This is a genomic window from Sphingopyxis sp. 550B, from assembly GCF_057401805.1.
In genome coordinates, this window is sequence record NZ_CM171610.1 from 4,006,531 (window position 1) to 4,233,283 (window position 226,753).

The window sequence follows — 226,753 nt, forward strand, 5'->3', positions numbered from 1 at the left end:
CCTCGACCCGGTCGAGGTCCTTGAGCAGATAGGCGGCGAACAGCGGCGTGTCGTTGACATAGGTCGACACCGGCGAGATGCCCGAGACGGCATAATCGCCGAGCGCGGCGCTATCGACGTTGACGCCGCGGATCGTCACCGTGTTGATGACGCCCGCGTTGCGCCGGCCGCGATCGACGACCGCGACGCCGGGGATCGAACGGAGGAGTTCGGCTTGGTCGCGCGTCTGGTTCGCGTCGATCCTCTCGCCGCCGACCGCCGAGATATTGTACGGAATGTCGATCGTCCGCGCCTCGCGGCGCGTCGCGGTGACGACGATGTCGGTGTCGTCGCTCGCGGCTCCTGCCTCCTGAGCGAAGGCTGGCGCCGGCAGCACCGCCAGCAATCCCGTGCAGGCGAGCGATGTCGTCGCCAATAGTCGCATATGGTTGGTCATGACTTTACCCCCTTGTGTGTCATTATGGACGCGCCGGCGCCATCCTTGCCGGTCGAAGACATGGGCTGGACGAGCGGACCGAGTGCCTGGAGAGCCGGCGATCGAAATGCTGCGGGCCGTCGCGAAGGCTCGAGCGGCGGCCGATGCCAGCCTCGCGACCCCATGCCCCGCCTCGTGGATCATCTCGCCGCCCGGCCCCGCGACGCACGAGCGCCCATAGCCGAGGTCGCCCGCGACGTTGACCGACACGACATAGGCCTGGTTGGTCGCCGCGGCGGCGCGGACGATCGACAGTTCGACGTCGCGGTCGATCGTGTTGGTCATCACCGGGTTGAGGATCACCTCCGCCCCGCGCCAGATCAGCGAGCGCACGACCTCGGGAAACCAGATGTCGTAGCAGATGGCGAGCCCGAAGCGCCCGACGCCCGGAACGTCGAATACGGTCGGCTCGCCGCCGCCCGTCACCCCTTCTTCATAGGGATAGAAGGGATAGATTTTGCGGTGCCGCGCCGCGATGCTGCCGTCGGGGGCGAAGACGCTGGTCGTGTTGTAGATCGCATCGCCGTCGCGTTCGAACAGCGATCCGTTGACCAGCCACAGCCCATGCTCGCGCGCCATCGCGGCGAAGGCGTCCTCGGCCGGGCCGGGCAGCGGCTGCGCGTGCGCGGTGGCCGGGCCGAAGCAGGACAGTTCGCCCAGCACCACCATGTCGACCCAGCCGAAACGGCGGCGGACGAGGCGGATTTCCTCGGCAATGCGGTCCAGATTGTCGCCGCGCGGCAGGGCCAGTTGCAGTCCGGCGATCGCGAAATGAGTCATGATCCTCCCCGGCGCGCCGATCGGGGCGCGTCCGGTTATCATGGTGCCTCCCGGGCCCGCCTTACGATAGGTCCAGTTTGGAAATCAGGATGGTGCCAGATTGCCGATGCGTCCGATCACCGCCCAGTCGACAACGCGGTGGCCGGGGTCCAGCCACTGGATGACGTCGCCCTCGACCGCGACGTGGAAGGCGGCCGCCTCGCCATAGGACCAGCTCTGCCATTGGCGATGCCAGCGGTCGCCCTCGATCCACCAGCGCCCCGTGTCGACGTCTTCGTCGGCATGGCCGGCGCACCCGGTCATCGTGCCGTCGGGCAGCAGCAATATGGTGCAGGGATCGCCATAGATGGTCCGGCAATCGAGCCGCGCGCCGCTCATTTTGCGGCGCAGCGCCCGGCCGGTCAGGATCGGCAGCGGATCGGCCTTCTTCTCCAGCACGTCGTTGAGTGCCGCGGTCAGCGCCGCGACGCCGGGCCGGATGCGGTCGGCCGGCAGGCTGGTGACGCCGAGCCGGAACAGCGCCGGCGGCGGACTGCCGGCATAATAGGGATCGACCCGCTCGAACAGCACCCCGCGGCGTTCGGCCGCCGCGGCCAGCTCGGCGACGTCGAGGCCGTCGGGACCGCGCACCCACATCGTCGTCCCGCCACGCACCGGCTGGATCGCGATCGAGCGCGGCAGATAGTGGTTGAGCGCATCGCGCAGCGCCATCTGGCGCACCCGGAACTCGCGCCCGATGCGCCGCATCATCGAATCATAATGACCGAGCGACAGGAACTGCGCGGCGGCGCGCTGATTGTTCGGCGGCGGCTGTTTGACCGACAGCCGACGCAATTCGCGCAGATGCGCCACGACCTCGCGATCGGCGACCATGAAGCCGAGCCGCAGGCCGGGATCGAGCACCTTGGCAAGCCCGGCGATATAGACGACGCGGCTGCCGCCGTCCATGCTGCGCATCGCGGGAAAATCCTGGTCGAGATAATTGGTCTCGCATTCGAAATCATCCTCGACGACGATCAGGTCGTGCGCCTCCGCGGCGGCGAGCAACTCGCGGCGCCGGTCGAGCGACAGCGTAGCGCCGGTCGGCAACTGATGGCTGGGCGTCACCACCGCCAGGTCGCAGCTTGCAAGCCGCGCGTCGGTGACGATGCCGTCGGCGTCGACCGGCTGGAGCACCACCTCGCCGCGCCGCGCCTCGATCAGCGCGCGCAGCTCGAACGGGCCGGGGTCCTCGACCGCGACGCGGCTTCCCTCGGCGCAGAAGAGTTCGAGCGCCAGCAGGCGCGCATGCTGCGTTCCCAGCGTGAGCAATATCTCGTCGGGCCGGGCATAGATGCCGCGTCGCGGCAGAATCTTGGTGCGGATTTCCTCGACCAGCGCGGCATCGTCGTCGGCGATTCCCGACCAGGAAGCGATCTGCCGCCGCTTCAGCGACAGGCTGGCCGCCTCGCGCCATTCGTCGGCGGGGAACAGGCTGTCGTCGAAACAGCCGTCGAGGAAGGGGTAGCGATATTGCTGCCAGTTGGCGGGGCGCGGCCTGGGCAGCGCCGGCAGGCGCGGCAGACGCTCGGACCAGGGCAATCCGTTCGGGGTCGCGCGCTCGGCGATGCCCGCGATCTCGCCGAAGCCGCTGCGCCCGGCGGTCAGGTCGCCCGAAACGAACAGGCCGCTCCGCTCGCGCGCCACGACATGCCCGTCGGCGACCAGCTGCTGATAGGCGATCGTCACCGTGTTGCGCGCGACGCCGAGCAGCCGGGCCATGGTACGCGAGGACGGCAGGCGATGCCCCGCCGGCCACGCCTGCGACCGCATCAGTTCGATCACGCCCTTGCGGATCTGATCCTGCAGCGTGACGTCGCCGTCGCGGTCGAGGATGAAGGATGGGCGCATAGCCGATGGTGTCCCAATCGCGGGGCGCAGATCAAGTTCAAACCACGGCCGCCGCCGCGATGCGGCAGACGGCCGGATGACAATCCAGATATAGGGTCAGGACCCACTAATTTCGCGTTCGAGGCGTCGAAATGGCGAAGATATCAGGTTCGGGCGGATGCAGCGGGTAGCATCGCTACCCGCAAGGCCGCGCGGGCCCGAGATCGAAGCCATTTCGGCGTCGCTTCGCGATTTGACCGATTTTGCCCATGGCTTCGTCGAAAAGTCTTGAAATATATTCATATTCCTACGCCTTTCCTCCTCGCCCTGTGCAAAATCGCTTCAAACCTCGATCGCGAAATTAGTGGGTCCTGACCCTAGATTCGCCGATCGGCCGATGCAGCTTATTCTTTTCTGCCGCGTTTTCCGCACCATGGAAACCAGTATCATTGCGGCGCCCCCCGAAACCGATCTTTCCCGCCGATTCCGGACTTTCGTCGGCGCCCCCGATTTCCCCTGCGTCGGCGCGAAATCCGCGCTGGCGAACGACATGCTGCGGATCGTCGAGGCGCACGACCTGACCAGCGGCTGGAACGACCTGCAGATTCACCGCGAGCTGCTCGAATGGGCGCGCGCCTACAAGGACGACCCGGCGGGTTTCCGCAGCCTCGCGGTGATCTTCCACGGCCCCGGCGATCTCGACGAGCCGGCGTTCGAGACGGCGCTGTGGGAGCGCATCCAGTCGCTCGCCGACAAGGACGCCTGGAAAGGCCTGCCTTACGACCCGCGCGTCCATGCCGACCCCGACCATCCCCATTTTTCGCTGAGCTTCGGCGGCGAGGCCTTTTTCGTCATCGGCCTCCATCCGCGCGCTTCGCGCCCCGCGCGCCGCTTCCGCCGGCCGGTGCTCGTCTTCAACCTCCACGACCAGTTCGAACGGCTGCGCGCCGAAGGGCGCTACGAACGGATGCGCGAGCGCATCCTCGCGCGCGACGAGCAGCTTGCGGGCAGCATCAACCCGATGCTCGCCCGCCACGGCGAGGCGAGCGAAGCGGCGCAGTACAGCGGCCGCGCCGTCGAGGAAGACTGGGCCTGCCCGTTCCACGACCCGAGGGCCGGCGCATGATAACCGAAATCCCGCCGCGCAGCGGCACCGCCTTCCGGCTCGCCCGCGGCGACAGCCTTCGGGTCATCGACCCGGAGGGCGGGCAGGTCAGCGACATGCTCGCCTTCATGGCCGACGATCCGCGCGAGGCGCTGTCGAACGGCCGGACGTTCGATTATGAGGAGACGATCCGGCTGACCACCGGCCATCGCCTGTGGTCGAACCGGTCGCGGCCGATGCTGGAGATCGTCGAGGACAGCGTCGGCACGCATGATTTCCTGCTGACGCCGTGCAGCGAGGCGACCTTCCGCCATTTCTATCCGGACAAGCCGGTACATCGCGGCTGTTTCGGCAATCTCGCCGAGGCGCTCGCGCCCTTTGCCGTCGCGGCCGACGCGATTCCGACCGCCTTCAATATCTTCATGAACGTGCCGGTCGCCCCCGACGGCAGGATCCGGGTCGAGCCCCCGACGACCCGGCCGGGCGACTTCATCCGCCTGCGGGCGCTCGCGGACCTGATCGTCGGGCTCACCGCCTGCTCGGCCTACGACAGTTGCGGCGGTAGCTTCAAACCGATCCACTATGCGATCGAGCCCCGCAGCGGCGATGGCTGAATAGGACGCGGATCATGGTCTGCCCTCGAATGAAAGACGGCGCAAAAAGGAGAAGTCCGGCCATGGATGCTGAAACGAGTTCAGCATGACGAAGGATGTGCAGCACGCCGAATCCCGAATCCCCACAGGCCGTAATCCGCATCCGTCTTCCTGAGATAGTCTGGCAGTACCCTTTTTCCGGAAAGGAACCGCTCCCCGGCGAACGCCGGGGTCCACACTGGGTAGCGCTACGCCATCTGGACCCCGGCATTCGCCGGGGAACATGCATTTCCCTGCCATCCACCCCTGCTCGTCCACGCCACAAGGGGCTGGCCATTCGCCCGGCAAGGCGGCACAAGCCTTCGCCATGACCCAGCCGCGCACCGCCGACGCCATCGAACCGTTCCACGCCATCGAGCTGAGCCAACTCGCGCAGAAGATGCGCGCCGCCGGCGCCCCCGTAATCCATATGGAATTCGGCCAGCCGTCGGAGGGCGCGCCGGCGGGCGCGGTCGCCGCCGCGCAGCAGGTGCTGAGCAGCGGCGACATGCTCGGCTATTGGGAAAGCGCGGCGCTGCGCGAACGCATTTCGCGCCATTATCGCGCCGCCTATGGCGTCGATGTCGCGCCGCGGCGCATCGTCCTGACCTGCGGCGCGTCGCCCGCGCTCGTCCTCGCGCTGCTCACCGGCTTTCGCGCGGGGAGCCGGGTGATGACCGCGCGGCCCGGCTATGTCGCCTATCGCAATTCGCTGCGCGCGCTGGAGATGACGCCGATCGAGATCGCCTGCGGCGCCAACGACCGCTTCCAGATCGCGGCGCGCCACATCCGCGAGGCGGCGCCCGCGCCGGACGGGCTGATCGTCGCCAGCCCCGCCAATCCGACGGGCACGATCATCCCGCCGCACGAACTGGCGGAGATCGCGGCGGCGTGCCGCGAGCGCGGCGTCCGCATCATCTCCGACGAAATCTATCATCGCCTGAGCTACGGGATCGAGACCCAGTCGATCCTGAACCATGACGACGACGCCTTCGTCATCAACAGCTTCTCCAAATATTATGGCATGCCGGGGTGGCGGCTCGGCTGGGTGATCTGTCCCGAGGCACTGGTCGACGCCGCGCGGGCGCGCGCCGGCAACCTCTTCCTGTCGCCCCCTGCGCTCAGCCAGCACGCCGCGCTCGCGGCGTTCGACTGCGAGCCCGAACTCGACGCGCGCGTCGACGTCTATCGCCGCAATCGCGAGCGGCTGCTCGCCACCCTCGCCGGTCTCGGCATCACCGATATCGCGCCGTCGGACGGCGCCTTCTATGTCTATGCGTCGATCGCGCACCTGACCGACGACAGCATGGCCTTCTGCAAGCGGCTGCTCGCCGACACCGCGCTCGCCACCGCGCCGGGGATCGATTTCGACCCCGTGAACGGCCATCGCTTCATCCGCTTCAGCTACGCGCTGAGCGCCGAACTGGTCGAAGAGGCGTGCCGCCGGTTGACCGACTGGTTCCGCAGCGGCGCCGGAGGGGACGTGCGCGGCCCGGCCTGAAGCGCGTTAGCCATGGTGATGCAGTTGGACCGCGTCACTGCGACCCCGGACATGATCCGGGGGAAGTAATCCAGGGCGGTTTACGCCTGCTCTGGGTTGCCGCGCGGCTTCGCCGCTCGCAAGGACGGCATGGATTAGTGCATCGTGCCTTAAATATGCACCGTTTGCCCTGAGCTTGTCGAAGGGCCGTTCTTTCTGTCAGGCGCCGCAAGAAGAAGGACGGTGCTTCGACAAGCTCAGCACGAACGGCAGAAAGGGTGGTGCAGATTTCACGCGCGTCGCTCTAACCAAAGCCAGCAGAGATCGGCAGATGCGCAAGCGTCGCCTCAGGCCAGCGACGGCAGGTCGAGGCCCTTTTCGCGCGCGCAGTCGATCGCGATTTCGTATCCCGCATCGGCATGGCGCATCACGCCGGTCGCGGGATCGTTCCACAGCACGCGTTCGAGCCGCTTCGCCGCCGCCTCGCTGCCGTCGGCGACGATCACCATGCCCGCGTGCTGCGAATAGCCCATGCCGACGCCGCCGCCATGGTGCAGCGACACCCAGGTCGCCCCGCTCGCGGTGTTGAGCAGCGCGTTGAGCAGCGGCCAGTCGGACACCGCGTCGGTGCCGTCATTCATCGCCTCGGTCTCGCGGTTGGGACTCGCCACCGACCCCGAATCGAGGTGATCGCGGCCGATCACCACCGGCGCCTTGAGCTCGCCCCTCGCGACCATCTCGTTGAACGCGAGGCCGAGCCGGTGGCGGTCGCCGAGTCCGACCCAGCAGATGCGCGCCGGCAGACCCTGAAACTGGATCCGCTCGCGCGCCATGTCGAGCCAGGTGTGAAGATGCGCGTCGTCCGGCAGCAGTTCCTTCACCCTGGCGTCGGTGCGATAGATGTCCTCGGGATCGCCCGACAGCGCCGCCCAGCGGAACGGGCCGACGCCGCGGCAGAAGAGCGGGCGGATATAGGCGGGGACGAAGCCCGGGAAATCGAAGGCATTGTCGACGCCCTCGTCCTTCGCCATCTGCCGGATATTGTTGCCATAGTCGGTGGTCGGCACCCCCGCGGCGTGGAAATCGAGCATCGCGCGGACGTGCGTCGCCATCGACGCCTTGGCCGCCCGCGCCACCGCCTGCGGGTCGCTATCGCGCTTACTGGCCCACTCGGCGACGCTCCAGCCGGCGGGGCAATAGCCGTTCACCGGATCGTGCGCCGAGGTCTGGTCGGTGAGCAGGTCGGGGCGCACGCCGCGCGCGAACAGGTCGGGCAGGATTTCGGCGGCATTGCCGAGCAGGCCGACCGAAACCGGCTTCCGGTCCGCGCAGCTTGCTTCGATGATCGCCAGCGCCTCTTCGATCGTGTCGGCGCGGTGGTCGAGATAGCCGGTGCGCAGCCGCATCTCGATCCGGCTCGGCTGGCATTCGATCGCGAGGCACGAGGCGCCCGCCATCACCGCGGCGAGCGGCTGCGCGCCGCCCATGCCGCCGAGCCCGGCGGTGAGCAGCCAGCGGCCCGACAGGTCGCCGCCATAATGCTGGCGCCCCATCTCGACGAACGTCTCGTAGGTGCCCTGCACGATGCCCTGGCTGCCGATGTAGATCCACGACCCGGCGGTCATCTGTCCGTACATGGCGAGCCCGCGCCGGTCGAGTTCGTTGAAATGCTCCCACGTCGCCCAGTGCGGGACGAGGTTGCTGTTCGCGATCAGCACGCGCGGCGCGTCGGCGTGGGTGCGGAAGATGCCGACCGGCTTGCCCGACTGGACGAGCAAGGTCTGGTCGTCCTCGAGCCGGCGCAGTGCCGCGACGATGCGGTCATAGCTTTCCCAGTCGCGCGCCGCGCGGCCGATGCCGCCATAGACGACCAGCTCCTCGGGCCGCTCGGCGACGTCGGGGTGCAGATTGTTCATCAGCATCCGCAGCGGCGCTTCGGTCAGCCAGCTTTTCGCGGACAGGCCGGTACCGGTGGCGGGGCGGATGATGCGGCTGTTGTCGAGGCGGTTCATGGGCATCCTTTCGCGAAATCGAGCACGGCGGCGATCGCCTGCCGCAGCGTCGGCAGGATCGCGGGATCGGCGTCGAGCGGGCTGGGCCAATTGCTCTCGTCGGGCGAAGCGGGCTCGGTCATGTAGCCGCGGCAGGCGAGCTCCATCTGGATCGCGTGCACGCCCGCTTCGGGGCGGCCGTAATGCCGCGTCGTCCAGCCGCCCTTGAAGCGGCCGTCGCGGACATGGCCGAAGCCGCTCGCCGCGCACACCGCCTCGACCGCGTCGGCGAGGGCGCGCGCGCAGCTTCGCCCGCTGTTGGTGCCGATGTTGAACTGCGGCAGCTCGCCGTCGAACAGCCGCGGCACATGGCTGCGGATCGAATGGCAGTCATAGACGACGACCGCCGGATGGACGGCGCGCAGCCGCGCGATCTCCGCCTCGATCGCCGCGTGATAGGGCGCGAACCATGTCGCCGTGCGCCGCTCGATCTCGTCCGCGCCGGGCGGATCGCCACGATAGAGCGGCTCGCCGTCGAAACTCGTCGTCGGGCACAGCTCGGTCGTCGCCTGCCCCGGATAGAGCGAGGCGCCGCTCGGGTCGCGGTTCATGTCGATGACGCTGCGCGAGATATCGGTCGCGATCGTCGTCGCGCCGAGTTCCGCGCCGAAACCGTAGAGCGCCTCGATCCACCAGTCGGCGTCCTTGCGCGCGAGCCACGGCGACACGAACCGCGCCGCCAGCGCTTCGGGGATCGCCGTGCCGCCGTGCGGAAAGCACAGGATCAGTGGCGCCTCCCCGCGCGCGATGCGAAGCCAGTCGCCGCTCATCGCATCACGCCCGGCAGGGCGACACCCGCCGCCTCCGCCAGCGCATCGCCCCTGACCAGCGCCGTCGCGGCCGCCATGTCGCTGGCGAAATAGCGATCCTCGCCGAGCCCCGGCACGTCGCGGCGCAGCCGCGCGCGCACCCGTTCGAGCGCCTCCGACGCGCGCAGCCCGACATGAAAGTCGCAGCCCTGCGCCGCAGCGAGCAGTTCGATACCGATAACGTTCTGCGCGTTCGCCGCCATCGCGAGCAGCCGCCGCGCGCCGTGCGCCGCCATCGACACATGATCCTCCTGGTTCGCCGAGGTCGGGATCGAATCGACGCTCGCCGGATAGGCGCGCTGCTTGTTCTCCGAAACGAGCGCCGCCGCCGTGACCTGCGGGATCATGAAGCCCGAGTTGAGCCCCGGATGCGCGGTCAGGAAGGCGGGAAGCCCCGACAGCGCCGGATCGACGAGCATCGCGACGCGGCGTTCGGCGATCGAGCCGATCTCGCAGATCGCGAGCGCGATCATGTCGGCGGCGAAGGCGACGGGCTCGGCGTGGAAATTGCCGCCCGACAGCGCCTCGTCGGTGTCGGGGAAGATCAGCGGATTGTCGGAGACGCCGTTCGCCTCGTCCTCCAGCGTCGCCGCCGCCTGCCGCAGCACGTCGAGCGCGGCGCCCATCACCTGCGGCTGGCAACGCAGGCAATAGGGGTCCTGCACGCGCGGATCGTCGTCGCGGTGCGAGGCGCGGATCCCCGAATCGGTCATCAGCGCGCGCAGCGCCGCCGCGACCTCAACCTGCCCGCGATGGCGGCGCAGGGCGTGGATGCGCGGGTCGAAAGGCGCGTCGGTGCCCTTCGCCGCTTCGGTCGACAGCGCGCCGGTGAGTAGCGCTGCGCGGAACAGCCGGTCGGCCTCGAACAGCCCGGCGAGCGCATAGGCGCACGAGAATTGCGTCCCGTTGAGCAGCGCCAACCCTTCCTTCGGTCCCGGTGTCAGGATCGGCAGGTCGGCGGCGCGCAGCGCGTCGGCGGCGGGCATCCGCCGGCCTTGCCAGTCGATCTCGCCCACCCCCATCATCGCCGCCGCCATGTGCGCCAGCGGCGCGAGGTCACCGCTCGCGCCGACCGACCCCTGGCACGGCACCACGGGCAGGCAGTCGCGCGCGAGCATCGCATCGAGCATCTGCACCGTCTCGCGCCGCACGCCCGAGGCGCCCTGCGCAAGGCTGGCGAGCTTGAGCGCCAGCATCAGCCGCACGACGGCTGCGGGCGCGGGGTCGCCCACCCCGGCCGAATGGCTGAGAATGATGTTGCGCTGAAGCGCGTTCAGTTCGTCATCGGCGATGCGCACGCTCGCCAGCTTTCCGAAGCCGGTGTTGATGCCATAGACCGGCCGCTGGCGCGCGAGGATGCGCGCGACCGCCGCCGCCCCCGCGTCGACGCGCGCCATGCACGACGGGTCGAGCGGCGGCGCGTCGCCGCGATAGATGGCGTGCCATTGCGAAAGCGTCACCGCGCCCGGCGTCAGCATCGTCGTCATCGCCCGTTCCCCTGAAACATATGCCCCTGAAAGACGCGGGCGTGCAGCGGGCTCATCCCCATGTGATAGGGAACCTCGGCCAGCGTCTCGACCGACCAGATCGCGAGGTCGCAATCCTTGCCGACTTCCAGCGTCCCCACCCGCCCGCTCAGCCCCAGCGCGCGCGCCGCGTGGCGCGTGACGCCGAGCCAGCATTGCTCGACCGTCAGTCCGAACAAAGTCGCCGCCATGTTCATCGCCAGGCGTAGCGAGGTGAGTGGCGACGTGCCCGGATTGCAGTCGGTCGCGACCGCCAGCGGCACTCCCGCGGCCACGAGCGCCGCGACCGGCGGCTTCGTTTCGTCGCGCAGGAAATAATAGGCGCCGGGCAGCAGCACCGCGACGCTGCCCGCCGCCGCCATCGCGGCGATCCCGTCGGCGCCCAGATGTTCGAGATGGTCGGCCGACAGCGCCCCGTATCGCGCCGCGAGCGCCGCGCCATGCTGGTCCGAAAGCTGTTCCGCGTGAATCTTGACCGGCAGCCCGGCCGCCTTCGCCGCGACCAGCACGCGCTCGGTCTGCGCGGGGGTGAAACCGACCGTGTCGCAATAGACGTCGACCGCGTCGGCAAGCCCCGCCACCGCCGGGATCATCGCGTCGCAGACGAGCGCGACATAGTCGTCGGCGCGCCCCTTATACTCCGGCGGAACGCTGTGCGCGCCGAGGAAGGTCGCCGCGACGCGCACCGGCCGCGCCGCCGCCAGCGCCTTCGCCGCACGCAGCATCCGCAGTTCGTCGTCGAGCGACAGGCCATAGCCCGACTTGACCTCGACCGTCGTCACCCCGTCGGCGAGCATCGCGTCGAGCCGCGGCAGCGACGCCGCGACCAGATCGGCCTCGCTCGCCGCACGCACCGCCTGCACGGTCGAGACGATGCCGCCGCCCGCCGCCGCAATCTCCTCGTAACGCGCGCCCGCCAGCCGCATCCGCCATTCGGCGGCGCGCGTCCCGGCGTGGACAAGGTGGGTGTGGCAATCGATCAGGCCGGGGGTGATCCAGCGCCCCTCGCAGTCCATCGTCTCGCACGCGCCTGTCGGCGCGTCCGCCTGCGGCCCGACGAAGCCTATCCGCCCGCCCTCGGCCGCGACGGCGCCGCGCTCGATGATGCCGAGACCATCGTCACCCATCGTCGCGACCCGCGCATTGATCCACAGTCGATCGGCCATTGCCCTCCGCCTGATCCGTTATTATGTCTAGTCATAACAAGGGAGGATCGGAATGCAACAGCTTTGGTTCCGGCAGGCGCTGCTGCCCGACGGATGGCGGAACGCCGTCCTGATCACCCACGACGCGGGCCGGATCACCCGGGTCGAGCCCGATCGCGCGGCGGGGTCGGCCGAGGTCCACGCCGTCGCCCTGCCCAGCCTGTGCAACGTCCACAGCCACGCCTTCCAGCGCGGCATGGCGGGCCTGTCCGAGCGCGGCGCCGGGCGCGACGACGATTTCTGGAGCTGGCGCGAGGTCATGTACCGCTTCCTCGCGCGGATGACTCCCGACGACGTCGCCGCCGTCGCTGCGCAGGCCTATGCCGAGATGCTGGAGTCGGGCTTCACCCGCGTCGGCGAATTCCATTACCTTCACCACGATCCAGACGGGCGGCCCTATGCCGATGCCGCCGCGATGGCGGGCGCGATCGTCGCGGCGTGCGACGCGACCGGCATCGGCCTGACGCTGCTGCCCGTCTTCTACGCGCACGGCAATTTCGGCGGCGCCGAGCCCAGTCCGGGGCAAAAGCGTTTCCTGTCGTCGCGCGACGGCTTCGCGCGGCTGGTCGAGGCGAGCCGCGCCCTGCTTCCCGCCGACGCGACGCTGGGGGTCGCGCCGCACTCGCTGCGCGCGGTGACGCCCGCCGAACTGGCCGAGGTGACCGCGCTCGCCACCGACGGTCCGATTCATATCCACGCCGCCGAACAGCAGCGCGAGGTCGACGACTGCCTCGCATGGAGCGGCAGGCGCCCCGTCGAATGGCTGCTCGACGAAGCGGGGATCGACGCGCGCTGGTGCCTGATCCACGCCACCCATCTGACCGACGCCGAATGCGACGCGCTCGCGGCGCGCGGCGCCGTCGCGGGCCTGTGTCCGGTGACAGAGGCCAACCTCGGTGACGGCATCTTTCCCGCGACGCGCTATTTGCGGGCGGGCGGGCGTTTCGGGGTCGGCACCGATTCGAACATCGCGATCGACCTCGCCTCCGAATTGCGCGCGCTCGAATATTCGCAGCGGCTGCGCGACCGGCGGCGCGTGCTGCTCGCCGGAAACGGCCAGGATTCGGTCGGACGCACGCTGTTCGACGCGGCGCTCGCGGGCGGCGCGCAGGCGCTCGGCGTCACGGGGGGCTTGTCGGCCGGCGCGCCCGCGGACATGGTCAGCCTCGACATGACGCACCCGACGCTCGCCGGCGCCGATCCGGCCACCCTGCTCGACCGCTGGATCTTCGCGGGCCGCACCGGCCCGATCGACCGCGTGTGGCGCGGGGGCCGGCTGTGCGTCGAAGGCGGCCGCCACGTCGCCGCCCCGGCGATCGCGGCGCGCTATACCGCGACGCTGGAACGCCTGCTCGCATGACCGCGACGCTCGACCAGCGGATTCGCGGCGACATCAGCGCGCGGATTCATTCGGGCGAATGGCCGCCGGGGACCCGCATTCCCTATGAGACCGAGCTTGCCGCGCATTACGGCTGCGCGCGCGCGACGGTGAGCAAGGCGATGGAGACGCTGGCGCGCGCCGGCCTGATCGAACGGCGGCGCAAGGCGGGAAGCTTCGTCGCGCGCCCGCACAGCCAGTCGGCCGTGCTCGAAGTCCCCGACCTCGCCAGCGTCGCCGCCGCCAAGGGCGAGACCTATCGCTGGCAGCGGAACCGACGCGCGACGCTCGCCGCGGGCGAAGCGCCGGACATCGCCGGGATCGCCGGCGCGGCGCTGGCGGTCGAGGGGGTGCATTTCGCCGACGACCTGCCGTTCGCGATCGAGGAGCGCTGGATCTCGCTCGCCGCCGTGCCCGGATGCGCGGACGAGGATTTCGCCGACACGGCACCCGGCACCTGGCTACTCGGCCATGTCCCCTGGACCCACGCGCGCCACCGCATCCGCGCGGTCGCCGCGTCGGCGACCGAGGCGCGGCGGCTGGCGATCCGGCCGGGAACCGCCTGCCTGAGCCTCGAACGCTGGACGTGGCGGGCGCGCAACTATGTCACCTATGTCCGCCAGCTCTTTCCCGGCGACCGCCACGACCTGATCGCCGATTTCGACCCGAGCTGATCAGTTCAGCAGATAATGCTGCCAGAACAGCAGCGAGGTCCAGAAGGTGTAATCGACATTCTCCTTCTTACCCCACTGGTGCCCCTCGTTGGTCGCCACAAGGCTCCAGGCCGTACCGCCGTTGCCGCGCACCGCGGCGACGATCTGGTCCGCCTCCGACGCCGGCACGCGCGGATCGTTGGCGCCGGTGACGACGAACAGCGGCTTGCGGATGTCGGAAACGCGCGTCAGCGGAGAGATTTCCATCAGCTTCTTGCGCTGCGCCGGATCGCGCTCGTCGCCATATTCGACACGGCGCAGGTCGCGCCGATATTCCTGCGTGTTCTCGAGGAAGGTCACGAAGTTCGAGATCGCGACGACACACAGGTTCGCGCGCAGCTTGTCGGCGAAATGGGTCGCGGCGGCGTAGCACATATAGCCGCCGTAGCTGCGTCCGGTCAGGCCGAAGCGCGCCGCGTCGAGCCCCTTGTCCTTCGCCAGCGCGTCGAGGAAGACGCCCATGTCGCGAACGCTGTCCTCGCGCTTGAACGGCCCGTTGTCGAGCCCGACGAAGCGCTTGCCATAGCCGGTCGAACCGCGGACGTTGGGATAGAAATAGGCGACGCCCAGTTCGTTGATCAGATAATTGGTGCTGCCCAGGAATTCAGGACGCCACTGGCTTTCGGGCCCGCCGTGGACGTGCATGATCAGCGGTCGCTTGCCCGGGAATTTCGCGGGGTCGGGACGATAGAGGAAGCCCGACATCTCCAGCCCGTCGAAGCTCTTCACCCTGACCAGTTCGGGTTCGATGTTGCGCGCCGCGTCGAGCCCGCCGGTCTCGCTTTTGGTCCAGCGCGTCACCGCGAGCGTTTCGGGATCGACGCTATAGGCGTCGGCGGCGCTGCGCGCCGAGGTGAAGCCGATGCCGATCGCACCCCACGGCGCGACCTCGACATGGCCGATCACGCCCGCGGGCAGGCCGTCGACCGTGCGCGCCCGGCCGCTCGCGACGTCGAGCACGCGCAGGCGACTCGCCCCCGCCTCGTTGATCGCATAGGCGACGAAGCGCCCGTCGTCCGACAGGTCGAACGCCTCGACGTCCCACGATTCCGCCGGCCCGCGCGGCGTAAAGACGCCGGTCGCGGGGTCTAGCGTGCCGAGACGCTGAAAGTCGCTGCCCTCGTCGCTCGTCACCCAGATGGTTCCGTCGGGCGCGAAAGCCGCCTCGCCATAGGCCACCGTCTTGCCATGGTCGCCGATCGGCGTCATCGCGCCGCTGCTCAGGTCGAGGCGGAACAGGTCGGTCTTTTCGACCGAGGCATATCTGGCGACGAGCGCCCAGCTCTTGTCGGGCGCGAAGCCGGCGACCGCCCAGCCGTTGCTGTCGACCTGCGCGACGAGACGCGCCGACGCGGGGTCGCGCGGGTTCATGACATAGATGTCGCTGTCGCGGCCGTTCCGCCGCGTCGAGGTGAAGGCGATGAGGCTGCCGTCCTTGCTCCAGGCATTGAGCGCATTGCGGCTCTTGCCATCGGTCAGCAGCGTCAGGCGCCCATCCTTCATCGTGTAGATCTGATAGAATTCGTTGCCGCCGATGTCCTTCTGGACCAGCATCAGGTCGCCGGTCGCGGGCGCCCACACGCCCCGGCCGACAGGTTCCGCCTCGAACGTCAATTGCTCGCGCGCGCCCATCGGCGCCGCGACGCGGTGAAGCTGGGTCGTGTTGCCGAAGCGCGTCGCGATCAGCATCGTCTTGTCGCCGGGGTTCCAGCCGACGAAGGACGCGCCGCGATATTCCATATAGGGCCGCGTCGCCGCCGCGAGCGCCGCGGGGACGTCGGGCATGCCGTCGGCGACCAGCGCCGCGGGCTTCGGCTGCACGTCGGCGGGCGCCTCCTGCCCGGCAGCCGGAACGGACGCCAGCGGCAGGGCCAGCGCGGCCAGAAAAGACAGATGACGCATGATGATTTCCCCATATTGCGCGATGGATGGCGGTCGCCCGATGAAGGCATCGCGCCCTAAATCTGGCCCATCTCGCCGTTCGTGTCGAGCGGAAGAGAGGGCCGCGTTTCGGGCCCGATGCCCGACGCGCGCTTTCGCCGGTGCCGGGTTTCGACCAACGGCCTCTGCGGCTCGATGGTCGCCATGGAGCAACGGCGCGCCGCGAAATCGTTCGGAATCTGCGATGAAATGACGAAAAAATTAACGAATCGCTGGCATCGTGGCTTGACTTGGGGATTAACGGCTGAAAACCTAGGGTTTCTGGGAATCGCCAGCCGGGGAGGCTGAAAACATGGCATCAGCATTCGGACCGCGCCTGTGGAAGCGCTTGCCGCCGAGCGTGCCCGCGGCACGCAGCCTCGGCCGCCGGATGACCCTGCACGCGGCCGCCGCGCTGCTCGTTTTCGCCGCGCTGCAGATCTGGCTGGTGTCGAGCGCGATCGCCGCCGGCGCGCCGTCCGCCTTCATCATCGTCGCGCTCGTCATGCTGGTCGCGCTCGCCCTTCCCGCCGCGCGGCTGACCGAGCGGCGCTGGTATCATCTGAGCCGCCAGGCCCTCGCGAGCTGGGGACTGCACGCGCGCTTCCGCCGCGACGTCCGCCGTCTGTGGGCCGCCGCGCTCGCCCTGCCCTTCCTGTGGGTCAGCGGCGCGATGGCGGCAACGCAGGGTTTCGCCGCCATCACCCTCTAGGACGGCGCCGCCGACTTTGATTTTGACGACCGGTCCCGCGCCGTATAGGGCGCGGCCATGCTGAGTGTTTCCGAAGCCCTCGACCGCGCGCAGATGCTCTGCGACGCCGCGACCAAGGCGGGCGCCGACGCCGCCGACGCCCTTTATTACTGCAACGCCGCGACCGGGGTGTCGATGCGGCTCGGCCAGCTCGAGGATGTCGAGCGGTCCGAGGGGCAGGATATCGCGCTGCGCGTCTTCGTCGGGCGGCGCAGCGCGAGCGTTTCGACCGCCGACATGGACGCGGGCGAACTGGCGAAGCTGGTCGAGCGCTGCGTCGCGATGGCGCGCGAAGCGCCCGAGGACCCCTATGCGGGCCTCGCGCCGGAAGAACTGCTCTACAAGGGCCCGGTGCCCGACCTCGACCTCGACGACGGCAGCGAGGCCGACCCGCAGGCGCTGCGCGCCGCGGCGCTGGCGGTCGAGGAAGCCGCGCGCGCCGTCGCGGGCGTGACCAACAGCGAGGGCGGCACCGCGAGCCACAGCCGCACCCGCTTCGCCCTCGCCACCAGCCACGGCTTCGCCGGCGGCTACGGATCGAGCGGGCACAGCCTGTCGGCGAGCGTGATCGCCGGCGAAGGCGCCGCGATGCAGCGCGATTACGGCTGGCACAGCGCGCACCATCTGTCGGACCTCGAAAGCGCGGCGGAGATCGGCGCGCGCGCCGGCACCCGCGCCGTCGCGCGGCTGAATCCGGGCAAGGCGCCGGTCGGCAAGGTCCCGGTGGTGCTCGATCCGCGCGTCGGCGGCAGCATCCTCGGCCATCTGCTCGGCGCGATGGCCGGTCCCGCCGTCGCGCGCGGCACCAGCTTCCTGCTCGGCAAGGAGGACCGGGCGCTGTTCGACAGCGGCATCGTCGTCCGCGACGAACCGCACCGGCCACGCGGCCTGCGCAGCCGCGCCTTCGACGGCGAAGGCCTGCCGACCGGCGCGCGCGACATCGTGGCGGACGGGCGGATCACCGGCTGGCTGCTCGACACCGCGTCGGCGCGCCAGCTCGGCCTGGCGCCGACCGGCCACGCCAGTCGCGGCGGCGGCGCGGCGGGCGTGACCGCCAGCAACCTGCACCTCGCCCCCGGCGCCCTGTCCCCCGAAGCGCTGATCGCCGATATCGGCGAAGGCGTCTATGTGACCGAGCTGATCGGCCAGGGCGTCAACGCCGTGACCGGCGACTACAGTCGCGGCGCGTCGGGCTTCGCGATCCGCGACGGGGCGATCGCGGGGCCGATCGCCGAATTCACCATCGCCGGGAACCTGATCGACATGTTCGCGGCGCTGGTTCCCGCCAGCGACCTCGTCTTCCGTCATGCGACCAATGTGCCGACGCTCCGCATCGACGGCATGACGGTGGCCAGCAGCTAAGGCCTCGCTATCCGATGCCCGCCCGCAACCTCGAAGCCGTGATCGCCGCCACGCGCGAGGTCGGCGACATGGCGATGGCGCGCTGGCGCCGCGAGGGAAAGGCGATCGACGTCTGGCACAAGTCGCACGACAATCCGGTCAGCGACGTCGATCTCGCGGTCGATGCGCGGCTCAATGCAGTGCTCGGCGCGATGGTTCCCGAGGCCGGCTGGCTGTCGGAAGAGACCGCCGACAATGCCGACCGGCTGTCGCGGCGCGCGCTGTGGTGCGTCGATCCGATCGACGGCACGCGCGATTTCATCCGCGGCCGCCCCGGCTGGGCGGTATCGGTCGCGCTCGTCATCGACGGCGCCCCGCAGGTCGGGGTTCTCTATGCCCCGGCACTCGACGAACTGTGGGTCGCGCGCAAGGGCCAGGGCGCGACGCTGAACGGCGAAACGCTGCGCGCCAGCCGCCGCGTCGCCTTCGACGGCGCGCGCGTCCCCGCCGACAGCCTGCCGAAGGTCGACCGCGATCTGGTGATGGTGACCAAGCCGAACAGCATCGCGCTGCGCATGGCGCTGGTCGCCGACGACCGCGCCGACCTGGTCGCGACGCTGCGCTGGGGGTTCGAATGGGACGTCGCCGCGGCGGCGCTGATCGCGGCGGAGGCGGGCGCGACCGTGACCGACGCCTTCGGCCAGCCGCTCGCCTTCAACACGCCGAGCGCGCAGGCCTTCGGCGTCATCGCCTGCGCCCCGGGCATCCACGCGGCGGTCGTCGACCGGCTCCACGACCGGGCGGTGGCGGCGACGTCCTAGACGTCAGCGAAACGCGGATCGGCGAGCCGCCGGACCGGCGCTTTGCTTGACAATCGGGGCGACTCGCCCTAGTTGCGGCCTATTCCAACATACCGACCGGACGGCGAAACGCGGGACGCGGCTTCGTGGTCCGCTTTTTGCGTTGGAAATCAGACGCTTTGAGATAGGGCTCGTTTGCCAGCGTGCCCTGTGGAGCAGGAGAAAGATTACATGGCACGTATCGCGGGCGTCAACCTGCCCACCAACAAGCGCGTGATCATCGCGCTCACCTATATCCACGGCATCGGCCGCAAGACCGCCGTCGGCATCGCCGACAAGCTGGGGATCGACCACAGCCGCCGCATCCAGGACCTCAGCGACGCCGAGGTGCTGCAGATCCGCGAAGCGATCGACGCCGACCTGACGGTCGAGGGCGACCTGCGCCGCGAGACGGCGATGAACATCAAGCGATTGATGGACCTCGCCTGCTACCGTGGTCTGCGTCACCGCAAGGGCCTGCCGGTCCGCGGCCAGCGCACGCACACCAATGCGCGCACCCGCAAGGGCAAGGCGAAGCCGATCGCCGGCAAGAAGAAGTAAGGTCGCGGCGCGTCCACCGGGCGCGCTTCCCTGCTTCGCGGCCGCGACCGGGACCACCCGTCCCTCGCCGGCCAGCTTCAGGATCTAGGACAGGATTTCATCATGGCTCGTGAACCGCAGCGCCTTCGTCGGCGCGAACGCAAGAATATCTCTTCGGGGGTCGCCCACGTCAACGCGACCTTCAACAACACGATGATCACCATCACCGACGCGCAGGGCAACGCCATTGCCTGGTCGAGCGCCGGCATGATGGGTTTCAAGGGCAGCCGCAAGTCGACCCCCTATGCCGCGCAGGTCTGCGCCGAGGATGCCGGCAAGAAGGCCGCCGAGCACGGCGTGCGCACGCTGGAAGTCGAAGTGAAGGGCCCCGGCGCCGGTCGCGAATCGGCGCTGCGCGCGTTGCAGGCGGTCGGTTTCCACATCACGTCGATCCGCGACGTGACGCCGATCCCGCACAACGGCGTGCGCCCGGCCAAGCGCCGCCGCGTCTGACGCTTCCGGATCGGCGGCACCCCCGCCGCCGCGCCGTCACACCATTCACGCGAGGGCAGGCCGCGACCCCGGCCCGTCCCGCAAAAGCAAAGGGAAGTCCATGACTGTCAATATCCGGAACTGGCAGGAATTGAAGAAGCCCAGCAACCTGGAAATCAAGGCCGGCAGCGACGGCAAGAGCAAGGCGACCTTCGTCGCCGAGCCGCTCGAGCGCGGCTTCGGCCTGACGCTGGGCAACGCGCTGCGCCGCGTGCTGCTGTCGTCGCTCCAGGGCGCGGCGATCACGTCGATCAAGATCGAGAACGTCCTGCACGAATTCTCGAGCCTTGCCGGCGTGCGCGAGGACGTCACCGACATCGTCCTCAACGTGAAGCAGATCGCGCTCAGGATGGAAGGCGAAGGCCCGAAGCGGCTGCAGCTTTCGGCGACCGGCCCCGCCGTCGTCAAGGCGGGCGACATCATGGTGTCTGGCGACATCAAGGTGATGAACCCCGACCATGTCGTCTGCCATCTCGACGATGGTGCGACGCTGAACATGGAACTCGTCGCCGACACCGGCAAAGGCTACGTCCCCGCGACCGCCAACCGTCCGGCCGACGCGCCGATCGGCCTGATCCCGGTCGATTCGCTCTACTCGCCGGTGCGCCAGGTCGCCTACAAGGTCGAGAACGCCCGCATCGGGCAGGAACTCGACTATGACAAGCTCAACCTGACCGTCGAGACCGACGGCACGGTGACGCCCGAGGATGCGGTCGCCTATGCGGCGCGCATCCTGCAGGACCAGCTCCAGGTCTTCGTCCACTTCGAAGAGGCGATGAACGACAGCGGCCTGATCGGCATGGCGGCGCCGTCGCAGGCGAGCGAGGAGTCGGACGTCAACCAGCTCAACCGCTTCCTGCTCAAGAAGGTCGACGAACTCGAACTGTCGGTCCGCAGCGCCAACTGCCTCAAGAACGACAACATCATCTACATCGGCGACCTGGTCCAGAAGACCGAGGCCGAGATGCTCCGCACGCCGAACTTCGGCCGCAAGTCGCTCAACGAGATCAAGGAAGTGCTCTCGTCGATGGGTCTGCGCCTCGGCATGGACATCCCCGGCTGGCCGCCGGAGAATATCGAGGAAATGGCCAAGAAGCTCGAACAGGAGCTGCTGGGCTGAGCAACGAACCTTCTCCCTTGAGGGGAGAAGGATACGTAGCCTTATCGCGAAGCGATTAGGCGAAGTTGGATGAGGGTGAGCGGCGCGAAGCGCCGCGCGGTTGCAAAGCAACCGCATACCCCTCACCCAGCTGCAACTAGGCGACAAGTCGCCAAGTTTTCGCAACCCTCTCCCCCAAGGGGAGAGGGAAGCAACCAATGGGGAATGGGTCGGCCCGTTAATCGACCTGGTCTGGGCTACCTCATACGGGCCCTTAACGAACGAAGGACAAGAACATGCGTCATAAATCGGGTGGCCGGAAGCTTCAGCGCACCAGCGCGCATCGCATCGCGATGTTCCGCAATATGTCGGCCTCGCTGATCAAGCACGAGCAGATCACGACGACCGTCGCCAAGGCGAAGGAACTGCGCCCCTATATCGAGAAGCTGGTCACGCTCGCGAAGCGCGGCGGGCTCGCCAATCGCCGCCTCGCGCAGAGCCGGCTGATGGACGACACGCAGCTCGTCAAGCTGTTCGACGTGCTCGCCGAACGCTACAAGGATCGCAACGGCGGCTACACCCGCATCATCAAGGCGGGCATCCGCGCTTCGGACGCGGCGCCGATCGCGATCATCGAATTCGTCGACCGCGACGTCGATGCCAAGGGCCAGGATTCGGGTCCGGTGATGACCGACGAGGAACTGGAAGACGCGTAAGCCGCGCCTTTCCGGTGACACAAGATCAAGGGCGGCGTCCACGGGACGGCCGCCCTTTTTCATGGGTTGGAATCGTCATTGCGAGGAGCGAAGCGACGCGGCAATCCAGAGTTGGCGCAAACCGCTCTGGATTGCTTCGCTCCGCTCGCAATGACGAAGGGGGTCAATCTAATGTCATCAGAGTCCAAGGTGATCAGGCTTCAGGTTCGCATCCCACCCGATTCCCCTTGCCCGCCATGGGCCGATGGTTTCATAGGGACGCAAGATTGTTTCCCGACACGATGAGGATCGCCTTGCCATGCACCGCAAAAGCCTGTCCGCGCCGCTGGCGCTGGTTGCCCTGCTCATGACGCCGGGAGCGGCCGGGGCGACCGACGCGGCGGCGCCTGCAAGCGGGCTCGCCTATCCGGCGACCGAGCGCGACGGCACCGCCGACACGCAGTTCGGCGTGACCGTCGCCGATCCCTATCGCTGGCTGGAAGAGGACGTCCGCGTCGCGCCGAAGGTCGCCGACTGGGTCGCGGCGCAGAACAAGGTCACCGACGCCTATCTCGACACGCTGCCCGGCCGCGACATTTTCGCGAAGCGGATGACCGAGCTCTACAATTACGAGCGCTTCGGCCTGCCGCGCAAGGCGGGTACCCGCTATTTCTATACGCGCAACGACGGGCTCCAGCCGCAGGCGGTGCTCCATGTCCGCGACGGACTGGCGGGCGAAGGCCGCGTCCTGATCGACCCCAACGGCTGGGCGAAGGACGGTGCGACCGCACTGGCCGAATGGGAACCGTCGGAGGACGGCCGGTATCTGCTCTATGCGGTGCAGGACGGCGGCACCGACTGGCGCATCGTGCGCGTCATGGACGTCGCGACCGGCGCCGACACCCCCGACGAGATCCGCTGGGTCAAATTCTCGTCGCTCGACTGGGCGAAGGACGGCAGCGGATTCTATTATTCACGCTTCCCCGAACCGCAGGCGGGCGAGGCGTTCCAGTCGCTCAACGAAAATCACGCCGTCTATTTCCACAAGCTCGGCACGCCGCAAAGCGCCGATGTGCTGATCCACGCGAGCCCCGATCAGCCGAAGCTGAACCACAGCACGCGCGTCACCGACGACGGCAAATATGTGCTCGTCGTCTCGTCGGAGGGGACCGACGAACGCTATGCGCTGACGCTCCACCCGGTGAAGGGCGGCAAGGCGATCGCGCTGGTCGACGATTTCGCGAACAATTGGGAATATGTGACCAACCAGGGCCCGCGGTTCACCTTCGTCACCAACAGGGACGCGCCGCGCCAGCGCATCGTCTCGCTCGACATCCGCAAGCCCGGCGTCCTGACCGAGATCGTCCCGCAGCAGGAGGCGACGCTGGTCGGCGCCTCGCGCGTCGGCGACCGCCTGATCCTCTCCTACCTCGGCGACGCGAAGTCCGAGGCGCGGATGGTCGCGCTCGACGGCAAGCCGGTCGCGACCATCAATCTGGCCGCCATCGGATCGGCGGCGGGCTTCGGCGGCAAGCCGGGCGACCCCGAGACCTTCTACGCCTTTTCCAGCTTCGCCCAGCCGACGACCATCTACCGGCTCGACACGGTGAGCGGAAAGACCGACGTCTTCGCGGCGCCGAAGCTTACCTTCGATCCGAAGCAGTTCGCGGTCGAGCAGCGCTTCTACAAATCGAAGGACGGCACCGAGGTGCCGATGTTCGTCATCCAGAAGAAGGGCATCGACCGGTCGCAGGGCTCGCCGACCCTGCTCTATGGCTATGGCGGCTTCAACGTGTCGCTGACCCCCGCCTTTTCGCCGACGCGGCTCGCCTGGGTCGACAAGGGCGGCGTGCTCGCGATCGCCAACCTGCGCGGCGGCGGCGAATATGGCAAGGCGTGGCACGACGCCGGCCGCCTCGCCAACAAGCAGAATGTGTTCGACGATTTCATCGCCGCGGGCGAATATCTGATCGCCGAGGGGATCGCCGGCCCGGGCAAGCTGGCGATCGAAGGCGGGTCGAACGGCGGCCTGCTCGTCGGCGCCGTCACCAACCAGCGCCCCGACCTGTTCGCCGCCGCGCTGCCCGCGGTCGGCGTGATGGACATGCTGCGCTTCGACCGCTTCACCGCCGGGCGCTATTGGGTCGACGACTATGGCTATCCGTCGCGGGAGAGCGATTTCCGGAATCTGCTCGGCTATTCGCCCTATCACAATATCCGGGGCGGCACCGCCTATCCGGCGATCCTCGTCACCACCGCCGACACCGACGACCGCGTCGTGCCGGGGCACAGCTTCAAATATACCGCCCAGTTGCAGCACGCCGATATCGGGCCGAAGCCGCACCTGATCCGCATCGAAACGCGCGCCGGCCACGGATCGGGCAAGCCGACCGACAAGATCATCGCAGAGGCCGCCGACAAATATGCCTTCGCCGCCAAATGGACCGGGCTGGCCGTCGAATAACGCTGCCTCACTCCGAAAGAACGCACATGTCGCACGCCTTCTCCTTTTCCGCGACCGATCCCGCGATGCTGTGGACCGAGGTGGCCGACGCCGCCGCGGCGCTGGTGGCGGGCGAAACCGACGGCATCGCCAACATGGCGAACGTCGCGGCGCTGGTCTGGCAGGCGATCCCCGACCTCAACTGGGCGGGCTTCTATCGCTTCGACGGTCGCGAGCTGGTGCTGGGGCCGTTCCAGGGCAAGGCGGCGTGCATCCGCATCCCGCTCGACAGGGGGGTGTGCGGTGCCGCCGCGCGGCTGCGCGCGACGCAGCGCGTCGCCGACGTGCAGGCCTTTGCCGGCCACATCGCCTGCGACGCGGCGAGCCGCAGCGAACTGGTCGTGCCGATCGTCGTCGCGGACCGGCTGGTCGGCGTCCTCGATCTCGACAGCCCCCATCCGGGCCGCTTCGCGCCCGAGGATCAGGCGGGTGCCGAGGCGCTGATCGCCCGCGTCGCGCCGGCGCTCGCGGGCTGACATTGGCCCAAAATGGGACGCGCGGATCAGGGTAAACGGATTCGCGAACAAGCCTCGATTTTGCTAACATCCTGTTAACCAATGGCGGATTGCCGCCGGGAAAGGGGATTTGGCATGCGCACCATCTTGTTGCTCGGGGTCGCCGCGGGGTCGCTGCTGCTTGCAGGGCGCGCCAACAGCACGGAGGCGCCCGCTCCGTCGCCATCGCTCGAATATGGCGTGCCCACCGCGACCGACACGCGCGTCTACACCGGCTATCCCGATCGCGTGCCGAGCGAGGTCGAGTATCGCGGCGGCGATTATCCGCCGCCGCCGCCCGGCACGGTCTTTCGCGGCAGCTATGACGCCGAGGGACGCTGGACCGGCACCTGGGACGGCACCTATGAAGCGCCCGACGGGCGGCGCTATCATGGCAGCTACGAAGGCTCGGTCGAAGGCCGGCCGGGCGCGGGCGTCGATTATCCGCCCCCGCCGCCCGGCTATGCGCCTTATTATGGCGGATACGACCATGCCTATGAGGAAGAGATGCAACGGCGCTGCGGCCAGGGGGGCACAGTGGGCGGTGCGGTTGTCGGCGGCGTCGTGGGTGGCATCGCGGGCAATCGCATCGCCGGCCGCGGCAATCGCACCGCGGGAACGCTGATCGGCGGCGGGCTCGGTGCGATCGCGGGCGCCGCGATCGGCGATGCCGCGGATCGCCAGCGGTGCGAGGCATGGCGGGCGAGCCGCGGGGGCTATTACCAGGGCGGCGCCTATCAGCACGGTTACGGCTATGGCTATGGATACGGCTATTACACGCCGGGCGTGGTGGTGACGACGATCATCAACGGCCCGCCGGTGGTGACCGAACGCGTCGAAACGAGCACGCGCACCTATTATGAAACGGTCCCGGTGAAGAAGCGCGTCGTCGCCAAGAAGCGCTGGAAACCGAAACCCAAGCCGCGCTGCGTCTGCTGAGAAAGAGCGTTCGCGCGCAATCGGGTCGCCGCGTATCGAGGGCAGTTCAGCGACGCGAAAGCATCGGCCGCCTAAGGCGGGCGGTGATCGCGGGCGCCATCCCCCTGCCCGCCAAGGAGCGTAGCCGATGCGTAAGCTGACCAGCCTTGCGACCGCCACCGCCATCGTCCTGACCTCGGTCGGCCTGTCCGCCACGCCCGCCGAGGCGCGCAGCCGCCATGGCGGCTGGGGCGGCGGAGGCTGGGGCTATCGCCACCACGACCGGATCGACGCCGGCGACGTGATCGGCGGCCTGTTCGTCATCGGCGCGATCGCCGCCATCGCCAGTGCCGCGAGCCGGGACGGCCGCGATCGGCGTAACCGCGACGATCGCTACGAACCGCCGTATCGTGACGATCCGCGCGACATGCCGCGCTATGAATCGCGCCGCGACGACGCGCCGCGCGCCTATGGCAGCGGCGAAGCCGAAGCGCGCGCCGCCGATGCCTGCAGCTGGGCGGTCGAGGGCGAGATGGGCGACGACGCCCGCGTCGACAGCATCACCGACACCCGGCCGGCCAACGGCGGCGACGGCTGGTATGTCACGGGCACCGCGTCGCGCCTGGGTGGCGAGGTGCGCAGTTTCGGCTGCAGCTACCGGAACGGCCGCGTCATCGACGTCAGCTTCGGCTGAGCCGATATCGGCGCCCTTTTGCGTCGGGCTTTCGGCGCATATCTCCTTCACACGAACAAAGGCCCGTTCCCCGGCGCGCCGCTTTTCGAACGGCACCGCAGCTCGCGGCGGGCGCCGGGCGCGGTCCAAGACTGAACCCCAGATAAGCGGAGAGTTCAGGGCCGCGTCACCGCAGCGGCTCTACAAGGGCTCCAACAGGCAGCGACCGCTGCCTCGTGTGAAGGAGACCGAATATGACCCGGACACCCCTCCCCCGGACCGTCCCGGCCTGGACCAAGGCCGTGATCGGGACAGTCGCCGCGGGCGCCATGCTGAGCGCCACGCCCGTGGTCGCGCGCGACCGCCACGATGACGGCATCGGCGCGGGCGAAATCATCGCCGGTGCGGTGGTGCTCGGCGGGCTGGCCGCGATCCTCGCGTCCGGCAACGACCGCTACGATCGATACGACAGCCGGTATCGCGGCCGCTACGACGACCCTCGTTATGGTTACGGCTATGACTATCGCCGCTATGGCGACAGCCGCAGTGCGGTGAACCAGTGCGTCAACGCCGTGCAGCGCCGCGCGAGCCGCTATGGCCGCGCCGACGTGACCGAGGTGACGCGGATCGATCGCAAGCGCGACGGCTACAAGATCAAGGGCCGGCTGGTGGTGCGCGACGGCTATGGCCGTTGGGGCCGCGGCGGATCCTATGACAAGGGCAAGTTCAGTTGCGACGTGCGCTATGGCCGCGTCCATGACCTCGACGTCTCGGGCCTGCGCCGCTGACGCTTCGTCGCGCTCGGCCCACCGGCGCTTTTCGGCGCGCGGTGGGCCGTTGTCGCCGTGCGGCGGCCCGGCCGCCGCCGCCCGCGTCGCTATATGAAAATTTACCTTCTTCCTTTAGAGCCTGAAACGGGACCATAATTACCGCCGGACGTGGGGGTCGGGCGGCAGTATCGGGTCGCACCATGCCGCATCCAGAGGCCCCCGCCTCGACGGCTCCAGCCGAAAAGCGCCGACCGCGCCAGTCGCGGCTGGTGAAGGCTGCGCTCGGGTGCCAGCGGCTCGGCCGGTTCGACGTCACGATCCGCAACGTGTCCGAACATGGTATCGGGGGGCAGGGTCCCTATCCGCTCGAAATCGGCGAGCGGATGACGATCTTCATGCCGGGGCACGATCCGATGCTCGGCACCGTGCGCTGGGTCGCGGACCGGAAATTCGGCATCCAGACCGACCAACCGATCGAAACCGTCCGGCTGCGCGCGGCGCATGGCGATCAGCTCGTCACCGCGGACGCCAAGGCCGATTTCCAGATCGTCCCCGCGCCGCGGCTGTCGACATGGCGGCCCGGCCTGGGGCTGACGACCAAGCTTCCCGGCCATTACGGGCGCGGCCGCTAAATACACGAGCACAAAAAAACCGGCGCGGATCGCTCCGCGCCGGGTCCCCCTTTGCCCTGTAGCGATGCGGCGTCAGGCGACGCGGCGCACCTCGTTGCCTTCCTCGTCGATGTCGCGCAGCACATAGCCGCGGCCCCAGACCGTCTCGATATAGTTTTCGCCGCCGCAGGCCAGCGCCAGCTTCTTGCGCAGCTTGCAGATGAAGACGTCGATGATCTTGAGTTCGGGCTCGTCCATGCCGCCGTAGAGATGGTTCAGGAACATCTCCTTGGTCAGCGTCGTGCCCTTGCGGAGCGAAAGCAGCTCCAGCATCTGATATTCCTTGCCGGTCAGATGGACGCGGACGCCGTCGACCTCGACCGTCTTGGTATCGAGATTGACCGCGAGCTTGCCGGTCTTGATGACGCTCTGGCTGTGCCCCTTCGAGCGGCGGACGACCGCATGGATGCGGGCGACCAACTCGTCGCGGTGGAAGGGCTTGGTGACATAATCGTCGGCGCCGAAGCCGAACGAGCGCACCTTCGAATCCATTTCCGAAATGCCCGACAGGATCAGCACCGGTGTCTGCACCTTCGCGGTGCGCAATTTCTTGAGCACGTCATAGCCGTGCATGTCGGGCAGGTTCAGGTCGAGCAGGATGATGTCGTAATCATAGAGCTTGCCCAGATCGAGGCCTTCCTCGCCCAGATCGGTCGTGTAGACGTTGAAGCCCTCGGTCGTCAGCATCGTATCGATCGCCTTGGCGGTCGTCGGCTCGTCCTCGATCAGCAGTACGCGCATTGGGCACCCCTTAACCTGTTTCCCACGATCATCCCGCGACCTGTCCGCCGGCTATCGTGACGCCCCCGGCCGACCCCTGTTTGCAGGACTGCCGGAACATTAACCATGAAAGCAATGAAGGGAAAAGGTTAATTTTGATTTAATCGCCGGATTCCCGCGAGTCGCGCCCCGCGCACGACAGCTTCAGCGCCTCGACGAGATAGTCCGACAACGCCCGCACGCGCGCGGGGCGGAGGCGCGAGGGCGGCGAAAGCAGGTGGAGATAGGCTTGCGGAAGCGACCAGTCGGTCAGGATCTTCACCAGCGCGCCCGACGCCAGCGCCTCCTCCACGATGAAGTCGGGCAGCACCGCGATGCCGCCACCCGCGACGAGCAGCGGGACCATGACATCGCCGTTGTTCGCGAACAGCGGCCCCGTCGGCAAGACCGTCGCTTCTTCGCGCGCCCGATGGAACCGAAGCGGCGCGGCGCGCTCGCGATGGCCGTAGCCGATCAGCCGATGCCCGCCGAGGTCGAGCGGATGCCGCGGCGTGCCGTGGCTCGCGAGATAGGCGGGGCTTGCCAGCACCGACGCCGCGACCGGCGCGATCGTGCGCACGAGCAGACTGGAATCGGCGAGCGGCGCGATCCGCAGCGCAAGATCGATGCCTTCGGCGATGAGGTCCTGGCGCGCGTCGCTCAGCGCCACCTCGATCTCGACCGCGGGATGGCGTTCGAGGAAAGCGGCGAGCGGCGGGCCGAGCACCTTGATGCCGAAGCTCATCGGTGCCGCGAGCCGGACCGGCCCCGCAAGGTCGAGCCGGTCGCCGCGCGCCGCCTCGGTCGCCGCCGTCGCCGCCGCGACCATCGCGCGCGCTTCGCCGAGCAGCCCCTCCCCCGCCGTCGACACCGTCACTGAGCGCGAGCTGCGGTGCAGCAGGGTGATGCCGAGCGACGCCTCGAGCCGGCTCACCGCCTTCGACACGCTCGCCTTCGACAGACCGAGCGCCCCCGCCGCGGCCGTGAAGCTGCCGCTGTCGGCCACAGCGGCGAAACAGGCCCAGCCTTCATAATCGGGAAGCGCCATCAATACCCCAAATTCGGAAACGATCGTTTTCCATCTACGCTATTCCAGAAACGATCGCCATCGCTATCTTGGCTGCAACACGAAAGGCCGCCGGGACATATGGCCCGTGGCGGCGATGAAAGGACGATGAAAGGACAAGGCCATGATCGATATCCGCAAGTTCGATACGCTGGGCCACGCCGACCACGGCTGGCTCGATGCCCGCCACCACTTCTCCTTCGCCAACTATCATGACGAGGACCGGATGGGCTGGGGCGCGCTGCGCGTCTGGAACGACGACGCCATCGCGGCGCAGTCGGGCTTTCCCCCGCACCCGCACCGCGACATGGAGATCATCACCTATGTCCGCACCGGCGCGATCAGCCACCGCGACAGCATGGGCAACAGCGGCCGCACCGCGGCGGGCGACGTCCAGGTGATGAGCGCAGGCACCGGGGTCACGCACAGCGAGTTCAACCTCGAGGACGAGGAAACGACGCTGTTCCAGATCTGGATCATCCCCGATCGTCCGGGCGGCGCGCCCGGCTGGGGTCAGCGCGAATTTCCCAAGGCCGACCGTTCGGGCCAGTTCGTGACCGTGGCGAGCGGGATCGAGGGCGACGGCGAAAGTTTCGGGGCCCTGCCGATCCGTGCCGACGCCCGCGTCGCGGCGGCGACGGTGAGCGCGGGCGACCGCGTCGCCTATGACCTCGGCGCCGGACGCCACGCCTATCTGGTCGCCGCCAAGGGCCGCATCCGCGTCAACGGCACGGACGCCGATCCGCGCGACGGCATCGCGATCCGCGACGTCGCCCGGATCGAGGTCGAGGCGATCGACGACGCCGAACTGGTGCTCGTCGACAGCCTCTAGCTCCCCCCCGCTCCCCTCCCGCCTTCGGGAGGGGAGCTTCGGGCCGCCGCCAATCCCCTCCCCCCGGCGGCGGCCCACTCTCTCTTTTTTCAAGGCCGACTGAAAGGACAAGGAAGATGGCGAAGGTTCTGGTGCTTTATTATTCGAGCTATGGGCATATCGAGACGATGGCCGACGCGGTGGCCGAAGGCGCGCGCGCCGCGGGCGCCGAGGTCGATATCCGCCGGGTCGCGGAAACCGCGCCCGAAGCGGTCGTCCAGGCCGCCGGCTTCAAGACCGACACCGCGCACCCGCTGCTCAGCGACCCCAAGGAACTGGCGAACTATGACGCGATCGTCGTCGGCACGCCGACGCGCTTCGGCCGCATGTCGAGCCAGATGGCGAGTTTCTGGGACACCGCCGGCGGCGTCTGGGCGCAGGGCCTGCTGACCGGCAAGGTCGGCGCCGCCTTCACCTCGTCGGCGACGCAGCATGGCGGACAGGAAACGACGCTGTTCAACATCATCACCAACCTGCTGCACTTCGGCCTGACGATCGTCGGGCTCGATTATGGCTATGCGGGCCAGATGGGTGTCGAAGAGGTCAAGGGCGGCGCGCCCTATGGCGCGACGACGATCGCCAACGGCGACGGGTCGCGCCAGCCGAGCGAAGCCGACCTCGGCGGCGCGCGCTATCTGGGCGAACGCGTGGCGCGCACCGCCGCGAAGCTGGTGGCCTGACCCGATGCGCCGTCTGCCGAGCCTGTTCCTTTCGCACGGCTCGCCGATGATGGCGCTTGAGCCCAGTCCGGCGCGGGATTTCCTCGCCGGACTGGGCATCCGTCTGCCGCGTCCCCGCGCGATCCTCGTCGTGTCGGCGCATCACGACGCCGCGCAGGAAGGCGGCCGCGCGACCGTCACCGCATCGCCCCGGCCGCCGACAATCCACGACTTCGGCGGCTTTCCCGATGCGCTTTTCGCGATGCGCTATCCCGCGCCGGGCGATCCCGCGCTGGCACGGCGCATCGCCGATCGCCTCACCGCTCACCGCCTCGCCGTCACGGTCGATGCGGAGCGCGGGCTCGATCATGGCGCCTGGGTGCCGCTTTCGCTGCTCTACCCCGACGCCGACATTCCCGTCGTCCAGCTTTCGATCGCCTCCCACGCGCCGCCCGAATGGCATTATGCGCTGGGGCAGGCGCTCGCTCCGCTGCGCGACGACGGGGTGCTGATCGTCGGATCGGGCAGCATCACCCACAATCTCCGCGCCTATTTTTCCGCACGCCCGCCGATCGGCGCCCCGGCGGCACCCTGGGTGACGGCGTTCACCAACTGGATCGCCGACCGCATGGCCGCCAACGCCGTCGACGGCCTGCTGCACGCGGTCGAACGCGCGCCGCACGGCCGCGACAATCACCCGACGCCCGATCACATCCTGCCGCTGTTCGTCGCGATGGGCGCGGGCGCGGAAGACGATGGCCTCCACGCCAGGCGGTTGCACGACAGCGTCACCTATGCGGTGCTCGCGATGGACGCCTATGCTTTCGGTGCGGAGCAATAGATTTCAGCGACCTTGGCGCACCCCGCCGCTTCGCCTATAGCGCGGCGATGCTGCTGTCCGACCATGTCCTGTTCCTCGATGGCGAGGCCCTCGTCATCGACAAGCCCGAAGGCCTGCCGGTCGATCCGCCGCGCGACGGCAGCCTCAGCCTCGAGAATCATCTCGACAGCCTGCGCTTCGGCTTTCGGCGCTGGCCGCTGCCCGTCCACCGGCTCGACCGCGACACCTCGGGCTGCCTGCTGCTCGCGCGCAATCCCAAGGCGCACGGCCGCTTCACCCGGGCTTTCGAGGCGCGCGCGGTCGAGAAACGCTATCTGGCGATCCTCGACGGCGTGCCCGCTGGCGACAGCGGAACGATCGACCTGCCGCTCGCCAAGACGTCGAGCGCGGAGACGGGCTGGCGGATGATCGGCGACCCGAAAGGCAAGCCGTCGGTGTCGCACTGGGAAAAGCTCGCCGTCGCGGACGGCCGTGCGCTGCTTCGCTTTCGCCCCGAAACGGGCCGCACCCACCAGCTTCGCGTTCATGCGCTCGAAGGGCTCGGCTTCGCGATCCTCGGCGATCCCGTCTATGGCCGCGGCCGGAAGAGCGATCGCACCCTGCTCCACGCCGAGCGGCTGGTCGTCGACCGTGACGTCAAGCCGCCCATCGTCGCCGAGGCGCCCTTCCCCGACCGCTTCGCCGCGCTGGGCTTCGCGGCGCCCGAAGGCGCGGCGCCGACCCGTGGCTGACATCCCCGAAAGCGCGATCTCCGAACGCTTTCTCGCCGGCTCCGGCCCCGGCGGACAGAATGTCAACAGGGTAGCCACCGCGTGCCAGTTGCGTGTCGACGTTTTCGCGCTCGGCCTGCCCCCCGATGCGTACCGCCGGCTCAGGACGCTCGCCGGGAGCCGGCTGACCGCCGACGGCGAACTGGTTATCCTCGCGCGCCGCTTCCGCACCCAGGAGGCGAACCGCGCCGACGCGCGCGAACGCCTCGGCGAGCTGATCGACGCCGCGCTGGTTCGTCCCGAACGGCGGATCAAGACGAAGCCCAGCAAGGCCGCCAGGGCGCGGCGCGTCGACAGCAAGAAGGCGCGCAGCGCGGTGAAGGCGGGCCGCGGCCGCGTGCGCGGCACCGACTAGGACTCCCCCGTGCACCTCTACCGCCTCGACGCCCCGGCGAGCCGCATGGCCGCGGCCTTCGGGGCGGAGGCCGACGACGATCCATGGGCCGGCGACTATGTCGCGCCCGGCCGCCCGGCCCCGGTGATCGTCGGCGACGGGCGCGGCGGGACGCGGTGGCGGCTGCGCCCGCGATTGTGGGGCGTTCCGCCGCCCGCGTCGGGCACGCGCCCCGTCACCAGCGTCCGCAACCTGTCGAGCCCGTTCTGGATCGGCACGCTACGGCATCCCGAGCTTCGCTGCCTCGTCCCCGCAACCAGCTTCGCGCTGTGGTCGGGCCCCGCCGGCGCGCGGCGCCAGCACTGGATATCGCTCCGCGCCCGGCCGCTCTTCGCCTTCGCCGGCATAGTGCGCGACGCGGCGGACTGGCCCTGCTTCGCGGTGCTCGCCACCGATCCCAACAGCTTCGTCGAGCGTCTCGGCGGGCAGGCGATGCCGGTCATCCTGAATCCGGAGGATCACGCCCGCTGGCTGACCGCCGACTGGCGCGATGCGGCCGGACTGGTCGCCGCCTGTCCGGGGCATTGGATGGAAATGGGACCAACGCCGCCTTAACCAGTCCGTTTCACCACACCCGTTGACCTTGCGATAACCATCGGATCGCTAGACCGGAGACGTTCGAATCATTCGAAAGGTCGATCCGCCGTGCCGAACCGCAACGCCTTTGCCGTTCCCACCGACACACGCCGCGCCGAGCGCGCCTCGATCGACGGGCGCGTGCGCTTTCGCGAAGCGGGGCAGAATCCGTTCGACGCCGAACTGTTCGACCTGTCATCGACCGGGTTCCGCATGTTCACCTTTTCGCGGCAGGCGGTCGGCAAGCGCATCTGGGTCAGCCTGCCGGGGCTCGAACCGCGCGAGGCGGTGGTGCGCCGCGCCGCCGGCGACAATTACGGCTGCGAGTTCGTCGAGCCGCTGCACCCGTCGGTCGCGAGCCACCTCCAGACCAAGCTCGGCCGGTAAGCGCCGACGTCGGGATCAGCCCTCAGGCTGCTCCGACTTCCTGAGGATATGCGCCCATTCATCGGGCGTGACGCGCCCGACCGACAGGCGCGACAGGCGGACGAGGTCCATGTCGGCGAGCTTCGGGTCGGCCTTGATCGCCGCAAGCGTCACCGGATGCGCCAGCGCGCGCACCGGCTCGACGCGCACCACGACCCAGGGCGAGCCCGCCTCCGCGGTCGGATCGGGGAAACTCTCCTCGGTGATCCGCATGATCCCGACGCACGCCTTGCCGATGTTGCTGTGATAGAAGAGCGCCTCGTCGCCGACCTTCATCGCCTTCATGTTCAGCTTGGCGCTGTGATTGCGCACGCCGTCCCAGATTCCCGTCCCGTCCTTGACGAGATCGTCCCAGCCATAGACGTCGGGTTCGGATTTCATCAGCCAATATTGCTTGCCCATGGCCGGGGCTTAGCCGAGCGGCGCGCACGGTGGAACCGCCTTTTTCCCTTTCCCGGCACCGGCGGAAAGCCTAGATCGCAAGGGGACGCGAACGCGCCGACCGGCATCGCGTCAACGCATCGAACAATGGATACAACAGCATGACCGCCGCCGTCCCCGTCATCTCCCTTTCGCTGCCCGCGGACCGCTTCGCGCAGGATTTCGGCGCTTCGTTCGAGCGGTTCGGTTTCGCGATGATCACCGACCACGGCATCGACCCCGCGCTGATCGACGCCGCCTGGACAAAGGCCAAGGCGTTCTTCGCGCTGCCCGAAGAGGCGAAGCGCGCCTATCATCTCGCCGGGCTGGGCGGCGCGCGCGGCTATACGCCGTTCGGGGTCGAAATCGCGAAGGGCGCGAAGGAGGTCGACCTCAAGGAATTCTGGCACGTCGGCCGCGACCTGCCCGAAGGCCATCCGCTCGCGGCGCAGCAGCCGAACAATGTCTGGCCGGACGAGGTCCCGAGCTTTCGCACCACCTTCGAAACGCTGTTCGCCGAATTCGATCGCGTCGGCGGCCGGCTGCTCTCCGGCATCGCGCGCTATCTGGGCCTCGCGCCCGATTTCTTCGACGCGACGGTGCAGGACGGCAACAGCGTGATGCGCCTGCTCCACTATCCGCCGGTCGAAGGGCCCGCGAAGGGCATCCGCGCCGAGGCGCATGAGGACATCAACACGATCACGCTGCTGCTCGGTGCCGAGGAGGCGGGGCTCGAAATCCTCGACAAGGACGGAAGCTGGCTGCCCGTCGCGCCGCCGCCGGGCGCGATGGCGGTCAATGTTGGCGACATGCTGCAGCGACTGACCAACAACCGCCTGCCCTCGACCACGCACCGCGTCCGCAACCCCGACGCCGGCCGCGCCGGCGTCGCGCGCTATTCGATGCCCTTCTTCCTGCATTTCCGTTCGGATTATCCAATTCGGACGCTGGAGAATTGCATCGATGCCGCGCACCCGAACCTCTATCCGACACCGATCACCGCCGACGCCTATCTGCAGGAGCGGCTGCGCGAGATCGGGTTGAAGAAATAGGGCGCAGTCAGCAGAGGTCCATGTCGGAGTGCGTCCTCTGAACTTCGTCATGCTGAACTTGTTTCAGCATCCATGGCCGGGACTCGAAATCGGCGCCGCGCCGAAGGAAAAGGCAGACCATGGACCCCCGGATCGGGTCCGGGGCAGGCTCTGAAACAAGTTGGCATCTATACCCTTCCGGCAAGTCAGGAGCCGTTCCCCGGCGAAAGCCGGGGTCCAGATGGCAAAGCGCTGCTTCGCATGGACCCCGGCTTTCGCCAGGGTACAGTCACCTGTCGAAAAGGGATAATTGCCAAAACAAGTTCAGGGTGACGAGAAAAGAAATATCGCGCTTCGGCTGATACCCGGCATTCTCCGAAATTCGCGCAGAGGCGCAAAGATCGCAGAGGCGCGCGCGCTTCATCTCTGCGATCTTCGCGCCTCTGCGCGAATCCAATGCAAGGCCGTCGGTCGAACTGGCCCTTCTCACCGCTCCGCCCAATAATCAAACACGTCCTGCTGCTGCTCCTTGATGAAGCGCGCCGCCGCGGCGCCCTCCCACGGACCGTCATAGCCCAGAAGCAGCGCGGTGCCGCCGACCCACCAGCCCTGCCCCGGCAGGCCGTCGCTTTCGCGCACCACCAGCACCGCGAGGTCGGGCTCGCCGTCGAGCGCGCACAGCCGGTCGACCTCGGCCAATGTCCGGCACACCGCACGCATCTTGGGCCGGGTAAAGCGGAAGCCGAGTTCGCCGAGCAGCTCCGAATAGCTGACGGGGCGTCCCTCGCGCGCTGCAGCGGTCAGGATCGCGCGGATGCGCGGCGCATCGCCCAGCGCGCTCGCATCCGCCGGGACGACCGCATCGCCCAATCCCTCGTCGCGCTTGCTCCCGGCGGCCATGCCGTGCCTACTCCCTTTCGCATCGCGGTTTCCCGCGCCCCCTGCCGCTGCGAAATGGGCGAAAGGGGAACGACGCGCAAGTCAAAGCAAAGCGGCTTGCGGTGGTCCGGCCTTTCTGCTCCCTTTCCGGCAACAGGGAGATACGCCATGAAATGTCCGACCGCACTGCTGACCTTGCCGTTGCTGTTCGCCGCGCCCGCGATGGCGGCAGACGCGCAACCGCGCCCCGACCAGCTCGCCTTTCGCGACATCTACAAGGAACTTGTCGAAACCGACACGACGCTGTCGGCGGGAAGCTGCACCCTCGCGGCCGAGCGTATGGCGGCGCGGCTGACGGCGGCCGGATTCGCCGACAGCCAGCTCACCCTCTTCGCGGACCCCGCGCATCCGAAGGAGGGCGGCCTCGTCGCCGTCTATCCGGGGACATCGAAGACGGCAAAACCGATCTTGCTGATCGCGCATATCGACGTGGTCGAGGCGAAGCGCGCCGACTGGGAGCGCGACCCGTTCCGGATGGTCGAAGAGGACGGCTATTTCTACGGCCGCGGCACCGCCGACGACAAGGCGCAGGCGGCGGTATGGGTCGACACGCTGATCCGGTTCCGGAAGGAAAATTACAAGCCGAAGCGCACGGTGAAAGTGGCGCTGACCTGCGGCGAGGAGACCAACGGCGCATTCAACGGCGCCGAATGGCTCGCCGCGAACCGGCGCGACCTGATCGACGCCGAATTCGCGCTCAACGAAGGCGGCGGCGGCGACAGCGACGGCAAGGGGAAGGTGATCGGCCAGTCGGTGCAGGTCGGCGAAAAGACCTTCGCCAATTTCCGCCTCGAAACCCGCAACCCCGGCGGCCACAGCTCGGCGCCGGTGCCCGACAATGCGATCTATCAGCTCGCCGCGGCGCTGACGAAGATCGGGCAATATGAATTTCCGCTCGAGATGACCGACACGACGCGCCGCTTCTTTGCGGAGGCCGGCGCGGCGCGCGGAGACGAGACGGGCCGGGCGATGGCCGCGCTGGCGAAGGACCCCACGGACAAGGCGGCGGAAGCGATCGTCAACGCAGATCGTTTCCTCCATTCGAACCTGCGCACGACCTGCGTCGCGACATTGCTCGACGGCGGCCACGCTCCCAACGCGCTGCCGCAACGCGCGGGGGCGAACGTCAACTGCCGCATCTTCCCCGGCCACCCGATCGAGGAGATCAAGGCCGAACTCGAACGCGTGATCGGAGACCCCGGCGTTACCGTGACGCAGTTGCCGCCCAAGCGCCCCGCGCCGCCCGCGCCGCCGCTCGATCCTAGGGTGATCGGCCCGATGCAGACGCTGGTCGACAAATATTGGCCGGGGCTGAAGGTCATTCCGGCGATGGCGAACGGCTATACCGACGCGACCTTCCTCGGCGCCGTCGGCATCCCGACCTATGGCATCCCCGGCATGTGGGGCGACCCCGACGGCAATGGCGCGCACGGGCTCAATGAGCGTATGGAGGTGCGGTCGGTCTACGTCGGACGCGACTATATGTTCGACCTCGTCAAGGCCTATGCCGACAAACCCTGACGACAGGGGCGCGACGGCGGCCTGACAATCGCATATTGCGAGTCATTCGCAAGTGTGACATGTTCCTCGCCGGAAGAGGACACAGGCATGGCCAGGATCGACAGCATCGCGGCGATCGAGGCGGCGGTGGGCAAGGCATCGTCCGCCATCGACCTCAAGGTCATCGACCATGTCGATGCCACTGCGCAGCGCTGGCTCGCGGCTTCGCCGCTGATGTTCGCCGGCCTCGGCGACGGCGGCGGCGTGACGCTCACGCTGGGCGGCGGGGCGGCTGGATTCGCGCGAAGCGACGGGGCGATGCTGGCGGTGCCGCTCGACCGGATCGACGACCCCGCGGCCATCAGGGCCGGCGCCGGTTTCGGCTCGCTGTTCCTGCTTCCCGGCATCGGCGAAACGCTGCGCATCAACGGCCGCGTCGTCGCGGTGGCGGACGGCGAGGCGCGGATCGCGGTCGAGGAATGCTATGTCCATTGCGCCAAGGCGCTGATCCGCTCGGCCTTCTGGCACCCCGATCCGCCCGGACAGGCGATCGACGACGCGGGCGCTTTCGCCGCCGCGAGCCGCTTCATGGCGCTGGCGACGGTCGATGCCGACGGACATGCGGACCTCAGCCCCAAGGGCGATCCGGCGGGGGCGCTCGCGCACCTCGATGGGGAAGCGCTGTGGTTCGCGGACCGGCCGGGAAACCGGCGGACCGACAGCTTTCGCAACATCATCGCGCAGCCGCGCATCGCCGCGGCGCTGCTGATCCCCGGTTCGCACCGGATCGTGCGGATCGCCGGCACCGCCACGCTGACCACCGACGAGGCCGCGCGCGAACGCTTCGCGGTGCAGGACAAGGTGCCGCGGCTCGCGGTGCGGATCGATGACCTGCGCGTCGCGCTGGGCGAAAGCGCCGCCCTCGCCCGCGCCCCGCTGTGGCCGGGCGCGCCGCCGCCCGCCGATATCCGTCCCGCGAAGATGTTCGTCGAGCATATCCGGCTCAACCGCGCCAGGGGGCTGGGCGCGCGGATCGCGAGCGCCGTCACCTCGATCCCCGGCCTGATGCAGAAGGGGCTCGACAAGGATTATCACGACAACCTCTATTGATCGTCCCGCGATAGCCCTTTGCCATGTGCCGTGCGGCTTGCTATCGGCCGCGGGTAATGGCGACAACCGACGACGACCTTCCTCCCTCGGCCCCCGGCGACAGCATTGATACCCCGTTCGACAGCGCGCTGTCCGAACGCTATCTCGTCTATGCGCTGTCGACGATCACCGCGCGCTCGCTGCCCGATCTGCGCGACGGGCTGAAGCCCGTCCACCGCCGCTTGCTGTGGGCGATGCGCGCGATGCGCCTCGACCCGTCGCAAGGTTACAAGAAATCGGCGCGCGTCGTCGGCGACGTCATCGGCAAGTTCCACCCGCACGGCGACACCGCGGTCTATGACGCGATGGTCCGCCTCGCGCAGGATTTCTCGCTGCGCTATCCGCTCGTCGACGGCCAGGGCAATTTCGGCAACATCGACGGCGATAACGCCGCCGCCTATCGCTATACCGAGGCGCGGCTGACGCGCGTCGCGATCGACCTGATGCAGGGGCTCGACGAAGGCACCGTCGATTTCCGCCCGACCTATAACGGCGAGGACGAAGAGCCGGAGGTCATGCCGGGTCTCTTTCCCAACCTGCTCGCCAACGGCGCGAGCGGGATCGCGGTCGGCATGGCGACGAACATCCCGCCGCACAACGCCGCCGAGGTGATCGACGCCGCGCTGCTGCTGATCGACAATCCGCGGGCCGAACTCGCCGAGTTGCTCGCCCATGTGAAGGGGCCCGACTTCCCGACCGGCGGCATCATCGTCGACAGCGCGGAAACCATCGCCCACGCCTACCAGACCGGCCGCGGCGGTTTCCGCGTCCGCGCGCGCTTCTCGACCGGCAAGGATGCCGATGGGCGCTGGGAGGAAAGCGGGATCGAGAAGCAGGCGGGCGGCACGTGGCAGCTCGTCATCAGCGAGATTCCCTATGGCGTCGCCAAGGGCAAGCTGATCGAGCAGATCGCGCAGCTGATCGCCGACAAGAAGCTGCCGATCCTCGAGGACGTGCGCGACGAGAGCGCTGAGGACATCCGCATCGTGCTGGTGCCCAAGAGCCGCAACGTCGACCCGGAGATACTGAAGGAAAGCCTGTTCCGGCTGACCGAGCTCGAAAGCCGCTTCGCGCTCAACCTCAACGTCCTCGACGCGACGCGGACGCCCAAGGTCATGGGGCTGCACCAGCTTCTGACCGAATGGCTGCAACACCAGATCGTCGTCCTCGTCCGCCGCGCCAAGCATCGCATCGGCAAGATCGACGACCGGCTCGAACTGGTCGGCGGCTATCTGATCGCCTTCCTCAACCTCGACCGGATCATCGAGATCATCCGCACAGAGGACGAGCCCAAGCCGGTGATGATGGCCGAATTCCAGCTGACCGACCGGCAGGCCGAGGCGATCCTCAACATGCGGCTGCGCAGCTTGCGCAAGCTGGAGGAAATGGAGCTCAAGCGCGAGCAGGCGGACCTGACCGCCGAACGCGAGGAACTGGTGAAGCTGGTCGAAAGCCCGGCGCGCCAGCGCACGCGGCTGAAACGCGACCTCGCGGCGCTGCGCGCCGTCTATGGTCCCGACACCGCGCTCGGCGCGCGCCGTACGACGCTGTCCGAAGCGGCGCCGGCGCGCGACATTCCGCTCGACGCGATGATCGAAAAGGAACCGGTGACCGTCATCCTCTCGAAGCGGGGATGGATCCGCGCCCAGCGCGGCCATGTCGCGGAAGGCCAGTGGGGCGACTTCAAGTTCAAGGAAGGCGACGAGCTCGCCTTCGCGGCGCACGCGCAGACAACCGACAAGCTGCTCGTCGCGGCGAGCGACGGACGCTTCTATACCATCGGCGCCGACAAGCTGCCCGGCGGACGTGGCTTCGGCGAGCCGTTGCGGCTGATCGTCGACATCGACCCCGACGCGCATATCGTCGCGCTGATCCCGGCGCAGGCCGACGGACGCCTGCTGCTCGCTTCGACGAGCGGCCATGGCTTCGTCGTCCAGATGGGCGACGTGATCGCCGAGACGCGCAAAGGGCGCAACGTCGTCAACCTCAAGCCCAAGGCGCAGCTTGCGGTCGTCCGCCCGATCGGCGCCGGCGACGACAGCATCGCTGTGGTCGGCGAGAACCGCAAGCTCGTCGTCTTTCCGATCGCCGAGGTGCCGGTGATGGGCCGCGGCCAGGGCGTGATGCTGCAACGCTATCGCGACGGCGGGCTGTCCGACGCGACGACCTTCGTCTTTGCCGAGGGGCTGAGCTGGACGATGGGCGGCGACAGCGGCCGCACCCGCACCGAAACCGACGTCGCGCCGTGGCGCGTCGCGCGCGGCGCGGCCGGCCGGATGCCCCCCACGGGCTTCCCACGTAACAATCGTTTCGCCTGATTGTAATTTCCTGTTGCCGTAAATAGCTTCTTTACTCCCCATCCGATAGGCTTCGGACAATGGGGAAAGGTCGCATCAAACCCTTTATCATGCCTATTGATCGAACCGGCGACGACCGGCCCTCTTTGTTTGTCGGCTGGATCGACGCGCTGCCGGTTCCGGCAGCGCTGATCCGTCCGCTCGACCGCGGCAATTTTCGCCTGCACGCCAGCAACGCGGCATTCGACCGACTCGACCTGTCGTCCACCGGCGCGAGCACGCCGGTCGAGTTGCGCCGTGCCGTCGAGCAGGCGGCCGAAGGATATGGCGCCCAGGAATTTTCCTGTCGGCTGGGCGAAGGCGTGGCGGCGCGCGACCTGCGCGGCTCGATCGGCCCGCTGACCGACGAGACCGGCGATACGTCGCTCTACCTGCTGACGCTGATCGACCGGACGCAGGAAATGATGACCGAGCGCAACCTGCGCCGCGAACTCGTTTCCGACAGCCTGACCGGCCTGCCCAACCGCGCCGGGTTCGAGGAACTGGTCGAGCAGCGCATGACCAGCGACGGCAGGGCGCATCATGTCATCCTGCTGCTCGACCTCGCGCGGTTCAGCCGGATCAACGAGCATATCGGGCCGCTGGCCGGCGACGAGCTGATCATCACCGTCGCGCGGCGGCTGAAATCGAGCCTGCGCAGCGGCGACATATTGGCGCGCAGCGGCGGCGACGAGTTCGCGATCTCCTCGCGCCTCACGGGCGGCCGGGCCGACGTGCGCGAAATGGCGCGGCGCATCCGCGGCTGCTTCGACCATCCGTTCCGCATCGGCGACCTGAAGGTCAGCGTCGATTGCGCGCTGGGCTGCGCGATCCAGGCGGCGACCGACACCGATGTCGCCGACCAGATCCGCCAGGCCCAGATCGCCCTGAAGCGCGCCAAGCAGACCGACCGCATCGAAATCTACGAACCCGAAGCGGCGATGCTGTCCGACAATCGCTTCGGGCTCGAGACCGAGTTGCGCAAGGCGATCGAGGAGGATCGGCTGCGCCTCGACTTCCAGCCGCTGGTCGAACTGGCGACAGGCAAGGTCGCGGGCTTCGAGGCGCTCGCACGCTGGAGCAACAGCGAGGGCGCGATCGTCCCGCCAGCAGAGTTCATTCCGATCGCCGAGGATTCGGGGTTGATCGTCCCGCTCGGCCAATGGGCGATCGGCAAGGCCTCCGCGGTGCTCGCCGAATGGGACGAGCGCAACGGCGGCAGGCCGGTCGATTGCTATTTTTCGGTCAACGTCTCGGCCATCCAGCTTGTCCGCGACGATGTCGCCGCGGTGGTGCGGGGCGCCCTCGCCCAGAACGGCATCGGCGGCGAGCGCCTGATGATCGAACTCACCGAAAGCGCGATCATCGGCGATCCCGACCTTGCGCTGTCGGTGCTGCGCGAGCTCAAGGCGCTGCATGCACGCGTCGCGATGGACGATTTCGGCACCGGCTATTCGAACCTCGCCTATCTCCAGCGACTGCCGCTCGACGTGCTCAAGATCGACCGCAGCTTCGTCGAGCATATGGTCGACGACCGCGACAAGGTGGCGATCGTCCGCACGATCCAGAGCCTTGCCGAGGCCCTGCACATGAAGACCACCGCCGAGGGGGTCGAAACCCCGGACCAGGCGCGGCTGCTGTCGGCACTGGGCTGCGATTTCGGCCAGGGCTTCCTGTTCGCGCGGCCGATGGAGGAAGATGCCGCCTTCGCCTATTGGCGCCGCTCGCTCGACCGTCCGATTTTCTGATCGACCAGCTCGGCGACGCGCGCCGGGCCGGGAAAATCCTCCGCGATCCAGTCGCCCTCGACCGCCTTCAGGATGCGCGCGACCTCCGGCCCGGCTGCGATGCCCCGCGCTACGATGTCGCCGCCCTTCACCGGCAGCACCGGGTTCGTCCAGCCGGCGAGGCTGCGCACCGCCGCCACCGCCTGCGCGCGGTCGCCCGCGAGCAGGTGCACGTCGCGCGCCGCCTCGACCCCGATGCGATAGGCGAGTTGCCGCACCGGCTGAAGCGGCCCGCCGCGATGCGCGGCAAGCGCGGCCAGATGCTTGCGCTGCCGCGTCGACAGCCGCAGCCGGCTCGCCACCTGTTCGGCCACCGCAGGATCGGTGGGCAGCAGGGCCGCAAACCGGCGCAGCGCATCGGGCGTGGCGCCCACGGCGCCTTCGTTCGCCAGCAGGCGGTCGAGCGCCGCCTCCACACCGGCATCGGCCTCGGGCAGCAGCACCGCGAAAATGCCGTCCGCCCCCATCTGCCGCACGATCGGCCGGGGGTCGGGCAGCGCCAATATCCGGGTCAGCTCGTCCGCGATCCGCTCGCGCGACAGGCTCTTCAGCGACTGGCGCGCCGCGACGACCGCGGCATGGCTTGCCGGATCGAGGTCGCCATGCCCGAAACGCGCCGCGAAACGATAGAAACGCAGGATGCGCAGATGATCCTCGGCAATCCGCATCGCAGCGTCACCGATGAAGCGCACCCGCCCGGCCGCAAGGTCGGCGAGCCCGCCGAACCAGTCTTCGACGCCTCCCGTCACCGGATCGGCATAGAGCGCGTTGATCGTGAAATCGCGTCGCGCCGCATCCTCGCGCCAATCGTCGGCGAAGGCGATCGTCGCGCGCCGCCCGTCGGTCTCCACGTCGCGGCGCAGCGTGGTGATTTCGTGCCGGTCGCCGCTCGCGATCGCCGTCACCGTGCCGTGCGCGATGCCGGTCGGGATCACCTTGATGTCGGCTGCCTCCAGCCGCCGCGTCACCTCCTGCGGCAACAGGGGGGTCGCGAGGTCGATGTCGGTGACGGGGTGGCCGAGCAACGTGTCGCGCACCGCGCCGCCGACGATTTTCACCGCGTCGGCGCCCAGCGCCGCGACGATGCGCGCCAACCCCTCGCGGCCGCGCCACTCCGCATCGGGAAGCACCGTCATCGGTGCCAGCCCGGCGGCAGGCGCCGCGCGAGGTTGACGATGATATCCGCGGTCACCCCCCAGATCCGCCGCCCCTGCCAGTGCATGTCGTAATAGCGGCGAAGCTGCCCCTGCCAATGCGCCTGCTGCCGTTCGTAATTGGCGGGGTCGAAGAGGACATCGAGCGGCACCTCGAACCACGCCTCGACCTCGTCGGGATTGGGGTCGAGCGGCAGGTCGGGCGGGATCACGCCGAGCACGGGCGTGATATGATAGCCGCTGCCCGACCGATAGGCATCGGTGGTTCCCGCCACCATCACGTCGCGACGATGCAGCCCGATCTCCTCCTCTGCCTCGCGCAGCGCGGCGTCGACGACGTCGCGGTCGCCGGGATCGACCTTGCCGCCCGGAAAGGCGACCTGCCCGGCATGGGCGCGCAGCCATTGCGGCCGCTGGGTCAGGATCACGCCGGGATCGGGCCGGTCGGTGAAGGCGACCAGCACCGCCGCATCGCGCAGCGGGTCGCCGCGCTGGAGCAGATAGCCCTCGTCCTCGCCGGTATCGGGCAGCAGATTGTCGAGCGCATCGCGCAGCTTGTCGGAGAGCATCAGGGAGCCCCGCCCCCGTCCCCGGCCCCGCCGTCCACCAGCGGAAAACGGACGCCGTCGGACCAGATCGCGGGGTCGCCTTGCGCCTCGGCCAGCGCCATCCCGACGATCTCGTAATAGAGGGCGCGGTCGATCCGCGCTTCGAGCCCGTTGCCGATCGTTCCGCGCACGTGCAGGCGGGGATCGGGATGATCGGGATCGCGGCCAAAGGTCAGCGGATGCTGCGGCCCCGCCATGACGAGGTCGTCGGTGTCGAGCCGAAAGACGAGCCTGCGCCCCTCCCCCGTGCCTTCGCTCTTCATCTCGACCGCGCGGAAGGGCGTATCCTCGACCGCGATGGCCAGCTTTTCGGCGGGGGTGACGAGGACGTGGCTTCCATCGGGTTCGCGTCGCAGGATGGTGGAGAAAAGCTTCACCATCGCCGGCCGCCCGATCCGGCCGCCCTCGTGATACCAGCTCCCGTCGGCGCGAATCTCCATCGCGCTGTCGCCGCTGCGTTCGGGATGCCACTGTTCGACCGGCGGCAGCTTGCGCGCCGCGAGCAGCTCCGCCGCCTCGGCAAGCGAGAGCTGCGAGAAGGCCTTGGGAAGCGAAGGCGCGGGGCTGACCATATCCCCGACATAGGAGGATGGGCGGTCGGTGCAACCCATGCCGTCGTCATTGCGAGCCCGGCATAGCCGGGCGCGGCAATCCAGAGCGCCATAAACCATGGCAGCTTTGGCACGCTCTGGATTGCGTCGTCGCTACGCTCCTCGCAATGATGAATGCGGTCGACTCAGCGCGGCCCGATCATCCCCGCCGCGATGGGCAGGCCATGGCCGTTGACCGCCCGCGCCAGCAAGCGCCGCCGCTCGAACGGACCCGGCAGGTCCCATTTACCCGTCGCCTCCGCCGTGAAAGCGAAGAAGCGGCCGTAATATTCGGGATCGCCGATCATCATCAGCGCGCTGTCGGCCTGGCTTTCGGCCGCCTCCAGCATGCGCGCCATCAACGCACGGCCGTGCCCCCCGCGCTGGATGTCGGGGCGCACCGCGACGGGTCCGACCATGATCAGCGGCGTCGCCGTACCGCCCGGCGCGCGGTGCGCGACCGGCCAGCACTGGATCGTGCCGACCAGCCCCTTGCCGTCGACCAGCGCGAAGCTGAGCGCGGGGACCGCGGCCATGCCCTCGCGGATGCGATAGGCGGTTCGTCCAAAGCGGTCCGCTCCGAAAGCGGCGTCGAGCAGATGCTCGACCGCCTGCGGTTCGATATCGGACAAAGGAAGAAACTCGACCAACGCGCACCCTTTCGCTAATGCGGCGGCGCTTTAGGGTCCGGGGTCGGCATTGCAAAGCCGAATATCGGTCCGACGAACAGGAATTTCTTGTGACCGATCAATTGTGGCTCGAAGTCGACGGGCTGACCGTCCAGGTTCTGACCGGCATCTATTCGGAGGAGACGCACCTGCCGCAGCCGCTGCGCATTTCGGTGCGCGCACGGCTGGGAATCGCCGATCATTACGAGCCGACGACACCGCTGAGCGCTTCCAAGAATTATATGCACCTGAAATTCGCGGCGACCGACGGCATTCCCAAGGACGTGCATTTCGTGCTGATCGAAAGCGTCGCCGACCATATCATCGACACGCTGTTCCTGCAGGACGAGCGCGTCGAGGAGGTCGAGGTCAAGATCGTCAAGCTGGCGATCGCCGAGGACGGCGAACAGATCGGCATCACCATGCGGCGGGCGCGACCGTGACGGACGCGCCGCTCGCCCTCGTCACCGGTGGGCTGCACCGGATCGGCGCGGCGATCGCGGCCCGGCTCGCACGCGAAGGCTATGCGCTCGCGATCCACAAGCGCAGCCCGGGACCGGCCGATCCGGCACTCGCCGCGGCGATCGCCGAGACCGGCGCCGAATGCCGGCGCTTCCAGGCCGATCTCGCCGATCCGGGCGCGACCGAATCGCTGGTGCCGACGGTGATCGAAGCCTTCGGCCGGGCGCCGTCGCTGCTCGTCAACAACGCCTCGCTGTTCGCCGAGGGCGAGTGGGAGACGCTGACCGGCGCCGCGCTCGCAGAGGCGATGCAGGTCAATCACCACGCGCCCGTGATGCTGGCGCGCGCCGTGGTGGCGGCTCACGCGGGCCGCGCGCGTCCCGCGATCGTCAATATCCTCGACCAGCGCATCGTCCATCCGGTGCCCGACCAGCTCGCCTACAGCCTGTCGAAGCAGGCGCTGTGGCAGGCGACGGCCACGCTGGCGGTCGCCTTCGGCGGCAAGGCGCGGGTCAATGCGGTCGCCCCCGGCCTGACCCTGCCGACCGAGGATTACAGCGATGCGCAGATGGAGCGCCTCGCAAGGCGGATGCCGCTGGGCGCGCTTCCGACGCCGGAAGAGATCGCCGACGCGGTGGCCTGGCTGGCGCGCGCCGGGTCGGTGACGGGGCAGACGATCTTCGTCGACGGCGGCGCGCACCTCGCGCCGTTCGGGCGCGATTTCGTCAGGCTGGAGCGCGATTGAGACGCCTGACGACCTTGGATTGACCCGCTTCCGTCAACAGATATGCACCGCCTTGGTGACGAGATAGCCGTCGAGCCCTTCGGGCCCGCTCTCGCTGCCGAATCCCGATTGCTTGACGCCGCCGAACGGCAGATCGTGCGCGGAGATCACGAAGCTGTTGATCCCGACCATGCCGCTTTCGATGCCGTCGGCGACGCGATTGATGCGCCGGCCGTTCTCGGTGAAGGCGAAGGCGGCGAGGCCGTAGGGCAGGCGGTTCGCCTGCTCGATCGCGTCCTCTTCGGTATCGAACGAGCGCATCAGCGCCATTGGGCCGAAGGGCTCGTTCACCATCGCCTCGGCCTCGATCGGGACATCGGCGAGCGCGGTCGGCTGGAAGAAATAGCCCTCTCCCATCGCCTCACCGCCGGCGATCACGCGCGCGCCTTTGGCGGTCGCGTCGGCGATCATCGCCTGAAGCGCCGGGGCGCGGCGCGCATTGGCGAGCGGCCCCATCTGCGTGTCGGGATCGAGCCCGTGGCCGACCCGCACCCGCTTCGTCCGCTCGGCAAAGCCGCGCACGAAGGCGTCGTAGATGCCCGCCTGCACATAGAAGCGCGTCGGCGAGACGCAGACCTGCCCCGCGTTGCGGAACTTCTGCGCCACCACCCGGTCGAGCGTCGCCTCCAGATCGCAATCGTCGAAGATCAGCACCGGCGCGTGGCCGCCGAGTTCCATCGTGATCCGCTGCACATGATCGGCGGCGAGCTTCATCAAATGCTTGCCGACCGCGGTCGACCCGGTGAAGCTGACCTTGCGGATCACCGGGCTGCCCAGCAGGTGACGGCTGATCATGTCGGGATTGCCGTAGACGAGTTGCGCGGCATCGCCGGGGATGCCCGCATCGGCGATGCAGCGCATCAGCGCGCCGGTGCAGCCCGGCGTTTCCTCGGGCGCCTTGGCGATCACGACGCAGCCCGCCGCGAGCGCCGGCGCGATCTTCTTCGCCATCAGGTTGACCGGGAAATTCCATGGGGAGAAAGCGGCGACGGGGCCGACCGGCTGTTTCAGCACCATCGCGCGTTCGCCCGCCGGGCGCTGGACGACGCGTCCCTCGATGCGCTTTCCCTGTTCGGCGAAATAGTCGAACAGCCCCGCCGCCGACAGCACCTCGCCGCGCGCCTGCGCGATCGGCTTGCCCTGTTCGAGCGTCAGCAGCGTCGCGATATGATCGACGCGTTCGCGAATCAGCCCCGCGACCTTGTGCATCAGCGCGCCGCGCTCGTCGGGGGTCTTCGCCCGCCACGCCGGCCAGCCGCGCGCCGCGGCGGCGAGCGCTTCGTCGAGGTCGGCGGCGGTCGCCACCGGCAGTTCGGCGATCGTGCCCGCGGTCGCCGGGTCGACGACCGGCCGCGCATCGCGCCCCTCGCCGCCCCGCCATTCGCCCGCGATGAAGAGCTGGAGGTCGGCGGTGTAGTCGGCGCTGGTCGCGGTCATGGAAGGCAGTCCTTTCTTGCGAAATCTTCCATTCCCGTTCGCCTTTGACCGAAATCGCGGTGCTCATGGCGCGGCACGGGGTCGAGAGGCCTCTCGACTTCGCTCGACGCGAACGGGATGGGGAAGATGGTTCAGTAGGCGCCGCCCATATAGGAACGGATCAGCGATAGTTGAAGCTGATACTAATCCGTTCGCTTTTCGCGGCATTCGCCACCACTTCGTGCCGCAGCCAGCTTTCCCACAGGAAAATGCGTCCCGGCGCCGGTTCGGCATAGATGAAGGGATGCAGATGTTCGGGCGCATCGTCGGTCCGCCCCGGCGCCGCCATCAGCATCGGCAGCCGCGGGTCCTCCAGCTTGAGCGCGCCCGACCCCGCCGGAACGGTGACGTAGAAGGTGCCCGAGACGACGCTGTGCGGATGGATATGCCCGCTGTGCGTGCCGCCGGGCTTGAGCACGTTGACCCACAGGCTGTCGAGGCGCAGCGGCTTCGCGAGGTCGAAGTGGCAGGCGCGGGCGAACGCCTTCACCTCGCGGTCGAGCAGGCGCTTGAGGTCGGCGAAGGCGGGGTCGCGCTGCGGCAGATCGTCGAGGCTCGCATAGCTGGTATAGCCGCGGTAGCCGTGCGCGCGGCTCCAGCCGCGCCCCGCGCCGTCCTCTTCGGCGAGCAACCGGCAGCTTTGCTCCAGCTCCTCGAGCAGGTCGGGCGTCCCGATGTCGGCTTCATAGAAATGTGTGGCGAAGAGCGTGCGGACAGGCATTATGGGCGCAAAGCACAGCAGGACCACGAGAGCAAGGGAGAGAGGGATGGCCGAGTTCGAACTGATCGCCGACGGATTGCGCTTTCCGGAAGCGCCGGTGGTGATGGACGACGGCAGCGTGATCGTCACCGAGATCGAGGCGCGGCGGATCACCCGTTGCTGGCCCGGCGGCCGCAAGGAGGTGATCGCGGTCCCCGGCGGCGGTCCGAACGGCCTGGCGATCGGCCCCGACGGCAAGCTCTATTGCTGCAACAACGGCGGCTTCAACTATGTCGAAATGGACGGCTATCTGACCCCGCACGGCATCGCCGACGACTATTCGGGCGGCCGGATCGAACGCATCGACATCGAAACCGGCGCGGTCGAGCTGCTGTACCGGACCGGCGATCACGGCGTCACGCTGCGCGGTCCCAACGACATCATGTTCGACGCGAGCCGGGAAAATGGGGGCGGCTTCTGGTTCACCGACCATGGCAAGGTCGATTATGCAAAGCGCTGCCACGACATCGTCGGCATCTTCTATGCCAAGGCCGACGGCAGCTTCATCGAAGAGGTGATCTTTCCGTCGAACAATCCCAACGGCGTCGGCCTCTCGCCCGACGGGACGAAGCTCTATGCCGCCGAAACCTATACCTGCCGCCTGACCCAGTTCAACATCGTCGCCCCCGGCAAGGTCGCCCCCGACGCGGGACCGGGCGGACCCGGCATCCCGCTCTATCGCCCCGCCGGCTATAAATTCTTCGACAGCCTGGCGATGGAGGCGAACGGCAACATCTGCGTCGCGACGATCGGCGAGTGCGGGATCAGCGTCGTGTCGCCCGAAGGCGAACTGGTCGAATTCGTCGCCACCGACGACATCTTCACCACCAACATCGCCTTTGGCGGCGCCGACATGCAGGACGCCTATCTGACCCTGTCGGGAACCGGGCGGCTGGTGAAGACGCGGTGGGCGCGGCCGGGGCTGAAGCTGCGCTATTGAACCGAAGGATGCCATCCATGCACCACGAGACGCATGCCGTCGGCCGCATCGGCTGGCTGCGTGCCGCGATTCTGGGCGCGAACGACGGCATCGTATCGACCGCCAGCCTGATCGCCGGGGTCGCGGCGGCGGGCACCACCCCGGCGACGATCCTGACCACCGGCGTCGCCGGGCTGGTGGCGGGCGCGATGTCGATGGCGGCGGGCGAATATGTCTCGGTCAGTTCGCAACGCGACGCGGAACGGGCCGATATCGCGATCGAGACGCGCGAACTCGCGGCCAATCCCGACCATGAGCAGGAGGAACTGACGCAAATCTATCAGCACCGCGGTCTCGACCGCGCGCTTGCCGAAGCGGTCGCGGAGCAGTTGACCGCGCACAACGCGCTCGACAGCCATTTGCGCGACGAACTGGGACTGACCGAAGCGGCACAGGCGCGGCCGATCGAGGCGGCCGCCGCATCGGCCGCCAGCTTCGCGATCGGCGCCGCGCTGCCACTGCTCGTCGTGCTGCTCGATTCGGGGTCGTCGCTGCCGTGGACCGTGTCGGGCGCGTCGCTGGCCTCCCTTGCGCTGCTCGGCGCGCTCGGGGCGCGGATCGGGCGAGCGCCGATGCGGCGGGCGGTGACGCGCGTGACCTTCTGGGGCGCCTGCGCAATGGCTCTGACCATCGCGATCGGATCGCTGTTCGGCGCGGGCTGATCTAGAGCGGCGAGCCATAAATCTGCACCGTTTGCCCTGAGCTTGTCGAAGGGCCGTCCTTTCTTTTGAGGCCGTAAGAAGAAGGACGGTGCTTCGACAAGCTCAGCACGAACGGACGAGAAGGCGTTTCAGATTTCATGCACGCCGCTCTAGGTCTGTGACCTAAGACCCTACCGCCGCTCTAGCCATTCGCGCAGCGCGACCGCGTTGTTGTGCGCTTCGTCCTTCGCCGCGAAGAGCAGGGTGACGGGGCCCTTCTTCGCCGCCGCGTCGATCTCCGCAAGCGCGGCCGCCACCTCGTCCCCGCCGGCATCGAGCGCGGCGAAATAGGCGTTGCGGAACGCATGCCATGCGGCATCCGATTGCGCGGCGGCGTGATGGAACTGGTCGCGCAGCGCGTCGCTCGGCGCCAGCGCCTTGAGCCACGCGGTCAGATCCGCCTTTTCCTTCGACACGCCGCGCGGCCAGAGCCGATCGACCAGGAAGCGCGCGCCGTCGCCGTCGTCGGGCGGCGCATAGATTCGCTTGACCGCGATTGTCTGTCCTGTCGGCATCTGCAAGAGTATCGGCCAAATCCGCGCGGCAGGCAAGCAGAGGAGACGAAGCGATGAGCGACGGCTGGGCGATCGACATCGATCGCAGCGACATCACACGGGCGAAGCTGGTCCCCGATCCCGCGGCACCGTTGTCCCCGGGGCAGGTCCGCGTCCGCATCGACAGCTATGCGATGACCGCGAACAACATCACCTATGCGGTGTTCGGCCATCCATCGGGCCTGTTCGGAAACGACCAGGGCTATTGGGATTTCTTCGCCGAACGCAACCGCCCCGGCCGCTTGCCGGTGTGGGGTTTCGCGACCGTGGTCGAGAGCACTGCCGACGGCATCGCGGCCGGCGACCGCTTCTATGGCTATTACCCGATGGCGAGCCATGCCGTGCTGGCCGCCGGCGCCGTCGGCCCCGGGGGGTTCACCGACGTGACGCCGCGCCGCACCACCCTGCCCCCGGTCTACAATCATTATCAGCGGATCGAGGCTTTGGGCGATCACCGCGCCGAGCACCATGATTATTGGCCGGTGTTCCGGCCGCTGTTCCTGACCGGATGGCTGATCGCCGACCAGTTCGAGGACGAAGGCGATTATGGCGCCGCGCAGATATTGATCGCCAGCGCGTCGAGCAAGACCGCGCTCGGCCTCGGCTTCTCGCTGGCGCAGCGGCAGGGACCGCGCCCCGAAACGGTCGGGCTCACCAGCAAGGCGAATGTCGCCGATCTGTCCGCACAGGGCATCTACGACCGCGTGATCGCCTATGACGACATATTGACGCTGAACCCCGCGACGCCGTCGGCGCTGGTCGACATGGCGGGCAATGGCGCGGTGACGCGCGCGGTCCACAGTCATTTCGGCGACCGGCTGAAGGCTTCGATCATCGTCGGCAAGTCGCATTGGGACGCCGACGCGGGGCAATCCGCGCTGCCCGGCCCCGAACGGCAGGGTTTCTTCGCGCCCGGCCGCGTGCAGAAGCGCGTCGCCGACTGGGGCGGCGCGGCCTTTGCCGAGCGGATGGCCGGGGCGTGGCTGGGGTTCATGGCCATCGCGCCGCGCCTCGCCCGCATCGATCGCCGCGCCGGCGGCGAGGCGGCGCTCGACGCCTATCGCGAGATGCTGTCGGGCAAGGCCGATCCGAAGGCGGGGATTCTCGTCACCCCCTGACGCGGTTCGGCGATTATCGCTTTCCAGCGGGCGTGTTCCCCGGCGAAAGCCGGGGTCCAGATGGCTTGGCGCTGCCCCGCGTGGACCCCGGCTTTCGCCGGGGAACACGCTCCGCTTGCCCGAAAGGGATTATGCCAAGCGGCTACCGCTGCCGTAACGGCAGGTTGCGGACGCGCCGGAAAGGCGGCCAAATTCGCTTGCGTTCGGCCGCCACCGCGCGGCATGGCGACGCCATGTCCCGATACACGCATGTCATCTTCGACTTCGGCGGCGTCATCACCGCCTCCCCCTTCGAAGCCTTCAACCGGCTGGAGGACGAACGCGGTCTGCCGCGCGATTTCGTGCGCCGCGTCAACGCCGCCGATCCCGACGGCAACGCCTGGGCGAAGTTCGAGCGCGCCGAGATCGAAGCCGCGACCTTCGACCGCCTTTTCGCAGAGGAGGCGAGCCGCTTCGGCCACGCGCTGGAGGGCGAAGCGGTGCTGGCCGTGCTCGCGGGTGCGGTGCGCCCCGCGATGGTCGCGGCGCTCGATACACTCAAGGCAAGCGGCATCGCCATCGGCTGCATCACCAACAATGTGCCGTCGGGTCGGGGCGCGGGCATGGCGCGCAGCGAGGAAATGGCGCGCGAGGTGGCCGCGATCATGGCGCGATTCGACCATGTGATCGAATCGAGCAAGGTCGGGGTACGCAAACCCGACCCCCGCATCTATCGGATGATGTGCGAGGCGCTGGACGTCACGCCGACCGCGTGCGTCTACCTCGACGACCTCGGGATCAACTGCAAGCCCGCCGCCGGGCTCGGCATGCACGCGATCAAGGTGACGAGCGGCGAACAGGCGCTCGCCGACCTGTCGGCCGCACTGGGGATGGAACTGGCGTAGCGGCGGCCGCCAACCCCCAATGAAAGCTGCCGTGTCCCCGCCTTCGCGGGAGCACGGGACCGTTCATTCGGAAGCGAGTCCCCCTTAGAGCGGCGAGCCGTTAATCTCCAACGCTCCATTCCGTTCGTGTCGAGCGAAGTCGAGACACCCATCGTCATGGCGCAAGACCGATGGGTGTCTCGACTTTGCTCGACACGAACGGACAGATGGTTCAGATTTAATGCACGTCCCCTTAATGCGCGAGCAGCAGCGGGAAGCGCCCCTTGGTGACCAGATATTGGGTCGTGCCGCCGAACAGCGTTTCGCGCAGCCGGCTCTTGCCGAAGGCGCCCATGACGATCAGCCCGGCGCCGAGCGCGACGGCCTGTTCCTCCAGCCGTTCCTCGACCGTCGCCGTGCCGCGGTCGACCAGCGTCAGTTCGGCGTGGATGTCGTGGCGCGACAGATAGCGCAGCGCGTCGGTGCCCGGGAAGGCGCCGTCATCCTGGCCGACGGCGACGAGCATCACCGGCCGGCCATCGCGCAACAGCGGCAGCGCGGCCCGCAACGCCGCGGCGGCCTGGGGGCTGCCGTTCCACGCCACCAGTACGGGCGCATCATGGTCGATCGCCTTCGCGCCCTGCGGCAGCGCGAGGACGGGGGCGGGCGTGCTCAGCGCCAGGTCGCCCGCCAGCATCGACGGCGCGCCGCGTCCGTCGCGCGCCTCGCCGGGCAGGCTGACGACCGCCAGGTCGGCCAGCGTGGCGGCCCCGGCGAGCGCGCCGACGATGTCGCCGTCGGCCATCTCGATGTCCCACGGCACGTCCTCCTTGCCGAGCCGGTCGGCAAGCCGGTCTTCGAGCGCCAGATCGTCGGCCTGCGCCCGAGCCAATGCCTCGGCCGCGAAATAGGTGCCGCCGAAGGGATCGAAGCTGACGAACTGCTGCAACGGCGTCGCAATCATCAGCGTGACATGCCCTTCGAACCGGCGCGCGAGGTCGAGTGCGACCTGCAAGCGCCCCTCGAACGCGGCATCATGATCGGCGTGAACCAGAATCGAACGCATCGCGGATCTCCTTCGACTGCCCTGATGATCGATCAATGCACGGCGGGCCGCCCGGGTTCATTGACCGGCGTCAATCTGTGCGACGCGAAGCCGGCTCGCCTCGTCGAAGAGGCGCAGCAGCACCGGTTCGGTATCGACGACGCGCATCGCGACATGGAATTCGATCGGCGCGAGCGCCGGCATCCCCGAAAGCTCGACCAGCGCGCCGCGCGCCATTTCCGCGCGGACCATCGGTTCGGGGAAGATGCCGACGCCGCCGTGCGCCTTGGCGATGTCGATCATCATCCGCGCATTGTTGCACAGGTTGAGCGATTTCTGCGCCACGCGCGACGCGGCGATCGCCTCGCGCATCCGACCGTGGATCGGCGAATGGCTGGCGAGCGACCAGATCGGCACCGACGAGTCGCCGCCGTCGCCAAAGGCCGACGCCACCCGCGGGCTGGCCAGCCAGACCAGCGCGACCGGGCCGATCGGGCTGGTCCGGAGCGCGGGGTGCGCGACCGGCCCGGCGGCGAAGGCCATGTCGGTGCGCCCGGTCAGCAATTGCTGGATCAGGTTGGCGGTCAGGTCGATCTCTATCTCCAGCCCGACGTGCGGCATGTCCGCCTTCATCGCCGCGACAAAGGCCGGCAGGCAGCTCGCCGCCGCGATTTCCCCCGCCCCGATCCGCACCACCCCGCTCGCCTCGGCAAAGCCGCCGCTGCCGAGCAGCGCCTGCTCCATGTCGCGCAGCAGCGGCTCGCAGTCGCGCACCAGCTTGCGCCCCGCCGGGGTCAGCGACATGCCGCGCCCGTCGCGGCGGAACAGCGACGACCCCAGCCGCTGCTCGAGCTCGCGCATGCGCGCCGACACCGCCGGCTGGGTGGTATTGAGGCGCTCCGCCGCCGCCGAAAAGGTGCCGAGCCGGTCGATCCACAGCAGCGTTTCGAGATGGTAGATGGCAATGCGATTGATCGACATTGTTTATGAATAACCGAAAAACACTATGATTAGAATTGATGATTGAGATACGCCAGAGTCGCGCCGACTTGCAAAGGAGCCCCATCACATGGTGAACAAGCGATACCCCGACGCCGCGGCTGCGCTCGACGGGCTTCTGTTCGACGGCATGCAGATTTGCGCGGGCGGTTTCGGGCTGTGCGGCATCCCCGAACGGCTGATCGACGCGATCCGCGATTCGGGGGTCAGGAACCTCACCATCGCGAGCAACAACGCCGGCATCGACGGCGAAGGGCTCGGCAAGCTGCTCCGCACGCGGCAGATCGGGAAGATGATCTCCTCCTATGTCGGCGAGAACAAGGAGTTCGAACGGCAATATCTGGCGGGCGAACTGGAGGTCGAATTCTGTCCGCAGGGCACGCTCGCCGAACGCTGCCGCGCCGGCGGCGCGGGCATTCCGGGCTTCTATACCAGGACCGGCGTCGGCACGCAGGTCGCCAAGGGCAAGGAGGTCAAGAGCTTCGACGGCCAGGATTATATCCTCGAACGCGGCATCTTCGCCGACCTCGCGATCATCAAGGGGTGGAAGGCCGACGAGAGCGGCAACCTGATCTTCCGCAAGACCGCGCGCAACTTCAACCAGCCGATGGCGACCGCCGCGAAGGTCTGCGTCGCCGAGGTCGAGGAGATCGTGCCGGTCGGCAGCCTCGACCCCGACGCCATCCATCTGCCCGGCATCTATGTGAAGCGGCTGATCTGCGGCGCGCCCTACGACAAGAAGATCGAGTTCCGCACCGTCCGCCCGCGTCCCGAAACCGCCGGGGCGGCGTGATGCGCGCCCTGTCCCTCGCGGCGGGCCTGCTGCTCGCGGGATGTGCGTCGACCACCGCAACCACCGCTCCGAAGGCGCTGAGCGACGAGGTCGTCGCCTCGCAGATCGGTGAAAAGCCGACTCCCGCCTCGCCGCCGACGGGCCAGCAATGGCTGTACGGATCGGCGGAAGGCGCGGTCGCGTCGGCGCAGGTCTATCGCGCGCTCGCCGCCTATGTCAGGAACGCCGTGCTTTCGGCGGTTCCCCGCCGCCAGCTCGTGCTAGCCGAAGGATCGACGCCCGCCGCCCCGCGCTTCGACGCCTGCGGCGACAAGCCGCCCGCCGCGGTGTTCGACGCCGACGAGACGCTGATCTGGAACATCGGCGCGATGCGCTACATGGCCGAGCAGCACAAGGATTTCGACCCCGCCATCTGGGACCAGTGGGAAAAGACCGGCGCCGGCAAGGCGATCGCGATGCCCGGCGTCGTCGACGCGCTGGCGGCGATGCGCGCCGCGGGCGTGACGATCATCGTCAACACCAACCGCACCGCGGCCAACGCGCAGGGCACCGAAAAGGCGCTGCGCGCCGCGGGCCTCGGAGAATTCCGGCACGGCGAGACGCTGTTCCTGATGGGCGACACCCCCGACGGCGCGAGCAAGGACGGGCGCCGGGCGCAGATCGCGGCGCGCTGGTGCGTGATCGCGATGGGCGGCGACCAGCTCGGCGATTTCGCACAGGCGTTCAATGCGCCGGGCCTTTCGGTCGCCGACCGCAAGACGCTGGCGACCAGCAGCCCGATCGCCGCCTTGTGGGGCCAGGGCTGGTTCCTGCTGTCCAACCCCGTCTACGGCCCGTCGATCCGCGGCGGCTTTGCCGACATCTTCCCCTCCGACAAGCAATGGGAGCCGAAATAATGGCCGAAGCAACCAAGGGCTGGACCCGCGACGACATGGCGGCGCGCGCCGCGCGGGAATTGCGCGACGGCTTCTACGTCAACCTCGGCATCGGCATCCCGACGCTGGTCGCCAACCATGTTCCCGAAGGCGTCGAGGTGACGCTGCAATCGGAAAACGGCATGCTCGGCATCGGCCCCTTCCCGTTCGAGGGCGACGAGGACCCCGACCTGATCAACGCGGGCAAGCAGACGATCAGCGAACTGCCGCAGACCGTCTATTTCGGGTCGGAGCAGAGCTTCGCGATGATCCGCGGCGGCCATATCGACCTTGCGGTGCTGGGCGGCATGGAGGTGTCGGAGACCGGCGACCTCGCCAACTGGATGGTGCCCGGCAAGATGATCAAGGGCATGGGCGGCGCGATGGATCTGGTCGCGGGGGTCAAGAAGATCATCGTCGTCATGGAGCATAATGCCAAGGACGGCAGCGCCAAGTTCATCCCGGCGTGCACGCTGCCGCTGACCGGCAAGAATGTCGTCGACATGATCGTCACCGACCTTGCCGTCTTCAGGCGCGACGACCATGACAGCCCGTTCCGGCTGGTCGAACTCGCGCCGGGGGTGACGGCGGAGGAAGTCGCGGCTAAGACCACCGCCGCATATGAGGTCGCCATCTAACCACAAGGCCGCGTCGCGCCTTTTCCTCGCCCTGATCGCGATCGCCGCGTTCGGCTTTGCCGGCTGGCTCGGCTTTCGCGTGTCCGGCGGCGACCACGGCCTTGCCAGTGTTGCGATCCCGATGCGGGGTCCGGAAAAGCTGCCCGACACGCCGGCGGAATGGCGCGGCCGGATCGACTATCGCACGTTCGACGAGCAACTTTCCGCGCTCTCGCAGCGGCCCGAAATGGCCGGGCTGGCGGTGGCGGTGGTCGAAGACGGCGAATTGCGCTTCGTCCGCGCCTATGGCGTCGCCGACAAGTCGACGGGCGCGCCGGTCACGCCGCATACGCTGTTCCGCTGGGCCTCGGTTTCCAAGACCGCGACCGGTGCCCTGGCGGCGGCGCTGGCGCGCGACGGCACAGTCGACCTCGATCGCCCGGTCGCCGACTGGCGCACGTCGCTGCGTCTACCGGACGCCGCCGAAGCGCGGATAACGCTCGCCGACCTGCTGTCCCAGCGCACCGGCCTCACCAAGAACGCCTATGACGAGAAGCTGGAGGAAGGGCAGGACCCCGCGCTGCTCCGCGCGAGCCTGGCCGGCGCTCCGCTGCAATGCGAACCGGGCACCTGCCACAGCTATCAGAACGTCGCCTTCGACGGCGCGAACGAGATATTGGCCAAGGCCGCGAACCGGGCTTTCCCCGACACGGTCGAGCATCGTCTCTTCCTGCCGCTCGGCATGGTCAGCGCGGGCTACGGAATGAAGCGGCTGACGGAGGCCAGGGACTGGGCCCGGCCGCACCGCGGCGCGCATGTCCTGCCGGTCAAGGAAGCCTATTGGCGCGTTCCCGCCGCGGCGGGCGTCGAAAGCGACATCGTCGACTTCGCCGCATGGATGCAGGCGATGATGGGAAGCCGTCCGGACGTGCTGCCGGAGGCGGTGTTGCAGATGGCCCATCGCCCGCGCGTCGGCACGGGGCGGCTCTATGGCGGCGCGCTGCGTCAGGCCACCGCCGACGCGGCCTATGGCCTCGGCTGGCGGAGCTTCACCTACGACGGCCACCGGCTCGAAGGCCATTCGGGAGCGGTCGCGGGCTATCGCGCGACGATGATCTTCGAACCGGCGACGCGGACCGGCGTCGTCGCCCTGTGGAACAGCGATTGGGGATTCCCGTTCCGCATCCCCTTCGCCGCGATCGACAGCTACCACAAGCGGGAGGGGACGCGCTGGCTCGACCTCAGTGAACTGCCCCCGGCACGGGGCGGCGCGGTCCGGGCTGCGATCGCCGAGCCGCCGAAAGGCTAGGGCGGATCGACATTCAGAGGATGGCGAGCCGGAGTCGAAGACGACCACAGGTCAAAATGGTGGTTTTTCGGGACCCGGAGCGCAGCGTGCTGATGGCACGTGAGCACCGGAAGCGCGAAAGGCCGCCATTTGCAGGCCGCCAGAGCTGAATGTCGATCTGTCCTAAGGTCTGTGGGGGTTCATCTTGCAACTGTCCTTTATCGTGTGTCCCCGCGAAGGCGGGGACCCATCTGCGGTGGTTTCGAGATGGAACCGGCCGAAGATGGACCCCCGCCTTCGCGGGGGAACACGGCTTTATACAATATCGCGGCGATAAACTCTGAACCCCCACACGCCTTAGCATAATGACATCGGCTGGGTTCGTCACCCGCGAGCGGCGAAGCCGCGCGGCAATCCAGAGTCTCGTAAACCGCCCTGGATTGCTTCCCCCGGATCAGGTCCGGGGTCGCAATGACGAAGCGGGTCAATCCAACGTCATGACGCTCCAAATTCTTGTTTTGCCGTGTTTTCCGACTCGTCAGGTGATTCCACCTGACCTGAAAACACTCCAGCACGCATCGCCGCTGCAAGATCGCCCGGTCTCGCCCCTCCCCCCAAGCAGGGGTGACGATAAGCGCGACCGGAAATTGCGTTTTCCGACCGCCGTTCGCTTGCAAACTTGCGCGAGCGGCTTAAGTGATCCGCATGACTCGGCCCCGCACGCTTTATGAGAAAATCTGGGATGCGCATGTCGTCGAACGGCGCCCCGACGGTACCTGCCTGATCTTCATCGACCGCCACCTCGTCCATGAAGTCACCAGTCCGCAGGCCTTCGCCGGGCTTCGGGCCGCGGGGCGCAAGGTGCGGCGGCCCGACCTGACGCTCGCGGTTCCCGACCACAATCTGCCGACGACCGCCCGCAGGGACGCGGCCGGTCACCGCCTGCCGATCGCCGACCCCGAGAGCGCGGCGCAGCTCGCCGCGCTGGAGAAGAACGCGCCCGAGTTCGGCATCCGCTACATCGACGCGGTCGCGCCCGAGCAGGGCATCGTCCATGTCGTCGGGCCCGAGCAAGGCTTCTCGCTGCCCGGCACGACGATCGTCTGCGGCGACAGCCATACCGCGTGCCACGGCGGCATCGGCGCGCTCGCCTTCGGCATCGGGACGAGCGAGGTCGAGCATGTGCTCGCGACCCAGACGCTGCTGCTCCAGCCGTCGAAGACGATGGAGGTGCGCGTCGAGGGCGAGGTCGGCCCCGGCGTCAGCGCCAAGGACATCATCCTCCACATCACCGGCACGATCGGCGCCGCGGGCGGCACCGGCCACGTCATCGAATATACCGGCAGCGCGATCCGCGCGCTGTCGATCGAGGGCCGGCTGACGATCAGCAACATGGCGATCGAGGGCGGCGCGCGCGCCGGGCTGATCGCGCCCGACGAGACGACCTTCGCCTATCTGAAGGGCCGCCCCTATGCACCGAAGGGCGCCGACTGGGATGCGGCGGTCGAATATTGGAAGAGCCTCGCGACCGATCCGGGCGCGGCCTACGACAAGGTCGTCGTGATCGATGCGGCGGACATCGCGCCGAGCGTCACCTGGGGCACCAGCCCCGAGGACGTCGTGCCGATCACCGGCATCGTTCCCGACCCGGCGAGCTTCGCCGATCCGTCGAAGCAGGCCGCCGCCGCCAAGAGCCTCGCCTATATGGGGCTCGAACCCGGCACCCGCATGCAGGACGTGCCCATCGAGAATATCTTCATCGGCAGTTGCACCAACAGCCGCATCGAGGACATGCGCGCCGCCGCCGCGGTCATCAAGGGCCGCACCAAGGCCGACAATGTCAAATGGGCGATCGTCGTCCCCGGATCGGGGCTGGTGAAAGCGCAGGCCGAGGCCGAGGGGCTCGACCGCATCTTCCTCGACGCGGGGCTCGAATGGCGCGAGCCGGGCTGTTCGGCCTGCCTCGCGATGAATCCCGACAAGGTACCCGCCGGCGAGCGCTGCGCATCGACCAGCAACCGCAATTTCGTCGGCCGTCAGGGCCCGGGCGCGCGCACGCATCTGGTCAGCCCGGCGATGGCGGCGGCGGCGGCGGTGACGGGCAGGCTCACCGACGTCAGGGAGTTGATGCGATGACAGGGCGGTCCCATTCGGGTTCACGCGAAGACGCGAAGACGCGAAGGGAGAAAGGCCGCACCCATGGCTGATGTGGAAGCCATCGCGGCACAGGCGATCGATTGCGGATTTCATATCCATTGCGATCTGGGACCCGGTCTGCTTGAAACGGTATACGAACAAGTGCTCGCCGCCAGCCTCGCTCGGGCGGGTTTGAAGGTCGAGCGGCAGAAACCCGTCAGTTTCACGTTTGACGGAATGCATTTTGCCGACGGTTTTCGTATCGATCTGTTGGTGGAAGACCAGTTGATCGTCGAGATCAAATCTGTCGAAGCCTTGTCCAAGGCACATGGGAAACAAATGTTGACCTATCTACGCTTGATGCAGCAGCCCGTCGGGCTGCTGATGAATTTCGGCGGCGCAACCTTCAAGGAAGGAATCCGCCGTATCGTCAACAATCATACGGCCTTCGCGTCTTCGCGTCTTCGCGTGAACCAAATCGGCGCTGCCGCTGGAGGTCATGCATGACTCCGCTGGACAAGGTCGAGGGCCGTGCGATTCCGCTGGGGCTCAAGAATGTCGATACCGACGTCATCATCCCGGCGCACTGGCTGAAGACCACCAGTCGCGAGGGCATGGGGCGCGGCGCGTTCGAGACGCTGCGCGCCGACCCCGACAATCTGTTCGACCGTCTCGAATACAAGGGCGCGCCGATCCTGATCGCGGGCGACAATTTCGGATGCGGGTCGAGCCGCGAGCATGCCGCCTGGGCGCTCGGCGACCTGGGCATCCGCGTCGTCATCGCGCCGTCCTATTCGGACATCTTCTCGGGCAATGCGGTCAAGAACGGCATCCTTCCAGTCGTGCTGCCCCAGCCGGCGATCGACCGGCTGATGGAGGTCGCCGCGACCGACCCGGTGCACGTCGACCTCGACACGCAGACGGTGACGACGCCCTTTCAGGACCGCTTTTCTTTCGACATCGACCCGTTTCGCAAGATGTGCCTGCTCCACGGCCTCGACGAAATCTCGTTGACCGAAAAGAGCGGCGCCGCGATCGATATCTATGAGCAAAGACTGGCCGAAGATCGTCCGTGGCTGCGCCCCGCGACGATCGACGCCCGATAAAGATAAAGCAGAGGAGATGATGAGGATGAAGGCTCTCTTGTCGACCGCCACCGGCGGTCCCGAAACGCTCGTGCTCGGCGATCTGCCGCGCCCCACCGCCGGCAAGGGCCAGATCGTCATCGACGTGAAGGCCTGTGCGGTCAATTTCCCCGACGTGCTGATCATCGAGGATAAATATCAGTTCCGTCCCGAACGCCCCTTCGCGCCCGGCGGCGAGGTGGCGGGGATCGTCGCCGAAGTCGGCGAGGGCGTGACCGAATTCAAGGTCGGCGACCACGTTCTGGCCGGTTGCGGCAACGGCGGCATGTCCGAAGCGGTCGCGGTCGGGGTTCACAATGTCTATCACCTGCCCGAAGGCCATGACTTCACCGAAGGCGCGGCGCTGCTGATGACCTATGGCACCAGCATCCACGCGCTGGTCGACCGCGGCCACATCAAGGAGGGCGACACGCTGCTCGTTCTCGGCGCCTCGGGCGGGGTCGGCATCGCGGCGGTCGAACTCGGCAAGGCCTTCGGCGCGCGGGTCGTCGCCGGCGTATCGAGCGAGGCGAAGGCCGAGATCGCGCGGCAGGCGGGCGCCGACGAGGTGGTCGTCTATGGCTATCAGCCGTTCGACAAGGATGCCTCGAAGGCGCTGGCGAACACGTTCAAGGAAGCCGTCGGCCCGAACGGCGCCAACGTCATCTACGACGCGGTCGGGGGCGATTATGCCGAACCCGCGCTGCGCTCGATCGCATGGGAGGGCCGCTATCTGGTCGTCGGCTTCCCCGCCGGCATTCCGCGCCTGCCGCTGAACCTGACGCTGCTCAAGAGCTGCGACGTCGCCGGCGTCTTCTGGGGCGCGTTCGTCGCCCGCGAGCCCGAACGCAACCGCGCCAATATCGCGCGGCTGTTCCAGCTTTGGGAGCAGGGCAAGATCAAGCCCCGCGTCACCGAAACCTTCGCGCTGGCCGACGGCGGCAAGGCGATCGCCAGGCTCGGCGACCGCAGCGCGGTCGGCAAGCTGGTCGTGACGATCTGAAATACCGCCCCGACCCCGCGCTGACCGCCGCCCTGCACGCGCTCGCCGCGCCCGCCGGGCGGCTGGAGGTGCGCGTCACCCCCGGCGCCAGCCGCGACGAGGTGAAGCTGGCGGACGGCATCGTGCAGCTTCGCGTCACCGCCCCGCCCGCCGACGGCGCCGCGAACGACGCGGTGCTGCGCCTGCTCGCCGCCGCGCTGGACCGGCCGCGCCGCGACCTGACCCTGGTGCGCGGCGCGGGCGCGCGGATCAAGCTAGTCGCCATTGCGGCGCGCTGAGCCGCCGGGCCGCCGCCGGTCGCCCCCGTCCGTTAACCCTTTGTCAGCGCCTCTCGCCTATCCTGCCGGAGCGTGACCATCGTGCGCAGGGCAGAAAAGCATGGCAACTCGCCGTCCGACGAGGGACTCATATGCCGCGAGCATCGCGAACATTTCGCGCACCCGCCGCGCGCAGCTCGTCGCCGAGTTCGAAGGCGACCTGGGCATCGACCACAAGGAACGCGCCCGCCTCGCCTATGAGGAGAAGCGGTGGCGGGTGATCAAGACGATCATCGTCTGGACCATCGCGCTGATGTTCTTCGCCATCGCCTGCCACAAGCTGTGGCTGATGGGCCAGCAGGTCGACCGCCCCTTCTCCGACCTCGACCCGATCCGGGGCCTGCTGGGCGGATAGGCCGGAGCGCCATTCTGGACGGGGTTACCAAAATTTGGTAACGTGACCGTCATGGCAGCGAAGAACACATCGGTCGCACTTGGCGAACCCTTCATCGAATTTGCCCGCCGCAAGGTCGAATCGGGCCAGTTTGCGACAACCAGCGAGGTCGTGCGCGAAGCGATGCGGCGCTATATCGCATATGATGACCGCGTCGAGGCGTTACGGCGCGAAATTCAGAAGGGCATCGACAGTGGCCCGCCCCGCCCGTTCGACTGGGACAGCTTCATGGAACGAAAGTTCGGCCCCGAAAGCGATGCGTAACATCACCGTCCGCCCCGCGGCGGAGGCCGATATCGACAATGCCGCCGACTACACCATCGAACAATGGGGCATCGAGCAGGCCCGCCACTATATCGGCGATATCCGCCGCGCCATCGAACGCCTCGCGATGGACGGACTACGCCACCCGAAAGAGGCGGACGTGCTTCCGGGCCTGAGACGGGCGCGGAGCGGACATCATTTCATATTCTACCTGATCGACGACGAGCAGGTCGATGTGATCCGCGTACTGCACGAACGGCGCGATGCAACGAGGCAACTGAAGGGTTGAGCGCAGGGAGTGGCGCGATTGCCTGCAATCCGCCAACCGCCCTCCCCGCGCCTCCTCAATACACCCGCGCCTTCGGCTCGATATAAGCGACGTCGTCGGACAGCGTATATTCGTGGACCGGGCGATAATCGAGCGTCACCTGGCCGCCCTTGCCGCCCCAGCCGTCGAACCAGCTGATCGTGTGCTTCATCCAGTTCGCGTCGTCGCGGTTCGGGAAATCCTCGTGCGCGTGGGCGCCGCGGCTTTCCTTGCGGTTGAACGCCGAATGCATCGTCACCGTCGCCTGCGCGATCAGATTGTCGAGCTCGAGCGTTTCGACGAGGTCGGTGTTCCAGATCAGGCTGCGGTCGCTGACATGGATGTCCTGCATCCGCGCATAGGTCTGCGCCAGCTTCGCCTTGCCTTCGGCCATCAGTTCGTCGGTGCGGAACACCGCCGCGTGCTGCGACATGGCGCGCTGCATCTCGACCCGGACCTGCGCCGTCGGCGAGCCGCCGCTGGCATTGCGGAAATGGTCGAGCCGGCCAAGCGCCAGATCGGCGCTGTCCTGCGGCAGCGGCGCCTGCGCCGCACCGGGCTTCAGCAGTTCCCTGAGGCGATGGCCGGTCGCGCGGCCGAAGACGACGAGGTCGATCAGGCTGTTCGAGCCGAGGCGGTTGGCGCCGTGGACCGACACGCACGCCGCTTCGCCGACCGCGAACAGGCCGGGGACGACCGCGTCGGGATCGCCGTCGCGCAGCGTCACCACCTCGCCATGATAGTTGGTCGGAATGCCGCCCATATTGTAATGGACGGTCGGCACCACGGGGAGCGGCTGGCGGGTCAGGTCGACGCCCGCGAAGATCTTGCCGCTTTCGGTGATGCCCGGCAGGCGTTCGTGCAGCACCTTCGGATCGATGTGATCGAGGTGCAGATAGATATGGTCGTTGTGCGGACCGACGCCGCGGCCCTCGCGGATTTCGAGCGCCATCGACCGCGACACGACGTCGCGCGACGCGAGGTCCTTCGCCGAGGGGGCATAGCGCTCCATGAAGCGCTCGCCCTCGCTATTGGTCAGATAGCCGCCCTCGCCGCGCGCGCCCTCGGTGATCAGCACGCCCGCGCCGTAGATGCCGGTCGGGTGGAACTGCACGAACTCCATGTCCTGGAGCGCGATACCGGCACGCAGCACCATGCCGCCGCCATCGCCGGTGCAGGTGTGCGCCGAAGTGGCGGTGAAATAACAGCGGCCATAGCCGCCGGTCGCGAGCACGACCGCCTGCGACCGGAAGCGGTGGATGCTGCCGTCCTCCAGGCACAGCGCGATCACGCCGCGGCACGCGCCGTCCTCCATGATCAGGTCGAGCGCGAAATATTCGACGAAGAAGTCCGCGTCATATTTCAGCGACTGCTGATAAAGCGCGTGGAGCATCGCGTGGCCGGTGCGGTCGGCCGCGGCGCAGGTGCGCTGCACCGGCGGGCCGGCGCCCATATTCTGCATGTGGCCGCCGAACGGGCGCTGATAGATGGTGCCGTCGGCGTTGCGGCTGAACGGCACGCCCGCATGTTCGAGTTCGTAGACCGCGGCCGGCGCCTCGCGCACCATATATTCGATCGCGTCCTGGTCGCCCAGCCAGTCCGACCCCTTGACGGTGTCGTACATGTGCCACTGCCAGTGGTCGGGCGTGTTGTTGCCGAGGCTGGCGGCGATGCCGCCCTGCGCCGCGACGGTGTGGCTGCGGGTCGGGAACACCTTGGTGATGCACGCGGTCCTGAGGCCGGCCTCCGCGCTGCCCATGGTGGCTCGCAGGCCCGATCCGCCGGCGCCGACGACGACGGTGTCGTAAGTGTGGTCGATGATCTTGTAGGCGTCGGTCATGCCCCAGCCCCCCCCATGGCGGCTCCGCCGGCAAAAACGATACGGGCGATGGCGAACAGGCCGTAGGCGGCGCCGCCGATCGCATAGAAATTCAGGACGACGAGCGCGAGCAGCCGCGTCGCCTCCCCATGCACATAGTCCTCGATCAGCACCTGAAGGCCGAGCCGCAGGTGCCAGAAGACGCTGACCACCATCAGCGCGAGCGCCAGCGCGACCGTGGGATTGGCGGCCCAGCGCAGCACCGCGCCATGCTCGCCGAGCGGCAGGCGCAGCAGCGAGACGAAGAGGAAGCCGACGAGCAGGACGTTGCCGAGCGCGGTCAGGCGCTGCTGCAGCCAGTGACCGGTGCCGTGATGCGCGGCGCCGAGCCCGCGCACGCGGCCGAGAGGCGTTCCGTTACCCATTGAGCGCCTCCTTGCAGAGATAGAGCCAGGTCGCGGCGGTCGCGAGCGGCGCGGCGACGATCACGATCGTCGACCAGAGCCGGTTCGTCCGAAGCTCGTAGCCCGCACCCGTGTCGAGCAGCAGGTGACGCAGGCCCGAGAAGAGGTGCTGGAAAAAGGCCCAGGTCAGGCCGATCAGCACGACCTTGCCGAGGATGTTGGTGATCTGGTGCACGGTGCCGCCATCGGGATCGTGCCAGACGCAGGCGATGAAGGCCGCATAGGCATCGGGTCCCGCCGCGAGCGCCCCGAGCCACCAGAGGAACATGCAGGCGCCGACGATCGCCAGCCCGTCGCCGCTGACGCGGTGGAGGATCGAGGTGGCCATGTGCGGCCCCCATTTATACACCTGAAGGTGCGGTGCGCGCGGTCGCGCGCCTGGTTGCTTGCCAGCCATATTGCAGCCCCGTCTTGTCAGACTCTATCCGGTCGGTGGGGGCCGGTTAAGCCTTCCTGCCGCGATATGCAATTGCTTAGAGCATGATGACATGAGTTGGGATCGTCATTGCGAGGAGCGAAGCGACGCGGCAATCCAGAGTTGGCGCAAACCGCCCTGGATTGCTTCGCTCCGCTCGCAATGACGAAGGGGGTCAATCCAAAGTCATCAGAGTCCAGGGTCAGGTCCCATCGACATTCCGAAGATGATGAGGCGAAAATGCTGGTTTTTCGCGACTCTGAGCGCGGCGCGCCGACGGCGCGCGCGCCCCGGAAGCGCGAAATGCCGCCATGCGCAGACCATGGACCCCCGGATCGCGTCCGGGGCAGGCTCTGAAACAAGTTCGCAATTATCCCCTTCCGACAGGTGAGCGTTCCCCGGCGAAAGCCGGGGTCCAGATGGCACAGCGCTGCCTCGCATGGACCCCGGCTTTCGCCGGGGAACGCCAGCGTCCCTGTCTCAAGGGTGCAAACGCCAAACAAGTTCAGGGTGACGAATGGGAGAAACCGCGCAGAACGCCAAATCCCGACAGACCATAGAGCGCGATGCGCTCAGATTGACCGCTGGCGTCATGGCGAGCGGAACGAAGCGATCGCCAGCTAGAGCATCGAGCCTTAAATCTGACCCATCGTCCCGTTCGTGTCGAACGGATATGGGGGCGTTGCGGGTTTATGGCACGCCGCTCTAAGGTCTGTGGGGATTCATCTTGCGACTGTCCTTTATCGTGTGTCCCCGCGAAGGCGGGGACCCATCTGCGGTGGTTTCGAGATGGAACCGGCCGAAGATGGACCCCCGCCTTCCGCCTATGGCGGAAATTTATCCTGAGCGCCCGCCCTGCGGGCAGTCGAAGGGCGGGGGAACACGGCTTTATACAATATCGCGGCGATAGACTCTGAATCCCCACACGCCTTAATCGGTCCGTGCAAGGTCGATAGCCGGCGATGGCTTCGCCGCCACGTTCCTCGCAATGCCGAGGAGCGCGCCGGGGCTTCCCGATGTCCTACTTGATCTTGTCGCGATTGGCGTAGAGCAAAGCCGCGAGCACCGCGGCCGAGCCGATGCCGAGGCCCGCCGCGGCTTTCCACGCGATGCCCTTGCGCTCGCTGCGGACGGTGGCGTCCCTCGCGGCGGCTTCGGCCGCTTCCGCGGCTTCCTTCTGCTGCTGGAGTTCGCGCGTCGCGCGCAGCACTTCGTTTTCCTCGTCTTCGGCCGGGGGAGGAGTGGGCTGGCCTTGGTTCGTCATCTCAACTTTCCTGATTAACTTAGCGCCTGTTCGACAGGCACATAGTCGGTTCCGGTCGCTTCCGCTACGGCTTCGAACGTCACCTTGCCATTCCAGACGTTCAGGCCCTGCGCAAGATGCGCATCGCGCCGCAACGCCTCCTTCCAGCCGAGCCCGGCGATGTGCAGCGCGTGCGGCAGGGTGACGTTGTTGAGCGCATAGGTGCTGGTGCGCGCGACCGCGCCGGGCATGTTGGCGACCGCATAATGGACGATGCCGTCGACGACATAGGTGGGGTCGGCGTGCGTCGTCGCACGACTGGTCTCGAAACAGCCGCCCTGATCGATCGCGACGTCGACGAGCACCGAACCGGGGCGCATCGTCCCCAGCATTGCGCGCGTCACCAGCTTCGGCGCCTCGGCACCGGGGATCAGCACCGCGCCGATGACGAGGTCGGCCTCCGCGACGCATTCGGCGAGGTTGGCGCGGTTCGAGAAGCGCGTCTTCGCCCGCGCCTCGAAGAAGGTGCCGACGCGTTCGAGCACCTCGGGATCGCGGTCGAGGATGGTCACGTCGGCGCCGAGCCCCGCCGCCATCTGGGCCGCGTTGAAGCCGACGACGCCGCCGCCGATGATGCAGACCTTGCCGGGCGCGACGCCGGGCACGCCGCCCAGCAGCACGCCGCGCCCGCCGTGCGCCTTTTCGAGCGCGGTGGCGCCGGCCTGGATCGCCATGCGCCCCGCGACCTGGCTCATCGGCTTGAGCAGCGGCAGGCCGCCGTGCGGGCTCGTCACCGTCTCATAGGCGATGCACACCGCGCCCGACGCCATCAGGTCGCGCGTCAGGTCGGGATCGGGGGCGAGGTGAAGATAGGTATAGAGGATCTGCCCGGGGCGCAGCATCGCGCGCTCGGCCGGCTGCGGCTCCTTCACCTTCACGATCATGTCGGCGGCCACGAAGATGTCGGCGGGGGTCGCGACGATCTCCGCCCCTGCTTCCTCATAGAAGCGGTCGTGCGCGCCGATCCCCTCGCCTGCCGCGGTCTCGACCAGCACGCGGTGGCCGTGCGCGACCAGTTCGCGCGCGCTCTCGGGCGTCAGGCCGACGCGATATTCGTGATTCTTGATTTCCCGCGGGGTGCCGATAATCATGGTCGTTCTCCGTCTGCGTCCGGGCCGGCGCGCGCCTCTTCGCCATCCGGTCTTCGCCACCGCCTATACAGCAAACGCGCGGCGCGCGACGAGGGATGACGCATGCATGTGCGCGGCTGGTTAACGGCGAATTTACCACTTTCCCCGCATATCCCTCAGCCATGTATCGCGGGGCGCGCGCGAACGGCGAATCCGCGCGCGCGAAGATCGTTCGAGGGAACAGGATCATGGTGAAGGAAAATCCGATTCATAAGCAGCAGATCGACCCCGTGGCGATGGCCGAGCGCTTTCCCTTCTACGATCTCGACGGCCGGCTCGCCGCCGACGCCGCCGAAGTCCACGCGATCGTCGCGGGGCACGAGGAGGCGATGGGGCGCGCCTATTGGGAGGCGTTCAACGCGCTGCCGTCGATCGACCGCCCGATCGAGGGCGAGTTGCTCGACGCCTATGTGCGGGGCAGCGCCAGGCATATGCGGGTCAAATATACCGACGCCGCCGGCCAGGAGTCGGCGACGATCGCCTGCCAGAACACGCATATGGCGCTGCGCGTCGGGGTTCCCCTCGCTTCGGTCCTGTCGTGCATCGCCGAAAGCCAGCGCGCGGCGATCGCGCATGTCGTCGCGGCCTGCGCCGACGATGCCGCGCGCACGGTGCGGCTGACGAGCGCTATCAACCGGCTCGCCATCCTCGAATTCGACATCATGCACGCCTATGCCGAAAAGCTGGATCACGCCGCGCGGTCGAGCGAGCGGCACGCGCTGGCGGGCGACTTCGACCGATCGATCGCATCGCTGGTGCAGGACACCGACGGCGTCCGCCGCGAACTGGCCAAGCAGGCCGCGTCCGCCGACCAGGCCGCGAAGGGCATGATCGCCAAGACCAGCGAGGTCGCCGCCGCGTCCGAGCAGTCGGCGATCGCGATGCGCGAGGCCGCGTCGACCGCCGCCGGGCTGATCCGCGCGATCGAGGATGCGCGCAGCGAGGTCGAGGCCTCCGCCGACGTCGCCGTCCGCGCCTCCGAACAGGCGGGCGAGGCCGTCGCCATGTCCGAAGCGCTGTCGCATCACGCCGAATCGATCGAATCGATCCTGGGCCTGATCCGCGAGATCGCCGGCCAGACCAACCTTCTCGCGCTCAACGCGACGATCGAGGCGGCACGCGCCGGCGAATCGGGTCGCGGCTTCGCGGTCGTGGCGCAGGAGGTGAAGAGCCTCGCCAACGAAACCGCGCGCGCGACCGACGACATCGCGGGCAAGATCACCGCGATCCAGCAGGCGACGCGCGGCGCCGTCGCCGCCAACCAGTCGATCCAGCAGACGATCATCGAGGTGCAACAATCGGCGCAAAACATCCGCAACGCAATGGACGCCCAAGCACAAACGGTCACCTCGATCACCGCGGCGGTCGACGAGACCGCGCTCGCCGCCGATTCGATGTCGTCGACCATCGCCAGCATCCGCAACGATTCGGGTATGGTCGCGGGCGAGATCAGCACGCTGAGCGAGGAATTCTCGAAGATGGGCGAGCGGCTCCAGTCACTCGAGCAGGCCGCGACCGAGTTCAGCCGCCGGGTCGCCTGATCCCGGTCCGGCGCTTGGCAAGCCCCACCGCCCTCCCCTAAAGGAGGGCGATGACGACGCATATCCTGATCACCGGCGCGAGCCGCGGCATCGGCGCCGCGATCGCTGGCGCGCTGACCGGCGACGCGACGCGGATCGCCGCGCTGTCGAGCGCCGACGGCGACCTGTCCGACCCCGCGGTCCCCGAACGCCTGTGGGCCGAAAACCTCGACCGGATGGGCGGCCGCATCGACGTGCTCGTCAACAATGCCGGCATGTTCGCGACCAACCCGATCGACGCGGCGGACGACGCCTGGATCGCGGGCTGGAACCGCACCCTGCAGATCAACCTGACCGCCGCCGCGGCGCTCTGCCGCCTCGCGGTGCTCCACTGGCAGGTCGGCGGGCGCAGCGGCCGGATCGTCAACATCGCGAGCCGCGCCGCGCACCGCGGCGACAGTCCCGACCATTGGGATTATGCGGCGTCGAAGGCGGGGATGGTCGCGCTGACCAAGACGATCGCCCGCGGCTACGCGGCGCAAGGCATCCTCGCCTTCGCCATCTGCCCCGGCTTCACCCGCACCGGCATGGCGGATGCCTGGCTGTCCGGCCGCAACGCGGCGGCGCTGCGCGCCGAAATCCCGCTCAGCCGCATCGCCGAGCCCGAGGAAATCGCCGAAATGGCGCGCTGGTGCGCGCTCGACGCGCCGCCGTCGATGACCGGCGCGGTGCTCGACGCCAATGGAGCAAGCCATGTTCGGTAGCCGCCGCATCGCGCGCCGCACGCGGCGAGACGTCGGGACGCCGGCTCCGCGGGGCCATGGCCGGCTTTCCATGGCGGCACTACTGCTGGCAGGCTGCACACCCCAGACCGGGACGCCGCCACCGACCCCGGCCGCACCCACCGGCGAGACGCTCGCCGCCGCATGCCAAGGTCGTGACGGCTGGAGCGACCCTGCGCCGCCCGCGAAAATCTTCGGCAACAGCTATTATGTCGGCACCTGCGGCATTTCGGCGGTGCTGATCGAGGCGCCCGACGGTCTCGTGCTGATCGACGCAGCGACCGAGGAGGCCGCGCCCGCGATTCTCGCCAATATCCGCGCGCTGGGATTCGACCCGAAGCAAATCCATACGCTGCTCGCCAGCCACGAGCATCTCGACCATGTCGGCGGGCTCAAGGCCTTGCAGGATGCGACCGGCGCAACGGTTCATGCGCGCCCCGAAGCGGTCGCCACGCTGACCAGCGGTGAGCCCGAGGCGCGCGATCCGCAGCACGGAGCGATCCCGCCGTTTCGCGGCGTGACGGTGACGGGCGACCTGCGCGACGGAGAGGCATTGCCGATCGCGGACCTGCACCTGACGCCGCACGCGACCCCGGGGCACACGCCGGGAAGCACGAGTTGGACATGGCGATCGTGCGAGGGCAGCGACTGCCGCATCATCGCCTATATCGACAGCCTCAGCGCGGTGTCGGCGGACGCCTACCGTTTCGCCGACCATCCCGATTATGTCGCGATGCAGCGTGCGACCTTCGCCAAAGTGCCGACATTGCCGTGCGACATATTGATCACCCCGCATCCGGGCGCGAGCGGCCTGTTCGCGCGTTTCGCGGGCGACGCGCCGCTCACCGACCCGGAAGGCTGCCGCCGCTATGCCAAGGATGCCGCGAAACGGCTCGACGCGCGGCTTGCGAAGGAAGCGGCCGCGAAATGAGCTGGCTCGTCTCCCTGCCCTGCACGCGTGCCGAGGCCGAGGCGCTGTCGGCCGAGCAACCCGAACTGGAGGCGCTGGCCGATGCCCCGGTGGTGGTGACGCGCGAGATCGACGAAGCGAGCGGCCGATGGCAGCTCGACGCCTATCTCGACGACAGGCCCGGCCCCGCGCTGCTGGCGCTGATACGCGCGCTCGCGCCGAGCGCGAAGGGGGTCGAACCGTCGATCGAGGAACTGCCCGAGGCGGACTGGGTTACGCTGTCGCAGCAGGGGCTGGAGCCGGTGCAGGCGGGCCGCTTCTTCGTCCATACCAGCAGCTATGCCGACCGGACGCCGGTGGGGAGCGTGCCCTTCCTGATCGACGCGGGCCAGGCATTCGGCACCGGTGGGCACGACACGACGGCGGGCTGCCTCGCGATGCTCGACCGCCTAGCGCGCCGGGGCGTCCGTCCGCGCGCCATCGCCGACATCGGCACCGGCACCGGGCTATTGGCCTTCGCCGCGCTGGCGCTGTGGCCGCGCGCCCGCGCGATCGCGTCGGACATCGACCCCGCGAGCATCGCGGTGACGCGCGAGAATGCCGCGATCAACCATGTGCCGCTGGGATGCGGCGCGCGCCGCCTCGCGCTCGCGGTCGCGCCGGGGACCGACCATCCGGCGATCCGCCGCCGCGTACCCTATGATCTGGTCGTCGCCAATATCCTCGCCGGTCCGCTGATCACGCTAGCCCCCGACATCGCCAGCGTTACCGCGCCGGGCGGCCACGCGATCCTGGCCGGGCTGATCGCGCGCCAGATGGAGCCGGTGCTCGCCGCCTATCGCGCGCACGGCTTCCGCCTCGCCGCGCGCGGCGGCAGCGCCGAATGGCCGTGCCTGCTGCTGATCAAACGCCAACGCCACGGCTGGCGGCGCAAACAACGCGCGCTGCACCGCGCCAGCCCGTCGGACGCGACGTTCGGGAGCTGGTGAATTTCTACCCGCTCCCTTTTAGGAGAGGGGATATTGCTCAGCCGCTTTTCGCCAGCGCATATTCCTGTGTGCCGCGCGTGATGACCGTATCGCCGGGCAGGATGTCGGCGATCGGGATCGGCGGCAGCGCGGCGTTGGCGGCATAGAGCGGCGCGAAATCGGTGTTCACCGTGACGTCGAGCAACTGGTCCAGACTGTCGACGACGAAATAATTCTGCTGGAAATCGTCGATCCGGTAATCGGTGCGCATCACCCGCGACAGGTCGAAGCCGATGCGGTTCGGGCTCTCCGAATCGAGCGCGAACAGGCTTTCGGCGTAGGAGGAGACGATGCCCGCGCCATAGATGCGCAGCGTGCCGCCCTCGCGGATCAGCCCGAACTCGACAGTGTACCAATAAAGGCGCGCAAGCTGCTTCAACGCATCATATTTCAGGCTGCGCAACCCGCCCCGGCCATAGGCGGCCATATAGTCGGCGAACACCGGATCGGCGAGCATCGGGACGTGACCGAAAACGTCGTGGAAGACGTCGGGCTCCTGCAGATAGTCGAGCTGCCGCGGGGTGCGGATAAAATTGCCCGCCGGAAAACGGCGATTGGCGAGATGGTCGAAGAAGACATCGTCGGGCACCAGCCCCGGCACCGCGACGACGCGCCACCCGGTCGCCTCCGTCAGTCGCGCGTTGAGGTCGCGATAGTCGGGAATGCCCGGCTTTTCGAGCCGAAGCACGTCGATGCCGCGCAGAAAAGCGTCGGACGCGCGGCCGGGCAGCATCGCCGACTGGCGCGCGAAGAGGCAGTCCCACATTGCATGCTCGTCGGCGGTGAAGGCGTCCCAGTCCTGCGGACACGTCCAGTCGGGCGCGGCGCCCGGCGGCGGGGTGGCGTGGACGTGGCTGGGCGGGTTTTCCATACCGGCGTTTCTAGCATGATCTGGTTTCATATGAAACTGTTCAGGCAGACTCTCGATCGAAAAGCGAGCGCTCCCGCGAAGGCGGGAGCCCAGAGCGGATAAAGCCAAGGCTGCTTTTCTGCCGCTCTGAGTCTCCGCCTGCGCGGGGACACGGCGATGTCGCAAAACGCCGGGTCAACCGTTCAGTGTCACCACTTCGGTCGCCAGTCGGTCGACCTCGGCGCGGTCATGGCTGACGTAGAGGATCGGCAGCCGCAGCTCGTCGCGAATGCGCTCGATCACCGCCATGATGTCGCCGCGCCGCGCCGCGTCGAGCGACGACAGCGGTTCATCCATCAGCAGTATCTCCGGTCCCGCCAGCAGCGCGCGGCCGATCGCGACGCGCTGCGCCTCACCGCCCGACAGGCTCTGCGGCCAGCGGCCGAGCAGGGGTTCGATGCCGAGGAAGGCCACCGCCTCGTCGAACCCCATCCAGCGCCGCGCCGGATCGGCGAGATGGTAGCCGTAGAGCAGGTTCGCCTTCACCCGCCGGTGCGGGAACAGCCGCCCGTCCTGAAAGACATAGCCGATACGCCGCGCTTCGGGCGGCAGGTCGACGTCCGCGCCGAACAGCGTCCGCCCGCCGACGCGGATATGACCGCGGTCGGGACGCAGCAGCCCGGCGACCATGTTCAATATGCTGGTCTTGCCCGCCCCCGACGGCCCGAACAGCGCGGTCAGCCCCGATTCGGCCGTGAAGCACGCCGCGATCGTGCGGGTCCCGAAACGCTTTTCGACGTCGATCTCAATCGCCACGGCGCAGCCTTTCGGCCGGGGTACGCCGAACCAGCCATTCGGAAACGAGCAGCGCGCCGAGCGACAGCGCAACAGACAGCAGCGCCAGCCGCGTCACCATCGCCTCTCCCCCCGGCACCTGCAGCGCCGAATAGATGGCGAGCGGCAGCGTCCGCGTCTCGCCCGGAATGTTCGATACGAAGGTGATCGTCGCGCCGAATTCACCGATCGAGCGCGCGAAGCCGAGCACCAGCGCCGCAAGCACGCCGGGCAGCGCGAGCGGCAGGCTGATCGTCCAGAAGGCATGCCAGCGCCCCGCGCCGAGCGTGCGCGCCGCCCCCTCGAGCCGCCGGTCGACCCCCTCGATCGACAACCGCATCGCGCGCACCATCAGCGGCAGCGCCATGATCGCCGCCGCGAGCGCCGCGCCGGTCCAGCGGAACATCAGCGTCGTGCCGAACCAGTCGTTCAGCCAGCGGCCGACCGGTCCCAGCGGACCGAAGGCGAGCAGCAGCAGCCAGCCGGTGACGACCGGTGGCAGAACGAGCGGCAAGTGGACGAGCGCATCGAGCAACAGCCGCCCCGGAAAGCGATGGCGCGCCAGCAGCCACGCGAGCGCGAAGGCGAGCGGCAGGCAGGCGAGCACCGCGACCCCGCCGACCTTGAGCGACAGGGCGACGATGCCCCATTCCTCCGGCGACAGCATCAGGGCGCCGAAAAGCCGTAGCGGGCGAAGATCGCGCGGCCCTCCCGCGACGCCAGGAAGTTCCGGAATCCCATCGCATCGGGATGACGCGACGCCTTGAGCAGCGCGACCGGATAGCGGATCGGCGGATGGCTCGACGCCGGAAAGACGCCGACGACGCGCACCCGCTTCGACGCGCGCGCGTCGGTCGCATAGACGATGCCTAGCGGCGCCGCGCCATGTTCGACGAGCGCCATCGCGGCGCGGACATTCTCCGCCGGCGCCAACCGGCCCGCGACGCCGCGCCAGACGCCGAGCGCGGTCAGCGCCGCCTTCGCATATTTGCCCGCCGGTACCGCGTCGGGATCGGCGAGCGCGAGCCGCCCGCCGCCCAGAGCGCGCGCGAGCGGAAAGCCCGGCGCGGGCGTCAGGCGCAGCCGCCCGCTCGCGGGGCCGACCAGCACCAGCCGGTTGCCGAGCAGCGTCGTGCGCGTGCCCGGTCGCAGCAGCCCCGCCTTCGCCACCGCGTCCATCCACGGCTCGTCGGCTGACAGGAAGAGGTCGGCGGGCGCGCCGGCGATGATCTGCCGCGCCAGCGCCGACGACCCCGCGAAGGACAGCAGCGGCCGCGCATGCCCCTTTGCCGCCCAGGCGTCGGCGGCGGCGGTCAGCGCCTCCTGAAGGCTGGCCGCGGCCATCACGACGGGGCCGCGCTCGGCCGCGGTGGCAGCGGGCGCCAGTCCGAGCAGCAGCAGGAAGAGGAGCAGGCGGCGCAGCAGGATCATCGCCCGCCTATAGCCCCCTCATCCGGCGGGCGGAAGCGGTGTCGCGATGCGCAGCCAGCCATAGCCGCGCTCGATCTGCCCGCGCGCCGTCAGATCGCGCAGCGCGGCGCCCAGCGTCACGCGCGACACGCCCAGCAGGTCGGCGAGCTGCTGCTGCGTCGCGCGCACCGTGCGGCCGTCGTCGGCGTCGGCCGCCATCGCCGCCAGCAGCCGTGCGAGCCGCTCCGCCGCGGGCAACCGCCGTTCGGCGTCGATGATGTCGAGCGACACGGCGAGCTGGCGGCCGAGGCTGCGCAGCAGCAACTCGGCCCAGCCGATATCGGCGCTCATCAGCGAGCGGAGCAGCGGTCGGTCAATCGCGATCAGCCGTGCCGGCCCGCTCGCGATCGCATCGGCCTGGCGCGGGATGCCGGTGAAGAAGGCAAGCTCGCCGAACATGTCGCCGGGGCCAAGCACGGCAAAGGCGGTGAAGCCGCCGTCCTCGGCATAGCGGCCGACGAGCACATGCCCCTCGACCACCACCCAGAAGGCGTCGCCGGGGTCGCCCTGATGCTGGACGAACTGTCCGTCGGCGAAGCGGCGCGCCGGTGCCGTCGCGAGCAGTCGCTCGCGCCCCAGGGCCGGCAGCCGGGTCCGCTCGGCGAAGGTCAATTGATAACTTCTTTGCATTCCCGGTGCTGCTTCTGCGGCGCTGCGCCCGGAAAGGCAAGCGGCGCGGCGGCGCGCCGATCACTCGGCGGGCGTCTCCGCCTTCCCCTTGCGGGTCCAGGGATAGAGGAACTGGCCGGCGTAGCTGCGCGGCACGTCCTCCGGTATGCCGTAACTCTCGGGCCAGCGGTCCTTCGGCAGGTGGAAGGTGCCGAACAATTTGTCGAGCCATGGGAAATGAATCGCGAAATTGACGTCGAATGCCTCGCGCTCCAGCCCGTGGTGCCAGTGATGGAAGCGCGGCGTCGCGATCCAGTGGCCGATCCGGTTGAAGCTGCCCCCGACATTTGCATGGAGCAGCGACGACCAGACATAGACGAAGCCGATATAGGCCTGCATCACCGACGGGCTGAACCCCAGCGTGAACAGCGGCAGCGAGGTGACCGAGCGCAGCAGGATTATCTCGACGAAATGCATCCGCGACCCCGCGAGCCAGTCCATCGATTTCGCGCTGTGGTGGATCGCGTGAAAACCCCACAGGAACGGGACCTTGTGAAACAGTCGGTGATACCAATATTGCGCGAGGTCCGACGCGACGAGGACGATCGCGAACTGCACGAGCCACGGCAAGGACGCGGCCCCGGCGCGGAAAGCATCCCAGCCGGTCGTGTGCGCGTTGACGAATTGCTGCGGCGCGAGCGCGAGGAAGCTGAGCACCTGCACGAACATCGTGCTGACCAGATAATAGAAGAGATCCTCGCGCCATTCGGTGCGGAACAGGCGCTGCGCCCGGCGATGCGGAAAGGCGCGTTCGAGCGGTGCGAACATGAAGCCGGTGACCAACAGGTTGACGATGAAGAAGTCGAGCCCGAAGAATATGCCCCAGTCGCGCGTCTCGGCGGGCTGGACGTTGGCGCCGCCGAGCAGCACCGCGGCAAGCCCGATCATCAGCGCGGTCAACCCGAGCACCTTGCGCGGACGCAGCAACAGACTGAGCAGCGCGAGCGCATAGCTGGCGAGCAGGGTCAGATGGACGAAACCGCGAAAACCGGTCCAGTCCTTGACCACCGCCAGTTCGGGGGTGGCGAACCAGTCCGGGAAACGCAGCGCGACCACCATGAACAGCCCGCTAATCGCGAACAGCAGGCCGAAGAAGCCCGACAGCCAGCCGCTGCCGAACCGCCGCACCTCGGTATGCGATTCAAGGTCGCACATCAGATTTTGCAGGTAATCACGCTTTGCCATGCCCGCCGCTCTCCACTCTCGTCACTCCGGACTCGATCCGGCATTCATTGCCGGTCCGGCTTCGTGGACCCCGGACCGAGTCCGGGATGACGAAGAAAAATTGCCGGCTCGCTAACCTGCCGCCTCGACGATCTGCGCCCATTCGACCTCGTCGATCACGCGGATGCCGAGCGCGGCCGCCTGCTTGAGCTTCGACCCGGCGCCCGGGCCGGCGACGACGAGATCGGTCTTGGCGCTCACGCTGCCCGCGGCCTTGGCGCCCAGCCTTTCGGCCTGTGCCTTCGCCTCGTCGCGGCTCATCGTCTCAAGCTTGCCGGTGAAGACGACGGTCTTGCCCGACACCTCGCTCTCGCGCATCTCGACGACATAGGGCGGCGGCGCGACTTCGGAGAAAAGATCGTCCCACAAGGCGCGATTGTGCGGTTCGTGGAAGAAATCGCCGAGTGCCTCCCCCACCGCGACGCCGATGCCGTCGGCGCGCACCTCGAGGATCGTCTTGATCGCCTCGACCTTGCGCGCGAGATATTTGCCGTCGGATTCGCCCTCGGCCTGCGGGTTGGCATCGAGATAGGCGTGGATTTCGGCGGCTTTGCCGGGCAGGCGCGCAAGGTCGCCCAGCCCCTTCATCAGGTCACGCGCCGTCACTGCGCCGACGTGGCGGATACCGAGCCCGAACAGCAGCCGCGCCGCATCGGGCGACCGCTTCGCCTCGATCGCGGCGAACAGATTGTCGACCGACTTGTCCTTCCACCCTTCGCGACCAAGCAACTCGTCGCGATGACCCTTCAGCCGGAAGATGTCGGCAGGGCCCTTGTCGAGCCAGCCAAGTTCGAGAAACTCGGCGATGCTCTTCTCGCCCAGCCCCTCGATATCGAGCGCGCCGCGGCTGACGAAATGTCGTAGCCGTTCGAATTTCTGGGCGTTGCAGATCAGGCCGCCGGTGCAGCGCACGTCGACCTCACCTTCCTCGGCGACCGCTTCGCTGCCGCACACTGGGCAATGGTCGGGGAAGATATAGGGATCGCGCGGTTCGGCGCGGGTCAGATTCTCGACCACCTGCGGGATTACGTCGCCCGCGCGCTGGATGACGACGCGATCACCGGGGCGCACGCCGAGCCGGCCGATCTCGTCACGGTTGTGGAGGGTCACGTTCGACACCACGACCCCGCCGACGGTGACGGGGGTGAGGCGCCCGACCGGGGTCAGCTTGCCGGTGCGGCCGACCTGGATATCGATCGATTCGAGCGTCGTCTGCGCGCGTTCGGCGGGGAATTTGTGCGCGATCGCCCAGCGCGGCGCCTTGGCGACAAAGCCCAGCCGCTCCTGCCAGTCGAGCCGGTCGACCTTGTAGACGACGCCGTCGATGTCATAGGGCATGTCGGCGCGCTCGGCCTCGATCGTGCGGTAATGGTCGAGCACCGCCTCGACGCTCTCGAAGCGCCCGAGCAGCGGCGAGACGGGCACGCCCCAGCTTTCGATGCGCTTCATCATCGCGAACTGCGTCGCCTCGGGCAGGCCGCTGACCTCTCCCCAGCCGTGGGCGAGGAAGCGTAGCGGGCGCGATGCGGTGATGCTCGCATCCTTCTGCCGCAGCGAGCCCGCCGCGGCGTTGCGCGGATTGGCGAACTGGCGCGCCTTCTCGAGGTCGTTGGCCTCGGCGAGCAACCGTTCGTTGAGCGCGGCGAAGTCGGCCTTCGCCATATAGACCTCGCCGCGAATCTCGAAGACGTCGGGAATATCCGTCGCCCCGGCTTTCGCTGGGGCGACGAGTGTCTGGGGAATATCGGCGATACAGCGCACGTTCGGGGTGACATCCTCACCCACCGTGCCGTCGCCGCGCGTCGCGGCCTGCACCAGCACGCCCTTTTCGTAGCGCAGCGAGCAGGAGAGGCCGTCGATCTTGTCCTCGGCGGTCAGCGCAAGCACCTCATCCTCGTCGAGCCGCAGGAAACGCCGCACGCGCCGCGCGAACTCCTCGACATCCTCGGCCGCGAAGGCGTTGTCGAGGCTCATCATCCGCACCGCGTGCGTGACCTTGGCGAGCGGCGACGCCTCGACCGCGGCACCGACCAGCCGGTTCGGGCTGTCGGCGCGGATCAGGTGCGGGAACGCCTCCTCGATCGAATTGTTGCGCCGGACAAGCGCGTCGTAATCGGCGTCCGAAATCTCCGGACTGTCCTCCGCATGGTAAAGCTTGTTGTGATGCGCGATCTGTTTCGCGAGCCGCATCAGTTCGTTGGCGGCCTCGGCTTCGGTCAGCGATTCGACATCTTTCATGCGCCGGCTTTTGCCACCGGCTTGAACTCGGCGCGAGACCCAAATCCGGCGATCAGCGGCCGCCCCTTCGCGATCGCCTCCTGCACCTCGGGCAATTGCAGCGATGCGGCGTGCGCCGCCTTGTCGGCCCACAATTCGACGATCCACAGCGCGTCGGGGTTCTCGCTATCCTCGCCGACGATATAGGCGAAATTGCCCGGCATCCGGCCGGTGCCTTCGGTCAGGACCGCCGCGAGCGCGGCGCGCTGCCCCGGTTGCGCGATCATCTGGCCGATCAGGCCATATTCGGGAAACTGTTCTTCCATGATTGCCTCCAGGGCCCGCAAGGATCGCACCGGCAGCACCGCCGCCGCAAAAGCCGCAAGCGCGGCGAGATGAGTGCGCCGGTCGATCATCGCGCGATCGCCAGCACATGCACCTGCCGCCGGATATGGAAGCCGAGCGATTCGTAGAGCGCGATCGCGCCCGCATTGTCGGCATAGCTGTGCAGGAAAGGCTGCTCGCCGCGCGCCATCATCGCGCGCATGACATAGCCGATCAGCGTGCGGGCAAATCCGCGGCCGCGGCCATCGAACCAGGTCGCGACTCCGCTGATCTCCGCCATGCCGGGCATCAACATGCGTTGGCCCGCCATCGCAAGCAGGCGGCCATCCTCGCGGATCCCGAAGAAGGGGCCGTAGCGGTGCGTCGCCGGCCCCCACGGCCCCGGCCGCGCATGATCGGCGAGCGCCGCCATATCCGCCGCGTCGGCGTCGGACAGCGGGATGATCGGCGGCTCGCCGCCACGCGCCGGCGGCGGAGCGCCTACCGCGACCATCTGCGCGAGCAACGCGCGCTTCACCTCGCGCGTGCCGGGCGGCACCGGCCACGGCTCATCCTCCACGATCCACAATTCGCCATCGTCAGGAACCAGCGCGGCAAGCGCTGCCTGCGCCCCGGCCTCCCGATCGGCGGCGGCGCCGAACGGCCCATAGCGGCGGTCGATTCGCACCGCCTGCGCATCGCCCTCGGCCAGATGCGCCTGCCGCCCGGTGAGCATGCTCCATACGGGGCGGTCGAGGGGATGGTGGTTGCCCCCTATCGGCCCTTCCTCCGAAGCGGAGGGGGTTGCATATGTCTCCGGTCTCACGCCACCTCCAGCAATCGCTGCGCCTGCGCGCGCGCTTCCGCCGTCACCTCGGCGCCCGACAGCATGCGGGCGATTTCCTCGCGGCGGCCGGCGGGGTCGAGCGGGCGGACGCCGGTGCGCGTCACCAATCCGTCGCTAGCGCTCTCACTCGACTTGGCGATGACGAAGTGCGTCGCGCCCTTCGCCGCGACCTGCGGGCTGTGCGTCACGACCAGCAACTGCTTGCCCGCGCCGGCAAGCCGTGCGAGCCGTTCGCCGATCGCGCTGGCGACTGCGCCGCCGACGCCGCGGTCGATCTCGTCGAAGATGATCGTGTCGGCGCCGCCTTCCTCGGCCAGCGCGACCTTGAGCGCGAGGATGAAGCGCGACAGTTCGCCGCCGCTCGCAATCTTCGCCAGCGGCGCGAAGGGCGCGCCGGGGTTGGTCGAAATGAGGAATTCGACGCGGTCCATCCCGTCCGCCCCCCAGCGATCGGCGGGGAGCCGCTCGACGAGGGTGCGAAAGCGTGCGGCGTCGAGCTTCAGCGGCGCAAGCTCGCCCGCCACCGCGGCATCGAGCCGCGCCGCCGCTTTCGTCCGCCGGTCCGACAGCGCGGTCGCGGCATGGGTGTAGGCGGCCGCGCTTTCGGCGACCGCGGCCTCCAGCTTCGCGAGTCCGGCATTGCCGCCCTCGATCGCGTCGAGCCGCGCCGCGAAGTCGCCGGCGAGCCCCGGCAGTTCGTCGGGCTGAACGCCGTGCTTGCGCGCCATTGCGCGCAGTTCGAACAGCCGCGTCTCTGCCGCCTCCAGCCGCTCGGGATCATATTCCATCGCGCGCGCGGCTTCGTGCAATTTCGCTTCAGCCTCGTCGGCGTCGATGATCGCGCGGTCGAGGCCAGCGAGCGCTTCGGCAAGCAGCGGATGGTCGCCCGCGAGCCGGTCGAGCCGCCGCGCCGCGCCGCGCAGCAGCGCCGGGCCGCCCGCGCTGCCCTCGAACGCTTCGAGGACCGCCGCAAGGTCGCCGGCGATCTTCTCGCCCTTCTGCATCGCCGCGCGCGCCTCGGCGAGTTCGACTTCCTCGCCCGGCTGCGGAGCGAGCTGTTGCAGTTCGGCGACGCAATGTTCGAGCCATTCACGGTCGCGCGTCGCCTCGCTTACCGCCGCCTGCACGGCCGCGAGCCGCGCCTCGGCGGCGCGCCACGCCGCATGCGCCTCGGCCACCGGCGCGGTATCGACGCGCGCATAGGCGTCGAGCAGCGCGCGATGCCCGGCGGGCGCGAGTAGGCCGCGATCGTCGTGCTGGCCGTGAATCTCGACCAGATGCCCCCCGACCTCGCGCAGCAGCGCCGCAGAGCAGGGCTGGTCGTTGAGGAAAGCGCGGCTGCCGCCATCGGCCCTCAGCGTGCGGCGGATCAGCAGCGGCTCGCCGGGTTCGAGCGCGATGTCATTGTCGGCAAGCAGGCTGGCGAGCAGCGTCCCCGGCGCGGGCGGTGCGAAGCTAGCGGTCACTTGCGCCCGGTCGCTGCCTTGTCGCACCAGCGCGCTGTCAGCGCGCATCCCGAGCGCGAGACCCAGCGCGTCGAGCAGGATCGACTTGCCTGCCCCCGTCTCTCCCGTGAGCACGCCGAGACCAGCCTCGAAATCGAGGTCGAGCCGCTCGATCAGCACGATGTTGGCGATGGACAGCGCGGTCAGCATGGCTCGCTCTTAACGCAGAACAAAATGCGAATCTATTCGGGAGTGCGGAGGTCGGGATATGCGATTCGCGCAGAGGCGCAGAGATGCGATACGAAAGATTCACGCGGAGCCGTGGAGAATCCGGACCGACAGGTCTTGTTCTTCCGGGCTTCGATGTATCGCCATGGTGCTTGGAGAAGCGCTCCACGCTTCTCTCCGTGTTCCCCACGGCTCCGCGTGAACCAGAAATCTCTGCGATCGCTGCGTCTCTGCGCGAATCCAACCAGCCCGCGTCAGGCGGCCGGGGCGTGCTTCCGCATCAGTTCGTAGGCACGGTCGTACCATTTGCTGCCCGGATAGTTCGCGCCCAGCACCGCCGCCGCCTTCTTCGCCTCTTCGGGAACGCCGAGCGCGAGATAGCATTCGGTCAACCGGAACAGCGCCTCGGGCACGTGACTGGTCGTCTGGTATTTCTCGGTCACCTCGCGGAAGCGGATCGACGCGGCGAGCCAGTTCGAACTGCGCTCGTAGAAGCGGCCGATCTCCATCTCCTTGCCCGCGAGATGGTCGCGCACCAGGTCGATCTTGAGCCGCGCGTCGGCAGCGTAGCGGCTGTCGGGATAGCGACGGATCACCTCGCCGAGCGCGTTCGACGCCTGGAGCGTGATCCTCTGGTCGCGGGTGACGTCGCTGATCTGCTCATAATAGCTGAGCGCGATCAGATAATAGGCATAGGCCGCGTCCTTGTTCCCCGGGTGGATCGCCAGGAAACGCTGCGCCGAATCGATCGCCGGCGTATATTCGCGGTCCATATAATAGGAAAAGGCGCTCATCAGCTGGGCACGGCGCGCCCAGGGCGAATAGGGGTGCTGGCGCTCGACTTCGTCGAACAGCGCCGCGGCGATCTTGTACTGGCCGCGGTCGAGGCGGTCCTGCGCCGCGCGGTAGAGGGTGCTGACGTCGCGCGCGACGTAGCGCGTATCCTTTTTCACCCCGGATCCGCCGGCACAGGCCGCGAGCAGCGGCGAGATCATGAGGGCGGCGGCGAGAAGGCGCACGGCGGCGCGAGCGGGAGGGCGCTGGGTCATGGCGGCGGTATAGCCACAGCGCGCATGAACGCAAAATAAATGATGGGTGCGGCGCTCAGTTCTCCTTGTCCTTCGCCGCGACCACGCAACCCTTCGGCGGCTCGGCCGGCGCCGGGACGCGGCGCGCCGAGACGATCGTCACCATCGGATCGAGAATCTGGCCCTGCATCACCCCATCGCCCGCGGTCGGGGAGATGGGCGCGGCGAAGATCGCCTCCGCGACATCGGCGCCCGCGACCAGTTCGCCGAACACCGCGAATCCGGCATTGTCGCCGCCGAGCGCCGGGTCGGCATCGAAGCCCTTGATATCGGAGAGCAGCAGGAAGAAATCGCTCGTCGCATCGCCGGGGTTAAGCCGCGCCATCGAAAGCGCGCCCTTGCAGTTGGTGAGCCCCGTCGCGGTGGTCGGCTCGTGCGCGATCGGGGGGAAATTCCTGCGCGCGTCGCCGCGATTACCGCCCTGAATCAGCCGGTTCGTCGGCCCCCAGTTGCGCGTCGCGCGATAGAATTGGAAACCATCCATCCGCTTCGTGTCGACATAGCGGAGAAAATTGGCCGCGGTGACCGGCGCGCGCCGGTCCTCGATGCGCACGACGATCGTGCCGAGGTCGGTGACCAGCGCGACATAGGGGCGCGTGTCCGCCTCGACCGCCGGAGCGACGGCGGCGGGAACCGGCGGCGGGGGCGGCGGCAGTTGCGTCGCCTGCGGCGGAACGGTCTGGGCAGCCGCGGCGAGCGACAGGAGCAGCGTTTCGAACATCGGGGCATTCCTCTGGCGGGACTGTGGTCGCGGGCGAGGCTAGACGCTGATCGCCGCCGCGCCAAGCCGTCGCTGCGTGCTTTTGCGCGCCGTCACGGACGAGCCCCCTCCCGCAAGCGGGAGGGGTCGGGGATGGGCCAGCGGCGTTGCGATCGCCCCGCTCCGCATTTGCATGGTCTAGATGTGGAGCCATGGTTCGAGGGCCTGCTTTCGGTGCTCCGAGGTCGGATAGGCTCTGGCATATGCCCATTCGCGCAAGCTGATCTGGATGAAGCGTTCGGCCTTGCCGTTGGTCTTGGGCGTGTAGGGTCTGGTGCGGATATGCTTGAGGCCGAGCGCCTTGCAGGCGTCGCGGAAGGCGAAGCTTTTGTAGCATGCTCCGTTGTCGGTCATGACGCGGGTCACGGTGACGCCGAGGCTGCGGTAGTATTCGACGGCAGCATGGAGGAAGGCGGCGGCGCTTTCCTTCTTTTCGTCGGGCAGGACCTGGCTGAAGGCGATGCGCGAGGCATCGTCGATGCAGACGTGGACGAACTCCCAGCCGATGCCATAGCGTTGGCCGTCCCGGGTGCCGCGCTGGTTGGCCTGCCTGGTGCGATCGCCGGTGATGCGGTGGCCGACGCGCTCGAAGCGGCCGAGCTTCTTGATATCGATGTGGATGAGGTCTCCGGGGTGTTCGCGCTCGTAGCGGCGCACCGGCTCGGGCGGATCGAGGTCACGCATCCGGCTGAGGCGCGCCTTGCGCAGCAAGCGGCTGACAGTCGCTGGCGAGAGGCCGAGCGTGATGGCGACCTGCTTGCCGGTCATGCGCTGGCGGCGCAGGGCGATGACCTGATCGACCACGTCCGCAGACGCGGCACCGGGCATGGCGTGGGGCCGCGAGCTGCGGTCGGCGAGGCCGGCCTCGCCTTCGGTCCGATAGCGAGCCAGCCACTTGGCAACGGTTCGCTGCGAGACACCCAGGGCGGTCGCGACCGCCTTGGGTGTCTCGCGCAGCACCATCACGCGCCGCACGATCTCGGCTCGACTGTAGGGCGTGGTTCGGGCATTCCTGTGGATGTTCATCCGGTCGTCCTTCCAGAGCTGACGTGTCGCAACATCAGTCTGGTCCGGTCACGCCGGATGAACAACCTCCTGAAAGCTCACAGCTAGAGCGTGATGACATCGAATGGACTCGTCATTGCGAGCGACGAAGCCGCGCGGCAATCCAGAGCGTGCGGTAACCGCCCTGGATTGCTTCGCTCCGCTCGCAATGACGAAAGGGGTCAATCCAAAGTCATCAGAGTCTAGCCAGCAAGCCGGCAAGCCTCGCTGCCCCTCCCCCAAATGGGAGGGAGACCGGCGTCCTGACGCCCCACGAAAAAGGGGCCGCTTTCGCGGCCCCTTCATCATTCGCTGTCCGAAGGATCAGTCCTTCAGGAAGTCGGGCACATGGCCCTGGTCTTCCGGACCGTCGTCCGAGCGCTCGCGGCGCGGGCCGCGGTCGCCCCGGCCTTCACCGTCGCGGCGCGGACCGCGATCGCGGCCGCCCCGACCCCGGTCGCCGTCACGGCCCCGGTCTCCTCTGGGACCGCGATCGCCGCGGTCGCCGCGCGGTTCGCGCGCCGGGCGGGTATCTTCGAGTTCCTCGCCGCTTTCCTGATCGACGACGCGCATCGACAGGCGCACCTTGCCGCGCGGGTCGATCTCCAGCACCTTGACCTTGACCTCCTGCCCTTCAGACAGGACGTCGGAGACCTTCTCGACGCGTTCGTTCCGGATCTCCGAGACGTGGACGAGACCGTCCTTGCCGCCCATGAAGTTCACGAAGGCACCGAAATCGACGAGGTTGACGACCTTGCCGTTATAGATCTTGCCGACTTCGGGCTCCTCGACGATGCCGAGGATCCAGGCCTTGGCGGCCTCGATCTGCGCGGTGTCGGACGAGGCGATCTTGATAATGCCCTCGTCGTCGATGTCGACCTTGGCGCCGGTGGTCGCGACGATTTCGCGGATCACCTTGCCGCCGGTGCCGATGACGTCGCGAATCTTCGACTTGTCGATCGTGATCGTCTCGATGCGCGGCGCATGCGCCGACAGCTCGCTGCGGGTTTCGCCGAGCGCCTTGTTCATCTCGCCCAGGATATGCGCACGGCCTTCCTTGGCCTGCGCCAGCGCCTTTTCAAAGATTTCCTGCGTGATGCCGGCGATCTTGATGTCCATCTGCATCGTGGTGATGCCTTCGGACGTGCCCGCCACCTTGAAATCCATGTCGCCGAGATGATCCTCGTCGCCGAGGATGTCGGAAAGGATCGCGAAATCCTTGCCTTCGAGGATCAGGCCCATCGCGATGCCGCTGACCGGGCGCTTGATCGGCACGCCAGCGTCCATCAGCGACAGCGAACCGCCGCACACCGTCGCCATCGACGACGAGCCGTTCGATTCGGTGATGTCGCTGGTCAGGCGGATCGTGTAGGGGAAATCCTCCTTCGAGGGCAGCACCGGGTGCAGCGCGCGCCATGCGAGCTTGCCGTGGCCGATCTCGCGACGGCCCGGCGCCCCGAAGCGGCCGACTTCGCCGACCGAATAGGGCGGGAAGTTATAGTGGAGCATGAAATTCTGATACGACAGGCCGTTGAGCCCGTCGATCATCTGCTCGGCTTCCTTGGTGCCCAGGGTGCAGGTCGCGATCGTCTGCGTCTCGCCGCGGGTGAACAGCGCCGAACCGTGCGCGCGCGGCAGGAAATGCGTTTCCGCCTCGATCGGGCGAATCTGCGTCGTCGTGCGGCCGTCGATGCGCTTGCCTTCCTTGAGGATGGCGGTGCGGACGATCTCCGCTTCCAGCTTCTTGGTCAGCTTGATGCCGGCCATCACCGCCTGCGGGTCCAGCCCCTCGGCGACGAACATCTCCTTCGCCTTCGCGCGCGCTTCGTTGAGCGCGTTCGAGCGGGCCGACTTGTCGGTCAACTTGTAGGCGGCGGCGATATCCTTGCCGACCAGCTTCTTGATCTTGTCCTTGAGCGCGGCATTGTCGTCCGACGACGCCATTTCCCACGGATCCTTGGCGGCCTGCTCGGCGAGCTTGATGATCGCCTTGACGACCTCGCGGCACGCATCGTGCGCGAACATCACGGCGCCCAGCATCACCTCTTCCGACAGCTCGTTGGCTTCGGATTCGACCATCATCACCGCGTCGTGCGTCGCGGCGACGACGAGGTCGAGGTCGCCCTCGGCAACCTGCTCGTCGGTCGGGTTGAGAATATATTCGCCGTTCAGATAGCCGACGCGCGCGGCGCCGATCGGCCCCATGAAGGGCACGCCCGAAATGGTGAGCGCGGCCGAGGCGGCGACCATCGCGAGGATGTCGGGCTCGTTGTGGCCGTCATAGCTCAGCACCTGAGCGATGGCGTTGATCTCGTTATAGAAACCTTCGGGGAACAGCGGGCGGATCGGACGGTCGATCAGGCGGCTGACCAGCGTTTCCTTTTCGGTCGCGCCGCGCTCGCGCTTGAAGAAGCCGCCGGGGATGCGCCCCGCCGACGAAAATTTTTCCTGATAGTGGACAGTCAGCGGGAAGAAATCCTGCCCGTCCTTCACTGACTTGGCGGCGGTGACGGCGCAGAGCACGACCGTCTCGCCAAGGCTCGCCACGACGGCGCCATCGGCCTGGCGGGCAACCTTGCCCGTTTCGAGCGTCAGCGTTTCACCGCCCCACTCGATCGATACTTTTTTCACGTCAAACATTCGGTTTCCTTCGCCCGCCGGGCCCTATGCCGGGCGGGGCCTCTGTTTCCGGGCAATCCGGCCCGGGGCGGTGTAGGGCGTCTATCTGCCCTATGGCGGCCCCGCCGGATGCGGGAGCGGCCCTTGCGGTTCGCGAATTCCACGCGAACCAAAATGAAAGCGGCCCCGAACCCGGAGCCGCCCTCGCATTCCTATTTGCGCAGACCCAGCTTCGCGATGAGGTCCTGATAGCGGCCCTCGTCCTTGCGACGCAGATAGTCGAGCAGGCTGCGGCGCTTGTTGACCATCATCAGCAGCCCGCGGCGGCTGTGATTGTCCTTGTGATGCGCCTTGAAATGCTCGGTCAGCGTGTTGATGCGGTGGGTCAGGATCGCGACCTGCACCTCGGGCGAACCCGTATCGCCCTTTTCGCGGGCATGTTCCTGAATCAGTTCGGCCTTGCGTTCGGCGGTAATCGACATGTGTTACGTCCTTCGAACATCCTCATTACAGATTGAAGCCCCGCACGACCTTCAGCCTTCCGGCCAAAGCCTCTATCAACGCGACGGGCCGCTTCTCGCTGTCCCGTCCCCAATAGAGCCCGTCGTGCGCGCTTTCCCCGGTCCAGACACGACCCTGGCGGATCGCCCCTGCCGCTTCCGGGGAGAGGTCCAGAGCCGGGATGTCGACCAGCCCTGCCTCGAGCGGCAGAATCACATCTGATTGCGCGGCGCCTTGACCGAAAGCGTTCAATTTGTCCAGCGAAATCGCCTGCGCCAGCGTGAACGGCCCCGCCCGGGTACGGCGCAGCATGGCGACATGCCCGACGGTGCCGGCCGCGCGGGCGATGTCGCGCGCGAGGCTGCGGATATAGGTGCCCTTCGACACATGCGCGCTGAGAGTGATGGAGTTCAACCCCTCCCCCATCTCGTCACCCCGGACTTGATCCGGGGGCCATTCCTCTCGCACCGAACGAACGGATGCCGGATCAAGTCCGGCATTACGCAGGTTGTAGATGATCACCGCGCGCGCCTTCATGTCGACCGCCGCGCCCTTGCGGGCCAGGTCATAGGCGCGCTGCCCTTCCACCTTGATCGCCGAAAAGGCCGGCGGCACCTGCTCGATCGGCCCGGTGAAGCGCGGCAGCACCGCTTCGATGTCCGCCAGCGCTGGCCGGACGTCGCTCGTCGCGACGACCTCGCCCTCGGCATCGAGGCCCGCGGTCTCGGTTCCGAACGCGATGGTGAAATCATAGACCTTGCTCGCGTCGAGCATCCGCCCGCACAGCTTGGTCGCCTCCCCGAGCGCGATCGGCAACACCCCGGACGCCAGCGGGTCGAGCGTCCCGCCATGCCCCACCTTGACCTTGCCGAGCCCGCGTTCGCGGCACACGCGCTTGACCGCGGCGACCGCCTGGGTCGAGCCGAGGCCGATGGACTTGTCGAGGATGATCCAGCCGTTCATTCGCGCGCCGCTAGGGCGCGACGACGCGCCTTGTCAATTTCGCTTCAATTTCGCTTCAATTTCGCGTCACTTTTGTGGATCGGCCGCCGCCTTCTTCGCAGGCGGCGGCGCCGAGGTGACGAAGGAGTTGAGGCGGCAGCGTTCGCCGCGCACGATGAGCGTCGCGAACTTGTCGAGCCGCGACACGCCGCGCGCGTCGATCCCGATCGCCTGCGCGAAATCGAGGTCGCGGCACGGGCCGACGAAGCGTCCGTAGAACCATTCGCCGCGGTGCCCCTCGATCCAGATGCCGTCCTCGCCATCCGCCTGCCAGTTGCGGATCGTCGCGTCGCCGGGAAAGGCGATGCTCGATTCGACGCCCAGCGCGCGCGGCGCCTGTGCCGGTTCGTCGGCCGCCGCTGCCGAAAGGGGAAGCAGCAGGGCGGCCAGGGAGAGAGCGATTGTCCGTTTCATGCCGCGAATGATGGCACGGCGCGCCTGAACGCGGGCTGACCCACGGACAGCAAATTCCCGACCCCGGGATTGCGAGCGGAGCGAAGCAATCTCCAGCCTCCAGTCTTGCGCAGGACCGATGGCCGGGGATTGCTTTGTCGCCTGCCGTTCCTCGCAAGGACGAAGCGCTAGCGGCGCCAGTCCGCTTCGAGCAGCGACCACAGCCCCGTGTCGCGGACATGGCCGGTCCAGGTGACGCGCTCGGCGCGCAGCACGCCTTCCTTGCGCGCGCCGAGCTTCGCGACCGCCGCCTGGCTGCGCGCATTGCGCTCGTCGATACGGAATTCGATGCGGCGGATGCCGACCGCGAAGGCGTGGTCGATCATCAGCCGCTTGACCCGGCCATTCAGGCCGGTACCGCGCGCGTCGGGATGGATATAGCTGTTGCCGATCTCGACTGTCTGCGCCGAGGGGACCGGGCGCAGCCACGCGGTCATGCCGACCAGCCGGCCGTCCGCGACGATCGCATAGGGCATCCGTCCCTCGCCGCCGATCAGCGCGTCGAAGCTCGCATCGAAATGCGCGGGATCATAGCTGACCGAATAGATCGGCCAGATATCCGCGTCGGCGGCGCAGACCGCGCGGAGCGCCTCGCGGTGTCCCTCGGTCAGCCTGACGAGCGCGAGGGCGCCGTCGGCAAGTTCGGCATGGAGGCGGTCAAGCATCGGCGGGCGCCTTTACCTCCGCGGCCTCGCGCCGTTTCTGCATGAAATGCCGCCGGCACATCGCGACATAGCGGTCGTTGCCGCCGATCTCCGTCTGCGCGCCCTCGACCACCGCGCGGCCGTCGGCGTCGACGCGCAGGTTCATCGTCGCCTTGCGCCCGCACTCGCACACCGCCTTCAGTTCGATCAGCGCGTCGGCCAGCCCGAGCAGCGCCGCCGAGCCGGGGAAGAGGTTGGCGGCGAAATCGGTGCGCAGGCCATAGCAGAGCACCGGGATGATCGCCTCGTCAGCCAGCCGCGCGAGGTCGAGCACCTGCGCGCGCGACAGGAACTGCGCCTCGTCCACAAGCACGCAGGCGAGCGGGCGCTGGCGATTCTCCGCCTGCACCGCCGCCCACAAATCGCTGTCGGGATCGAACTTGCGGGCGTCGGCGAGCAGGCCGATGCGGCTGGTGATCTGCCCGGCGCCATAGCGGTCGTCGAGCGCCGCAGTCCACAGCATCGTCTCCATGCCGCGCTCGCGATAGTTGAAATCCGCTTGCAGCAGCGTCGTCGACTTGCCGGCGTTCATGCTGGCATAATAGAAATAGAGCTTGGCCATCAGCGCCTGTTATCGCGTGCGCGGCGCGGCGCAACGGGAATCAGGCGACGCCGAGCAGCGCGCGGAACCGCGCCGGCTGCGGCACCAGGTCGGTGAGCGTATAGCCGTCGAGATGCGCCAGGAACGCCGCCAGCGCTCCGCCTAGCGCATTCTGCAAACCGCACCCCCCGCACACCGGGCATGTCGAGGTCGCGGGGTCCATGCATTCGACCAGCCCCTCCAGATTTTCGAACTGGCGGACGACCGTGCCGACCCCGACGTCGTCGGCCCCGCGCGCGAGCGTCAGCCCGCCGCCGCGCCCGCGCTGCGCGCTGACATAGCCGAGCGCCTGCAGCCGCTGCGCGACCTTTGCGAGATGGTTGCGCGAAATGCCGTACTGGCCCGCGATCTCCTCGACCGACATCTGGCGCCCGGTGGCGGCGAGCGCCATCAGGATGCGCAGGGCGTAGTCGCTGTGCAGGCTCAGTCGCATGAATTAGGTATATTGAATATTGCTTTTCCGCTCAAGGTCGCTAAACAGGTATTTCAAATACCCAATTAGATCGAACCTCAGGATTTCGAACGAGCCATGGCAACGAGAACGGTGCAGGCCCACCCGCATGCGATCGCGGCGCGCGAGGAACGGCGCGCCGAAGCGCTGGCGATGGGAATCGATGAACCCTTCATCGCCGATCTGGTCGATCGCTTCTATGCCTCGGTGCGCGAGGATGCGGTGCTGGGCCCGATCTTCGACGCGCAGATTTCCGACTGGCCCGCGCACCTCGGCCAGATGAACCGCTTCTGGCAGTCGGTCCTGCTCAGCGCCGGCAATTTCACCGGCAACCCGATGATGAAGCATCTCGCGATCCCGACGATCGCGCAGGAGCATTTCCAGCAGTGGCTCGCGCTCTTCTACCGGACGCTGCACGCGATCGCGCCGACCCCCGAAGCGGCCCGCCATATCGGCGGCAAGGCGCGGATGATCGCCGAGAGCCTGCTCACCGGCATCTGGGTCCATCGCGACCGAGAAGACCCGCTCGCCAAGAAAGTGGAACTGCCCCATGTCTCATCCGTCCTCTGACCTGCCTGCGGCATCGCAGCCGCCCTACATCGCCAACGACCCGCACGAGACGAGCGGGGTCCAGGCCGGCTTCCAGCTTCCGCGCTGGATATGGCATTCGATGTTCGCCTTCTACGCGATCTTCTTCATCGCCGTCGCCGCGGCGACGGGGCGCGACACCGCAACGGTGATGATGCTCGTCATCTCGCTGCTCTACATGCTGATGTTCTTCGGTACCGCTGGCCTCCTCCACAAGCAGAAGGGACGCGAGCACGACTCGCCGCTCGATCGCGCCGGCGGCCTACTCGAAACCTGGACGGGGCCGATGGACGCGCGCACCGTCGCCGCGCAGATCCTTGCGGTTCCGGCGGGCTTCGCTTTCCTCGGTATCGTCGTCTTCCTCGCCCGCGCCTCGGCCGGTTTCTGATCGTGGCGCCGATCGCGGAGCGCGGGCCGCCGCTTCCCTCCGGCGCCCGCGCGTATCGCACCATCGGGCCGTTCGGGGCCGATACCATTCCCACCGGTTTGCTCAGCCGCCATACGCTCAAGGAAGGGGCTTGGGGATTGCTGTCGGTCATCGCCGGATCGATCCGTTTCTATTGGGACGATGAAGCCGGGGGCCATCGCCTGCTGAAATCCGGCGACACCATGCTGATCCCCCCGCACGTTCCGCATCATCTGGAACGGCGCGGGTCGGTGACGATCGAAATCGCCTTTTGCGCTGCCGCGTCCGCGGCTTGACTCGCCGCCATCGCCTGTCATGCTGCGCACAAAAGATGCAGCATGTTGGGGAGAGAGCTGCCTATGCGTCTGATGCCGATCAGCGATGCGATGTTCCTGGTGGGGGAAAGTCGCGAGATGCCGATGCATATCGGCGGCATCAACCTCTATACATTGCCCGATGACGTCGACGAGACCGAATGGCTGAACGAGCAGCTCGCGCTGCTGCGACAGCCAGAAGGACTGAGGCGCCCGTTCAGCGAGGTCCTGAAGCTGACGCCGCTCGGCCAATATGGCCCGATCCGGCTCGAACCCGACCGCGACATCGACATGCACTATCACGTCCGCGCCGCGGCGCTGCCCAGGCCGGGGCGCTATCGCGAGATGTTCGAGCTCGCTTCACGCCTCCATTCGGGGCTGCTCGACCGCACCCGCCCCCTGTGGGAGATGACGCTGATCTCGGGCCTGCCGAACCGGCAGATCGCGACCTTCAAGAAAATCCACCACGCGCTGATGGACGGCGCGGCGAGCATCCATTTTTACAATTCGATGCTGACCCCCGACCAGAACGAGCGGCGCACCGCGTCGCCGCTGTCGGTCGAGGCCTATGAAGCCTACAAGCGCAAATTCCCGATGCCGAAGAAGCCGCCAAGGCCCAGCCTGACCGACATCACCGCGATCGGCGATTTCCTAAAGGAACAATGGGGCAACAGCGTCGGGGTGACCAGGGCGCTCAACCAATATGTCGCCGCGATGTTCGGCATCGGCGGCGACGGTCTCGCCACCCCCTTCGCCGGCGTCCCGCGCACCAGCTTCAACCGCAACATCACCGGCGCGCGGCGCTTCGTCGCGCAGAGCTGGTCGCTCGACCGGGTGCGCGCGCTGGGCAAGGCCTATGACGGGACGATCAACGACGCGGTGCTCGGCATGTGCGCGGGGGCGATGCGCAAATATCTCCAGTCGCTGAACGAGCTTCCCGACAAGCCGCTGAAAGCGATGGCGCCGGTGTCGATCCGCCCCAAGGACGACATCGATTCGGGCAATTCGGTCGCCTCGGTCACCGCCAATCTGGCGACGCACATCGACGATCCCGCGGCGCGGATGGCGGCGATTCAGGAATCGATGAATTCGGCGAAGGCCCAGCTTCGCGCGATGACCGCGGCGCAGATCCAGCTCTATACCGCGATCACCAGCTTTCCGATGATGCTGACCGCGCTGACGCGCACAGCCGACAAATTCCCCGCCTACTCCGCGACCATCTCCAACGTGCCGGGGCCGCGCGAGCAGATGTACTGGAACGGCGCGCGGCTCGACGGCATGTATCCCGCGAGCATCCCGGTCGACGGCATGGCGATGAACATCACCCAGGTGTCGAATTTCAGGAATATCGACTTCGGCATCACCGCCTGCCGCCGCAGCGTCCCGCACGCGCAGCGGATGATCGACTATCTGGAAGAGGCGCTGGTTGAACTGGAGGAAGCGGCAGGAATCCGGAAGGGGAAGAAATAGCCTTCGCCCCCAACCTTCGCGGGGACGGCGGTGGTTATTCGGCCTCGGACTCGCCCAGATCGCGCGCCACCTTCGGGTCGCGCAGCAGCTTGTCGATGTGGCTCGCCTCGTCGAAGCTTTCGTCGGGCAGGAATTTCAGCTTCGCGGCATATTTCATGCGGATGCGGTGCGCGACCTCGCGCTGGAGATAGGCGGTGTTGGTGCGCAGCGCCCGCAGCACCGCCTCTTCGTCGCGGCCGAGCAGCGGCTTCACGAACACCGTGGCATGGCGCAGGTCGGGCGACATGCGCACTTCGGTGATGCTCACCGGATGGCTCGCGAGCACATCGTCGTGCACGTCGCCGCGCTGAAGGATTTCGCTGAGCACATGCCGCACCTGCTCGCCGACGCGCAGCACGCGGACCGAAGGACCGGACGGGGCTTCGCTATGACGCATTTCGATCAAATTCCATGATGCGCGCACTCGACGTCGCGCGGGCCAGAAGCTCGCCCTTCTCGTCGAAGAGTTCGGCTTCCAGAAAAGCGACCGATCGGCCGCGACCGACGACGCGCCCCTTGCCGATGACCCGGCCGGGCATCACCGGCTTGAGGAAGCTGACATTGAGGTCGATCGACGCCGGAACCTCGGTGCCGCCGGTCATGCTGACCAGCGCCGGTCCCATCGTGTCGTCGAGCATCGCCGCGACGAAGCCGCCCTGCACCGTCCCGCGCGGGTTGAGCATCTGCGCGGTCGGGTGAAAGGCGATCTCGATCCGCCCTTCGCCCGGATAGTCCGCGATCAGTTCCCAACCGAGAAGCTGCGCGCAGGGCGGCGCCGGAAACCGGCTGAAAAAACTCTCAGCCATGGGTCGGTCCCCTTACAGCGTCCGTTCGCGTTCCTCGACCTCGAAGACTTCGAGGTGATCGCCCGGCTTGATGTCGTTGGTGTCGGCCAGCACCACGCCGCACTCCAAGCCGGCGCGCACTTCGGCGACGTCGTCCTTGAACCGGCGCAGCGAGGCGATCGTCGTCGCCGAGACGATGACGTCTTCGCGGGTGAGACGCGCGTGGAGCCCCTTGCGGATGCTGCCTTCGAGCACCAGCAGGCCCGCCGCTTTGTCGCGCTTGCCGGCCGGGAAGACTTCCTTGACCTCGGCGCGGCCGACGACGGTCTCGACGCGTTCGGGACCCAACTCGCCCGCCATCTCCTTCGCGACTTCCTCGGTCAGGTGATAGATGACGTCATAGTAGAGGAAGCGCACTTTCTCGCGGTTCGCGATCTCGCGCGCCTTGGCGTTCGGACGGACGTTGAAGCCGATGATCGGCGCGCCGGTCGAGGCGGCGAGCGTCACGTCGCTTTCAGTGATCGCGCCGGCACCCGAATGGAGCACCCGGACGCGGATCTCGTCGGTCGACAGCTTGTTGAGCGCGTTGACGATCGCCTCGACGCTGCCCTGCACGTCGGCCTTGATGACCACCGGATATTCGATGACCTTGGCCTTGTCGGCGAGCGCCGAGAACATGCCTTCGAGGCTGACCGGCGCCTGCGCGGTCCGCTTGCGGAGCGCCTGTTCCTGGCGATAGGCGGCGACCTCGCGGGCGCGTGCCTCATTCTCGACCACGGTCAGCGTGTCGCCCGCCATCGGGACGCCGCCGAGGCCGAGGACCTCGACCGGCATCGACGGGCCGGCCTGCTTGATCTGCTTGCCATGATCGTCGACCAGCGCGCGGACGCGGCCGCTTTCGGCGCCGCAGACGAACACGTCGCCGACCTTGAGCGTGCCGCGGCGAACGAGCACCGTCGCGACCGGGCCGCGGCCCTTGTCGAGCTTCGCCTCGACTACCGTGCCCTCTGCAGCGCGATCAGGGTTCGCCTTCAGCTCCATGATCTCGGCCTGCAGCGCGATCGCGTCGAGCAGTTTGTCGAGATTGATCTTCTTGAGCGCCGACACCTCGACGTTCTGGACGTCGCCGCCCATTTCCTCGACCACCAGCTCATGTTCGAGCAGGCGCTCGCGCACGCGCTGCGGGTTGGCGCCGTCCTTGTCGACCTTGTTGATCGCGACAATGATCGGCACGCCGGCCGCCTTCGCATGGTTGATCGCCTCGATCGACTGCGGCTTGAGCCCGTCGTCGGCAGCAACCACCAGGATGACGATGTCGGTGACGTTCGCCCCGCGCGCGCGCATCTCGGTAAAGGCCTCGTGGCCCGGCGTGTCCAAGAAGGTGACCATCGACCCGTCGGGAGTCTTCACCTGATAGGCGCCGATATGCTGGGTGATGCCGCCGGCCTCGCCCGCCTGCACGTTCGCGCCGCGCAGCGCGTCGAGCAGGCTCGTCTTGCCGTGATCGACGTGGCCCATGATCGTCACCACCGGCGCGCGCGCCTTCATCTGCTCGGGCGAATCGACATCCTCTTCGGTGCGGATGTCGACATCGGCCTCGCTGACGCGCTTGATCTCGTGCCCGAACTCGGTGACGAGCAGTTCGGCGGTGTCCTGGTCGATCGTCTGGTTGACCGTGACCATCATGCCCATCTTGAACAGCGCCTTGACGAGGTCGGCACCCTTTTCGGCCATGCGGTTGGCAAGTTCCTGCACCGTGATCGTATCGGGCACGACGACTTCGCGGACCTGCTTCTCGCGCGGCCCGGAGGACGGCCTCATGTGCGCGCGCTTTTCCTTTTCGCGGGCGCGCTTGAGCGCCGCGAGGCTGCGCGCGCGCGCGCCCTCGTCGTCGTTGAGCGCGCGGGTGACGGTCAGCTTGCCCGACTGGCGGCGGTGGTCGCCGCGGCGCTCGGTCTTGGGCTCGGGACGCTTCGGCTCCGGACGCTTGGTCTCGACCGGAGTAAAGCGGCGCGGCGCCGGAGCGCTCGCCGGCGCGGCACGGGTGGTTTCCTCCGCCTTTGCGGCAGGCGCGGGCGCGGCGGGCGCTTCCTCGGCCGGCGCGGGCGCCGGAGCGGCGGTCTCCACGACTTCGGCGGCCTTCGCCTTTTCCTCGCGCGCTTCGACGCGGGCCTTTTCCTCCTCGATCGCGCGGGCGCGCGCCGCTTCTTCGCGGTGACGCGCGTCCTCAAGCGCCGCGAGGCGCGCCTCTTCGGCCTCGCGCAGCAGCTGCGCCTGGCGCTCCTGGCGCGTCATCAGGCTGTCGACCTTCGACGCGGTGGGCTTGGGCGCCGGGGCGGGCGCGGCGGGCTTGGGCGCGGGAGCCGGAGCGGCCTTCGCCTCTTCGACCTCGGGCGCCGGAGCGGCTTCGCCCGGACGACCGATCACGCGGCGGCGCTTCACCTCGACCACCACCGTGTTGCGGCGGCCGTGGCTGAACTGCTGCTGCACCTGTCCGGCCTCGACCGTCCGCTTGAGCCCAAGCGGCTTGCGGGTCAGAGTCGGCTTGTCCTGTTCGTCACTCATCGAAACGTCATATTCCTTCAAAAGGCGTCCGAAACGGCAGAATCCGTCGACGCCGCCCCAGCCCCCGCATCGCGGGAATCCGCATCCGGGCCACGGTTCGCCGCGTCCCTAAACCATCCGGTGAAAAACTGCCAGCGGCTCAAATGCGCCAACACCCGGTCCGTGGCGCGGGCGTCCGTCAGCGCCAGATGCACCGCATTGTCGCGCCCCAATGCCATAGATAGGGCGTCCCGGTCCACCGGCAAGACCATACCCTGCCGGCCCGAGCCTTCGTCGTCGGTGCCGACGCGCCATGCCTGCGCCAGTTTGCGGCGCCCGTCCTCGCCGGCATCGCGGGCGTGGAGCAGCAGGCGCACCTGCCCGCGTCGCGCCACTTCCTCGATACGGTCGCTGCCGAGGATCAGCGTGCCCGCGCGCGCTTCGAGCCCCAACCGGTCGAGCGCCGCGCGGCGAAGCTGCGCCTCGATCCGCGCACCGAGATCGTCGGGGATCGTGAAATCCTTCGCATGCAGCGCCCGCGCGAGCCCGCCCCGGAGCTTGCCCTTCGCCTGCGCGGTTTCGAGGTCGGCGCGCGGCACGCCGATCCACGCGCCGCGTCCCGGTGCCTTGCCCAGCACGTCGGGCGCGATGACGCCGTCGGGCCCGAGCGCAAGGCGCACGAGCCCTTCAGCCGGCGCCACCGCGCCGGTCACCACACAGCGCCGCTCGGGCGCATGGTCGCCGCGCCTGCCCGCGCGGTCGGTTCGGCCTAGCTGATCATTGCGCGGGGTCCGCATCGGCGGCCTCCCCGGCTTGCGACGCGACTTCCGCCTCAGGCGCCGGCTCGTCGTCGAACCAGTGTGCGCGCGCCGCCATGATGATCTCGTTGCCCTGCTCTTCCGACAGGCCGTATTCGCCGAGAACGCCGCCGCGATCCTCTGCGCGCTCGGCGCGCTCGCGCGACGGGCCGCGCCGGTTGTCGCTGCGCTTCTTCGCGATCAGTTCGTCGGTCGCGAGGTCGGCGAGGTCGTCGAGCGTCTTGATCCCCGCCTTGCCGAGCGTGACGAGCATCGCCTCGGTCAGGTGCGGAATCTCGGCCAGCGCATCCTCGACGCCGAGTTCGCGGCGTTCGGCGCGCGCGGCCTCCTCGCGGCGTTCGAGCGCCTCGGTCGCGCGGCTCTGCAATTCCTCGGCCAGTTCCTCGTCGAAACCCTCGATGCCCGCCAGTTCCTCGAGCGGAACATAGGCGACCTCTTCGAGTTCTCCGAAGCCCTCGGCAACGAGGAGCTGCGCGAGCGTCTCGTCGACGTCGAGTTCTTCCTGGAACATCGTCGAGCGCTCGATGAACTCGCGCTGGCGCTTCTCGCTCGCGTCGGCCTCGGTCATGATGTCGATCTGCTTGGCGGTGAGCTGGCTCGCGAGACGGACGTTCTGGCCGCGCCGCCCGATGGCGAGCGAAAGCTGGTCGTCGGGAACGACGACCTCGATACGGCCGTCATCCTCGTCGATCACGACGCGCTGCACCGTCGCGGGCTGGAGCGCATTGACGACGAAGGTCGCGGTGTCCTCCGACCAGGGAATGATGTCGATCTTCTCGCCCTGCATCTCCTGCACCACCGCCTGGACGCGGCTGCCCTTCATGCCGACACAGGCGCCGACGGGGTCGATGCTGCCGTCGTAGCTGATGACGCCGATCTTGGCGCGGCTGCCCGGATCGCGCGCCGCCGCCTTGATCTCGATGATGCCGTCGTAGATTTCGGGGACTTCCTGCGCGAACAGCTTCTTCATGAAGTCGGGGTGCGCGCGGGACAGGAAGATCTGCGGCCCGCGGTTCTCGCGGCGCACCGACAGGATCAGCGCGCGGACGCGGTCGCCGACGCGCATCAATTCGCGCGGGATCTGCTGGTCGCGGCGGATCACGCCCTCGGCGCGGCCGAGGTTGACGACGATGTGGCCGAACTCGACCGACTTGACGACGCCGGTGATGATCTCGCCCGCACGGTCCTTGAACTCTTCATACTGGCGCTCGCGATCGGCTTCGCGCACCTTCTGGAAGATGACCTGCTTCGCCGACTGCGCATCGATGCGGCCGAGATCGACCGCGGGCAGTGGATCGACGATGAAATCGCCGATCTTCGCATCCTTCTGAAGCTTCTGCGCGGCGGCAAGGTCGACCTGCTTGAAATAGTCGTCGACCGTCTCGACCACCTCGACGACGCGCCACAGACGAAGATCGCCGGTCTGCGGGTCGAGCTTGGCACGAATGTCATTCTCGGCGCCGTAGCGGGCGCGCGCAGCACGCTGGATCGCTTCCTCGATCGCCTCGATGACGATCCCCTTGTCGATCATCTTCTCGCTGGCGACGCTGTTGGCGATCGCAAGCAGTTCGGCCTTGTTGGCGGAAATGGCAGTGGCCATCAGTCCTGTCCTTCTTCTTCCATTTCGTCGGCGCCCTCGGTAGAGAGCGGAACGGTTGCGGCAATCAATCTGTCGGTGAGCACCAGCTTCGCCGTGTCGATCGCGTCGAACGGCAGGCGATGCTCGACCTCTTCCTTGTCCACTATCGTCACGACATCGCCGTCAATGCCGACCAGCGTGCCGTTGAAGCGCTGGCGCCCGTCGCGCTTTTCCTTGAGCGCAATCTTCACCTCGTGCCCCGCCCAGTCGGCGAAGTCGGCGGGTCGCGTCAGCGGCCGGTCGATGCCGGGCGACGATACCTCGAGCCGATAGGCGCCGTCGATCGGGTCCTTCCCCGCTTCCTCCAGCGCGTCGAGCCGGTCGGAGATGCGGCGCGACAGGTCGGCGCAGTCGTCGATGGTGAGCTGGCGCGTGTCGGGCCGCTCGGCCATCACCTGCAGCGTCGGGTCGCTCTCGCCGCCGAAGAAGGCGACGCGCACGAGCGCGAGGCCCATCGCCTCGGCTTCGGGCGCGATGATCGCGTTGAGGGCGTCGAAATCGACCAATTGATGATCCCAAACCGGACGACCGGAAAACCCATGCGGGAAAAGCCGTCGCGGCCCGCGGCCCCGACGTCCCAACTGGCTAACCATGTCAAGAAGTGGGCTGCATATAGGCCGATGCGGGGGCGACGGCAAGGGGGAATGACAGGGGCGCCGTTCGATCTTCATCCTTGTCCCGCCCGCGGATATCGGGCAGGTCCCTGTCCCATGGCGCATGCCCGCACGAACAGAGATCGACTTCTCGCGCGCGTCCGGCGCACCGCCAGACAGGCAGCACCGCGCGCGACCGCGATCCGCGGCCACGCTCGATAGGGAGCGCGCCGCATGTCGCTCGACAGCGAAATCGACACGCTCACGCACAATCATGTCTATCTGGGCGCGCGGCACGACGAAAATGCCCGCCGCACCCTGTGGGTCGTACTGCTGACCGCGGCGATGATGGTGGCGGAGATCGCCGCGGGGCTCGCCTTCGATTCGATGGCGCTGCTCGCCGATGGCTTTCACATGGCGACCCATGCCGGCGCACTTGGCATCGCGGCGCTCGCCTACGCCTATGCGAAGCGCCATGCGACGAGCGGCCGCTACAGCTTCGGCACCGGCAAGGTCGGCGACCTCGCGGGTTTCGCCTCGGCGCTCGTGCTCGGGATCGTCGCGATCGGCATCGCGTGGGAATCGCTGACGCGGCTCGTTGACCCGCGCCCGGTGGCCTTCGTCGAGGCAACCGTGGTCGCCGCGATCGGCCTGGCGGTGAACATCATCAGCGCGCTGCTGCTCGGCCACGGCCATGACGAGCACGCGCATGACGATCATGCGCTTGACGGGGAGCATCCCCACGACCACGACAATAATCTGCGGTCGGCCTATCTGCACGTGCTCGCCGACGCCCTGACCTCGGTGCTCGCGATCGCGGCGCTGCTCGGTGGGCGCTATCTCGGCTGGGCGTGGCTCGACCCGGCGGTCGGGATCGCCGGGTCGATCGTCATCGCCATCTGGTCGTGGTCGCTGATGCGCGACACGGCCTCTGTGCTGCTCGACGCCACCAACCCGGCGCTGGAAGCGGAAATCCGCCGGCATGTCGAAGGTCCGGGCGATGCGCGCATCGTCGACCTGCACGTCTGGCGGCTCGGTCCCGCGGCGCACGGCGCGATCATCAGCGCGGAAGGGATCGATCGCGACACCGTCCACGCGCGCGTCCGTCCGGTGCACGAAATCGCGCATCTGACGATCGAGATACGGCCAACGCAGGGCTGAGCGATCCGCCGGGCGGACATTCGCACCTTGCCATCACCCACCGACGGCGCAACAAAGTCTTTTTTTCGAGGGGATTGTCCATGCGCCGTCGCACGCTTCTCGCCGCCGCCCCCGCGGTGGCCTTCCTGCCCACGGCAGGCACCGCCCAGCCCGCGAAGAAGGATGCGCCGCCGCTGCCGCCCGCGTGGGACGCGGGCGCGGACCGCTTCGTGCGCCCGGATGTCGGCGGCGGCGACCGGCCCGTCGGGGCGAGCTTCGCTTCACGCACCGCCGCATATGGTCTCAGCGGCGCGGCCGGCACCGCGCATCCGCTAGCGACGCAGGCGGGGATCGACATATTGAAGCGCGGCGGGTCGGCGGTCGATGCCGCGATCGCGATCAACGCCTGCCTCGGCCTGCTCGAACCGACCGCGAACGGCATCGGCGGCGATGCCTATGCGATGATCTGGGACCCCGGGCAGCGCAAACTCGTCGGGCTCGCGGGTTCGGGGAAGAGCCCGCGCGGGCTCGACCTCGCGACGGTGCGCGCGCAGGCGAAGCAGGGCACCCTGCCCGCCTATGGCGCGATCAGCGTTTCGGTGCCCGGCGCGGTCGACGCCTGGTGGACGATGCACCAGCGCTACGGAAAGCTGCCGTGGAAGGAACTGTTCGAGCCGGTGATCGCCCACGCCGAGGCGGGGGCGCCGGTGCCCGACATGATCGCCTGGTACATCCGCCGCAGCCTAGCCGGTTTCCGCCAGCCGGGACGCGGGATCGAGGAGATCGACAATGCGATGCGCACCTATGGCATGGCCGACGGCAAGGGGCCGGCGGCGGGTCAGGTATTCCGCAACCCCGACCTTGCACGCACCTTCCGCCTGATCGCCGAGGGCGGACGCGACGTCTTCTACGAGGGCGAGATCGCGCGCACGATCGATGCCTATTTCCGGCGCATCGGCGGCTGGCTGCGCCGCGAGGATCTGGCGGCGCACCGGTCCGAATGGATCGAACCGCACCGCACCAGCTATCGCGGCACCGACGTCTATGCGCTCGGCGCCAACACGCAGGGGATCGCGACGCTGCAGATGCTCAACATCCTCGAACATTTCGACCTGAAGGGCGCCGGATTCCAGTCGCCGCTGTCGATCCACCTCCAGGCCGAGGCGAAGCGCCTCGCCTATGAGGATCGCGCGCGATATTATGCCGACCCGCATTTCGCCGAGGTGCCGGTCGAATGGCTGGTGTCGAAGGATTATGCCGCCGAGCGCGCGAAGCTGATCCGCCCCGACCGCATCCTGTCGCCGGTCCATCCCGGCCAGGCGCCGAGCCACGGCGACACCACCTATTTCAGCTGCGCCGACAAGGACGGGATGATGGTGTCGATGATCCAGTCGAACTTCCGCGGCATGGGGTCGGGGCTGGTCGCCGACGGGCTGGGCTTCATGTTCCAGGACCGTGGCCAGCTCTTCACTCTGCAGGACGGGCATCCCAACATCTATGCCCCCGGCAAGCGGCCCTTCCAGACGATCATCCCCGGTTTCGCCGCGCACGGCGACACGCCGTGGATGAGCTTCGGCGTGATGGGCGGCGACATGCAGCCGCAGGGGCAGACGCAGATCGTCGTCAACCGCGTCGACTATGGGCTCGAAATCCAGGCGGCGGGCGATTCGCCGCGCTGGCACCACGAGGGGTCGTCGCAGTCGATGGGCGAGGATGCCGAGGGACTGGGACCGAACGGACTGCTGCGTCTCGAAAGCGGGGTGCCCGCGGCGACGCGCGCGCGGCTGGCGGAGATCGGCTGGACGATCGGCGAGCCCGACGGCGGGTTCGGCCGCTATCAATGCGTCGAGCATCGCATGGACGGCGACACCCGCGTCTATGCCGCCGCGAGCGAGATGCGCGCCGACGGCTGTGCGCTGGCCTATTGACGGCGGCGGCATTTTCGCTTGCCCCGATGCGCCCCGCCATGCTGTGGGGCGCGCGATGACCATCGACCCGCCCCTGCTCGACCTTGCCGATGTCCGCGTCATCGCCGACGAGACGTGCATCCTCGACCTGCCCGCGCTGACCATCGGCGCGGGCGAGAATGCCGCGATCCTCGGCGCCAACGGGTCGGGCAAGTCGACGCTGGTCAAGCTGATCGCGCGCCAGCTCTATCCGCGTTACGGCGCGCAGGTCCGCATCTTCGGGCAGGAAAGCTGGAACGTCTTCGACCTGCGGAAGCTGCTCGGTATCGTGTCGGGTGCGATGCAGCTCGATTTCGACGCCGATCCGCCGCTCGAAACGCTCGACTGCGTCGTCTCGGGCTTCTTCGCCTCGCGCGGGCTGTGGGCGCACCAGCACTATACGCAGGCGATGATCGACGCCGCGCGCGCCGCGCTCGAAGAGGTCGGGGCGAGCCATCTGATCGGGCGCAGCATGGCGAGCCTGTCGACGGGTGAGGCGCGGCGCGTGCTGATCGCCCGCGCGCTCGCGCATCGGCCGCGCGCGCTGCTGCTCGACGAGCCCTGCGCCGGGCTAGACCCCGCATCGCGCCACCATTTCCTCGCCATGCTGCGCGACGTCGCGCGCGGCGGCACCACGCTGCTGCTGATCACCCATCATATCGAGGAGATATTGCCCGAGATCGACCGCATCGTGATGCTGCGCGGCGGCCGGCTCCACCGCGACGGCGCCAAGGCCGAGTTGCTGACCGGCGAGGCGCTGACCGGCCTGTTCGGGCTGCCCATGACCGTGCGGGCGCGCGGCGAATGGTTCGACGCCGCCATCGAGGCGTGACCGTTGGGGCCGCGCGATAGCGCGATAACCCCCGAGGCGCGCCGATTTGACAATCGCGCCGTTTCGCCCCATCCGCCGCGCCTGTCCCGCTGCGGGACATGCGGATCGTGCCGCAACACTTTGTTCGCACCTCACGGCATAAGGCGGATCGAATTGTCCCGCACGAATCGGTCGGGCGGAAGCCGAATCGGATGATTGACGCGCGCATGAAGCCCGAATTGCACCTGACGGCTCGGTCGGCCTGGCTCGACCCCGCAGCGGCAAGGCCCGCCGGGCCGGGGCGCAATTTCTGGGCAGCGCTGGTCGCAGCGGTGATCGTTGCCAGCCTCGCGCTCGCGCTGTCGAGCGGCGCGGCGCGCGCACCCGGCTTCGGCCCGCACCGCATCACCGTGCCGCTTGATTTCAAGCCCTACGACCCGACGCGCTGGGCGGTGATGAATGCCGGCAGCTATGCCGACGCGCTGAAGATCGACCCGACGCTGCCCGATCCCGGCAGCATCGGCTATGCCGACGCCGCCGCGCAGCCGCCGGTCGATCCGGCGACGCTGCGCGACGAGGCGTTCGTCGGGCCGCCCGCGAAAAGCTATGCCTTCAAGGGGCTCACCGCGCTCGACCGCGAGCGCGCGCATTACTGCCTGACCGCCGCCGTCTATTATGAGGCGGCGTCCGAAAGCGACGACGGGATGCGCGGCGTCGCGCAGGTCGTGCTCAACCGCGCCCGGCACCCCAGCTTTCCCAACACGATCTGCGGCGTCGTCTTCCAGGGATCGCAGCGCCCCGGCGTATGCCAGTTCACCTTCGCCTGCGACGGCGCGATGGCGCGCGCGCCGGACAAGGCGATATGGCTGCGCGCGAGCCGCATCGCCTCGGCCGCGCTCGGCGGCTCGGTCTATCCGGGCGTCGGGCTGGCCACCCACTATCACACCACCGCCATCTGGCCGCGCTGGGGCAAGAGCCTGGTTATGACCAACATCGTCGGCGCGCATATCTTCCATCGCTGGCGCGGGCGCTGGGGGATGCCGGACGCCTTTCGCGCGCCCTATCTGGGCCATGAGCCGGTGCCCGGCCCCTATCTGCCCGTTGCCGGTCAGCTCGCCGCGTTGCGCGGCGGCGGGACGGCGGCGGGGCTGCCGCCGATCGACGGCGCGATCCTGCCTGCGCCGCTGCCTGGCGGCACCGCGGCCCCCATGCCGCAGGCGATGGCGCAGACCGGCACCGCCGCCGCGACGCCGACGCCAAGCGCACCGCCCCCGGCCTACACTGACCCGCGGCTCAACCAGTCGGGCCAGATCCGCGAGGAGTTCCGCAAGAGCGGAGAGTGGATTCGGTAGAGCGGCGGAGGTATCGTCCGGCCGACACGGCAGGGAGGCTGGACATGGGACATGTGAAAGGCATCGGCGGGCTGTTCTTCCGCGCCCGCGACCCCGAAGCGCTGAGCGCCTGGTATCGCGACCGGCTGGGCGTCGGCGGCGGCTGCACCGCCGACGACAGCGCTCCGGTCAACCAGTGGGTCTGGACCGTCACCGGCGGGCCGCTGGTGTTTTCGCCGTTCCAGGCCGACACGGGCTATTTCCCCGCCGACCGCCAGTTCATGATCAACCTGCGCGTCGACGATCTCGACGCCGTGCTCGCGCCGTTCCGCGCCGCGGGCGAGGCCATCGTCACCAAAGCCGAATGGGACGACTCGGCCGTCGGCCGCTTCGCCCGGGTGCACGACCCGGAGGGCAACCCGATCGAGTTATGGGAGCCGCCGGCGGGCTGAGTCCAGCAGCAGTCGCGCAGCCATGTGAGACTCTCCCCGCAAGCGCGGAGGATATTCGGAACCCTTAGCGCCCCTGGCTGCGCCAGCGCTTGACGATGCGCTCGACCATCTCGGCCTCGCCGCCGGTTTCGCGCCACAGCTTCGAGAAGAGCGGGTCGCCCGAGGCCGGTCGCTTGTCCTCTTCGAGCGTGTCGAGATGGATGCGGATCGGGATCGACACACCCTCGCCGCAGACGATGCATTCGCGGTTGCGCAGCGCCGGGATCGAATCGATGAAGCCGCGCGATCCTTCAGGCATCGCCGCCTTGACGAAATGCTGGTCGCGCTCGTTGTTGAGGCGCATCGAGATGATCGTACCGCACTGCGACAGCACGCCCTCGGCCAGATCCGACGGGCGCTGGGTGATCAGGCCCAGCGACACGCCGTATTTGCGGCCTTCCTTGGCGATCCGCTCGAGGATCTTGCGCACCGCCTGCCCCTGGCCGACGTCCTTGGCCGGAATATAGCGGTGCGCCTCTTCGCAGACGAGCAGGATCGGGCGCTGCGGCTCGCCGCGTGACCAGATCGCATAGTCGAACGTCAGGCGCGAGAGCACCGCGACGACGACGCCGGTGATATCCGAGGGCACCCCCGACACGTCGATGATCGAGATCGGCCGCCCGTCCGAAGGCAGCCGGAATATCTTGCCGATGAAATTCGCCATCGTGTCGGCGACGAGCATGCCCGAGAACATGAAATTATAGCGCGGATCGGCCCGCATTTCCTCGATCTTGCCCTTGATCCGCATGAAGGGTGCCGACGATGTCGCCTTGTCGAGCTTGCCCATCTCGTTGGTCAGGATGCTGAGCAGGTCGGACAGCAGATAGGGGATCGGCGAATCCACGGTGATCTTCGTCATGCCCTCTGCCAGGCGGTTCTTCATCCGCGCCTGAAGCAGGCATTTGGCGAGCACGTCGCAATCGCCCTGCCGGTCGCGGCCCTCGCTGGTGACGAAGACCTCGCAATGCTCCTCGAAGTTCATCAGCCAATAGGGCATGGCAAGGTTGTCGACGTCGAACAGCGCGCCGGTGCCCTTGAAAGCCGCCGAATATTCGCCGTGCGGATCGACCATCACGATGTGACCCTGCGGCGCGAGTTCACAGATGCGGTGGAGGATCAGCGCGGCGCTGGTCGACTTGCCGGTGCCGGTCGACCCGAGCAGCGCGAAATGCTTGCCGAGCATCGCGTCGACATAGAGCGAACCGCGGATGTCGCGCGTCGGATAGACGGTGCCGATCTCGACATGCGCGCGCTCGTCGGCGGCGTAGATCTGCTTCAGGTCGGCGTTGGTCGCGGCATAAACCTGGCTGCCGGGGATCGGATAGCGCGTCACGCCGCGGCGGAAATTATGGATGCGGCCGGTGATCTTCTCCTCGTCGCCCTCGCCGAGGAAGTCGATCGACGCGACGATCAGGCCCTGCCCGCTGTCATGAAGCTGCTGGTCGCGGATGCTGGCGAGCAGCCACACATTGCCGACGCGAACCTTGACCTGCGCGCCGACCTGCCCTGCCATCGCGAGGGCGGGGTCGGGGGAATTGGCGAGTTTTGCGAGAGTCGTGGCGTCGAGGAGGATGCGTGAGGCCGAACCCGCGATGTCGATGACCTCGCCGATCAGCAGGTCGTCGCGATGCGGCGCCGCGACGGGCGCGGGCGCGGCGGCGGAGGCCGCCACGGTGCCGCCGCCGGCCAGCCGGACGTGTTGCACCGCCGTCGAATCCGCGGCCGGAAAGCCGCTGCCCTGCATATCCATCAATCGCCCCGCCTGCTCTGGTCTGTCCCGCGGGCGATTATCGCATCGGTTCGTAAAGAAAGCGCTTATGCCGCGCGCACCGCCGTCAGCGGCGGCGGAAGAGCGCCGAGGCGCCGTAGCCGAGCACCAGCGACAACAGCACCGCGCTCAATCCATAGAGAAAACCGTGCCGCTGCGCCGCGAGCGCGACGAATCGCTCGAAGCCCGCCTTGCGGATCTGCACGTCGCGCGAGGCGACCGCGAGCACCCGCCCCTTGCTGATCAGATAGGTTTCAGCGCGATAGGTGCCGACCGGCACGCGCGCGGGCAGCGGGATGCGCGCGCGGTAGAGCACGCCCTCGGTGATCTCGACCGCGCGGGGGTTCTGATAGAAGAGTCCCTGGCGCGAATAGAGGTCGATCAGGCCGTTCTCGAAGCGTTCGAGCTTGCGCGATTCCGAAAAGCCGGTCGGCGACATCGACAGGTTGCTGAGCCCGAGTTCGAAGATCGCCGCGGTGCGCTCGTCGACCAGTTGCTCGATCGGGCGCGACGAGCCGATCGCATAGAAACCCGGCGAGGTGCGCAGGCGGATGCTGTTCGCATTGACCCACATGCCGGCGACGCGCCGCTTCTCGCGCAGCACGATCGGGCGCACCGGCCCTTTCAGCACGACGACGATGTCGGCGCGGTCGTCGGGCAGGCGCTGCCCCGGATAGAGGATCGCGCCGAACAGCAGCAGTTCCTCGCCGGTGAAGCTGTACTGAATCTCGATCGCGCGGCTCGATACGTCGGGGACAAGGCGCGGGTCGGCGGCGCGCGCCGTCCCCCCCAGCCCGGCCAACAACGCCAGCCAGAGCAGAAAGGCGGCAAGCCGCCTCATTGCACCGTGTAGATTTCGTCGGGACGGATGAACAGGCCGACCGCCATCTGCACCGCGACGAGCAGCACGATGACCGCGAGCGCGAGGCGCAGATATTCGGGCCGCGCCTTTTGCGCGAAGCGCGCGCCGACCTGCGCGCCGGTGACGCTGCCGAGCAGCAGCAGTCCGGCGAGCACGATGTCGACCGCGCCGGTGGTCATCGCATGGACCATCGTCGTGGCGATCGTCACGAACAGGATCTGGAACAGCGAGGTGCCGACGACGACCTGCGTCCCCATGCCGAGCAGATAGAGCATCGCGGGAACGAGGATGAAGCCGCCGCCGACCCCCAGCAGCATGGTGAGGATGCCGACCGCCATGCCGAGCAGCAGCGGCGCGAGCGGCGAGATATAGAGACCCGAGCGATAGAAGCGCCAGCGCATCGGCAGGTTGGCGACCATCGGATGGTGGCGCCGCTTGCGCGCGGGCGGCGGCAGACCCGCCTGCATCGAACGCAGCGTTCCCCACGCCTCGCGCCCCATCAGCGCGCCGACGGTGCCGAGCAGGCCGACATAGAGGATCGAGATCGCCGTATCGATCTGCCCGAGCGCCGCGAGCAGTTCGAACAATCCAGCGCCGATCAGCGAGCCGAGCAGCCCCCCGGCGACGAGCACCGACCCCATGCGCAGATCGACCGCATCGCGATCGAGATAGGCCATCACACCCGACACGCTGGCCCCCGTCACCTGCGTCGCCGCCGAGGCCACCGCCACCGTCGGCGGAATGCCGTAGAAGATCAGCAGCGGCGTGGTCAGGAAACCGCCGCCGACGCCGAACATCCCCGACAGCAGGCCGACGCCGCCGCCGAGCAGGACGATCACCAGCGCGTTGACCGACAGATTGGCGACGGGAAGATAAAGATCCATGGAACCCTGAACGATGGCCGAGCCCCGAACGGGGCCGATTCCGCCACCCTAGACCATTTTTCGAAGCCGGGGAATCGGCTGTGCGGCGAATGCGGAGAATTTCAGAAATCGGTCGCCAGCGTCAGCGCCAGTCCGCTTTCGGGGCGCGCTTCGCCCGCGATGCGCTGGCGCCAGTCGAGCGCCAACCGGCTGCCCTCGCCGACGCGAGGCAGGCGCAGCGTCAGCCGCGGCCCGACATCGACCCGCCCGGCGCCGGGTTGGACCGCGCCCGCCGCGAGCGCGCCGATCCGCAACCGGCCGGCGCCGTCCGCGCCAAAGCCGCGGTCGACCGCCACCGCACCGTCGGCAAAAGCGTCGCGCCGCCGTGCCCCGACGATCCCGGCCTGGCCATAGGCTTCGAGGCGGAAGCCTTTCGCCAGCGGCACGTCGCCGATCCCGCCGCTGACGAAAGCGGCGAGCGCGGTCCGGCCTTCGCGGCCGATGGCGACGCGCTGCTCGACGGCGAGATCGATCGGCCAGCCCGTCACCGGCGCATGAACGACACCGAACGCCAGCTCGCGCTGCCGCGTCCGTTCGAGCGCGACGATCGCGCGGCCATAGACGCGCGTCCGTCCCGTCGCGCCGAGGCCGTAGGCCAGCCGCGCGCCCGCCTGACTGCCGCCGAGCCCGCCGGCCGCCGCGATTCCGCCCGGCACCGCGCTCGACGCTTCGCGCAGATAGACCCAGCCGCCGAACGACAGGCCCGACAGGTCGCGCTGCATCCAGAAGGGCGCACCGCGCCCCGGATCGGCGTGCCGCGCCGCCGCCCCGGAGGGCCATGGCAGCGATCCGCGCAGCGCCGAGCGCGCCTCTCCGCCGACCGGCGCGGGCAGCGTCCGCGCGATCAGCGCGAGGCGAATTGCATGGCGGTTGGTCCCCCATCCCGCAAAACCCGGCTCGCCGCCGCCCCGGCCGCTGACGGCAGTCGGTTGGCCGACCATCGGGGCGGGCTCGGCGACCGATGCGAAACGCGGCTCGGCGACGGGCACGGCGGCGGCGCGCCGCGGCGGCGCAGGCATCGGCGTCACATCGCTTCGATGCGGAGTGGCGAGCGCGGTATCGCGCCATTGCGGCGCGACGAAGGGCGCCGGCGGCCGCCAGCGATCCGCGCCCGGATCGGACAGCAGCCAGGCCGGATTCCACAGCATCATCGTCCGCAGCGCGATCCAGCCCCCGACGCACAGCGCCAGGAAGCGCAGCGCCGAAGCATCGCGCCGCGAACGCGGCCCGGGCGAGAGCATCATCATGCGATCCGCACCGGGATCGCCAACGGATCGGCCAGCGGATCGGGTTGGGCGGGCGGCGGCGCTTCGCTATGCCGCGTCTTGTCCCAGACCACCTCGCGCGATCGCAGCATCCGGCCGTAAAGCAGGACCGCTCGGCGGGCGGCGAGCATGGCGACGATATTCGCGACAAAGGCGCGCGGGATCGACAGCATTGCCTCGTGCATCCCGTACCAGCGCGCGGCAAAATGCCCCCGCATCCCGAGCCGCCAGAGCAGCAGCGCGGCATCGACCGCCAGCAGCAGGCGAAAGCCGTCGCCGATCGGCGGCGGTGTCCAGCCGAGCAGCGCCTCGCCGGCCCATACAATCCCCGTCACGACCATGCCGGCATAGGCGGCAAGCAGGATCAGCGCCGCGAGCGGGGCCCGGCGATCGCGCCACAGCATCCAGCGCGCCAGCCACGCGCGCCGCCGGCCGCCGTTTCCGCCAGCCAGCGGCGGCCAGCCGAGATGATCCCAACCGGCGAGCGAAATGCCCGCGACCCAGCGCGCCTTCTGCCGCGCCGCCGCCTCCAATGTCACCGGGAACGCCCCGCGCGAGACCACCGGATCGCCCGGCGCGCGCCACGCCTCGACGAAGGCGGCGGACAGCCCGTAATGGCCGATGAGCATGCCGACCTCATAATCCTCGGTCAGGCTGTCGGCGCGAAACGGCGCGCCGCCGCGGTGGAGCGCGAGCAGCGAAAGCGCGTCGCGGGCGAAGGCGCAACCGACGCCCGCCGCGGGAAGCGGCAGTCCCAGATGCGAGCGGACGCCCAGTTCCTTGCCATGCGCCTCGGCGAACTCGTCGCCATAATGGCCGCTGACCCACGTCGCGTCCGCGCCTTTCGTCGGCACGACGGGAATCTGGATCATCGCATGATCGGGCAGCCAGTCGCGATAGAGCGCGATCTCGGCCGGGTGGACGCGATCCTCCGCATCGTGGAGGACGACGGCGGCGAAGCGCAGCCCCTCGCGCCGCTCATCCTCGCAAAGCGCATCCCACAGCCGGTTGAGATTGTCCCCCTTGGTCGTCGGACCGTCGGCGTCGCCGATGACCAGCCGCACCCGCGGGTCGCGCGCCGCGAACGGCGAGGCGGCGAACAGCGTGGCGGCATCGTTGGGATAGCAGCCGACATAGAGGCGGACCGCCTCGCCCTCCCAGGCGCGAAGCGCGTGGATCAACGTATGGGGCAGGACATCGGCCTCGTCCCACGCGGGCACGAAAACCGCGAAGACGCCGTGCAATCGCGGCCCGACGGGACGGCTCGCCGCGCGACGGGCGATGCTGCGCCGGACCCCGAACCACAGGCCGTCGAACAGCAGGTCGTCGAGACCCATGACGAGGATGCCGACTGCCGCGAAGAGCATCAGTTCGTGGCGGATGCCCTGCACCAGCCATTCGATCCATGCGGCCGCCTGATCCACCGCCGAACTCGCCCCCCTGCGCCGACGTCCATCTCCCGAAGGGTTCATGCCTAGTGCCGGTCACGCATTTGTAAAGTGTGAGGAATGCGGGGTGGTGACTCGGTTTGAAAGCAGGAGCGAGGTTTTGCTTTCTTCGTCACCCCGGATCAGGTCGGGATATACCCTTCAGGCAAGTAGGGAGTTGTTCCCCGGCGAAAGCCGGGGTCCATGCGGGGCAGCGTTGTGCCATCTGGACCCCGGCTTTCGCCGGGGAACAGTGACGTGTCGAGAAGGGATAATTGCCGATCAGGTCCGGGGTGACGAGATAGGAAATTGCTCCTTCCAAATCCGGACCGAGTCACTACCGAATGCGGTCAGCATAGCTCGCAGGCTTAAATCCACGACGCCTGCCCTCCCTTCCCGCAAGCGGGAGAAGAGCGGCGGCGTTGGCTTCGATTTGATCCGCGCACACCGAGCGGGCATAGGGATGGCCACCCTCCCGCCAACGCCGACCCGACAGGATATTCCCCGCATGCCGCCTCACTCGACGCCCCGTTCCGTCCTGCGCGCCTTTCTGGCGAGCGAGAGCGCAGGCGGGATGCTGCTGATCGTCGCGGCGGCGCTGGCGATGCTGGTCGCCAACTCGTCCTTCGGTCCGGCTTACCACCATGCGGTCCATGCCGTGACCGGGCCGGTGCTGGCCGACGCACTCGGCCCGATGACGGTGCATCTGTGGATCAACGACGGGCTGATGGCGGTCTTCTTTCTGCTCGTCGGGCTGGAGATCAAGCGCGAGTTCGTCGACGGGCGGCTCGCCAGCTGGGACCGGCGGCGCCTGCCGATGATCGCCGCGGCGGCGGGGATGGCGGTGCCGGCGCTGCTCTATTCACTGGTCGCGGCCGGCACCCCCGGGCTCGCGCGGGGCTGGGCGATCCCGGCGGCTACCGACATCGCCTTTGCGATCGGCGTGCTGGCGCTGCTCGGACGCCGCGCGCCGACTTCGCTCAAGCTGTTCCTCGTCACCGTCGCGATCGTCGACGACATGGGTGCGGTGGCGATCATCGCGCTCTTCTACACCGCGCAGATCGACCTCGCGGCGCTGGGCGCGGCGGCGGCGGTGCTCGCGGTCATGGCCGCGTGCAACCGCGCGGGCGTCCGGCGCCTTTCGGTCTATGTCCCGCTGTTCGGCCTGCTCTGGTACGCGATGCTGCTGTCGGGGGTGCATGCGACGATCGCCGGGGTGCTCGCCGCGACCGCCATCCCCTTCGAGCGCACCCCCGATGCGCCCGACAGCGCGACCTCGCCGCTCCACCGGCTCGAGCATGCGCTGCATCCGTGGGTCGCGTTCGCGATCGTTCCGCTGTTCGGCTTCGCCAATGCGGGGGTCGACATCGGCGGGCTGACCGCCGCGCAGATATTCTCGCCGCTGCCGCTCGGCATCGCGGCGGGGCTGTTCCTGGGCAAGCAGGTCGGCATCTTCGGCAGCGTCTGGCTGTCGGTGAAGCTCGGCATCGCGGGGCCGCTGCGCGGCGCGACCTGGTGGCAGGTCTATGGCGTCGCGCTGCTGTGCGGCATCGGCTTCACGATGAGCCTGTTCATCGGCGGCCTCGCCTTTCCCGGCGATCCGCTGCTGGTCGAGGAGGCGAAGATCGGAATCCTGATGGGATCGCTGGCCGCGGCACTCGCGGGCTTCGTCGTGCTGCGTATCGCGCCGCTGCACCCGCGGCACGACGCGATCGAGCGCGAAGCGCGCGCCGAGATCGACGCCGACGGCGATGTCCGCGACACGTCGGACGCGGCGACGAATTAGGCTGGCGACGGCGCGGCGCGCCATGCTATCGATCGGGGCGTGACGCTATCAGGCATCCCGGCTGGCGATCGCGGCTCCGCACGGCGGGGCGGCGAATCCCGCGCGCACGTAGCGCGCGCTTCCGCCGGCCGGAGGCGCCGCGCCGGCATGCCGCTCTGGCTCGGCCAGTCCGGATCGCCGCGCCACCCCCCTGCGGGCGTCACTCCGCGCGGCTGAGCGACCGGCGCGGACCCGCGCCCCGTCCATTCGTGCCATTTTCGCAAGGGGATGCCCCATGCTCGACAAGATCGAAGTCCACAACCGTATCGAGACGCCCGAGATGAAGGATTACGGCGTCTACCTGTCGGTCGACCGCCTGCTCCAGTGCCAGAAGCGGCTCGCCGACCTGTCCACGCCCGACGAATTGCAGTTCCAGATCGTCCATCAGGTCGAGGAGCTGTGGATGAAGCTGATGGCCTTCACGCTCGCCGAGATCGACGGGCACATGGCGGCGCGCGAGACGATGCGCGTCCTGACGCTGTTCGGCCGCGTCCACCGCATCATGCGGCTGATGACCGACCAGCTTGCGCTGCTCGAGACGATGAGTCCGTTCGACTATCAGGCGATCCGGCTGCTGCTCGGCAACGGATCGGGACAGGAAAGTCCCGGCTTCCAGTTGCTGCTGACGCTGCCGCAGCCGTTGTGGGCGCGCTACAAGGCGGTCTATCTCGACGCGGCCGGGCGCAGCGTCGCGGACGTCTATGACACCGGCTATCGGCACGACGACGCCTATATGGTCGCCGAGGCGATGGTCGAGTTCGACGAGCTGTTCCAGCTGTTCCGCGCGCACCATATCCAGCTGATCCACCGGTCGATCGGCATGGGGTCGAAATCGCTGAAGGGACGCCCCGTCGAGCTGCTCAACGCGGGCATGCGGCACCGCTTCTTTCCCGAGCTGTGGGACGTTCGCTGCGAGATGACCGACCGCTGGGGCGCCGAATATGGCGTGAAGCGGGCGAGCATCAGCGGCGCGTCGGCGGCGGGCCACGGCAGCGGGCTGTGACCGGCACGCCGCTTTCGGAAGCGGTCGCGGACCGCTTCCACCTGCCCCCCGGCGCCGTCTACCTCAAGAGCCACAGCGTCGGCTGCCAGCCGCGCGCCGCCGAGGGGCTGCTGCGCGACCGGATGCTGGCGCCGTGGCGCGACACCGGCGAGGCGTGGCCCGACTGGCTGGCCGCGATCGACGCCTGGCGCGCCGCGCTGGCGGGCCTGATCGGCGTCGAGGCCCGCGACCTATGCCCCGCGGCCAACGTCAGCGCCGGCCTGTCGCGCTATCTTTCGGCGCTGGACACCGCGACCGGGCGGCGGACGATCCTGCTCGCGCCGAGCGCCTTTCCGACCATCGGCTATGTCGCCGGCGGGCTGGCGGCGGCGGGGTGGACGGTGCGCTACCTGCCCGACGAGGCCGACGTGCGCGACGCCGCGAACTGGATCGCGGCGCTCGACGACGATGTCGCGCTGGCGGTCCCGATGCACGTCAGTTCGAACAGCGGCGCGCTGACCGACATTGCGGCGGTCGCGGCGGCGGCGCACGCCGCGGGCGCGCGCTGCATCGCCGATTGCGCGCAATCGGTCGGCGTCGTGCCCGTCACCCCCGCCGCATGGGGCGTCGACGCGGTGCTGGGCACCAGCGTCAAATGGCTGTGCGGCGGCCCCGGCGGCGGCTGGTTATGGGTCGCTCCGCACGACCGCACCGCACTCTGCCCCAGCGAGCGCGGCTGGTGGAGCCATGCCGATCCCTTTGAGATGGCGATCGGCGATTTCCGCTACGCCCCCGACGCGCGCCGCTGGTGGGGCGGCACCCCCGACGTCGCACCTTTTGTCCTGTCCACCGCCGGGATCGCGGAGATCGCGGCGATCGGCGTGGACCGGATTGCGGCGCACAACCGCGCGCTGCAGGCGATGCTGCGCGACGCGCTGGAGGCCGCGACGCCGCAATGGCGCTGGCCCGAGGGCGCGATCGGCGGGACGCTGTGCATCGACACCGGCGCCGACCGGCCGCGCGTCGCGGCGCTGCTGGACCGGCACGGCCTGCACGCCGATTTTCGCGGTACCGTGCTACGGCTGTCCTTCCACGCCTATAATGGCGCGGCGGACGTGGAGACAGCGGTGGCGGCGCTGGCCTGAGAAGCCTATTCGGCCGCCATCGCCAGTTCGACGCGCTGCGGGCCGCGGATGACGGTGCCGGGATAGGCGCCCTGCCCCTCGCCGCCGCGGAAGGTCACCACCCCCGACTTGATCGTCGCGTCATAGCCGTCCGCCTTTTGCAGCAGGCGCTTGCCGCCCGCGGGCAGGTCGAAGGCGAGCCAGGGCTTGCCGAGCCGAATCCGCTCCATGTCGACGACGTTGATGTCGGCGAGATAGCCGGGGGCGATCAGGCCGCGATCCTCCAGCCCGTAGAGCAGCGCGGTATCGCGGCACTGACGCTTGATCGCGCGTTCGAGCGGGATGTGCCCGCCGCGCTTGCGGTCGCGCACCCAATGCTGGAGCATGAAGGTCGGCGACGCAGCGTCGCAGATCGTGCCGCAATGCGCGCCGCCGTCGGACAGGCTGTTCACCGTGTCGTCGGCGTCCTGCAACGCTTCGAGGAAATCGAGATTGCCGTCGGCATAGTTGAGAATCGGCAGATAGGCGAAGCCGGCCCCGTCGTCGCGGCATAGCAGGTCGTAGGCATAGGCCGCGGGATCGACCCCCGCCGCAGCGGCGCGCGCCGCGATGCTGGCCTCCGGCCCCGGCTCATAGTCGAAATCCTCATCCATCTCGAACTGCATCGTCCAGCCGCCGGCGACGACCATCAGCAGCCCCATGATGTCCTTGGGCACCTCGCTGAAATCATTCTCCTCCGCCAGCAGCCGCGCCCGGAAGGCCGGGTCGAGCAGCTTCGCCTTCTGCTCGTCCCACGACAGCGCCTCGATCGCGCGCCACGACGGGCGGAAGCGGAAGGGATGCACGGTGCCGCGCCACGCCATGATGATGCCGTTGCCGCGCAGCGCGATCTGCGCGACGATATTCGCGCCCTTCGCATTTTCGGCGCGCATCGTTTCGATCTGCTCGTCGAGCGGCAGTTCCTTGGCGATCGACTGGAGCGCGGCGAAGGTCACGGGCAGGCCGGTTTCGCGGCTGAGCTTGCCCATCCAGTCGAACTCGTTCCATTCGCGGTTGAGGTCGCTCGCCATCTCGAACACGCCGTAGCCGACGCGCCCCATCGCGCGGCCGATCTCGATCAGTTCCTCCGCCGTCGCGGTGGTGCCGGGGACGACCTCTCCATCGACCGACTTGTGGATCACCGTGCGGCTGGTCGAAAAGCCGAGCGCGCCCGCGCGCACGCCTTCCTCGACGATATGCGACATCTCCGCGATGTCCTCGGCGGTCGGCACCGCGCCCGGCTTTTCCCGGTCGCCGAGCACATAGGCGCGCACCGCGCCGTGCGGGACGTGGCAGGCGACGTCGATCGTGCGCGGCAGCTTTTCGAGCGCGTCCATATATTCGGGGAAGGTCTCCCAATCCCACGACATCCCCTCGGCCAGCGCGGTGCCGGGAATATCCTCGACCCCCTCCATCAGGCCGATCAGCCAGTCGTGGCGATCGGGACGCGCGGGGGCGAAGCCGACGCCGCAATTGCCCATGACGACGGTGGTGACGCCGTGCCAGCTCGACGGGGCCATTTCCCGGTCCCACGTCGCCTGCCCGTCATAATGGGTGTGGACGTCGACGAAGCCGGGGGTGACGATCCGGCCGCGCGCGTCGATCTCTTCGCGACCCGCGCCGACGTCGGCGCCGACCGCGACGATGCGGTCGCCGTCGATCGCGACATCGGCGATAAAGGGCTGCGCGCCCGAACCATCGACGACCGTGCCGCCGCGAATCACCAGATCATGCATGTCCGCTCTCCCGATTTTTCGTTTCAGGACAAAACCTATCATGGATTGCCGATATGCCAAGCGCTTTGGCCGAGAACCTTAAGGCGACAAAAGATACGGATGGACGCATCCTTTTTGTCTCCTTTGTCGCTTTAAAGGAGCGGCCGCCATTGCGCGCGGAGCGAAGCGATGATGAAGCAGGCGATGAGCATGGCATAGATTCTGACACTGCGGGATAATGTAGGAAACCCCCCTTCCGCGCGAATATGCGCGCGAACACCATCGCGAGGCGCTATGATGCCGCGTCAAACCAAAGGGAGTCGATGCCATGATCCGCCCGCTAACCCTCGGCCTCCTGCTCGCCGTCGCCGTTCCGCCCGTCGCCGCGAAACAGGCGCCCTCCCCCGATTACAAGGCCGCCCTCGCCGATCCCGCGCGCCCCGCCGCCGACCGCGAGCGCGACGCCGCGCGCAAGCCCACCGAACTGCTCGCTTTCGCGGGCGTGAAACCGGGGCAGACGGTCGGCGACTTCGTGATGGGCGGCGGCTATCTGACCCGCATCCTCGCGGGCGCGGTCGGGCCGGAGGGCAAGGTCTATGCCTTCCAGCCCGCCGAGTTCATCGCCTTCAAGAAGCAATATGGCGACGATCAGGCCGCGATCGATGCCGCTTATGCCAATGTCGATGCGATCGCAGGGCCATTCGCGGCGCCCGCCTTTCCAGTACCGCTCGACACGATCGTCACCGTGCAGAATTTCCACGACCTTTACCTCAAGCCCTTCCCCGAAGGCATCGGCGACAAGGCGAGCGCGGCGCTGTTCGCGGCGCTGAAACCCGGCGGGACGCTCGTCGTCATCGACCACAGCGCGGCCGACGGCAGCGGCACGACGCTGTCCGACAGCCTGCATCGCATCGACAAGGCGGCGGTCGTCGCCGCGCTTACTAAGGCGGGGTTTCAACTCGAAGCGGAGAGCGATCTTTACAAGCGCCCCGACGATCCACGCACCGCGAACGTCTTCGATCCCTCTATTCGCGGCAAGACCGACCAGTTCATGCTAAGGTTCAAAAAGCCAGTATAGCCGAAGCGCGACTACGCGCGCCATTAGCATTTCAGATAGACCTAGGGGTTATCATGGCCTCGGATTGATTGTGGTCACGTGCGACCGGTGAAGGAACGCACCGGGTGGCGGTTAGCAATATTCGGGAGAATCAGGCGAATGGATGATTTCGCGAGAGGTGCTTCTTCGTCCCTGAACAAGTCGATATCCGATTTGCGACGATTTGTAGGGCGGCCAACCCTCAACCGAGGTTATAGTCTTCGAGACACGCTCGACGCGCTAATCTGGGAAGTCGGACGCAAGGGCTTCGAAGCCGGGTATCGCGCAGCTCACGACCAGTGTGCCCAAAGCATCGAGAACGATGGCGTGTTCCCAGTCGTTATGAAATATGATGGGAGGCCGCGGCTGGCTCCATCCGTTAGCGGCCCCCTTTCAGTTCGATCGACCGTGCAGAAGATAAAACTGTTCAAAATTCCAGCTTTCGATCGAGAAGTTTCGTTTTGGGATCGCCTCTTCCGACGCTGAAATCGAAGTTGAACAAAGCAACCGGCAACAAGGATTCGGTGCCGTGCTTCGCTGCGCTCCTTTGCGAAGTCTGGGAACGAAGGTTGGTATCAACCCCAGCGATCCGCATACCGTGAACGTCTTCACCCCCCCCCCATGATCCGCAGCAAGACCGGATCAGTTCGCGCTGCGCTTCCGCAAGCCCGGAGGAAACGCTAAGGTGGCGCCATGACCAGCGACGATGATGACTATGTCTATGACGAGGCGAGCGGCGAATGGCTGCCCGCGAACGAAGCGCGCGCGCGGGCCGAAGCCGCCGCCGCAGGCCCCGAGGTGCGCGACGCGGTCGGCAACCTGCTGAACGACGGCGATTCGGTGGTGCTGGTCAAGGACCTGACGGTGAAGGGCGCGGGCCAGACGCTGAAAGTCGGCACGGTCATCAAGTCGATCCGCCTGACCGGCGACGCGCAGGAGATCGACTGCCGGCACGAGGGGATCAAGGGACTGGTGCTGCGCGCCGAATTCGTGCGGAAGCGCTGACGCCCTTCACTTTTTCGTGTTCCCCCGCGAAGGCGGGGGTCCATCAGCATGGACCGGAGATGGGTCCCCGCCTTCGCGGGGACACACGGTCTTTATATGATCCTCAAATCTTCCCCAGCGTCTCCTTGCGCGGCCCCATGAAGCCGAACAGATAGGCCGCGACCTTGCGCATCTGGATTTCCTCCGCACCCTCGGTGATGCGGTAGCGGCGGTGGTGGCGATAGATGTGCTCGAAGGGCTTGTGCCGCGAATAGCCGATGCCGCCGTGCACCTGCATCGCGCGGTCGGCGGCCTGGCAGACGAGCCGGTTCGCCCAATAGTTGCACATGCTGACCTTGTCGGACAGCCGGCGCTCGATCTCCTTGTGCGGCATGTTGTCCATCTCCCACGCCGTCTTGCGGATCAGCAGGCGCAGCATCTCCGCCTGCGTCGCCAGTTCGACCAGCGGGAACTGGATCGCCTGATTCTTCGCCAGCGCCTCGCCGAACGGCTTGCGCTCGCGCGCGTAGCGCACGCTTTCCTCGATGCAGTAGACCGCCGCACCCAGCGACGAGGCCGCCTGGCGGATGCGGTTCTGGTGGACGAAGCTCTGCGCGATGGCGAGCCCGCCGCCCTCCGGGCCGAGCCGCGCGCTGTCGGGCACCCACACGTCGGTGAAACTGACGCGCGGATGGTCGGTCGGCATGTTGAAGGTCCACAGATATTCCTCGATGACGAGGCCCGGCGACGGGTTGGGGACGAGCAGGCAGGTGATGCCCTTCGCGCTGCCGTCCTCGCCGCTGGTACGGCAGAAGGTCGCGCAGTGGGTCGCGACGTGCATCCCCGTCGTCCACATCTTCTCGCCGTTGATCAGCCAGCCGTCGACGCCGTCGCGCGTCTCGCGCACCGCGCGCGTTTCCATATGCGTCGCGTCGCTGCCATGGTCGGGCTCGGTCAGGCCGAAGGCGGCACGGCGCTTGCCCTCGAAGCCGCCGAGGATGAATTCCTGCTTCTGTTCGTCGCTGGTCCCGAACTGTTCGAACATCGCGACGAAGGGGAAGTTGCCCACGATGCTATGCTCGTTCTGCAGATCGTTGTGGAGGCCGAGTCCCTTCGCCGCGAAATGCTCGCGGATCACCGCCATCCACAGGTTCGACCCGTCCTTGCCGCCATATTGGCTGGGCGCCGAGAAGCGCCAGTGCCCCGCCGCGTCGGCGCGCCGCGTCGCCTGCTTCAGCAGCGCCTCCCATTCATGCCGCGGCAGGCCCTGATTGTCCCAGTCGGTGCGGCTGTGCTCGCGCCGGTGGTCGAAGAAGCGGATATTGTCGTCCGCCTCCTCCAGCGGCTTGATCTCGGCTTCGATGAACGCGTCGAGTTCGTCCAGATAGGCCTGCAGGTCGGGTGCAATCGCGAAATCCATCATCCTCTCCCTTTCAATTCTGACCCGTCACCCGCTCCGTTCGTGCTGAGCTTGTCGAAGGGCTGTTCTTTCTATCGATCTTGAAGGAAAGAACGGTGCTTCGACAAGCTCAGCACGAACGGAGAGGAGTATGCGGATCCCCTAGCCGTCCCACTGCTCCCGCGCCTGCGCGAGCGCGGCATATTTCGGGCTGTCGACGGCGCATTTGTCGAGCACGGCGCGGCGCAGCCGGGCGAGCAGGCCGGGTTCGGCGAGCGTCGTCGCCCCGGACAGCAAGGCCTCCGCCAGCGCGCGATCCTCGGCGCGAACCCCGGCTTCGAGGTCGCGCATCACGATGCCGAGCGCGTTCATCGCGACCACCACCTGAAACTTGCCGTGCCCCTCGGCGCCGGGCTTGATCGCCTCGCCCAGCCAGTCGCGCACCGCCTGCACCATCTCGCGCGTCGTCGGCTCGCCGACCGGGGGCGCCGGCGGGGCGGACGACGGCGGCAGCGGACGCGACTGCTCGGCCGCGGGCGCCTCGTCGCCGAGCAGCAGCAGCAGGTCGAGTTCCTGTTCGGCGGTGCGGCGCCCGACGACGACGCGCTCGACCGTGGTGTCGGCGCCGCTGCGCCACGCCTGCCCCATCTGCAGGCAGCCGAGCGCCCACCAGAGCGTGCGGTAGACCAGCCAGAAGCGGAATCTCTCGCGGTCGACCTGGCGCCCGCCCGCCGCCTCATAGGCCGCGAAATAATCCTCGAGACTGCCGACCCCGAAAGCCGGCCGGTCGAGTCGGCCGAAGCGCCACACCGTCATGCAGCCGAACGCCAGATCCTCGTGCGGGTCGCCGAGATGGGCGAGTTCCCAATCGAGCACCGCGGCCAGCCCGTCCGCGTCGACCATCACATTGCCCATGCGATAATCGCCGTGGACCAGCAAAGGAGCGGCGGGCGCGGGCAGATGCGCCTCGCACCAGCGGACGGCGAGCGCGATCACCGGCCGGTCGCCGCCATAGGCGAGGAAGCGCGCCTTGAGCTCGGCAAGCGCCTCGGCGGTGTCCATCACCTTTATGCCGTCGGGGATCGCCGCGCGCGGCAGCGCGTGGATCAGCGCAAGTTCGCGCCCGAGATCGGCGACGAGCGACGGCGGCGGGTCGGCCAATATCTTCGCCGGGCTGACCTCCGCGACCACCCGGCGCATGACATAGCCGGTGCCCATGCCGTCGGCGTCCGCCAGCACCCCGACCACCTCGGGCGCCTTCACTCCGCCCGCGTGCGCCGCCCGGACCAGTGCCGCCTCGACCGCGTGGCTGTAGGGGCGCCCTTCCATATATTCGGCCGAGGGCGCGCGGCGCAGGACATAGGCGCGCCCCGCCCAGTCGAACGCCCAGCTTTCCATGTTGGCGCCGCCCGACAGGCGCGACAGGCCCGAAAGCTCGCCGGGGCCGGCGATGCGCGTCATGAAGGCGGAAAGCGGTTGCACGAGATCGGTCATTACTTAACCTTGCTAAGGATTATTGCGGTGGGCAAGCGCGAATCGCCCGCGGTCACCCGGCGCGTTCGCGCCCGCGCTTCATCACCGCCAGACGCCGCGCCTCGACCGCGTCGGCGCTGACCGTGCGGTTCGCCGCCGACGAGCGCGCATGTTCGAGCGCCAGCGCCTCGCCGTAGGGCAGCGCATAGCCGTCGTCGATCAGCGCCCTGTAGGCGCGCACCATCGCGGGGTCGGCGCTCGCGATGTCGCGTGCGAGCGCCTGCGCGGCGGGCAGCAGGTCCGCGGGCGCGACGACGCGGTTCACCAGACCCCAGTCGCGCGCCGCCTCCGCCCCCAGGAAATTACCGGTAAGCGACAATTCCTTGGCGCGGCCGAGGCCGATCAGGCGCGACAGCTTCTGCGACAGGCCCCAGCCCGGCATCACCCCGACCCGCGCGTGGGTGTCGGCGAAGCGCGCGTTGGTCGAGGCGATCAACATGTCGCAGGCGAGCGCCACCTCGAACCCGCCGGTGATCGCGACCCCGTTGATCGCGCCGATCACCGGCTGCGGGCACAGTTCGATCGCCTTCACGGGATTTTCGTCGGCGCCCTCCGCGTTGGCGGCGCCGAGGTTGCCGGTGTCGGCGCCCAGTTCCTTGAGGTCGAGCCCCGCGGTGAACGCCCGCTCGCCCGCACCGGTCAGCACGATCGCGCGAATCCCGTCATCGGCGGCAAGCCCGCGCATCGCGGCGGCGAACTCGGCCCGCAGCGCGCGCGACAGCGCATTCATCGCCTCGGGCCGGTTGAGGGTGACGGTGGCGACGGCATCGTCGCGGGTGACGAGGACGAGGGACATCATCTTCTCCCAAAAAGAAAGGGCGGCCGTTTGCGGGCCGCCCTTTTTCCGTTCATGCCATGCGATCTGAATTCAGATCTTGCCGGTGAGTTCGGGCACGGCGTTGAAAAGGTCGGCGACGAGGCCGAGGTCGGCGACCTGGAAGATCGGGGCGTCCTCGTCCTTGTTGATCGCGACGATGGTCTTCGAATCCTTCATGCCGGCGAGGTGCTGGATCGCGCCCGAGATGCCGATCGCGAAATAGACTTCGGGCGCGACGATCTTGCCGGTCTGGCCGACCTGATAGTCGTTGGGGACATAGCCCGCATCGACCGCGGCGCGGCTGGCGCCGAGCGCGGCGCCGAGCTTGTCGGCGAGCGGGACGATCACTTCCTGATATTTCTCGCTCGACCCCAGCGCGCGGCCGCCCGAGACGATGATCTTCGCCGAGGTGAGCTCGGGGCGATCCTGCTTGGCGATCTCGGCGCCGACGAAGCTCGACAGGCCGGCGTCGCCGCCCGCCGAGACGGCTTCCACCGTGCCCGAACCGCCGGTCGCGGCGGCCTTTTCGAAGGCGGTGCCGCGGACGGTGACGACCAGCTTCGCATCCGACGATTCGACGGTCGCGATGGCGTTGCCGGCGTAGATCGGACGGGTGAAGGTCTTCGGCCCTTCGACCGACAGCACTTCCGAAATCTGCATCACGTCGAGCAGCGCGGCGACGCGCGGCGCGATATTCTTGCCGGTGGTCGTCGCGGGGACGACGAACGCGTCGTGGTTCGCCATCAACTCGGCGACGAGCGGCGCGACATTTTCGGGCAGGTTGTGCGCGAAGGCGGCGTTGTCGGCGACATGCACCTTCTGCACGCCCGCGATTTCGGCCGCCGCCTTGGCAACGCCATCGACGCCTTCGCCCGCGACGAGCAGGTGGACTTCGCCGAGCTTCGAAGCGGCGGTCACGGCCGCGAGCGTGGCGTCCTTGACCGACGAACCGTCATGTTCGACCCAAACCAGAGTTTTCATCTCTTGCGTTCCTTCTGATCCGTGGGTGTTAGCTGTGGACGCCCATGGCCTTGAGCTTGGCGACCAGTTCGTCGACGTCGGCGACCTTGACGCCGGCCGAGCGGACGGGCGGTTCGGAGACCTTGACCGTCTTGACGCGCGGGGCCGTGTCGACGCCGTAATCGGCGGGCGACTTGGTATCGAGCGGCTTCGACTTCGCCTTCATGATGTTGGGCAGCGACGCATAGCGCGGCTCGTTCAGACGAAGGTCGGTGGTGACGATTGCCGGAAGCTTAAGCTTCACCGTCTCGAGACCGCCGTCGACCTCGCGCGTCACGCTGACATGATCGCCCTCGACGTTGACCGCGCTGGCAAAGGTGCCCTGCGCCCAGCCGGTGAGCGCGGCGAGCATCTGGCCGGTCTGGTTGTTGTCGCCGTCGATCGCCTGCTTGCCGAGGATCACGAGACCCGGCTGTTCGGCATCGGCGATCGCCTTGAAAATCTTGGCGAGCGCGAGCGGTTCGACCTCGTCGTCGGTCTGCACCAGGATCGCGCGGTCGGCGCCCATCGCGAGCGCGGTGCGCAGCGTTTCCTGCGCCTTCGCCGGGCCGACGCTGACGGCGATGATCTCGGTCGCGACGCCCTTTTCCTTGAGGCGGATCGCTTCCTCGACCCCGATCTCGTCGAACGGGTTCATCGACATCTTCACATTCGCAAGGTCAACGCCCGTGCCGTCGGCCTTCACCCGCGGCTTCACGTTGTAATCGAGCACCCGCTTCACGGGGACGAGGATCTTCATCGCTTTCCAGCTCCTCTCAAAAATTGTGCACCGCGCCATAATTGGCGTTTACGTAAACGTCAATCTTGCAGTCCCTAGCCCTCTCCCCTTCAGGGGAGAGGATAGTGCAGCTTGCTCCGAAGAGCTTGGAGAGGGGGACGCGGCCTGCCCCTCTCCAACTCCGGCCAGGCAGCAAGCTGCCAAGCCTTCATATCCTCTCCCCTGAAGGGGAGAGGGCAGAATCGTCTCACGCCGCCTTGGCGACCTCGGCGACGATCTTCTTCGCCGCGTCGCCCAGGTCGTTCGCGGGAACGATCGGCAGGCCGCTGGTCGCAAGGATTTCCTTGCCCTTCTCGACGTTCGTACCTTCGAGGCGGACGACGAGGGGAACGGAAAGATTCACTTCCTTCGCCGCAGCGACGATGCCATCGGCGATGATGTCGCACTTCATGATGCCGCCGAAGATGTTGACGAGGATGCCCTGCACCGCCGGGTCCTTGAGGATGATCTTGAACGCCGCGGTCACCTTTTCCTTGCTGGCGCCGCCGCCGACGTCGAGGAAGTTGGCCGGGAAAGCGCCGTTGAGCTTGATGATGTCCATCGTCGCCATCGCGAGCCCGGCGCCGTTGACCATGCAGCCGATGTTGCCGTCGAGCTTGATGTAGGCGAGGTCATATTCGCTCGCCTCGACCTCCGCCGGGTCCTCTTCGGTCAGGTCGCGCAGTTCGGCGAGGTCCTTGTGACGGAACATCGCGTTCGAATCGAAGCCGACCTTGGCATCGAGGACATAGAGCTTGTCGCCGTCCGCCGTCGGGCAGATGGCGAGCGGGTTGATCTCGATCTGCGAGGCGTCGGTGCCGAGGAAAGCGGCATAGAGGCCTTCGAGAATCTTCGCCGCCTGCTTGGCGAGGTCGCCGGTCAGGTTCAGCGCCTTGGCGACCGCGCGGCCATGGTGCGGCATCAGCCCGGTGGCGGGGTCGATGGTGATGGTGTGGATCTTTTCGGGGGTCGAATGGGCGACCTCCTCGATGTCCATGCCGCCCTCGGTCGAGGCAACGACCGCGATGCGGCTGGTCGCGCGGTCGACGAGCAGCGCGAGGTAGAATTCCTTGCCGATATCGACACCGTCGGTGATGTAGAGGCGGTTGACCTGCTTGCCCGCCTCGCCCGTCTGGACGGTGACGAGCGTGTTGCCGAGCATGTCCCTGGCATGCGCCTCGACCTCTTCGATCGTCTTGGCGAGGCGGACGCCGCCCTTCGCGTCGGGGCCGAGTTCCTTGAACTTGCCCTTGCCGCGGCCGCCGGCATGAATCTGTGCCTTCACGACATAGAGCGGCCCCGGAAGCTGCTTCGCCGCCGCGACGGCTTCTTCGACGCTCATCGCGGGGATGCCCGCGGGAACCGCGACACCAAATTTCGCGAGCAGTTCTTTTGCCTGATATTCGTGGATGTTCATGGGATCTGCCGGCCCTTTCGACTCTGGAAGAGGAGATGATCGCGGCCGCATAAGCACAAGTTGCGCGGCAAGGCTACCCCTGCCACGTCCAGAAATTCTTGGCGCACCGAAAGCGGGCCGAGTCGTCAGCGCAGCGCGCAGACCGCCGCCGAGCTGGTCGTCACCGCCAGTATCTCGGCATCCTTCAGCGCGCGCACCTTGTGCAGGAACTGGTCGAGCGACAGGTCGGTCACGCGCTTGTCGCGGAGGCTGCCGAGCGCGGACAGGCGGCGAAGCTGGACCAGCGACAGCCGGTCGACCATGCGGTCGGCCATGCACGTCGCCATCGCCTGCGACAGGCCTGCGTCGTGGAGCCCGGTGCGCAGCCGCGTCTCGGGCGTCGCGCAGCCCGCGAGCGCCAGCGACAGGGCGAGAAGGGGAAGGACGGAGCAGCTTTTCATGCGCGGCCCATAGTCGAAAATTCCCGCCGCCCAAACGCTATTCGCACGACAACCCCAGCGCGTGGTGCGCATGTCCGGCCCGTCCGTCACTCTTATCGAGCGAAGCTATCGTCCGTGGAATTCGGCGACGGCGCCCGACACCGCCTGCATCAGCGCCATGCGCGCGGGGATCGATGCGGTGGTGTTGCCCAACATCACGACGATCGCATAGCGCGTGCCGTCGGGGGCCGTCGCGATGCCGATGTCGTTGTAACCGGCGGTCATGCCGTTCAGGTCCTGCCCGGTCCCGGTCTTGTGCAGGAACTGCCAGCCGTCCGGCAATCCCGCCTTCAGCCGTTTCGGGCCGCTGCGGGTGCGGCTCATCACGCCGAGCAGATATTCGGTCGAGGCCGGCGACAACAAGGTCCCGCGTGCGAGCCGAGTCAGCGCGCTGGCGATCGCGGCGGGGCTGGCGCCGTCGATCGGGTCGGCCAGATAATTGTCCATCGCCGTCCGGCGCGTCGCGGCCGGCAGCGCCGAGCGCGCGGCCTGGAAATTGCGGCCGACCGAATAGCTCTGCTGCCAGCTCAGCCCGGCGGTCGCGCTCTGCAACAGCCGCTCGCCGGGGCCGAAGCGGATCGCGCCCAGCCCCTTGTCGGCGATGAAGGCGCGCACCGCCTTCGGCCCGCCGACGGTGCGCAGCAGGCTGTCGTTCGCGGTGTTGTCGCTGTGGGTGATCGCGGTTTCGATGAGATCGCGCACGCTCATCGTCACCGTCCCCTCGGCGCGGACGCGCGCGGCGAGGGGCTGATGGAACAGGGTCAGGTCCTCGGGCCCGATGCGGACCATCTGGTCGAGGCTGATCCGGCCGGCATCGACCGCGTCGAGCACCGTCAGCGCCACCCACAGCTTCGACACGCTCTGCTGCGGGAACAGGTCGCCGCCGCGCTGCGCCAGCGCCCATTCGCCGTCGATGCGCTGGATCGCGATCCCCGTCTTGCCGGGAAAGGCGCGCCACAGCGAGGCGATGCGATCGTCGAGGCCGGGCGGCGGGCGGCGGAAACCGGGATCGAGCGTGCCGCGCGGCGGCGGCGGCGCGGTCGACGGGCGGACCGGCGGACCGATCGGGACGGTGACGGCGCCCGCTTCGCCGTGCGCGGCCGGCTGCTGACGCGGCGGCGGCACCAGCGCGGTGCTGCTCACGCATCCGGCGAGCAGGACCGAGCCGATTGTCATGCCGAGCAGCGACCTGCCCGAAAACTGAACCTTCATTCAAACCCCGCGACTGCGACCCTCTATCATCCCGACCCGTTGGCCGGGACCGTTCGTCCCGCACGGGCGCCGGACTGGCCAGCGATTTGCGACGAACGATTCGTCTGCCGCGACAAGCGGCGGAACCCGTCCGATCCGGGGAGTGGGGATCATCCGCACAAGAGCGGCGAAGGCAATTCCGGTGCCGCGGGGATGCGGCGGCGCGGCGTCAGAGCGCGAACGCCAGCGCCGGTTGCTGGAACATCACGTAAAGCCCGCCGACCGTGAATCCGGCCATCAGCTTCAGGAACCAGTCGGAGCGGAGAATCGAAATCATGGGAGCCTCTTTGTCTTGTTCCGTCGTCGGTCTGTTCTTCGTTGTTTCACCGACGTTATGGTGCGCCCCCGGCCGGCCGTGCAGTGACGGGCGTCACCGTAGCGCGACAGGGTTAGCAAGGCGTGAACCGGACATTCGCCCGCGGTTCACGGCCGAGTGCGCCGGCGCGGCGCGGGTCAGCTCAGCGCGGCGCAGGCCTGCTGGATGCGGACGCACGCCTCCTTGAGCACCGCCTCCGACGTCGCGTAGGAAACGCGGAACGCCGGCGACAGGCCGAACGCGCCGCCATGCACCGCCGCGACGCGCGCGCTGTCGAGGAAATAGTCGATCAGCGCCTCGTCGCTGTCGATCACATGGCCCGAGGGCGTCTTCTTGCCGATGCAGCCGCTCGCGTCGGGATAGACATAGAAGGCGCCGTCGGGGACCGGGCAGTTCAGCCCCGGCGCGTCGTTGAGCATCGCGACCACCATGTCGCGGCGCTTGCGGAAAGCGGCGTTGCGGTCGTCGAGGAACTGCTGCGGCCCGCCGAGCGCTGCCGTTGCCGCCGCCTGCGCGATCGAACAGGGGTTCGACGTCGATTGCGACTGCAGCTTGCCGATCGCCTTGATCAGCCAGGCGGGACCGCCCGCGAAGCCGATGCGCCAGCCGGTCATTGCATAGGCCTTCGAACAGCCGTTGACGGTCAGGATGCGGTCGATCAGGTCGGGGCAGCGCTGCGCCAGCGTCGAGAAGGCGAAATCGGCGTACCAGACATGCTCGTACATGTCGTCGCACATCACCATCACCTGCGGGTGGCGGCGGATCACCTCGCCGATCGCGTCGAGTTCCTCCGGCGAATAGGCGGCGCCCGAAGGGTTCGACGGCGAGTTGAAGATGACCCAGCGCGTCTTCGGCGTGATCGCCTGGTCGAGCTGTGCGGGGGTGATCTTGTAATCCTGCGCCGCCGAGGCCGCGATGAACACCGGCGTGCCGCCCGCGAAGGCGACGATATCGGGATAGCTGACCCAGTAGGGCGCGGGGATCACCACCTCGTCGCCCGCATCGACCGTCGCGACGAGCGCGTTGAACAGCGTATGCTTGCCGCCGACGTTGACCGTGATCTGGTCAAGGCCGTAGTCGAGGCCGTTGTCGCGGCGGAACTTGCCGCGGATCGCCTCCTTGAGCGCTACGGTGCCGTCGACCAGCGTATATTTGGTCTGGCCCGCCCGGATCGCGGCGATCGCCGCCTCCTTGACGAAGTCGGGCGTGTCGAAATCGGGCTCGCCCGCCGACAGGCCGATCACGTCGACGCCCTCGGCTTTCAGCCGGGTCACGCGCGCGGTCATCGCGAGCGTGGCCGAAGGCTGGATGCGGCCCAGGGCGGCGGAAAGATGCGGCTTCAGCGTCATGAAAACACGTCCTCGAACAGCGCGGGAGACAGGGCGAAGGAAACAGGGCGAAGGAACAGGAAATTGCGCGGGGCCGCGCCTAAAGCCTTCGCCCGCAATGCGCAAGCCGGGAGCCGGATAATTTCCCTATGCGGGGCGAAGCCGCGGCTATCGACGATCCGCTGCCGCGGCCAGCCGCGCCGGGACCAGCCCACGCAGCGAATTGCCGAGGAAAAAGCCGCCTTCGAGGTCGGCGGCGCGCAGGTGCGATTCGACCGCCCGCCCCTTTTCGATCAGTTCGGCGCGCAGCACCCCGGGGAGCAGCCCGAGCGCCAGCGGCGGCGTCAGCAGCACGCCGTCGCGCTCGACGAAGACGTTGCTCCAGCTCCCCTCGGTGACGAAACCGGGTTCGTCGACGAACACCACCTCGGCCGCGCCGCTGTCGCGGCGCGCCTCGTCATAGGGCGCGCGAAGGCTGGTCTTGTGCGCGAGGCGGAAATCGTCCGCCGCCAGCGGCGCGGGCCGCAGCGCGACCGGCACCGGCAGTTCGGCGAGTCGAGGCAGCGACGTTACCTCGATCGCGAGCGCGCCCGACACCGCGAGGCGCATCCGCACCCGCGCCGCGTGGCGCAGGCGAAAGGTCGCCGATTGCAGGCTGTTGCGCGCGCCGTGCCGGTCGAAGCGGAACCCCAGCGCCTCGGCGCTCGCCTTCAGCCGCGCGAGGTGCCCCTCGAGCCGCTGGACGCCGTCGACCGGATCGAACTGCATGGTTTCCAGAAGATCGAAACTGTCCCCCGCTGCGGCCACAAATTCCCCCTTGGCCAGACATTCGCGCCACTCCTCCGGCGCGCGACTGTCGGCGACGATTCCCGATCCCAGCCCCAGCGTGACGCACATGGCACCCGCGCGCAACCCGTCCGCCGGCGGAAAGACCAGCGTGCGGATCGCGACGTTGAAGGCGGCATCGCCGCCAGGCTCGATGAAGCCGAGCGACCCGGTATAGACCCCGCGCGCGTCGCTTTCCAGCGCGTCGATGATCTCCATCGCCCGAACCTTCGGCGCGCCGGTGATCGACCCGCAGGGAAAGGCCGCGCGCAGCACGTCGGTCGCGCCGACACCGTCGGGCAACCGCGCGGCGACGTCGGAGACGAGCTGGTGGATCGTCGGAAAGCTTTCGACCCGGAACAGGTCGGGTACCGCGACCGAACCCGGCGCGGCGACGCGCGACAGGTCGTTGCGGATCAGATCGACGATCATCAGATTTTCGGCGCGCTGCTTCGGATCCTCCGCTAGGTCGCGGCGCGCGCGCGCGTCGGCGTCCGCATCGGGGCGGCGCGCGGCCGTGCCCTTCATCGGACGCGCCATCACCTGCCCGCCGCGCAGCGCGAAGAAGAGTTCGGGCGACAGCGACGCGATCGCCTGCTCGCCGGTCCAGACGAAACCGCCATAGCCGGCGCGCGCAGAGCGGCGCAGCCGGGCGTATGCGGCAAGCGGGTTTCCGTGCACCGGCACGTCGGCGCGAAAGGTCAGATTGGCCTGATAGATGTCGCCGGCACGGATGAAGTCGAGCACGCGCCGGGCCGCGGCCAGATAGGCTTCGCGCGACAGCCGCGGCACGGGCGGACCGACCCAGCTGGCGCCGGGATCGGGAAGCAGCGCCGGCACCGCGTCGGCGTCGATCCGCTCGACCCGCTCGAAAAGCCCGAACCAGCCGAGCGGCCGGTCGCCGGCGGTTTCGCCCACCGCGCCGCGCCACGCCGGCGCCAGTCCGCGCCCGGCCTCATAAGCGAGATAACCCGCCGCGAACAAACCGCGCGCCCGCGCGTCGTCGAGCGCGTCGAGCAGCGCCGGAACCGCCTCCGCCCGGTGCACGACGAGCAGGTCGACCGGATCGCGGAACAATCGCGCCGCCGCTGCACCCGCGACGCGCGCATCGTCGAGCAGCACGAAGGGCGCGCAGCCCGCAGACGGCACCGGAATGTCCGGCACGGAAATCGCCGCCATTGCCGTCAACCTGCCGTCGCGACCCGTCGGCGCGATCAGCGGTCGCGTTTCATACGGATCATGCGGCCGCCGTTGACGGTGGCGAAATAGCTGCCCATCGACGCGGCCTTGATCTTCACCTTCTGTCCCGGCTTGGGATCGCGGCCCAGGCTGGCGGTATCGATCTGCGTCCACACGGCATCGTCGTCCATCACCAGCGTATATTTGCCCGATCGGTCGACGCTGACCGATCGGATCGTCGTTTCGATTTCCTTGATCTGATCCTCGTCGCCGCCGAAGATGCCACCCAGCGCCGGAAGGTGAAAACCGAACAAGCCGCGCCGCGTCTCCTTCATCGTCGCCTTGTCGGCGAAGGTGATATCGCGGTTCGCGTCGGCGGCGGCGAGCCCGCCGACCTCGCGGTCGAAACAGGCCAGTCGCTCGGTCGGATCGGCTATCGCCCGGCAGCCGAACAGCGCATCGATCTGCGCGGGGCGCGGCGGCGGCGCCTTGTCCTTGGCGACGGCCGGCGTGGCCGCGGCGAGGCCGAGAGCGGCGATCAGCGCGGCGAGATGCGACGACGGGTGCGGCATGACGATCCTCTGACGATGGCGATGCTCCTGCCTAGCCGCCGCGCCGCCGCGCCGCAAGATTGCGATGGCGCGTCTTTGCTGCTTAAAGCAATGTCAGTAACCGGCGAGAGAGAGGATGACGCGGCCCGATGAATACCCCCTTTGACTGGTCGCAAGCCTATCGTCACCCGACCGACTGGAACCAGAGCTTTCCACCGCTTTCGCTGCCCGCGATGCTCGCCGAAAGCGTCGCGCGCAGGGGCGATGCGCCGATGCTCGATTTCATGGGGCGCCGGTTCAGCTATGCCGAGGTGGCGCGCGGCGTCGCCCGCGTCGCGCGCGGCCTGCAGCAGCGCGGGATCGGCAAGGGCAGCCGCGTCGGCCTGTTCCTGCCCAATGTCCCGCACTATGTCGCCGCCTATTACGGCGCGCTCGCGGCGGGCGCGACGGTGGTCAATTTCTCCCCGCTCTACACCGTCGCCGAACTGGAAGCGCAGGTCGAGGATTCGGCGACCGACACGCTGTTCACCGTCAGCGCCGCGGCGCTGCTGCCGACCGCGCTCGCGGTGCTCGACGGATCGAGCCTCAAGCGGCTGGTCGTCGGATCGGTGGCGGGCGGGCTGCCCGCCGCCAAGTCGGTGCTCTATCGGCTGTTCCGGCGGCGGGAGACCGCGCCGCTGCCCGACGACCCGCGCGTGATCCGCTTTTCCGCCCTCGTCGACAACGACGGGCGCGCCGACCCGGCGACGATCGACCCCGAACAGGATATCGCGCTGATCCAATATACCGGCGGCACCACCGGCACGCCCAAGGGCGCGATGCTGACGCACCAGAATCTGACCGCCAACGCGCGGCAGGTGAACAGCATCGACCCCGACCGCGACGCCGACGACCGCATCCTGGGCGTGCTGCCCTTCTTCCATGTCTTCGCCAACACCGCGGTGCTCAACCGCACCGTGCTCAACGGCGGGATGATCGCGATGCTGCCGCGCTTCGACGCCAAGCAGACGTTGCAGGCGATCACGCGGACGAAAGCGACCGCGCTGCCCGGCGTGCCGACGATGTACCAGGCGCTGCTCGACCACCCCGACCTGGCGAGGACCGATTTTTCATCGTTGCGCATCTGCATCTCCGGCGGCGCGCCGATGCCGGCCGAACTCCGGGACAAGTTCGTCGCCGCGACCGGCGCGTCGCTGGTCGAAGGCTATGGCCTCACCGAAAGCTCCGGCGTCGTCTCGACCAACCCCTATGAAGGCCCGGTCAAGGCCGGCACCATCGGCCAGCCGATCCCCGCGACGCACATTCGCCTGCTCGACAAGGAGGACCCGACGCGCGACGCCCCTGCGGACGAGCCGGGCGAACTCGCGGTCAAGGGGCCGCAGATCATGCGCGGCTACTGGAACCGGCCCGACGCCGACAAGGACAGCTTCACCTCCGACGGCTGGCTGCGCACCGGCGACGTCGCGACGATCGACGCCGACGGCTATATCCGCATCGTCGACCGGTTGAAGGACATGATCGCGGTCGGCGGCTTCAAGGTCTATCCCAGCGAGATCGAGCACAAGCTCTATCAGCATCCCGCGGTCAAGGAGGCGATCGTGCTCGGGGTGCCCGACGCCTATCGCGGCGAAGTGCCCAAGGCGTTCGTGACGCTGGAGGACGGATATGCGGCATCGGGCGACGCGCTCGCCGCCTGGCTCAATCCCCAGCTCGGCAAGCATGAGCGGGTAAGCGCGGTCGAGGTGCGCGAGAGCCTGCCCAAGACGATGATCGGCAAACTCGACAGGAAGGCGCTGCGCGCCGAGGCCATGGGGTGAAACGCGGCCGAGGTGCCGTGGCGCGGGGAGGATCAGCACCTGTTTTGCACCTCCGTCATGCTGGGCTTGTTTCGGCATGACGAACGATGAGGGACGGCGGCGTTCACGGACTGCGCGACGGGCGCCCTGCAATGTTATGTTGTAACCTCCTTCATGTTATGCCATATCCCCGCTGCACGCTTGACCAACGGAGAATCGGGTGACGGACGTCGCCAGCCATGCCTCCCTGCTGATGCGCCTCGGCGCCATCGTTCGGGCTGCGCGCGATTCGCGGCCGTTGACCTCGCTTTCGGGCGACCAGTTGGCGATGGGCCTGTCGGGGCTCTGCCTCGTCCACTGCCTGGCAAGCACCATCGTCTTCGCTTCGATCGCCTCGGTCAGCGGGGTACTCGAGAATCATCTGTTCCACGAAATCGGGCTGATCGTCGCGATCGGCTTCGCGCTGGTCACGCTCGTCGCCGGGGTGCTCAGCCACGGCTATATGATGCCGTTCGCGGTGGGCAGCTTCGGGCTCGGCATGATGGCGGGCGCGCTGTCGCGGCCGCACGACGGCAGCGAGATACTGGCGACGATGGCGGGCGTCGCGATCGTCGCGCTCGGCCACGACCTCAACCGCCGCGCGACCCACTGACGCCGCCCGCGGCTTGCGACCTCTCCCCTAAAGGCCTACATTGCAAAGGCGCGGCGGACCGAGGCCGCGCGCCGAGGACAAGCGATGGGCAAGCATGATCACGCGCATATCGAGGCGAGCGGCGTTCCGCTCGCGCAGGCGGCCCGCGACGCGCTCGAAAAGGCGGGCGAGGCGTGGACCGACATGCGCGCGCAGATCTTCGATGCGGTCGCCGAAATCGGCAAGCCCGCGAGCGCCTATGAAATCGCCGACATCGTCTCGCAGAAGCGTGGGCGCCGGGTGGCACCGAACAGCGTCTATCGCATCCTCGACCTGTTCGTCGCCAACAACCTCGTCCGCCGCGTCGAAAGCGCCAACGCCTTCGTCGCGAACAGCCATCCCGGCTGCCTGCACGACTGCATCTTCCTGATCTGCGACCAGTGCGGCGCCGCGGTGCACGTCGACAACGACCGGCTGTCGGACGAAGTCCGCGCCGCCGCGGAGGCGACGGGCTTCGCCGCCGAACGCCCGGTAATCGAGGTGCGCGGCAAGTGCGCCGAGTGCCAGTGACGGGACGCTGATCGGGCGCAGACCGCTTGCGCCGTCACCCCCGGATTGATCGGCGATTATCCCTTTTCGACAAGTAACCGCTCCCCGGCGAAAGCCGGGGTCCACGCGGAGTAGTGCTGTGCCATCTGGACCCCGGCTTTCGTCGGGGAACAACTCCTTACTTGCCTGCAGCAAATATATGCCGACTTGATCCGGGGTGACGGGGAATACCGCAAAGCCGATATACGCCCCCGCCCGGAGAGCTTCCCGACGCTCCGTGTCCCCGGCTTCGCGCGGACACGCATATTGCAATTCCCGCCGATCGCGCCTTAGGGAAACCCCGAATCCGAAACACGGACAAGAAGGCTGCACCGAATGAACACCGTCATCATCCGCGAGGACGACCTGATCGAGACGATCGCCGACGCGCTGCAATATATCAGTTATTTCCACCCGATGGACTATATTCGCGCGCTCGGCGCGGCTTATCAGCGCGAGGTGTCGCCCGCCGCGAAGGACGCGATGGCGCAGATTCTGTCGAACAGCCGGATGTGCGCCGAGGGGCATCGGCCGATCTGCCAGGACACCGGCATCGTCACCGTGTTCATCAAATGGGGCATGGACTGCCGTCTCGAGTCCCCACGCAGCCTGCAGCAGGTGGTCGATGAGGGGGTGCGCCGCGCCTATCTGCATCCCGACAACAAGCTGCGCGCCTCGATCCTCGCCGACCCGGCGTTCAGCCGCGTCAACACCAAGGACAACACGCCGTCGGTCCTGAACGTCGAGATGGTGCCGGGCGACAAGGTCCACATCGACGTCGCGGCGAAGGGCGGCGGCAGCGAGAACAAGTCGAAGTTCAAGATGCTGAACCCCAGCGACTCGATCGTCGACTGGGTGCTCGACATGGTGCCGCAGATGGGCGCCGGCTGGTGCCCGCCCGGCATGCTGGGCATCGGGATCGGCGGCACCGCCGAAAAGGCGATGCTGCTCGCCAAACAGTCGCTGATGGACCCGATCGACATGACCGAACTGCTCGCGCGCGGGCCGTCGTCGCCGATCGAGGAGCTGCGCGTCGAGCTGTATGAAAAGGTCAATGCGCTGGGCATCGGCGCACAGGGGCTCGGCGGCCTCGCGACCGTGCTCGATGTCAAGATCAGGGACTGGCCGACCCACGCCGCGTCGAAGCCGATCGCGATGATCCCCAATTGCGCCGCGACGCGCCACGCGCATGTGACGCTCGACGGCAGCGGCCCGGCCTTCCTCGAACCGCCGGTGCTCGCCGATTATCCGCAGATCGACTGGGCGCCCGACAGCGCGGCGAAGCGCGTCGACCTCGACACGCTGACGCCCGAAGTCGTCGCAAGCTGGAAGCAGGGCGACCGCATCCTGCTCAATGGCAAGATGCTCACAGGCCGCGATGCCGCGCACAAGCGCATCGCCGACATGCTGGCGAAAGGCGAGGAGCTGCCCGTCGAGTTCAAGGGCCGCGTCATCTATTATGTCGGCCCGGTCGATCCGGTCGGCGAAGAGATCGTCGGCCCCGCCGGCCCGACGACCGCGACGCGCATGGACAAGTTCATGGACATGATGCTCGAACAGGGCCTGCTCGCCTGCGTCGGCAAGGCCGAGCGCGGTCCCGCCGCGACAAATGCGATCGCGAAGCACAAGAGCGCCTATCTGATGGCGGTCGGCGGCGCCGCCTATCTCGTTTCGCGCGCGATCAAGGGCAGCAAGGTCGTCGGCTTCGGCGACCTCGGCATGGAGGCGATCTACGAATTCGAGGTGAAGGACTTCCCCGTCACCGTCGCGGTCGACAGCGAGGGTCAGAACGTCCACGTCAACGCGCCGCTGGTGTGGCAGAAGCGGATCAAGGACGAGCGATTGCTGGAAAAGGCCTAGGGCAGCAGCCCCTCCAGCGCCCGTAGCGGCGCTCAGCCTTGCCAGTCGAGCCATTCGCCCGGTTTCAGGATCGCCACGCGCGGTCCGCCGGGCTTGCTGGCGCCGCGCAGCGAGTCGAGAAGGTCGGGCATCTCGGCATAGCCTTCGGCGCCGGCGATGCCGTAATGGATCGGAACGATCCGCTCCGCGCCCAGAATGGTGGCCGCGGCGATCGCCTGTTTCGGCGTCAGGACCGCAGGCTCTTCGGTCGTCGGCTGCCGAAAGGAAAAGGCCGCGCCGTTCACCGGCAGGAACGCGGCGTCGAACCGGCCGAACTGCCGTCCCACGCGCCACCAGCCGCCGTGCATCATCGTGTCGCCGCCGTGGAATATCCGGCGGCCGCCGCCCGAAACGACCCACGACACCTGCAGATCGCCATAGCCGTCGGAGGCCGGAACCGGCGTCGCGGTGAAATCGCCCAGTAACTGCGGTTCCCACAGGGGACAGGGCCGCTGGCGCACACGGTCGGGCAGGCCGCCGAAAGGCGGCGTGCCGGCGGCATAGGCCAGCGTGCCGCCATGAGCGAGGGCGGCGGCGATGGCGGCCGGGTCGGCATGGTCCGAATGGCGATGGGTGACAAGAACGACGCTGTCGCCGACCGCATCGTCGACGCCGATCAGTTCGTCGGGCAGCGTGGAACCCCAGACCGCGGGGTCGATCAGCGGATCGACGAACAGCGTCGCCTTCGGAAGCTGGAGGCGGATACCCGCCCACGCCAGACGCCGGATTCGCAGCGTCGGCACCGTCTCGGCGTACGCAGCCTTGCCGCTCACCAGCGCGACTGCCGCCGCCGCGATGCCGCCGCCGAGCACTTGCCTGCGGCTCGTGCCGTCGCCGCGGGAAAGAAGCCGCGTCACAGGAGGTTGAACCCGATCAGGCGGACGCCCGTTTCGGTTCGGGGTCGATGCCGACTGTCGGGATCGAAATGAAGATAGGTGCCGACGCCGAACCGCTCGTCGCCTTCGATGACTTCGCCGTCGAGGACGAAGACATCCTCGCCGCCTTCCCCATGACGGTCGACGCGCGGCCATTCGCTACCCGGGGCCATTTCGACGATCCAGACGCGCACGCCGGGACGCGACGGCAGGTCGCGGCGGGTGCAGCCCGGACCGATGGCGATGGCTTCGCAACTTTCGAAGGACACGGGCGTGAGCCCCGTCGGCTGGAACATGGCATTTCTCCTGCAATCGCGAAGCTGCTATGGCAGGGGCGATCGACGAGCCAGATCGCCGATCGCCATGCTCCCTTGCGTGAAAATCACATATCCTTCCTTCCGCGCCGGACCCGATCCTTGCTCAACATCCCCTCTTCCGAAGCGCTCATCGCCGCGATCGAGGCCGCCCGAACGGGGTCGATGGCCGCCGCCGCCGAACGGCTCGGGCTGACCCACGGTGCCGTCAGCCGCCGGATCCAGTCGCTCGAACAATGGCTCGGCGCGCCGGTTTTCGAGCGAGGGGGCCGGGGTGTCGTACCCACTGCGCAGGGAACGATATTCCTGCGCCGCGCCGAACGGTCGCTGGCCGCGATCGAGGCGCTGCGATCCGAACTGATCAGCCGCCGCGATCGGGGCGCGCTGCGCATCTCCGCGCTGCCGTCGATGGTGCGGCTGTGGCTGATGCCGCGCCTGCGGCATCTGGAGGCCGTCGTGCCCGGACGGCATGTCGAGTTGCTTCCCGAATATCGCCTGGCGCAGGTCGAGGCCCGCGACATGGATATCGCCGTGCGGTACGGGCTGGGGTCCTGGCCCGGCGTCGATGTCCATCCGCTCTTTCCCGACCTTGTGGTTCCGGCCGCCGCGCCCGATCTGGCGGCCGAACTGGCGGGCATCGCTGCCCGCGACATGATGCAGCAACCGCTGCTGATCGACGGCGACAGCGCCGACTGGCGGAGATGGGGCCGACTGGTCGGCGCGCCGCAGGCCGCCTTGGGGTCCAGGCGGCAGTTTCTGGACCATGACGTGGCGGTCGAGGCGGCGCGCCAGGGGTTCGGCGTCATCCTGCTGCGGGTCCCGATGGCGGCGGACGCCCTCCATGACGGGAGCCTGCGCGCCCTGCCGGTCCCGATGATGCAGAGCGCGCGCGGGCATTATCTGGCGGTCCGCGCCGGGGAGAGCCGCCCCGACATCCTGACGCTGGTCGATGCGATCGGGGCGCTGGGCGCGGAGGCGCTATCGCGGTTCGAGACGCTGCTTCCCGACGTCGTCGCCAACAGGATCGCCGAAAGCGAATGACGCGGCCGAAGCGCGGGAGCGCGCGGCCTTGCCATGCAAGCCGATTTGCCCAACACTCCGCCCTGCAACGAAAAGCAGGGGACGTATCATGGATTTTCACGCCACCGAAGGATGGAATCGTCGCGAGCTGATTCGCGGCACCGCGATGCTCGGCGCGGGGGCGATGCTGATGCGGCCGCTGCCGACGCTCGCCGCCGACGGCCCGATGGCGGCGATCCGCAAGGCGGCCGAGGCGGGCAAGGAAGCGTCGGTCCAGCGGCTGCGCGAGTGGATCGCCCTGCCCTCGATCGCCGCTGAGAACCGCAACATGCCGGAAGGCGCGGCCTATATGGCCGAGTTGGCGAAGGACGCGGGCTTCACCAATGTCGAGATCGTCCCGACCGACGGCCAGCCCGGCGTGTTCGGCACCATCGACGTCGGCGCGCCGCGTACGCTCGGCATCTATTTCATGTACGACGTCAAGCAGTTCGACCCCGCCGAATGGACCTCGCCGCCGCTTGAGGGCAAGCTCGTCGACAAGCCGGGTTTCGGCCTGTCGATGGTCGGGCGCGGCGCCACGAACCAGAAGGGGCCGGAGGCGACCTTCCTCGCCGCGCTCCACGCGATCCGCGCCGCCAGGGCGAAGCTGCCGGTGAATATCGTCCTCGTCTGCGAGGGCGAGGAGGAGATCGGCTCGCCGCATTTCCGCCAGATCGCGACCCGGCCCAACATCCTCGCCGCGCTGCGCAAATGCGACGGCATCTTCATCCCGGCGAGCTGGCAGGACCGGAACGGCAATGTCGCTGTCAATCTGGGATCGAAGGGGGTGATCGAACTCGAACTGGTCGCGAGCGGCGAGACATGGGGGCGCGGGCCGAAGGGCGACGTCCATTCGAGCCTGAAGGCGATGGTCGATTCGCCGGCATGGCGGCTGGTCGCGGCGCTCAACACCCTCGTCACGCCCGACGGCAACACCCCGGCGATCGAAGGGTGGTTCGAGAATGTCCGCCCGCTCACCGACCGCGAGAAATCGCTGATCCGCGAAGCGGCGAAGCATCTCGACGAAGCGCAGCAGAAGCAGATGCTCAGCGTGCAGCACTGGATCGACGACCTGCCCTATGAGGATGCGCTGATCCGCCTTGCGCAGGAGCCGACGGTCAATATCGAGGGGCTGGTCGCGGGGTATACCGGGCCGGGCGGCAAGACGATCCTGCCGGGACGCGCGGTCGCCAAGCTGGACCTGCGCCTCGTCCCCGACCAGACGCGCGCCGAGGCCGAGAAGAAGCTGCGCGCGCACCTCGACAAGCATGGCTTCGGCGATGTCGAGATGAACGTTTCGGGCGGCTATGACCCGACCGAGACCGACGAGAACAGCCGGCTGATCCGCGCCGAACTCGCGACCTACAAGCGACTGGGAGTACAGGCGAACATCAATGCGCGGCTGGCGGGAAGCTGGCCGGGCGCAACCTTCACTGCGCCGCCGGTCTCGATCCCCGCCGGGCATTTCGGCATCGGCCACGGATCGGGTGCGCATGCGCCGGACGAATATTATCTGATCGATTCGACCAACCCCAAGGTCGCCGGGATCGTCGATGCCGCGATCGGCTATGCCGAGTTCCTCTACACGCTCGCCGCGATCAGATAGGCCCGCCGCCATGTCCGACCTCAACGGTGTCGCGCACGTCATCCTGACCGCGGGCGACTTCGCGCGCTCGACGGCGTTCTGGCGCGACCTGATCCGCTATCTGGAACTCAAGCTGGTGCTCGACAGCGACGCGATGCTCTATGGCGTCGGCGGGCGCACCGCGATCGGGATCCGCGCCGGCAGCGCCGAACATGCCGGCCGGCGCTTCGACCAGGGCGCGCCCGGGCTGCACCATGCCTGCTTCCGGATGCGCGACCGCGATGCGATCGACCGCCTCCACGGCTTCCTGAAGGATCGCGGCGACATCGTCATCGTCCACGAACCGCGGGATGAGCCCTGGGCCCCGGGCTATTATTCGATCCTGTTCGAGGACCCCGACGGCATCCGCATCGAGTTCAACCATGTCCCCGGCGCCGGCCTGCTCGAAGACGGAAGCCGGATCGGCGGGACTTCGGTGTTCGACTGACCCCTCGCCTCAAAAACCATAGACGAGGGTGAAGCGGGTCAGCGTGTCGACTTCGCGAACGCCGGCCGGCGGGTGGGTGTCGATATCCGCCGAATAGGCGATGCGCGCCGACAGCGCGCCGGTCAGCTTGGCGTTGAGCGCGGTGAGCGAGCTGGTCGTCACCGTATTGCTGCCGACGACCGTCGAAGCGGTCTGCGTCAGGCGCAGCGTCGGCGACATCTGCCAGCCGAAATCGAGCCCCGCGAGCCCCGTGAGTTCGCTGTCGCGAAGGCCGCTGACGAAATCGACCTCGCGCCACGCCGGGCCGCCCTTCACGCTCAGCGACAGCGTCTTGCGGTCGACCAGCTTGTAACCGAGCCCGGCCGACAGGTTCCAGCGCGTGTCATAGCCGAGGATGCGATCCTGTTCCCAGCGGCCGAGCCCGTAGGCGAAGGCCCGGTTGCTGACGCGGTACTGCGGCTCCACCTCGACGAGGAAGCGTTCGACCGAGGTTCGGCCGTTGGTGCGCTGATAATCGGCCTGGGCGCGGAATTTGTGGTTCCAGTCGATCCCCTTGCGCGCCAGCGCCACCCCGGCGCTGAGCCCCTTCGAGCGCGTGTTGCCGGTGGCGATGGTGGCGCCGATCTGTCCCTCGCCCTTCCAGTTTTCCCAGAATTTCGCGGCCGCGAGCTTGGCGCGCGCCGCATCGGCCGCCGCTTTCTTTTCCGCGGCGCGGCGGGCGCGATAGTCGGTCAGCAGCGCGTCGATCTCGCCCTCCTTCTGGGGGCTGGTCGCCTTGGCGAGCTTGCCGACCGCCTCGACGTCGCCATCCTTCTTGCTCGCCATCGCGGCGGCCAGCATCTCTCGCACCGGGTCGGGGTCGGCCTGCAATCCCCCGCTCCGCCGCGCCTCATAGGCCGCGAGGATCGCGTCGATGTCGCCGATCGAACGCGGGTTGGTCGCCTTGGCTAGCGACACCACCGTCTCCACCTCGCTTTTCTTGCCGCCTTCCAGCGCCGCCTCGATCATCGCGCGGATCGGATCGGGCAGCGGCTTGGGTATGATTTCGGGAACCAGGGCCGGCAAGCCGGCAGGGATGAACAAGGGCGACGCCGCCGATCCGGACGTCTGGGCGCAGACAGGCGCGGCGCCCGATGCGATCAGCACCGTAAAGGCCGACAAGCGCGCAATTTTCATCATTGAACAGAACCTTCGTCACGGGGAGGTGAGAATTTTCGGCCGGATCGAGGGGCTTCGTCCCGATCCAAGGCGGTCATAAACGCAAAGCCGCTGGCATTTCCACCCCGCCTGCCCCATCTGCATTCCCATGCTGATCGCGATCATCGCCATTTTCTGCGCCGGCGTCGGCAATTTCGCCATGCATCGCGCCTTCATGGAAAGCGACGATCCGCTGGTGCGGCAGATGGTGCGGCCGCTCGCCGAGAAGGTGGGGCCGCACGTCACCTATGTCTTCGAATTCCTGCTGCTCGTCGGCGCGCTGGCGATCACGACGCGCAACTGGTTCACCGGGCTGCTGCTCTATGGCCTCTATACCATCTTCAACGCGATGGCCTTCAGCTGGGTAATGCACCGGCCGGGGGAATGATGCCACACGCGCAAAAGGCGAAGGCGACCGGTTGAAACGCGGCGCATGGCTCTCCCTGCCTCGTCGCCCCGGGCTTGATCCGGGGTCCCGCTCGAGCATCGTGCGTTAAAAATCCGAATCGTTTGCCCTGAGCTTGTCGAAGGGTTGTCCTTTCTTTTTACGCCGGAAAAAAAGGACGGTGCTTCGACAGGCTCAGCACGAACGGCAGAAAGGATGATGCAGATTGAAGGCGCGATGCCCTATCGCCTGTCCCGTTCAGGTTGAAGCGGCACATAAGCTCATCCCCTTCGTATCATTGTGTGAGACGCTCATCTTTTCGCGTCTCCGCGCGGGCGTCGCGTCACGCCACGCCGTGATACCACCAGACGCCGTCGCGATCCTCCTTGCGCACCCGGCCCTCGACCTCGAGCCGCTTGAGATGCGCGAGCGCCTCGCCGGTCGCGAGGCCCAGATTATGCTCGCCGATCGGCCGGCTGAACAGCAGCGGGAAGGTCTCGACCGCGCGCATCGGCCGTTCGGACACCGCTTCCGCGACCTTGTAGAGCCGCATGCGATGTTCGTCGCGCAGCGCCGTCAGGCGGACGTGCAGGCCCTTGAACGGCTCGCCGTGCGCCGGGCACGTGATCACGTCGGGCGGCACCACGCGCAGCAGCTTGTCGATCGACGCGAGCCATTCGCCGAGCGGATCGGCGTCGGGCTCAGTGATGTTGACCGACACGTTCGAGCTGATCCGCGGCAGCACCTGGTCGCCCGACACCAATATGCCCTCGCGCTCGTTCCACAGGCAGGCATGTTCGGGGCTGTGGCCCGATCCGGTCACGACGCGCCACTGGTGCGCGCCCATGGCGATGCGGTCGCCGTCCTCGATCCGCATATAGCCGCGCGGCAGCGGAAAGATCATGCGCTGGAACATGTTCCAGCCGCGCGTGCGCTGCGCCTCGATCGCCGCGTCGTCCCAGCCCGCGGCGCGCGACTGGACGAGAAGTTCTTCGGGCGCGGTATCGCTCGAATCGGCGACGATCGCGCGCGCGGTCAGCATCTCGCCGCGCGTCATCCACAGCTTCACCCCGCGCTTCTTCGCGATCCAGCCCGCGAGCCCGATATGGTCGGGATGGAGGTGGGTGCCGAAGACGCGCGTGATGCGCACGTCCGCGAGCGCGCCGGCATAGAGCGCCTTCCACGCGTCCGAGCACATCGTCAGGCAGATGCCGGTATCGACCACCGCGACGCCCTCACCATCCTCGTCAGCGTCGTCGAGCAGCCAGCTGTTGATGTGGCCGAGCGACCCCGGCATCGGGATGCGCGCCCAGCTGATGCCGTTCGCGATGCGGATCGTCTCGCCCGCGGCCGGCGCGGCGTCGCCCCACGGATAGGCGAGCCCCGCATGGCTGGTGACGGTGAAATTATCGTCCTGGGTCAGCGACGCATCGGGCGAGCCGCTGGTCGCCGGAATATCGTCTTCCTCGCCGTTCGCCATGTTGTTATTCCCCGTCATTGCGACCCCGGACCTGATCCGGGGGAAGCAATCCAGAGCGGTTTGCGCAGCTCCGGATTGCCGCGTCCCCCTCGGCTCCCCGCAATGACGAGGATGGAAACTTCATCGCCGACGTCAGGCTTCGCCGCCGGCTTCGTCGATTTCCTCTGCGGCGCGCGCTTCGGCGGCGGCAGTGCGTTCGGCGCGCAGTTCCTCGAGCAGCGCCTCGCGGTCGCCTTCGAGACGGTTGTCCTCGGGCGCCTTGATCCCCGCCTTCTTCGCCGCCTTCGCGACGAGCGCGTCGAGTTCGCGCTGCGAGCAGAGGCCGAGCGTCACCGGGTCCTTGGGAACGATGTTGGCGCTGTTCCAGTGGCTGCGCTCGCGGATCGCGTTGATCGTGTTGCGCGTCGTGCCGATCAGCTTGCCGATCGCGCCGTCCGACACCTCGGGGTGGTTCTTGAGAATCCAGGCAATGCCGTCGGGCTTGTCCTGGCGCTTGCTGACCGGGGTGTAGCGCGGGCCGCGCGTGCGGCGGATCGTGTCCTGCGACTGCACCGTCATCTTCAACCGGTAGCCAGGGTCATTCTGGCCCTTCTCGATCTCTTCCATCGACAGTTCGTTGGCGCGGACGGGGTCGCGGCCGGTATATTTGGTCGCCGCGGTCTCGTCGGCGATCGCCTGCACTTCCAGCACGTGGATGCCGCAATATTCGGCGATCTGGGCAAAGGTCAGGCCGGTGTTGTCGACCAGCCAGGCGGCGGTCGCGTGCGGCATCAGCGGGGTCGGATCGGCATGGGCCATGGCGCTTCTTCTCCAAGCGGAAATAATAAGGGCCGCCCCTCGCGGGGCGGCCGGACATTGGCGGTCGCTCTATACCGGATTGGGCATGGCGGCAAGGCCCCGCAAGCGAAGGGGCGCGGTTTTCCACCGCGCCCCCTGCCGTTTCACTCCCCCCGGAGTGCCGAAAAACTCAGCGCGACGCCATCCGCACCGGGCTGGCCTTCGCCGCCCACTGGATGCTTTCGCTGCCGCCCATCTGGCGGATGAAGCATTGCTGCCCCTGCGCCTTCAACTGGCGGCAGAGCTCGGTCGCGTCGCCGCGGCTCGCAAGGCCGTTGACCGTCAGGCGATGGAAGGTGCGTCCCTTGACCACCGCGCTGTGGCTCGATGCGGGGAACTGGCCCAGCATCGCGTTGCGGCGTTTGAGCACGCCCCATTTTTCCTGCGCGATCGCCAGGCTGTCATAGGCGCCGAGTTGCACCGCCCATCCCGACGGCTTCTTCGAGTCGAAGCCCATCGCGCGCGGAACGATCCGGGTCGCGATGTCGAGCGCCTCGCGCTGCATCGGACGCAGCCGTTCGCCGTCGGTGCGCGGCGCGTGGCGATAGGGCGCCGCATCGGCGAGGATCACCGGCGCTTCGGCCTTCGGCGGCGCCGGCAGGTCGCTGACCGGCACGACGCCGTGGGCATCGCGCGCGGGCATCGGCAGTTCGACGGCGCGGATCGCTTCGCCGGCGTCGGCAACGACGGGCGGCGGCGGCGCAAAGCGCTCGACCGGCGCCGGGTCGGCGGCGGCCATCGGCGCCGGCACATCGGCAGCGGCCATCCGGGTGTCGGTGCTGGCCTGCAGCGCGAGGCGGGCCGGCATACCGCCGTCGGCGCGCATGCTGGTGCCGATCAGGGTCGCGATGCGGACCCCGGGGTTCGGCTGTTCGGCCAGTTTCGTCCATTCGGCCATGCGGCCCTCGACCTTGTCGAGCGACAGGTCCTGCGCGGCGAGGATGCGCGCCTGCGCCCAGCGTCCCGAAAGCGCGAGGGCGAGCGCGAGATTCTGGCGCGTGCGCGCATCGGCGCCGGGCGCCCGTGCGGCTTCGCCGAGCGTATAGAGCGACGCCTCGCTGTTGCCGACGAGTGCGAGCGCCAGCCCCGCGTCGGATGCCGGCACCGTGTCGTCGTGCGCGCGCAGCAATTCCACTGCCTCCGCATTCTTGCCCTGCGCGATATAGGCGAGCGTCAGGGCGATCACCGTGTTGCTGTCGGTCGCGCCCAGTTCCATCGCCTCGGTCAGCGCGGTGCTCGCCGAAACGAAGCGCCCGTCGTTCAGATAGGCCTGGCCGAGCAACGTGCGATAACCGGCGTCGCGCGGGCTTCCCGCGACCGCCGCCTCGGCGAGCGCAACGGCCTTGGCGGCCTTGCCCTTTTCGAGCGCGCTGCGCGCCTTGTCGGCCTGTTTCGCGGCGGCGTCGGCGTCGGCGGTGCGCGCCGGTTCGGTCGCCGCCGAGCCCGCGCTCGCGCAGCCCGCCGTGCCCGCCCCCAGGACGAATCCCGAAATCGCGAGCTTGATCAGCATCTTGCGGTTCATCTTTACAGTCCCCCCAAAACTCGGGTCTTAGCGCTGCCGCGCCCGGCGCGCCGGACGCGCCGCCGGCAGGCGGCTCGCCATTGCGTCGATCTCGGGCAGCGACGAGAGATAATCGTCGAGCAAATCGGTCAAAATGCCCTGCGCCGAGCGGTTCGTCACCGCGCTCGCAAGGCGCAGGCGCAGATGGCGTTCGGCATTGAGGCGCAGCGTGAAGGCCGCCTTGTCGCGGGCACGCGGCGCGCGCGCCGGACCTTCGGGCGCCTTCGCTTCGGGGCGCCGTTCGACCTTGCGGGCCACGGCGGCCACGCGGTCGAGCAGCGATTCCTGCTGGCGCACGACCTCTGGAATCGCGGGCGGATTCGCGGGTGCCTCGGCTTCGGGTGCCGGGAGCGGCGCGTCGGGAACCGCGCTGTCCTCGACCGCCTGTTCGGCCTCGCTGTTGTGCTGCAGCACCGATCCGGCGAGCAGCGGCTTCAGGTCGACCATATGCGCCGGTTCGGACGACTGCTGCGGATCGACGTCATAGCCCATGTCGTTCCAGCCGAGATCGTCATAGCCCGGCTGGACGAGCGGCGCTGGGCCGCTGCCGAGCGGCTGGCGGCGCATCGCGGGGCGCGCCGCGCCCTTGCGGGCGAGCAGGCCGGCGCTCAGCGAGGCAAGTGGTTTGGGTTCGCCCATGAGTTCCGCTCCCCCGCTCACTGGCCCGCGATGCGGCGGCCGAAGCCCCCGCCCAGCGGACGCACCGCGCCGTAACCTGCCTGCGCGGGCATCGGCGCCGAAAAGACGGTGCGGCGGAAATTCTTCTCCAGCCGGTCGTTGATATAGGTCCACAGCTGGCGGACCTCCTCGGCCGAGCGGCCGTTCGGATCGACCTCCATCACCGTGCGGCCGTCGATCATCGAGGCGGCATAGTCGGTGCGGTGGTGCAGCGTCACCGGCGCGACGGTGCCGTGCTGCGACAGCGCGACCGCGGCCTCGCTGGTGATCTTCGCCTTGGGCGTCGCGGCGTTGACGACGAACACCAGCGGCTTGCCCGCGCGCTCGCACAGGTCGACGGTGGCGCCGACGGCGCGCAGGTCGTGCGGGCTGGGACGCGTCGGGACGACGATCAGCTCGGCGACCGAAATCACGCTCTGGATCGCCATGGTGATCGCCGGCGGCGTGTCGATGACCGCGAGCTTGAAGCCCTGCTGGCGCAGGATCTCCAGATCGGAGGCGAGCCGCGCGACCGTGGTCTGGGCGAAGGCCGGAAGGTCGGTTTCGCGCTCGTTCCACCAGTCGGCGAGCGAGCCCTGCGGATCGATGTCGATGAGAACGACGGGACCGGCGCCGGCAAGCTGCGCCTGCACCGCGAGATGCCCGGACAGGGTGGTCTTGCCCGATCCGCCTTTTTGTGAAGCCAATGCCAGAACGCGCACGACTGTCCCCCTGGATATCCTCGAATTGGCGACGGGATGCCACGCGGGAGCCTAAAATTGGGTTAACGATGCCGAAAAGATGGTGAACGATCGGTTCGCGCTCATGGTCAACAAGAGCTTAAGAGACGTTTGTGCCATTTCGGATCAAAAGCCGCGACCCCGCGTTTTTCGCTAACGGGGTGTTAGCCATTTGGGATTAGGACGGCGGGCGGAACTGCTCGCTCGTCAAGTGACGCCGTTCATTGGAGATTGCCGATGCGTTCATACCGCACCCTCTTGCTGGCCGCGCCGCTGATCCCGGCCGTGCTGCTCGCCGCGCCCGCGCTGGCCGCGACCAAGGCCGCGCCGCCGGCAGCGGCGGCAGCGCCCGACGTCAAGGCCGGCGTCGATGCCTGGGAAGCGGGCGACTATGCGAAGGCGGTGGCCGTGTGGCGCCCGCTCGCGATCACCGGCGATCCGGACGCGCAATTCAACCTCGGCCAGGCCTACAAGCTCGGCCGCGGCGTGCCCGCCGACCTCGGCCAGGCCGAAGGCTGGTATCGTCGTGCCGCGAAACAGGGGCATTTGCAGGCCGAAGACAATCTGGGCCTCGTGCTCTTCACCGCTAATCGCCGCGACGAGGCGATGCCCTTCATCACCCGGTCGGCCGAGCGCGGCGAACCCCGCGCGCAATATGTCCTGGGCACCGCGATGTTCAACGGCGACCTCGCGGCGAAGGACTGGCCGCGCGCCTATGCGCTGACCAAGCGCGCGAGCGATGCCGGACTGGGCATCGCCTCGGCTCGCCTCGCGCAGCTCGACCGGCTGATTCCGCTCGACCAGCGGCAGCGGGGCCTCGCGCTGCTGCCCGAAATGGAGAAGAACGAGCAGCGCGCACGGCTCGCCGCGGTGAACGCCGCCGCGCCCGAAGCGCCGAAATCCGCGCCGTCGCCGGTGCAGACCGCGAGCCTGCCCGCCTCGGTCCCCGGCACGCTCTACACGCCGCCGCCCGTTCTTGCGCCGGCACCGGCGCCCGCCCCAACCCCCAAGCCTGCGGCGCCGCTGTCGCCGGCCGCGCAGCACGCCGCCGCCGCGGCGGCCGAGGCTGCGGCCAACGCCGATGTGGCAACCGCGGCCGCGAAGGAAGCTCCAGCCGACACCGTCCAGACGGCGCCCGGCGCGATCCGCGTCGTCGCGCCGCCGCCGTCGCAGCCCGCGGCACCGGGCACCAGCTATGCCGCGCCGCCCGAAAAGGGGCCGCTGCCGCCCGCCGAAACGTCCGCGCCTCCGCAGACTCCTGCGCCCGCGCCCGCGCCTGCTCCCGTGCAGCAGAAGGTGGTCGTCGCCACGCCGAAAGCGGCACAACCCGCCCCCGCTCCCGCCGCCGGAAAGAGCCCGTGGCGCGTGCAACTCGGTGCCTTCGGCGTCGAGGCGAATGCGCGGAACCTGTGGCGGTCGGTCGAGAAAGCCTATCCCGCGGCGGCCGCGCGCCAGCCCTATCTGGTCAAGAGCGGCAAGCTCACCCGCCTTCAGGTCGGCGATTTCGCGAGCAAGGCCGACGCCGAATCCTTCTGCTCGGCGGTGAAGAAGGACGGCCGCCCCTGTCTGGTGGTCGATCGTTAGAGGGCGCCACCCTGGTCACCTGAATCCGAAGTTCGCTTCCTTGATTTCGTCATCCCGGGCTGGAGCCGGGATCCCGCTTTTCCTCGGTCCGTGTGCGAAAGGAAGCGAGACCCCGGGTCAAGCCCGGGGTGACGATGATGACAAGAACCTTGATTCCACCATATTAGCCTTTGCGGAACAGCGCCTCCGCGTTCGCCTTGAAGCTGCCCGCGGCGGCGGCGTGCTTTCTGGTGCGCTCGATTTCGGCTTCGAGCACGGCGATGCGGTCGGCGAGTTCGTCGACCGACAGCGGGTCGAGCGGCTGGCGAATCAGTGCGGCGAGCAGGTCGTCGCGGCGGCGGGGAAGATCGTCGTCGTCCATGGCGTTTCCTTTCGCGCCGGTCGCGGCCGATGGCGCGCGACTGTTGACCCGTGCCGTCCCTCTGTCAATAAGGCGGGCCACAAGGATGACGCCTCGCCCTTTCCGCCGTCGCCCCGGACACGATCCGCATCCGCCTGCCCGAACCACGGGCGCTGGCGGACCGGGACCGGCGGCGCGGAGAGCGGGTGGAGCTAGTGGGGGATTTCAGAGCGTGACCAGCTTGCCAGCGAGCATGACCGCCATCGCGATCCGCGAACCGGGCGGACCCGAGGTTCTGGTGCCGGAGACGCGGCCGGTGCCGCAGCCGGGACCCGACGAAGTGCTGATCCGCGTCGCCGCGGCGGGGGTGAACCGCCCCGACGTGCTGCAGCGCATGGGCTTTTATCCGCCGCCGCCGGGCGCCTCGGACCTGCCGGGGCTGGAGGTTGCGGGGACGGTCGCCGCGATCGGACCGGGCGGCGACCCGGAGATGCTGGGACAGGCGGTATGCGCGCTCGTCGCGGGCGGCGGCTATGCCGAATATTGCGTCGCGCCGGCGGGAAGCTGCCTGCCGGTGCCCGCGGGATTCTCGATGGAAGAGGCGGCGGCGCTGCCCGAAACCGTCTTCACCGTCTGGCACAATCTGTTCGAACGGGGCTGGGTCAAGGACGGCGAGACGGTGCTCGTCCACGGCGGCACCAGCGGCATCGGCACCACCGCGATCGGGCTGTGCAAGCTGTTCGACATCCGGATCGCGGTAACGTGCGGCAGCGCGGACAAATGCGCCGCGGCGCGCGCGCTCGGCGCCGACCTCGCGATCGACTATTCGACCGAGGATTATGTCGAGGCGGTCAAGGCGTTCACCGACGGCAAGGGCGTCGACGTCGTGCTCGACATGGTCGGGGGCGACTATGTGCCGCGCAACCTCGCCTGCCTCGCCGACGACGGGCGCCACGTCAGCATCGCCTTCCAGCGCGGCGCGACGGCACAGGTCGACATATCGAGCCTGATGCGGCGGCGGCAGACGATGACCGGGTCGACGCTGCGCGCGCGCAGCGTCTCGTTCAAGGCGGCGCTGGCCGACGAGATCCACCGGACGCTGTGGCCGCAGCTTGCCGAGGGCGGCTGGAAGCCGGCGATGGACCGGCGCTTCCCGCTGGCCGAAGCCGCCGCCGCGCACGCCCGCATGCAGGCGGGCGAGCATGTCGGAAAGATCGTGCTGACGGTTTAGCCGCCACCATTTCCCAAGGCTTTGTTAACCATGAAGCAAGGCTGTGGCTCTAATTTGACCGTGGCTTCCGCTTTTCCCTTGCGGTGAAGCGGCGGCATCGCCACCTTGTGGTCCCAGGGGTCCGCCTCTCCCCGGCGGGTCTCGCAAGGAGAACGACCCATGCCGTCCTTTTCGGAATCGCTCGAAAAGACCCTGCACAACGCGTTGAAGGCCGCGTCGGAGCGGCACCATGAATATGCAACGCTGGAGCATCTGCTCTATGCGCTGATCGACGACGAGCACGCCGCCGAGGTGATGCGCGCCTGCGGCGTCGCATTGGGCGACCTGCAATCGGCGGTGGTCCACTATCTCGACACCGAGCTCGACAGCCTGAAGGTCGAGGGACATAGCGACCCCAGCCCCACCAGCGGCTTCCAGCGCGTCGTCCAGCGCGCGATCCTGCACGTCCAGTCGTCGGGCAAGGACGAGGTGACGGGCGCCAACGTCCTCGTCGCGCTGTTTTCGGAGCGCGAATCCTATGCCGTCTATTTCCTCCAGCAGCAGGACCTGACGCGGCTCGACGCCGTTTCCTATCTCAGCCACGGCGTCGGCAAGGGCGGCAAGCCCGCCGCGCAGGCCGAGCCCGAGGAGAAGGAAGAAGCGAAGGACAAGGGCGAGGCGAAGAACAAGAAGGAAACCGCGCTCGACCAGTTCACCGTCAACCTGAACGAAAAGGCGAAGGGCGGCAAGGTCGACCCGCTGATCGGCCGCGGGGCCGAGGTCGACCGCACGATCCAGATCCTGTGCCGCCGCAGCAAGAACAACCCGCTCTATGTCGGCGATCCCGGCGTCGGCAAGACCGCGATCGCCGAAGGGCTCGCGCGCAAGATCGTCGAGGGCGACGTGCCCGACGTGCTCAAGGAAGCGGTGATCTATTCGCTCGACATGGGCGCGCTGCTCGCCGGCACGCGCTATCGCGGCGACTTCGAGGAGCGGCTGAAGCAGGTCGTCTCCGAACTCGAGGGCCTGCCGCACGCGATCCTGTTCATCGACGAGATTCACACGGTGATCGGCGCCGGCGCGACGAGCGGCGGCGCGATGGACGCATCGAACCTGCTCAAGCCCGCGCTGTCGGGCGGCGTCATCCGCTGCATCGGCTCGACGACCTACAAGGAGTTCCGCAACCACTTCGAGAAGGACCGCGCACTGCTGCGCCGGTTCCAGAAGATCGACGTGATCGAGCCGAGCCTCGAGGATACCAAGAAGATCCTCGCCGGGCTGCGCGAGGCGTTCGAGAGCCACCACAATGTCAAATATACCGCCGACGCGATCAACGCGGCGGTCGAACTGTCGGCGCGCTACATCAACGACCGCAAGCTGCCCGACAAGGCGATCGACGTGATCGACGAGGTCGGCGCGATGCAGATGCTGGTGCCGCCGTCGAAGCGCCGCAAGACGATCACCCCCAAGGAGATCGAGGCGGTGATCGCGACGATGGCGCGCATTCCGCCCAAATCGGTGTCGAGCGACGACAAGAAGGTGCTCGAAAGCCTCGAGACCGACCTCAAGCGCGTGGTGTTCGGGCAGAACACCGCGATCGAGGTGCTGGCGTCGGCAATCAAGCTGTCGCGCGCCGGGCTGCGCGATCCCGAAAAGCCGATCGGCAACTATCTGTTCAGCGGCCCGACCGGCGTCGGCAAGACCGAGGTCGCGAAGCAGCTCGCGGCGCTGCTCGGCATTCCGCTCCAGCGCTTCGACATGTCGGAATATATGGAGCGCCATTCGGTGAGCCGCCTGATCGGCGCGCCGCCGGGCTATGTCGGATACGACCAGGGCGGCCTGCTGACCGATGCGATCGACCAGAATCCGCACTGCGTGCTGCTGCTCGACGAGATCGAGAAGGCGCATCCCGACCTGTTCAACATCCTGCTGCAGGTGATGGACAACGGCCGCCTGACCGACCACCACGGCAAGACGGTCGATTTCCGCAACGTCATCCTGATCATGACGACCAATGCGGGCGCCAGCGACATGACGCGCGAATCGATCGGCTTCGGCAACGCGACGCGCGAGGATGTGCAGGAAGAGGCGGTGAAGCGCATGTTCACCCCCGAATTCCGCAACCGCCTCGATGCGATCGTGCCCTTCGGCTATCTGCCGCCAGAGGTGGTGGCGCGCGTCGTCGACAAGTTTATCCTGCAACTCGAACTGCAGCTGGCCGACCGCAACGTCCACATCCAGCTCGACGAGGCGGCGCGCAAGTGGCTGACCGACAAGGGATATGACAAGCTCTATGGCGCGCGCCCGATGGGCCGCCTGATCCAGGAGAAGATCAAGCAGCCGCTCGCCGAGGAACTGCTGTTCGGCAAGCTGGTCCACGGCGGCGAGGTCAAGGTGAGGATGAAGCAGGGTGAGGACGCCAAGGTCGGCAACCCGCTCGCCTTCGAAATCACCCCCGCCCCGCCCAAGGCCGGCAAGGGCAAGGCGAAGGCCAGGCCGGAGAAGGCGGCGGAGTGATGGACAAGGAGTCGAAGCGCCAGATGCGCGTTGCCGAGGCCATTATGACCGAGGATCGCGAAATCTTGCGCGCCTTGGCATCCAACGAATTGGATGAGCAGCTGGCGGTTGCACGGGCCGTTATGAAGAAGCGACATTCTGCGCTTAAAAAGCTGGCCGAACAATAGCATAATTAATTCCCTCCCCTTCAGGGGAGGGACGGCGAGGCTTAGAGCATCGAGCATTAAATCTGAACCGTTTGCCCTGAGCTTGTCGAAGCCTGTCCTGAGCGCCTGCAAGACAGTCGAAATGGGGCCGTTCTTTCTTTCGGCGCCGCAAGAAGAAGGACGGTGCTTCGACAGGCTCAGCACGAACGGCAGAAAGGGTGATGCAGATTTTAGGCACGCTGCTCTAGGTTCGGCGTTAGCCGAACCTTAGTCGCAGCGGGGTGGGGCCTCGCAGCCTCGCGCAAGGCGGATAGCCCCCACCCCAACCTCACCCCTGAAGGGGAGGGCCGCAAGCATGGGAGGCGGCTCGCGGATGTACAAGGCCACATCGCGTAACATGCAGAAAAAGATCGGCGTTGACGTAGCCGGAAAGGCTGGAAAGTCGGGAGGCCCCGGTGCCCATAGAAAATTGAGGGCTCAAGCCCGGAAGCGGTGAGCACCGATTATCAAACGTGTCGTATCCGAAACACATATGCTGCCAGACCAGCTGTCCCATTGGCTATCATTGGAAATCAGGATCGCTGGCGTTCATCGCTGGCTAGACCGACACATACCGAAGAAGAGAAAGCACCGTCAACGCTTGCAAACCTAGCTTTTTTAGCCCCGATCCCCTATATCCCCCCCATGTACGATTATGTTTCCGTCACCGCCGCCGAGGCCGGCACTCCTGCTCCCGTGCGCGACGGGACGATCAAGCTGCACGACGAGGCGGGTTTTGCCGGCATGCGCCGGGCGGGGCGGCTCGCGGCCGAGATCCTCGACGCGCTCGTTCCCTTCGTCCGGCCCGGCGTGACGACGGCGCAGATCGACGACCTCGTCCGCGAGATGACGCTGGCGGGCGGCGGCATTCCCGCGACGCTCGGCTATCGCGGCTACACGCACAGCTGCTGCACCAGCATCAATCACGTCGTCTGCCACGGCATTCCCGACGCCAGGCCGCTGCGCGAGGGCGACATCGTCAATGTCGACGTCACGCCGATGGTCGACGGCTGGCACGGCGACACGAGCCGCATGTATCTGGTCGGCGAGGTCGGCATCAAGGCGCGGCGGCTGGTCGACGTGACCTATGAATGCCTGATGCTGGGGATCGAGCAGGCGAAGCCCGGCAACAGGATCGGCGACATCGCCCACGCGATCCAGCAGCATGCCGAGCGCCACCGCTATTCGGTCGTGCGCGACTTCTGCGGCCACGGCGTCGGCCAGATGTTCCACGACGCGCCCGAGGTCGTCCACGCCGGCCGCCCCGGCACCGGTCCCGAACTGAAGCCCGGCATGTTCTTCACCATCGAGCCGATGATCAACACCGGCAAATATGCGGTGAAGATGCTGCCCGACGGCTGGACCGCGACGACCCGCGACCGCAGCCTGTCGGCGCAGTTCGAACACAGTATCGGGATCACCGAAACCGGCTGCGAAATCTTTACCGCCAGCCCTAAAGGCCTGAATGCGCCGCCCTGGGCGTGAACACGCCGCCCTGCCGCGAACGCGTGGCGTCTAGAGCATCGAGCGTTAAATCTGACCCATCGTCCCGTTCGTGTCGAGCGCAGTCGAGACACCCATCAGCGTGGCGCAAGGCCGGTGAGTGTCTCGACTTCGCTCGACACGAACGAATAAGGGGCGTTGCAGATTCATGGCACGCCGCTCTAGGTAGAAGACCCTAAATCCCCCTTGCCAATCGGGCGCGCCCGGCGCAGAGTTGACGCAAACGTCAACCATGGACGTCGAGGGAGAGCGAATATGGCGAAACGGGTCTTCGTGACCGCGCTGCTGGGCGGCGCGGCGCTGGTGCTGGCGGGATGCAACGCATCGAAATCGGGCGGGACCGGATCGCTCGACGAGGCGGAGAAGGCCAGCGAGACCCTGCTGAAGACCGGCGGCAACGGCGACGACTGGGCCGGCATCGGCTACAGCTATGACGAGCAGCGCTTCAGCCCGCTCAAGGACATCGACGACCGGAATGTCGGGCAATTGGGCATCGCCTGGTTCGCCGACCTCGACGATGCGCGCGGGCAGGAAGCGACCCCGGTCGTCGTCGACGGGGTGATGTATGTCAGCCACGCCTGGTCGAAGGTCGACGCATGGGATGCCGCGACCGGCAAGAAGCTGTGGAGCTTCGACCCCAAGGTGCCCGGCGAACGCGCGGTCAACGCCTGCTGCGACGTTGTCAACCGCGGCGTCGCGGTCTGGGGCGACAAGCTGTTCGTCGGCACGATCGACGGCCGGCTGATCGCGCTCGACCGCAAGACCGGGCAGGAACTGTGGTCGACGCAGACCTTCGACACCGCGAAGCCCTATACGATCACCGGCGCGCCGCGCGTGGTGAAGGACATGGTGCTGATCGGCAACGGCGGCGCCGAATTCGGCGTGCGCGGCTATGTCACCGCCTATGACGCCGACACCGGCAAGGAACGCTGGCGCTTCTACACCGCGCCCAACCCCGAGAAAAGGAAGGACGGCGCGGCATCGGACGACATCTTCGCGTCGAAGGGCAACGCCACCTGGTCCGACAAGGGCGAGTGGAAGGTATCGGGCGGCGGCGGCACCGTGTGGGACGCGATCGTCTATGACAAGGATCTCGACCAGATCTATCTGGGCGTCGGCAACGGCAATCCATGGAACCACGGGCTGCGCTCGAACGGCGAGGGCGACAACTGGTTCCTCTCCTCGGTCGTCGCGCTCGACGCGGACACCGGCGCCTATAAATGGCATTATCAGGAAACCCCGGCCGAAAGCTGGGATTATACGGCGACGCAGCCGATCATCCTGGCCGAGCAGCCGGTGAACGGCACCCCGACCAGGGTGCTGTATCACGCGCCAAAGAACGGCTTTTTCTTCACCATCGACCGCGCGACGGGCAAGCTGATCGACGCAAAACCTTTCGTCGACGGGATCAACTGGGCGACCGGCTACGACCTCGCGACCGGGCGGCCGATCGAAAATCCCGATGCCCGCTTCTATCGGACCGGCAAGCCGTTCATCGCCATTCCGGGCGCACTCGGCGCGCACAACTGGCACCCGATGAGCTACAATCCCGCGACCGGCCTCGTCTATATCCCCGCGCAGCAGATTCCGCAGGGCTACCTCGAGGACATGGACGAACTCGACAAGCGTAAGGTGCTCGGCTTCAACGTCGGCACCTCGCTCCAGGCCGGGATGCTGCCCGACGACGCGGCGGCGTTCCGCGCCGCGGTCGCCGCGACCACCGGCCGCCTCGTCGCCTTCGATCCGCGCACGGGCAAGGTCGCCTGGGGGGTCGATTATCCCGCCGCATGGAACGGCGGGACGATGACGACGGCGGGCAACCTCGTCTTCCAGGGCACCAGCACCGGCCGCTTCCGCGCCTATGCCGCCGACAGCGGCAAGCAGCTTCTCGACCTCGACATGCAGTCGGGGATCGTCAGCGCGCCCTCGACCTTCCGCGTGAACGGCGTGCAATATGTCGCCTTCCAGACCAGCAAGGGCGGCGCCTTCCCGCTCGTCGCGGGGATCGCGGGCGGCGTGACGCGCAAGGTGCCCAACATCCCGCGCCTCGTCGTGCTCAAGATCGGCGGCACCGTCCAGCTTCCCGCACCGCCCGCGACGACCGCGCTCGAATGGAACCCGCCCGCGCCGGTCGGCACGCCGCAGCAGGTTGCGGCAGGCAAGGCGCACTTCGGACGCTATTGCCAAGTCTGTCACGGCGACAGCGCGATCGGCAACGGCTTCACCCCCGATCTGCGCGTCTCGGGCACGCTCGCCAATGCCGATGCGTGGAAAAGCGTGATCCTCGACGGCGCGCTCAAGGATCGCGGCATGGTCAGCTTCGCGCGCGTCCTCACGCCAGCCGATGCCGAGGCGATCCGCGCCTATGTCATCGAACGATCGAACTGGACCAAGGCGCATCTGCCCGAGGCGTCGGCGCCCATGGGGCGGTAGGGCGCAGACATCACCCCCTTTCCAAAACCGATGCTGGTTGCGGAGGGGGGCGGGATAGGAAATTTTCACGCGAAGGCGCAAAGGCGCGAAGAGGTCGTGTCATTGTACTTGCGCCGCTTTCCGGTCGCGCGAAGCGCCTTCAAGATCGCCTGCGGCGACAAATGGACGGCCGGCCTCGTGCGCGGCCTTCTTCGCGCCTTTGCGCCTTTGCGTGAATCAAAATAGGAACCGCCCTCGCCGCCATGCCCATATATTAGGCAGCAGGATGGCGGTGCTGCCCGCGTCTTGGGCAACGCCGCGACCCCACGCCGAAATTCCCGTCGGAACCCCGCCATTCGCCAATTGGCACGGGTCTTGATTGGTGCAAGATGGCGGCACACCGCACCGACTCGACCGGGAGGACCGGACCAGGCATGCCTGATCCGGCCCGGACTGCGACCGGCGGTGGACAGCCCAAGGGGAATGGACAGCGTGAAGAAGATTGAAGCGATCATCAAACCGTTCAAGCTCGACGAGGTGAAGGAGGCGCTGCACGAAGTCGGCGTCAGCGGCATCACCGTCACCGAAGCGAAGGGCTTCGGGCGCCAGAAAGGCCATACCGAGCTTTATCGCGGCGCCGAATATGTCGTCGACTTCCTGCCCAAGGTGAAGCTGGAGGTCGTCGTCGAGGATGGGCTGGCCGAGCGCGTGGTCGAGGCGATCGCCGCCGCCGCGCAAACCGGCCGCATCGGCGACGGCAAGATCTTCGTCTCGACCATCGAAACCGCGCTGCGCATCCGCACCGGAGAGCGCAACGAGGACGCGCTCTAGGACCGGAACTCCAGGGCCCGCCATCAGCCGTTCAACATCCCCCCGCATCGGGATCTATCGCAAGAAGGAAGTGCAAGACCATGGCCACCAAGCCGAAGGACATCATCGCGCGGATCGAGGAAAACGACATCGAGTGGGTCGACCTGCGCTTCACCGACCCCAAGGGCAAATGGCACCACCTGACCATGTGCGCCGGCGCGATCGACGAGGATGCGCTGGAGGATGGACTGATGTTCGACGGTTCGTCGATCGGGGGGTGGAAGGCGATCAACGAAAGCGACATGATCCTGAAGCCCGACCTCGACGCCGTCTATGACGATCCCTTTTCGGCGACGCCGATGCTGATCATCGTCTGCGACATCGTCGAGCCCGCGACCGGCGAAGGCTATGCCCGCGATCCGCGCACGACCGCGAAGCGCGCCGAGGCCTATGTCGGATCGACCGGCATCGGCGATACCGTCTATGTCGGGCCCGAGGCCGAATTCTTCATGTTCGACGACGTCCGCTTCGAAACCGGCTACAACAAGTCGGGCTTCGAGATCGACGACATCGAACTGCCGACCAATTCGGGCCGCAGCTACGAGGGCGGCAACCTGGCCCACCGGCCGCGCGCCAAGGGCGGTTATTTCCCCGTCGCCCCGGTCGACAGCGCGGTCGACATCCGCGGCGAGATGGTGTCGACGATGCTCGAACTCGGCCTGCCGTGCGACAAGCATCATCACGAGGTCGCGGCGGCGCAGCACGAACTGGGCCTGACCTTCGGCACGCTGACGCAGACCGCCGACCGCATGCAGATCTACAAATATGTCGTGCACCAGGTCGCGCATGCCTATGGCAAGACCGCGACCTTCATGCCCAAGCCGATCAAGGACGACAACGGCAGCGGCATGCACACGCATTTCTCGATCTGGGAAAAGGGCAAGCCGCTGTTCGCGGGCAACGGCTATGCCGGGCTGTCGGATATGTGCCTCTATTTCATCGGCGGCGTCATCAAGCATGCCAAGGCGCTGAACGCCTTCACCAATCCCACGACGAACAGCTACAAGCGGCTCGTCCCGGGTTTCGAAGCGCCGGTACTGCTCGCCTATTCGTCGCGCAACCGGTCGGCCTCGTGCCGCATCCCCTATGGCGCGGGCGCCAAGGCGAAGCGCGTCGAGTTCCGCTTTCCCGACGCGATGGCGAACCCCTATCTCTGCTATGCGGCGCTGCTGATGGCGGGGCTCGACGGCATCCAGAACAAGATCCATCCCGGCGACGCGATGGACAAGAATCTCTATGACCTGCCGCCCGAGGAACTGAAGGAAGTGCCGACCGTGTGCGCCTCGCTGCGCGAAGCGCTCGACAGCCTGGCTGCCGACCACGACTTCCTGCTGAAGGGTGACGTCTTCTCGAAGGACCAGATCGAGGCTTATATCGAACTCAAGTGGGACGAGGTTCACGCCGTCGAACAGACGCCGAGCCCGGTCGAGTTCGAGATGTACTACAGCGCCTGACCGGTCCGACCGGCAGGACGACAGGGTCGTCCGGCTGACAGCGGCCGGGCGCCTCCCGTCTTTCGGAAGAATGGGTCATCGCGCCGGCGCTTACCATTCGGCAAGATGGCGCTGCTATATCCCCCGACGGAATGTCCGAGGGGGGATATCGCAATGCTTCGCCGCCTGCTGCTGGTCGTCACGATGCTGCTAGTCGCCAGCTGCGGCAAGGTCGCCGAACTGACGAACCAGACCCGGACCGTCGCGGCGCCGCGCGAAGAGGTGTTCGCGAAGATGTTCGGCGACGAGGGCGCCTTCACCGGCCTGCCGCTCGTCACCAACGGCGGCTCGACCCGCCTTTACGAACTGGTGATCGACAGGAGCGACCCGGCGTGGGCGCAGGTCGCGCCCAAGCTGCGCCCCGACGCCTATAAGGTGAAATTCGCCGTCGCGATGGAAATCCCGCGCGAGGCGCACATGATCTACAGCATCGACGACGGCGCGCTGTCGACCGGCCTCAAATTCACCTTCGACGAACTGGCGCCCGACCGCACCCGCGTCGCCTTTTCGATCGACGAACTGTCGGGCTCGGACAGCGAGGGCCTCCGGGTGAATGCGGCGAAGCTCCGTTCGATCGCGCGCGATGCGCTGAAGAAGCTCGACGATTTCGACGAGGTGAAGGACGCCGCCTGATCGCGGCGCGCAAAATCCCCGCGGCGACTTGCCGCCCCAGCGCCGAGTCGGCACAAGGAGCGACCCCTCGCAAGGAGTCGCTCATGAAATCGCTGCCGTTCGTCGCCCTGCTCGCCCTCCAGTTCGCGCTCGTCCCGCCCGCGCAGGCGAAACTCAGCAAGGCCGAAAGCGCGATGGCGAAGACGGTCGCGGCCGAGCAGGACCGCTCGATCGCGCTGCTCGAACGGCTGGTGAATCAGAACAGCGGCTCGCTCAACCTCGCAGGGGTCGAGAAGGTCGGCCAGATGATGCGCGCCGAACTCGAGCCGCTGGGGTTCGAGGTGACGTGGAAACCGACCCCCGAGACCGGTCGCGCGGGCCATCTGATCGCGGTGCACAAGGGTCGCCCCGACACCAGGCGCCTGTTGCTGATCGCGCATCTCGACACGGTGTTCGAACCCGATTCGCCGTTCCAGACCTTCACCCGCAAGGGCGACCGGGGCGAAGGCCCGGGCGCGGGCGACGACAAGGGCGGAATGGTCGTCATCCTCGCCGCGCTGCGCGCGATGAAGGCGGCGGGGACGCTGAAGGACGCCAACATCGAAATCCACATGACCGGCGACGAGGAGGATGCGGGCGATCCGATCGAGAAGGCGCGCGCCGACCTGATCGAAGCGGGCAAGCGCAGCGACGTCGCGCTCGACTTCGAAGGGCTGGTGCGCGACGGCGGCGCCGACATGGGGTCGATCGCGCGGCGCTCGTCGGAAAGCTGGACGGTCACGGCGACCGGCCGGACGGGCCACAGCTCGGGCATCTTCGGCGCCGGGGTCGGCGACGGCGCCATCTATGAGCTGACGCGCATCATCCAGCGCTTTCGCACCGAACTGCCCGAACCCAACCTGACCTTCAACGTCGGGCTGATCGCCGGTGGCGAGACCGCGAGCCTCGACGCGGGCGGCATCCGCGGCGCCGCGACGGGCAAGACCAACATCATTCCGCCGATCGCGATCGCCCGCGGCGACCTGCGCACGCTGTCGATCGAGCAATCGCAGCGGGTGCGGGCGAAGATGGCACAGATCGTGGCGGATCACGCGCCGGAAACCGGCGCGACGCTGAGCTTCGATCCCGGCGGCTATCCGCCGATGGCGCCGACCGAGGGCAACAGGGCGCTGCTGGTGAAGCTGAACGGCGTCAACCGCGACCTCGGCCTGCCCGAGATGGCGGCGCTCGATCCGCTGAAGCGCGGCGCAGGCGACATCAGCTTCGTCGCCGCCGACGTCGACGGGCTCGCGGGCCTCGGCCCCTGGTCGACCGGCGACCATGCGCCGGGCGAGGCGGTCGACCTGCCCAGCATCGCGCGGCAGGCGACCCGCGCCGCCATCCTGATGTCCCGCCTCGCGGCCGAAAAGCGCTGACCCGCCAGCTTTCGCAGTTGGCCCAGCTTGATTCATGGTCCACAGTGATTAGGTAGCAATCCGATACGCAATTCCGCGCCGATGGGAGACAGACGATGAGCGATACCGAAACCCACCTGAAACAGCAGTACATCGGCGGCCAGTGGGTCGACAGCAAGGGCGGCAGGCTGCACGACGTCGTCAACCCCGCGACCGAGGAAGCCGCTTCGACCGTCGTGCTCGGCACCGCCGCCGACGTCGACGCCGCGGTCGCCGCGGCGCGCGAGGCCTTCAAGAGCTGGTCGCAGACGACGCGCGAGGAACGGCTGGCGCTGATGGGCCGCATCGTCGAGGAATATAAGAAGCGCGGCCCCGACCTCGCCAGGTCGATGGCCGCCGAAATGGGCGCGCCGGTCAGCTTCGCGGGCACCGCGCAGGTCGGTGCCGGCATCGGCGGTTTCCTCGGCACGATCGAGGCGCTCAAGACGTTCGAGTTCAGCGAGCAGCATGGCGCGAACAAGGTCGTCTATGAGCCGATCGGCGTCGTCGGCATGATCACGCCGTGGAACTGGCCGCTCAACCAGATCGCGCTGAAAGTCGCGCCCGCGCTGGCCGCCGGCAACACGATGATCCTCAAGCCGTCGGAGGAATGCCCCGGCAACGCGGTGATCTTCGCCGAAATCCTCGACGCCGCGGGCGTGCCGCCGGGCGTGTTCAATCTGGTGCAGGGCGACGGCCCGACCGTCGGCAACGCAATCTCTTCACACCCCGGCATCGAGATGGTGAGCTTCACCGGATCGACCCGCGCCGGCATCCTCGTCGCCAAGGCGGCGGCCGACACGGTCAAGCGCGTCCATCAGGAACTGGGCGGCAAGTCGCCGAACCTCGTCCTGCCCGACGCCGACCTGGGCGCCGTGCTGCCGCCGACGGTGCAGGGCGTGCTCGTCAACACCGGGCAGAGCTGCATCGCGCCGACGCGCATCCTTGTCCACAAGGATCGCAAGGAGGAAGCGGTCGGCGTCATCAAGGCGATGTTCGACGGCACGCAGGTCGGCGATCCGACCCAGGAGGGCGGTCACATCGGTCCGGTCGTCAACAAGGCGCAGTTCGACAAGATCCAGGGCCTGATCCAGTCGGCGATCGACGAAGGCGCGACGCTGGAGACCGGCGGCACCGGCCTGCCGAGCAACGTCAACCGCGGCTATTTCATCAAGCCGACGGTCTTCTCGGGCGTCACCCCCGACATGCGGATCGCGAAGGAGGAAGTGTTCGGCCCCGTCGCGACGATCATGGAATATTCGAACCTCGACGAAGCGGTCGAGATCGCCAACGACACCGAATACGGCCTGTCCGCCGTCGTGTCGGGCGACCCCGCCAAGGCCGCCGAAGTCGCGCCGAAGCTGCGCGCGGGCATGGTCGCGGTCAACAACTGGGGCCCCGCGCCGGGCGCTCCGTTTGGCGGCTACAAACAGTCGGGCAACGGCCGCGAAGGCGGGTTGTTCGGCCTCAAGGACTTCATGGAAATGAAGGCGATCAGCGGCATTCCGGCGTAAGTCTCCCCTCCCGCTTGCGGGAGGGGTCGGGGGTGGGCCGCGACGTCGCATTGGCCCACCCCGCTGCGACCAGGGCGTGGTGCCATCGAATGGACTCGTCACCCGCGAGCGGCGAAGCCGCGCGGCAATCCAGGGGCGTGCGCAAACCGCTCTGGATTGCTTCGCTCCGCTCGCAATGACGAAGGGGGTCAATCCAAAGTCATCGATGTCTAGGGCGCAAGCGCCCAAGTCTCGCTGCCCCTCCCGTAAACGGGAGGGGTTTTGCGTTGGGGGAAGAGCCGCTACACGCGCCCCATGACCACCCGTTCCCCGCTCGCCCCCGCCGCCTTCCCCGCCCTGCCCGACATCGCCGGGGTGACGCGCCGCGTCGCGCGTGCGCGTTACAAGGAATGGGACCGCTGCGACCTCACCTATGTCGAGCTGGCGCCCGGCACCGCGGTCGCGGGCGTGTTCACGCGCAACATCTGCTGTTCGTCGGAGGTCGAACTGGGCCGCGAGCAGGTGAAGCACGGCGCCGCGCGCGCGCTGATCGTCAACGCGGGCAACAGCAACGCCTTCACCGGCTATCGCGGGCGCGAGGCGGTCGAGCAGATCAGGACGCAGGTCGCGGAGCATCTCGGCTGCAAGGACGACGAGGTGTTCGTCAGTTCGACCGGCGTGATCGGCGTGCCGCTGCCCAAGGACAAGGCGCGTGCGGGCATTGCGGCGGCGCTGACCGCCGATCCCTGTTCGTGGGAAGCCGCTGCCGAAACGATCGGCACCACCGACACCTTCGCCAAGGGCGCCGCGGCGAGCGCCGTCGTCGGCGGCCGCACCGTCCACGTCGCGGGGATCGTCAAGGGATCGGGGATGATCGCCCCCGACATGGCGACGATGCTCGGTTACATCTTCACCGACGCCGCGGTCGCGCCGGCGCTGTTACAGGAAATGCTGAGCGAGGCGACGGGCGGAACGTTCAACTGCATCACCGTCGACAGCGACACCTCGACCAGCGACACGGTCCTGCTGTTCGCCACCGGGCAGGCGGGCAACACGCGCCTCGAATCATGGGACGACGCCGGCGCCGACGCGCTGCATGCCGCGATCCGGCAGGTGGCGCTCGACCTTGCGCAGCAGGTGGTGCGCGACGGCGAGGGCGCGTCGAAATTCATCGAGGTGCAGGTGACCGGCGCGACCGGCGACGAAAGCGCGAAGCGCGTCGCGCTGTCGATCGCCAATTCGCCGCTGGTCAAGACCGCAGTCGCGGGCGAGGACGCCAATTGGGGCCGCGTCGTGATGGCAGTGGGCAAGGCCGGCGAACCCGCCGACCGCGATCGGCTGGCGATCCGCTTCGGCGACCATTGGGTCGCGAAGGACGGCCTGCCGGTCGAGGGCTATGACGAGGCGCCGGTCGCGGCACATCTGAAAGGGCAGGCCGTCCGCATCGGCGCCGACCTTGGCCTCGGCGAAGGCCGCGCGACCGTGTGGACGTGCGACCTGACCCACGGCTACATCAGCATCAACGCCGACTATCGAAGCTGATCAGTTTTGCAATAATCGGGATCATCGAAAATCCGTTCGCCCTGAGCTTGTCGAAGCCTGTCCTGAGCGCCTGCAAGGCAGTCGAAGGGGGCCGTTCTTTCTTTCGGGCGTCGCTGAAGGAAGAACGGTGCTTCGACAAGCTTAGCACAAACGGAATTAGGGGAATGCAGAGTTACAGCGCCCCTTCGAGCCAACCCTTGAGCGCGCTCTTGGGCGCGGCGCCGACCTTGGTTTCGGCGATCGCGCCATTCTTGAACAGGATCATCGTCGGGATGCCGCGCACGCCATAGCGCGCGGGGGCGTCGGGATGGTCGTCGATGTTGAGTTTGGCGATCACCACCTTGCCCGCGAGTTCGTCCGAAATTTCTTCGAGCGCCGGGCCGATCATCTTGCACGGACCGCACCATTCGGCCCAGAAATCGACGAGGACGGGGGTGTCGCTGTCGAGGACATCGGCCTGGAAGCTTGCGTCGGTGATCGCCTTGGTACCCATGGGGAAACTCCTGAATATATGTTTGATGCCAAGCTAGGGCGCGCGCGCGTTCGGCTCAAGGGGTCAATCCGGCAAATTCGCCTTGGTTGCCGCCAAGCCCGGCTTGTGCGGCGCCAGCACCGCAGCGTCGAGCCCGATCAGCGTCGGCCCCGCGGTATAAAGCAGCGCCGCGTCCACCGCCCGCCCCGGGAAGATCACCCTCAGCGCTTCGCGATAGGCGGCCATCTGGCGCAGATAGGCGGGCGCGACGTCTGCCGCGCTTTCGGGCACTCGCCGCCCGGTCTTGTAGTCGATGACGAGGATGCGCGCGTCGGTGACGAGCAGCCGGTCGACGATCCCCGCCACCACCGTGCCGTCGACCACCGCCGACAGCGGCACCTCCGCGAGGCTGCCGGGGCCGAACAGCGCCGCGTGCGCCGGATCGCCCAGCACCGCGAGCACCTCGTCCGCCATCGCCGCGCGATCGCGCTCGAACAGCGCCGGCGCCTGCGCCGCGAGCCAGCGTAGCGCGGCGGCGCGGCGGCGGTCGGACGCGACCGACGGCAGGCGCTCGAACAGCGCGTGGAGCAGCAGCCCGCGCTCGACCGCCGCGGCGCGCGCACCGCCTTGCGGCGGCGTCGCCACTTCGTCCTCGCCGAGCGCCGACGGAGCGAGCGGCCGCGGCGGCCGCGCCTCTTCCGGCGCCGGCCGGTGCGCCCAGGCGGGCAATACGAACGGCGGCGGCGCGGCCTTCGCCTCGCGCTCGCGGCGCGCCCATCGGCCGGCGTGGACGCGGTGGACCCGGCGGCGGCCCCACTGTGGCCCCGCCTCTTCCCAATCGCAGCCCATCGCCTCGAGCGCGCCCTGCGCCGCGGCGTGCCAGCTCGCCGCGGGGACCGACCGGTCGGGCGTTTTCGTCACCCCCGCGACGACCAGTATCTCCTCGGCCCGCGTCATCGCGACATAGAAAAGCCGCCAATGCTCCTCGGTCGCCGCGCGCGCCGCTGCCTCATAGGCGTCGGCGAGCGCGCCGTGGCGTTCGTCGCCGGGCAGCGCGAAGACGGGCAGTTTCTCCCACGCCGCGACGTCGACGGTGAAGGGCCGGTGCCCGATCCCAGCGTCGTCGGTCGCGTCGGCCAGGATGACGATCGGCGCCTGCAACCCCTTCGACCCGTGCACCGTCATCACGCGCACCACGTCGCTGCGCGCCTCGGTCTGGCGCTTGATCTCGGCGGCGCTGCCCTCGACGCTGGCGAGAAAGCCGAGCAGCGACACCGTCTCGCGCGCCTCGAAGGCGAGCGCCTGGCTCAGCAGTTCGTCGATCGGGTCGCGCGCCTCGCGCCCCAGCCGCGCATAGAGTCTGCGCCGCCCGTCGATGGGCCCCGACAGCAAGGTTTCGAGGAAGCGGAAGGGCGTGGTGTAATCGGCCATCGCCAGCAGGTGGCGCAGCGCCTCCATCGTCGCGGCGGGCAGGTCGCCCTCGGTCCTGCGCAGATGCTCCCAGATCGCGGCGCGCCCGCGTCCGCGGGTGCGCGCATAAAGCTCGTCCTGCGTCCAGCCGATCAGCGGCGAGACAAGCAGCGCCGCGAGGTTGAGGTCATCGAACGGCTGCACCGCAAAGCGCATCGCCGCCATCAGGTCCTGCACCGCAAGCGGCTGGGTCAGCGCGAAGCGGTCGACGCCCGCGACCGGGACGTGCAGCGCCTGCAGGCGCGCGACGATCCGCGCCGCGAGGTCGCGGCGGCGGCGGACGAGGATCATCACGTCGCCGGGCGCGACCGGGCGGCCATCCTTGCCGTTCGCGATCCAGTCGCGAACCTCGTCGGCGATCGCGCGCGCGAGCCGCATGCTCGCGGGGTCGGAGGCGGGCGCGCCACTATCGCCCCCGGCGCCTTCGTCGCCCGCCTCGCCCGCACCGTCGGCTTCCGTATCGAGCGCCTTGCCTACCGGCAGCGGTGCCCAAAGCTCGACCTGCCCCGCCTGGTTCGAACGGAAGGGGCGGTGCGGCGGTTCGTCGCCGTCCAGCCCCATCGCCGCGGTGCCGCCCGCCGCGAGCCACGTATCGACGACTTCGAGCACCGCCGGGGTCGAGCGATAGTTGGAGACGAGATCGACCTGGCGGAACGCCTGCCCCGCCCGATCGCCCAGCGCATGGAACAGGTCGCGCGCGGTCGCGAAGGCTTTCGGTTCGGTGCCCTGAAAGCCGAAGATCGCCTGCTTGCGGTCGCCGACGGTGAACAGGGTGCGCGCGCGTTCCATATCGTCGCGATGGACCGCGAAAAACTCCTCGGCGAGCGACAGGACGATGCCCCACTGGCGCATGTTGGTGTCCTGCGCCTCGTCGACGAGGATATGGTCGGTGCGCTGGTCGAGCTTGAAGCGCACCCATTCGCCGAAGCTGCTGACGCGCAGCAGGCTGCCCGCGAGGGTGATGAGGTCGTCGAAATCGGCGAGCCCGCGTGTCCGCTTCGCCAGCGCATAGCCCTCGGCAAACCGGCTCCCGAGCTTCCATGCCGCCGCCAGCTCGTCGGCGACGCGCATCGCGGTCGCGGTGCCCCGCAGACCTGCCGCCGCCTCGACGATCCGCACCGCCGAATCGACGCAATCGGTCATCCGGCCCTTATCGCCCGCGAAATCCGCGCGCAGATCGCCCTTGCCGGTCAGGAAGCAGCCGATGAGGTCGTCGAGCATCGCCGCGCGCGCGCCGGGATCGGCCATCAGCCAGCCGACCATCTTGTCCGAACAGGCCTCTCCGGTTCGGGTACCCCACGCCGCGCCGCTCGTCGCCACCGCGCGGATGTCGGCATCGGCGATCGCCCCCGCCGCCAGTTGATCGGTGAGCCACGCATCGGGGTCGCCCACCGGCAGGTCGAAAGCGTCGCGCAGGTCGCGCGCCGACGGCGGCAGCAGCGCGCGCGGCCCGCCGAACGCCGCCGCGCAGCTCGACAGGAACGACAGCGCCGATTCGGGACCGAGCCGCCGCGACAGCATCGCCGCCGCGTCGCTGAGGTCAGCGCCATCTTCCCCGCCTTGCGCGCTCAGCAGGTCGCTCAGCACCTCGCGCTGCAGGGCTCCGGCCTCATCCTCCTCGATGGCGCGGAAACCGGGGAGCAGCCGCGCCTCCAGCGGAAAGCTGGCGAGCAGCGTCTGGCAGAAACTGTGGATCGTCTGGACGCGGATCGCGCCGCCGGGGCTGTCGATCACCGTCGCGAACAGCGACCGCGCGCGCGTCATCAGCCCCGGCCGCTGCCAGTCGAGCCCCAGCGCGTGCAGGTCGAGCCGCAGGTCGCCCTCGTCCATCCGCACCCACGCCGCGAGGCGTTCGTGGATGCGGTGCGCCATCTCGGCCGCGCCCGCCTTGGTGAAGGTGATGCACAGGATCGCTTCGGGCGATACGCCGCCCAGCATCAGCCGCAGCACGCGCGCCGAAAGCACCTGCGTCTTGCCGGTGCCCGCCGACGCGCCGAGCCAGACATGGTGCGCGGGATCGGCGGCGGCGCCCTGCCGCGGATCGAGCGTCGCGAGGCCAGCGGGCTTCGCCATCACTCGCCCTCCCCGCGCCCGAACCATTCGTCGCGGCGCATGAGCTGGTCGTAATCGCCGGGGCCCGCGACCTCGCCCGGCGCGAACGGCGCGTCGCCGAGCAGATAGCGGCCGGCGAGATCGACGAGCGCCCCGGCGGCGTGGTCGATCGCCTCTTCGGCGCTCTTGAGCCCGCCGCGCGGTCCATAGGTGCGGGATATCTTCCCGGCGCCGCCCGCGCGGCGGTCGGGGCGCAGGCTCCAATATTCGAGGCTCGCGACGGGCGCAGCGGCGATTCTCTCCATCTCGCCCGCGCGCGCGATCAGGCCGAGCAGGCCGAGCTGGTTGTCAAGCCTGTCGTGCGCCGCCTTGGCGCTCGGCGCGCCCCCCGACTTGTAATCGACGATGGCGAGGCTGCCGTCCTCGTTGCGGTCGATCCGGTCGGCCTTGCCGTGAAGCGTGATGCCGTCGGCGGTCAACTCACCGCGCGCCTCGACCGCGAGCGGCCGGCGCCCCTCGGCGCTCCAGACCTGCTGAGCCGCCCAGCGCAGCGCGGGCTCGATGCGCGGCAGCCAGAAGGCGCGCGCGATGGCGTCGAGCGCCGGGTCGGTGCGCAGCGCGGCGATTTCGGCCTCGAACCCCTCGCGCGTCGCGCCGCCGCGCACCCAGTCCTCGAACAACTGGTGGATGCGCGTGCCGCGCCAGCGTGGATCGGGCGCGGCGCTGAGCGGGTCGAGCGGCGACAGGCCGAGCATCTGGTTCGCATAATAAGCGAAGGGATCGCGCGCGAGCCGGTCGAGCGCGGTGACGCTGATCCGGCGCGGCCGGTCGGCGGCGGGGGGCGCGGGGCGCGGCCGCGGCGTCGGCCGCGGCTCGCCCGGCGGCGCATCGAGTTCGGCGGCGAGGCGGGTCAGCGGCACGCCGCCGGGGGCGGGCTCGGTCAGGTCGCCCGCCAGCGCCGATAGCCGCAGCCAGAATCGCGACGCGACCGCCGGGTCGCCGCCGCTGCGCTGCGCGCGCGTCACGACGATCTCGCGCGCGCCGAGCGCCCCGGCGAAATCATGCGCCGCCAGCCCCTGCTGCCGCTCGGGCGCCGGCAGGCCCAGCAGGCGGCGGATGCCGGGCGCGAGCCACGGGTCGGGCTGCGTCGCGGCGGGCCAGCGGCCCTCGTCGAGCCCGCCGAGGATCATCAGGTCGGCGCGCTGCAGCCGCGCTTCGAGCAGGCCCCAGATGAACAGCCGCGGGTGCCCGCCATAGGGGGGCCGCACGCTCGCCTGCGCCAACAGCTGGCCGAGCATCGCGGGAAAATCGGCCGGATCGACGCGCTCCGGGCCCGCGCCGCGCGCGAGCGCCCACGCGTCGAACAGTTCGGCGAGCATCCGCCCCGCCGGTCCGGCCCACACCGCGTCGCCGGTCAGCCGCTCGAGCCCCGCCTGCAAGGCGCCGAGCAGCGTCGCGGGCGGCGTCGGCCCGGCGGCGAAGGGCGCCAGCGTCGCGCCGAGCGCCTCCGACAGCTCGTCCCACCATGGCCCGAGCGCCGCCGCCAATGCGTGCCCGCGCGCCTTCGGGTCCGCCGCACGCGCCACGATGCGCGCCGTCACACCCGCCCAGCCCGGCGTCAGCCCCGGCTCGCGCAGCAGCAGGTCGAGCCGCCGCACCTGGTCGAGCCACGCAGCGCGCTCTTCTCCCTTGCGCACGAGCGGATGGCCGAGCAGCGACACCAGCGCGACCGGATCGAAATCGGCCGCCAGCCCGGCGAGCAGCAGCAACAGGGCGCCAGGCGGCGTCTGCGCGAGCGGCTGGCCCGCGCTGTCGTCGACCGCGATGCCCCAGCGCGTCAGCGCCGCCGCGACCCGTTCGGCCAGCGCGCGATCGGGGGTCACCAGCGCCGCGGTGCGCCCGGGGGTCTCGATCGCCTCGCGCATCAGCAGCGCGATCCCCTGCGCCTCCTGCCCGGCGTCGGCGAAGACGGCGCCCGACAGGCCGGCGGTCGCCGCCGACAGGTCGCCCGCCGCCTGCCACTGCGCGCTATAGGCGGCGGGCGCGAAGAGCAACGAAACGAAGGGCGTGCGCGCCTCCGGCCCGTCGAAATCGGACACCGCATCCCACGCCTGAACCTCGTCGCGGCTCGCGCCCATGCGGTCGAGCAGCAGCTTGAGATGATATTGCGGATGCGTTTCGAGCGGGCGCGCCGGATCGTCGGCATCGGATCGCGTCGGCCCGAGCGCGTCCCATTCCTCTGCCGCCATGACCGGGTCGAGCCCGGGCAGCACCACCATGCCGCGCTCCATTCCGGCGACGGTGCGCAGCAGCCGAGCGACGGCGGGCGCCGCGGTGGTGATCCCCGCCGCGACCACGAAGCGCGCCGGCGGCGCCTTGCGCCAGCCTTCGCGCACGCGGTCGAGCAATTGGTTGCGACGCTCGGCGCGGTCGATGCTGCCGGTGGCGGCGAGCACGCCCGGCCAATGGTCGACGAGCAGCCGCAACCGCGCGAGCGATGCCTGCCAATGGCCGGCGAAGGCCCCCAAGTCGAGATCGACGAGCGCCGACACCGTCCGCTCCTCATAATGGAGCTGGTCGATCACGCGCGCCAGCCCGTCGGCAAGCTGGAAGGCGGCGGCGCCCGTAATCGCCGCTTCGCCCTCCGGCGTGTACCGTTCGATCAGTTCGGCGAGCAGCAGGCGTCGACGCAGCGGGTCGATGGCGGGCGGCAGCGGTTCGGCCTCGTCGATCGCATCGAGCGCCAGCGCGACGCTCTCGTCGAGGTCGGCGTCGCCGATCACCGCGAGCCGCGGCATCAGCAGCCCCGCCCCGCCCGCACGCACGAACGCCGCCTGCACCGCGCTCTTCGCGCGATTGCTCGGCAGCAGGATCAATCCTTCGGCAAGGCCGAGCGCCCCGTCGGCGAAGCGCGCGATCAGCCCCGCCGCCAGCGCGTCGGCGAAAGCCCGATGGATCGGGATGGAGAAGATGGCGGGACGAAGCACGGTCACGGAAATTCGTAACTTCCTTTATCCGTTCGCCCTGAGCTTGTCGAAGGGCCGTTCTTTTCTACGTTGAAGGAAGGACGGTGCTTCGACAAGCTCAGCACGAACGGCCAATTGGGATGGCGCTCTATCCGTCAAACCCCGCCCAGCGCCGCCTCGGTCGGCGCGATCGCCGCCGGGGTGCCGACATCGAACCATTGTCCCATGTGCGCGAGGCCGTAGAGGCGGCCCGCCGCGATGGCACGGTCCCACAATATGTTGGTCGAGAACGCCCCCTCCGGCGCGTCGTCCAGAAAACGGCGCGACACGAGTTGGATGCCGGTGAAGACGAAGGGCGCGACGCGGCCCGGCCTGCGCCGCGACAGCCGCCCCGCCGCGTCCATGTGAAAATCGCCCTGCCCGCCATGCCCGCGCGCGCTGGCATGCTCGACCACCAGCAGCAGCGCGTCCATCGCGGCGCCGTCCCAGTGATGCGCCAGGCTGCGGATGCTGTTCTGCGGCCCGTCGGTCCAGATATTGTCGCTGTTGACGATCAGCATCGGATCGCCCTTCAGCAGCGGCAGCGCCTTGACCATCCCGCCGCCGGTTTCGAGCAGCCGGTCGCGCTCGTCGGAGATGGCGATGTCGAACGGCCGCCGCTGCGCCGCGAGATGCGCCTCGAGCGCGTCGGGCAGATAATGGACGTTGACCACGACATGGCCGATGCCCGCCGCCTCGATCCGGTCGAGGCTGTGATCGATCAGCGGCTTGCCCGCGACGCGCACCAGCGGCTTGGGCCGCGTCGCGGTCAGCGGCCGCATCCGCTTGCCGATCCCCGCCGCCATCACCATCGCGCTTTCGATCGTCGCGCTCATGCTTCCGTCACCTTCCAGGCCTCCGCCCGTTTCCCGGCGGGAACATGGGCATCGAACCACGCCTTCACCGGCGCGAGCGCGGGATGCGTCAGGTCGCGTTCGAGCAAGCCCCACATGCGCGGCTGGAACCGGCGGTATCCCGGCTTTCCGTCGCGCTTCCACAGCCGCACGAAGACGCCGAGGATGCGCGTGTTGCGCTGCGCGGCCAGCGCCCAATAGGCGGCACGGAAGCGGTCGTCGCGCGCCGTCGCGGCGACATAGCGGTCGAGCATCGCGGCCTCCACCGCCGGGGTCACGTCGCGCCGCGCATCCTCCAGCACCGAGGCGAGGTCGTAGGCGGGATGGCCGACGAGCGCGTCCTGAAAGTCGAGCAGGCCGAAATGGGCGATGCCCTCTCGCCCGCCGAGCAGCATGATATTCTCGGCATGGAAATCGCGCAGCACCGTGACGCGCGCGATCCCGTCGGCGGCGACCGGCGCCAGCGCCGCCTCCCACGCGGCGCGGAACGCATCGCGATCGACCTCCAGCCCCAGCGCCGGGGCGTACCAGTCGGGAAAGAGCATCACCTCGTCGAGCCATTGGTCGAGCCCGTGCACCGGCAGTTCCGGCATCGCCGGGCGCGCGTGGAGCCGCGCGAGCAGGTCGACCACCCCCGCATAATAGCCGGCCTCGGCCTCCGGCCTTTCGTCGAGCGTCTCGCGCAGGCGGACGTCGCCGAAATCCTCGATCAGCAGCAGCCCCCGCTCCAGATCGCGCGCGAGGATCGCGGGCGCGGTCAGCCCCTGCGCGCACAGCCATTCGGCCACCGCGACGAAGGGGCGCGGGTCCTCGTGCGGCGGTGGGGCGTCCATCAGCACCGCCTGCCGGCCGTCGCCGACGACCCGGAAATAGCGGCGGAAGGAGGCGTCGCCCGCCAGCGGCAGGATCTGCGCGTCGCCCCAACCGTGCGCGGCAAGGAACGCCGGGGCATCGGCGGGCGGAATCATCGAAGCGGCCATCGCGCTTCCCAAGCCGCCGGCACCTGCGCTGTCAAGACGCGCGCGTCGCCGCTGCCCGAAATCGTCAGCGCCAGCGCATCGGGCCAGCCCTCCGGCCCCAGCCGCTCGGGCCATTCGATCAGCAGCGCGCCGTCATGCCGGTAATCGTCGAGCCCCAGCTCGATCAGTTCGTCCGCCCGCTCGATGCGATAAAGATCGACATGGGCGATGGGCAGATCGACCTCGGGCGGCGCATAGGGCTGAACGATCGCGAAGGTCGGGCTCGGCGCCTCGCCCGCCAGCCCGCGCGCCTTGAGCATCGCGCGCGCCAGCGTCGTCTTGCCCGCGCCGAGATCGCCCGACAGCAGAACGACGTCGCCGGGCACCAGCACCGCGCCGATCGCGGCGCCGATGCGGCCGGCGTCTTCGAGCGCGTAGGGGTGGCGCGTTTGCATGATTACCGTCGCCTTTGCGGAGGTTGCGGGCGACAGCATCGCCTGCTCCGGCGAACCGGGAGATCATTCGCGCAGAGGCGCGGAGATCGCAGAGAAGGTTGTGAGGATTCACGCAGAGACGCGGAGACGCGGAGATGGAGGTTCGGGCCGACAGGCCCACTCTCATCCCATACGGCACGGCCGGACGCGAGGTCGAATAGAGAAAGCCGCTTCGCGGCAATCACGACATCTCCGCGTCTCCGCGTCTCCGCGTGAACAAAAATCACTGCGATCTCCGCGCCTCTGCGCGAATCCTTTTTCGCCGCGGAAGAACGACAGGGCTCGGTCACCGCGCTCGATCGCACGTCACGCGCCCCGCGGCAGGTGGATGCGCACCAGCGTTCCCTGCCCCTTCTCGCTCAGCACCTCCATCGTCCCGCCGTGCGCAGCGACGAGCTGGCGCGCGAGCGCTATGCCGATGCCACCGCTCTGGGTTCCCGCCTGCTCGCCGCGCGTCACCGCCGCGACCGCTTCGGGAAGCCCCGGCCCATTGTCGGACACGACGATCTCCACCCCCCGCGCATCGCCGTCGGCGTGCAGGAGCACCCGGCCGTCGCCGCGCCGCGCGGGCGCGGTATAGCGGATCGCATTGTCGAGCAGCCCGGCGAACAGGCGCGACAGCCGCGGCGCGTCGCCGTCGATCCGGCCGAGCCCATCGGCAAGCTGGCCGACCAGCTCGACCTTCTCGTCCCCCGCGAGCGCCCCGGCGTCGCCGAGCGCGGCGTCGAGCAGCACGCGGACATCGACCGGCGCGCGCTCGATCGCCAGCGTCCCCGCCTCCCCCTGCGCGAGGTCGAGCACATTGTCGATCTGGCGCGACAGCACGCCGACCGAATCGATGATCGCATCGACATAGGCCTGCTGCTGCTCGCCGAGCTTGCCCGCATAGCCCGCCTGCAACATTTCGGCGAAGCCGCCGATCGAGGTCAGCGGCGTCCGCAGCTCGTAACTCATCCGCGACAGGAAGGCGGTCTTGACCTTGTCCGCCGCCTCCAGCGCCTCGTTGCGCTCGCGCAGCGCGCCCTCGATCTTGCGGCTGTCGGTGACGTCGAGCATGATCAGCAGCGCGTTGCCGTCGGGCAGCGGGATCGCCGCGAAATCGAAATGACGCCCGTCGCGGAAGCGGATCTGCCCGACGCGCTGCTGGCGTTCGAGCGTCGCGGCGCGGATTACCTCCTGCACGATGCTGATCTGGTTGGGCTTGGCGAGCCGGTCGGCCAGCCCGTTCATCAGCTGGTCGACGCGCGGATGCGCGGCCAGCGTCGGCTCGTCGACGCTCCACAGCCGGCGGAAGCGCTGGTTCCACAGGTGGAGCCGCCCGTCGGGGGCGAAGACCGCGACCGCCTCGAACAGATTGTCGAAGGTCGCGGTGCGCACGCGCAGCAGCGTGTCGCGCGTCGAGGCGAGCTGCACCTGCTCGGTGCGGTCCTCGGCGATCAGCAGCAGGCCGCCGTCGGGGGTCGGCTGGGCGACGACGTGCAGGTGGGTGCCGTCGCGCAGCAGCCATTCCTCCTCGCCCGCCTCGGCACGCGCGAACCAGTCGACATGCGCCTGCCGCCACTGCGGATAGTCGCGCACCTCGGGCGTCCGCCCGGCGTCGCGCCACGCATCGAGCAACCGCGCGAACGAGCGCGCCTCGGCCACCTCGTCGGCGCCGATCGCGAAGAGGCGGCGGAACGGCAGGTTGGCGAAGACCAGTTCCTGATCGGGGCCGAACTGCGCGACCGCCGCCGACAGCCGGTCGAGCAGTTCGCGCTGGGTATCGACGAAGCGCCGGTGCGCGCCGCGCTCGCTCTCCAGTTCCTGAATGTCGATGGCATAGCCGGCGATGCCGATCACCCGCCCGCCCTCGGGCGCCAGCGGCACGTCGACGACGCGCATGATCCGCCGCTCGCCCTCGATCGTCACCGGCACGGTCCGCTGCTGCGCCGACCCGGCGGCGCGCGCCGCCTCTGCGGCGTCGGTCGCGCTGACCCCGGCGACGGGCTCGCACAGCTCGGTGCCCTCGTCGATCACCGCCGCGGCGCTCTTCGCCTCGACCGCGCGGACATAGGCGGCGTTGACCAGCGCGAGCCGCATGTCGGTCTCGCGGAACCACATCGGGAAGGGCGCCGCCTCGATCAGCCCCGACAGCGCTTCGAACGCCGCCATCGCCTCGTCGCGCTCGGCGCGCGCGCGGACGAGCGCCTGCTGACCATCGGTCGCATCGCTCAGCCACAGCAGCACGCTGCCCGGTCCGCCGACCGCCGGCGGCGCCGCCATGCCCTGAAAGACGATGGTGCGGCTGCCGCCCCGCGGCGTCAGGTTCAGCGTGAAAGGCTTGGCGCCGCGCTGCGCGCCGAGGATCGCCTGCCGCAGCGCTTCGTGCCCCGCGGCGTCGAGCCCGGCATCGAGCCCGCGCAGTTCGTCGAAATTGCGCGGACCGCCGTCGAGCCCGAGCCAGCGCCCGAGCCGCTCGCCCGCCTCGATCCGCCAGTCGGCGCGGACGATGACGGGAAGCTGCGGCGACGCCTCGACCAGGCTCGCCAGCCGCTCGGTCTGCCCGGCGACGAAGGCCGAGCGCCGCTGCATCGCGATGCCGCGTCCGACCGCCCACAGTCCGGCGATCAGCCACAGGGCGGCGAACAGGCCGAGCGCGAACAGCGATGCCGGGGAAAGCGGATCGCTCATCCCGTTTCGCATCCTCGCATGTCCGGCCGTTCCGCGCGCATGACCGATGCCCTACCGGCGATGCGGGGATGTTTCAATCGCATGTCGGCGCCGGTTGCCGCGCCCCGCCTTCCGATGGGCGCGCGGCTGTGGAAAAGCCGAGCGTGGTGGAAGTTCGATGGGTGTCTCGACTTGGTCGACACGAACGCAACGACAGGTCGGATATAGGGCTCGATGGCTTAGCGCATCGTGCGCTAAATCTGAACCGTTTGCCCTGAGCCTGTCGAAGCCTGTCCTGAGCGCCTGCAAGGCAGTCGAAGGGGGCTGTTCTTTCTTTCGAGACGCAAGAAGAAGGACGGTGCTTCGACAAGCTCAGCCCGAACGGCAGAAAGGATGATGCAGGTTTAACGCACGATGCTCTAAGCCTGATGACACGGCCTTGAATCGTCATTGCGAGCGGAGCGAAGCAATCCAGAGTCCGGGTAAACCGCCCTGGATTGCTTCGCTCCGCTCGCAATGACGAAGAAAATTTTCGACCGGCCGCGGACACGGGTTTTCGGCGAACCGAACGAAAAAGAGGGCGACCAGGCCGCCCTCTTCCTTTCTCCGCGATCGCCGCGGTCCCGGCGCGAAATCGTCCGCGCCGAAGCCGGAAGCGTCAATAGCGGTAATGGTCGGGCTTGAACGGCCCCTCGACCGGCACGCCGATATAGTCGGCCTGCTTCTGCGTCAGCTTCGACAGCTTCACGCCCAGCTTTTCGAGGTGCAGCGCCGCGACCTTCTCGTCGAGATGCTTGGGCAGGACATAGACGTCGTTCTGATACTCGCCCGCCTTGGTGAACAGTTCGATCTGCGCGAGCGTCTGGTTGGTGAAGCTCGACGACATGACGAACGACGGGTGGCCCGTCGCGCAGCCGAGATTGACCAGCCGGCCCTTGGCAAGGATGATGATCTCCTTGCCGTCGGGGAATTTGACCAGGTCGGTGCCCGGCTTGACCTCGGTCCAGTCGTAGTTGGCGAGCGCCGCGATCTGGATCTCGCTGTCGAAATGGCCGATGTTGCACACGATCGCCATCGGCTTCATCGCCGCCATATGCTCGGCGGTGATGACGTCGGCGTTGCCGGTCGCGGTGCAGAAGATGTCGGCGCGGGTCACCGCCTCGTCCATCGTCACCACCTCATAGCCCTCCATCGCCGCCTGCAGCGCGCAGATCGGGTCGACTTCGGTGACGAGCACGCGCGCGCCGCCGTTGCGCAGGCTCGCCGCCGAGCCCTTGCCGACGTCGCCGAAGCCCGCGACGCACGCAACCTTGCCCGCCAGCATCACGTCGGTGGCGCGGCGGATCGCGTCAACCAGCGATTCCTTGCAGCCATAGAGATTGTCGAACTTCGACTTGGTGACGCTGTCGTTGACGTTGATCGCGGGGAAGGGCAGCTTGCCCTCCTTGGCGATCTGGTAGAGGCGGTGGACGCCCGTGGTCGTCTCTTCGGACACGCCCTTGATGTTGCGGACGCTCTTGGTCAGATAACCGGGCTTGGCGGCGAGGAACGCCTTGAGCGCGCGGACGAATTCGACTTCCTCGGCATTGGTGGGCTCGAACAGCGCCTCGCCCGCCTCGACCCGCACGCCCCACAGCGCGAACATGGTGGCGTCGCCGCCGTCGTCGAGGATCATGTTGGCGGTCTGGTCGTCGCCCCAGTCGAAGATGCGCCCGACATAGTCCCAATAGTCGGCAAGGCTTTCGCCCTTCACCGCGAACACCGGTGTGCCGCCCGCGGCGATCGCGGCGGCGGCATGGTCCTGGGTCGAGAAGATGTTGCAGGTCGCCCAGCGCACCTCGGCCCCCAGCGCGATCAGCGTTTCGATCAGCACCGCGGTCTGGATCGTCATGTGCAGCGACCCGGTGATGCGCGCGCCCTTCAGCGGCTGCGCGGCGCCATATTCCTCGCGCAGCGCCATCAGGCCCGGCATTTCGGTTTCGGCGATCGCGATCTCCTTGCGGCCGAAGTCGGCAAGGCCGATGTCGGCGATCACATAGTCACGGGTTTCGGCGGCAAGAGTGGCCACGATTCATGTCTCCTGTCAGGCGGCACGGCCGCGCGCACGCGACCGGCGATGATGCGCGGCGCCCTAGCCGAAAGCGGCTCGGCGTTCAAATATAAACTTTTCTTTATATCGCGCCCCAAACACTGTTGAGCCACATTGTTGAACCACAGCGTCGAACCGAGGCCGTCGCATGACGTCGACCGGATCGCCACCCGCGAACCGTGAAGCCGCGCGGCGATCGGGCTTGATGCGGAACGCCCGTGCGAATCGCATTCCATCCGGAACGCACACGAAAAAATTTTCGCCTCGTCCGATATGTGACAGCTGCGCATGGCAGCGCGCGGTCGCAGTCAGGCATCGTCAGGATATTGATAATCCTGACTTATAATGCGCCATGCGATGAGCGTAATCGCCTATTGTGACAATATTGTTACAACTGCTTGGAAATATTGACTTTTTCCCGATTGCGATGGAAAATCGGCCAAAGTTTCGGGGAGATAGGAAATGAAGAAAATCATGCTGCCGCTGCTCGCTGTCGCTTTCGCGAGCCCCGCCGCGGCGCAATCGATCGTCGTCGTCACCGCGCCGCAGGCCGATTCGACGGTGCTGCCGGTCGCCTATGCCGAGCTTCGGGCCGGCGAGAATACGGCCGCGGTGACGAAGCTGACCGGCAATGCCGCGCTCGACGCGCGCGACCCGTCGCGGCTGATCAATCTCGGCACCGCTTATGCCCGGCTCGGCCGGACCGCCGATGCGGCGGCGGCCTATGAAGCGGCGGCGGCCAGCCCGATCCGCTACGACCTCGAACTCGCCGACGGCCGCTATATGGATTCGCGCTGGGCGGCCCGCACCGCGCTGGCGCGCCTCGGCGGCGGCCAGCCGCTGCTCGCGCTCGCGCGCTGATCGGTCAGGCTTCGCCGCCCTCGGTGGTGAGCAGGCGGGCGTCGACGCCGGCTTCCGCGAACGCGGCCTGCCAGCGCCGGGCAGGAGGGGTTTCGAACAGCAGCGCGTCGCTGCCCGGCGTGACATGCCAGCCGTGGCGCACCATCTCGTCCTCCAGCTGACCCGGCGACCAGCCGGCATAGCCGAGCGCGACCAGCCATCGCGTCGGGCCGCGTCCTTCGCCGATCGCGCGCAATATGTCGTGCGAGCTCGACAACATCCAGCGGTCGGCGACCTGCACCGCGCCCTCGCCGCCCCAGTCGCGGCTGTGGAGGACGAAGCCGCGCGACGGCTCGACCGGCCCGCCCAGGAACACCGGCTGCTCCAGCGGATCGTCGTGCGCGATGTCGAGCTGATCGAGCACCGCGCCGACGGTCATGCCGTCGATCGGATCGGCAACCCCGATCCCCATCGCGCCCTCCGCATCGTGGCTGATCATCGCGATCACCGCCTGCTCGAAGCGCGGATCGCCGATCCCCGGCAGGGCGAGCAGCAACTGGCCGGTGAACCAGGCAGGGGTGGATTCCATCGCCGCACCATGGACGCGCGCGCCGCCCGGGTCCAGCGCCTTTGCCGCAATCTCGCTCTCCCCCCTCCCGCAAGCGGGAGGGGCAGCGAGGCTTGGCAGCTTGCTGCCTAGCCGCAGCGGGGTGGGCAGACGCACCGTCACCCCCCGCCCCCACCCGCTTGCGGGAAGGGAGATCGGGTGGACGCATCATATTCAAAATGACCCGCGACCCCGTCCCGCTTGACTCGCGCCCGTCACAATCCGATGTCACCGCCATTCCAATCCCCTCGATGAAAGGATGCCGACATGACGATCCAGACCGGAGACAAGCTGCCCGACGCCAAGCTGGTGAAGGTGACCGAGAACGGCCCCGAACAGGTGAACGCCGCCGATTATTTCAAGGGCCGCAAGGTCGCGCTCTTCTCGGTTCCCGGCGCCTTCACGCCGACCTGTTCGGCGAAGCACCTGCCGGGCTATGTCGACAAGGCCGACGAACTGAAGGCGAAGGGCATCGACGAGATCGCCTGCACCGCGGTCAACGACGCCTTCGTGCTCGGCGCGTGGAGCAAGAATGCCGGCGCCGATCAGGTGACGATGCTCGCCGACGGCAACGGCGATTTCGCCGAAGCGGTCGGGCTGACGATGGACGGCACCGCCTTCGGCCTCGGCAAGCGCGGCCAGCGCTTCTCGATGATCGTCAACGACGGCGTCGTCGAACAGCTCAACGTCGAGGCCCCCGGCGAATTCAAGGTGTCGAGCGCCGACCATATGCTCGAGCAGCTTTGATCGGGGCGGGGCGGGCGCCGACGGCAGGCCCGCCCCCTTCCCTTTTGCCCCGATTTCGTGCAAGAGCGCCGCGATGACATCGCCTTCATCGCTTTCTCCCGACATCGCCGATACCGACGCGCTCGTCGAAACGATCATCGCCGAACTGAAGACGAAATTCCGCGACGCGGTCGTCGCGCTCAAATCGGCGATCGCCGCCTATGTGCACGACGGCACCCTGCCCCCGGCGGACGCCGCCGCGACCGGCCTGTTCGACTATCCGGCGCTGCGCCTCGTCACCAATGGCGAGTTCCGCGACGGCCAGGGCGGGCATAATCTGGCCTTCGGTCATTTCGAGCGCGCGGGCGAATTCGTCACCACCGTCACCCGCCCCGACCTGTTCGAAGCCTATCTGCGCGAACAGCTCAGCCTGCTGGTGCGTCATTACGACATGACGCTGGAGGTGACGCGCACCGGGCAGCAGATCCCCTTCCCCTACGTGCTCGACGCGAGCGACGGGTCCGACATGGGCGGCGTCACCCCGCTCGAACTCGCGCGTCATTTCCCGACCACCGACCTCGCCGACATCGGCGACGAGCTGGCCGACGGGCTGTTCGGCGCCGACCCCGCGGCGTCGCTGCCGCTCGCGCTGTTCGATGCGCTGCGCACCGATTTCAGCCTCGCGCGGCTGCGCCACTACACCGGCACCGCGCCCGAGCATTTCCAGCGCTATATCCTGTTCACCAACTATCATCGCTATGTCGACGAGTTCGTCGCCTGGGCGGGCGCGCAGGTGGGGCGGGATCGCTACACGGCGCTCGCAGGCGCGGGCGGCCTCTATGTCGACCGGGCGGGCGTCGATGCGAGCGCGCTCGTCGCCGACAGCGCATGGCGGCGGCACCAGATGCCCGCCTATCACCTGATCGCGCCCGACGGCAGCGGCATCACCCTCGTCAACATCGGGGTCGGCCCGTCGAACGCCAAGACGATCTGCGATCACCTCGCGGTGCTGCGGCCGGAGGCGTGGATGATGATCGGCCATTGCGGCGGGCTGCGCCCCAGCCAGCGCATCGGCGACTATGTGCTCGCCCACGCCTATCTGCGCGACGACCATATCCTCGATTCGGTGCTGCCGCCCGAAATCCCGATCCCGCCCATCGCCGAGGTGCAGCAGGCGCTCGCCGGCGCGGCGGAGGCGGTGTCGGGAACGAGCGGCGCCGACCTCAAGAAGCGGATGCGCACCGGCACCGTCGTCACCACCGACGACCGCAACTGGGAATTGCGCTTCACCGACTCGGCGCTGCGCTTCTCGCAATCGCGCGCGATCGGCATCGACATGGAAAGCGCCACCATCGCGGCACAGGGTTACCGTTTCCGCGTTCCCTACGGCACGCTGCTCTGCGTCAGCGACAAGCCGCTGCACGGCGAACTGAAGCTGCCCGGACAGGCGAACCGTTTCTACGAGGAGGCGATCGCCGCGCATCTGCAGATCGGCATCCGCACCTGCGAGATGCTGCGCGACGAAGGCCCGCGACTCCACAGCCGCAAGCTGCGCGCATTCAACGAACCGCCGTTCCGTTGAGCGGCGGGGGCAGTCGCCCCCTCCCTTCTTCCGTTCGTGTCGAGCGAAGTCGAGACACCCATCAATGTGGCGCCGTACCGATGGGTGTCTCGACTTCGCTCGACACGAACGGAAAGGTGGGTCAGGTTAAAGGCGCGCACTCGAGAAGGACGGCCCATGACGAACCCAGCCCCCAACCTGTCGCGCTCGGTCGTCGGCCGCGTCGCCATCGTCACCGGGGCGGCCAGCGGCATGGGCCGCGCCACCGCGCTGCTGCTCGCGAGCGAAGGCGCGAAGGTCGCGGTGACCGATCTCGACCTCGCGGCGTGCGAAGCGGTCGCGGCCGAAGCCGGCGACAACGCCCGCGCCTTTGCCCTCGACGTGTCGGACGGCGAGGCGATCGGGCGCACCGTCGCACAGGTCGCGGCGACCTTCGGCGGCATCGACATCCTGATCAACAACGCCGGGGTGTCGAGCTTCTGCCCGCTCGACGCCGACGATTACGAGGCGATCTGGCACCGCGCGATTACGGTGATGCTGACCGCGCACCAGCGCATGGTGCGCGCGGCGCTGCCGTGGCTGCGCCGGAGCGACGCGGCGCGCATCGTCAACATCGCCTCGACCGAGGGGCTCGGCGCGACGCCCGGCGACACGCCCTATGTCGCCGCAAAGACCGGCGTCACCGGCCTGACGCGCGGCCTCGCGGTCGATCTGGGCAAGGAGGGGATCACCGTCAACTGCATCTGCCCCGGCCCGATCCGCACCGGCATGACCGACGCGGTGCCCGAAGCCGACAAGGCGGTCTTCGCGAAGCGCCGCACCGCGCTGCGCCGCTACGGCGAGCCCGAGGAGGTCGCGCATGTGACGCTGAGCCTCGTCCTGCCCGCCGCGAGCTACATCACCGGCGCGGTGATCCCCGTCGACGGCGGCCTGACGGCACGCAACGCCTAAAGTGTTTTCAAGTCAGGTGGAATCACCTGACGACTCGGAAAACACGGTAAAACAAGAATCTAGAGTGCCGGTTTTGATTCAATTAGAGAATCGAGCATTAAATCTGAACCGTTTGCCCCCCGCTTTCGCGGGGGCAGGCTCTGAGCTTGTCGAAGCCTGTCCTGAGCGCCTGCAAGGCAGTCGAAGGGGGCCGTTCTTTCTTTTGGCGCCGCAAGAGGAAGGACGGTGCTTCGACAAGCTCAGCACGAACGGCAGAAAGGGTGATGCAGATTTAACGCCCGATACTCTAAAACCGGCACTCTAAGACCTCACGCATACATGCCGTCGCGCAGGTTGATGCCGTGCTCGACCCACGCCTTGAGCGCGCAGAGCATCTGCGACCAGCCCTGGCAATTGCCGTAGGAGGCGTCGAGCGCGCCCTGGTTTTCGCGCCAGCCCTCTTCGGCGATCTCGACGAGCGTGCGTCCGTCGTCGAGGCCCTTGAACGCCATGGTGACGCGCGTGCGATAGTCGCTGCCCGTCATTCCCCCGCCGTCGACGTTCGGCGCCTCGCCCTCGTTCGCCTGCCATTCGAGCACGATCCGCTCGTCGGGCACGACCTCGATCACATGGACGGGAAAGGCGCCGGGGAAATCGTGGAAATCCCATGTCACCGTCGCGCCGGTCTCCAGCCGCCCCTCGGCGCCGCCGGTGGTGAAATAATGGGACAGCTGCCGCGGGTCGGCGACCGCCTCGAACACCGTGTGCACCGGCTTCGCGATCCGCGCCGCGACCCTGAACTTCAGTTCCATGACCAGTCTCCGCTTGAGTCGCATTCGATTATGTTATAAATTTACAACATGTCAATCCACGACGATTTCGACCGGATCTTCAAGGCGCTCGCGCATGCGGTACGGCGGCAGATGCTCGACGACCTGAAGGATCAGCCGCTGACGACGGGCACGCTGTGCGGCCATTTCCCCGACCTCGACCGCTGCACGGTGATGCAGCATCTGAAAGTGCTGGAGGAGGCGGGGCTGGTGATCGCCGAGCGGCGCGGCCGCGAACGCTGGAACCACCTCGACGCGATGCCGATCCAGGACATCCACGACCGCTGGATCGGCCCGCACGCCGCCGCCGCAACGGCGCGGCTCGCGCGCTTCAAGCAGGCGGTCGAGGCGGAATGATGGGGGATGACTGGAATCGACCGATAAGCGACGCCAGCAGGATCGTCACCCTGGACTTGATCCGGGGTCCATTCGCGCTGCGCTGAGAGAATGGATTCCGGATCAAGTCCGGAATGACGAAGATAGGAGATGTCTGGTTGCGACCAATAAGCGGACGTTTCTTCTCCCCTCCCGCAGGCGGGAGGGGTCGGGGGTGGGCAGCGACGGCGCAATGGCCCACCCCGCTGCGACTAACGAACAAGTTCGTAAGTCTCGCTGCCCCTCCCGCAGGCGGGAGGGGAAACCAGGGCATGTCTCAAACGACCGCTTCCCACCCCAAAGCCGACATTTGCGCCCCCGCATGAAAGGGGCCGGGGAATCGCCTCCCCGGCTCTTGTCAGATCGCCGCGAATCTGGCTCACCACCCCTGCGGCTTGCCCTTGTTCTGTTCGTCGAGCCACGCCTTGAGCGGCGCGAAATAATCGACGAGCGCCTTGCCCGACATCTCACGGCTGCCGGTGAAGGCTTCGAGCGCGTCGGGCCATGGCTTCGACGCCCCCATTTCGAGCATTTCGTTGAGCTTCGCGCCGACCGCCTTGTCGTTGTAGAAGGAACAGCGGTGCAAGGGGCCGGTCCACCCCGCCTGCTTGCACGCCGCCTGATAGAATTGGAACTGCAGGATGCGCGCGAGGAAATAGCGGGTGTAGGGCGTGTTGCCGGGGATATGATATTTGGCGCCGGGGTCGAAGGCGTTCGCGGGCCGGTCGCCCGGCGGGACGATGCCCTGATATTGCAGGCGAAGCTGCGTCCACGCCTTGTTGTAGTCGGCGGGCCTGATCGTGCCGTCGAACACCCCCCAGCGCCAGCGGTCGACGAGCAGGCCGAACGGCAGAAAGGCGATCTTGTCCATCGCCTGACGCAGCAGCAGGCCGATGTCCTTGTCGGCGCTCGGCACCTTCGCCTTGTCGAGCAGGCCGATATCGACCAGATATTGCGGCGTGATCGACAGCGCGACGAAATCACCGATCGCCTCGTGGAAGCCGTCGTTGGCGCCGTTCAGATAGAGGAACGGCTGCCGGTTGTAGGCGCGCTGGTAATAATTGTGGCCGAGTTCGTGGTGGATGGTGACGAAATCGTCGGCATTCACCTTGATGCACATCTTGATGCGAATGTCGTCCTTGTTGTCGACGTCCCAAGCCGAGGCATGGCACACGACCTCGCGGTCGGCGGGCTTGGTGAACAGGCTGCGTTTCCAGAAGCTTTCGGGCAGCTTCTCGAACCCGAGCGAGGAATAGAAATTCTCGCCCGCGCGGACCATATCGAGCGGCGCCTTGCCCTGCGCCTTCAGCAGGTCGCCGATGTCGTAGCCGAGGTCGCCCGAACCCGGCGGCGCGACGAGCGGGTAGATGTTGCCCCATTCCTGCGCCCACATGTTGCCGAGCAGGTCGGCGCGGATCGGCCCGGTCTTCGGCTGCACCGCATCGCCGTATTTCTCGTTGAGCTTCCAGCGGACATAGGTGTGCAGCGCCAGATAGAGCGGCTTCACCTCCTGCCACAGCCGTTCGGTCGTCTTCGCGAAATCCTCGGGCGACATGTCGTAGCCCGACCGCCACATCGCGCCGGTGTCGGCGAAGCCCAGTTCCTTCGCGCCCTCGTTGGCGATGGTGACGAGGCGCGCATAATCGTCCTTCATCGGCGCGCCGACATTGTCGTGCCAGCTTGTCCACATCTCGGCATATTCGGCGGGCGTGTGCTGGAGATTGCCCATCTCCGCCTCGATGTCGGAGCCGGAGATTTCCTTGCCGCCCAGCGTGCCGCGCCCCTTGCCATATTGCGACTGGAGGTCGGTCGCGATGGTGTTGAGTTCGGTCGCCGCGCCCGGCCGGGTCGGCGCCGGCAGGACGAGGCCGGTGCGCAATATGTCGAGCTTGCGCTTCGTGTCGGCGCTCAGCCCGGCGACATCGCGATATTTCGCGGCTTCGAGCGCGTATTTCACCGCCTTTTCGGTGCCCACCGCATTGATGCGCGCCGCCATCGCGTCGGTGTCGTCGGTGATATAGGTCGCATTGACCCAGTTCACCTGACTCGCCTCGACCGTATAGTCGAACAGATCCTTTTCCGCGGCGGCGACGAAGGCATCGGCGTCTGCCGCAGTGGGGGCGGCAGTCGGCGCGGCGGGGGCGTCCTTCTGCTTCGGTGCGGCCAGCGCGGGGCCCGCGACCGCAAGCGAAAGGGCGAGCGACAGCGTTGAAATCATGACTTTCATGGGATGCGTCCTCTGGATGGTCTGACGGCGCTCCAGCGCCGGATGCCCCCAGACTGAACCGCGTCCGCGGCAGGGTCAAGCCGTCAGGAAGGCCGCGATCGCCTGCCCCAGTTCGGGCTCGGTGACGCTCGACATGTGGGTGCCGGGGATCGTCGCGAGCACCGCGTCGGGCAGCGCCGCGACGAGGTCCTCGGCCGACCCGTTGTCCCGGTCGCGGTCGCCGCACACGACGAGCGTCGGCATCGTCAGCGCCGCCAGCGCATCGGGCGGCGTATCGGTGAAGCTGTCGAGCAGGTGGCCGGCGGCGATGCGGTCGATCTTCATCGTCTTCATGAACTGGATCGACAGCCAGCTGTCGTCGCCGCGCTTCGCGCTGTCATATTCGGCAATCACGCGCTTGAAGAACTGCCCGCGCCGCTGCCACCCGGCCAGTCCCGCCAGCCCCATGCCGCCGAGGATCAGTCGCCCCGGCGTCATCCCCGCAACCACCGCGCGCACGCTGGTCCGCGCGCCGAGCGAGAAACCGCCGAGGTCGAACGCCGACAGGCCGAGGTGCGCGATCAGATCGGCAAGGTCGCTCACCAGCACGTCGGGCGGATAGAGCGCCGCATCGTGCGGCGCCGCGCTCGATCCGTGGACGCGCAGGTCGGGCATGACGACGCGATAGCCCTCGGCGGCGATGCGCGCCGCGGTGCCGAACTTGATCCAGTTGACCTCGGCGCTCGAGAACAGGCCGTGGAGCAGGACGACCGGCCGCCCCTCCCCCATCTCGCGCCACGCCAACCGCACGCCGTCGCGCGCGTCGAAATATTGCGGTTCGATGCTCATCCTTCGGCCTTAGGACAGGATGCCATCGGTTTGAACCGTCATTGCTTCGGCATGTTCGCTTTCCACAAGGAACCGTTCCCCGGCGAAAGCCGGGGTCCACGCGGGACCGCACTATGCCATATGCCATCTGGACCCGGCTTTCGCCGGGGCACAAGCTCTCGCTCTATGCCGACTTGTTCGCGTATGACGAAAAGGGGGGAGCGCGCCGAACCCTCCCGCGCAGATTTTCGCTGTGCTCAGCGCGGCCGCAGACCCTTCTGCTCCATGCGCCATTTCGCCAGCTCGATGCGGTCCTGCCCGAAGAAGGGCTCGCCATCGAAGACGAGCGTCGGCACCCCCCAATGGCCCGCGAGTTCGAGCGCCGCCTGGTTCGCGGCGATTTCCGCGTCGAGCGCCTCCGCATCGGTTTCGGCCTCGGCGTCGAGTTCGGCGAGGTCCAGCCCCGCGCGGCGTGCCGCGCCCGCCAGATGATCGCCGAGGTGCCAGTCCTGCGCGCCGCCCCAGATGAGCTGTGCGACCTCGTCGCAGAAGGCGAGGCTCTTGCCGCGCCGCGACGCCGCCTGTCCGAGGCGGGTCAGGCGGAAGATATAGGGCTGCTCCGCCGCGATCTCGCGCGTGTGGACGTTCTGGACGATCGGGTCGGGACGCGGCGGGCCGAAGGGGATGCCGTGGAACTGCGCGACGCGCATCATGTCGCGCATCGTGTAGCCGAGCCAGTTGGGGTGGTTGCGCTCGAAGAAATCGGGCTGGCGGATCGCGAGCGGATAGACGGGACGCAGGTCGATCGTCACGTCGTGGCTCGCCGCGAGCGCGCGATAGCGGCCGATGGCGAGATAGCTGTAGGGCGAGCGGAAGGACCAGAAGAGGTCGGCGGTCAGACTCATGGCACGCATAGTGCCAAAATATCCGCGCGGCGCAAGCGATTGTCGAAAAGCGGCAGTGGCGTTCGCGGCAATTTCGCATGTGCAGCATATTGTCATTGGATATAGTGGCAATTGCTATTATATCGTCTGCCATGAGAGAGACGGTCGGCTTTCTGCTCAACGATACCGCGCGGCTGTTCCGCCGCGCCTTCAACGCGCGCACCCGCGACAGCGGGATCACCGCGCTGCAATGGCGGCTGCTCAGCTATCTCAAGCGCTACGAGGGCATCCGCCAGGGTCCGCTCGCCGACCTGATCGAGGTCGAACCGATCACCCTGTCGCGGATGGTCGACCGGCTGGCCGAGGCCGGGCTGGTCGAGCGCCGCGCCGACCCCGGCGACCGCCGCGCCTGGCTTCTCTATCTGACCCCGCGCGCCCGCGAACAGATGGGCGCGATGCGGCGGCTGACCGACGCGCTGACCGAAGAGGCGATCGGGGGACTCTCCCCCGCCGAGCGCGCCGAACTGATCCGGCTCGTCCGCCACGTGCGTTGCAACCTGTCGCGCCGCGACGCGATCGACACGACCGAAAGAGAAGAAACGAAAGAGGCCCTCTGATGGACCAGCTCGCTCCCCCTCGCCGCAAGCCCGACCGCCCCGAGCCGCGCTCTGAAGAGGTCGCGTCGCCGAAGGCCGCCTCGAAGGCCGCGCCGAAGGCCGATCCCGTGCCGCCGCCCACGACCGCGGCAGAGGCGAAGCCCGGCTGGCGCACGCGCGCGCTGATGTTCGGCGTGCCGCTGGCGCTCGCGGCGGCGGGCGGCTGGTACTGGCTGGCGAGCGGCGGGTCGGTGTCGACCGACAATGCCTATATCCAGATGGACAAGGTGTCGGTCGCCGCGGAGGTCGGCGGCCTGATCACCGAGGTCGCGATCCGCGAGGGTCAGGAGGTCGCGAAGGGACAGCTGCTCTTCCGCATCGATGGCCACCCCTATGCGCTGACGGTCGCGCAGGCGAACGCCGCGATCGATTCGGCGACGGTCGATGTCGGCAATCTGTCGGCCAGCCTCGCCGCGACGGCGGTCGACATCCAGGCGGCGCGCGAGGACATCGCCTTCGCCGAATCGAATTTCCAGCGCCAGGCCGCGCTGATGGACAAGGGATTCACCACCCGCGCCGCCTATGACGCGTCGAAGCACGCGGTCGAGCAGGCGCGCGCCCGGCTCGCGCAGGCGCAAGCGTCCGCCGCCGAGGCGCGCGCCAAGCTGGCGACGGGCACGGGCGGCACCAATCCGCAGGTCGCGGCGGCGCGCGTCCGGCGCGCGCAGGCGCAGGTCGATCTCGGCCGCACCGAGGTGCGCGCGCCGAGCGCGGGACGGGTCGCCGAATCGCACCGGCTGCAGCTCGGCCAGATGATGGTCGCGGGGCTTCCCGCGGTGACGCTGGTCGATACCGCGCATCCGTGGGTCGAGGCCAATTTCAAGGAAACCGATCTCGCGCACATGTGCGTGGGCCAGCCCGCCGAGATGCGCTTCGACGCCTATCCGGGGCTGAAGGTGCGCGGGCACGTCCAGACGATCGGCGCCGGCACGGGCAGCGAATTCTCCGTGCTGCCCGCGCAGAACGCGACCGGCAACTGGGTGAAGGTGACGCAGCGGGTGCCGGTGCGCATCGCCTTCGACGAGGCGCCGAAGCGGGCGATGATCGCGGGGCTTTCGACCGAGGTCACGGTGATCACCTCGGGCGGCTGCACCTAAGGGCAGCCGGTGGCGAGCCGCGTCTTTTCCCGGCGCCCGGCGCCCGCGGCGACGGTCGTCAGCGACGACCGGCCGCTCTACGAGCAGGTGCGCTATCATGGCCTGCTGACCGTCGCGGTGATGGGCGCGTCGGTGATGCAGATCCTCGACACGACGATCGCCAACGTCGCCATTCCGCACATGCAGTCGAGCCTCGGCGCGACGAGCGAGACGGTGAACTGGGTGCTCACCAGCTATATCATCGCCTCGGCGGTCGCGATGCCGATCACCGGCTGGCTCGCCGACCGCATCGGGCGGCGCCCGCTGTTCCTGATCGCGGTGCTCGGCTTCATCATCGCCTCGATGGCCTGCGGCGCGGCGCAGAATCTGGAGGAGATGGTTATCTTCCGTTTCCTGCAGGGGATCAGCGCCGCCTTCATCGGGCCGCTGTCGCAGTCGGTGATGCTCGACATCAACCCGCCCGAACGCCACGCGCGCGCCATGTCGATCTGGGGCATGGGGATCATGGTCGGGCCGATTCTGGGACCGATCCTGGGCGGCTGGCTGACCGAATCGGTCAACTGGCGCTGGGTTTTCTACGTCAACCTGCCGGTCGGGCTGGCGACGCTGGCGCTGCTCTGGGCGCTGCTCCCCGCGACCGGGCGCAAGGACCGCAAATTCGACCTGTTCGGCTTTTCGATGCTCGCGCTTGGGCTCGCGTCGCTCCAGCTCATGCTCGACCGCGGGGCGCAGAAGGACTGGTTCGACAGCCTCGAGATATGGATCGAGACCGGCGTCGCCCTCGCCTGCCTGTGGATGTTCCTGATCCACCTGCTGACCGCGCGCGACACTTTGTTCGACCGCCGGATGCTCGCCGATCGCAATCTGCTCACCGCGCTGGGGTTCATGATCGTGATCGGCATCGTCATGTTCTCGTCGATGGCGCTGCTGCCGCCGATGCTCCAGCGCCTGTTCGACTGGCCGGTGATCGACACCGGCTGGGTGCTCGCGGTGCGCGGCGTCGGCATCCTGATCAGCATGTGGATCGCGGGCCGGCTGATGGGGCGGATCGACGCGCGCTGGCTGGTCGGCAGCGGCCTGGTCATCGCCGCCTATTCGCTGTGGCAGATGAGCCAGTGGTCGCTGATGATGGGCGTCGGACCGGTGGTGGTCAGCGGGCTCGTCCAGGGACTCGGCATGGGGCTGGTCTTCATCCCGCTCAACACCATGGCCTTCGCGACGCTGGGTCCGGCGTGGCGCACCGACGGCGCCAGCCTACTCAACCTGTTCCGCAGCGTCGGCGCGTCGGTCGGCATCTCTGTGGTGACGACGCTGCTGGCCACCAACACGCAGACGAGCCACGAAGACCTGGTCGCGCACATCACGAACAGTTCGGTCGCGCTGATCGACCCGTCGACGTCCGACCGGCTCGGTGCACTCGGGGGCAGCGTGATGGCGATGGTCAATGCCGAGATCAACCGGCAGGCCGCGATGGTCGCCTATATCGACGATTTCTGGGCGATGATGTGGGTGACGTTGCTGTCGGTCCCGCTCGTCATCCTGCTGCGCCCGCCCGCCCCCGGCGGACCGGCGGCGTCGGCGAGCGACATGGGGCATTGATGCGCCGGGCGGACCGCACGCCGCCCTATCCGGCGAGCGCCGCCATCATCCGCTCGTCCCTGGCGATCCACGGGGCAAGGCTGGGACGCGACAGGATCGCCGCGCTCCACGCCGCGATCTTCGGATAGCGCGCCGGATCGGCCCCGGCGCTGCAATGGCGGACGTTCACCAGCGGCGAGACGGCGGCAAGGTCGGCGAGCGTCAGCCGGTCGCCGACCAGAAAGCCGCTCGCGGGGATCGCCTCCTCCAGATAGGCGAGCAGCTTCGGCAGGTCTTCGGCCTCCGCCTGCGCCGCCGCGGCCAGGTCGCCCTCGCGTTTCAGGACGTGCGGCGCGACGACGCGGTTGAAGAATAATTTGCCGCTGCACGCCGCGAGCAGCGTATCGCCGAACTCCTCCCACCAGATCGTCCGACCGCGCAATTGCGGATCGGCGGGAATCAGTTCGGGCTCGGGATGCTTCGCTTCCAGATAGTGTATGATCGCGCTCGAATCGGCGAGCCGATAGCCGTCGTCGTCGATCGCCGGCATCTTGCCGAGCGGCGAGGCGGCGCGGAACCCCGGATCGGGGTCGCCTATGCCGACCCCCTTCAGCTCGAAACCGATCCCCTTCTCGCCCAGATAGCCGAGCAATTTCCGCACGAAAGGCGATAACACCGAACCATAGACGATCATCGAACCTTCCCCCTTCGCCGCTGCCCACCCAGCATAGGGAAGAGACCGCGGACCGCAACCCGCAACGGCGGACGAAAGCGACGGCGCGACGTGCGCGGCGACCCCGACAAACGCGCTTGCTATCAGCGCCTTGGCGTGGAACACTCGCTCGTTCGGGGCGCTGCCGGGCGCAGCCATATAACGGGAAAACCAAGCAATGCGCCCTTCCGCCTGGGCAGATCGGCTGATGGCCCTTTCGGTCCGCGCGATGGGCCTCGTCATCCTGCTCGGCGCGCTTGGCGCGGCGGCGGCCAGCTTCTTCTACAACCAGACGCAGGAGGCCGATCAGGCCGGGCGCGTCGCGATGCAGATCGACGACCGTCTGCGCGATCATATCTCGGCGCTCGAAGGCGTGCGGGCGTTGTACGAATCGGACATGGCCGCCAACGGCCCCGCCATTCGCGCCTATCTGACGGCGCTCCAGCCGCAGGTGCGCTCGCCCGGCATGCAGGGCATCGGCATCGCCATCGCGATGCAGCAGGCGACCCCCGCCGCCGCCGAGGCGCGGCTGCGCCAGAACTACGGCCGGGACATTCGCGTCTGGCCCACGACCGACCAGCCGATCGGCTTCCCGATCATCCTCCTCGAACCCGACGACACGCGCAACCATCCGGCGCTGGGTTTCGACATGTACAGCGAGCCGGTCCGGCGCGAGGCGATGCGCCGCGCCTGGCAGACCGGCCGGCCGGCTGCGAGCGGCATCGTCGAGCTGCTTCAGGAAACCCGCGACCGGCGCAAACAGCCGGGTTTCCTCATCTATATTCCCGTCTATGCCGCGACGCCCTCGACCGACGCGATCGCTGCGCTTCCCCCCGTCGACGCCGGCGGCGGCAGCGCCGTCGCGACCGCCGGCGGCGGCGTCCGTCCGATCGAGGCTTTCGTCTATGCGCCGTTCCGCGTCGGCGACCTGATGCGCGCGGTGCTCGGTTCGCAGCTCGAAAGCATCGACGGGATCGAGGTCTTTGCGGGCGACGGCCCGTCGGCGCCGCGTGTCTTCACGCACGGCGTCATGCGCTGGGATGCGCATGAAGAGCATATCCGCGTCGCCGACCGGCTATGGACGGTGCGCATCTCCTATGGCCGGTTCATCGACCGGATCGGCCGGCCGCTCGGCATCCTGCTCTTCGGGCTCGCCATCGCGGTCCTCGCGACCCAGCTCCACCGGCTGCAACAGCGCCGCCTCGGCGCCTTCCAGGCGCTTGCCGAGGAAAAGGCGCGCCACGCGGAGGACCGCGAACTGATCATGGGCGAAATGGCGCATCGGATGAAGAACGCCTTCGCCCGCATCGGCGCGCTCGCCCGGATCACGGCACGCGAGGCGGGCGATCTCGCCACCTTCGAGGCCAAGTTCGACGGGCGGCTGCGCGCGCTGTCCGACGCCAAGCAGATGCTCGTCACCGGCGCGGTCGACAGCGTCGAACTCGGCGCGATCGTCCGCCGCGAACTGACGCTCGCCGGCTGGGACGAGGAACGGCTCGCGTCGCTTTCCGGTCCGGAGGTCCGCCTCGCCGACGAGGGCGCACAGGCGGTCGCGCTCGCAATCCACGAGTTCGTCACCAACAGCATCAAATATGGCGCGCTGGCCGGCAAGGGGACGCTCGCGGTGCACTGGCGCCGCGACGGCACCGATATCGAACTGTCGTGGATCGAGAGCGATCTGCCCGAAACCCCGCATTTCGAGACCGAAAGCTTCGGCACCCATTTCATCCGCTCGCTGATCGAACGGCAACTGAAGGGCCGGTGGCATCGCCACGCCACCGACAAGCAGCTTGCCATCCTGATCCGCTGGCCCGATCAGGCGGTCCATGGCTGACCCCTGCTGGCACATCTGGATCGATCGCGGCGGAACCTTCACCGACGTCGTGGCGCGCGCCCCCGACGGCCGCGCCCTCAGCACCAAATATCTGAGTGAGGACCCGGCGCGCCCCGGCGATGCGGCGGTGAACGCGATCCGCGACCTCACCGGCGCGGGCGACGGCCCGCTGCCGCCGCTGTCGATCCGCATGGGATCGACCGTCGCGACCAACGCGCTGCTCGAACGCAAAGGCGAACCGACCCTGCTCGCGATCACGCGCGGCTTCGGCGACGCGCTGACCATCGGCTATCAGGACCGGCCCGAGCTGTTCGCGCGCGCGCTGAACCGCACGCCGCCACCGCACGCGGCGGTCGCCGAGATCGCCGAGCGCATCGGCCCCGACGGAGAGGTCATCGCGCCGCTCGACGAAGCCGCCGCGCGCCGGGCGCTGCAGGCGGCGCGCGACGCCGGGATCGCCAGCATCGCGATCGTCCTGATGCACGGCTATCGCTATCCGGCACACGAACGGCGGCTGGCGGCGATCGCCGCCGAACTGGGCTTTTCCCAGATTTCGACCAGCCACGACGTCAGCGCGCTGATCAAGCTGGTCGGGCGCGGCGACACGACGCTCGCCGATGCCTATCTCTCGCCCGTCCTCCATCATTATGTGCGCCAGTTCTGCGCCGCGCTGGGCGAAGAGGCCCGGCCGCAGTTCATGAAAAGCTCGGGCGGGCTGGCCGCGGCGGCCGCCTTCCACGGCCGCGACGCGATCCTGTCCGGCCCCGCCGGCGGGATCGTCGGCATGGTCGGCAGCGCCGCGCCGCTGGGGTTCGAACGGCTGATCGGCTTCGACATGGGCGGCACCTCGACCGACGTCAGCCATTATGCCGGCCGGCTCGAGCGCGATAACGAGACGATCGTCGCCGGGACGCGCATCCGCGCGCCGATGCTGCGCATCCACACCGTCGCCGCGGGGGGCGGTTCGATCTGCCGCTGGGACGGCGCGCGCCTGCTCGTCGGCCCCGAAAGCGCGGGCGCCAACCCCGGCCCCGCCGCCTATGGTCGCGGCGGCCCGCTGACCGTCACCGACTGCAACGTGCTGCTCGGCAAGATTCAGCCCGATCATTTCCCGAAGCTGTTCGGCGAAAGCGGCGACCAGCCGCTCGACCGCGCCGCCGTCGCGGACAAGGTCGCGGTCCTCGCGGCACAGGTGGGCGCCATCACCCCCGAAGCGCTGGCCGAGGGGCTGCTCGCCATCGCGGTGCAGCAGATGGCGAACGCGATCAAGCGCATCACCATCGCGCGCGGTCATGACCTGACGCAGGGTTACAGCCTCGTCGGCTTCGGCGGCGCCGCGGGACAGCATGTCTGCCTCGTCGCCGACGCGCTCGGCGTCGACCGGATCCTGCTCCACCCGCTCGCGGGCGTGCTCTCGGCCTATGGCATGGGTCTTGCCCGCCCCTCGGCGATTCGCGAGCGGACGCTGGGACTGCCGCTCGCCGCCGACTGCGCCGACAGCCTCGCCGCCGCCGAAGCCGAGCTTGCCGGACAAGCGCGCGCCGACCTCGCTCCCGACGCGCAGGTCGCGCGCGAGACCCTGCTCTTCGTCCGCCTCGCCGACAGCGACAATGCGATCGAATTGCCGCTGTCCGATCCCGCCGCGGTGCGCGCCGCCTTCGCCGCCGCCTTCCGCCAGCGTTTCGGCTATGCGCCGCACGACGACCTGGTCGTCGACCGCATCCGCGTCGAACTGACCGAGGCGGACGACGCCCCCGCCGCCCTGCCGCCACCCGCGCCCATGGCCGAAGCCGGGCCCGAAATCGTCACCGCCTGGCTCGCGGGCGCGGCGCACCGCGTGCCGCTCCACCAGCGCGCCGCGCTCGCCCCCGGCCGCACCGTCGCCGGGCCCGCGATCATCGTCGATGCGCTCGCGACCACGGTGATCGAGCCCGGATGGACGGCAACGGTCAAGTCTGAAGGCACGCTGCTGCTCTCAAGAACGGGCGCAGCCCTGCGCAAGGGCGATGGTTCCGTCCCCGAAGGGCAGGAACAGCAACCCGATCCCATTCGTCTCGAAATCTTCAACAGCCTGTTCATGGCGATCGCGGAGGAAATGGGCGGCGCGCTTCAGCACAGCGCCTCGTCGATCAACATCCGCGAGCGGCTCGACTTCTCCTGCGCGCTGTTCGACGGCGAAGGGCGGCTCGTCGCCAATGCGCCGCACATGCCGGTCCACCTCGGTTCGATGGGGGAAAGCGTCCGCACGATCCTGCGCCGGCGCGGACCCGATCCCGATGGCCGGCCGCGTGACGGACGCGGGCTGCGCCCCGGCGACGCCTATGCGCTCAACGCCCCCTATGACGGCGGCACCCACCTGCCCGACATCACCGTCATCATGCCGGTGTTCGTGGAGGGGCGAACCGACGCCCCCGCCTTCTTCGTCGCCGCGCGCGGCCACCATGCCGATCTCGGCGGCATCGCCCCCGGCTCGATGCCGCCGAACAGCCGCAGCATCGACGAGGAAGGCATATTGTTCGACAACCGGCTGATCGTCGACGACGGCCGTTTCCTCGACGCCGATGTCCATGCGCATCTGACCGCCGGCGCCTTTCCGGCGCGCAACCCGGCGCTCAACATCGCCGACCTCAAGGCGCAGGTCGCGGCGTGTCAGCGCGGCGCCAGCGCGCTCGCCGACCTGTCCGCCGCGCACGGGTCCGCCACCGTCGCCGCCTATATGGCGCACGGCCAGCGCCAGGCCGAAGCCGCGGTGCGCCAGCTCGTCGCCCGCCTCGACGACGGCGCCTTCCGTTATGCGATGGACAATGGCGCCGAGGTCGCCGTCGCGGTGCGGGTCGACCGCGCGGCGCGCCATGTCACGATCGACTTCACCGGCTCGTCGCCGACGCTGCCCGACAATTTCAACGCGCCGCTGCCGGTCGTCCGCGCCGCCGTCCTCTATGTGCTGCGCACGATGCTCGACGACCCGATCCCGATGAACGAGGGCTGCCTTGCACCGGTGACGCTGATCGTGCCGCCCGATTCGATGCTCAGCCCGCGCCATCCCGCCGCCGTCGTCGCGGGCAATGTCGAGACGAGCCAGGTGATCACCGACGCGCTCTTCGCCGCCTTCGGCGCGATGGCCTGCGCGCAGGGGACGATGAACAATTTCACCTTCGGCGACGCGCAGCGCCAATATTACGAGACGATCGCCGGCGGTTCGGGCGCGGGCCCGGGCTTCGACGGCACCGCGGTCATCCAGACGCACATGACCAACAGCCGCATGACCGACCCGGAGGTGATGGAGACGCGCTTTCCGGTGATCGTCGAGGAATTTTCGATCCGCCGCGGTTCGGGCGGCAAGGGGCGCTGGACCGGCGGCGACGGCGCGACGCGGCGCATCCGCTTTCGCGCGCCGATGGTGGCGAACATTCTCGCCAACCGCCGCACGGTGCCGCCCAAGGGGCTCGCGGGCGGCGCGGACGGCGCCCCCGGCCGCAACTGGGTCGAGCGCGCCGACGGATCGATCGAACGGCTCGCCGCGACGGGCAGCGCGAAGCTGGAAGCCGGCGACGCCTTCGTGATCGAAACGCCGGGCGGCGGCGGCTATGGTGAAGCGGGGGAGGAGCAATGAGGGGGCGTGCCTATGCGCGCTCCGGCTTTCGCCGGGGTCCAACGTCCGACAGGACTGAGCCATGCTCGTCCTGATCGGCATCCTCATCATCATCGCGGGCTTCCTGCTCCGCTTCAATCCGCTGCTGGTCATCATGGCCTCGGCGCTCGCGACCGGGCTCGCGGCGGGGCTCGACGTGACCGCGATCGTCGCCGCCTTCGGCAAGGCGTTCAACGACACGCGCTATGTCTCGATCGTGTGGATCGTCCTGCCGGTCATCGGCCTGCTCGAAGCCTATGGCTTGCAACAGCATGCGCGGACGCTGATCGGGCGGATGAAAGGGGCGACGCTCGGGCGCCTGCTCACCGGCTACCTGCTGCTGCGCCAGCTTCTGTCCGCGGTCGGCCTGACGTCGGTCGCGGGGCATGCGCAGACGGTGCGGCCGCTCGTCGCGCCGATGGCGGAAGCCGCCGCCGATACGCAGAACCCGGCGCTCAGCGACGCGCAGCGCGAGGAGGTGAAGGGCTTTTCGGCGGCGACCGACAACATCGGTCTCTTCTTCGGCGAGGACATCTTCCTCGCCATCGGCTCGATCCTGCTGATGAAGGGCGTGCTCGAAGGCTATGGCTACGACATAGAGCCGCTGCACCTGTCGGTCTGGGCGATCCCGACCGCGATCGCGGCCTTCATCATCCACGCCTGGCGCCTGCGGCGGCTCGAACGGCGCATGGCGCAAAAGGCGGAGGGCGGCGCATGATCACTCTCGGCTTCGTCTACGTGCTTTCGGGGCTGGCCTTCGCGCTGTTAGCGCTGCTCGGCCTGCTCGACCGCACGAATCCAAAGCGCTTCGGCAATGCCGCTTTCTGGGGCCTGCTCGCCGTGTCGATGCTCGCCGGCGACCGGCTCGGCGATTTCGGCAACGGGCTGCTCGTCCTCGCGCTCGTCGCCATCGCCGGGACCGGCCAGATCGGCAAGGGCCCCGCCGGCGACATCCCGGCCGAGGAGCAGGCGGACAGCGCCGCGCGCCACGGCAATTTCCTGCTCCTCGTCGCGCTGATCATCCCGGCGGTCGCGCTGGCGGGGACCTTTCTGTTCAAATGGGTGCCCGGCATCGCCGATCCGAAGCAGGCGACGCTGATCTCGCTCGCGCTCGGCGTGCTGATCGCGCTCGCGGTCGGCATGGCGCGGCTGCGTCCGCCGCTGCTGCTCCCGGCGCAGCAGGGCCGCCGGCTGCTCGATTCGGTCGGCTGGGCGGCGGTGCTGCCGCAGATGCTCGCCAGCCTCGGCGCGGTGTTCGCGCTCGCCGGCGTCGGCGAGGTGGTGGGCGGCCTGATCGGCGGCGCGATTCCCGAAGGCAGCCTGTTCGGTGCCGTGCTCGCCTTCGGTCTCGGCATGGCGCTGTTTACCATCGTGATGGGCAATGCCTTCGCGGCCTTTCCGGTGATGATCGCCGCGATCGGCATGCCGCTGCTGATCCAGCAATATGACGGCAATCCCGCCGTCGTCGCGGCGATCGGCATGCTCGCGGGTTTCTGCGGCACGCTGATGACCCCGATGGCCGCCAATTTCAACCTCGTGCCCGCGGCGCTGCTCGAACTGAAAAGCCCCTATGGCGTGATCCGGGCGCAGATTGGCACCGCCATCCCGCTGCTCGCGGTGAACATCGTCTTCATCTGGCTCTTCGCCTTCTAATCCGACGGAACCCATGCACCTTTCCCCCGAACACGCCACCCGCTTCGCGACCGCGACGCTGTCGCATCTCGGCCGCGAATATCCCTACAAGATGGACCTCGTCATGGCGGGGCCGGAGGATGCGAAGCCGCCGCGCGATCATCACCCGATCTTCCACGGCAGTTTCGACTGGCACAGCTGCGTCCACGGCTGGTGGCAGGTTCTTCGCCTCGCGCGGCGTTTTCCCGACCTGCCCGTCGCCGGCGCCATCCGCGCGCGCGCCGACGCGATGCTGGTGCCCGACAAGGTGGCGGGTGAGCTCGCCTTCCTCGATCGCCCGACCGCGACCGGATTCGAGCGCCCCTATGGCTGGGCATGGCTGCTCGCGCTCCACGCCGAGGCGGCGGCGCACGATGCCCCCTGGGCCGCGGCGCTCGAACCGCTCGCCGCCGCCTTCGCCGCGCGTTTCCATGCCTTCCTGCCCAAGCTGACCTATCCCTTGCGCGTCGGGACGCATTTCAACATCGCCTTCGCGCTGCTGCTCGCGCGCCATTGGGCGGGCCCGCGCGATCCGGCGCTGGTCGCGCTGATCGACGCCCGCGCGCAGGACTGGTTCGGCGGCGATGCCGATTGCCAGGCGTGGGAGCCGGGCGGCGACGAGTTCCTTTCGTCCGCGCTGACCGAGGCGCATCTGATGGCGGTCGTGCGCGGCGCCCGATTCGCCGACTGGTTCGACGCCTTCCTGCCGCGCGCCGCGCAACGGACGCCCGCGACGCTTTTCGCCCCCGCGATGGTGTCCGACCGCAGCGACGGCAAGATCGCCCATCTCGACGGCCTCAACCTCAGCCGCGCCTGGTGCTGGCGCGCGATCGCCGCCGCGCTGCCGGCCGGCCACCCGGTCGTCGCGGAGGCCGAGGCGAGCGCGCTGCGCCACCTCGACGCCGCGCTGCCGCACGTCACCGGCGATTATATGGGCGAACACTGGCTGGCGAGCTTCGCGCTCCTCGCGCTCGACGGGTTGGCGGACAGAGAAGACCGCTCCTAACCGTTACATACTCTCGCCGGGCTGCATCGCACCGTAACGACTTGTTATCCATGGCCTCGCTATGGTCTCCTCCGGTCACGCAGGAAGCCGATTTGACGGGACAACTCTTCATCTCCTTGCTCAATCCGGGCATCGGCCTGCTGTTCGCCGGCGCCTTCTTCCTGATGTGGCTGAACCGGCGCGAGCGCTACATCGCCTATGCCGCCGGGGCCTATGTCGCGACCGCCTGCGCCTTCCTGATCCAGGACCTGGCGCCGGTGCTGCCGATGGAATTGCAGCGGCTGCCCGCCAATGCCGGATTCCTGCTGACCGGCGTGCTGTTCGCGGCCGCGATCATCCAGCGTTACGGCCTGCCCGTGCCCTGGCGCGCGATGGCGCTCACCGCGGCGGTCTCGCTGGCGGTCTTCGTCTGGTTCCTGCTCGGCCGGCCGAGCATCGAGGGGCGCATCTATTCGATCAGCCTCGGCACCGGCATCGTCGCGCTGATGGTCGTGCGGGCCTTGTGGCCGATCGACAAGCCGCACCTGATCGACCGGCTGCTGTTCTGGGTGGCCGCGCTCTGCGCCGCCAACCTGATCGTGCGGCCGATCGTCATCCTGACCTTCAGCGGCGGCTTCGCCGATTACGACGGCTTCCAGCAGTCGGTCTATTGGACGACGGTCCAGTTCAGCCAGGCGATGGTATCGGTCATGGCGGCGATCAGCCTGATGGTCGCGGTCGCGGTCGACATGCTGGCCGAATTGCGGGCAGAGGCGCAGGCCGACCCGCTGTCGGGCCTGCTCAACCGCCGCGGGTTCGAGGCGACGGCGAATGCCGCGCTGCGCCGCTGCGACGGCGACGGACGCATCGCGGCGCTGCTGATCGCCGACCTCGACCATTTCAAGCGGGTCAACGACCGCTACGGCCATGCGGTCGGCGACGCGATCATCACCGCCTTCGGCGAGATCGTGCGGCGCGAAGGGCCGGCCGACATGATCGCGGGGCGGATCGGCGGAGAGGAATTCGCGGTGCTGATCCCCGGCGCGGGGATCACGGCGGCACGGCAACTGGCCGAGGCTATCCGTGCGGGCCTGTCCGCCACCTGCGCCGGGCGCATCCCGCCCGCGCTGACCCCGACCGCCAGCTTCGGCCTTGCCGCGAGCACGCCCGGCGCCGGCCTGTCGGCGCTGCTGCGCCAGGCCGACCAGGCGCTTTACGACGCGAAGCGCGCGGGCCGCGACCGCGTGCGCGCCTTCGCGGCGCCGGCCCCCGCGCCGCCCCTGTCCGCCAGCGCCTAGAGCATGATGACATGCGTTGGAATCGTTACCCGCGAGGAACGAAGCGACGCGGCAATCCAGAGTGTGCGCAAACCGCTCTGGATTGCTTCCCCCGGATCAGGTCGGCAATTATCCCTTTTCGACAATGAAATGTTCCCCGGCGAAAGCCGGGGTCCAGATGGCACAGGGCTGCCCCGCGTGGACCCCGGCTTTCGCCGGGGAACAGCTCCCTACTTGCCTGAAGGGTATATATCCCGATCAGGTCCGGGGTCGCAATGACGAAGCGGGTCAATCCAAAATCATCAGAGTCCAGGGCCCTCAGGCCCGCCTCGCCTTCCCGTAAGCTGCGGCCCGGATTCGACGCGCACCTCGCCAGCCGCGAGCCCCCGACGCGGTTGCAGGCCGCCCGCCCCCCTTGCATTTCCTGCCCCCCGGCGTAAGGCGGCGCGGACATAAACCCGCGCGCGCGACTCCCGTTGGCCCCGCTCTCCCGGATCGGGCTTCGGCCGTCATTCCCCGCCGCGCCAATTTGGGGACTGCAAGCCTATGACCACCACCGGCCACGATACGCTGGGCACCCGTTCGACGCTCGATGTCGGGGGCAAGACGTACGCTTATTATTCGCTCGACAAGGCGGCGGCGAAACTGGGCGACGTGTCGCGCCTGCCCTTCTCGATGAAGGTGCTGCTCGAAAACCTCCTCCGTTTCGAGGACGGCGGCTTCACCGTGTCGACCGACGACGTCCAGGCGATCGTCGACTGGCAGTCGAACCCCGTGTCGGCGCGCGAGATCCAGTATCGCCCGGCGCGCGTGCTGCTTCAGGACTTCACCGGCGTCCCCTGCGTCGTCGACCTTGCCGCGATGCGCGATGCGATCGCCAGGCTCGGCGGCGACACGTCGAAGATCAACCCGCTGGTTCCCGTCCACCTCGTCATCGACCACTCTGTGATGGTCGACGAGTTCGGCCACCCCAAGGCGTTCGAGCAGAATGTCGAGATCGAATATTACCGCAACGGCGAGCGCTACGACTTCCTGAAATGGGGGTCGAAGAGCCTCGACAATTTCAAGGCCGTGCCGCCGGGCACCGGCATCTGCCACCAGGTCAACCTTGAACACATCGCGCAGGCCGTGTGGTCGAGCGAGGGCGCGGACGGCCAAACCGTCGCCTATCCCGACACCTGCGTCGGCACCGACAGCCACACGACGATGATCAACGGCCTGGGCGTGCTCGGCTGGGGCGTCGGCGGGATCGAGGCGGAGGCCGCGATGCTGGGCCAGCCCGTTTCCATGCTGATTCCCGAGGTCGTCGGCTTCAAGCTCACCGGGCGGCTCAAGGAAGGCGTCACCGCGACCGACCTCGTGCTCACCGCGACGCAGATGCTGCGCGCCAAGGGCGTCGTCGGGCGCTTCGTCGAATATTTCGGCCCCGGGCTCGACAGCCTCAGCCTCGCCGACCGCGCGACGCTCGCCAACATGGCGCCCGAATATGGCGCGACCTGCGGCTTCTTCGGCATCGACGAAAAGACGATCGACTATATGCGGCTGACCGGCCGCAGCGAAGAGAATATCGCGCTGGTCGAAGCCTATGCGAAGGCGCAGGGCCTGTGGCGTCACGCCGGCATGCCCGACCCCGTGTTCACCGACACGCTCGAACTCGACATGGCCACCGTCGTCCCCAGCCTCGCCGGGCCGAAGCGCCCGCAGGACAAGGTCGTGCTGACCGAGGTCGACGACGTGTTCAACGCCGACCTCGCCAATGTCTACAAGCATGACGGCGCGAAGCGCGTGCCGGTCGAGGGCCGCGATCACGACATCGGCGACGGCGACGTCGTCATCGCCGCGATCACCAGCTGCACCAACACCTCGAACCCCGGCGTGATGATCGCCGCCGGCCTCGTCGCCAAGAAGGCGAACGAGCGCGGCATGAAGCCGAAGCCGTGGGTCAAGACCAGCCTCGCGCCGGGATCGCAGGTGGTGACCGACTATCTCGCCAAGGCGGGCCTCCAGCCGCACCTCGACGCGATCGGCTACAACCTCGTCGGCTATGGCTGCACGACCTGCATCGGCAACTCGGGCCCGCTCGCCGAGCCGATCTCGGCCGCGATCAACGGCAACGACATCGTCGCCGCCTCGGTCCTGTCGGGCAACCGCAATTTCGAGGGCCGCGTGTCGCCCGACGTGCGCGCCAACTTCCTCGCCTCGCCGCCGCTCGTCGTCGCCTATGCGCTGAAGGGCACCGTCACCGAGGATTTCACGGGCACACCGATCGGGCAGGACAAGGACGGCAACGACGTCTACCTCAAGGACATCTGGCCGACCAACCAGGAGGTCGCCGACACCATCGCCGGCGCGGTCGACCGCGGCATGTTCGAGGCGCGCTACGCCCATGTCTACAAGGGCGACGAGCATTGGCAGAAGATCCAGGTCGAAGGCAGCGACACCTATCAGTGGCGCGCCGGGTCGACCTATGTCGCCAACCCGCCCTATTTCGAGGGGATGGAGATGACGCCGGCGCCGGTCGCCGACATCGTCGACGCAAAGCCGCTCGCGATCCTGGGCGATTCGATCACCACCGACCACATCAGCCCGGCCGGGTCGATCAAGGCCGACAGCCCGGCGGGCAAATGGCTGATGGAGCATCAGGTCGCCAGGGCCGACTTCAACAGCTACGGCTCGCGCCGCGGCCACCACGAGGTGATGATGCGCGGCACCTTCGCCAACATCCGTATCCGCAACGAGATGGTGCCGGGGATCGAGGGCGGCATGTCGCGCTATGGGCAGGAAGTGATGCCCATCTATGACGCCGCGATGCGCCACAAGGCCGACGGCACCCCGCTCGTCGTCATCGCGGGCAAGGAATATGGCACCGGCTCATCGCGCGACTGGGCGGCGAAGGGGACCATCCTGCTCGGCGTGCGCGCGGTGATCGCCGAAAGCTTCGAGCGTATCCACCGCTCGAACCTCGTCGGCATGGGCGTGCTGCCGCTCCAGTTCCAGGACGGCCAGACGCGCGAGACGCTGGCGCTGACGGGCGACGACAGCTTCACTATCACCGGCGTCGCCGACCTGAAGCCGCGCCAGACGGTGACAGTGCAGGTGACGCGCCCCGACGGGTCGACCTTCAGCTTCGACACGCTCTGCCGCATCGATACGGCGAACGAGGTCGAATATTATATGAACGGCGGCATCCTGCACTATGTGCTGCGCAAGCTCGCCGCCTGACCCGCGAGCGGGAGGCCCGGGGGCGAAGCGGTGAGCGCCTTGCTCCTCTTCGCCGCGGGCTTCCTGTGCGGCGCGGCGCTGACATGGATGCTGCGCCGCAAGGCCGGACGCGGCGCGCGCGACCTGATCGCGCCGCCGCCGGCACCGCGACCCATCGGGCGGTCGGTCTCCGTTTCCAGCGCGCCCGTACCCACCGGCAGCGATGAAGAGGCGGTCGTCGAACTGCTGCGCCAGAATCGCAAGATAGAGGCGATAAAGCTGTGGCGCGAAGTCACCGGGCTGGGACTGGCCGAAAGCAAGGCGGCCGTCGAAGCTCTCGAACGCCGACGGCTGCTCCGCTGACTCACGACCGCTTCGCGAGCCGGGATTTACACCGTCGGAGTGCAATCTTTTTTGAACGAAACATCGTCCCCGCGAAGGCGGGGACCAGAGCGTCATGGCGGCGGCGCGGGCGACCATCCCGACGCGCCGAGCGTCAGAACGTTATGACATCGACTGGATTCGTCATTGCGAGCGGCGAAGCCGCGCGGCAATCCAGAGCGCGCGCAGACCGTTCTGGATTGCTGCGCTCCGCTCGCAATGACGAAGTGAGGCAATCCAAAGTCATCGTGCTCCAAATCCAGCCCATATCCCGTTCCAGATTGGGAGCGCGCCGCCCTATTCGCTCGCGCCGTCCTCCACGTTCCATGCCGCGACCTGGGCGCGCGTGTCGGCCAGCATCGCATCGAGCGCGGCGCGGTCATAGGTCTTGCCGCGCATCACTACCGTGTCGATCGCCTTCGTCGCGGCGATATCCTCCAGCGGGTTGCGTTTCAGCAGCACCAGGTCGGCGGCCATCCCCGGCCGGATCGCGCCATAGCGGTCGAGTTGGCCGAACCAGGCCGGCCCGGCGCGCGTCGCGGAGGCGAGCGCCTGCGCCGGGGTCAGCCCCTTTTCGACGAACAGCACGATCTCGTCGTGCAGCGCGAAGGCAGGATAGTTGAAGCTGTTGAGGAATCCCGCGTCGGTCCCGGCGATGATCGTGACGCCGGCCTGCTGCAGCATCGGCAATATCCGCGCCATCGCGTCGATATGCGCGTGGCGCGCCGCGACCGCCTCGGGGCTGGCCTTGGCCGCGCGCTCGATGCGCCAGTCATAGGTCTTGCGCAGCTTCGGCCCGATATAGGCGAGCCCTTCGTCCTTGCTGTGGTCGTCGCGGTCGAGGAAGGCGAGGATGCGGCTGCCGTTCAGCGTCGGGGTGACGAACACGCCCTTTTCGGCGAAATGGCGATAGGCCGCCATCGCGGTCGCGGGGTCGAACGCCGCGTCGAGCCGGCGGCTCGCCTCGGCGCGGTCGATGCGGCCCGCGGCGAAATCGGCGGCGACCGCCGCTTCGTCACGCGCCCCGGCGTGATAGGCATAGTCGAGATGCTCGATCGAACTGATCCCGGCATCGACCGCCTGCCGGGTGGTCAGCGCCATCGGGATATGCCCCGACGTCCGGATTCCGCGCGCCTTCGCCTGCCGCAGCGCATAAAGGAACAGGTCGGGTTTCAGCGTGCTGTCGGTGATCTTGACGAAATCGACCTTGTCGCGCTGTTGCAGCCGGGTCAGCGCCGCATCGACGTCGGCTTCGCTGCCGACCTCGATCGTTCCCTTCCACACCGGCGCGATCCCCTCGATCTTCGCGCCGGAGGTCAGCAGGCGCGGCCCGAACAGGCTGCCGCTCGCAATCTCGCTGCGCCAGCCGAGCACCTGATCAGGCAGGTCGCCCGAACAATCGCGGATCGTCGTGATGCCGTTGGCGACATAAAGCGGCAGAAGCGCCTTGTTCTCCTCGATCAGTTCGGGCCCACCGCCGAAATGGACGTGCATGTCCCAAAGGCCGGGGATCAGATAGAGGCCCTTGCCCTCGACGACCTTGGCCGCGCGCCAGTCGCGCACAATCGCGGCATCAGCGCCGACGGCGACGATGTCGGCGCCGCGCAGCACCACTGCCTGATCGGCCTGCGTCTTCGCCGCCTCGACATCGACGAGATTCACATGGCGGATGACGACATCGCCCTGCTGCGGCGCCGCGAGCGCGGGCGCGGCCAAAGCGAGCAGCGATGATGCCAGAGCGGCGGCGAGACGTTTCATGCGGGAGACCCTTTTTCCGGACAAGGGATTACCCTAGCCCCGAAAGGGCAGTCTCAACAAGGCGGATATGGTGGGCGCTGACGGGCTCGAACCGCCGACCCTCTCGGTGTAAACGAGATGCTCTACCAACTGAGCTAAGCGCCCCCTGCGGGGAGCGGGCGCCCTGCCACAGCTTCGCCGCACGGGCAAGCCGCCGCGCCTATTCCTCCAGCGCCTCGAAATAGCGCGTCATCGCATCGGCCGCGCCGTCGGCGAGCGCGATGAAGATCCGGCGTCCGTCGTTGGGGTCGGCTTCGCGCACGAACAGGCCGGCGTCGGTCATCGTCTTGATCCAGCGCAGTGCGGTCGTCGCGGGGACCGCGGCGGCGATGCACAGGCTCGATACCGAAACGGGCCGCCGCTCGAGCCGCGCGGCATAAAGATCGAGCAGCATGTCCCACGCCGGATCGGCGAACAGGTCGGCCGGGAAATATTGCTCGCGTATCCGCCGCTGCCGCAGGAGGCGGCGCACCGCCTTGGCGCGCTGGCGATCGGTCGCCCGATCCTCGGGCACGAAGCTGCGTGGCGTGGCGACATAGTCGCGCCCGGGCGACCGCAGCGACACCGCGCGGCCGGGGTCGTCGGACGGCGGCATCGCCAGCCCGCCGGGTCCCCCCGCCAGCCCGCGCTGTCCGGCAAGGTCGCCGAGCAGGCGCGAGATGCGCGCCACCTCTTCCTGCAAGCGATCGATGCGCTCCATCGCTTCGTCGCGCGCGACGTCGTGCACGGCAAATGCCGCGCCGGGGCTGGCGGCGGCAAGCGCGACCAGCCGGTCGGCGGCATCGGCCTCGACCAGCCATTCGGCGCGCACCGCGGGCGGGATCGCCGCCGCGACGCGGTCGAGCGCCGCCAGCCCGGTCTCGCACACCAGCCGGCAATCGCGTTCGATCACCGCGGCGGCAATGTCGGCAAGCGATGGCTCGTCGATCGCGTCGGCGTCGGCCAGCCAGACGATGTCGACCGCGATCATCGCGCGGATATGCGCCGCCGCGTCGGACGGGGCGAGCGCCGCGACCAGCCGGACCCCCGCCCGCGCATAGTCCGGCACCGCTTCCGCCGGGCCGACGAACAGCAAGCGCGTCGCCGGTCCAAGGTTCGCCCGATCCGGCGATGGCACGGTTTCCGCCGGTCGAAATGCGATCGCCTGTTCCATGGCCCCACCCTTTCCCTGTTTTCTACCCATCCCGGTGCCCTTATGCCGTCATAGCGGCGATATTCCCCTTTTGTTCGTTCGTATCTGCCGCCATTTCGGACCCTGCCGCGGACCCGACCCGGTGCGCGGGCAAGTCGGCGGACTAATTTGGTCCATTTTGGACATGATTTGTTCTCATCGTCAATCCCTGATTCACCCTTGCAACGCCGGCTTCGCCGCTCCACCGCGAGTCCGATGCGCCGCTCCTCTCCCCTCACCCGCCTGCGCTGGCGCCGGCGGCTGCGCGCGCTGGTCGCCCTGCTGCTGCTCGCCGGACTGGCGGTCGCGGCATGGCTGGGAAGCCCGGCACCGGTGGCGGTGGTCCCGCTCGTCCACGTCATCGACGGCGACAGCCTGACGGCGCGGCAGGATGGCCGCGCCCTGACCATCCGGCTCGTCGGCATCGACGCGGTCGAATATCGGCAGGACTGCGAACGCGCCGACGGCACGCGCTGGCCGTGCGGGGTCGAGGCGCGCGCGGCGCTCGAACGTCTCGCCGGGCGCGGCCCTCTTCATTGCGCGATCGAAGGCACGGACCGTTATCGCCGAACGCTCGCGGCCTGCCGGACCGTCCCCAACCCCGCGGGGTCCGACCTCGGCGCCGCGCTGGTGCGTCAGGGCTGGGCGATCACGACCGACGACCGCTATTTCGTCGAGGAAGCCGAAGCGCGTGCGAAGCGGCGCGGCATCTGGCAGGGGCGCTTCGTCCGGCCCGCCGACTGGCGCGGGGCGCACCAGCAGCCGAAAGAATAGCCGCCGAAACCGGCACCACGGCGCCACGGGCCCGACCGGCATCGACAGCGCGTCCCGAATGGCCATGCGCCCGCTTTCCGCCGCGCGCTTTTGCCGCTAGGGACGAGCGCATGAACGGACTTTTCCCAGTCATGGTCGGCGGCGCGATCGGCGCGGGGGCGCGGCATCTGGTCGGCCAGATCATGCTCGCGCGGCTCGGCCCCGGTTTCCCGTGGTGGACGCTGTCGATCAACATCGCGGGCAGCCTGCTGATGGGCCTGCTGATCGGCTGGCTCGCGCGCAGCGGCGGCAGCGAGACGACGCGGCTGTTCCTGGGCGTCGGCATTCTCGGCGGCTTCACCACCTTTTCTTCGTTCAGCCTCGAATTCTGGCTGCTGTTCGAACGCGGAGCGATGGCGCAGGCGGCCGCCTACGTCCTCTCGTCGGTCGTCGTCGGCATCGCGGTATGCGGGCTGGGGATGCTCGCGATGCGGCAGTTTCCGGCATGAGCGGCGACAGCGCCACCGTCGGGGAAGAGGATGACGGCATCCGGCTCGACCGCTGGTTCAAGCGGCACCGGCCGGGCACGCCGCACGCGCTGATTGCGCGCTGGGCGCGGTCGGGCGAACTGACGCTCGACGGAAAGAAAGCGGACGTCTCCGCCCGGATCGAGGCGGGGCAGCGGATCGCGATGCCCGTTCCCCCCGCCGCCCCCACCGGACCGCGTCCGCGCAAGGACCGGCCGCTGTCCCCCGCCGACGTCGCGCTGGCCGAAGCGATGGTGATCCACCGCGATGCGAGCGCGTTCGTGCTCGACAAGCCGCCGGGGCTTGCGACGCAGGGCGGGACGAAGACCGACGCGCATGTCGACGGGCTGCTCGGCGCGTTGCAGGGCGAGGCGCCGGTGCGGCCGAAGCTCGTCCACCGGCTCGACAAGGACACGTCGGGCGCGCTGCTCGTCGCGCGCACCCCGCGCGCCGCCGCATGGTTCGCCAAGGCCTTCTCGAACCGCAGCGCGCGCAAGACCTATTGGGCGATCGTCGTCGGCGTCCCCGACATCGCGCAGGGGGAAATCGATCTGCCGCTGGCGAAGCAGCCCGGATCGGGCGGCGAGAAGATGCATGTCGACGACAAGGGGCTGCCTTCGAAATCGCGCTATCGCATCATCGAGCGCGCGGGGAACAGCGCGGCGTGGGTCGAACTCCAGCCGCTGACCGGCCGCACCCATCAGCTTCGCGTCCATATGGCGGCGATCGGCCACCCGATCGTCGGCGACGGCAAATATGGCGGCAAGGCGGCTTTCCTGACCGGCACGATCAGCCGCAAGCTGCACCTGCACAGCCGCCGCCTGCGCATCGACCATCCCGACGGCGGCGCGCTCGACATCTCGGCGCCGGTGCCCGAACATTTCGCTGCGAGCCTCGACGCGCTGGGCTTCGACCCGCTGCTCGGCGACGCATTGGCCGAGGAGGCGCCCCGGCCTTCGGCGAAGACCGTGCAGAAGACGAAGGCCAAGGCGCACGCCAAGCAAGTGCGCAAGGCAAGGCGCGGCGAGCGGCGCGGCCGCGCCGAAGCCAAGGCGAAGCCCAAGGCCCCGGCGAAACGCGGCCCCGCGAAACCCGGCGGCCGCAAGCCCGCGCCCCGGAAACCGCGCTGATGCATCCCGACCCCGCCTTCCGGCCGCGGCAGGACGACCTCGCCGCGCTGCTGGTGCGCGAGATCGGCTTCGCCGCCATCTTCGCGGGCACGCCCGACGGCCCGCGCGTCGCGCACGCGCCGGTGGTGCTGAGCGCGGATGCGGCGACGCTGCAATTCCATCTGTCGCGCGGCAACGGGCTGACCCGGCATCTCGCCGGGGCGACGGCGCTTGCGGTCGTGCAGGGCCCCGACGCCTATGTCAGCGCGGGCTGGTATGCCGAGGAAGCGCACGCGGTGCCGACGTGGAATTATGTCGCGGTCGAGATGGAAGGCCCGGCGCGCCGGCTCGACGAGGCCGAACTGGTGGCGCAGCTCGACGCGCTGTCGGCGCAGCACGAGGCGCGGATCGGAGCGAATCCGCCGTGGACGCGCGACAAGATGGACCCGAATTATTTCGCGAAACTGACCGGTGCGATCATCGGCTTCGAGATGCGGATCGCCGCATGGCGCCCGACGATCAAGCTGTCGCAGAACAAGCCGGCCGACGAACGCGCGCGGATCGCGACGGCGATCGAGGCGACCGGCCATGGCGCGCTGGCGCATTTGATGCGCGAGCTTGGCGGCGATAGGAAAAGCGCATGACCCGACCCGAAGACGCCCTGGCGAAGAAACGCTTTTTCGCGCTGTCCAGCATGCGACTTGTGGGCGCGCTGCTCATCCTCGCGGGCTTCCTGCTCATCCGCGGCGTATGGGCGCTCGCCGGCCAGCCCGCCGACCGCTGGGTCGGCGCCGCCGTGGTGCTGATCGGCTTGTTCGATTTCGCGATCATGCCGCGCATTCTCGCGCGCCGCTGGCGGACGCCGCCCGGGCCGTGAAGCGCTTCTGGAAGCAGGCCGAGGCTGTCCCGCAGGACGGCGGCTGGGGCGTCGCGCTCGACGGGCGGCCGGTGCGCACCCCGGCGCGTGCGCCGCTCGCCGTCGCGGGCCGCGCGCTGGCCGAGGCGATCGCCGCCGAGTGGGACGCGCAGGGCGAGGATATCGACCCGGCGTCGATGCCGCTGACAGGCATCGCCAACGCCGCGATCGACCTCGCCACCGCCGACCCCGCCGGCTTCGCGGCGCCGATCGCCGCCTATGCCGCGAGCGACCTCTTCTGCTACCGCGACGACCGCGACGCGGCGCTGCAGGCCGAACAGGCGGCGGCGTGGAACCCGCTGCTCGCCTGGGCCGAGCAGCGCCACGGGATCGAATTCGCGCTCGCGCAGGGGGTGCTGCCGGTCGATCAGCCGCCCGCGACGGTCGCGGCGCTGCGCGATGCGGTGCAGGGCCTCGATCCCTTCCGCCTCGCGCCGCTCGCGCCGCTCGTCACCATCGGCGGGTCGCTCGTCGCCGGGCTCGCGCTGGTCGAGGATGCCTTTCCGGCGGACGCGCTGTGGACGGCGGTCAGCCTCGACGAACTCTATCAGGAACGCCGCTGGGGCGCCGATACCGAAGCGCGGAAGACGCGTGCGCGCCGCGAGGCCGACTGGCACCACGCGGCGCGGTTTTTGAGTTTGCTCGGATCCGAGACGTGTGTTGCATCGTAAAGTTAGAAGTGATGGACCGGATTTATGCGGCTAACATAGAAATTTCTTCTGCCTTGCATAGCAATCAGCAGGATCCCAAACCTGTTAATGTGACATCGAAGGACTTTCCTTTTCCCGATAGCGAGCAGAACGCTGCCCATCTTCTTCGAAATATCGAATCTCGAATACTCGCGACTCATGCACGACCTGCCGCCAGCTGCTGCATCCATATTTCCCGGGTAGTTGCTCTGGAAACCGCTCGGCAATCCATCTTCCGGCATCGGCGACGGATGCCCATCCGTCGATGGCCAACTCACCGGCCGCTTCCCGCAACGCATCCACGATAGCTGTGGCAGACCAATCCACTTTGCCATCCGGGGCAATGCCATTGATGACACAATCGCGAAATTCATCCGACTGGACAAACTCCGCGGCCAGACGCCGACATTGTTCCATATCTTCAGCCCATCCGCGGAGATGTTCGAAACGTTCGTCGATGCGGCTATAGGCGGCAACCAAGGCGTCGTGAGCGCCATGACATCCATCCAAGCTCCAAAGGTCGTGCTGGTCGATGAAGTTGTGAACCAAGCCGTTCCGCAGACTTACCAGTTCGACGAGCTCATTTTTTGTCCGGGCGAAATCCTCGTCCGAAAAAACGAGACGCATCCGGACGCTGAACGAGTCAATGTCCTGCGCAGCATTGTTCGCGCCGATTGCATCGGTGACAATATACGACCCGAGGAGGTCGTCAACCAAGACACCGAGCGTTTTTCTCGCGGTGTCGTCCACCCGCGCCGCTCGGACCTTCTCCAACCCCAGCTGGCAGGCAGGCCCCGAGATTTCGTGATGTGCGACGATGGCTTTAATCAGGCGCTCATACTGCTGGAGTCGAAGCAAACATCGGCCCAGCAATCTCTGCACTTCGCGCTGACGCGTTTGCAGGGCGTCATCCGATACCGCCATCATAGCGCAACCTGCTGTTCGGAATTGATGGAATTGCGATGACGAATTGCTTTACTCCCAAACCGCCGCGCTATCGTCCCGGCTCCATTCCGATGGATGTCTCGACTTCGACCAAAGACCGAAGTTTATGCTGAGCGCCTGCCAAGGCAGTCGAAGGGCCCGACACAAACCGAAATCAACCACCCATTCAATCCGCGAAGTTCGGCTTTCTTTTCTCCATATGCGCCATCACCGCCTCGATCTGGTTCGGGGTGCGGATGACCTTGATCTGTTCGTCGCTTTCGGCCTGCAATATCTCGGCATCGGTCGCGTCGGCGAGCATGTTGCACAGGCGCTTGGCGCCGCGGATCGCGTGCGGGTTCTTGCCCGCGATCACCCGCGCGAGGTCCATCGCCTTGCCCAGCGGGTCGTCGGCGACATGCGTCGCAAAACCCAGCAGCTTCGCCTCCGACCCGGTGAATTCGCGGTTGGTGTAGATCATCTCGCGCAGCACGTCGTCGGCAACCTGCGTACGCCACAGCGCCATTCCCGCGACGTCGGGGACGAGGCCCCAGCGCATCTCCATGATCGCGATGCGCGTGTCGGGATGGACGATGCGGATATCGGCCGCCGCCATGATCTGGCTGCCCGCGCCGAATGCGACGCCGTGCACCGCGGCGATCACCGGTACCGGCAATTCGCGCCAGCCCCACGCGGCATATTGCGCATTGTTCGACAGGCCGCGCGTGCGGTCGGACAGCGTGCCGCCCGCGCTGCTCGCCCCCGGATCGCGCTCGGCGCTGAGGCTCGAGAGGTCGAGCCCGGCGCAGAAGGCGCGCCCCTCGCCCGACAGCACGACGACGCGCAGTCCCTGCTTCGCCTTCAGCTCGTCGATCGCCTCGGCCAGCGCCGACCACATCGCGGCGTCGAGCGCGTTCATCTTGTCGGCGCGGATCAGCCGGACGTCGGCGATGCCGTCCTCCAGCATCGTGATGGAAATGCGGTCCTGCATCGGGAGAATCCTCTCAGTTGCGTTGAAGCGCCGCTTCGACGAGCGGCAGCTGGTCGTTGCCGAAATACATGTCGGTGCCGTCGACGAACAGCGTCGGCGAACCATAACCGCCGCGCGCCACCAGTTCTTCGGTATTGGCGCGCAGCCGCGCCTTGACCGCGTCGGTGGTCGAGGCGGCGCGGATCGCTGCGCCGTCGAGCCCCGCGCCCGTCGCCACGGCTTCGAGCACGGCGGGATCGTCGAGATTCTCCTGCCGCCCGAAATAGCTTTCGAACGCGGCGCGCGCAAAGGCGAGCAGCGCCGGCTGGTCGTCCTCGAGCGCGGTCGCGAACCGCATCGCGTGGACGCTTTTCGCCGGGTGCCAGCGCGACGGGAAGTTCATCTCCACCCCCGCCAGCCGCGCCCAGTCGGCCAGCACCTTCCAGCCATGCTGCATCTTGCGGTTGTCGGTCTGCTCGCGCGCGGCATAGACCGCCGGGTTCACCGCGTTGAACACCCCGCCAACCAGGATCGGGCGAAAGGTCGCATCGGCGCCCGTCCGCGCGATCAGCGGCTGGACATTGGCGAACGCCAGGCGGGTCCAGGGCGACGAGAGGTCGAAGAAGAATTCGAGACGGGAGGGCATGACGGCTCCTTCGCTGGCGGGTCAGCTTTGCAGGTCGGCCTGCTCGATCGCACGGTGAAAGCGGCGTGCGGCGGCGGGATCGAGCCGGTCCTCGAACAGCGTCAGATGACGCTCGACCGTCCAGCGCGCGCTGTCGAGGTCGCCGACCGCCGCCGGGTCCATCTCGCGCTGATATTCGAGGCCGAAGCGCAGAATCAGCAACGCGTTGGTGCACAGGTCGCCGAGCCGGACGCGCGGCCAGTCGAGCAGGCCGCGATCGATCATCGCGCCCAGATAGATGCTCAGCTGTTCGTGCACCCGGTCGTACCAGCCGCCGATATGATCGAGGATGATCGGGCTCGATTCGCCGTAATCGGCGCGGTCGCGATAGATGAAGCGGAAGGTGTGCAGTTCGCGCTGCATGCAGGCGAGCAGCCCGACATATTCCTCGATCAGGTCGCCCGCGTCGGACGGCCGCATCCGCAGCCGTTCCTCGATCGCCTCCGCGAAATCGGCGCTGATCGCGTCGAGCAGCGCGCGCTTGCTGCGGAAATGATACCACAGATTGCCCTCGGCGATGCCGACCTCGGCGGCGATCGCGGCGGTCGAGACGCTGCCGAAGCGCTGTTCGTTGAACAGCCGCAGCGCCGCCGTCAGGATGCGGTCGCGCGTCTTGACCCGCGGCGGGCTCACTTGCCCTTCGCCTTCTCCCAATATTGGTCGCGCAGCAGCCGCTTGTAGAGCTTGCCGGTGTCGTGGCGCGGCAGCGCCTCCAGGAAATCGATGCGCCGCGGGATCTTCACTCCCGACAGCTTCTCGCGCGCATAGGCGCCCAGTTCCTCGCGCAAGGCGTCGGTGGCGTCGGCCATGTCGGCGGGCTGGACGACCGCGATCACCTCTTCGCCCATCTCTTCGTGCGGTCCGCCGACGACCGCGACGTCGGCGACCTTCGGATGGGTGACGAGATGATTCTCGATCTCCTGCGGATAGATGTTCACCCCGCCGGAGATGATCATGAAGCTCTTGCGGTCAGTCAGATAGAGGAAACCCTCCTCGTCGACCCAGCCGACGTCGCCCAGCGTCGACCAGCCTTTCGAATTGCGGCTCGACGCGGTCTTTTCGGGGTCGTCGTGATATTCGAAGACCTGCTCGCTTTCGAAAAAGACCGTGCCTTCCTGCCGCACCGGCAGTTCGGTCTCGTTATCCTCGCCGACGATGTGCAGCACGCCGTTGATCGCGCGCCCGACCGTGCCCTTGTGCGCCAGCCAGTCCTCGCTGGTCGCGAAGGTCATGCCATTGCCTTCCGATCCCGCATAATATTCGAGCAGCACCGGCCCCCACCAGTCGATCATCGCCTGCTTGACCGGCACCGGGCACGGCGCGGCGGCGTGGATCGCGCTCTTCATCGACGACACGTCGTATTTCGCGCGCACCGCCTCGGGCAGTTTCAGCATCCGCACGAAATGCGTCGGCACGAACTGCGCGGCGTTGCAGCGATATGTCTCGATCGCCGCCAGCGCGCCTTCGGGATCGAATTTCTTCATCAGCACGACGGTGCCGCCAAGCCGATGAATCGTCATCGACCAGCGCAGCGGCGCCGCGTGATAGAGCGGCGCGGGCGACAGATAGACGCTTTCGGGGCCGATATGGAAGGCCGCGGCGGCGAGCATGACGAGGCTGTTCGGCGCGTCGATCTCGCGCTCCTCGGGCAGCGGCACCCTGACCCCCTTGGGCCGGCCGGTGGTTCCCGAAGAATAGAGCATGTCGACCCCGGCGCGCTCGTCGGCGATCCGCGTCGCCGGCATCTTCGCCAGTTCGTCCTCGATCTTCGGCCAGCCGGCGATGTCGCCGCCCATCGAAAAGCGCTCGATCCGCGTCTGGAGTTGCTGCGCCGCGGGCGCGAGGCTGGCGGCGACGATCAGCATCTTCGCGCCCGAATTTTCGAGGATATAGTCGGTCTCGTCCTGCGTCAGCCGCGACGAGATGCAGACATAGCGCAGCCCCGCGCGCTGCGCGCCCCAGGTCAGCCCGTAATAATGCGGCGTGTTGTCGAGCATGAAGGCGACGACGTCCTCGTGCCCCAGTCCGTGCGCGCGAAAAAGCTGCGCCGCACGGTTCGACGCCGCGTCGAGTTCGGCATAGCTGATCGATTCGCCCGTCTCGGCGACGATGATCGCCGGCTTGTCGGGGGTAGAGGCGGCGTGGACGGACGGGTGCATCGGCGATCTCTCCAGCTGTTCTGTTCGTTCTTTCCGCCGAGTCAGTAGCCATCCGAAGCGCCGGGTCAAGCAGGCTTAGGGTCTTGCCCCTATTCGGGCGCGCCCGCGCCGGGATGCGAGCGCAGCGCATAGCCGACGCCCTTGATCGTGTGCAGCATCGGCCAGGCGAAGCCGCGGTCGAGCCTGGCGCGCAGCCGCGACATATGCACCTCGACCCGGTTGGTCCCCGGATCGAAGTCGAGCCGCCACACCGCCTTGAGCAGCGCCGCGCGCGACAGCGGACGATCGGGAACGCGCGCCAGATTGGCGAGCAGGTCGAATTCGCGCAGCGGCAGGCGGATCGGCCGCCCCGCGCGCTCGACGCGCCGGTCGATCAGGTCGATCCGCAACTCGCCCGCGCCAAGCTGGCCGGCGGCCAGCCGGCTGCGCCGCAACAGCCCGGCGGCGCGCGCCAGCACCTCGGGCAGATTGTCGGTCCAGGTGACCACGTCGTCCGCGCCGCCATGCAGCGCGATCATCCGTTCCTCCAGCGAGTCGCGATCCGACACCGCCAGCACCGGCCGCCGCGCGGCGACCGCCGCCATCAGCCGCACGAAGGCAAAGGGGTCCTGCCAATCGAGGAAGGGGTTGATCAGCAGCAGGTCGAAGCAGCCGTCGAGCCATGGCCGCAGTCCGTTCGCCGGCGACGGCATCGACCGCACCGCATGGCCCGCGGCTTCCAGCGCCGCGCCCAGCGTCGCGGCGCGCTCGCGCAGCGGATGATAGAGGGCGATGCGCCCCGCCCCATCATGCGATTCGCCGCCCGGATCGCCTCCGTCCGATACCCGCACCCTGCCCCCCAGGCCGTCACACCCGACGGCGTTTCGCGGCGCCCGGCATTGCGCCGGTCCCCCGCTGTGCTAACCGATGGACATGACCTCGACCGACCTGCTCGACAGCGCTTTCGCCACCCTGCCCGACCTGATCCGCGCCCATGCCGCCGAACGTCCCGATGCCGTAGCGGCTGCCGACCCGTCGCGGCGATTAAGCTGGTCCGAACTGGACCGGATGATGGATCGAATCGCCGCCCGGCTTCAGCAGGACGGCTTCCAGAGCGGCGACCGGACCGCCGTTGCCGGGCTCAACAGCGTCGAACAGATAGCCGCGATCCTCGGCACGCTGCGCGCCGGCGGCGTCGCGGGACTGATCACCAACAGCGCGACCGGCGAACAGATGGCGGCGATGATCGCCGACACGGGCGCGCGCCACCTGTTCCTCGACAGCGCCGCCGCGGCGAGCCTCGAAGGCCAGACCGTCGCTGCGACCGACCGCATCGCCATGGACGGCAGCGGCGTCGGGGTCGCGCTGGACGACTGGATGGCGCCCGCGGGAACGAAGCCCGATGCGGTCGAAATCCGGCCGGAGGACGGCTTCAACATCATCTATTCGTCGGGCACCACCGGCACGCCGAAGGGCATCGTCCACAGCCACGCGATGCGCTGGCAGCATATCCAGCGCGGCGTTCCCGCCTATGGCCCGCACGCGGTGACGATCCTGTCGACCCCGCTCTATTCGAACACGACGATGGCGAGCTTCCTTCCCACCGTCGGATCGGGCGGGCAGGTCGTGCTGATGAAGAAGTTCGATGCGCGCGGTTTCCTTGAACTGGCGGAGCGCGAGCGCGCGACCAACACGATGCTGGTGCCGGTGCAATATCGCCGCATCATGGCGCTCGAGGATTTCGACCGCTTCGACCTCTCCAGCTTCATCATGAAATATTGCACCTCGGCCCCCTTCCCCGCCGCGCTCAAGGCCGACGTGCTCAAGCGCTGGCCGGGCGGGCTCGTCGAAATCTACGGCATGACCGAGGGGGGCGCGGCCTTCATCCTCGAAGCGCATCAATATCCCGACAAGCTGCACACGGTCGGCCGCCCCGCACCCGGCCACATCGCCAAGGTGATCGACGAGGAAGGCAACGAACTGCCGCAGGGTTCGGTCGGAGAGATCGTCGGCCGCAGCCCCGCGATGATGACCGGCTACAACAACCGTCCCGACGCGACCCGGGCGATGCACTGGTATGATGCGGAGGGGAATCTCTTCTATCGTCACGGCGACATCGGCCGCTTCGACGAAGACGGCTTCCTGACGCTGATGGACCGCGCGAAGGACATGATCATCTCGGGCGGCTTCAACATCTTCCCGAGCGATCTGGAGGCGATCCTGCTCGCCGACGACCGCGTCGTCGAGGCGGCGGTGGTCGGCATGCCGAGCGAGGAATGGGGCGAGACGCCCGTCGCCTTCGTCGTGCTCAAGCCCAGCGCCGATGTCGAAAGCGTGCGCGCCGACTGCAACGCCAAGGTCGGCAAGACCCAGCGGCTGAGCGCAATCCGCGTCGTCGAAGAACTGCCGCGCAGCCCGATCGGCAAGGTACTGAAACGCGAATTGCGCGACGCCTATTCGGGGTGAATAGCGGATAGCGATCGGAAGACGCCATTCTCGTTTTTCGCTTCGTCATTCCCGCGAAAGCGGGAACCCAGGGAAAGGTCGGCCGACGCCCGCTCTGGATCCCCGCTTTCGCGGGGATGACGAAGATGGGGTATGTCTGGCTACCCCAAACGGACGACCCGCAACCTTCGCGATCAGGCGAACTCCGCCGCCTCCACTGCCGCCAGCGCGCTCGCCAGTCGCGCGTCGCCTTCGCCCTCGACCCACGCCCATGGCAGCCGCCGGCGTTCGAGTTCGCCGATCGCGACGTCCATGAACTGCCGCCGCGCGAGGTCGCTGCCGAACAGCCGCGTGCCGTCCTCTTCCCACGACAGGTCCATCGCGGGGACGAGGTAGAGGTCGGCGACCTCGTCCCACGCGTCGATTTCGGGCAGCCGCCGCCCGAGCAGCATCACCGCCCACGCCTGCGTCATCAGCGGGTCGGTGTCGGACACCAGCCATCGGGGCCCCTGCGCCAGCGCCGCATGCGTCGCGGCGACATGGCCGCGGAAGATCGCGAGCAGGTCGGCTTCGTCGAATTCGGTGCCGTTCGCCTCGGCATAGGCGCGGCCATATTCGGGGACGACGAGGCCGCCGAGCCGCGCGGCGAGTCGCGGCGCCAACGTCGACTTGCCGGTGCTTTCGGCGCCGTGGAGGCAGATGCGGCGGGTCATGCGGGCGCCGTTCCCGCCGCCGCGGCGCGGCGCCACTGGATCAGCCCGTCGATCGACAGGCCGAGCAGCACGACATAGACCACGCTCGTCGCATAGAGGCCGCGCGAGGCGAAGAGCGGCACCGCGATCAGATCGACGAAGATCCACAGCCACCAGCTTTCGACCCGGCGCCGCGCGAGCAGCCATTGCGCGGTGATGCTGGCCATCGCGATCGCGCCGTCGATCCACGGCGCCGCCGCGTCGGTGTGGCGATGCATCACCGCGCTCCAGACGATCCAGGCCGCCAGCGTGGCGCCGCCCCAGACCAGCCGCGCCCGCGCGGTCATCCAGCCGACCGGCACGCCACTGTCCGCGCGCGCGCGCAGCCAGGCGGCCCAGCCATAGAGGTTCAGGACAAGGAAAAAGCCCTGGAGAAGCATGTCGCTGTAAAGCTTCGCCTCATAGAAAACGACGGCGTAGAGGCTGACCGCGACGAGCGCGAAGGGATAGTTCCACACGCTGCGCAACGCGACGAGCGCGACGTTGATCAGGACGAGGCTGGCGGCGATCCATTCCACCTCGCTCATGGGCGGCGCCCCCCTCGTCGCCCGACGTGGGTCACAAATCGTCGGCCTTCATCGCGAAGATCGGCTCGTGCGGGCGATAGGCGACCATCTTGTCGAGCAATTCGTCGAGCCCGGCATCGACGATCATGATCCGCGCATGCGCCGGGCGGATGAAGCCGACCTCGACCATACGGCGGTTGAAGGCGATCAGATCGTTGTAGAATCCCCCGGCATTGAGCAACCCGACGGGCTTGGCATGATAGCCGAGCTGCGCCCAGCTGATCGCCTCCCACAGCTCGTCCATCGTGCCTACGCCGCCGGGAATGGTGAGAAAGCCGTCGGACAGGTCGGTGAACATGCGCTTGCGCTCGTGCATGCCCGAAACGACGTGGAGTTCGGTCACGCCGCGATGCGCGACCTCGGTGCCGACCAGCGCGTCGGGGATCACCCCGATCACCTCGCCCCCCGCCGCGAGCGCCGCATCGGCGACCGCGCCCATCAGGCCGGTCCGGCCCCCGCCATAGACGACGCCGATGCCGCGCGAGGCCAGCGTGCGCCCGACATGCCGCGCTGTTTCGATGAAGGCGGGATCGTCGGGGGTCGCGGACCCGCAATAGACGGCAAGGCGTTTCATCGTGAAAGGCATGGCAATGTCCGTTCGGCCTGGCCCTTCGGCAGGGCTCGATGGAGCCGCGTCGAAAGCCCGTTTCGTCTTTCCGCGCCTTTGCAGGAAGAACCGCGCTTCGACAAGTCGCCGGCGACGCGCGCCGGACGATCGGCCATATGGGCTTTGGGCCATATAGACTCTGGCGAGCGCCGCGCCGCCCGGCTAAGGCTGCGCGCGTGACCGCGACACTCCACGCTTTCGCCGACCGCCGTCCGAAGCTCGCCGCTCTGCTGCTCGGCGCCGTTTCCGCCACGGGCTTCGCGCCGCTCGACCTGTGGCCGCTGACCCTGATCGCACTCGCGGGCTGGATGCTGCTCGTCGCGCGGGCGCCGCGTGGGCGCCGCGCGCTCGGGATCGGCTGGGCCTTCGGGGTCGGCCATTTCACGATCGGCCTGAACTGGATCGCGACCGCCTTCACCTATCAGGCGGCGATGCCGGCTTGGCTGGGATGGATCGCGGTCGTGCTGTTGGCGCTCTATCTCGCCGTTTATCCGGCGCTCGCGGCGTGGGGGGCTTGGACGATTTCCCGAATCGTCCTCCCTGCGAAAGCGACAGTTGCCGGAAACGGGACACCAACGATCCCCGCCTTCGCCGGGGTAACGCTCTCCTTCATCCTCGCCCTCGCCGCGCTGTGGACGCTGACCGAATGGCTGCGGAGCTGGATGTTCACGGGCTTTGCGTGGAACCCGCTGGGCGCAATCGCGGCGGGCCGCTTCGCTTCGGCGGCGATCTGGCTCGGCACCTACGGGCTCGGAGCGCTGGTCGTCTGCGTGGCGGGCGCGCTGCTCCTGCTTTCGGCGCGGCAGTGGAAGCGCGCGGCGCTCGCGGCGTCGAT

Annotated in this window: 214 protein-coding genes, 1 tRNA gene and 1 pseudogene (2 of these 216 running past the window's edge); 112 read left to right on the forward strand and 104 right to left on the reverse strand. The window is 68.2% G+C overall.

The genetic code is table 11. The annotated features are described in order from the left end of the window. Together AC2S9W_RS18585 and AC2S9W_RS18590 are read right to left on the reverse strand one after the other, a co-directional pair. Positions 1–1,255, reverse strand: partial view of a TonB-dependent receptor domain-containing protein gene (locus AC2S9W_RS18585; RefSeq protein ID WP_486571403.1) — the 5' portion only. The gene continues 1,925 nt to the left of window position 1, outside the view; only the first 1,255 of its 3,180 coding nucleotides appear in the window; its start codon is at positions 1,253–1,255; the stop codon falls past the left edge of the window. 84 nt (positions 1,256–1,339) lie between these two features. After that, positions 1,340–3,145 (reverse strand): aminotransferase-like domain-containing protein, encoded by a 1,806-nt coding sequence (locus AC2S9W_RS18590; protein ID WP_083675135.1) that lies wholly within the window; start codon positions 3,143–3,145, stop codon positions 1,340–1,342. Positions 3,146–3,557: 412 nt separating this feature from the next. Between AC2S9W_RS18590 and gntA the strand changes: the two genes are divergently transcribed. The 3 genes from gntA to AC2S9W_RS18605 all read left to right on the forward strand — a co-directional run bounded on the left by gntA (position 3,558) and on the right by AC2S9W_RS18605 (position 6,362). Continuing rightward, complete coding sequence (gntA, locus tag AC2S9W_RS18595) at positions 3,558–4,250, forward strand: guanitoxin biosynthesis heme-dependent pre-guanitoxin N-hydroxylase GntA (RefSeq protein ID WP_076076393.1); 693 nt, start codon at positions 3,558–3,560, stop codon at positions 4,248–4,250. Beyond that, on the forward strand, positions 4,247–4,843 hold the full coding sequence (locus tag AC2S9W_RS18600; protein WP_076076396.1) for a DUF1989 domain-containing protein: 597 nt from the start codon (positions 4,247–4,249) through the stop codon (positions 4,841–4,843). The genes gntA and AC2S9W_RS18600 overlap by 4 nt, the downstream gene beginning before the upstream one ends. 346 nt (positions 4,844–5,189) lie before the next feature. Then, on the forward strand, positions 5,190–6,362 hold the full coding sequence (locus AC2S9W_RS18605) for a pyridoxal phosphate-dependent aminotransferase (protein ID WP_076076398.1): 1,173 nt from the start codon (positions 5,190–5,192) through the stop codon (positions 6,360–6,362). A gap of 326 nt (positions 6,363–6,688) precedes the next feature. Here the strand turns inward: AC2S9W_RS18605 and hutU are convergent, their stop codons facing one another. From hutU to hutI, 4 genes are read right to left on the reverse strand one after another with little or no spacing between them, the layout of a single operon-like run. Next, entirely contained in the window at positions 6,689–8,353 is a 1,665-nt protein-coding gene (hutU, locus tag AC2S9W_RS18610) for a urocanate hydratase (RefSeq protein WP_076076401.1), read from the reverse strand. After that, entirely contained in the window at positions 8,350–9,162 is an 813-nt protein-coding gene (gene hutG / locus AC2S9W_RS18615) for an N-formylglutamate deformylase (RefSeq protein WP_076076403.1), read from the reverse strand. Before hutG ends, hutU begins: the two co-directional genes overlap by 4 nt. After that, positions 9,159–10,688: a histidine ammonia-lyase gene (hutH, locus tag AC2S9W_RS18620; protein WP_486571404.1), complete on the reverse strand. Its 1,530-nt coding sequence runs from the start codon at positions 10,686–10,688 to the stop codon at positions 9,159–9,161. Before hutH ends, hutG begins: the two co-directional genes overlap by 4 nt. Next, on the reverse strand, positions 10,685–11,893 hold the full coding sequence (hutI, locus tag AC2S9W_RS18625; RefSeq protein ID WP_104959795.1) for an imidazolonepropionase: 1,209 nt from the start codon (positions 11,891–11,893) through the stop codon (positions 10,685–10,687). The genes hutH and hutI overlap by 4 nt, the downstream gene beginning before the upstream one ends. Positions 11,894–11,945: 52 nt before the next feature. Between hutI and AC2S9W_RS18630 the strand changes: the two genes are divergently transcribed. Together AC2S9W_RS18630 and hutC are read left to right on the forward strand one after the other, a co-directional pair. Further along, positions 11,946–13,292, forward strand: a complete 1,347-nt coding sequence (locus AC2S9W_RS18630) for a formimidoylglutamate deiminase (RefSeq protein WP_486571405.1) — start codon at positions 11,946–11,948, stop codon at positions 13,290–13,292. After that, positions 13,289–13,984 carry a histidine utilization transcriptional repressor HutC gene (gene hutC / locus AC2S9W_RS18635; protein WP_486571406.1) on the forward strand — a complete coding sequence of 232 codons (696 nt, stop codon included), beginning with the start codon at positions 13,289–13,291 and terminating at the stop codon, positions 13,982–13,984. Before AC2S9W_RS18630 ends, hutC begins: the two co-directional genes overlap by 4 nt. Here the strand turns inward: hutC and AC2S9W_RS18640 are convergent, their stop codons facing one another. After that, positions 13,985–15,925 carry a S9 family peptidase gene (locus AC2S9W_RS18640; protein WP_076076417.1) on the reverse strand — a complete coding sequence of 647 codons (1,941 nt, stop codon included), beginning with the start codon at positions 15,923–15,925 and terminating at the stop codon, positions 13,985–13,987. 56 nt (positions 15,926–15,981) lie between these two features. Beyond that, on the reverse strand, positions 15,982–16,110 hold the full coding sequence (locus tag AC2S9W_RS18645; RefSeq protein ID WP_486571407.1) for a hypothetical protein: 129 nt from the start codon (positions 16,108–16,110) through the stop codon (positions 15,982–15,984). Positions 16,111–16,256: 146 nt separating this feature from the next. Between AC2S9W_RS18645 and AC2S9W_RS18650 the strand changes: the two genes are divergently transcribed. The 13 genes from AC2S9W_RS18650 (at position 16,257) to AC2S9W_RS18710 (ending at position 27,750) form a co-directional block, all read left to right on the forward strand. Beyond that, positions 16,257–16,655, forward strand: coding sequence for a hypothetical protein (locus AC2S9W_RS18650; protein ID WP_067105454.1), 399 nt, complete (start codon positions 16,257–16,259; stop codon positions 16,653–16,655). Positions 16,656–16,712: 57 nt separating this feature from the next. After that, positions 16,713–18,056: a TldD/PmbA family protein gene (locus AC2S9W_RS18655; RefSeq protein ID WP_486571408.1), complete on the forward strand. Its 1,344-nt coding sequence runs from the start codon at positions 16,713–16,715 to the stop codon at positions 18,054–18,056. Positions 18,057–18,070: 14 nt separating this feature from the next. Next, on the forward strand, positions 18,071–18,856 hold the full coding sequence (locus tag AC2S9W_RS18660; protein ID WP_486571409.1) for an inositol monophosphatase family protein: 786 nt from the start codon (positions 18,071–18,073) through the stop codon (positions 18,854–18,856). A gap of 210 nt (positions 18,857–19,066) precedes the next feature. Beyond that, on the forward strand, positions 19,067–19,435 hold the full coding sequence (gene rpsM, locus AC2S9W_RS18665; RefSeq protein WP_067105457.1) for a 30S ribosomal protein S13: 369 nt from the start codon (positions 19,067–19,069) through the stop codon (positions 19,433–19,435). A gap of 102 nt (positions 19,436–19,537) precedes the next feature. Beyond that, the gene (rpsK, locus tag AC2S9W_RS18670) at positions 19,538–19,927 is read left to right on the forward strand and encodes a 30S ribosomal protein S11 (protein ID WP_003040416.1); all 390 of its coding nucleotides are present in this window, start codon (positions 19,538–19,540) and stop codon (positions 19,925–19,927) included. 100 nt (positions 19,928–20,027) lie between these two features. Then, complete coding sequence (locus tag AC2S9W_RS18675) at positions 20,028–21,086, forward strand: DNA-directed RNA polymerase subunit alpha (protein ID WP_067105458.1); 1,059 nt, start codon at positions 20,028–20,030, stop codon at positions 21,084–21,086. A gap of 275 nt (positions 21,087–21,361) precedes the next feature. Next, positions 21,362–21,781: a 50S ribosomal protein L17 gene (gene rplQ, locus AC2S9W_RS18680; RefSeq protein ID WP_067105459.1), complete on the forward strand. Its 420-nt coding sequence runs from the start codon at positions 21,362–21,364 to the stop codon at positions 21,779–21,781. Positions 21,782–22,079: 298 nt separating this feature from the next. Continuing rightward, on the forward strand, positions 22,080–24,224 hold the full coding sequence (locus AC2S9W_RS18685) for a prolyl oligopeptidase family serine peptidase (protein WP_486571410.1): 2,145 nt from the start codon (positions 22,080–22,082) through the stop codon (positions 24,222–24,224). Positions 24,225–24,250: 26 nt separating this feature from the next. Next, the gene (locus AC2S9W_RS18690; protein WP_286750438.1) at positions 24,251–24,739 is read left to right on the forward strand and encodes a GAF domain-containing protein; all 489 of its coding nucleotides are present in this window, start codon (positions 24,251–24,253) and stop codon (positions 24,737–24,739) included. A gap of 114 nt (positions 24,740–24,853) precedes the next feature. Then, positions 24,854–25,696: a glycine zipper 2TM domain-containing protein gene (locus tag AC2S9W_RS18695; protein WP_076076431.1), complete on the forward strand. Its 843-nt coding sequence runs from the start codon at positions 24,854–24,856 to the stop codon at positions 25,694–25,696. A 127-nt stretch (positions 25,697–25,823) separates the two neighbouring features. Next, positions 25,824–26,369 (forward strand): hypothetical protein, encoded by a 546-nt coding sequence (locus AC2S9W_RS18700; RefSeq protein WP_076076434.1) that lies wholly within the window; start codon positions 25,824–25,826, stop codon positions 26,367–26,369. Between the two features lie 233 nt (positions 26,370–26,602). Then, complete coding sequence (locus AC2S9W_RS18705) at positions 26,603–27,136, forward strand: hypothetical protein (protein WP_486571411.1); 534 nt, start codon at positions 26,603–26,605, stop codon at positions 27,134–27,136. A 251-nt stretch (positions 27,137–27,387) separates the two neighbouring features. Then, positions 27,388–27,750: a PilZ domain-containing protein gene (locus AC2S9W_RS18710; RefSeq protein WP_424540005.1), complete on the forward strand. Its 363-nt coding sequence runs from the start codon at positions 27,388–27,390 to the stop codon at positions 27,748–27,750. Between the two features lie 72 nt (positions 27,751–27,822). Here AC2S9W_RS18710 and ctrA read toward each other — a convergent pair whose 3' ends face one another. Both ctrA and AC2S9W_RS18720 read right to left on the reverse strand, forming a co-directional pair. Further along, a complete protein-coding gene (gene ctrA / locus AC2S9W_RS18715) occupies positions 27,823–28,530 on the reverse strand; it encodes a response regulator transcription factor CtrA (protein WP_003040277.1) in 708 nt (235 codons plus the stop codon). Between the two features lie 139 nt (positions 28,531–28,669). Then, complete coding sequence (locus AC2S9W_RS18720; protein WP_076076441.1) at positions 28,670–29,596, reverse strand: LysR family transcriptional regulator; 927 nt, start codon at positions 29,594–29,596, stop codon at positions 28,670–28,672. A 142-nt stretch (positions 29,597–29,738) separates the two neighbouring features. On the opposite strand from AC2S9W_RS18720, the gene AC2S9W_RS18725 reads away from it, so the two are divergent. The 7 genes from AC2S9W_RS18725 to AC2S9W_RS18755 all read left to right on the forward strand — a co-directional run bounded on the left by AC2S9W_RS18725 (position 29,739) and on the right by AC2S9W_RS18755 (position 34,112). Continuing rightward, positions 29,739–30,446: a pirin family protein gene (locus AC2S9W_RS18725; RefSeq protein ID WP_241941471.1), complete on the forward strand. Its 708-nt coding sequence runs from the start codon at positions 29,739–29,741 to the stop codon at positions 30,444–30,446. 116 nt (positions 30,447–30,562) lie between these two features. Then, positions 30,563–31,165: an NAD(P)H:quinone oxidoreductase gene (gene wrbA / locus AC2S9W_RS18730; RefSeq protein WP_212598693.1), complete on the forward strand. Its 603-nt coding sequence runs from the start codon at positions 30,563–30,565 to the stop codon at positions 31,163–31,165. A 4-nt stretch (positions 31,166–31,169) separates the two neighbouring features. Continuing rightward, positions 31,170–31,985: a DODA-type extradiol aromatic ring-opening family dioxygenase gene (locus AC2S9W_RS18735; protein WP_486571412.1), complete on the forward strand. Its 816-nt coding sequence runs from the start codon at positions 31,170–31,172 to the stop codon at positions 31,983–31,985. Positions 31,986–32,032: 47 nt separating this feature from the next. Beyond that, positions 32,033–32,716, forward strand: coding sequence for an RluA family pseudouridine synthase (locus tag AC2S9W_RS18740; RefSeq protein WP_067112447.1), 684 nt, complete (start codon positions 32,033–32,035; stop codon positions 32,714–32,716). Beyond that, positions 32,709–33,110, forward strand: coding sequence for an alternative ribosome rescue aminoacyl-tRNA hydrolase ArfB (gene arfB, locus AC2S9W_RS18745; protein ID WP_486571413.1), 402 nt, complete (start codon positions 32,709–32,711; stop codon positions 33,108–33,110). The genes AC2S9W_RS18740 and arfB overlap by 8 nt, the downstream gene beginning before the upstream one ends. A 9-nt stretch (positions 33,111–33,119) precedes the next feature. Continuing rightward, complete coding sequence (locus AC2S9W_RS18750) at positions 33,120–33,704, forward strand: SOS response-associated peptidase family protein (protein WP_158682259.1); 585 nt, start codon at positions 33,120–33,122, stop codon at positions 33,702–33,704. Positions 33,705–33,794: 90 nt separating this feature from the next. Then, positions 33,795–34,112, forward strand: coding sequence for a PilZ domain-containing protein (locus AC2S9W_RS18755; protein ID WP_486571414.1), 318 nt, complete (start codon positions 33,795–33,797; stop codon positions 34,110–34,112). A gap of 15 nt (positions 34,113–34,127) precedes the next feature. On the opposite strand, the gene AC2S9W_RS18760 is transcribed toward AC2S9W_RS18755, so the two are convergent. Then, the gene (locus AC2S9W_RS18760; RefSeq protein ID WP_067112435.1) at positions 34,128–34,553 is read right to left on the reverse strand and encodes an EVE domain-containing protein; all 426 of its coding nucleotides are present in this window, start codon (positions 34,551–34,553) and stop codon (positions 34,128–34,130) included. A gap of 140 nt (positions 34,554–34,693) precedes the next feature. On the opposite strand from AC2S9W_RS18760, the gene AC2S9W_RS18765 reads away from it, so the two are divergent. Next, positions 34,694–35,623, forward strand: coding sequence for an isopenicillin N synthase family dioxygenase (locus AC2S9W_RS18765; protein WP_486571415.1), 930 nt, complete (start codon positions 34,694–34,696; stop codon positions 35,621–35,623). A gap of 465 nt (positions 35,624–36,088) precedes the next feature. On the opposite strand, the gene AC2S9W_RS18770 is transcribed toward AC2S9W_RS18765, so the two are convergent. Further along, positions 36,089–36,502 carry a ribose-phosphate pyrophosphokinase gene (locus tag AC2S9W_RS18770; protein WP_212598688.1) on the reverse strand — a complete coding sequence of 138 codons (414 nt, stop codon included), beginning with the start codon at positions 36,500–36,502 and terminating at the stop codon, positions 36,089–36,091. Between the two features lie 147 nt (positions 36,503–36,649). On the opposite strand from AC2S9W_RS18770, the gene AC2S9W_RS18775 reads away from it, so the two are divergent. From AC2S9W_RS18775 to AC2S9W_RS18790, 4 genes are all read left to right on the forward strand, one after another. Next, positions 36,650–38,062 carry a M20/M25/M40 family metallo-hydrolase gene (locus AC2S9W_RS18775; protein WP_067111953.1) on the forward strand — a complete coding sequence of 471 codons (1,413 nt, stop codon included), beginning with the start codon at positions 36,650–36,652 and terminating at the stop codon, positions 38,060–38,062. A gap of 87 nt (positions 38,063–38,149) precedes the next feature. After that, complete coding sequence (locus AC2S9W_RS18780) at positions 38,150–39,151, forward strand: pyridoxamine 5'-phosphate oxidase family protein (protein WP_486571416.1); 1,002 nt, start codon at positions 38,150–38,152, stop codon at positions 39,149–39,151. 56 nt (positions 39,152–39,207) lie between these two features. After that, positions 39,208–41,508 (forward strand): DNA topoisomerase IV subunit A, encoded by a 2,301-nt coding sequence (gene parC, locus AC2S9W_RS18785; protein WP_076076470.1) that lies wholly within the window; start codon positions 39,208–39,210, stop codon positions 41,506–41,508. Positions 41,509–41,597: 89 nt separating this feature from the next. Beyond that, the gene (locus AC2S9W_RS18790; RefSeq protein WP_486571417.1) at positions 41,598–43,274 is read left to right on the forward strand and encodes a putative bifunctional diguanylate cyclase/phosphodiesterase; all 1,677 of its coding nucleotides are present in this window, start codon (positions 41,598–41,600) and stop codon (positions 43,272–43,274) included. On the opposite strand, the gene AC2S9W_RS18795 is transcribed toward AC2S9W_RS18790, so the two are convergent. From AC2S9W_RS18795 to AC2S9W_RS18810, 4 genes are all read right to left on the reverse strand, one after another. Then, a complete protein-coding gene (locus AC2S9W_RS18795) occupies positions 43,238–44,449 on the reverse strand; it encodes a CCA tRNA nucleotidyltransferase (RefSeq protein ID WP_212598684.1) in 1,212 nt (403 codons plus the stop codon). The genes AC2S9W_RS18790 and AC2S9W_RS18795 overlap by 37 nt on opposite strands. Further along, a complete protein-coding gene (locus AC2S9W_RS18800; RefSeq protein ID WP_067185582.1) occupies positions 44,446–45,036 on the reverse strand; it encodes a CoA pyrophosphatase in 591 nt (196 codons plus the stop codon). The genes AC2S9W_RS18795 and AC2S9W_RS18800 overlap by 4 nt, the downstream gene beginning before the upstream one ends. Continuing rightward, on the reverse strand, positions 45,036–45,647 hold the full coding sequence (locus AC2S9W_RS18805) for a DUF1285 domain-containing protein (RefSeq protein ID WP_475283696.1): 612 nt from the start codon (positions 45,645–45,647) through the stop codon (positions 45,036–45,038). The genes AC2S9W_RS18800 and AC2S9W_RS18805 overlap by 1 nt, the downstream gene beginning before the upstream one ends. 164 nt (positions 45,648–45,811) lie before the next feature. Next, positions 45,812–46,315 carry a GNAT family N-acetyltransferase gene (locus tag AC2S9W_RS18810; protein WP_475282792.1) on the reverse strand — a complete coding sequence of 168 codons (504 nt, stop codon included), beginning with the start codon at positions 46,313–46,315 and terminating at the stop codon, positions 45,812–45,814. Between the two features lie 89 nt (positions 46,316–46,404). Here AC2S9W_RS18810 and AC2S9W_RS18815 point away from each other — a divergent pair, with 89 nt between their 5' ends. Both AC2S9W_RS18815 and AC2S9W_RS18820 read left to right on the forward strand, forming a co-directional pair. Beyond that, entirely contained in the window at positions 46,405–46,776 is a 372-nt protein-coding gene (locus tag AC2S9W_RS18815; protein ID WP_067111965.1) for a dihydroneopterin aldolase, read from the forward strand. Further along, entirely contained in the window at positions 46,773–47,540 is a 768-nt protein-coding gene (locus AC2S9W_RS18820; protein ID WP_475282793.1) for an SDR family oxidoreductase, read from the forward strand. Before AC2S9W_RS18815 ends, AC2S9W_RS18820 begins: the two co-directional genes overlap by 4 nt. A 33-nt stretch (positions 47,541–47,573) precedes the next feature. On the opposite strand, the gene AC2S9W_RS18825 is transcribed toward AC2S9W_RS18820, so the two are convergent. Both AC2S9W_RS18825 and AC2S9W_RS18830 read right to left on the reverse strand, forming a co-directional pair. After that, the gene (locus AC2S9W_RS18825) at positions 47,574–49,016 is read right to left on the reverse strand and encodes an NAD-dependent succinate-semialdehyde dehydrogenase (RefSeq protein WP_104959802.1); all 1,443 of its coding nucleotides are present in this window, start codon (positions 49,014–49,016) and stop codon (positions 47,574–47,576) included. A gap of 160 nt (positions 49,017–49,176) precedes the next feature. Beyond that, the gene (locus tag AC2S9W_RS18830; RefSeq protein ID WP_076076485.1) at positions 49,177–49,776 is read right to left on the reverse strand and encodes a TIGR02466 family protein; all 600 of its coding nucleotides are present in this window, start codon (positions 49,774–49,776) and stop codon (positions 49,177–49,179) included. A gap of 46 nt (positions 49,777–49,822) precedes the next feature. Between AC2S9W_RS18830 and AC2S9W_RS18835 the strand changes: the two genes are divergently transcribed. Further along, complete coding sequence (locus AC2S9W_RS18835) at positions 49,823–50,755, forward strand: SMP-30/gluconolactonase/LRE family protein (protein ID WP_104959803.1); 933 nt, start codon at positions 49,823–49,825, stop codon at positions 50,753–50,755. Between the two features lie 17 nt (positions 50,756–50,772). After that, the gene (locus AC2S9W_RS18840) at positions 50,773–51,456 is read left to right on the forward strand and encodes a VIT1/CCC1 transporter family protein (RefSeq protein WP_486571418.1); all 684 of its coding nucleotides are present in this window, start codon (positions 50,773–50,775) and stop codon (positions 51,454–51,456) included. A gap of 170 nt (positions 51,457–51,626) precedes the next feature. Here the strand turns inward: AC2S9W_RS18840 and AC2S9W_RS18845 are convergent, their stop codons facing one another. Next, complete coding sequence (locus AC2S9W_RS18845) at positions 51,627–52,010, reverse strand: DUF488 domain-containing protein (RefSeq protein ID WP_076076493.1); 384 nt, start codon at positions 52,008–52,010, stop codon at positions 51,627–51,629. A gap of 53 nt (positions 52,011–52,063) precedes the next feature. On the opposite strand from AC2S9W_RS18845, the gene AC2S9W_RS18850 reads away from it, so the two are divergent. After that, on the forward strand, positions 52,064–53,167 hold the full coding sequence (locus AC2S9W_RS18850) for a DUF2855 family protein (protein ID WP_076076495.1): 1,104 nt from the start codon (positions 52,064–52,066) through the stop codon (positions 53,165–53,167). 233 nt (positions 53,168–53,400) lie between these two features. Further along, on the forward strand, positions 53,401–54,051 hold the full coding sequence (locus AC2S9W_RS18855; RefSeq protein WP_076078058.1) for an HAD-IA family hydrolase: 651 nt from the start codon (positions 53,401–53,403) through the stop codon (positions 54,049–54,051). A 232-nt stretch (positions 54,052–54,283) separates the two neighbouring features. Here the strand turns inward: AC2S9W_RS18855 and AC2S9W_RS18860 are convergent, their stop codons facing one another. Beyond that, complete coding sequence (locus tag AC2S9W_RS18860; RefSeq protein ID WP_076076498.1) at positions 54,284–55,096, reverse strand: universal stress protein; 813 nt, start codon at positions 55,094–55,096, stop codon at positions 54,284–54,286. A 57-nt stretch (positions 55,097–55,153) separates the two neighbouring features. Continuing rightward, on the reverse strand, positions 55,154–56,056 hold the full coding sequence (locus AC2S9W_RS18865; protein ID WP_076076501.1) for a LysR family transcriptional regulator: 903 nt from the start codon (positions 56,054–56,056) through the stop codon (positions 55,154–55,156). Positions 56,057–56,144: 88 nt separating this feature from the next. Here AC2S9W_RS18865 and AC2S9W_RS18870 point away from each other — a divergent pair, with 88 nt between their 5' ends. The 12 genes from AC2S9W_RS18870 (at position 56,145) to AC2S9W_RS18925 (ending at position 65,213) form a co-directional block, all read left to right on the forward strand. Then, complete coding sequence (locus AC2S9W_RS18870) at positions 56,145–56,867, forward strand: CoA transferase subunit A (protein ID WP_076076503.1); 723 nt, start codon at positions 56,145–56,147, stop codon at positions 56,865–56,867. Beyond that, complete coding sequence (locus AC2S9W_RS18875) at positions 56,864–57,763, forward strand: HAD family acid phosphatase (protein WP_104959804.1); 900 nt, start codon at positions 56,864–56,866, stop codon at positions 57,761–57,763. Before AC2S9W_RS18870 ends, AC2S9W_RS18875 begins: the two co-directional genes overlap by 4 nt. Then, complete coding sequence (locus tag AC2S9W_RS18880; protein WP_067113663.1) at positions 57,763–58,419, forward strand: 3-oxoacid CoA-transferase subunit B; 657 nt, start codon at positions 57,763–57,765, stop codon at positions 58,417–58,419. Before AC2S9W_RS18875 ends, AC2S9W_RS18880 begins: the two co-directional genes overlap by 1 nt. Further along, complete coding sequence (locus AC2S9W_RS18885) at positions 58,403–59,707, forward strand: serine hydrolase domain-containing protein (RefSeq protein WP_104959805.1); 1,305 nt, start codon at positions 58,403–58,405, stop codon at positions 59,705–59,707. The genes AC2S9W_RS18880 and AC2S9W_RS18885 overlap by 17 nt, the downstream gene beginning before the upstream one ends. A gap of 684 nt (positions 59,708–60,391) precedes the next feature. Next, positions 60,392–61,822 carry a 3-isopropylmalate dehydratase large subunit gene (gene leuC / locus AC2S9W_RS18890; protein ID WP_076076509.1) on the forward strand — a complete coding sequence of 477 codons (1,431 nt, stop codon included), beginning with the start codon at positions 60,392–60,394 and terminating at the stop codon, positions 61,820–61,822. Positions 61,823–61,885: 63 nt separating this feature from the next. Next, complete coding sequence (locus AC2S9W_RS18895; RefSeq protein WP_104959806.1) at positions 61,886–62,329, forward strand: GxxExxY protein; 444 nt, start codon at positions 61,886–61,888, stop codon at positions 62,327–62,329. Beyond that, entirely contained in the window at positions 62,326–62,928 is a 603-nt protein-coding gene (gene leuD, locus AC2S9W_RS18900) for a 3-isopropylmalate dehydratase small subunit (protein WP_076076510.1), read from the forward strand. The genes AC2S9W_RS18895 and leuD overlap by 4 nt, the downstream gene beginning before the upstream one ends. A 25-nt stretch (positions 62,929–62,953) precedes the next feature. Beyond that, entirely contained in the window at positions 62,954–63,949 is a 996-nt protein-coding gene (locus tag AC2S9W_RS18905) for an NADPH:quinone oxidoreductase family protein (RefSeq protein ID WP_076078061.1), read from the forward strand. Positions 63,950–64,017: 68 nt separating this feature from the next. Then, positions 64,018–64,227 (forward strand): DUF167 domain-containing protein, encoded by a 210-nt coding sequence (locus tag AC2S9W_RS18910; protein WP_486571419.1) that lies wholly within the window; start codon positions 64,018–64,020, stop codon positions 64,225–64,227. Between the two features lie 100 nt (positions 64,228–64,327). After that, on the forward strand, positions 64,328–64,621 hold the full coding sequence (locus AC2S9W_RS18915; RefSeq protein WP_067113334.1) for a hypothetical protein: 294 nt from the start codon (positions 64,328–64,330) through the stop codon (positions 64,619–64,621). 51 nt (positions 64,622–64,672) lie between these two features. Then, entirely contained in the window at positions 64,673–64,924 is a 252-nt protein-coding gene (locus AC2S9W_RS18920) for a type II toxin-antitoxin system ParD family antitoxin (RefSeq protein WP_067113337.1), read from the forward strand. Continuing rightward, a complete protein-coding gene (locus tag AC2S9W_RS18925) occupies positions 64,917–65,213 on the forward strand; it encodes a type II toxin-antitoxin system RelE/ParE family toxin (RefSeq protein WP_067113340.1) in 297 nt (98 codons plus the stop codon). The genes AC2S9W_RS18920 and AC2S9W_RS18925 overlap by 8 nt, the downstream gene beginning before the upstream one ends. 55 nt (positions 65,214–65,268) lie before the next feature. Here the strand turns inward: AC2S9W_RS18925 and sdhA are convergent, their stop codons facing one another. The 5 genes from sdhA to ald form a co-directional block, all read right to left on the reverse strand. Continuing rightward, entirely contained in the window at positions 65,269–67,071 is a 1,803-nt protein-coding gene (gene sdhA, locus AC2S9W_RS18930; protein WP_486571420.1) for a succinate dehydrogenase flavoprotein subunit, read from the reverse strand. Beyond that, entirely contained in the window at positions 67,068–67,475 is a 408-nt protein-coding gene (sdhD, locus tag AC2S9W_RS18935; protein ID WP_067113346.1) for a succinate dehydrogenase, hydrophobic membrane anchor protein, read from the reverse strand. The genes sdhA and sdhD overlap by 4 nt, the downstream gene beginning before the upstream one ends. After that, on the reverse strand, positions 67,468–67,911 hold the full coding sequence (gene sdhC / locus AC2S9W_RS18940; RefSeq protein ID WP_067113349.1) for a succinate dehydrogenase, cytochrome b556 subunit: 444 nt from the start codon (positions 67,909–67,911) through the stop codon (positions 67,468–67,470). The genes sdhD and sdhC overlap by 8 nt, the downstream gene beginning before the upstream one ends. A 1,039-nt stretch (positions 67,912–68,950) precedes the next feature. Next, complete coding sequence (locus tag AC2S9W_RS18945; RefSeq protein WP_067108090.1) at positions 68,951–69,193, reverse strand: hypothetical protein; 243 nt, start codon at positions 69,191–69,193, stop codon at positions 68,951–68,953. 14 nt (positions 69,194–69,207) lie between these two features. Then, positions 69,208–70,323: an alanine dehydrogenase gene (gene ald / locus AC2S9W_RS18950; protein WP_486571421.1), complete on the reverse strand. Its 1,116-nt coding sequence runs from the start codon at positions 70,321–70,323 to the stop codon at positions 69,208–69,210. 227 nt (positions 70,324–70,550) lie between these two features. On the opposite strand from ald, the gene AC2S9W_RS18955 reads away from it, so the two are divergent. The 4 genes from AC2S9W_RS18955 to AC2S9W_RS18970 all read left to right on the forward strand — a co-directional run bounded on the left by AC2S9W_RS18955 (position 70,551) and on the right by AC2S9W_RS18970 (position 74,563). Further along, positions 70,551–71,903 carry a methyl-accepting chemotaxis protein gene (locus AC2S9W_RS18955; RefSeq protein WP_067108105.1) on the forward strand — a complete coding sequence of 451 codons (1,353 nt, stop codon included), beginning with the start codon at positions 70,551–70,553 and terminating at the stop codon, positions 71,901–71,903. Positions 71,904–71,953: 50 nt separating this feature from the next. Continuing rightward, positions 71,954–72,646, forward strand: coding sequence for an SDR family NAD(P)-dependent oxidoreductase (locus AC2S9W_RS18960; protein ID WP_076076512.1), 693 nt, complete (start codon positions 71,954–71,956; stop codon positions 72,644–72,646). Between the two features lie 70 nt (positions 72,647–72,716). Beyond that, on the forward strand, positions 72,717–73,595 hold the full coding sequence (bla, locus tag AC2S9W_RS18965) for a subclass B3 metallo-beta-lactamase (protein WP_067108083.1): 879 nt from the start codon (positions 72,717–72,719) through the stop codon (positions 73,593–73,595). After that, positions 73,592–74,563 (forward strand): 50S ribosomal protein L11 methyltransferase, encoded by a 972-nt coding sequence (locus AC2S9W_RS18970; RefSeq protein ID WP_076076515.1) that lies wholly within the window; start codon positions 73,592–73,594, stop codon positions 74,561–74,563. Before bla (AC2S9W_RS18965) ends, AC2S9W_RS18970 begins: the two co-directional genes overlap by 4 nt. Before the next feature lie 37 nt (positions 74,564–74,600). Here AC2S9W_RS18970 and phhA read toward each other — a convergent pair whose 3' ends face one another. The 20 genes and pseudogenes from phhA to AC2S9W_RS19070 all read right to left on the reverse strand — a co-directional run bounded on the left by phhA (position 74,601) and on the right by AC2S9W_RS19070 (position 93,915). Then, entirely contained in the window at positions 74,601–75,473 is an 873-nt protein-coding gene (phhA, locus tag AC2S9W_RS18975) for a phenylalanine 4-monooxygenase (RefSeq protein ID WP_076076516.1), read from the reverse strand. Between the two features lie 174 nt (positions 75,474–75,647). Beyond that, positions 75,648–76,268, reverse strand: coding sequence for a molybdenum ABC transporter ATP-binding protein (locus AC2S9W_RS18980; RefSeq protein WP_076076518.1), 621 nt, complete (start codon positions 76,266–76,268; stop codon positions 75,648–75,650). Then, on the reverse strand, positions 76,258–76,953 hold the full coding sequence (modB, locus tag AC2S9W_RS18985; RefSeq protein WP_067185627.1) for a molybdate ABC transporter permease subunit: 696 nt from the start codon (positions 76,951–76,953) through the stop codon (positions 76,258–76,260). Before modB ends, AC2S9W_RS18980 begins: the two co-directional genes overlap by 11 nt. After that, complete coding sequence (modA, locus tag AC2S9W_RS18990; protein WP_076076519.1) at positions 76,953–77,717, reverse strand: molybdate ABC transporter substrate-binding protein; 765 nt, start codon at positions 77,715–77,717, stop codon at positions 76,953–76,955. The genes modB and modA overlap by 1 nt, the downstream gene beginning before the upstream one ends. A gap of 18 nt (positions 77,718–77,735) precedes the next feature. Next, the gene (locus AC2S9W_RS18995; protein ID WP_083675140.1) at positions 77,736–78,386 is read right to left on the reverse strand and encodes a Crp/Fnr family transcriptional regulator; all 651 of its coding nucleotides are present in this window, start codon (positions 78,384–78,386) and stop codon (positions 77,736–77,738) included. 60 nt (positions 78,387–78,446) lie between these two features. Next, positions 78,447–79,610: a sterol desaturase family protein gene (locus AC2S9W_RS19000; RefSeq protein ID WP_076076522.1), complete on the reverse strand. Its 1,164-nt coding sequence runs from the start codon at positions 79,608–79,610 to the stop codon at positions 78,447–78,449. A 111-nt stretch (positions 79,611–79,721) separates the two neighbouring features. Continuing rightward, on the reverse strand, positions 79,722–81,887 hold the full coding sequence (gene ligA, locus AC2S9W_RS19005; protein ID WP_076076525.1) for an NAD-dependent DNA ligase LigA: 2,166 nt from the start codon (positions 81,885–81,887) through the stop codon (positions 79,722–79,724). After that, a complete protein-coding gene (locus AC2S9W_RS19010) occupies positions 81,884–82,282 on the reverse strand; it encodes a putative quinol monooxygenase (protein WP_076076528.1) in 399 nt (132 codons plus the stop codon). The genes ligA and AC2S9W_RS19010 overlap by 4 nt, the downstream gene beginning before the upstream one ends. Continuing rightward, complete coding sequence (locus AC2S9W_RS19015; protein ID WP_076076531.1) at positions 82,279–82,926, reverse strand: GNAT family N-acetyltransferase; 648 nt, start codon at positions 82,924–82,926, stop codon at positions 82,279–82,281. The genes AC2S9W_RS19010 and AC2S9W_RS19015 overlap by 4 nt, the downstream gene beginning before the upstream one ends. 86 nt (positions 82,927–83,012) lie before the next feature. Next, entirely contained in the window at positions 83,013–84,692 is a 1,680-nt protein-coding gene (recN, locus tag AC2S9W_RS19020; RefSeq protein WP_076076533.1) for a DNA repair protein RecN, read from the reverse strand. Positions 84,693–84,964: 272 nt separating this feature from the next. Continuing rightward, positions 84,965–85,759, reverse strand: coding sequence for an outer membrane protein assembly factor BamD (locus tag AC2S9W_RS19025; RefSeq protein ID WP_076076536.1), 795 nt, complete (start codon positions 85,757–85,759; stop codon positions 84,965–84,967). 55 nt (positions 85,760–85,814) lie between these two features. Then, positions 85,815–86,519 (reverse strand): peptidylprolyl isomerase, encoded by a 705-nt coding sequence (locus AC2S9W_RS19030; protein ID WP_076076538.1) that lies wholly within the window; start codon positions 86,517–86,519, stop codon positions 85,815–85,817. A gap of 183 nt (positions 86,520–86,702) precedes the next feature. Beyond that, positions 86,703–87,584, reverse strand: a pseudogene (locus AC2S9W_RS19035) (IS481 family transposase); the annotation flags it as partial. 342 nt (positions 87,585–87,926) lie between these two features. Continuing rightward, positions 87,927–90,242 carry a polyribonucleotide nucleotidyltransferase gene (gene pnp / locus AC2S9W_RS19040; RefSeq protein WP_076076541.1) on the reverse strand — a complete coding sequence of 772 codons (2,316 nt, stop codon included), beginning with the start codon at positions 90,240–90,242 and terminating at the stop codon, positions 87,927–87,929. A 191-nt stretch (positions 90,243–90,433) separates the two neighbouring features. Then, entirely contained in the window at positions 90,434–90,703 is a 270-nt protein-coding gene (rpsO, locus tag AC2S9W_RS19045) for a 30S ribosomal protein S15 (RefSeq protein WP_067185645.1), read from the reverse strand. A gap of 25 nt (positions 90,704–90,728) precedes the next feature. Then, the gene (truB, locus tag AC2S9W_RS19050) at positions 90,729–91,685 is read right to left on the reverse strand and encodes a tRNA pseudouridine(55) synthase TruB (RefSeq protein ID WP_104959807.1); all 957 of its coding nucleotides are present in this window, start codon (positions 91,683–91,685) and stop codon (positions 90,729–90,731) included. A gap of 66 nt (positions 91,686–91,751) precedes the next feature. Further along, positions 91,752–92,138, reverse strand: a complete 387-nt coding sequence (locus tag AC2S9W_RS19055) for a DUF6491 family protein (RefSeq protein ID WP_234002456.1) — start codon at positions 92,136–92,138, stop codon at positions 91,752–91,754. A 167-nt stretch (positions 92,139–92,305) separates the two neighbouring features. Next, a complete protein-coding gene (locus AC2S9W_RS19060) occupies positions 92,306–92,842 on the reverse strand; it encodes a GNAT family N-acetyltransferase (RefSeq protein WP_067185650.1) in 537 nt (178 codons plus the stop codon). Continuing rightward, complete coding sequence (locus tag AC2S9W_RS19065) at positions 92,835–93,443, reverse strand: thymidine kinase (protein WP_067108024.1); 609 nt, start codon at positions 93,441–93,443, stop codon at positions 92,835–92,837. The genes AC2S9W_RS19060 and AC2S9W_RS19065 overlap by 8 nt, the downstream gene beginning before the upstream one ends. 40 nt (positions 93,444–93,483) lie before the next feature. Further along, complete coding sequence (locus AC2S9W_RS19070; RefSeq protein ID WP_424538469.1) at positions 93,484–93,915, reverse strand: RrF2 family transcriptional regulator; 432 nt, start codon at positions 93,913–93,915, stop codon at positions 93,484–93,486. Positions 93,916–94,011: 96 nt separating this feature from the next. On the opposite strand from AC2S9W_RS19070, the gene AC2S9W_RS19075 reads away from it, so the two are divergent. The 4 genes from AC2S9W_RS19075 (at position 94,012) to AC2S9W_RS19090 (ending at position 96,711) form a co-directional block, all read left to right on the forward strand. Next, positions 94,012–94,503: a group III truncated hemoglobin gene (locus AC2S9W_RS19075; protein WP_067108018.1), complete on the forward strand. Its 492-nt coding sequence runs from the start codon at positions 94,012–94,014 to the stop codon at positions 94,501–94,503. Further along, entirely contained in the window at positions 94,484–94,909 is a 426-nt protein-coding gene (locus AC2S9W_RS19080; protein WP_067185658.1) for a hypothetical protein, read from the forward strand. Before AC2S9W_RS19075 ends, AC2S9W_RS19080 begins: the two co-directional genes overlap by 20 nt. Positions 94,910–94,911: 2 nt before the next feature. Further along, complete coding sequence (locus AC2S9W_RS19085; protein ID WP_475282805.1) at positions 94,912–95,223, forward strand: TehB-like domain-containing protein; 312 nt, start codon at positions 94,912–94,914, stop codon at positions 95,221–95,223. A gap of 63 nt (positions 95,224–95,286) precedes the next feature. Continuing rightward, positions 95,287–96,711 (forward strand): WS/DGAT/MGAT family O-acyltransferase, encoded by a 1,425-nt coding sequence (locus tag AC2S9W_RS19090; protein WP_475282806.1) that lies wholly within the window; start codon positions 95,287–95,289, stop codon positions 96,709–96,711. Positions 96,712–96,745: 34 nt separating this feature from the next. On the opposite strand, the gene rbfA is transcribed toward AC2S9W_RS19090, so the two are convergent. The 6 genes from rbfA to rimP are packed head-to-tail and all read right to left on the reverse strand — an operon-like array spanning position 96,746 to position 103,042. After that, positions 96,746–97,147 carry a 30S ribosome-binding factor RbfA gene (gene rbfA, locus AC2S9W_RS19095; RefSeq protein ID WP_475282807.1) on the reverse strand — a complete coding sequence of 134 codons (402 nt, stop codon included), beginning with the start codon at positions 97,145–97,147 and terminating at the stop codon, positions 96,746–96,748. After that, the gene (locus AC2S9W_RS19100) at positions 97,137–97,556 is read right to left on the reverse strand and encodes a PaaI family thioesterase (RefSeq protein ID WP_067108002.1); all 420 of its coding nucleotides are present in this window, start codon (positions 97,554–97,556) and stop codon (positions 97,137–97,139) included. The genes rbfA and AC2S9W_RS19100 overlap by 11 nt, the downstream gene beginning before the upstream one ends. Before the next feature lie 12 nt (positions 97,557–97,568). Next, positions 97,569–100,100: a translation initiation factor IF-2 gene (gene infB / locus AC2S9W_RS19105; protein WP_486571422.1), complete on the reverse strand. Its 2,532-nt coding sequence runs from the start codon at positions 100,098–100,100 to the stop codon at positions 97,569–97,571. Between the two features lie 17 nt (positions 100,101–100,117). After that, a complete protein-coding gene (locus tag AC2S9W_RS19110) occupies positions 100,118–100,876 on the reverse strand; it encodes a DUF448 domain-containing protein (protein ID WP_083675142.1) in 759 nt (252 codons plus the stop codon). Next, complete coding sequence (gene nusA / locus AC2S9W_RS19115; protein WP_067107994.1) at positions 100,857–102,497, reverse strand: transcription termination factor NusA; 1,641 nt, start codon at positions 102,495–102,497, stop codon at positions 100,857–100,859. Before nusA ends, AC2S9W_RS19110 begins: the two co-directional genes overlap by 20 nt. Then, positions 102,497–103,042 carry a ribosome maturation protein RimP gene (gene rimP / locus AC2S9W_RS19120; protein WP_076076569.1) on the reverse strand — a complete coding sequence of 182 codons (546 nt, stop codon included), beginning with the start codon at positions 103,040–103,042 and terminating at the stop codon, positions 102,497–102,499. Before rimP ends, nusA begins: the two co-directional genes overlap by 1 nt. Before the next feature lie 321 nt (positions 103,043–103,363). On the opposite strand from rimP, the gene dmeF reads away from it, so the two are divergent. The 5 genes from dmeF (at position 103,364) to AC2S9W_RS19145 (ending at position 108,809) form a co-directional block, all read left to right on the forward strand. Continuing rightward, positions 103,364–104,290 (forward strand): CDF family Co(II)/Ni(II) efflux transporter DmeF, encoded by a 927-nt coding sequence (gene dmeF / locus AC2S9W_RS19125; protein ID WP_104959810.1) that lies wholly within the window; start codon positions 103,364–103,366, stop codon positions 104,288–104,290. Between the two features lie 80 nt (positions 104,291–104,370). Further along, positions 104,371–106,197, forward strand: coding sequence for a gamma-glutamyltransferase family protein (locus AC2S9W_RS19130; RefSeq protein WP_076076574.1), 1,827 nt, complete (start codon positions 104,371–104,373; stop codon positions 106,195–106,197). Positions 106,198–106,252: 55 nt separating this feature from the next. After that, entirely contained in the window at positions 106,253–107,047 is a 795-nt protein-coding gene (locus tag AC2S9W_RS19135) for an ABC transporter ATP-binding protein (RefSeq protein ID WP_076078067.1), read from the forward strand. Positions 107,048–107,253: 206 nt separating this feature from the next. Continuing rightward, positions 107,254–108,378 carry a cell wall hydrolase gene (locus AC2S9W_RS19140; RefSeq protein WP_104960365.1) on the forward strand — a complete coding sequence of 375 codons (1,125 nt, stop codon included), beginning with the start codon at positions 107,254–107,256 and terminating at the stop codon, positions 108,376–108,378. A gap of 44 nt (positions 108,379–108,422) precedes the next feature. After that, complete coding sequence (locus AC2S9W_RS19145; protein ID WP_076076575.1) at positions 108,423–108,809, forward strand: VOC family protein; 387 nt, start codon at positions 108,423–108,425, stop codon at positions 108,807–108,809. A gap of 64 nt (positions 108,810–108,873) precedes the next feature. Here the strand turns inward: AC2S9W_RS19145 and AC2S9W_RS19150 are convergent, their stop codons facing one another. The 5 genes from AC2S9W_RS19150 to AC2S9W_RS19170 all read right to left on the reverse strand — a co-directional run bounded on the left by AC2S9W_RS19150 (position 108,874) and on the right by AC2S9W_RS19170 (position 115,090). Next, positions 108,874–110,598, reverse strand: coding sequence for an ATP-binding protein (locus AC2S9W_RS19150; protein WP_104959811.1), 1,725 nt, complete (start codon positions 110,596–110,598; stop codon positions 108,874–108,876). An 85-nt stretch (positions 110,599–110,683) separates the two neighbouring features. Beyond that, on the reverse strand, positions 110,684–111,457 hold the full coding sequence (locus tag AC2S9W_RS19155; RefSeq protein WP_486571423.1) for a TIGR02186 family protein: 774 nt from the start codon (positions 111,455–111,457) through the stop codon (positions 110,684–110,686). Further along, positions 111,454–112,362 carry a sulfite exporter TauE/SafE family protein gene (locus AC2S9W_RS19160; RefSeq protein WP_067107977.1) on the reverse strand — a complete coding sequence of 303 codons (909 nt, stop codon included), beginning with the start codon at positions 112,360–112,362 and terminating at the stop codon, positions 111,454–111,456. The genes AC2S9W_RS19155 and AC2S9W_RS19160 overlap by 4 nt, the downstream gene beginning before the upstream one ends. Positions 112,363–112,463: 101 nt before the next feature. Continuing rightward, on the reverse strand, positions 112,464–113,648 hold the full coding sequence (locus tag AC2S9W_RS19165) for a hypothetical protein (RefSeq protein WP_486571424.1): 1,185 nt from the start codon (positions 113,646–113,648) through the stop codon (positions 112,464–112,466). Further along, positions 113,645–115,090 (reverse strand): glycosyl transferase family protein, encoded by a 1,446-nt coding sequence (locus tag AC2S9W_RS19170; protein ID WP_486571425.1) that lies wholly within the window; start codon positions 115,088–115,090, stop codon positions 113,645–113,647. Before AC2S9W_RS19170 ends, AC2S9W_RS19165 begins: the two co-directional genes overlap by 4 nt. 511 nt (positions 115,091–115,601) lie before the next feature. Between AC2S9W_RS19170 and nhaA the strand changes: the two genes are divergently transcribed. The 3 genes from nhaA (at position 115,602) to AC2S9W_RS19185 (ending at position 119,045) form a co-directional block, all read left to right on the forward strand. Beyond that, the gene (nhaA, locus tag AC2S9W_RS19175) at positions 115,602–116,879 is read left to right on the forward strand and encodes a Na+/H+ antiporter NhaA (RefSeq protein ID WP_486571426.1); all 1,278 of its coding nucleotides are present in this window, start codon (positions 115,602–115,604) and stop codon (positions 116,877–116,879) included. A gap of 274 nt (positions 116,880–117,153) precedes the next feature. After that, positions 117,154–117,921 (forward strand): tryptophan 2,3-dioxygenase family protein, encoded by a 768-nt coding sequence (locus AC2S9W_RS19180; protein ID WP_067108501.1) that lies wholly within the window; start codon positions 117,154–117,156, stop codon positions 117,919–117,921. Then, positions 117,918–119,045 carry an aminotransferase class V-fold PLP-dependent enzyme gene (locus AC2S9W_RS19185; RefSeq protein WP_076076581.1) on the forward strand — a complete coding sequence of 376 codons (1,128 nt, stop codon included), beginning with the start codon at positions 117,918–117,920 and terminating at the stop codon, positions 119,043–119,045. Before AC2S9W_RS19180 ends, AC2S9W_RS19185 begins: the two co-directional genes overlap by 4 nt. 5 nt (positions 119,046–119,050) lie before the next feature. On the opposite strand, the gene AC2S9W_RS19190 is transcribed toward AC2S9W_RS19185, so the two are convergent. Beyond that, positions 119,051–120,799: an N-acyl-D-amino-acid deacylase family protein gene (locus AC2S9W_RS19190; protein WP_486571427.1), complete on the reverse strand. Its 1,749-nt coding sequence runs from the start codon at positions 120,797–120,799 to the stop codon at positions 119,051–119,053. Positions 120,800–121,106: 307 nt separating this feature from the next. On the opposite strand from AC2S9W_RS19190, the gene AC2S9W_RS19195 reads away from it, so the two are divergent. Further along, on the forward strand, positions 121,107–121,856 hold the full coding sequence (locus AC2S9W_RS19195; protein ID WP_104959824.1) for a class I SAM-dependent methyltransferase: 750 nt from the start codon (positions 121,107–121,109) through the stop codon (positions 121,854–121,856). Positions 121,857–122,567: 711 nt separating this feature from the next. Continuing rightward, positions 122,568–122,879: an alkylphosphonate utilization protein gene (locus AC2S9W_RS19200; protein ID WP_076076584.1), complete on the forward strand. Its 312-nt coding sequence runs from the start codon at positions 122,568–122,570 to the stop codon at positions 122,877–122,879. Positions 122,880–122,982: 103 nt separating this feature from the next. Here AC2S9W_RS19200 and AC2S9W_RS19205 read toward each other — a convergent pair whose 3' ends face one another. From AC2S9W_RS19205 to AC2S9W_RS19255, 11 genes are all read right to left on the reverse strand, one after another. Next, positions 122,983–124,278: an acyl-CoA dehydrogenase family protein gene (locus AC2S9W_RS19205; protein WP_486571428.1), complete on the reverse strand. Its 1,296-nt coding sequence runs from the start codon at positions 124,276–124,278 to the stop codon at positions 122,983–122,985. Between the two features lie 141 nt (positions 124,279–124,419). Beyond that, on the reverse strand, positions 124,420–125,751 hold the full coding sequence (locus AC2S9W_RS19210) for a phosphotransferase family protein (protein ID WP_486571429.1): 1,332 nt from the start codon (positions 125,749–125,751) through the stop codon (positions 124,420–124,422). Positions 125,752–125,803: 52 nt separating this feature from the next. Then, on the reverse strand, positions 125,804–126,586 hold the full coding sequence (locus AC2S9W_RS19215; RefSeq protein ID WP_067108519.1) for an enoyl-CoA hydratase: 783 nt from the start codon (positions 126,584–126,586) through the stop codon (positions 125,804–125,806). Positions 126,587–126,658: 72 nt separating this feature from the next. Then, complete coding sequence (locus tag AC2S9W_RS19220; protein ID WP_076076590.1) at positions 126,659–127,588, reverse strand: electron transfer flavoprotein subunit alpha/FixB family protein; 930 nt, start codon at positions 127,586–127,588, stop codon at positions 126,659–126,661. A gap of 28 nt (positions 127,589–127,616) precedes the next feature. Next, positions 127,617–128,366 (reverse strand): electron transfer flavoprotein subunit beta/FixA family protein, encoded by a 750-nt coding sequence (locus tag AC2S9W_RS19225; protein ID WP_067108486.1) that lies wholly within the window; start codon positions 128,364–128,366, stop codon positions 127,617–127,619. 226 nt (positions 128,367–128,592) lie between these two features. Next, the gene (sucC, locus tag AC2S9W_RS19230) at positions 128,593–129,801 is read right to left on the reverse strand and encodes an ADP-forming succinate--CoA ligase subunit beta (protein WP_212598619.1); all 1,209 of its coding nucleotides are present in this window, start codon (positions 129,799–129,801) and stop codon (positions 128,593–128,595) included. 125 nt (positions 129,802–129,926) lie between these two features. Beyond that, a complete protein-coding gene (locus AC2S9W_RS19235; protein WP_212598618.1) occupies positions 129,927–130,241 on the reverse strand; it encodes a hypothetical protein in 315 nt (104 codons plus the stop codon). Between the two features lie 105 nt (positions 130,242–130,346). Continuing rightward, entirely contained in the window at positions 130,347–131,456 is a 1,110-nt protein-coding gene (gene bla / locus AC2S9W_RS19240; protein ID WP_486571430.1) for a class A beta-lactamase, read from the reverse strand. Positions 131,457–131,984: 528 nt separating this feature from the next. Then, a complete protein-coding gene (locus tag AC2S9W_RS19245; protein ID WP_486571431.1) occupies positions 131,985–133,196 on the reverse strand; it encodes a pyridoxal phosphate-dependent aminotransferase in 1,212 nt (403 codons plus the stop codon). 147 nt (positions 133,197–133,343) lie between these two features. Continuing rightward, the gene (gene pabB / locus AC2S9W_RS19250; protein WP_199775006.1) at positions 133,344–135,179 is read right to left on the reverse strand and encodes an aminodeoxychorismate synthase component I; all 1,836 of its coding nucleotides are present in this window, start codon (positions 135,177–135,179) and stop codon (positions 133,344–133,346) included. Positions 135,180–135,214: 35 nt separating this feature from the next. Next, on the reverse strand, positions 135,215–135,751 hold the full coding sequence (locus AC2S9W_RS19255; protein WP_104959826.1) for a hypothetical protein: 537 nt from the start codon (positions 135,749–135,751) through the stop codon (positions 135,215–135,217). Between the two features lie 128 nt (positions 135,752–135,879). On the opposite strand from AC2S9W_RS19255, the gene AC2S9W_RS19260 reads away from it, so the two are divergent. The 4 genes from AC2S9W_RS19260 (at position 135,880) to AC2S9W_RS19275 (ending at position 140,605) form a co-directional block, all read left to right on the forward strand. After that, a complete protein-coding gene (locus tag AC2S9W_RS19260; protein WP_076076599.1) occupies positions 135,880–137,547 on the forward strand; it encodes a long-chain-fatty-acid--CoA ligase in 1,668 nt (555 codons plus the stop codon). A 199-nt stretch (positions 137,548–137,746) separates the two neighbouring features. Further along, on the forward strand, positions 137,747–138,178 hold the full coding sequence (locus tag AC2S9W_RS19265; protein WP_486571432.1) for a MerC domain-containing protein: 432 nt from the start codon (positions 137,747–137,749) through the stop codon (positions 138,176–138,178). An 84-nt stretch (positions 138,179–138,262) separates the two neighbouring features. Beyond that, positions 138,263–138,727 carry a Fur family transcriptional regulator gene (locus AC2S9W_RS19270; RefSeq protein ID WP_067108473.1) on the forward strand — a complete coding sequence of 155 codons (465 nt, stop codon included), beginning with the start codon at positions 138,263–138,265 and terminating at the stop codon, positions 138,725–138,727. Positions 138,728–139,081: 354 nt separating this feature from the next. Further along, positions 139,082–140,605, forward strand: coding sequence for a fumarate hydratase (locus AC2S9W_RS19275; RefSeq protein WP_104959827.1), 1,524 nt, complete (start codon positions 139,082–139,084; stop codon positions 140,603–140,605). A 32-nt stretch (positions 140,606–140,637) separates the two neighbouring features. Here the strand turns inward: AC2S9W_RS19275 and AC2S9W_RS19280 are convergent, their stop codons facing one another. Together AC2S9W_RS19280 and AC2S9W_RS19285 are read right to left on the reverse strand one after the other, a co-directional pair. Continuing rightward, a complete protein-coding gene (locus tag AC2S9W_RS19280; RefSeq protein WP_076076602.1) occupies positions 140,638–141,501 on the reverse strand; it encodes an MBL fold metallo-hydrolase in 864 nt (287 codons plus the stop codon). Next, positions 141,498–141,815, reverse strand: coding sequence for a cupin domain-containing protein (locus tag AC2S9W_RS19285; protein ID WP_076076603.1), 318 nt, complete (start codon positions 141,813–141,815; stop codon positions 141,498–141,500). The genes AC2S9W_RS19280 and AC2S9W_RS19285 overlap by 4 nt, the downstream gene beginning before the upstream one ends. A gap of 120 nt (positions 141,816–141,935) precedes the next feature. Here AC2S9W_RS19285 and AC2S9W_RS19290 point away from each other — a divergent pair, with 120 nt between their 5' ends. The 3 genes from AC2S9W_RS19290 to AC2S9W_RS19300 all read left to right on the forward strand — a co-directional run bounded on the left by AC2S9W_RS19290 (position 141,936) and on the right by AC2S9W_RS19300 (position 144,964). Further along, a complete protein-coding gene (locus AC2S9W_RS19290; protein WP_076076605.1) occupies positions 141,936–142,874 on the forward strand; it encodes a LysR family transcriptional regulator in 939 nt (312 codons plus the stop codon). 88 nt (positions 142,875–142,962) lie between these two features. Continuing rightward, positions 142,963–144,498, forward strand: coding sequence for a M20/M25/M40 family metallo-hydrolase (locus tag AC2S9W_RS19295; protein WP_076076606.1), 1,536 nt, complete (start codon positions 142,963–142,965; stop codon positions 144,496–144,498). Between the two features lie 10 nt (positions 144,499–144,508). Then, positions 144,509–144,964 carry a VOC family protein gene (locus AC2S9W_RS19300; RefSeq protein WP_076076608.1) on the forward strand — a complete coding sequence of 152 codons (456 nt, stop codon included), beginning with the start codon at positions 144,509–144,511 and terminating at the stop codon, positions 144,962–144,964. 9 nt (positions 144,965–144,973) lie between these two features. On the opposite strand, the gene AC2S9W_RS19305 is transcribed toward AC2S9W_RS19300, so the two are convergent. Beyond that, positions 144,974–146,029, reverse strand: a complete 1,056-nt coding sequence (locus AC2S9W_RS19305) for a DUF481 domain-containing protein (protein ID WP_486571433.1) — start codon at positions 146,027–146,029, stop codon at positions 144,974–144,976. 10 nt (positions 146,030–146,039) lie between these two features. Here AC2S9W_RS19305 and AC2S9W_RS19310 point away from each other — a divergent pair, with 10 nt between their 5' ends. Together AC2S9W_RS19310 and AC2S9W_RS19315 are read left to right on the forward strand one after the other, a co-directional pair. Then, positions 146,040–146,222 (forward strand): hypothetical protein, encoded by a 183-nt coding sequence (locus AC2S9W_RS19310; protein WP_067108461.1) that lies wholly within the window; start codon positions 146,040–146,042, stop codon positions 146,220–146,222. A gap of 48 nt (positions 146,223–146,270) precedes the next feature. Next, entirely contained in the window at positions 146,271–146,549 is a 279-nt protein-coding gene (locus AC2S9W_RS19315) for a hypothetical protein (protein ID WP_067108458.1), read from the forward strand. Positions 146,550–146,889: 340 nt separating this feature from the next. Here AC2S9W_RS19315 and AC2S9W_RS19320 read toward each other — a convergent pair whose 3' ends face one another. The 5 genes from AC2S9W_RS19320 to AC2S9W_RS19340 form a co-directional block, all read right to left on the reverse strand. After that, entirely contained in the window at positions 146,890–148,044 is a 1,155-nt protein-coding gene (locus AC2S9W_RS19320; RefSeq protein WP_234002462.1) for an MBL fold metallo-hydrolase, read from the reverse strand. Between the two features lie 114 nt (positions 148,045–148,158). After that, the gene (locus AC2S9W_RS19325; RefSeq protein WP_199775007.1) at positions 148,159–148,824 is read right to left on the reverse strand and encodes a DUF1013 domain-containing protein; all 666 of its coding nucleotides are present in this window, start codon (positions 148,822–148,824) and stop codon (positions 148,159–148,161) included. Positions 148,825–148,993: 169 nt separating this feature from the next. Next, positions 148,994–150,385, reverse strand: coding sequence for an SPOR domain-containing protein (locus AC2S9W_RS19330; protein WP_076076610.1), 1,392 nt, complete (start codon positions 150,383–150,385; stop codon positions 148,994–148,996). A 27-nt stretch (positions 150,386–150,412) separates the two neighbouring features. Continuing rightward, on the reverse strand, positions 150,413–151,063 hold the full coding sequence (locus AC2S9W_RS19335) for a hypothetical protein (RefSeq protein WP_076076613.1): 651 nt from the start codon (positions 151,061–151,063) through the stop codon (positions 150,413–150,415). A gap of 17 nt (positions 151,064–151,080) precedes the next feature. After that, on the reverse strand, positions 151,081–151,803 hold the full coding sequence (locus AC2S9W_RS19340) for a ParA family protein (RefSeq protein ID WP_067108446.1): 723 nt from the start codon (positions 151,801–151,803) through the stop codon (positions 151,081–151,083). Positions 151,804–152,058: 255 nt separating this feature from the next. Here AC2S9W_RS19340 and AC2S9W_RS19345 point away from each other — a divergent pair, with 255 nt between their 5' ends. Beyond that, positions 152,059–153,405 carry an SPOR domain-containing protein gene (locus tag AC2S9W_RS19345; RefSeq protein WP_486571434.1) on the forward strand — a complete coding sequence of 449 codons (1,347 nt, stop codon included), beginning with the start codon at positions 152,059–152,061 and terminating at the stop codon, positions 153,403–153,405. Between the two features lie 163 nt (positions 153,406–153,568). On the opposite strand, the gene AC2S9W_RS19350 is transcribed toward AC2S9W_RS19345, so the two are convergent. After that, positions 153,569–153,766: a DUF1192 domain-containing protein gene (locus AC2S9W_RS19350; RefSeq protein ID WP_067108440.1), complete on the reverse strand. Its 198-nt coding sequence runs from the start codon at positions 153,764–153,766 to the stop codon at positions 153,569–153,571. Between the two features lie 211 nt (positions 153,767–153,977). Here AC2S9W_RS19350 and AC2S9W_RS19355 point away from each other — a divergent pair, with 211 nt between their 5' ends. The 12 genes from AC2S9W_RS19355 to argJ all read left to right on the forward strand — a co-directional run bounded on the left by AC2S9W_RS19355 (position 153,978) and on the right by argJ (position 169,015). After that, complete coding sequence (locus AC2S9W_RS19355; RefSeq protein ID WP_486571435.1) at positions 153,978–154,976, forward strand: NAD(P)H-quinone oxidoreductase; 999 nt, start codon at positions 153,978–153,980, stop codon at positions 154,974–154,976. A gap of 159 nt (positions 154,977–155,135) precedes the next feature. Then, positions 155,136–157,472, forward strand: a complete 2,337-nt coding sequence (gene clpA / locus AC2S9W_RS19360; protein ID WP_104959830.1) for an ATP-dependent Clp protease ATP-binding subunit ClpA — start codon at positions 155,136–155,138, stop codon at positions 157,470–157,472. Then, positions 157,472–157,639, forward strand: coding sequence for a hypothetical protein (locus AC2S9W_RS19365; protein WP_286749724.1), 168 nt, complete (start codon positions 157,472–157,474; stop codon positions 157,637–157,639). Before clpA ends, AC2S9W_RS19365 begins: the two co-directional genes overlap by 1 nt. A gap of 663 nt (positions 157,640–158,302) precedes the next feature. Further along, on the forward strand, positions 158,303–159,142 hold the full coding sequence (gene map, locus AC2S9W_RS19370; protein ID WP_067112706.1) for a type I methionyl aminopeptidase: 840 nt from the start codon (positions 158,303–158,305) through the stop codon (positions 159,140–159,142). A 273-nt stretch (positions 159,143–159,415) separates the two neighbouring features. Next, the gene (locus AC2S9W_RS19375; protein ID WP_076076626.1) at positions 159,416–161,593 is read left to right on the forward strand and encodes a PQQ-dependent dehydrogenase, methanol/ethanol family; all 2,178 of its coding nucleotides are present in this window, start codon (positions 159,416–159,418) and stop codon (positions 161,591–161,593) included. A gap of 30 nt (positions 161,594–161,623) precedes the next feature. Then, positions 161,624–161,818 (forward strand): hypothetical protein, encoded by a 195-nt coding sequence (locus AC2S9W_RS19380; protein WP_486571436.1) that lies wholly within the window; start codon positions 161,624–161,626, stop codon positions 161,816–161,818. 246 nt (positions 161,819–162,064) lie between these two features. Continuing rightward, entirely contained in the window at positions 162,065–162,403 is a 339-nt protein-coding gene (locus tag AC2S9W_RS19385; RefSeq protein WP_067112731.1) for a P-II family nitrogen regulator, read from the forward strand. A gap of 80 nt (positions 162,404–162,483) precedes the next feature. Beyond that, complete coding sequence (glnA, locus tag AC2S9W_RS19390) at positions 162,484–163,896, forward strand: type I glutamate--ammonia ligase (protein WP_076076629.1); 1,413 nt, start codon at positions 162,484–162,486, stop codon at positions 163,894–163,896. A 153-nt stretch (positions 163,897–164,049) separates the two neighbouring features. Next, positions 164,050–164,568 carry a hypothetical protein gene (locus AC2S9W_RS19395; RefSeq protein WP_076076632.1) on the forward strand — a complete coding sequence of 173 codons (519 nt, stop codon included), beginning with the start codon at positions 164,050–164,052 and terminating at the stop codon, positions 164,566–164,568. A gap of 83 nt (positions 164,569–164,651) precedes the next feature. After that, positions 164,652–165,962, forward strand: coding sequence for a M20/M25/M40 family metallo-hydrolase (locus AC2S9W_RS19400; protein ID WP_076076634.1), 1,311 nt, complete (start codon positions 164,652–164,654; stop codon positions 165,960–165,962). 95 nt (positions 165,963–166,057) lie between these two features. Continuing rightward, positions 166,058–167,494, forward strand: coding sequence for an aldehyde dehydrogenase family protein (locus tag AC2S9W_RS19405; RefSeq protein WP_076076637.1), 1,437 nt, complete (start codon positions 166,058–166,060; stop codon positions 167,492–167,494). Positions 167,495–167,788: 294 nt separating this feature from the next. After that, positions 167,789–169,015, forward strand: coding sequence for a bifunctional glutamate N-acetyltransferase/amino-acid acetyltransferase ArgJ (gene argJ, locus AC2S9W_RS19410; RefSeq protein ID WP_076076640.1), 1,227 nt, complete (start codon positions 167,789–167,791; stop codon positions 169,013–169,015). Between the two features lie 172 nt (positions 169,016–169,187). On the opposite strand, the gene trxA is transcribed toward argJ, so the two are convergent. The 8 genes from trxA to ahcY form a co-directional block, all read right to left on the reverse strand. After that, positions 169,188–169,508: a thioredoxin TrxA gene (gene trxA / locus AC2S9W_RS19415; RefSeq protein ID WP_067112728.1), complete on the reverse strand. Its 321-nt coding sequence runs from the start codon at positions 169,506–169,508 to the stop codon at positions 169,188–169,190. Between the two features lie 63 nt (positions 169,509–169,571). After that, positions 169,572–173,030 (reverse strand): double-strand break repair helicase AddA, encoded by a 3,459-nt coding sequence (gene addA / locus AC2S9W_RS19420; protein WP_486571437.1) that lies wholly within the window; start codon positions 173,028–173,030, stop codon positions 169,572–169,574. Continuing rightward, a complete protein-coding gene (gene addB / locus AC2S9W_RS19425; RefSeq protein ID WP_234002463.1) occupies positions 173,030–176,002 on the reverse strand; it encodes a double-strand break repair protein AddB in 2,973 nt (990 codons plus the stop codon). The genes addA and addB overlap by 1 nt, the downstream gene beginning before the upstream one ends. A 128-nt stretch (positions 176,003–176,130) precedes the next feature. After that, positions 176,131–176,850: a nucleotidyltransferase family protein gene (locus AC2S9W_RS19430; protein WP_286750304.1), complete on the reverse strand. Its 720-nt coding sequence runs from the start codon at positions 176,848–176,850 to the stop codon at positions 176,131–176,133. Then, entirely contained in the window at positions 176,847–177,836 is a 990-nt protein-coding gene (locus tag AC2S9W_RS19435; RefSeq protein WP_104960368.1) for an aminoglycoside phosphotransferase family protein, read from the reverse strand. Before AC2S9W_RS19435 ends, AC2S9W_RS19430 begins: the two co-directional genes overlap by 4 nt. Beyond that, complete coding sequence (gene tsaE / locus AC2S9W_RS19440) at positions 177,833–178,282, reverse strand: tRNA (adenosine(37)-N6)-threonylcarbamoyltransferase complex ATPase subunit type 1 TsaE (RefSeq protein WP_076076650.1); 450 nt, start codon at positions 178,280–178,282, stop codon at positions 177,833–177,835. Before tsaE ends, AC2S9W_RS19435 begins: the two co-directional genes overlap by 4 nt. Before the next feature lie 345 nt (positions 178,283–178,627). Beyond that, positions 178,628–180,991, reverse strand: a complete 2,364-nt coding sequence (locus tag AC2S9W_RS19445) for a sensor histidine kinase (protein WP_104959833.1) — start codon at positions 180,989–180,991, stop codon at positions 178,628–178,630. A 637-nt stretch (positions 180,992–181,628) separates the two neighbouring features. Continuing rightward, positions 181,629–183,038, reverse strand: coding sequence for an adenosylhomocysteinase (ahcY, locus tag AC2S9W_RS19450; protein ID WP_076076654.1), 1,410 nt, complete (start codon positions 183,036–183,038; stop codon positions 181,629–181,631). A 483-nt stretch (positions 183,039–183,521) separates the two neighbouring features. Between ahcY and AC2S9W_RS19455 the strand changes: the two genes are divergently transcribed. Next, on the forward strand, positions 183,522–183,920 hold the full coding sequence (locus tag AC2S9W_RS19455) for a hypothetical protein (protein WP_076076656.1): 399 nt from the start codon (positions 183,522–183,524) through the stop codon (positions 183,918–183,920). 4 nt (positions 183,921–183,924) lie between these two features. On the opposite strand, the gene AC2S9W_RS19460 is transcribed toward AC2S9W_RS19455, so the two are convergent. Continuing rightward, positions 183,925–184,488 (reverse strand): YqgE/AlgH family protein, encoded by a 564-nt coding sequence (locus tag AC2S9W_RS19460; protein ID WP_076076657.1) that lies wholly within the window; start codon positions 184,486–184,488, stop codon positions 183,925–183,927. A 285-nt stretch (positions 184,489–184,773) separates the two neighbouring features. Here AC2S9W_RS19460 and AC2S9W_RS19465 point away from each other — a divergent pair, with 285 nt between their 5' ends. From AC2S9W_RS19465 to AC2S9W_RS19475, 3 genes are all read left to right on the forward strand, one after another. Further along, positions 184,774–185,253, forward strand: a complete 480-nt coding sequence (locus tag AC2S9W_RS19465; RefSeq protein ID WP_067109558.1) for a peroxiredoxin — start codon at positions 184,774–184,776, stop codon at positions 185,251–185,253. 73 nt (positions 185,254–185,326) lie between these two features. Beyond that, on the forward strand, positions 185,327–186,814 hold the full coding sequence (locus AC2S9W_RS19470; protein WP_076076659.1) for an AMP nucleosidase: 1,488 nt from the start codon (positions 185,327–185,329) through the stop codon (positions 186,812–186,814). A gap of 156 nt (positions 186,815–186,970) precedes the next feature. Next, positions 186,971–187,744: an SDR family NAD(P)-dependent oxidoreductase gene (locus tag AC2S9W_RS19475; RefSeq protein ID WP_104959834.1), complete on the forward strand. Its 774-nt coding sequence runs from the start codon at positions 186,971–186,973 to the stop codon at positions 187,742–187,744. Positions 187,745–188,052: 308 nt separating this feature from the next. Here AC2S9W_RS19475 and AC2S9W_RS19480 read toward each other — a convergent pair whose 3' ends face one another. Then, positions 188,053–188,535 carry an SRPBCC family protein gene (locus AC2S9W_RS19480; RefSeq protein ID WP_286749546.1) on the reverse strand — a complete coding sequence of 161 codons (483 nt, stop codon included), beginning with the start codon at positions 188,533–188,535 and terminating at the stop codon, positions 188,053–188,055. Positions 188,536–188,583: 48 nt separating this feature from the next. Here AC2S9W_RS19480 and AC2S9W_RS19485 point away from each other — a divergent pair, with 48 nt between their 5' ends. Next, a complete protein-coding gene (locus tag AC2S9W_RS19485) occupies positions 188,584–188,910 on the forward strand; it encodes an ArsR/SmtB family transcription factor (protein WP_067185776.1) in 327 nt (108 codons plus the stop codon). 397 nt (positions 188,911–189,307) lie between these two features. Here AC2S9W_RS19485 and AC2S9W_RS19490 read toward each other — a convergent pair whose 3' ends face one another. From AC2S9W_RS19490 to AC2S9W_RS19500, 3 genes are all read right to left on the reverse strand, one after another. Next, positions 189,308–191,155: a M2 family metallopeptidase gene (locus AC2S9W_RS19490; RefSeq protein WP_076076663.1), complete on the reverse strand. Its 1,848-nt coding sequence runs from the start codon at positions 191,153–191,155 to the stop codon at positions 189,308–189,310. 75 nt (positions 191,156–191,230) lie between these two features. After that, complete coding sequence (locus AC2S9W_RS19495) at positions 191,231–191,983, reverse strand: alpha/beta fold hydrolase (protein WP_076076664.1); 753 nt, start codon at positions 191,981–191,983, stop codon at positions 191,231–191,233. Between the two features lie 236 nt (positions 191,984–192,219). Continuing rightward, complete coding sequence (locus AC2S9W_RS19500; protein WP_067109576.1) at positions 192,220–192,867, reverse strand: 2-hydroxychromene-2-carboxylate isomerase; 648 nt, start codon at positions 192,865–192,867, stop codon at positions 192,220–192,222. Positions 192,868–192,998: 131 nt separating this feature from the next. Here AC2S9W_RS19500 and AC2S9W_RS19505 point away from each other — a divergent pair, with 131 nt between their 5' ends. The 3 genes from AC2S9W_RS19505 to AC2S9W_RS19515 are packed head-to-tail and all read left to right on the forward strand — an operon-like array spanning position 192,999 to position 196,198. Continuing rightward, positions 192,999–193,463, forward strand: a complete 465-nt coding sequence (locus AC2S9W_RS19505; protein WP_076076666.1) for a MarR family winged helix-turn-helix transcriptional regulator — start codon at positions 192,999–193,001, stop codon at positions 193,461–193,463. Beyond that, positions 193,463–194,599, forward strand: coding sequence for an HlyD family secretion protein (locus tag AC2S9W_RS19510; protein ID WP_083675146.1), 1,137 nt, complete (start codon positions 193,463–193,465; stop codon positions 194,597–194,599). Before AC2S9W_RS19505 ends, AC2S9W_RS19510 begins: the two co-directional genes overlap by 1 nt. Positions 194,600–194,608: 9 nt before the next feature. Then, on the forward strand, positions 194,609–196,198 hold the full coding sequence (locus AC2S9W_RS19515; RefSeq protein WP_067109582.1) for a DHA2 family efflux MFS transporter permease subunit: 1,590 nt from the start codon (positions 194,609–194,611) through the stop codon (positions 196,196–196,198). 25 nt (positions 196,199–196,223) lie between these two features. Here the strand turns inward: AC2S9W_RS19515 and AC2S9W_RS19520 are convergent, their stop codons facing one another. Continuing rightward, on the reverse strand, positions 196,224–197,048 hold the full coding sequence (locus AC2S9W_RS19520) for a glutathione S-transferase family protein (RefSeq protein ID WP_486571438.1): 825 nt from the start codon (positions 197,046–197,048) through the stop codon (positions 196,224–196,226). Positions 197,049–197,097: 49 nt separating this feature from the next. On the opposite strand from AC2S9W_RS19520, the gene AC2S9W_RS19525 reads away from it, so the two are divergent. From AC2S9W_RS19525 to AC2S9W_RS19560, 8 genes are all read left to right on the forward strand, one after another. Next, entirely contained in the window at positions 197,098–198,723 is a 1,626-nt protein-coding gene (locus AC2S9W_RS19525; RefSeq protein WP_234002464.1) for a CHASE domain-containing protein, read from the forward strand. After that, positions 198,716–202,336: a hydantoinase B/oxoprolinase family protein gene (locus AC2S9W_RS19530; RefSeq protein WP_486571439.1), complete on the forward strand. Its 3,621-nt coding sequence runs from the start codon at positions 198,716–198,718 to the stop codon at positions 202,334–202,336. Before AC2S9W_RS19525 ends, AC2S9W_RS19530 begins: the two co-directional genes overlap by 8 nt. A 61-nt stretch (positions 202,337–202,397) precedes the next feature. Beyond that, on the forward strand, positions 202,398–203,072 hold the full coding sequence (locus tag AC2S9W_RS19535; protein WP_212598580.1) for a DUF969 domain-containing protein: 675 nt from the start codon (positions 202,398–202,400) through the stop codon (positions 203,070–203,072). Beyond that, a complete protein-coding gene (locus tag AC2S9W_RS19540) occupies positions 203,069–204,007 on the forward strand; it encodes a DUF979 domain-containing protein (RefSeq protein ID WP_475282813.1) in 939 nt (312 codons plus the stop codon). Before AC2S9W_RS19535 ends, AC2S9W_RS19540 begins: the two co-directional genes overlap by 4 nt. A gap of 13 nt (positions 204,008–204,020) precedes the next feature. After that, entirely contained in the window at positions 204,021–205,031 is a 1,011-nt protein-coding gene (locus tag AC2S9W_RS19545) for a DUF2891 domain-containing protein (RefSeq protein ID WP_475282814.1), read from the forward strand. A gap of 92 nt (positions 205,032–205,123) precedes the next feature. Next, positions 205,124–206,308: a GGDEF domain-containing protein gene (locus AC2S9W_RS19550; protein WP_475282815.1), complete on the forward strand. Its 1,185-nt coding sequence runs from the start codon at positions 205,124–205,126 to the stop codon at positions 206,306–206,308. 525 nt (positions 206,309–206,833) lie between these two features. Beyond that, positions 206,834–209,509 (forward strand): aconitate hydratase AcnA, encoded by a 2,676-nt coding sequence (gene acnA, locus AC2S9W_RS19555; protein ID WP_486571440.1) that lies wholly within the window; start codon positions 206,834–206,836, stop codon positions 209,507–209,509. Positions 209,510–209,539: 30 nt separating this feature from the next. Beyond that, positions 209,540–209,851: a ribosomal protein L7/L12 gene (locus AC2S9W_RS19560; RefSeq protein WP_486571441.1), complete on the forward strand. Its 312-nt coding sequence runs from the start codon at positions 209,540–209,542 to the stop codon at positions 209,849–209,851. Positions 209,852–210,166: 315 nt separating this feature from the next. Here the strand turns inward: AC2S9W_RS19560 and AC2S9W_RS19565 are convergent, their stop codons facing one another. From AC2S9W_RS19565 to AC2S9W_RS19575, 3 genes are all read right to left on the reverse strand, one after another. Beyond that, on the reverse strand, positions 210,167–211,627 hold the full coding sequence (locus AC2S9W_RS19565; protein ID WP_486571442.1) for an amidohydrolase family protein: 1,461 nt from the start codon (positions 211,625–211,627) through the stop codon (positions 210,167–210,169). 68 nt (positions 211,628–211,695) lie between these two features. After that, positions 211,696–211,771 (reverse strand) — tRNA-Val (locus AC2S9W_RS19570). 55 nt (positions 211,772–211,826) lie between these two features. Next, positions 211,827–212,819 (reverse strand): winged helix DNA-binding protein, encoded by a 993-nt coding sequence (locus tag AC2S9W_RS19575; RefSeq protein WP_486571443.1) that lies wholly within the window; start codon positions 212,817–212,819, stop codon positions 211,827–211,829. Between the two features lie 234 nt (positions 212,820–213,053). On the opposite strand from AC2S9W_RS19575, the gene AC2S9W_RS19580 reads away from it, so the two are divergent. The 6 genes from AC2S9W_RS19580 (at position 213,054) to AC2S9W_RS19605 (ending at position 216,813) form a co-directional block, all read left to right on the forward strand. After that, entirely contained in the window at positions 213,054–213,611 is a 558-nt protein-coding gene (locus tag AC2S9W_RS19580) for a thermonuclease family protein (protein ID WP_486571444.1), read from the forward strand. Between the two features lie 110 nt (positions 213,612–213,721). Next, positions 213,722–214,099 (forward strand): fluoride efflux transporter CrcB, encoded by a 378-nt coding sequence (gene crcB / locus AC2S9W_RS19585; protein WP_104960369.1) that lies wholly within the window; start codon positions 213,722–213,724, stop codon positions 214,097–214,099. Then, on the forward strand, positions 214,096–215,247 hold the full coding sequence (locus AC2S9W_RS19590; RefSeq protein ID WP_104959837.1) for an RluA family pseudouridine synthase: 1,152 nt from the start codon (positions 214,096–214,098) through the stop codon (positions 215,245–215,247). The genes crcB and AC2S9W_RS19590 overlap by 4 nt, the downstream gene beginning before the upstream one ends. Next, entirely contained in the window at positions 215,247–215,870 is a 624-nt protein-coding gene (locus AC2S9W_RS19595) for an FMN-binding negative transcriptional regulator (protein WP_076076703.1), read from the forward strand. The genes AC2S9W_RS19590 and AC2S9W_RS19595 overlap by 1 nt, the downstream gene beginning before the upstream one ends. Further along, the gene (locus tag AC2S9W_RS19600) at positions 215,867–216,103 is read left to right on the forward strand and encodes a hypothetical protein (RefSeq protein ID WP_067111470.1); all 237 of its coding nucleotides are present in this window, start codon (positions 215,867–215,869) and stop codon (positions 216,101–216,103) included. The genes AC2S9W_RS19595 and AC2S9W_RS19600 overlap by 4 nt, the downstream gene beginning before the upstream one ends. Further along, on the forward strand, positions 216,100–216,813 hold the full coding sequence (locus AC2S9W_RS19605; protein ID WP_104959838.1) for an ATP12 family chaperone protein: 714 nt from the start codon (positions 216,100–216,102) through the stop codon (positions 216,811–216,813). The genes AC2S9W_RS19600 and AC2S9W_RS19605 overlap by 4 nt, the downstream gene beginning before the upstream one ends. 84 nt (positions 216,814–216,897) lie before the next feature. Here AC2S9W_RS19605 and AC2S9W_RS19610 read toward each other — a convergent pair whose 3' ends face one another. From AC2S9W_RS19610 to AC2S9W_RS19635, 6 genes are all read right to left on the reverse strand, one after another. Continuing rightward, positions 216,898–217,758, reverse strand: a complete 861-nt coding sequence (locus AC2S9W_RS19610) for an OST-HTH/LOTUS domain-containing protein (RefSeq protein WP_104959839.1) — start codon at positions 217,756–217,758, stop codon at positions 216,898–216,900. A 184-nt stretch (positions 217,759–217,942) separates the two neighbouring features. Then, the gene (locus tag AC2S9W_RS19615; protein ID WP_076076705.1) at positions 217,943–218,746 is read right to left on the reverse strand and encodes a crotonase/enoyl-CoA hydratase family protein; all 804 of its coding nucleotides are present in this window, start codon (positions 218,744–218,746) and stop codon (positions 217,943–217,945) included. A gap of 13 nt (positions 218,747–218,759) precedes the next feature. Beyond that, complete coding sequence (locus tag AC2S9W_RS19620) at positions 218,760–219,371, reverse strand: 2-hydroxychromene-2-carboxylate isomerase (protein WP_076076708.1); 612 nt, start codon at positions 219,369–219,371, stop codon at positions 218,760–218,762. A gap of 21 nt (positions 219,372–219,392) precedes the next feature. Further along, on the reverse strand, positions 219,393–220,043 hold the full coding sequence (locus AC2S9W_RS19625) for a TetR/AcrR family transcriptional regulator (RefSeq protein WP_067111461.1): 651 nt from the start codon (positions 220,041–220,043) through the stop codon (positions 219,393–219,395). Continuing rightward, positions 220,040–221,569, reverse strand: coding sequence for an acyl-CoA synthetase (locus AC2S9W_RS19630; RefSeq protein WP_076076710.1), 1,530 nt, complete (start codon positions 221,567–221,569; stop codon positions 220,040–220,042). Before AC2S9W_RS19630 ends, AC2S9W_RS19625 begins: the two co-directional genes overlap by 4 nt. 89 nt (positions 221,570–221,658) lie before the next feature. Next, positions 221,659–222,399 carry a response regulator transcription factor gene (locus tag AC2S9W_RS19635; RefSeq protein WP_067111456.1) on the reverse strand — a complete coding sequence of 247 codons (741 nt, stop codon included), beginning with the start codon at positions 222,397–222,399 and terminating at the stop codon, positions 221,659–221,661. A gap of 82 nt (positions 222,400–222,481) precedes the next feature. Between AC2S9W_RS19635 and AC2S9W_RS19640 the strand changes: the two genes are divergently transcribed. Beyond that, complete coding sequence (locus AC2S9W_RS19640; protein WP_486571445.1) at positions 222,482–224,014, forward strand: class I adenylate-forming enzyme family protein; 1,533 nt, start codon at positions 222,482–222,484, stop codon at positions 224,012–224,014. Between the two features lie 173 nt (positions 224,015–224,187). On the opposite strand, the gene AC2S9W_RS19645 is transcribed toward AC2S9W_RS19640, so the two are convergent. The 3 genes from AC2S9W_RS19645 to AC2S9W_RS19655 are packed head-to-tail and all read right to left on the reverse strand — an operon-like array spanning position 224,188 to position 225,885. After that, on the reverse strand, positions 224,188–224,706 hold the full coding sequence (locus AC2S9W_RS19645) for an AAA family ATPase (protein WP_486571446.1): 519 nt from the start codon (positions 224,704–224,706) through the stop codon (positions 224,188–224,190). Beyond that, positions 224,703–225,272 (reverse strand): nicotinamide riboside transporter PnuC, encoded by a 570-nt coding sequence (pnuC, locus tag AC2S9W_RS19650; protein WP_486571447.1) that lies wholly within the window; start codon positions 225,270–225,272, stop codon positions 224,703–224,705. The genes AC2S9W_RS19645 and pnuC overlap by 4 nt, the downstream gene beginning before the upstream one ends. 31 nt (positions 225,273–225,303) lie before the next feature. Continuing rightward, positions 225,304–225,885, reverse strand: a complete 582-nt coding sequence (locus tag AC2S9W_RS19655) for an LOG family protein (RefSeq protein WP_067111500.1) — start codon at positions 225,883–225,885, stop codon at positions 225,304–225,306. 209 nt (positions 225,886–226,094) lie between these two features. On the opposite strand from AC2S9W_RS19655, the gene lnt reads away from it, so the two are divergent. After that, positions 226,095–226,753, forward strand: the beginning of a protein-coding gene (gene lnt / locus AC2S9W_RS19660; RefSeq protein WP_486571448.1) for an apolipoprotein N-acyltransferase. It continues 1,036 nt past the right edge of the window; 659 of the gene's 1,695 nt are visible here — the first part of the coding sequence; it begins with the start codon at positions 226,095–226,097; its stop codon lies beyond the right edge, outside the window.

Bases quoted from the DNA above. Each gene is read 5' to 3' on its own strand.
- AC2S9W_RS18590 (WP_083675135.1), bottom strand. From the start codon at position 3,145: ATGCGCCCATCCTTCATCCTCGACCGCGACGGCGACGTCACGCTGCAG.
- gntA (WP_076076393.1), top strand. From the start codon at position 3,558: ATGGAAACCAGTATCATTGCGGCGCCCCCCGAAACCGATCTTTCCCGC.
- AC2S9W_RS18600 (WP_076076396.1), top strand. From the start codon at position 4,247: ATGATAACCGAAATCCCGCCGCGCAGCGGCACCGCCTTCCGGCTCGCC.
- AC2S9W_RS18605 (WP_076076398.1), top strand. From the start codon at position 5,190: ATGACCCAGCCGCGCACCGCCGACGCCATCGAACCGTTCCACGCCATC.
- hutU (WP_076076401.1), bottom strand. From the start codon at position 8,353: ATGAACCGCCTCGACAACAGCCGCATCATCCGCCCCGCCACCGGTACC.
- hutG (WP_076076403.1), bottom strand. From the start codon at position 9,162: ATGAGCGGCGACTGGCTTCGCATCGCGCGCGGGGAGGCGCCACTGATC.
- hutH (WP_486571404.1), bottom strand. From the start codon at position 10,688: ATGACGACGATGCTGACGCCGGGCGCGGTGACGCTTTCGCAATGGCAC.
- hutI (WP_104959795.1), bottom strand. From the start codon at position 11,893: ATGGCCGATCGACTGTGGATCAATGCGCGGGTCGCGACGATGGGTGAC.
- AC2S9W_RS18630 (WP_486571405.1), top strand. From the start codon at position 11,946: ATGCAACAGCTTTGGTTCCGGCAGGCGCTGCTGCCCGACGGATGGCGG.
- hutC (WP_486571406.1), top strand. From the start codon at position 13,289: ATGACCGCGACGCTCGACCAGCGGATTCGCGGCGACATCAGCGCGCGG.
- AC2S9W_RS18640 (WP_076076417.1), bottom strand. From the start codon at position 15,925: ATGCGTCATCTGTCTTTTCTGGCCGCGCTGGCCCTGCCGCTGGCGTCC.
- AC2S9W_RS18645 (WP_486571407.1), bottom strand. From the start codon at position 16,110: ATGGCGACCATCGAGCCGCAGAGGCCGTTGGTCGAAACCCGGCACCGG.
- AC2S9W_RS18650 (WP_067105454.1), top strand. From the start codon at position 16,257: ATGGCATCAGCATTCGGACCGCGCCTGTGGAAGCGCTTGCCGCCGAGC.
- AC2S9W_RS18655 (WP_486571408.1), top strand. From the start codon at position 16,713: ATGCTGAGTGTTTCCGAAGCCCTCGACCGCGCGCAGATGCTCTGCGAC.
- AC2S9W_RS18660 (WP_486571409.1), top strand. From the start codon at position 18,071: ATGCCCGCCCGCAACCTCGAAGCCGTGATCGCCGCCACGCGCGAGGTC.
- rpsM (WP_067105457.1), top strand. From the start codon at position 19,067: ATGGCACGTATCGCGGGCGTCAACCTGCCCACCAACAAGCGCGTGATC.
- rpsK (WP_003040416.1), top strand. From the start codon at position 19,538: ATGGCTCGTGAACCGCAGCGCCTTCGTCGGCGCGAACGCAAGAATATC.
- AC2S9W_RS18675 (WP_067105458.1), top strand. From the start codon at position 20,028: ATGACTGTCAATATCCGGAACTGGCAGGAATTGAAGAAGCCCAGCAAC.
- rplQ (WP_067105459.1), top strand. From the start codon at position 21,362: ATGCGTCATAAATCGGGTGGCCGGAAGCTTCAGCGCACCAGCGCGCAT.
- AC2S9W_RS18685 (WP_486571410.1), top strand. From the start codon at position 22,080: ATGCACCGCAAAAGCCTGTCCGCGCCGCTGGCGCTGGTTGCCCTGCTC.
- AC2S9W_RS18690 (WP_286750438.1), top strand. From the start codon at position 24,251: ATGTCGCACGCCTTCTCCTTTTCCGCGACCGATCCCGCGATGCTGTGG.
- AC2S9W_RS18695 (WP_076076431.1), top strand. From the start codon at position 24,854: ATGCGCACCATCTTGTTGCTCGGGGTCGCCGCGGGGTCGCTGCTGCTT.
- AC2S9W_RS18700 (WP_076076434.1), top strand. From the start codon at position 25,824: ATGCGTAAGCTGACCAGCCTTGCGACCGCCACCGCCATCGTCCTGACC.
- AC2S9W_RS18705 (WP_486571411.1), top strand. From the start codon at position 26,603: ATGACCCGGACACCCCTCCCCCGGACCGTCCCGGCCTGGACCAAGGCC.
- ctrA (WP_003040277.1), bottom strand. From the start codon at position 28,530: ATGCGCGTACTGCTGATCGAGGACGAGCCGACGACCGCCAAGGCGATC.
- AC2S9W_RS18720 (WP_076076441.1), bottom strand. From the start codon at position 29,596: ATGGCGCTTCCCGATTATGAAGGCTGGGCCTGTTTCGCCGCTGTGGCC.
- AC2S9W_RS18725 (WP_241941471.1), top strand. From the start codon at position 29,739: ATGATCGATATCCGCAAGTTCGATACGCTGGGCCACGCCGACCACGGC.
- wrbA (WP_212598693.1), top strand. From the start codon at position 30,563: ATGGCGAAGGTTCTGGTGCTTTATTATTCGAGCTATGGGCATATCGAG.
- AC2S9W_RS18735 (WP_486571412.1), top strand. From the start codon at position 31,170: ATGCGCCGTCTGCCGAGCCTGTTCCTTTCGCACGGCTCGCCGATGATG.
- AC2S9W_RS18740 (WP_067112447.1), top strand. From the start codon at position 32,033: ATGCTGCTGTCCGACCATGTCCTGTTCCTCGATGGCGAGGCCCTCGTC.
- AC2S9W_RS18760 (WP_067112435.1), bottom strand. From the start codon at position 34,553: ATGGGCAAGCAATATTGGCTGATGAAATCCGAACCCGACGTCTATGGC.
- AC2S9W_RS18765 (WP_486571415.1), top strand. From the start codon at position 34,694: ATGACCGCCGCCGTCCCCGTCATCTCCCTTTCGCTGCCCGCGGACCGC.
- AC2S9W_RS18770 (WP_212598688.1), bottom strand. From the start codon at position 36,502: ATGGCCGCCGGGAGCAAGCGCGACGAGGGATTGGGCGATGCGGTCGTC.
- AC2S9W_RS18775 (WP_067111953.1), top strand. From the start codon at position 36,650: ATGAAATGTCCGACCGCACTGCTGACCTTGCCGTTGCTGTTCGCCGCG.
- AC2S9W_RS18780 (WP_486571416.1), top strand. From the start codon at position 38,150: ATGGCCAGGATCGACAGCATCGCGGCGATCGAGGCGGCGGTGGGCAAG.
- parC (WP_076076470.1), top strand. From the start codon at position 39,208: ATGGCGACAACCGACGACGACCTTCCTCCCTCGGCCCCCGGCGACAGC.
- AC2S9W_RS18790 (WP_486571417.1), top strand. From the start codon at position 41,598: ATGCCTATTGATCGAACCGGCGACGACCGGCCCTCTTTGTTTGTCGGC.
- AC2S9W_RS18795 (WP_212598684.1), bottom strand. From the start codon at position 44,449: ATGACGGTGCTTCCCGATGCGGAGTGGCGCGGCCGCGAGGGGTTGGCG.
- AC2S9W_RS18800 (WP_067185582.1), bottom strand. From the start codon at position 45,036: ATGCTCTCCGACAAGCTGCGCGATGCGCTCGACAATCTGCTGCCCGAT.
- AC2S9W_RS18805 (WP_475283696.1), bottom strand. From the start codon at position 45,647: ATGGTCAGCCCCGCGCCTTCGCTTCCCAAGGCCTTCTCGCAGCTCTCG.
- AC2S9W_RS18825 (WP_104959802.1), bottom strand. From the start codon at position 49,016: ATGACCGCGACCAGCGCCGACTACACCGCCGACCTCCAGCTCTTCATC.
- AC2S9W_RS18830 (WP_076076485.1), bottom strand. From the start codon at position 49,776: ATGCCTGTCCGCACGCTCTTCGCCACACATTTCTATGAAGCCGACATC.
- AC2S9W_RS18835 (WP_104959803.1), top strand. From the start codon at position 49,823: ATGGCCGAGTTCGAACTGATCGCCGACGGATTGCGCTTTCCGGAAGCG.
- AC2S9W_RS18840 (WP_486571418.1), top strand. From the start codon at position 50,773: ATGCACCACGAGACGCATGCCGTCGGCCGCATCGGCTGGCTGCGTGCC.
- AC2S9W_RS18845 (WP_076076493.1), bottom strand. From the start codon at position 52,010: ATGCCGACAGGACAGACAATCGCGGTCAAGCGAATCTATGCGCCGCCC.
- AC2S9W_RS18850 (WP_076076495.1), top strand. From the start codon at position 52,064: ATGAGCGACGGCTGGGCGATCGACATCGATCGCAGCGACATCACACGG.
- AC2S9W_RS18855 (WP_076078058.1), top strand. From the start codon at position 53,401: ATGTCCCGATACACGCATGTCATCTTCGACTTCGGCGGCGTCATCACC.
- AC2S9W_RS18860 (WP_076076498.1), bottom strand. From the start codon at position 55,096: ATGCGTTCGATTCTGGTTCACGCCGATCATGATGCCGCGTTCGAGGGG.
- AC2S9W_RS18865 (WP_076076501.1), bottom strand. From the start codon at position 56,056: ATGTCGATCAATCGCATTGCCATCTACCATCTCGAAACGCTGCTGTGG.
- AC2S9W_RS18870 (WP_076076503.1), top strand. From the start codon at position 56,145: ATGGTGAACAAGCGATACCCCGACGCCGCGGCTGCGCTCGACGGGCTT.
- AC2S9W_RS18880 (WP_067113663.1), top strand. From the start codon at position 57,763: ATGGCCGAAGCAACCAAGGGCTGGACCCGCGACGACATGGCGGCGCGC.
- AC2S9W_RS18885 (WP_104959805.1), top strand. From the start codon at position 58,403: ATGAGGTCGCCATCTAACCACAAGGCCGCGTCGCGCCTTTTCCTCGCC.
- leuC (WP_076076509.1), top strand. From the start codon at position 60,392: ATGACTCGGCCCCGCACGCTTTATGAGAAAATCTGGGATGCGCATGTC.
- AC2S9W_RS18895 (WP_104959806.1), top strand. From the start codon at position 61,886: ATGGCTGATGTGGAAGCCATCGCGGCACAGGCGATCGATTGCGGATTT.
- leuD (WP_076076510.1), top strand. From the start codon at position 62,326: ATGACTCCGCTGGACAAGGTCGAGGGCCGTGCGATTCCGCTGGGGCTC.
- AC2S9W_RS18905 (WP_076078061.1), top strand. From the start codon at position 62,954: ATGAAGGCTCTCTTGTCGACCGCCACCGGCGGTCCCGAAACGCTCGTG.
- AC2S9W_RS18915 (WP_067113334.1), top strand. From the start codon at position 64,328: ATGGCAACTCGCCGTCCGACGAGGGACTCATATGCCGCGAGCATCGCG.
- AC2S9W_RS18920 (WP_067113337.1), top strand. From the start codon at position 64,673: ATGGCAGCGAAGAACACATCGGTCGCACTTGGCGAACCCTTCATCGAA.
- AC2S9W_RS18925 (WP_067113340.1), top strand. From the start codon at position 64,917: ATGCGTAACATCACCGTCCGCCCCGCGGCGGAGGCCGATATCGACAAT.
- sdhA (WP_486571420.1), bottom strand. From the start codon at position 67,071: ATGACCGACGCCTACAAGATCATCGACCACACTTACGACACCGTCGTC.
- sdhD (WP_067113346.1), bottom strand. From the start codon at position 67,475: ATGGGTAACGGAACGCCTCTCGGCCGCGTGCGCGGGCTCGGCGCCGCG.
- sdhC (WP_067113349.1), bottom strand. From the start codon at position 67,911: ATGGCTGGCAAGCAACCAGGCGCGCGACCGCGCGCACCGCACCTTCAG.
- AC2S9W_RS18945 (WP_067108090.1), bottom strand. From the start codon at position 69,193: ATGACGAACCAAGGCCAGCCCACTCCTCCCCCGGCCGAAGACGAGGAA.
- ald (WP_486571421.1), bottom strand. From the start codon at position 70,323: ATGATTATCGGCACCCCGCGGGAAATCAAGAATCACGAATATCGCGTC.
- AC2S9W_RS18955 (WP_067108105.1), top strand. From the start codon at position 70,551: ATGGTGAAGGAAAATCCGATTCATAAGCAGCAGATCGACCCCGTGGCG.
- AC2S9W_RS18960 (WP_076076512.1), top strand. From the start codon at position 71,954: ATGACGACGCATATCCTGATCACCGGCGCGAGCCGCGGCATCGGCGCC.
- bla (WP_067108083.1), top strand. From the start codon at position 72,717: ATGGCGGCACTACTGCTGGCAGGCTGCACACCCCAGACCGGGACGCCG.
- AC2S9W_RS18970 (WP_076076515.1), top strand. From the start codon at position 73,592: ATGAGCTGGCTCGTCTCCCTGCCCTGCACGCGTGCCGAGGCCGAGGCG.
- phhA (WP_076076516.1), bottom strand. From the start codon at position 75,473: ATGGAAAACCCGCCCAGCCACGTCCACGCCACCCCGCCGCCGGGCGCC.
- modB (WP_067185627.1), bottom strand. From the start codon at position 76,953: ATGCTGTCGCCGGAGGAATGGGGCATCGTCGCCCTGTCGCTCAAGGTC.
- modA (WP_076076519.1), bottom strand. From the start codon at position 77,717: ATGATCCTGCTGCGCCGCCTGCTCCTCTTCCTGCTGCTGCTCGGACTG.
- AC2S9W_RS18995 (WP_083675140.1), bottom strand. From the start codon at position 78,386: ATGCAAAGAAGTTATCAATTGACCTTCGCCGAGCGGACCCGGCTGCCG.
- AC2S9W_RS19000 (WP_076076522.1), bottom strand. From the start codon at position 79,610: ATGGCAAAGCGTGATTACCTGCAAAATCTGATGTGCGACCTTGAATCG.
- ligA (WP_076076525.1), bottom strand. From the start codon at position 81,887: ATGAAAGATGTCGAATCGCTGACCGAAGCCGAGGCCGCCAACGAACTG.
- AC2S9W_RS19010 (WP_076076528.1), bottom strand. From the start codon at position 82,282: ATGATCGACCGGCGCACTCATCTCGCCGCGCTTGCGGCTTTTGCGGCG.
- AC2S9W_RS19015 (WP_076076531.1), bottom strand. From the start codon at position 82,926: ATGCTCACCGGGCGGCAGGCGCATCTGGCCGAGGGCGATGCGCAGGCG.
- recN (WP_076076533.1), bottom strand. From the start codon at position 84,692: ATGCTGACCGCGCTGTCCATCGCCAACATCGTGCTGATCGAGCGGCTC.
- AC2S9W_RS19025 (WP_076076536.1), bottom strand. From the start codon at position 85,759: ATGACCCAGCGCCCTCCCGCTCGCGCCGCCGTGCGCCTTCTCGCCGCC.
- AC2S9W_RS19030 (WP_076076538.1), bottom strand. From the start codon at position 86,519: ATGTTCGAAACGCTGCTCCTGTCGCTCGCCGCGGCTGCCCAGACCGTT.
- pnp (WP_076076541.1), bottom strand. From the start codon at position 90,242: ATGTTTGACGTGAAAAAAGTATCGATCGAGTGGGGCGGTGAAACGCTG.
- rpsO (WP_067185645.1), bottom strand. From the start codon at position 90,703: ATGTCGATTACCGCCGAACGCAAGGCCGAACTGATTCAGGAACATGCC.
- truB (WP_104959807.1), bottom strand. From the start codon at position 91,685: ATGAACGGCTGGATCATCCTCGACAAGTCCATCGGCCTCGGCTCGACC.
- AC2S9W_RS19055 (WP_234002456.1), bottom strand. From the start codon at position 92,138: ATGAAACGGACAATCGCTCTCTCCCTGGCCGCCCTGCTGCTTCCCCTT.
- AC2S9W_RS19060 (WP_067185650.1), bottom strand. From the start codon at position 92,842: ATGCTTGACCGCCTCCATGCCGAACTTGCCGACGGCGCCCTCGCGCTC.
- AC2S9W_RS19065 (WP_067108024.1), bottom strand. From the start codon at position 93,443: ATGGCCAAGCTCTATTTCTATTATGCCAGCATGAACGCCGGCAAGTCG.
- AC2S9W_RS19070 (WP_424538469.1), bottom strand. From the start codon at position 93,915: ATGCGACTGAGCCTGCACAGCGACTACGCCCTGCGCATCCTGATGGCG.
- AC2S9W_RS19075 (WP_067108018.1), top strand. From the start codon at position 94,012: ATGGCAACGAGAACGGTGCAGGCCCACCCGCATGCGATCGCGGCGCGC.
- AC2S9W_RS19080 (WP_067185658.1), top strand. From the start codon at position 94,484: ATGTCTCATCCGTCCTCTGACCTGCCTGCGGCATCGCAGCCGCCCTAC.
- AC2S9W_RS19090 (WP_475282806.1), top strand. From the start codon at position 95,287: ATGCGTCTGATGCCGATCAGCGATGCGATGTTCCTGGTGGGGGAAAGT.
- rbfA (WP_475282807.1), bottom strand. From the start codon at position 97,147: ATGCGTCATAGCGAAGCCCCGTCCGGTCCTTCGGTCCGCGTGCTGCGC.
- AC2S9W_RS19100 (WP_067108002.1), bottom strand. From the start codon at position 97,556: ATGGCTGAGAGTTTTTTCAGCCGGTTTCCGGCGCCGCCCTGCGCGCAG.
- infB (WP_486571422.1), bottom strand. From the start codon at position 100,100: ATGAGTGACGAACAGGACAAGCCGACTCTGACCCGCAAGCCGCTTGGG.
- AC2S9W_RS19110 (WP_083675142.1), bottom strand. From the start codon at position 100,876: ATGCGGACCCCGCGCAATGATCAGCTAGGCCGAACCGACCGCGCGGGC.
- nusA (WP_067107994.1), bottom strand. From the start codon at position 102,497: ATGGCCACTGCCATTTCCGCCAACAAGGCCGAACTGCTTGCGATCGCC.
- dmeF (WP_104959810.1), top strand. From the start codon at position 103,364: ATGTCGCTCGACAGCGAAATCGACACGCTCACGCACAATCATGTCTAT.
- AC2S9W_RS19130 (WP_076076574.1), top strand. From the start codon at position 104,371: ATGCGCCGTCGCACGCTTCTCGCCGCCGCCCCCGCGGTGGCCTTCCTG.
- AC2S9W_RS19135 (WP_076078067.1), top strand. From the start codon at position 106,253: ATGACCATCGACCCGCCCCTGCTCGACCTTGCCGATGTCCGCGTCATC.
- AC2S9W_RS19140 (WP_104960365.1), top strand. From the start codon at position 107,254: ATGAAGCCCGAATTGCACCTGACGGCTCGGTCGGCCTGGCTCGACCCC.
- AC2S9W_RS19145 (WP_076076575.1), top strand. From the start codon at position 108,423: ATGGGACATGTGAAAGGCATCGGCGGGCTGTTCTTCCGCGCCCGCGAC.
- AC2S9W_RS19150 (WP_104959811.1), bottom strand. From the start codon at position 110,598: ATGGATATGCAGGGCAGCGGCTTTCCGGCCGCGGATTCGACGGCGGTG.
- AC2S9W_RS19155 (WP_486571423.1), bottom strand. From the start codon at position 111,457: ATGAGGCGGCTTGCCGCCTTTCTGCTCTGGCTGGCGTTGTTGGCCGGG.
- AC2S9W_RS19160 (WP_067107977.1), bottom strand. From the start codon at position 112,362: ATGGATCTTTATCTTCCCGTCGCCAATCTGTCGGTCAACGCGCTGGTG.
- AC2S9W_RS19165 (WP_486571424.1), bottom strand. From the start codon at position 113,648: ATGATGATGCTCTCGCCCGGGCCGCGTTCGCGGCGCGATGCTTCGGCG.
- nhaA (WP_486571426.1), top strand. From the start codon at position 115,602: ATGCCGCCTCACTCGACGCCCCGTTCCGTCCTGCGCGCCTTTCTGGCG.
- AC2S9W_RS19180 (WP_067108501.1), top strand. From the start codon at position 117,154: ATGCTCGACAAGATCGAAGTCCACAACCGTATCGAGACGCCCGAGATG.
- AC2S9W_RS19190 (WP_486571427.1), bottom strand. From the start codon at position 120,799: ATGCATGATCTGGTGATTCGCGGCGGCACGGTCGTCGATGGTTCGGGC.
- AC2S9W_RS19195 (WP_104959824.1), top strand. From the start codon at position 121,107: ATGATCCGCCCGCTAACCCTCGGCCTCCTGCTCGCCGTCGCCGTTCCG.
- AC2S9W_RS19200 (WP_076076584.1), top strand. From the start codon at position 122,568: ATGACCAGCGACGATGATGACTATGTCTATGACGAGGCGAGCGGCGAA.
- AC2S9W_RS19205 (WP_486571428.1), bottom strand. From the start codon at position 124,278: ATGGATTTCGCGATTGCACCCGACCTGCAGGCCTATCTGGACGAACTC.
- AC2S9W_RS19210 (WP_486571429.1), bottom strand. From the start codon at position 125,751: ATGACCGATCTCGTGCAACCGCTTTCCGCCTTCATGACGCGCATCGCC.
- AC2S9W_RS19215 (WP_067108519.1), bottom strand. From the start codon at position 126,586: ATGTCCCTCGTCCTCGTCACCCGCGACGATGCCGTCGCCACCGTCACC.
- AC2S9W_RS19220 (WP_076076590.1), bottom strand. From the start codon at position 127,588: ATGAAAACTCTGGTTTGGGTCGAACATGACGGTTCGTCGGTCAAGGAC.
- AC2S9W_RS19225 (WP_067108486.1), bottom strand. From the start codon at position 128,366: ATGAAGATCCTCGTCCCCGTGAAGCGGGTGCTCGATTACAACGTGAAG.
- sucC (WP_212598619.1), bottom strand. From the start codon at position 129,801: ATGAACATCCACGAATATCAGGCAAAAGAACTGCTCGCGAAATTTGGT.
- AC2S9W_RS19235 (WP_212598618.1), bottom strand. From the start codon at position 130,241: ATGAAAAGCTGCTCCGTCCTTCCCCTTCTCGCCCTGTCGCTGGCGCTC.
- bla (WP_486571430.1), bottom strand. From the start codon at position 131,456: ATGACAATCGGCTCGGTCCTGCTCGCCGGATGCGTGAGCAGCACCGCG.
- AC2S9W_RS19245 (WP_486571431.1), bottom strand. From the start codon at position 133,196: ATGACGCTGAAGCCGCATCTTTCCGCCGCCCTGGGCCGCATCCAGCCT.
- pabB (WP_199775006.1), bottom strand. From the start codon at position 135,179: ATGGCGGCGATTTCCGTGCCGGACATTCCGGTGCCGTCTGCGGGCTGC.
- AC2S9W_RS19255 (WP_104959826.1), bottom strand. From the start codon at position 135,751: ATGCCGCACCCGTCGTCGCATCTCGCCGCGCTGATCGCCGCTCTCGGC.
- AC2S9W_RS19260 (WP_076076599.1), top strand. From the start codon at position 135,880: ATGAATACCCCCTTTGACTGGTCGCAAGCCTATCGTCACCCGACCGAC.
- AC2S9W_RS19270 (WP_067108473.1), top strand. From the start codon at position 138,263: ATGGGCAAGCATGATCACGCGCATATCGAGGCGAGCGGCGTTCCGCTC.
- AC2S9W_RS19275 (WP_104959827.1), top strand. From the start codon at position 139,082: ATGAACACCGTCATCATCCGCGAGGACGACCTGATCGAGACGATCGCC.
- AC2S9W_RS19285 (WP_076076603.1), bottom strand. From the start codon at position 141,815: ATGTTCCAGCCGACGGGGCTCACGCCCGTGTCCTTCGAAAGTTGCGAA.
- AC2S9W_RS19295 (WP_076076606.1), top strand. From the start codon at position 142,963: ATGGATTTTCACGCCACCGAAGGATGGAATCGTCGCGAGCTGATTCGC.
- AC2S9W_RS19300 (WP_076076608.1), top strand. From the start codon at position 144,509: ATGTCCGACCTCAACGGTGTCGCGCACGTCATCCTGACCGCGGGCGAC.
- AC2S9W_RS19310 (WP_067108461.1), top strand. From the start codon at position 146,040: ATGAACAAGGGCGACGCCGCCGATCCGGACGTCTGGGCGCAGACAGGC.
- AC2S9W_RS19315 (WP_067108458.1), top strand. From the start codon at position 146,271: ATGCTGATCGCGATCATCGCCATTTTCTGCGCCGGCGTCGGCAATTTC.
- AC2S9W_RS19320 (WP_234002462.1), bottom strand. From the start codon at position 148,044: ATGACGGGGAATAACAACATGGCGAACGGCGAGGAAGACGATATTCCG.
- AC2S9W_RS19325 (WP_199775007.1), bottom strand. From the start codon at position 148,824: ATGGCCCATGCCGATCCGACCCCGCTGATGCCGCACGCGACCGCCGCC.
- AC2S9W_RS19330 (WP_076076610.1), bottom strand. From the start codon at position 150,385: ATGAACCGCAAGATGCTGATCAAGCTCGCGATTTCGGGATTCGTCCTG.
- AC2S9W_RS19335 (WP_076076613.1), bottom strand. From the start codon at position 151,063: ATGGGCGAACCCAAACCACTTGCCTCGCTGAGCGCCGGCCTGCTCGCC.
- AC2S9W_RS19345 (WP_486571434.1), top strand. From the start codon at position 152,059: ATGCGTTCATACCGCACCCTCTTGCTGGCCGCGCCGCTGATCCCGGCC.
- AC2S9W_RS19350 (WP_067108440.1), bottom strand. From the start codon at position 153,766: ATGGACGACGACGATCTTCCCCGCCGCCGCGACGACCTGCTCGCCGCA.
- clpA (WP_104959830.1), top strand. From the start codon at position 155,136: ATGCCGTCCTTTTCGGAATCGCTCGAAAAGACCCTGCACAACGCGTTG.
- AC2S9W_RS19365 (WP_286749724.1), top strand. From the start codon at position 157,472: ATGGACAAGGAGTCGAAGCGCCAGATGCGCGTTGCCGAGGCCATTATG.
- map (WP_067112706.1), top strand. From the start codon at position 158,303: ATGTACGATTATGTTTCCGTCACCGCCGCCGAGGCCGGCACTCCTGCT.
- AC2S9W_RS19375 (WP_076076626.1), top strand. From the start codon at position 159,416: ATGGCGAAACGGGTCTTCGTGACCGCGCTGCTGGGCGGCGCGGCGCTG.
- AC2S9W_RS19380 (WP_486571436.1), top strand. From the start codon at position 161,624: ATGCTGGTTGCGGAGGGGGGCGGGATAGGAAATTTTCACGCGAAGGCG.
- glnA (WP_076076629.1), top strand. From the start codon at position 162,484: ATGGCCACCAAGCCGAAGGACATCATCGCGCGGATCGAGGAAAACGAC.
- AC2S9W_RS19395 (WP_076076632.1), top strand. From the start codon at position 164,050: ATGCTTCGCCGCCTGCTGCTGGTCGTCACGATGCTGCTAGTCGCCAGC.
- AC2S9W_RS19400 (WP_076076634.1), top strand. From the start codon at position 164,652: ATGAAATCGCTGCCGTTCGTCGCCCTGCTCGCCCTCCAGTTCGCGCTC.
- AC2S9W_RS19405 (WP_076076637.1), top strand. From the start codon at position 166,058: ATGAGCGATACCGAAACCCACCTGAAACAGCAGTACATCGGCGGCCAG.
- argJ (WP_076076640.1), top strand. From the start codon at position 167,789: ATGACCACCCGTTCCCCGCTCGCCCCCGCCGCCTTCCCCGCCCTGCCC.
- trxA (WP_067112728.1), bottom strand. From the start codon at position 169,508: ATGGGTACCAAGGCGATCACCGACGCAAGCTTCCAGGCCGATGTCCTC.
- addA (WP_486571437.1), bottom strand. From the start codon at position 173,030: ATGGCGAAGCCCGCTGGCCTCGCGACGCTCGATCCGCGGCAGGGCGCC.
- AC2S9W_RS19430 (WP_286750304.1), bottom strand. From the start codon at position 176,850: ATGAGCGCGACGATCGAAAGCGCGATGGTGATGGCGGCGGGGATCGGC.
- AC2S9W_RS19435 (WP_104960368.1), bottom strand. From the start codon at position 177,836: ATGATTCCGCCCGCCGATGCCCCGGCGTTCCTTGCCGCGCACGGTTGG.
- tsaE (WP_076076650.1), bottom strand. From the start codon at position 178,282: ATGCAAACGCGCCACCCCTACGCGCTCGAAGACGCCGGCCGCATCGGC.
- AC2S9W_RS19445 (WP_104959833.1), bottom strand. From the start codon at position 180,991: ATGAGCGATCCGCTTTCCCCGGCATCGCTGTTCGCGCTCGGCCTGTTC.
- AC2S9W_RS19455 (WP_076076656.1), top strand. From the start codon at position 183,522: ATGAAGAAAATCATGCTGCCGCTGCTCGCTGTCGCTTTCGCGAGCCCC.
- AC2S9W_RS19460 (WP_076076657.1), bottom strand. From the start codon at position 184,488: ATGGAATCCACCCCTGCCTGGTTCACCGGCCAGTTGCTGCTCGCCCTG.
- AC2S9W_RS19465 (WP_067109558.1), top strand. From the start codon at position 184,774: ATGACGATCCAGACCGGAGACAAGCTGCCCGACGCCAAGCTGGTGAAG.
- AC2S9W_RS19470 (WP_076076659.1), top strand. From the start codon at position 185,327: ATGACATCGCCTTCATCGCTTTCTCCCGACATCGCCGATACCGACGCG.
- AC2S9W_RS19475 (WP_104959834.1), top strand. From the start codon at position 186,971: ATGACGAACCCAGCCCCCAACCTGTCGCGCTCGGTCGTCGGCCGCGTC.
- AC2S9W_RS19480 (WP_286749546.1), bottom strand. From the start codon at position 188,535: ATGGAACTGAAGTTCAGGGTCGCGGCGCGGATCGCGAAGCCGGTGCAC.
- AC2S9W_RS19485 (WP_067185776.1), top strand. From the start codon at position 188,584: ATGTCAATCCACGACGATTTCGACCGGATCTTCAAGGCGCTCGCGCAT.
- AC2S9W_RS19490 (WP_076076663.1), bottom strand. From the start codon at position 191,155: ATGAAAGTCATGATTTCAACGCTGTCGCTCGCCCTTTCGCTTGCGGTC.
- AC2S9W_RS19495 (WP_076076664.1), bottom strand. From the start codon at position 191,983: ATGAGCATCGAACCGCAATATTTCGACGCGCGCGACGGCGTGCGGTTG.
- AC2S9W_RS19500 (WP_067109576.1), bottom strand. From the start codon at position 192,867: ATGAGTCTGACCGCCGACCTCTTCTGGTCCTTCCGCTCGCCCTACAGC.
- AC2S9W_RS19505 (WP_076076666.1), top strand. From the start codon at position 192,999: ATGAGAGAGACGGTCGGCTTTCTGCTCAACGATACCGCGCGGCTGTTC.
- AC2S9W_RS19510 (WP_083675146.1), top strand. From the start codon at position 193,463: ATGGACCAGCTCGCTCCCCCTCGCCGCAAGCCCGACCGCCCCGAGCCG.
- AC2S9W_RS19520 (WP_486571438.1), bottom strand. From the start codon at position 197,048: ATGGCTGCGCCCGGCAGCGCCCCGAACGAGCGAGTGTTCCACGCCAAG.
- AC2S9W_RS19525 (WP_234002464.1), top strand. From the start codon at position 197,098: ATGGCCCTTTCGGTCCGCGCGATGGGCCTCGTCATCCTGCTCGGCGCG.
- AC2S9W_RS19530 (WP_486571439.1), top strand. From the start codon at position 198,716: ATGGCTGACCCCTGCTGGCACATCTGGATCGATCGCGGCGGAACCTTC.
- AC2S9W_RS19535 (WP_212598580.1), top strand. From the start codon at position 202,398: ATGCTCGTCCTGATCGGCATCCTCATCATCATCGCGGGCTTCCTGCTC.
- AC2S9W_RS19540 (WP_475282813.1), top strand. From the start codon at position 203,069: ATGATCACTCTCGGCTTCGTCTACGTGCTTTCGGGGCTGGCCTTCGCG.
- AC2S9W_RS19545 (WP_475282814.1), top strand. From the start codon at position 204,021: ATGCACCTTTCCCCCGAACACGCCACCCGCTTCGCGACCGCGACGCTG.
- acnA (WP_486571440.1), top strand. From the start codon at position 206,834: ATGACCACCACCGGCCACGATACGCTGGGCACCCGTTCGACGCTCGAT.
- AC2S9W_RS19565 (WP_486571442.1), bottom strand. From the start codon at position 211,627: ATGAAACGTCTCGCCGCCGCTCTGGCATCATCGCTGCTCGCTTTGGCC.
- AC2S9W_RS19575 (WP_486571443.1), bottom strand. From the start codon at position 212,819: ATGGAACAGGCGATCGCATTTCGACCGGCGGAAACCGTGCCATCGCCG.
- AC2S9W_RS19580 (WP_486571444.1), top strand. From the start codon at position 213,054: ATGCGCCGCTCCTCTCCCCTCACCCGCCTGCGCTGGCGCCGGCGGCTG.
- crcB (WP_104960369.1), top strand. From the start codon at position 213,722: ATGAACGGACTTTTCCCAGTCATGGTCGGCGGCGCGATCGGCGCGGGG.
- AC2S9W_RS19590 (WP_104959837.1), top strand. From the start codon at position 214,096: ATGAGCGGCGACAGCGCCACCGTCGGGGAAGAGGATGACGGCATCCGG.
- AC2S9W_RS19595 (WP_076076703.1), top strand. From the start codon at position 215,247: ATGCATCCCGACCCCGCCTTCCGGCCGCGGCAGGACGACCTCGCCGCG.
- AC2S9W_RS19600 (WP_067111470.1), top strand. From the start codon at position 215,867: ATGACCCGACCCGAAGACGCCCTGGCGAAGAAACGCTTTTTCGCGCTG.
- AC2S9W_RS19610 (WP_104959839.1), bottom strand. From the start codon at position 217,758: ATGATGGCGGTATCGGATGACGCCCTGCAAACGCGTCAGCGCGAAGTG.
- AC2S9W_RS19615 (WP_076076705.1), bottom strand. From the start codon at position 218,746: ATGCAGGACCGCATTTCCATCACGATGCTGGAGGACGGCATCGCCGAC.
- AC2S9W_RS19620 (WP_076076708.1), bottom strand. From the start codon at position 219,371: ATGCCCTCCCGTCTCGAATTCTTCTTCGACCTCTCGTCGCCCTGGACC.
- AC2S9W_RS19630 (WP_076076710.1), bottom strand. From the start codon at position 221,569: ATGCACCCGTCCGTCCACGCCGCCTCTACCCCCGACAAGCCGGCGATC.
- AC2S9W_RS19640 (WP_486571445.1), top strand. From the start codon at position 222,482: ATGACCTCGACCGACCTGCTCGACAGCGCTTTCGCCACCCTGCCCGAC.
- AC2S9W_RS19645 (WP_486571446.1), bottom strand. From the start codon at position 224,706: ATGACCCGCCGCATCTGCCTCCACGGCGCCGAAAGCACCGGCAAGTCG.
- pnuC (WP_486571447.1), bottom strand. From the start codon at position 225,272: ATGAGCGAGGTGGAATGGATCGCCGCCAGCCTCGTCCTGATCAACGTC.
- AC2S9W_RS19655 (WP_067111500.1), bottom strand. From the start codon at position 225,885: ATGAAACGCCTTGCCGTCTATTGCGGGTCCGCGACCCCCGACGATCCC.